Genomic DNA, 226208 nt, shown 5'->3' on the forward strand with positions numbered 1-226208 from the left:
CTCCGTGTGGTGCAGTCCTAGACAGCTCCACCACACCGGAGGTCTTCGCCATGATCAAGCCCGGGCCAGTGTCAACAACGTTCGTGATCAATACAGCTAGAGCCTGCCGCCACGTCCCCGCCTGCCCCGTGACGCCTCAGCCGGGCGCCGGGACCCCCCGTTCCGCGTCCATCCGCCGCCACGAGGGGAAGACCAGCGGGCACAGCGTCGCCAGGAAGTACGCCCCGCCCGTCAGGAGGAGCGCGGTCGACAGCCCCATGCCGTCCACCAGGTAGCCCGCGGCGAGACCGCCCATCGGCGTGGTGAGCAGCACCCCGGCGCCCAGGGTGCCCAGGGCGCGGCTGCGCAGTTCGTCCGGGACGCATTCGAAGGTCACCGTCGACAGGATCGGGTTGAGCGCCCCCGCCGCGATGCCGCCGGCCAGCATGGTCACCGCCAGGGCGCCCCATCCGGGCACCCACGCGGCGACCACGAAGCGGGGCGCCCCGCACAGCAGGAAGCACACCGTGTAGACCGGCCATCGCGGCAGGCGGTGGCCGACCGCGCCGTACAGCAGCGCGCCGGCGAGGGCGCCCGCCCCGAAGAGGCCGGACAGCAGGCCGAGCTGGACGGAGCCGCCGAGTTCCCGCTCGGCGTGCACGGGCAGCAGCACCGAGCCCCAGGCAGCGTCCAGGCCGTTGGTGACCATGACCATCAAGGTGATGGCGAGCAGCAGGCGGTGCCGGACCAGGAAGGCGTAGCCCTCGCGCAGCTCGGCCCGGTACGTGCGCAGGGAGACCGGCGCCGCGTTCCTGACCGGTTCCGCGCCCGCCAGGCCACGCACGCCGAAGGCGATCAGCAGGGCGGAGACGCCGAAGGTCGCGGCGTCCACCAGCAGCACCGCCTCCGCCCCGAGGACGGCGATGAGCACCCCGCCGAGCGAGGCGCCGAGCATCCGGGCCCCGCGCGAGGCGCCGTCGAAGTAGCCCGCGGCGCGCCCCAGCGGTGTCCCGGCCCGCTCGGCCAGCACCGGCAGCAGCACTTCGCGCGCGGTCTCCCCGGGGGCGTGGAAGAGCCCGCTGACGGCCATCAGCGCGCACAGCTGCCAGAAGCGCAGCACGCCCGCGAAGTGGAGCAGCGGGATCGCCGCCACCGCCACCGCGCACACCACGTCCGAGAGCACCGAGGACCTGCGCCGTCCGACGCGGTCGATGACCGGTCCGCCGGCGAGCGCCGAGACCACGAGCGGCAGCGCGGCGCAGAAGGCCGCCAGGCCCGCGCGGGCGGCGCTGCCGGTGGTCTGCAGCACGAACCAGGGGACGGCGAGCACGGTGAGCGAATTGCCGCTGATCGACACGACGTTGGCGGCCAGGACCAGGCGCAGCGGCCGCCGGTCGGGCTCCCCTTCGGGCGGCCCCGCGGTCCGCGCGGCACCGTCGGATATGCCGGTTCCGGTGTTCATGCGTCCCCCCGCGGTCGGTTCGGTCAGTCCGCGGCGCGCGGAAAGGCGTGCAGATGGACGCGGACGAGTGCCGCGTCCTCGCCGCCCTCCGGCTCCCCGGGGTCCGGGGCGCGGTAGCTCTCCAGTACGGCGTGGAGTTCCTCCCGCAGGGCACGGGCCCGCCCGGGCGTGAGCCGCAGGGCGAAGTCGCTGAGGTCGAAGCTGTCGCGCCACTCCTCGGACCAGTCGCCGACGGTGGTGAGCCAGGTCTCCAGCTCCGCGACGTGGAGCGCGGCGACCTCCCGGCCGAACAGGCCGATCGCGGCGCGCACTTCGGGATCGGCGTGGCCCAGGAAGCCGCCGGCGTCGAACTGGGTGCCGCGGTGTGCGGCCTTCCACCAGCGCTCGCGTGCGGTGCCGCGGCCCGGGTCCTCCTCGGTGAAGCCGTACGCCGCCAGCTGCCGCAGGTGGTAGCTGGTGGCGCCGCTGGACTCGCCGAGCCGGGCCGCCAGGCCCGAGGCGGTGGCGGGCCCGTACTCGCGCAGCGCGGCGAGCAGCCGGATGCGCAGCGGGTGCGCGAGGCCGCGCAGGGTGCGCGGGTCGAGGCTGACGACGCCGGGGTCGGGGGCGCCGGCGGTGGGATCGTGCGGCATGGGGCCACCGTAAGCTTGCAAAGACTCCTTTGCAATGCTTTCTTTGCAACTCTCTCCTCGCACTGCCGCGCCGGGCTCAGCCCGCCTTGATGAAGCCCTCCTTCACCAGCCACTCCTTGGCGACCTCGTGCGGGTCCTCGCCCGCCACGTCGACTTTGGCGTTGAGCTCCCGGCCCACGTCGGTGGTCAGCTTCGCCGACAGCGGGTCGAGCAGGCCGCGGATGGCCGGCCAGCGTTTCAGGGCCCCGCTGTTGACGACCGGAGCGGCGTCGTAGTTCGGGAAGAAGTGCCTGTCGTCCGCCATGACCTGCAGACCGAGGGAGGCGATCCGGCCGTCGGTCGTGTAGACCTCGCCGAGCAGGCAGGAACCCGGCTTGGCGATCTGGGTGTAGATGATCCCGGTGTCCATCTTGCGGATGCCGGAGGCGGGCAGGTCCATGCCGTACGCCTTCTCCATCCCGGGCAGGCCGTCGTCCCGCGAGGCGAACTCGTTCTCGACGCAGAGGGTGACGGCCGAGGGGTCCTTCCTCGACAGAGCGGCCACGTCCGACAGCGTCCGCAGCCCGTAAGGGCGGTTCTTCTCCGGGCTGATGGCGAGCGCGTAGGTGTTGTCGAGGGTGGACGGCGACAGCCAGGTGACGCCGTTGCGCAGGTCGGCGCCGCGGACCGCCCGCCACTGCTCCGTCGGGTCGGTGATGGGCCGGTCGTGGCCGAGGTAGGTGATCCAGGCGGTGCCCGTGTACTCGTACATGGCGTCCGCGGCACCGGACTTGATCGCCTCCCGGGCCCCGATGGAGCCCTGGATGTTCGTGCGGTCCAGCACCTCGGCGCCGGCCGCCCTGAAGATCAGGCCGATCATCGAGCCCAGGATGATCTGCTCGCTGAAGCTCTTGGACGTCACCGTGAGCGAGGCGCCCTTCAGCGGGCGGCCCCGCCCCAGCGAACCGGGGCGTACGTCGTCGACGAGCGGGCTGCCGCTCTTGAGCCCGCAGCCCGGGGCGCAGGCCAACAGCAGCAGGAGACCCGCGGCCAGGGCCCGGCGGCGCATCAGCCCGCCTCCAGGCCGTGCGGCCGCAGCAGCAGCTCGGCCAGCGACGCCAGCCAGTCCACCAGCAGCGCCAGCACCACGGTGAGCACCGAGCCCAGCACCAGCACCGGCATGCGCTGGGTGACGATCCCGGTGGTGATGATGTCGCCCAGCCCGCCGCCCCCGACGAAGGTGGCGAGCGTGGCGGTGCCCACGTTGAGCACCAGCGCGGTCCGCACGCCCGCCAGGATCAGCGGTACGGCCAGCGGCAGTTCGATCCGCGACAGCGTCCCGGCCGCCGACATCCCGATGCCCCGCGAGGCCTCGACGAGGGTGGGGTCGATGGCCCGCAGCCCCGCCATGGTGTTGGACAGCACCGGCAGCACCGCGTAGAGCACCATGCCGATCAGCGCGGTCCGCGCCCCGATGCCCAGCGGGATGACCAGCAGCGCCAGCATCCCGATGGCGGGCGTCGCCTGCCCGATGTTGGCGATCGCCGTCACCACCGGCGCGGCGGGGCGCAGCCGCCGCCGGGTCAGCGCGATGCCCAGCGGGACGGCGATGACCAGCACCCAGAAGGTGGAGACCGCGGTCAGCCGGACGTGCTGCCACAGCCGCACCCGGACGGTGTCGCCGACCAGGGCGTTCTCGGCGATGGAGTCGAGGGTGATGCCGGTGATCCACAGATACGTGGCCAGCAGGACGAGGGCGAGTACGGCGGGTGTGACCACCAGCTTCCGCCAGGTGAGCCGCCGCCGCGGCGGTCCGGCGGGAGGCGCGGCCGGCTCCTCGCCCGGGCCCTGCCCGGCCCCGGGTCCCTGCGGGCCGGCCGGGGAGGGCCCGGTCCCCGGGGCCGTCGCGGGGCCGCCCGGTTCCCCCGGCGGGCCGCAGGCCGGGGGCGTCACGCCCGCGTCCCCGGCTCGTGGTCGGAGACCTCCTGCTCCGCCCGGGTCTGCGGGGCGCGCAGCTCCTCCAGTTCGTGACGGTGCTCCAGGGCCGCGAGCCGGTCCTCCTCCAGCAGTTCGTGGACGGAGTTGAGCAGCGTCTCCATGTCCACCACCCCGGTGAACTCCCCGCGCCGGCCGGTCACCGCGACCCGCCCGCTGCTGTCGGTGAGCACCGCCTCCAGGGCGTCCCGCAGGGTCGCGTCCCGGGTCACGGTGTCGCCCACCAGCGTCCCGGCGCGCGCGAGCGAGCCCTTGGCCCGCATCAGGTCGCCGCGCCGCAGCCACTTGTACGGGCGGCCCTTGCGGTCGAGCAGCAGCAGTTCGTTGGTCGTGGTCGCCCCGCGCAGCCGCTCGAAGATCGACTGGAGCGGGTCGTCCACGCCGACCGTCGGGAAGTCGGCGACGCCCACGTCGCGTACCCGGGTCAGGTTGAGCCGCTTCAGGGCGGCCCCGGCGCCGACGAAGCCGGAGACGAAGTCGTCGGCCGGATTGGTCAGGATCGCCTCGGGGGTGTCGAACTGGGCGATGTGCGAACGCTCCCGCAGCACCGCGATGCGGTCCCCGAGCTTGATCGCCTCGTCGAAGTCATGGGTGACGAAGACGATCGTCTTGTGCAGTTCGTGCTGCAGCCTGATCAGTTCGTCCTGGAGGTGGTCACGGGTGATCGGGTCGACGGCCCCGAAGGGCTCGTCCATCAGCAGCACCGGCGGATCGGCCGCCAGCGCCCGCGCCACGCCGACCCGCTGCTGCTGGCCGCCCGACAGCTGCCGCGGATAGCGGCCCCGGAACTCCCGCGGGTCCAGCCCGACCAGGTCCAGCATCTCCTCGACGCGGTCCCGGACCCGTGCCCTGGACCAGCCCACCATCCGGGGGACGAGCCCGATGTTCTCGGCCACCGTCATGTGCGGGAACAGCCCGGAGGACTGGATCGCGTACCCGATCTTGCGGCGCAGCCTCACCGGGTCCATGTGGGTGACGTCCTCACCGCCGATGCGGATGCGGCCCGAGGTCGGTTCGATCAGCCGGTTGATCATCTTCAGGGTGGTGGACTTCCCGCACCCGGACGGCCCGACGAAGATCACCGTCTCCCCGGCCCCGATCTCCATGCTCACGCCGTCCACCGCCGGCTCCGCGCTGCCCGGGTAGCGCTTGGTCAGCTGCTCCAGCTCGATGGTCGCGCCCGACGCCTCACCCACGGATCCCCCGGGGAACGGTGAGCCGCCCGAGCAGCACGTAGCAGGCGTCGAAGAGCAGCGCCAGGACGACGATGCCGACCGTCCCGGCCAGCACCTGGTTGAGCGCGTTGGCGCCGCCCAGGGAGGCGATCCCACGGAAGATCTCGTTGCCGAGGCCGGGCCCCGAGGCGTACGCCGCGATGGCCGCGATGCCCATCAGCATCTGCGTGGCCACCCGGATGCCGGTCAGGATCGGCGGCCACGCCAGCGGCAGCTCCACGCGGGCGAGCGCCGCCGTCCGCGACATGCCGATGCCGCGGGCCGCGTCGACCAGCGCCGGGTCGACCCCGCGCAGTCCCACGATCGCGTTGCGGACCACCGGCAGCAGCCCGTACAGCGTCAGCGCCGTCACCGTCGGCGGGACACCGAGCCCCAGCCAGGGGATGAGCAGGCCGATCAGGGCCAGCGAGGGGATGGTGAGGATCGTCGCGGTGGAGGTGACGGCCAGGCCCGCGGCCCAGTCGCGACGGTAGGAGAGCACCCCGATCGCCACCCCGATCGCGGTCGCCGGCACCATGCACTGGAAGACCAGGCTGGCCTGCTGGTACGCGTCGATCAGCAGCTGCTCGTGACGGCTGGCGAGGTACTCCCAGAAGCTCATCCGGCATCACCCCTGCCGTCCCTCGCCTAAGTGTCCGCGTCCTGCGCCGCCTGCTCGACCAGCGGGATGATCCGCAGCGGGACGGGATTCTCCATGACGATCGCCGTGGAGGCCCGCACGATGCCATCAAAGCCCACAACCCGGTCGATCACACGTTGGAGATCGGCGTTCGAACGGGCCACCAGCCGGCACAGCATGTCCCCTTGCCCCGTCGTGGTGTGCAGCTCCAGCACCTCCGGGACGGTCGCCAAATGCGCCCTGACGTCCGGCCCTTGCCCCTGCTTGATCTCCAGCGTCGCGAACGCCGTCACGGGGTAGCCCAGCGCGGCCGGATCCACCTGCGGCCCGAACCCGCGGATCACCCCATTGGCCTGAAGCCGGTCCAGACGTGCCTGGACGGTCCCGCGCGCCACTCCCAGGCGGCGCGATGCCTCCAGCACGCCGATCCGCGGCTCCTCGGCCAGCAGCTTGATCAGCCGTCCGTCCAGCCGGTCGATACCCATGGCACCCCGATCCCTCCTGTGACAGTGGTCACCGTGCACAGAATGCCGTCCCTTTTGGGCAATGCGCTGTACAGGTTGTTCAGTCGTTCGGGAAACTATTGCGCACCTTGAGGAGCGGGGCGAGGCTGCTGCCATGACTGAGACCCTGGATCACACTTCCCCCACCGCCGGCGACGCGGACCCGTTCCCGGTCAAGGGAATGGACGCGGTCGTCTTCGCGGTGGGCAACGCCAAGCAGGCCGCCCACTACTACTCGACCGCGTTCGGCATGAAGCGCGTGGCCTACTCCGGACCGGAGAACGGCAGCCGCGAGACCGCGTCCTACGTCCTGGAGTCCGGGAGCGCCCGCTTCGTCTTCACCTCCGTCGTCAAGGCCGCCACCGACCACGGCCGCCTCCTCGAGGAGCACGTCGCCGCCCACGGCGACGGCGTCGTGGACCTGGCCCTGGAGGTCCCCGACGTCCGCGCCGCGTACGACTACGCCGTCGCGCACGGCGCGACCGGCCTGGAGGAGCCCCACGAGGTCGGCGACGAGTACGGCACCGTCGTCCTGGCCGCCATCGCCACCTACGGCCAGACCCGCCACACCCTGGTCGAGCGCGGCGCCTACAAGGGCCCCTACCTGCCCGGCTACGTCGCCGCGGACCCCATGGTGGAGCCGCCGGCCAAGCGCTTCTTCCAGGCCGTCGACCACTGCGTCGGCAATGTCGAGCTCGGGAAGATGAACGACTGGGTGGCCTTCTACAACCGCGTCATGGGCTTCACCAACATGAAGGAGTTCGTCGGCGACGACATCGCCACCGAGTACTCGGCGCTGATGTCCAAGGTCGTCGCGGACGGCACGCTGAAGGTCAAGTTCCCCATCAACGAGCCCGCGATCGCCAAGAAGAAGTCCCAGATCGACGAGTACCTGGAGTTCTACGGCGGTCCGGGCGTCCAGCACATCGCCCTCGCGACCAACGACATCGTCGCCTCCGTCCGCGCCATGCGCGCGGCGGGTGTCGAGTTCCTTGACACCCCCGACTCCTACTACGACACCCTGGGCGAGTGGGTCGGCGACACCCGCGTACCGATCGACACGCTGCGGGAGTTGAAGATCCTGGCAGACCGGGACGAAGACGGCTACCTGCTGCAGATCTTCACCAAGCCCGTCCAGGATCGCCCGACCGTCTTCTTCGAAATGATCGAGCGGCACGGTTCGATGGGCTTCGGCAAGGGCAACTTCAAGGCCCTGTTCGAAGCGATCGAGCGCGAGCAGGAGCGTCGCGGCAACCTCTGATCGCCCACCGCCGCAGACTCCGGCGCCGGACCATGCCTCCACGGGGGAGGGGCGTGGACCGGCGCCGGCCCGCCAGGAGAAGACGCACCGGAAGTTCCCGCGAGGCGCGTGGTGACGTGATCTTCCCCGGGCGGCGGCGCGGTGCGAAGCTGGACGCATGGGCGATCTCATCGAGCGGCTGCGCGGCGGACTCCCCGACGAGGCGATCCTCGCCGATCCCGATGTCACGGCCTCGTACGCCAACGACATGGCCAGCTTCTGCCCCGCCGGGGCGCCGGCGGTCGTCGTCCTGCCGCGCACCGTGGAGCAGGTCCAGCACGTCATGCGGACCGCCACCGCGCTGCGGGTGCCGGTCGTGCCGCAGGGGGCCCGCACCGGCCTGTCCGGCGCGGCCAACGCCTCCGACGGCTGCATCGTGCTCTCCCTCACCAAGATGGACCGCATCCTGGAGATCGACCCCGTCGACCGCGTCGCCGTCGTCGAGCCGGGCGTCGTCAACGCCGTGCTCTCCCGGGCCGTCGCCGAGAAGGGCCTGTACTACCCGCCGGATCCCTCCAGCTGGGAGCAGTGCACCATCGGCGGCAACATCGGCACCGGCTCCGGCGGCCTGTGCTGTGTGAAGTACGGCGTCACCGCCGAGTACGTGCTCGGCCTGGAGGTCGTCCTCGCCGACGGGCGGCTGATGCGCACCGGGCGGCGCACCGCCAAAGGCGTCGCCGGTTACGACCTGACCCGGCTGTTCGTCGGTTCCGAGGGCAGTCTCGGCATCGTCGTGCGGGCCGTTCTGGCGCTCAAGCCCGCCCCGCCCGCCCAGCTGGCGCTGGTGGCCGAGTTCCCCTCCGCCGAGGCGGCATGCGCGGCGGTCTGCGACATCATGGCCGGCGGTCATGTGCCCTCGCTGCTGGAGCTGATGGACGGCACGACCGTGCGCGCCGTCAACGACATGACCAGCATGGGGCTGCCCGAGTCGACCGAGGCGCTGCTGCTGGCCGCCTTCGACACCCACGCGCCGGCCGCCGACCTGGCCGCGGTGGGGGAGCTGTGCACCGCCGCCGGGGCGACGCAGGTGGTGCCCGCCGAGGACGCGGCGGAGTCCGAAATGCTGCTGCAGGCAAGGCGGATGGCGCTGCCCGCGCTGGAGCGGGTCTCCACGGCCACGATGATCGACGACGTGTGCGTGCCGCGCGGCCGGCTCGCCGCGATGCTCGACGGGGTCGCGGCCATCGCCCGAAAGCACGACCTGACGATCGGGGTGTGCGCGCACGCCGGGGACGGCAACACCCACCCCGTGGTGTGCTTCGACGCCGCCGATCCGGAGGAGTCCGCGCGGGCCCGCGAGTCGTTCGACGAGATCATGGCGCTCGGCCTGGAACTGGGCGGCACGATCACCGGCGAACACGGCGTCGGAGTCCTGAAGAAGGAGTGGCTGGCCCGCGAACTCGGCCCGGTGGGTGTGGAGATGCAGCGCGGCGTCAAGGCCGTCTTCGACCCGCTCGGGATCCTCAACCCGGGCAAGATGTTCTGAGCTCCCGGGCCGCCGGGGCGGCGCCTCAGTTGTCCGGCGACTCGTCGGACCCGTGCCAGGGGTCGCGCGTGCGGCGCTCGTCGCGCGCGGTCTCGCCGGCGGCCGGTGCCAGCAGTTCGTCCAGCCGCTCGTCCATCGCCAAGTGGTCGTGCTCCGTCCCCGGCGGCACGGCCCGCAGCGTGCGCTCCAGCCATGCCGACACCGGGTGGGAGGACGCCTCCAGCAGCGCGGTCCCGTCCGGCGAGCTGAGCGCCATGCAGATCACGCTCCGTCCGTCGTTCTTGGTGGGCCAGATCCGCACGTCGCCGTGCCCGCTCGGCCGGAACACCCCCTCGACCAGCAACTCCCGGGCGAAGGTCCAGTTGACGGGGGAGTTCGAACCGATGTGGAAGGTGATGTGCACGGCGAAGGGGTCCCCGGAGCGGTAGGCCAGCCTGGCAGGGACGCCGATGCTGCGCTCGGGCGACAGCACCAGGTGCATCTCCAGTTCCCGTTCCACCACGGTCTGCATCTCGTCGTCCTTTCCTCGGCGCGAAGGCCCCTGGCGGTGCTGCGCGGCGGGTGCTGCGCGGGGCCCGCACCGGGAGAGAGCGCATACGGTCTTCACCATTACGCGGGTTCCGGCGATCGGGAGGACTTTCCCCGAAGGCCCGGCACTCACGAGATGGATGCGGTACACACGGAACGTCGCCGTCCGCCCCCGCCCGGGGTTGCGTCCGGCCCTGCGACGGCCCTCCCCTTCTCCGCCCCGCCCCGCCCCGCCCACGGCTCCGCGGCGCGCACGTCCCCGTCCGTCCGAAGCGGTGTCAGTTCGGAAGCGTATCGGTTCGGTCGCCGGGATTTGCCCCGTAATGCCGATCCTCGCCCATGGATCGTTTCTTTCGTCCGCCCCCCGCGTTCTTCGTTAGTGTCCTCCTTGCACGCCGGAGACGGCGGGCTGGTCGAGCGTGTCGGTCGTGAGGGGAGTTGTCACGGATGACCTCCGGTAGCAGCGGCGGGAGTCTGCCCGGTCCCGGGTACTACCCGGACCCGTCCATCCCGGGCTACATCCGCTACTGGAACGGGTCCTCGTGGGTCCCCGGCACGAGCCGGCCCGCGCCGCAGTCCGGGGAGGACCTCGCGCCGCCGTCCGGTGCGGCCGTGGCCGCCGCCGGGCCCGCGCTGGCGCCGCCGCCCGTGCCGGAGGCACCCCAGGCGCCGGTGACGCCCGTGACGCCGCGGATCCCCGCGTTGGAGGAGTCCGGGCCGATGTTCCTGGACGAGGACCCGCGGGCCCCGAGGGCGGAACGCGGACCCGAGACCATCACCGGGCCGCAGGCGGGGCCCGTGGCCCAGCCCCGGCCGGAGTCCCGGCCGGAGCGGTCCTGGGCCGCCGACCCGGCCCGGCAGGATCCCTCGCCCCGGGTGTCGTGGGGGATCCCCGAGCGTGCGGAGCGGACCGCCGCGCCCGCCCCGGCCCCCGCGCCGGCGCAGACCGCGGCATCCGCCCCCGCGCCCGCCCCGATGCAGACCGCCGCCCCTGACCCCGCTCCCGCCCAGGGCCGGGCCGTCGCGTCCGCCCCCACCGAGAGCGCCGTTCCCGGGCAGCAGCCCGCCCCCGTTCCGTGGGCGCAGCAGGTGCACGACCTGGCCCGCCAGGTCCCGGCGCAGGGCGGGGACGCGGCGGCCCCCGCGCCGTGGCGGCCGGTGCCGAACGACCCCTTCGCCTCCGCCCGAGAGCAGGCGCGGCCCGCGTCGACGGCGAAGCGGTTGGCGGCCCGGCTGATCGACTCCGTGGTGGTGGGCGCGGTCTTGGCGGCCGCTGCGGTGCCGCTGGGGACGGCGGCCTACGAGCACCTCCGCGACAAGGTGGCCGCGGCGCGGCTGACCGGCGAGGAGGTGACGGTCTGGCTGATCGACGGCACCACGGGCGTGCAACTCGGCATCATCGCCGCCGTCGTGCTCGTCACCGGACTGCTGTACGAGGTGCTGCCCACGGCCAAGTGGGGCCGCACCCTGGGCAAGAAGCTGCTGGGCCTGCGCGTGCTGGACATCGAGAGCCAGTACGAGCCGGGCTTCGGGCAGGCGCTGCGCCGCTGGCTCACCCACACGGTGCTGGACGCGCTGGTGATCGGGTTCCTCGGGCTGGCCTGGTGCCTCTTCGACAGGCCGTGGCGGCAGTGCTGGCACGACAAGGCGGCGCGCACCTTCGTGGCCGGCGACAGCTGACACCCGAACGGCCCCCGCCGCAGGCGCGGCCGTATCGTCCGGGTTTCACTCGGGGCATGAGCAGCGATCAGCCCGAGGACCCGTTCGCCAAGCCGCCCCGGGAGCCGTCCGAGCCCACGCAGCCCCCGCCCGGACAGCAGCCGCCGCCCGGACAGCAGCCCCCGCCCGGGCAGCCGCCGTACCAGCCGCCGCCCTACCAGCCCCCGCCGGGCGGCGGCTCGCCCTACGACCAGCCGCCCCCTGCGGGCTACGGCGGCGGCCCGTACGCGGGCAGCCCGTACGGCGCGCCCGAGCCCGACCCCCTGGCAGGGATGCCCCCGCTGGCGAACCGGGGGCGCAGGCTGGCCGCGCGTATCGTCGACGCCCTGATCATCGGCATCCCGGTCTACGGCATCACCGGGCTGATCTGGAACTACGACTACAACGCCACCGGCGCGCTGTTCTCCCAGGGCGTCATCTACGCCGTGATCTACCTGGCCTACCAGGTGTTCATGCTCACCCGGTACGGGCAGAGCCTCGGCAAAAAGCTGCTCAAGGTGCGGGTCGGCATGCTCGCCGACGGCACCAACCCGACGACCCCGGCGGCGCTGAAGCGGGAGTCGGTCTACTCACTGGTGCCGATCATCCCGTGCTGCGGTGAGGTCTTCTGGGTCGTCGAGGTGCTCTGGTGTACCTGGGACAAGCCGTACCGCCAGTGCCTGCACGACAAAGCAGGGCAAACCGTGGTGGTGTCGGTGGACTGAGGCGGTCCGCGCGGTGATCGTCGCAGGGCCGTGACCATCCGCGTCTATGCGCCGTCATGCCCGGCTGATTTACTCACTCCATGAGTTCGAATCAACCGCCCGGCTACGGTTATCCGCAGGGCGGCTCGGGGGGCCAGAATCCGTACGGGGAGAACCCGTACGGGCAGCAGCCGCACCCCCAGGGCCAGAACCCTTACGACCAGCAGCCGTTCCCGCAGCAGCAGTCGCCCTACGCCTATCCCCAGCAGCCGGCCGGTTACGGCCAGATGCCAGTGGACCCGGCCCTGGCGGGCATGCCGCCGCTGGCCGACAGCGGCCAGCGCTTCCTCGCCCGGCTGATCGACCTGGGCATCTTCATCGTCGCGTTCATCGTCCTGTTGGTGGCGACGGGCACCTCGCTAACGGACACGGGCCCGCTCCTGGGGATCGAACTGGTCATCGGCGTCGGTGCGTTCCTCTACGAGGCGCTGATGCTTCAGTCCACCGGCCAGACGGTGGGCAAGAAGGTCATGAAGATCCGCGTCGCGAAGCTGGCCGACGGCAGCCCGCCCGGGAGTGCCGCCTGGGGCCGTGCCGCGGTGTACTCCTTCATCGGCGTCGTACCCTGCGTGGGCTTCATTCTCTCGCTGCTCAACGTGCTGTCGCACCTGTGGGACAAGCCCTACCGCCAGTGCTGGCACGACAAGGCCGCCAAGACGGTCGTGGTCAAGGTCTGACGCGCACGTCCTGAACACGACGGCCCCGGAGCATCCGCTCCGGGGCCGTCGGTGTACTCCGGGGCGGACGGGCTCAGCGCCGCAGCGAGTGCTCGCCGAGCCGGGGCTCGGCGGTGCCGCGGACGCGGGGCCGGGGGACCGGCTGGTGCGCGGCGGGGAGTTCGCCCCTCGCGCGGCGGGCGCCGGCCGGGATCGTCGCCGTCACGGCGACCAGGACGCCGAGCACCAGTCCCGCGGCGGCGATGACCGCCACCGCGATGCCCGATCGCGCCTCCGAGAGCAGCAGCATCGCGAGGGTGGAGAGCACCACGGTCGCGGAACCGTAGGACAACTGGGCGGGGGTGGGACGTGGCATGGCTGATCCGTCCTCGTATAGGTCGATTGTGGCGAAGCGTCGGCCAGGGCGGTTTTCCGGGTGGTTCAGACGTGGCACGCCAACCACCGACTCTACGTTGCGAGATGCCCGGGCGGAACAGCCGGTAAGCGTGACCTAACCCACGGTACGGAAGCACGGGGGGCGCACGGGGTCGCATCATCGCGATCTCCCGGCCAACGGGACTGCGGCGGAAGGGCCTTGTGTCGCCCGAAGTGTCCGCTATCCGCAACGGGCCGGTCGCTCACCGTACTTGTCGGTCATGGTCAAGTCAAGATCTGTCTTTTCACGCGTCACTCCGGTGCAATGGCTTCACCCTAGGGAGGTCAATACATCGTGATAAGCCAACGACGGACCATCAGATCCGCCGCTCTGGCCGTGGCGATCGCCGCAATGGGCGCCACCGCCTTCCCCGTCGCGGCAGCCCAGGCCGACTCTCAGGCCGGTCGCGTCGTGCGCCAGGACCCGGCCAAGGCGGAGCGCGTCGAGCACGATCTGAAGGGCCCGCTGAGCGAGCGTCAGGCCGCCCAGCGCCAGCAGGCGATCGAGCAGGTCATATCCGGCAAGTCCAAGGTCGAGGACCGCGGCGCCTCGAACGTGGTGAGGCTCGGAAAGAACAAGTACGTCGAGCTCGCGCGCGAGAAGACCGACAAGATCTTCGTGATCCTCGCCGAGTTCGGGAACCAGGTCGACCCCCAGTACGGCGGCACGACCGGTCCCGCGCACAACCAGATAGCCAAGCCCGACCGCCGCGAGGACAACAGCACGGCGTGGCAGGCGGACTACAACCGCCAGCACTTCCAGGACCTGTACTTCTCCCACACCAAGGACCGCGAGTCCATGGCGAAGTACTACGAGAAGCAGTCCTCCGGCCGCTACTCGGTCGCCGGCGAGGTCGCCGACTGGGTCAAGGTCGACTGGAACGAGGCCCGGTACGGCAGCAACAAGTGCGACACCTGCACCTGGAACCTGGTCGCCGACGCGGTGAACAAGTGGGTCGACGCCCGCAAGGCCGCCGGTGACTCCGCCGCCCAGATCAAGGCGAAGCTGGCCCAGTACGACCAGTGGGACCGCTACGACTACGACGGCGACGGCAACTTCAACGAGCCCGACGGCTACATCGACCACTTCCAGATCGTGCACGCCGGTGAGGACGAGTCCGCCGGCGGCGGCGCTCAGGGCGAGGACGCGATCTGGGCCCACCGCTGGTACGCCTTCGGCACCGACGCGGGCGCGACCGGTCCGGCCGGCAACCTGCTCGGCGGCACGCAGATCGGCGACACCGGTGTCTGGGTCGGCGACTACACCGTCCAGCCCGAGAACGGCGGCCTCGGCGTCTTCGCCCACGAGTTCGGCCACGACCTCGGTCTCCCGGACCACTACGACACCACCAACACCGCCGAGAACTCCACCGGCTTCTGGACGCTGATGTCGTCCGGTTCCTGGCTGGGCACCGGCAAGGACGCCATCGGCGACCTGCCCGGCGACATGACGGCCTGGGACAAGCTGCAGCTGGGCTGGCTGAACTACGCCACCGCCAAGGCCGGCAAGAAGTCGACCACCACCCTTGGGGTCGCGGAGTACAACACCAGGAGGAAGCAGGGTCTGGTCGTCACGCTCCCCAAGAAGACCGTGGTCACCGAGCTGGCGACCCCGGCCGAGGGCACCAGGCAGTGGTGGAGCGGCAGCGGTGACAACCTGAGCAACACCCTCACCCGCGACGTCGACCTCACCGGCAAGACCTCGGCGAGCCTGTCCCTCAAGGGCTGGTACGACATCGAGGAGAACTACGACTACCTCTACACCGAGGTGTCCACCGACGGCGGCGCCACCTGGACCGCTCTCGACGGCACCATCGGCGGCGCCCCGCTCCCGCGCGACGCGTCCGGCAAGCCGGCCCTGACCGGCACCGCGGCCTCGTACCAGGACATGGTGCTCCCGCTGGACGCCTACGCGGGCAAGTCGGTCAAGCTGCGCTTCCGTTACCAGAGCGACGGCGGCGTGGCCCAGAAGGGCTTCCTGGCCGACGCGATCACCCTGACCGCCGACGGCGCGACCCTGGTCAGCGACGGCGCAGAGAACGGTGACAACGGCTGGACCGCGGCTGGCTTCTCCATCAAGGGCTCCACGTTCTCCGAGCAGTACGCGCAGTACTACATCGCGGAGAACCGGCAGTACGTCTCGTACGACAAGACCCTGAAGGTCGGCCCCTACAACTTCGGCTGGGCCACCACCAAGGAGAACTGGGTCGAGCACTACGCGTACCAGAACGGCCTGCTGGTCTGGCTGTGGGACACGTCGATGAACGACAACAACGTCAGCGCCCACCCGGGCTCCGGCCGGATCCTGCCGATCGACGCCCACGCCAAGCCGCTGCTGTGGAAGGACGGCACGCTCATGCGCAACCGCGTGCAGGCGTACGACTCCACGTTCTCGAAGTACCGCACCGACGGCATCACCCTGCACAAGAACGGTGTCGCCACCAAGATCCCGGGCAAGGCCGGGAACTCGGTCTTCGACGACAAGCACACGTACTGGTACTCCTCGAACCCGACCGGCGGCGTGAAGGTGTCCCCCACCAACACGAGCATCACGATCACGAGCGCGGCCAAGGACGGCAGCACCATCACGGTGAAGGTCGGCCCGTCCAAGAAGTGACCACGGCGATGATCACACACCGCTCGAAGTGACCTGATCGGCCCCCGTCCCCTGGTGGACGGGGGCCGATCTGCCGATCATGTGCTTATGGCCAGCGGCGGTTTCACGAGGCTTCCGAGCGGCGACGTGGTCGTCGCCCTCCGGTTACCCTCGCCCGGTGGGGCCCCGGACGAGTACATAAGGGTCCTCGTCGTCGCGGTCAACCGCCAGCGTGCGCTGACCCGCCTGCGCAACCTGGGCTTCCGCACCGTCCGCCTCGTCGGCAACATGGAGCCGCCCACGTCCGACGAGATCAACGCCGTCCTCCACCACCCCGACGGCCTCGTCTGGCGCCGCATCCCCTCCGCTCCGGCCGCCGCCTGGCAGTCCATCGCGGCACTGCTGGGCCCGACGGCCCGCCGGTAGGGCTGCGCGGAGGAGGCGTCCTGCCGGACCGGCCCTACTCCTGACCGCGGACCACCGGCTTGCCGGACAGCTCGGCGCCGGCCGTGCGCAGCTCCTCCAGGGCCCGCTCGGTCGTCTCCGCCATGACCCCCGCCGTCAGGTCCAGCAGCACCCGGGTGCGGAAGCCCTCCCGCACGGCGTCGAGCGCGGTGGCCCGTACGCAGTGGTCGGTGGCGATGCCGACGACGTCGACCTCCGCCACTCCGCGGTCGCGCAGCCACTGGGCCAGTCCGATGCCGTTCTCGTCGGCGCCCTCGAAGCCGCTGTACGCGCCCGCGTACGCGCCCTTGTCGAAGACCGCCTCCACCGCGCCCGAGGCGACCGCCGGCGCGAAGTTGGGGTGGAAGCCCACGCCCTCGGTGCCGGCGACGCAGTGCACCGGCCAGGTGCGGACGTAGTCGGGGTGCTCGGCGAAGTGTCCGCCGGGGGAGATGTGGTGGTCGCGGGTGGCCACGACGTGCCGGTAGCCGGCCGTGGCGTCCCCGATGAGGTCGGTGATGGCGGCGGCGACCTCGGAGCCCCCGGCGACCGGCAGGCTGCCGCCCTCGCAGAAGTCGTTCTGCACGTCCACGACGATCAGTGCGCGGTGCATGGCGGTCGCTTCCTTCCGATGGCTGTCGTTTGTCGACTGTAGTGAGCCGCGCCCCGCGACGGCCAGGCGCGGCCGGGCGGATCAGTGCGTGATGTACTCCGTGGGCAGCACCGGTTCCCCGCGCGACAGCTGGGTCGCGGACAGCGGCAGGCCGGCGCGCGCCTCGATGTGCCGGGTACGGGCCGCCTCCAGGGGCTCGCGGGTCACGGTCTCGCCGCCCAGCACCAGCGGCACGAGCAACTGCCGGTCGGCCAGCGGCCCCGGCACCGGTCCCGTGCCGATCACCTCGGCCTCGGCGACCCCGTCCGCGTCCAGCCGCCGGGCCGCCCACTTGCGTCCGCCGATGCTGGTCTTGCCGCCCATCGACTTCTTGGCGACCGGCACCACGGGCGCGTCCGGGTCGTCGGAGGCCGCGCGGGCGACCAGTTTGTAGACCATCGAGCAGGTCGGCTGCCCGCTGCCGGTCACCAGCGAGGTGCCGACCCCGTACGCGTCCACCGGCGCCGCGGCCAGCGAGGCGATCGCGTACTCGTCCAGGTCCGAGGTCACCACGATCCTGGTCTTCTGCGCCCCGAGGTCGTCCAGCTGCTGCCGCACCCGGTGCGCGAGCAGCAGCAGGTCCCCGGAGTCGATGCGCACCGCCCCGAGCTCGGTCCCGGCGATCTCCACGGCGGCCCGGACGGCCGCGGCCACGTCGAAGGTGTCGACCAGCAAGGTGGTGCCCCCGCCGAGCGACTCCACCTGGGCGGTGAAGGCGTCCCGCTCGCTGTCGTGGAGCAGGGTGAAAGCGTGCGCGCTGGTGCCGATGGTCGGCAGGCCGTAGCGGAACCCGGCGGCGAGGTTGCTGGAGGAGGCGAAGCCGCCGACGTAGGCGGCGCGGGAGGCCGCCACCGCCGCCAGCTCGTGGGTGCGGCGGGCCCCCATCTCCATCAGCGGGCGGCCGGCGGCGGCCACGGCCATCCGGGAGGCGGCCGCCGCGATCGCCGAGTCGTGGTTGAGGATCGACAGCACGACCGTCTCCAGCAGCACCGCCTCGGCGAAGGTGCCCTCGACCCGCAGGATCGGCGAGCCGGGGAAGTACACCTCACCCTCGGGGTAGCCGAGGACGTCGCCGCGGAAGCGGTAGCCGGCCAGCCATTCCAGGGTGGGCCCGTCCACGACCCGCTCGCGTTCGAGGAAACCGAGGATGCGGTCGTCGAAGCGGAAGTTCTCCACGGCGTCCAGCACCCGCCCGGTACCGCCCACCACCCCGTAGCGGCGCCCCTCGGGCAGTCGCCGGGTGAACACCTCGAAAACCGAACGCCGGTGGGCGGCTCCGCTGCGCAGCGCCGCCTGCAGCATGGTCAGCTCGTACCGGTCGGTGAACAGCGCGGTGGACGGGACGGCGACGGGCAGCCCCAGGTCTGCAGTGCTCATGCCGAGGATGCTACCCCCAAATCTCGTCAGAGTGACGATTTCTCGGAGGGCCGGTTTCACTGTGGGCAGGGTCTGGTGACAGCATGGGTCTCGTGAGTGTCGCCCCCGCAGAGATCGAACGGACCGAGTCGAGCGAGGCCCCCTTCGAGGTGCCGTCCCCGGACGTTCCCTGGGTGACTGTCGTCCACAACGACCCGGTCAATCTGATGAGCTATGTGACCTATGTCTTCCAGGCATACTTCGGCTACCCGAAGGACAAGGCCACCAAGCTCATGCTCGACGTGCACCACAAGGGCCGGGCCGTGGTGTCCAGTGGCTCGCGCGAGGAGATGGAGCGCGACGTGCAGGCGATGCACGGCTACGGACTGTGGGCCACTCTGACGCAGGACCGCTGAGGCCGCGAGACCACCGAGACCACTGAGCCCCTGAGGGACGGCTGATACTGACATGCCCGGGTACTTCGAGACCGCCGCAGGCGGCGGCGCGGCCGTCGCGCTCGACGAGGTCGAGATCTCCATCCTGCGCAGCCTGGCCGTGCAGCTCCTGGAGCTGATCGGCCCCGGGGGCGCCGGCGGCGGGGCCGAACCGGCCGACCCGCTCGCCGAGCTCTTCGCGGAGGGCCCCACCGAGCCCCCGCGGGACCCGGCGCTCGCCCGGCTCTTCCCGGACGCGTACGAGGAGGAGGCGGACTCCTCCGAGTTCCGCCGCTACACCGAGAACGACCTGCGCGCCCGCAAGCGCGACGACGCCCTCGCGGTCGTCCACAGCCTCGACGCGCTGACCCCCGGCGGCGACGGGGGAGCGGTGCTGACCCTCGACGCGGAGCAGGCGCGCCAGTGGCTCGGCGCCCTCAACGACCTGCGGCTGACCATAGGGACCCGGCTGGAGATCACCGAGGACGAGGACAACGAGCTGTACCGCCTGCCGGACTCCGATCCGCGCAAGCCGCTCGTCATGGCCTACCTCTGGCTCGGGTCGCTCCAGGAGAGCCTCGTGGAGACCCTCATGGCGTGATCCGGGGGCGTCCCGTTCGCTCAGAGGACGCTCAATTCCGGATAACGATCACGTCACCACGTCCAGCCGCATTCCCATTCGGCGCACCTTTTGTCCGCTTCTTCCTATGGGGTGTGCCACATTTGCGCTGCGTGCCCGAGGCGCGCCCCGTGATACGAATCCTCGACCACCGGCCGTGACACCACCCCTGTCGCGGTCGGTCGCGTGGCCGGCCGACCCCGGCGTGCACCTCCACCATCCGGGGGGATCGGAACCCGATCCGGGCCGTCACGGCCGGACGGGCATGGAGAAAGGCACAGCAACCATGACCTCGACGCAGGTCGAGCAGTACGAGTCCGGCGGCGGCGCCACGGGGACCGCGCCGGAAGAGGGCTACAAGCGCGGACTCGGCGCCCGCCAGGTCCAGATGATCGCCATCGGCGGTGCCATCGGCACCGGCCTGTTCTACGGGTCCAGCACGGGCATCGCCAACATCGGGCCCAGTCTGATCGCGTGTTACGCCGCCGCCGGTGTCGTGATCTTCTTCATCATGCGGGCCCTCGGAGAGCTCCTCACCTACCGCCCCACCTCCGGCAGCTTCGCCGACTACGCCCGCGAGTTCTTCGGGCCGTTCGCGGGCTTCGCCACCGGCTGGTCGTACTGGGCCCTGTGGGTCACCGCCTGCATGTCCGAGGTCACCGCCGCCGGCGCGTACATCAACTTCTGGTGGCCCGCGATCCCGGTCTGGTCCACCGCCGCCGTGGCGCTCGTGGTGCTCTTCGTCGCCAACCTCGTCTCGGTCAAGCTCTTCGGCGAGCTGGAGTTCTGGTTCTCCACGATCAAGGTCACCGCGATCATCGCCATGATCGTCATCGGTGTCGGCGTCCTGACCTTCGGCTTCTCCGCCGCCGGCGACACCGCCTCGGTCGCCCACCTGTGGGCCGACGGCGGCTTCGCCCCCAACGGCGCCTGGCAGGCCATGCTCGCCATGCAGGGCGTGATCTTCGCCTACCTCGGCGTCGAGCTGGTCGGCATCACCGCCGGCGAGGCCGAGAACCCCAAGCAGACCCTGCGCAAGGCGATCAACACCCTCCCGGTCCGCATCGGCATCTTCTACGTCGGCGCGCTCATCGTCCTGCTGTCGGTCTTCTCCTGGACCAAGTACACCCCCGGCGTCAGCCCCTTCGTCCAGGTCTTCGCCCAGGTCGGCATCCCCGGCGCCGCAGGGATCATGAACTTCGTGGTCCTCACCGCGGCCCTGTCCTCCTGCAACTCCGGCATCTACTCCACCGGCCGCATGCTGCGCGGCCTGGCCGCCAACGGCGAGGCGCCCAGGACCATGGAGAAGCTCAGCGGCCGCCGGCTCCCGCTCCCCGCGCTGATCATGTCCACCCTCTTCATGGGCATCGGCGTGATCGTCAACGTCGTCTCCCCCGGCAAGGCGTTCCTCTACATCACCTCGGTCGCCACCTGCGCCGGCCTGTGGACCTGGATCATGATCCTCGCCGCCCATCTGCGCTACCGCGCCAAGGTCCGCGCCGGACTGCTGCCCGCCGCCGACTTCCGGATGCCCGGCGCCCCCGTCACCAACTGGGTCGCCATCATGGCCCTGCTCCTCGTCGTCGTCCTCATGGCGACCGACGCCGACACCCGACTCGGCCTGTACGTCTGGCTCGTCTGGTCCGTCCTGCTCGGCATCGGCTACCGGATCGCCAAGCGGTACACGGCAACCGACTCCGAGCTGGCCTTCGCCCAGAAATAGGACGCGCGTCTCACCAGGCGGCCCCCGGACCATCGGCCGGGGGCCGCCTGCCGTCCCGCCTCCCGCCGCCACCCCTGCGAGGACACCGCGCGCACCCCGCCTATTCTGGCGACCATGCTGACCCTCACCCGTGCCCTGCACGACGCACTCGTCGCCCACGCCCGCGCCGACCACCCGGACGAGGCCTGCGGCGTGATCGCGGGACCGGCCGGCACCGACCGGCCCGAGCGGCACATCCCGATGCTCAACGCGGCCCGCTCGCCCACGTTCTACGAGTTCGACTCAGGCGACCTGCTGAAGCTGTACCGGGAACTCGACGACCGCGACGAGGAGCCGGTGGTCATCTACCACTCCCACACCGCCACCGAGGCCTACCCCTCGCGCACCGACATCTCCTACGCCAACGAGCCCGGCGCCCACTACGTGCTGGTCTCCACCGCCGACACCGACGACGCCGGACCCTTCCAGTTCCGCTCGTTCCGCATCGTGGACGGCGAGGTCACCGAGGAGCCCGTCGAGATCGTCGACTCCTACATCTGAGACGCCGTGGTCCGCATCATGGGACGCCCATCTCTGAGGGCCCGGGGGAATCGATACGATGACCCCATGGTTTCCCACGACGTGAGCGACAAGGCGCCGGGCACGCTGCTCGTCGCGCGGCTGCACGTCGACCTGTGCCGCCTCGCCAGCGCGGCCTGTTCGTGCGCCTGAGCACCGCCCGCCCGCGCACTCCCCGCCTTCCCCGCCGTACTCACGCACCCACAGGAGCCGACGCATGGCCATCGAGGTCCGCATCCCGACCATCCTCCGCAGCTACACCGACGGCGCCAAGGCCGTCGAAGGCAGCGGCAGCACCCTCGACGAGCTCTTCGCCGACCTCGACACCCGCCACACCGGCATCCGCGAGCGCATCGTGGACACCACCGCCGGCGGCGAGCTGCGGCGCTTTGTGAACGTCTACCTCAACGACGAGGACGTCCGCTTCCTCGACGGCATCGCCACCAAGCTCACCGACGGCGACAGCGTGACGATCCTCCCCGCCGTCGCCGGCGGAATGCGCTGATGCGGTACGACAGCCCGCTGGCAGCCGTCGGCAACACCCCGCTGGTACGGCTGCCGCGCCTGTCCCCCTCCGCCGAAGTCTCCGTCTGGGCCAAGCTGGAGGACCGCAACCCCACCGGATCGGTCAAGGACCGCCCGGCCCTGCACATGATCGAGCAGGCCGAGCGCGACGGACGGCTCACGCCCGGCTGCACCATCCTCGAACCCACCTCCGGCAACACCGGCATCTCGCTCGCCATGGCCGCCAGGCTCAAGGGCTACCGCATGGTCTGCGTCATGCCCGAGAACACCTCATCCGAGCGGCGCGAGCTGCTCGCGATGTGGGGCGCCGAGATCATCCCCTCCCCGGCCGCGGGCGGCTCCAACACCGCCGTCCGCGTTGCCAAGGAACTGGCCGCCGAGCACCCCGACTGGGTGATGCTCTACCAGTACGGCAACCCCGACAACGCCGGCGCCCACTACGCCACGACCGGCCCCGAGATCCTCGCCGACCTGCCCTCCGTCACCCACTTCGTCGCCGGCCTCGGCACCACCGGCACCCTCATGGGCGTCGGCCGCTACCTTCGCGAGAAGGTCCCCGGAGTGCAGATCGTCGCCGCCGAGCCGCGCTACGACGACCTCGTCTACGGACTGCGCAACCTCGACGAGGGCTTCATCCCCGAGCTCTACGACGAGTCCGTGCTCACCACCCGCTTCTCCGTCGGTTCCGAGGACGCGGTCCGCCGTACCCGCGAACTGCTCCAGCAGGAGGGCATCTTCGCCGGCGTCTCCACCGGAGCCGCCCTGCACGCCGCCCTCGGCGTGGCCCGCAAGGCCGAACGCGCGGGCGAGCGCGCCGACATCGTGTTCGTCGTCGCCGACGGCGGCTGGAAGTACCTGTCGACCGGCATCTACACCGCCGAGTCCACCGAGGCGGCCGTCGCCGCCCTGCACGGCCAGCTCTGGGCCTGACCGCGCGCCCCGCGGCGCCCCGTCCCGGCGGACTCTCCGGAGACGAGGGCGCCGTACTGGTGATTCCGCCCACAACGGGGCTCCGCAGAGGAGCATGCGCACGCTGTGCGCCTTACGCTCAAGAACACATGGCGGGTCGCTCCCGCCCCTCCCCCCTCCCCCTGTGGAGCGGGGCGTCGTGGCGCGCCAACGCAAGACCCCCGGAACAATCCACGGAGGTTTCTGCACATGAAGCTCACCGTCGTCGGCTGCTCGGGGTCGTTCCCGTCCGCGGACTCGGCCTGCTCGAGCTACCTCATCGAGGCCGACGGCTTCCGGCTGCTGCTCGACATGGGCAATGGCGCCCTCGGCGAGCTGCAGCGCCACTGCGGTCTCTACGACCTCGACGCGATCCTGCTGAGCCATCTGCACGCCGACCACTGCATCGACATGTGCGCGTACTTCGTCGCGCGCTACTACCGGCACGAGGGCGGTCCGGCCCACGCCATCCCGGTCTACGGCCCCGAGGGCACCGAGCGGCGGCTGGCCAGCGCGTACGGGGACGTGCCCGACGAGAAGTGCATGAGCGAGGTCTTCGACTTCCGCACCCTCGAACCCGGCAGCTTCCGCCTCGGCCCCTTCACCATCACCGCGGACGTCGTCAGCCACCCCGTCGAGGCGTACGGCTTCCGAGTCGAGCACGCCGGACGCGCCCTCACCTATTCGGGGGACACCGGTCCCTGTGAGGCGCTGCTGACCCTCACCGAGGGCACCGACCTCTTCCTGTGCGAGGCCTCCTTCACGCACGGCAAGGAGGACATCCCCGAACTGCACCTCAACGGCCGCGAGGCCGGCGAGTACGCGGACCGCGCGGGGGCCGGCCGGCTGGTGCTCACCCACATCCCGCCGTGGACCGATCCGCGGGTCAACCTCGAACACGCCCGCGAGGTCTACGACGGCCCGGTGGAAGTGGCGAAGGCCGGGGCGGTCTACGAGATCTGAGCGCGCCCCGCCCCGAGCAGCACGAAGCCCCCGGAACGTCGCGGTTCCGGGGGCTTCGTCGTGCGCCGGAAATCAGGCCTTCACGAGGTCCTCGTTCTCCTCCTCGGGCTCGCGGCCCGGGGTGGGGAGATTGAACTTGGTGATCGCGAAGCGGAAGACCACGTAGTAGATCACCGAGAAGACCAGGCCGATCGGGATGATCAGCCACGGCTTGGTCGACAGGTTCCAGTTCAGCAGGTAGTCGATGGCGCCGGCCGAGAAGGTGAAGCCGGCGTGCACACCGAAGGCCCAGGTCACGGCCATGGACAGGGCCGTGAGCACCGCGTGGATCGCGTACAGCAGCGGCGCGATGAACATGAATGAGAACTCGATCGGCTCGGTCACACCGGTCACGAAGGAGGTCAGCGCGAGCGAGATCATCATGCCCATGACGGCCTTGCGGCGCTCGGGGCGGGCCGTGTGGGCGATGGCCAGGGCGGCGGCCGGCAGACCGAACATCATGATCGGGAAGAAGCCGGTCATGAACTGTCCGGCACCGGGGTCGCCGGCGAAGAAGCGGGTCAAGTCGCCGTGGACGACGGTGCCCGCGGAGTTGGTGAAGTCGCCCAGCTGGAACCAGGCCACCGAGTTCACGAACTGGTGCATGCCGATCGGGATCAGCGCGCGGTTGATCAGGCCGAACAGTGCGGCGCCGACCGAGCCGAGGCCGGTCATCCACTCGCCGAAGTTGCTGATGACCTCGCCGATGGGCTCCCAGACCAGGCCGAAGAAGACACCGACCAGGGTGCCGACGAAGGCCATGATGATCGGCACCAGCCGGCGGCCGTTGAAGAAGCCGAGCCAGTCCACCAGCCGCTTGCGGTGGTAGCGCTGCCAGAGCACTGCGGCCAGCAGACCCATGATGATGCCGCCGAGCACACCCGGGTTGTTGTAGGTCGCGGCTATGTCCGCGCCCTTCTGGACCTTGGCCTCGGTGACCGGGAAGGCCTTGAGCACGTTGCTGTAGACCAGGAAACCGACCAGCGCCGCGAGCGCCGTCGAGCCGTCGGCCTTCTTGGCGAAGCCGATCGCGACACCGATGCAGAAGAGCAGCGGCAGGTTGTCGAACACGGCGCCGCCGGCGGTCGCGAACACCGACGCGACCTTGTCCCAGCCGAGGCCGTCCGCGCCGAACACATCGGGCTGGCCGAGACGGAGCAGGATGCCCGCCGCCGGCAGCACGGCGATCGGCAGCTGAAGGCTGCGGCCGACCTTCTGCAGGCCCTGGAAAAGGCCGGAGCCCCGCTTCTTCGCTGCGGGGGCCGCCGATGCGGTGGCGGTAGTCATGGGGGGTCCTCCTGGTCTAAACCACCGAGTGGTGTAGACCAGTATTAACATGTAAGCAACGCGTGAAGGAAAGCCTCGCCCCGTGTGGTCTAGACCACACTCCGAAGCGTGGCGCCTCCGTCACGCCTTGATGTTGTCCCGCGCCATCTCCTCCGCGACCTCCTCCGGCTCACGGCCCGGCGTCGCCAGGTCGAATCTGGTGATCACGAAACGGAAGAGCGCGTAGTACACCGCCGCGAAGGCCAGCCCGATCGGGACGATCATCCAGGGCTTGGTCGCCAGGTGCCAGTTGATGACGTAGTCGATCAGCCCCGCCGAGAACGAGAAGCCGTCGTGCACGCCCAGTGCCCACGTGATCGCCATCGAGGCCCCGGTGAGCACCGCGTGGACCGCGTACAGCGCGGGCGCGATGAACATGAACGAGTACTCGATCGGCTCGGTGATGCCCGTCACGAACGAGGTCAGCGCCACCGACAGCATCAGGCCCCCGACCTCCTTGCGGCGGCCCGGACGGGCACAGTGCGTGATCGCCAGCGCGGCGGCGGGCAGCGCGAACATCATGATCGGGAAGAAGCCCGAGGTGAACTGCCCGGCCGTCGGGTCACCCTCCAGGAAGCGCGTGATGTCGCCGTGCACCACGGTGCCGTCCGGCTTGGTGAAACTGCCGAACTGGAACCACACGAAGACATTGAGGAACTGGTGCAGCCCCACCGTCAGCAGCGCCCGGTTCGCCACGCCGAAGATCCCCGACCCGTACGAGCCGAGATCCGTCAGCCACTGGCTGAAGGAGGTCAGCCCGCCGCCGATCGGCGGCCAGACCCACACCGACAGCACCGCGAAGACGATCGCGACGAACGCCATGACGATCGGCACCAGCCGGCGGCCGTTGAAGAAGCCGAGCCAGTCCACCAGCCTGGTGCGGTGGTAGCGCTGCCAGAAGAAGGCGGTCAGCAGCCCGATCACGATGCCGCCGAAGACCCCCGGATTCTGGTACGCCGCCGGAACCGCCTGCGACGGCGTCCCCGGCGGGATGCACGCCCCGCTGATCATGCTCGCCTGCACGAAGACCGTCCCCTTCGGGCAGTCCTGCGGGAACTGGTGCAGCACTCCGTAGTAGACGAGGAAGCCCGCCACCGCCGCCAGCGCCGTCGAGCCGTCCGACTTCTTCGCCATCCCGATCGCGACACCCACCGCGAACAGCAACGGCAGCCCCAGCGAGCCGTCCAGCAGCGCCCCGCCCGCGCCGTCGAAGACCTTCGCCACGTTGTCCCAGCCGAGGCCCTGCGGGCCGAAGACGTCGTCCTGGCCCAGCCGGTTCAGGATGCCCGCCGCCGGCAGCACCGCGATGGGGAGCTGCAGACTGCGCCCCATCTTCTGCAGTCCCTGGAACAGGACGCCGCGCCACTTCCGGCTCGGACGCGGGGCGGCTGCTGCGGCGGCGTCCGAACCCATGGGACTACCTCCCGGCAGGTAATGTGGTGTAGACCAGTTGCGGCGCGGCTGCGTCACCCATGCATCCCCGCAAATACGGTCCGGCACTGCATTAACGTGTGAAATCGGACCGAACGGCCGAGACCAACCAGGAGTACAGATGGCCAGCAAGGCAGAGAAGATCGTCGCCGGGCTCGGCGGACTCGACAACATCGAAGAAGTCGAGGGCTGCATCACCCGTCTCCGCACCGAGGTCAAGGACGCCTCGCTCGTCGACGAGGCCGCGCTCAAGGCCGCCGGAGCCCACGGCGTCGTCAAGATGGGCACCGCGATCCAGGTCGTCATCGGCACCGACGCCGACCCCATCGCCGCCGACATCGAGGACATGATGTGAACCGGCGCTGACCGCCGGCCACCCGCACCTCTCCCGCGCCCCGCGCGCACCTCACCCGCAAGGGGCCCGTTCCCGCACCGGCACGGGCCCCGGTCCTTCGTACGACTAGGCTCGACGCCATGTCTCGTATCGACGGCCGCACCCCCGAAGAGCTCCGCCCCGTCACCATCCAGCGCGGCTGGAGCAAGCACGCCGAAGGATCCGTCCTGGTCTCCTTCGGCGACACCAAGGTCCTCTGCACCGCCTCCGTCACCGAGGGCGTACCCCGCTGGCGCAAGGGCAGCGGCGAAGGCTGGGTCACCGCCGAATACGCCATGCTCCCCCGCTCCACCAACACCCGCGGCGACCGCGAGTCCGTCCGCGGCAAGATCGGCGGACGCACCCACGAGATCTCCCGCCTCATCGGCCGCTCCCTGCGCGCCGTCATCGACTACAAGGCGCTCGGCGAGAACACCGTCGTCCTGGACTGCGACGTCCTCCAGGCCGACGGCGGCACCCGCACCGCCGCCATCACCGGCGCCTACGTCGCCCTCGCCGACGCCGTCACCTGGATGCACACCCGCAAGCTCGTCCGCGCCAAGGCCCAGCCGCTCACCGGCACCGTCAGCGCCGTCAGCGTCGGCATCATCGACGGCGTCCCCATGCTCGACCTCTGCTACGAGGAAGACGTCCGCGCCGAGACCGACATGAACGTCGTCTGCACCGGCGACGGCCGCTTCGTCGAGGTCCAGGGCACCGCCGAGGGCCAGCCCTTCGACCGCAAGGAACTGAACGGGCTCCTCGACCTGGCCGTCGCCGGCTGCACCGAACTCGACGCCCTCCAGCGCGCCGCCCTCGCCGACCTCGAACAGATCACCAAGAACTGACAAAGAGCGCGTCTGGGAAACGCAACCCGAGAACGGCGCGGTGCGTGTGTACAGATATGCACCCACGCACCCGCCGCCTCGCGGCCCTGGCCGCCGTCGCCGCCCTCGGCACCACCGCCCTCATCGGCTGCAGCGCCGTCGACGCCGTCGACAAGGCCCTCGACTGCGCCAACGTCGCAGCCCAGGTCGCCACCGACGTCCAGAACCTGCAGAACGCGGTCAGCAACGCCGGCAACAGCCCCCAGGACGCCGCCAACGCCCTCGACCAGATCGCCGACGACCTCGCCGACCTCGGCGACAAGACCGGCAACACCGACGTCAACGCCGCCGTCAACGACCTCCGGCAGGCCGTCGAGAACGCACAGAAGGCCGCCGACAACGGCGACGTCCCCGACATCACCCCCGTCGCCGACGCAGCGGTCGAACTCTCCAAGGTCTGCACCCCCGGCTGACCGGGATAATCGGACCATGCCGCACACCCGCCTGGTCCTCGCCACCCGCAACGCCCACAAGGTCGCCGAACTCCACGCCATCCTGACCGACGCCGGGCTCGGCGTGGAGCTCGTCGGCGCCGACGCCTACCCCGAGGTCCCCGACGTCCGCGAAACTGGCGTCACCTTCGCCGAGAACGCCCTCCTCAAGGCCCACGCCCTCGCCCAGGCCACCGGCCTGCCCGCCGTCGCCGACGACTCCGGCCTCTGCGTCGACGTCCTCGGCGGCGCCCCCGGCATCTTCTCCGCCCGCTGGGCCGGCAAGCACGGCGACGACCGCGCCAACCTCGAGCTCCTCCTCTCCCAGCTCTCCGACATCGACATCCCCCACCGCGCCGCCCACTTCAAGTGCGCTGCCGCCCTCGCCCTCCCCGACGGCACCGAACGCGTCGTCGAGGGCCGCCTCCTCGGCACGCTGCGCTTCGAGCCCCACGGCACCAACGGCTTCGGCTACGACCCCGTCCTCCAGCCGCTGGGCGAGTCCCGCACGTGCGCCGAGCTCACCGCGGAGGAGAAGAACGCCATAAGCCACCGCGGCCAGGCCTTCCGGGCACTGGTGCCGGTGGTGCGGGAACTGGTGGGGTGAGTGCCTAAGGACGTGGCCTGCGCATCCATCCTTGGATTCGCAGGCCACGAGTGGTGCGGCGGAAGGGATTCGAACCCTCAAGCCCGTTCAAGGGCCACAGATCCTAAGTCTGCTGCGTCGCCATTGCGCCACCGCCGCTAGCCGCCACCCATGGTAACGGGTGGCGGCTACGGGATCGCAGACGGTTTACCGGCTCGGTGTGCGTCTGCCTCCTCGGCACCATGTGTCGGTGACGGCATGGCAGTTCGGGCAGAGCAGACGTAGGTTCTCCGCCCGGTCGTCCAATCGGTCGCCGTTGATGTGATCCACTTCCAACGTCATCGGTCTGCCGTGCCAGCTTTCGCCGGTGCCGCACTGCGCGCACCGGGAGGGTGTGCCGATTTCGGCGAGGGCCCTCCGTAGCAGCACGGCTTTGGTGCGGTAGCCGTCGGTGCGGGCGACCAGGATGGCGGCCGCGGGCTTCCTGGCGGTGGGTCCGTTCCTGTTGCCGTGTGCCTGTCCCAGGAAGTGGTCCGTGTCCAGTCCGTCCTCGGCCAGCCATGCGCGCAACAGCGCGCGGGTGCGGGTGTTGTCGGGCCTGTCGAGCCGGCGGAGGGTTTCGGCCACGGAAAGGGAGTGCGCCACCGCCGCACGGAGTTCCGCGGGCGTGGGGCGGGGGCGCTTGTGGCCTCCGCCGGAAGCGGGTCTGCGGAAATGGGAGATGTCGATGCCGAAATCACCGAACCGCTTCTCCAGGTAGCGGTGCAGCTTTCCGTAGGGGGCCCTGCCGAGGAACGCCACGACCTCCTTCATGGAGTGGCACCGTGCCGCTGCCGCTTCGAGCAGTTCGCGGGTGTACGGCGACCCGGCGCTCACCGGACCACGTCCCGGTCGCGCCGCTTGCCTCGGCCGCGGTAGGTGTCCGTCGTCGCGTGGCAGTTGGGGCACAGCAGGCGGAGATTGGCCAGGCGGTTGTCCCGCCAGTTGCCGTCGAGGTGGTCGACCTCCAGGGGCAGCGGCCGGCCGCACCAGACGGGCTCGGTTCCGCAGAGTGCGCAGCGTTCGGCAATGCCCCGGGCCAGCATCGCCCGCTTGAGCCGGTCACTGTGCACACGGCGGGCCGTGCCCGCTTCCTGCCTGACCAGGATCTCGTCGTGCGACCGCCGACCCGTGCCACGCGGCCTGGTGACGAAATGCGAGGTGTCGATGCCGAACCCGCGAATGCGGCGGCTGATGTGTGTGTGCTGACCTCCGACGGCGTCCACTCCCAGATGGCGCAGCACCTCGTACATGTTGGCCGATGCGGCGACTGCTTCGGCGAGGAGTTCTCGTGTCCAGCGACCGCCTTCCCGGTTGAAGTGGGAGGTGTCCACACCCATACGTCTCATCCGCTCCCGCAGGTAACCGCGGGTCGAACTCCTGGGGTCCACGCCCAGTCTCGTCAGCATCTCGGACAGCGTCCGCGAGGTCGCCGCCGCCTCGGTGAGGAGTTCACGGGTGTAGGGGCTTGCGGGCACTGATGTCCCCCCATGCGGTCGCGTGTTGCACTATCGCACGTTTCAACGACCCACTTGTACGACGGTTACGCCGACCGGGATACGCCGATGGGCGCCCGGCGCGTCGTGCCGGGCGCCCATCGGCGGGGGAGGGGCCTACGCGTCCTTGAGGGCCTGGCGCTGGCGGCCGAGGCCGTCGATCTCGAGCTCGACGACGTCGCCGGCCCGCAGGTACGGCTTGGGCTCGGGGTGGCCGAGGGCGACCCCGGCCGGGGTGCCGGTGTTGATGACATCGCCGGGGTAGAGGGTCATGAACTGGCTGACGTAGCGGACGACTTCGGCGACCGGGAAGATCTGGTCCGCGGTGGTGCCGTCCTGCTTGAGGTCGCCGTTGACCCACAGTCGCAGGCCCAGCGCCTGGGGGTCGGGGATCTCGTCGGCGGTGACGAGCCAGGGCCCGAGCGGGTTGAAGGTCTCGCAGTTCTTGCCCTTGTCCCACTGGCCGCCGCGTTCGATCTGGAAGGCGCGTTCGGAGACGTCGTGGGCGATGGCGTAGCCCGCGACGGCGGCGAGGGCCTCCGCCTCGTCGGCGGCGTAGCGCAGTTCGCGGCCGATGACGACGGCGAGTTCGACCTCCCAGTCGGTCTTGAGGCTGCCGCGGGGGACGAGGACGGTGTCGTCGGGGCCGACGACGGTGTCGGGGGCCTTCATGAAGAGGATGGGCTCGGCGGGGACGGCGGCGCCGGTCTCGCGGGCGTGGTCGTGGTAGTTGAGGCCGATGCAGACGATCTTGCCGATGCGGGTGAGCGGGGGGCCGACGCGCAGGTCGGCGGGGTCGAGGGCGGGGAGGGTGCCGTCGGCGGCCGCGGCGCGGATGCGGGCGAGGGCGTCCGCGTCGGCGAGCAGGGGGCCGTCGATGTCGGGGGTGAGGGAGGACAGGTCGCGCAGGGCGCCGTCCTGGTCGAGCAGGGCCGGTCGTTCGGCTCCGGCGGGGCCGACTCGCAGCAGTTTCACAAGACTCTCCGGGGTGGTGTGGTCGGGGGTGGCGGTGGTTCGGTGGTCATGTCCGATGGGGACGGTCATCGGAGGTCTTGGTTGATCCTCCAGTGGTGGGGGCGGCCTTCGCAACCCCCTGACCATGGTGCGGACGGTGCAGCCAGGCGCGCTCGGCCACGGTCCAGGTCGTCGAGGTGGCGATGTAGAGCCCCGCGGCCGGCGGGACGATCGCGGCGGTGACGAGGGTGCCGAAGGAGAGCAGCGGCAGGTGTCTGGCGATGCCCTCGGCGTCGGGGGCGGCCTTGCGGGCCCGGCGGTAGGACCAGTACGCGACGGCGGCGACCACGGCGAGGATCGCGGTGTGGAGGGCGCCGGCCCAGCCCTCGCCGATCCGGGTGGTGGAGGAGGCGTGGTAGAGCACGAAGAAGGCGGGGAGCTGGAGGAGGGTCGGCAGTATGCCGGCGAAGGGGGAGGAGTCCTCCTCGGCGTAGAGGTCGGCGAGTGCGCGCTGGAGTTTCCGCGGGTCGCGCTCGTGCCGGCGCCGCAGTTCGGCGACGCGCGGTGCGAGGGCGGCGCGGGCCTTCTCGCCGCGGGCGGCGGCACGGGCGAGCGGGTGGAGGGCGAGTCGTACGAGGACGGTGAACAGGACGATCGCGGCGGCAGGCGCGGCGGCGCGTCCGATGAGGGGGGTGAGGGTGTGGGAGAGGGAGAGCAGGGCGTGCGTGAACACGGACATGGGGGTGGGAGCCTCCGCGGGTGTTGTCGTGCCGGACGGGATGGGCGCGGCGTGACGGGCGCGGTGGGGCGGCGGGTGGCGGGGTGCGGTGCCGGTTGTCCCTAGGCGGCCGTCGGGAGGGGACGGCCTGGGGCCCTGGGGCGTGGGCGGCCGGAGGCGTCGGGGTCGCGCTGGGGGAGGAAGGCCGTGCGGCGTTCCCGGTCGCGCAGCGCGGTGCGGACGCGTCCGCGGGGTACGGAGGGCGCGGTGGCGGCGAGGCGCAGGGCGCAGCCGAGCAGGAGGGCGACGGCGGCGGTGGTCGTGGCGGCGGCGAGGGCGGCGGTGAGGCCGGTCTGGGTGAGCAGGAGTCCGGCGAGGAGGAGCAGGGGCGCGGCGGTGCGCACGCGCAGTGCCGCTGCGGTGCTGCGGATCACGCCGGCTCCTCCTGTCGCTCTCGTGGGTGCTGCTTTGCAGGGGATGACGTCCGGGGAGTCAGCGTGGTTCCGCGGTGGCGAGCGTGCCCCAGACCACCAGGCGGTAGGTGGAGGTGAACTCGGGGGTGCAGGTGGTGAGGGTGATGTAGTAGCCGGGTCCGGTCATGCGCCGTCGGGGGTGGACGCTGCTGTGGGGGACGGGGGCGATGACGGTGCCGTCGGAGGGGGTGGTGCGGGGGACGGTCTGCTGGACGACGTAGGTGAAGCGGGCGGTGGCGGTCTCGACGACGAGGGTGTCGCCGGGGCGGAGCCGGTCGATGCGGCGGAAGGGTTCGCCGTGGGTGTTGCGGTGCCCGGCGAGGGCGAAGTTGCCGGGTTGTCCGGGCTGGGCGGTCTGCGGGTAGTGTCCGGCGTATCCGTGGTTGAGGACCTTGGCGCGGCTGACGCCCTCGGCGACGGGCGCGGTGACGCCGATGCGGGGGATGCGGAGGACGGCGTAGGCCTGGGAGGGGCGCGGGGTGCCGGTGCCCGTGTCCGTGCCCGTACCGGCCTTGTGGGGGCGTGTGCTGGGCGCGGTGCGGCCGGGTGCCGCGGATTCCTCCGATGTATCGGGTGGTGGTGCGGTGGTCGTTTCGGCGCGGTCCCATTGTCTTTCCAGGGTGGTCACCCGGTGCCGGGCGGCGGCGTGCGCCCGCAGATTGGTCCACCACAGTTGGTGGGCGACGAGCAGCAGCAGGACGGCGCCGACGGTGAGGGCCGTCTCGCCGGCGCCCCACAGCGCGCGCCCCGGCCAGCGGAGCGAGGGCGGGGTGGGCATGCGGGCACGGTAGATGACGCAGCGTCAGATGCCCAGTCCCGCGCCGCCTCCGCGCCGTTGCCCCGGCATGCGCGGTGCCCTTGGCCCCGGTCCGTCCATCGGTTTCGCGCCGCGCCCGCGCCCAGCCGCGCGAGCCGACCCGGGTCCACGCCTTCGGCCTTGGGCCGCTGCCCTCGCTTTGCGCTGCGGCCCCGGCCTTGACCGCAAGCCGACCCGGCTACGTTCCCGACCTCGGGTCGTCGCCTCCGATCGGCGCCGCGGCCGCGGCCACGCGACCTGCCCCCGGCCACGCGACCTGCCCCCGGCCACGCGCGGCCACCCCGGCCACGCGCGGCCACCCCGGCCGCGCCGGTCGCCCCCCGCCCACGAGCCGTTGCCCTCCTCTCACGCCGCGGCTTCGCCCTTGCGAGTCCAACCCGGCATGCGTCGCCGCATCGGCCTTGTGCTGCGACCTCGGCCTCGCACGGCTACCGCGGCGTCGTCGCCCCGCTCTCCGGCTACGCCCGCGCTGTGCGCCCCCGCCCCCGGCTACCCCGCGAGGAGCCGGGAGGCCGTGTAGATGGCCAGGCCGGCGAGTGCGCCGACCACGGTGCCGTTGATGCGGATGAACTGGAGGTCGCGTCCGACGTTGGCCTCGATCTTGCGGGTGGTCTGCTCGGGGTCCCAGCCCGCGATGGTGTCGGTGATCAGCGCGGTGATCTCGTCGCGGTAGGTGGTGACGACGTAGGTCGCCGCGTCCTCCAGCCAGCCGTCGATCTTGGCGGTCAGCCGTGGGTCCTCGGTCATCCGCGCGCCCAGCGACAGCAGTGAGGCGCGGACCCGCAGCCGCAGTTCGCTGCGCTCGTCCTCGGCCGCGGCGACGATCATGCCGCGGACCGAGCCCCACGCGGACTCGATGAGCTCCTGGACCTCGTTGCGGGCGATCAGGTCCTTCTTGAGCCGTTCGACGCGGGCCCGGGTGTCGGGGTCGGACTGCAGCTCGACCGCGAAGTCGGCCAGGAAGCGGTCGATCGCACCGCGGGCGGGGTGTTCGGGCATGTCCCGCATCTCGGCGGTGAAGCGCACCAGTTCCTTGTAGACGCGTTCGCCGACCCTGCGGTCCACGAAGCGCGGGGTCCAGCCGGGGGCGCCCTCCTGGACGGCGTTCATCACGGAGTCGGAGTGCTCGACCAGCCAGTCGTGCGCCCGGACGCACACCAGGTCGACCACGCGCCGGTGCCCGCCGTCCGCGACGATCCGCTCCAGCATCTTCCCTATCCCCGGGGCGATCTCCTGGGCGTCGGCGCGCCGGGTGATGGCCTCGCCGACCACGGCCTGGACGTCGGAGTCGCGCAGCACGGTCAGGGCGCCGCGCAGGGCGGCGGCGCCCTGTTCGGTGACGCGGTCGGCGTGTTCGGGGTGCTCCAGCCAGGCGCCGAGCCGGTGGGCGATGCCGACCTTGCGCAGCCGGGTGCGGACGACCTGCGGCGACAGGAAGTTCTCGCCGACGAAGTCGCCGAGGGTACGGCCGAGCGCGTCCTTCTTGGTGGGGATGATCGCGGTGTGCGGGATGGGCAGGCCGAGCGGTCTGCGGAAGAGCGCGGTCACCGCGAACCAGTCGGCGAGCGCGCCGACCATGCCGGCCTCGGCGGCGGCCGCGACGTATCCCGACCATGCCCCGGCGCCCGCGGACTCCGCCCATTTGGCCAGTGCGTAGACGACGGTGGCGGCCAGCAGCAGGCCGGTCGCGATCAGTTTCATGCGGCGTACGCCGCGTCGCCGGCCCTCGTCGGCGGGGCTGTACGAGAACGCCGTTGACGGGCCTTCGGCCGATCCGGTCATCGGAGCCGTTTTCATCCGTCGCATCCACTCCTTCCGCGTATCGTCCACACCACACTCATTGAGTGGAACGAACAACGAGTTCCCGGCGTCCGGCAGAGCAGACGGGCAGGCCCGAGGTCTCCATGGGATCATGGCGGCAGCGGATCGCGCCGGTTTCCCGCCCTTTGATCCCAGGAGTGAAGCACCGCATGGCCAGATCGACGGGTTATGTACTGCTCGCCGGAATTGTCGCGCTGGTCGCGGTCATCTCCGCCGCGATCTTCGTCACCGTCAGCCGTACCGATGCATCCGGCGATTCCGGGCGGTCCGCCGTGGCCGCCGGACTCCCCGGTGTCCCCAACCAGGCCGCGCCGGCGGCGTCGGGATCGTGGGTGGGTACCTGGTCCACCTCCCCGGCCGGCGGTGAGCCGGACACACCGGACGGCTACCCGGGGTGGTCGATCCGCAACATCGTGCACACCAGCGTCGGCGGCTCCTCGGTGCGCGTCCACCTCTCCAACACCTTCGGCCGGGCGCCGTTGCTGATCGGCCATGCGACGGTGGCGGTCGCGGCGGCCCAGGGGTCCCCGGCCGCGGCGGCCGGGACGATGCGGGCGCTGACCTTCGGCGAGCGGGCGTCGGTGCGGATCCCCGCGGGCGGCAGCGTCGTCAGCGATCCCGTGCAACTGGCCGTGCCGCACGCGGCGGACCTGCTGGTGACGACGTTCGCCCCGGAGGCCTCGGGCCCGGTGACCTATCACCCGCGGGCGCAGCAGACCTCCTTCATGGCGCGCGGTGAGCACACCGCGCGGGCCGGCGGCGCCGCGTACACCACGCGGACCCCGTACTGGCGGTATGTCACGGGTGTGGACGTCTTCACGCGGCAGGCGGCCGGGTCGGTCGTGCTGTTCGGCGACTCGATCACCGACGGCATCACCTCCACCTCCGGTGCGAACCACCGCTGGCCTGACCGCCTGGCCGCCCGGCTGCGGAGCTCCGGTGACCGGGCGCTGCGGCTCGGCGTCCTCAACCAGGGCATCAGCGGCAACCGGGTGCTGCGCGACGGCGAGAACGGCGGCAACCCCAGTGGCCTCAACCGCCTCGACCGCGACGCGCTCTCGCAGACCGGCGTCCGGACGATCGTCGTCGAGCTGGGTATCAACGACGTCATGCGTCCGCCCCAGCGGGCCGGCGCGGGCGAGATCCTCGCCGGGCTGCGGGAGATCGTCGCGCGCGGTCACGCGCGCGGGCTGCGGGTGCTGGGCGCCACGCTCACGCCGTGCGGGGGCCACGCGGGGTGCAACCCGCGGGCGGAGTCCGTGCGGCAGCAGGTGAACGCCGCGATCCGGGCGGGCACGGTCTACGACGCGGTGATCGACTTCGACCGGGCGCTGCGCGATCCGTACCGGCCGGACGCCCTGCGTTACGCGTACGACTCGGGCGACCATCTGCACCCCAGTGACGCCGGCTACCTGCGGATGGCGGAGACTGTGCAGTTGTCGCTGCTCACGAGCGGCGCCGCGGCAAAGGTGTGACGAGCACGGACGGGACGACAGCCATGACGGATCACGCGGGCGGTCTGCCCGGTTACGCCGAGCACTTCAGCGAGCCCGAGGGGTATCTGGACTTCGCCCGCTACGGGCCGCCCTCGCGTGACGTCCTCGACGTGACGGCGGCCGCCCTGGCGGCGTCCGCCGAGGCGGACCACACCACCGTCAACGACCTGATGCGGGCCGAGCCGCGGGCCCGGGCCGCGGCGGCCCGGCTCGCGGGCACGGACACCGCGCATGTGGCGCTGCTGCCCAACGCGTCCACCGGGCTCTTCCACGCCGCCTTCGGTGTGCCCGGTGGGGCCGTCCTGGTGCCGTCGGCGGACTTTCCCGCCAACCACTACCCGTGGCGGCGCGCCGAGGCCCTTGGCCGGGCGGTGCCGCGCTGGCTGGACGGCGCGCCCACCCCGGACGCGGTGCGCGAGGCGCTGACGGACGACGTCGTCGCGGTCTCGGTCAGTGCCGTCGACTTCCGCACCGGCTACCGCGCCGACCTGGCCGCGCTCCGCGAGGTCGTCGGCGACCGGCTGCTCGTGGTGGACGCGATGCAGGCGTTCGGTGTCGCCGAGCTGCCGTGGCAGGCGGCGGACGTGGTCGTCGCGGGCGGCCAGAAGTGGCTGCGGGCGAGCTGGGCGACGGGCTTCGCGGCGCTGTCGGACCGGGCCCTGGAGCGGCTGGAGCCCACGCTGACGGGGTGGACCGGGGTCGAGGACGTGGGCGTCTTCGACGACGCCGAGCACGCGGTCGCGCCCGACGCCCTGCGCTGGAGCATCACCAATCTGAGCCCGGTCACGGCGGCGGCCTTCGCGGCGGCGCTGGAACTGGTCGAGGGTGTGGGGGTGGCCGCCGTCGAGGCGCATGTCGCGCGGCGGGTCGACGAGCTGATCGACGTGGTCCGCTCGGCCGGCGGGGAGGTCCTGTCCCCGGTGGTCCGGGCCGAGCGTGCCGGGATCGTCTCCTTCGCGGTGCCGGGGATGGATCCCGCCCAGATCGCCAAGGCGCTCCACGCGCACGGGGTGACCCCGTCGGTGCGGGCGGACTCCGTCCGGTTGTCGGCGCACGCGTCGACGACGGCGGGTGCGGTGGAGCGGGTGCGCGCGGCGCTGGCCTCGCTGCGCTGACCGGCGGGCGCGCCACCGGCCGGCCGGGCGGGCCGGGGGTCCCGAGGGCCGGGACTCAGGAGGCCGGGGTGCCCCGGGCCGGGGCGGTGCTCGTGCCGTACATGCGGGCGATGACGTCCTCGATGGCGGGCTCGCGCACCGACAGGTCGACCACGCCGTGCCGGGCCGCGAGTTCCGCGACCAGGGGGGCCGCGCTCGCCGTCGCCGGGAAGGCGATCCACTGCCGGGGTCCCTCCACCCGCTCGCAGCGGGCGCCCGGCAGCTCGACGGGCGGCAGTTCGCGTTCGAAGTCGACGACGAGGGTGCGCTCGCTCTCACCGACGGCGTGCAGTCCGTCGAGCCCGCCGTCGTACATCAGGCGGCCGTGGTCGATGACCATGACGCGGCTGCACAGCTGCTCGATGTCGGTGAGGTCGTGCGTCGTGAGCAGGACGGTGGTGCCCTGCTCGGTGTTGACGGTCCGCAGGAACTCGCGGACCTTCGCCTTGCTGACGACGTCGAGCCCGATGGTCGGCTCGTCCAGGTAGAGCACCTCGGGGTCGTGGAGCAGGGCCGCGGCGATGTCGCCGCGCATGCGCTGGCCGAGCGAGAGCTGCCGTACCGGGACCTCCAGCAGCGGGGCGAGGTCGAGGAGGCCGATGCAGCGGTCGAGGTTGCGGCGGTAGCGGGCGCCGTCGATCCGGTACATGCGGCGGACGAGTTCGTAGGAGTCGCGCAGCGGCAGGTCCCACCACAAGGTGGTGCGCTGGCCGAAGACGACGCCGACGCGCCGGGCGAGCCGGGTGCGCTCGCGGGAGGGGTCGATGCCGGCGACGCGCAGGCGGCCGCCGCTGGGGGTGAGGATCCCGGTGAGCATCTTGATGGTGGTGGACTTGCCCGCGCCGTTCGGCCCGATGTAGCCGATCATCTGGCCCGCGGGGACGGTGAAGGAGATGCCGTCCACGGCCCGCACCCGCAGGCGTTCGCGGCGCAGCAGTCCGCCGGTGCGGCGGCGTACGTCGAAGACCTTCTCGACGCGGTCGAGTTCGATGAGGGGGGTCATGCCGGCATCAGCTCCCGGTGCTCCGGTACGAACGCAGGCCCGTCCGCCAGGCGGCGCCCGCCAGGGCGCAGCATGCGACGGCGACCAGCGGCGGGGTGAAGTCGACCCAGCCGGGCAGGCCCAGGGGGTCCTGGCGGCCCAGGATGCGCAGCGCGGGCAGCCAGTTGACGAAGGCGAGGGGCACCACGAAGGTTACGCCGCGCACGAGTTCCTTGGCGAAGACCGACGGCGGGTACTGCAGCAGGGTGTTGCCGCCGTAGGTGAAGGAGTTCTGCACCTCCGCGGCGTCGCCGGCCCAGAACTGGAAGGCGGCGCCGGCCACGAAGACCGCGCCGAAGATCCCCGCGCCGCTGAGCAGCATCAGCGGGAGCAGCGCGACGTCCAGCGCGGTCCAGTGGAGGTCCAGCCGGGTCACCGCCCAGCCCAGGACGAGCAGTCCCTGGCTGATCCGGCCGACGCGGCGCAGCGCGAAGCGGTCGGCGGCGACCTGCGCCAGGACGGGGGCGGGCCGCACGAGGAGGGTGTCGAGCGTGCCGTCGCGGATCCGGGGGCCGAGCCGGTCCAGGCTGCCCAGGGCGAGGTCGGCCAGGCCGAACGCGGTGCTCGAGGTGCCGTAGAGGAAGGCGACCTCGGGCAGGGAGAAGCCGCCGAGCCGGTCGATCTGCGAGAACATCAGCAGGATCGCGGCGAAGTCCAGCGCGGTCGCGGCGAAGTTGCCGAGCGCGGTCATCGCGAAGGACGTCCGGTACGCCATGGTGGAGCGGGTCCACATCCACACGATCAGCCCGTAGGCGCGCAGTGCCTCACCCACCCTGGACCACCACCTTGCGGGTGGCCGCGGACTGCAGCAGCCGCCCGGCGCCGAGCAGGACCACCGCCCAGGCGGCCTGGAAGGCCAGCGCCGCGGCGAGCCCGGCGCCGGTGTGCCGGCCGAGCAGGATGTCGGCGGGCACCTGGAGCAGCGCCGACCAGGGCAGCAGCAGGGCGATGTCCGCCAGGCCGCCGGGGAAGGCGTTGAGGGGCAGCAGTATGCCGGAGAAGAAGAGCGTGGACAGGGCGGACACGGTCACGATCCCGGAGCCGTCCATGAGCCAGAAGACGCTCAGGACGACGAGGTAGCGCAGGGAGAAGCTGACCACGACCCCCAGGCCGACCGACAGCAGGAAGAACGCCCAGGTGACGGCGGAGGCGGGGAGGGCGAGGTCGAAGGCGAGGGCCCCGCAGGCCATGGGGAGCGCGCCGCGGGCGAGCAGCTGGTAGCCGGCCCTGCCGAGGTCGGCGGAGAGCCACCAGGCCTGCAGGTCGGCGGGGCGGTGGAGGTCGACGGCGATGTCGCCGCTGCGGATGCGCTCGATGAGTTCGTCCTGGAACCCGCCGCCCATGAGCGAGGACGTCGCGAACAGCGCCTGGCCGATCCAGACGTACGTCAACGCCATGGACTGGTCGTAGCCCCCCAGATGGGGTCGTTCGTGCCACAGGGCGATGTAGGTGTATGCGGTGATGAAGCCGAAGACGGTATTGGTGAAGACACCGGCCGCGGTGGCCACCCGGTACGTCGCGTGGCGCCGGAAACCGCTCGCCGCCACGGTCGCGTACAGGTGCATGGGTCCCTCCTCCCGGTCCCGGGAACGGGTCCGCCCGTTCGCGCGCAAGCGCCCGACACTACCCGCGGTGACCGCCGCCTGCCACGGACTTTTCACCCGCCGGGGTGGCGGGCGTCACACCTTCGGCCTGTCACAGGCTTGTCACGGATGCACGCCCATGAACCCATTTGTCCTGATCGTGGGAGAGTGTCCGGCGGGTCGTACGGCACGATTGACCCAAGATGTTCCGCCGCGGCACAACCCTCGGCGGCCGCGGAGGAGTCAGTACAGACATGAGCAGCAGCAACGCTTCCCCCGGCGGCTGGGAGAACCGGCCTTCCGGCACGAGGCCGAAGCGCACCGGTGCCCGCAGACTGATCCCGAGCTGGCGCGCGGTGCTCGGCGCGTTCCTGTTGGTCGTGCTCGCGTGCGCGGGGGCGTTCATCATCGGCTACCAGCTGGTCGACATCCCCAAGGCGAACGCCGGTGCGACCGCGCAGAGCAGCGTCTACCTGTACTCCGACGGCACCCAGCTCGCCCGCGACGGCGCGATCAACCGCGAGAACGTGGGACTCGACCAGGTGTCCAAGGCCGCCCAGCACGCCACCCTCGCCGCCGAGGACCGCAACTTCTACAACGAGTCGGCGGTCAGCCCGAAGGCGATGCTCCGCGCGGCGTGGAACACGGTCACCGGCAAGGGCAAGCAGTCCGGTTCGACCATCACCCAGCAGTACGTCAAGAACTACTACCTCAACCAGGAACAGACCGCGGTCCGCAAGGCCAAGGAGTTCTTCATCGCGATCAAGCTCGACCGCGAGAAGAGCAAGGACGAGATCCTCGAGGGCTACCTCAACACCAGCTACTACGGCCGCAACGCCTACGGCATCCAGGCCGCCGCCCAGGCCTACTTCGGCAAGGACGCGGACGAACTCGGCCCCGCCGAGGGCGCGTACCTCGCCACCCTGCTCAACGCCCCCAGCGAGTACGACATCGTGGCCCACCCCGAGAACAAGGCGAAGGCCGAGGCCCGCTGGGACTACGTGCTGGACGGCATGGTCAAGGAGGGGTGGCTGAGCGGGGGCGACCGCGCCTCCCTGAAGTTCCCCACGCCGCAGAAGGCCAAGCCGGCCACCGGCATGTCCGGACAGCGCGGCTACCTGGTCGAGGCGGTCAAGGACTACCTGTACGCCAACAAGATCCTGGACGAGGAGACGCTGCGCTCCGGCGGTTACCGCATCACCACCAGCATCGACCGCAAGAAGCAGAAGTCCTTCGTGACGGCGGCCGAGAAGCAGCTGCTGGACCGGCTCGACCCCAAGAAGTACCCGACCGACAAGTTCGTCCGGGTCGGCGGAGCGTCGATCGACCCGGCCACCGGCAAAGTCGTCGCGATGTACGGCGGCATCGACTACACCAAGCAGTTCGTCAACAACGCGACCCGCTCCGACTACCAGGTGGGCTCCACCTTCAAGCCGTTCATCTTCGCCTCCGCCGTCCAGAACGACTCCACCACCCAGGGCGGCCGCCGCATCACCCCGTACACGGTCTACGACGGCAGGAACAAGCGCGAGGTCATCGGCCCGGACGGACCCACCGGCTACGCCCCGGCGAACGAGGACGACGTCTCCTACGGGCCGATCACGGTCACCCGCGCCATGGACAAGTCCGTCAACGCCGTCTACGCCCAGATGGCCCAGGACGTCGGCCCGAAGAACGTCAACAACACGGTCCGGGCGCTGGGCATGCCGGAGAAGGTGAAGCTGGTGAGCAGCCCGGCGATGGCGCTGGGCACCATGACGGCCAGCCCGCTCGACATGGCCCAGGCGTACGCGACGCTCGCCAACCACGGCAGGTACATCCCGTACACGATGGTCGTGAAGATCACCAAGAACGGGCAGCAGGTGCAGCTGCCCATGCGCCAGCCCCGGCAGGCCATCAGCCGTGAGGCCGCCGACACCACGACCTCGATCCTGCGCTCGGTGGTCCGCGGCGGCACCGCCACCGCCGCGCAGGCCGCGGGCCGCCCCGCCGCGGGCAAGACCGGCACGATGGAGGAGGACAAGGCCGCCTGGTTCGCCGGCTACACCCCGGACCTGGCCACCGTGGTCGCCGTCATGGGGCAGGACTCCAAGACCGGTGCCCAGGAGAAGCTGTACGGCACCCAGGGCCTGTCCCGCGTCAACGGCGGCGGTTACCCCACGCAGATCTGGGCCCGGTACACGGCGGGCGCCCTCAAGGGGCAGCCGGTGAAGAGCTTCAACCTGCGGCTGCAGCCCGGCGCCTCGGCGCCGCCGACCACGGCCCCGCCGGCCTCCTCGGCCCCGCCCACCATGGCGCCGCCGACCACGGCCCCGCCGGCCTCCTCCGCGCCGCCCACCACGGAGCCACCGACCAGCGAGGAGCCGACGGAGCCCGGCGGACCGTCCAGCCCCGGCGGGGACGGCGGCACGGAGGGCGGCGGTCTGCCCATCGGCGGCCTGGACGGCGACCCCGGGGGCGGGGACGCCCCGTAGGCCTGGCCTGGCCTGACACCGCACGGCACCGCCGGGACCCCGGCGGTGCCGTTCAGTGTCCCGAGGTCGCCTTCAGGCCGACCACGGACACCAGCAGAAGGCAGATGAAGAAGATCCGGGCGGCGGTCACCGGCTCGCCCAGCACGGCGATGCCGAGCACCGCCGCCCCCGCCGCGCCGATCCCGACCCACACCCCGTACGCGGTGCCGATGGGCAGCGTCCTGGCCGCGTAGGACAGCAGCAGCATGCTGGCCACGATGCCGAGCCCCGTGGCCACGCTCGGCCACAGGCGGGTGAACCCGTCGGTGTACTTCATGCCGACCGACCAGCCGACCTCGAGCAGGCCGGCGGCACACAACAGGGCCCATGCCATGACGGGCACCTCCACGATCCTCGGGGGTCAGGGGGTGCGTCGTCTTTGCATGGGCCCTGGTACGGCGCGTCTCGTCAGGGACGATCCCGACGATAACAAATCACAGGTAGAGGCCGGTGGAGTCCTCCGACCCCTGCAGCCGCTCCGCCGCCACCGCGTGCAGGTCCCGCTCGCGCATCAGCACGTAGGCCGTCCCGCGCACCTCGACCTCGGCCCGGTCCTCCGGATCGAAGAGCACCCGGTCGCCGACCTCCACGGTGCGTACGTTCTGCCCCACCGCGACCACCTCGGCCCAGGCGAGCCGCTTGCCGACGGCCGCCGTCGCGGGGATCAGGATGCCGCCGCCGGAGCGCCGCTCGCCCTCGGGCACGTCGGAGCGCACCAGCACGCGGTCGTGCAGCATGCGGATGGGAAGCTTGTCATGCGTATTCGAACTCACAGGTACGACGTTACCGGCGACGCCGGCGCAGCGAGAGCCCGGCCACCACGGCGACCAGCGCCACCGCCGCCACCGCGACCGGCACGATGCGCTCCACGCGCGGCGCTCCGTCCTCCGACACGAAGTGGCCCCGCAGCTCGGTCACGCCCCGGTTCACCGCCACGTACGCGCGGCCGGCGGTGCGGTCCACCGCCGAGGCGACCTTCGCCTTGGCGTCCGCCGCGATCGTGCTGGGGTGCACCCGCACCGCGATCTCGTCCAGCGTCGCGGCCAGCGCCTGCCGCTTGAGGGCGATGTCCGCCTCGATCTGAGCAGGGCTCCTGCCATCCGACACTGCTCCGCCTCCATCGTCCTGTCGACCGGTACCGTGCAGACAGTCTGTCAGCCCGCCCGTGCCGATGCCCGTCGGCACCCCGAATCGGAGAATGCACCATGAGCGAGCGCCTCCAGCCCGGCGACACCGCCCCCGCCTTCACCCTGTCCGACGCCGACGGCAACGAGGTCTCCCTCGCCGGCCACGCGGGCCGCAAGGTCATCGTGTACTTCTACCCGGCCGCGCTCACGCCCGGTTGCACCAAGCAGGCCTGCGACTTCACCGACAACCTCGACCTGCTCGCCGGCGCCGGCTACGACGTCATCGGCATCTCGCCCGACAAGCCGGAGAAGCTGGCCAAGTTCCGGGAGAAGGAGTCCCTGAAGGTCACCCTGCTCGCCGACCCCGACAAGTCGGTGCTGACCGAGTACGGCGCCTTCGGCGAGAAGAAGCTCTACGGCAAGGTGGTGACCGGGGTGATCCGCTCCACGGTCGTCGTCGACGAGCAGGGCAAGGTCGAGCACGCCTGGTACAACGTCAAGGCCACCGGGCACGTCGCCAAGCTCATCCGCGACCTCGGCGTCTGATGTTCCGTCGGCCCGGCCCCGGCATCGGCCCGCGGCCTCCGGCCCCGGCTCACGCCTTGGTGTGCGAGCCGGTCAGCGCGGCGTACACCACGACGTTCGCCGAGTAGGACTGCGTGGCGTGGTCGAAGGTGCCGCCGCAGGTGATCAGCCGCAGTTCGGGGCGGACCCCCGAGCCGTACACCCGGTCCGGGCGGAACCCCGCCTTGTCCACGAGTTCCACGCCCTCGACGGTGAACTCGGCGACCGAGCCGTCCGACCGGGTGATCTCCACCAGGGTGCCCTGCGTCACCGTGCTCAGGCCGTAGAAGACCGCGGCCCGGGTGCGGGTGTCGACGTGCCCGACGATCAGCGCCGCCCCCGCGTCCCCGGGGGCGGGACCGCGGCCGTACCAGCCCGCCACGTCCGGCGTGCTGAACGGCGGCGGGTCCACCGCGCCGTCGGCGGTGAGCCCGCGCTCCACCAGCTTGGCGTGGATGCCGGCCGAGGCGATGTCGATCCGCAGCGGGCGCGCCGGGGCCAGCGGGATGTGCGCCGCGTAGACCTGGGCGGGCCGCCCCGCCGTGCCGGCCCCGGACTCCGCCGTCACGGCGGCCCCGGGGGCGCCCACCCCGGAGCCGGGCGGGCCCGGGTGGACATATCCCCTCAGCCACGCGGCGGAGAGCACCACGGCGGCCGCCAGGGCCGCGACGGTACGTCCCTGCACCGGGTCAGCCCCGGGTGCGGCGGCGGTGCATGACCAGTCCCGCGGCCCCTGCCACGGCCAGCACGCCGGCCGTCACGGCGCCCGGCACCCCGGCCTGCTGCCGCCCCGCGGCTGTCTGGCGGGCGGCCGTCGCCGTGCCGCCGCCGCCCGCGGGGACGGGCGCGGACGGGTAGTCGGAGCCGCCCTCGGTGACCTCCAGCGTGCCCTCGTGGGACTGGCCGTCGCAGGTGACGGAGACCCGGTACGAGCCCGCGGTCAGGCCGGAGCGGACCACGGCGGAGGCGTACATCCCGCCGTCGCTCGCCGGGGCGAGCGTGACCGGGGTGACGAAGGCCGAGGAGCTGACGGTGCCGGTCCTGGCCCGGTCGCACGCGTCGGTCCGTACGTCCACGTCGCCGCCGGGGCCGGCCGAGCCTGGGTTGAGCGTCACCGGGCCGCCGCCGCCGCCGCCGCCCCCGCCGCCGCCGCCCCCGCCCCCGCCGCCTTCGTTCTCGCCCCCGCCGTCGTCGCGTCCCCCGTTGTCGCGGCCGCTGTCCTCCTGGTCGCCGTTGTCGCGGCCGTTGTCCTCGCGTCCCCCGTTGTCGCGGCTGTTGTCGTGCCCGTTGTCCTCGCGTCCCCCGTTGTCGCGGCTGTTGTCGTGCCCGCTGTCGTCGCGTCCCCCGTTGTCGTGCCCGCTGTCGTCGCGTCCCCCGTTGTCGCGGCCGCTGTCCTCCTGGTCGCCGTTGTCGCGGCCGTTGTCCTCGCGGTCGTCGTTCTTCTTGCCGTTGTCGTGCCCGCCGTCGTTCTTCTTGCCGTTGTCCTCGCGGTCGTCGCCCTTCGTCCCGAACTGCAGGAGGGGGTTGTTCCCGCCGTCGTCCCCGCCCCCGCCACCCCCGCCGCCGCCTCCACCGCCGCCTCCGCCGAACTGGAACGTCGTCCCGCTGGAGTTGCCACCGCCCGGCCCGTCGTCGGCCACGGCGGCGGGACCGCAGATCGCGATCAGTGTCGCCGCCGCGGCGGCGTACAGGGGAACGCGGGCGGCTCCCATGACAGAGCCCATGATCAAAACCTCCACTCACCCGGGCTCATGTCGTCGGAATCGTCGGACCCGGTGTTTCGAAGGTCCCTTCCCGTGCGGGCCCTCGCATGCGGTGGTGCTCCGTACGAGTCGGGGCGACCGGCCGGACCGGGGACCCGGCCGGACACCGCCCACAGGTGCACAGGTCACCCGGCCGGACTAGAGTCCGCAGCCATGACAGCGCGCAAGCCCATCGAATCTTGGCTCACCGACATGGACGGCGTCCTGATGCACGAGGGCATCCCCGTGCCCGGTGCGGACGCCTTTATCAAGCGCCTGCGGGATTCGGGCCGCCCGTTCCTCGTCCTGACGAACAACTCGATCTACACGCCCCGTGACCTGGCCGCCCGGCTCAGCCGCATCGGCCTGGACGTGCCGTCGGAGAACATCTGGACCTCGGCGCTGGCCACGGCCCGCTTCCTGGACGACCAGCACCCCGGCGGGACGGCCTACGTCATCGGGGAGGCCGGCCTCACCACGGCCTTGCACGACGCGGGATACGTGCTGACCGACCACGAGCCCGACTTCGTGATCCTGGGTGAAACGCGGACCTACTCCTTCGAGGCCCTGACCAAGGCCATCCGCCTGATCAACGCCGGGTCCCGCTTCATCGCAACCAACCCCGACAACACCGGCCCGTCGCCCGAGGGCGCGCTGCCCGCCACCGGTTCGGTCGCCGCACTGATCACGAAGGCCACCGGGAAGGACCCGTACTTCGTCGGCAAGCCGAACCCGCTGATGATGCGCACCGGGCTCAACACCATCGGCGCCCACTCGGAGACCTCCGCCATGATCGGCGACCGCATGGACACCGACGTGCTGGCCGGCCTGGAGGCCGGGATGCAGACGTTCCTGGTGCTCACCGGCCTGACGAAGGCGGGCGACATCGATCGCTTCCCGTACCGTCCGACCACGGTCGTGGACTCCATCGCGGATCTCGTCGACCTCGTCTGACGGCGACGCGCCCCGGCCGCGACGGGCCGGGGCGCGGCATGCCGGCTGCCGGTGGCCGCCTGCCGGACCTCGACGCAGGAGCCGAGGCCGGCGTCGATGTCGGCCCGGTCGGACTGGAAGCGGTTGGCGACCCGGATCGCGCCCCTGTCGATTCCGGGTGCCGGCGCGCCGCCGGCCAGTACCCGACCCTCGCCGGGTCCTGGGCCGCCGACGACAACAGCGACCCCTACGCCCTGTACTCCTGGGACGGCAACGCCGGAGCGCCCCCGTCAGGCTGTTCGACCTGCCCACCTCGGACCCGGGTGCCTGGGAGGGCGTCGTGGACGTCCCGGACCTGACCGTCCCGGGCGCCCGCGCGCAGCTGCCGGCCGACAACGGCGCCGCCGACCTCTACGGCGACGGCAAGGAGGCCAAGGACCTCACCCATCCCGAGTGGCAGAAGTCCCGCAGCACCTGGTTCACCCTCGGCGGCTGAACCGCAGGGCGGCACCGCCCACCACCAGCAGCACCCCGGCGCCCGTGAGCATCAGCGCGGGCGCCCGGTGCTGTTCGCCCGTGGCGGCGAGCCGGGGGGCGGTGCCCGTGCCGGTCACGGCGCGGTCCGGGCCGGCCGCCCCGCCGGGGGTGCCCGGGGCGGTCTCGTCGCCCTTGCCCGGTCCGGGGCCGGGCCCTTCCCCGGTTCCGGGGCCCGTGCCCGCGGAGGCGCCGGGCGCCGGGGACCCGCCCGGCTCCGTACCCGGACCGGTGCCGGGCACGGAACCCGTGCCGCCGTCCCCGCCGTCCCCACCGCCGCTCTCGTCGCCGGTCCGGGCCGGCGAGGGCGACTGCGGCCCGGCGGTGTCGTCCCGTGGCGGGACGACGTCGAAGTCGTAGCCGGCGGACTCCCCGACCCAGTCGCCGTCCCGGCCGCGCCGCTCCATGATCGTCGCCGACGCCGTGACCCGCCCCGCGGGTGCCAGGGCCGTGAAGCGCAGTCGCAGCGCGATCGCCGTCCCACGCCCCGGTGGCAGGGTGGTACCCGGTCCGTTCTCGCCTCCCACCACGGCGACGTTCTCGGCGTTGCCCGTGTGCTCGACGGGCACCGGCCGCCACACGCGGCCCCGTTCGCCCCCGGCGCCCCGGGCGTCGGTGACCTCGTACTCCAGGCGGATCTGATCAGCCGTCAGTTTGCGGCCGCGGTCGACGAAGACGATGACCGGGTGCACGTCGCGCAGCGGTTCGCGGGACCGGTTCCGCAGCTCCACCCGGAACTCCCGTGCCCCGGCCCCCGCCGTGTACGCGTGGGGGCCGCCCAGCAGTCGGGCGGTGACCGGGAACGGCTCACCGGCCGCCGCGGAGGACGTCAGCACGGCCGCGGCAGCGGCGACGGCGAGAGCGCTACACCACCTCATGGGCAGCGAAGCTCTCACGGTCATCGGCTGATATGCCCGCGCGGCGCGGCGGCGGTCCGCCCCCGCACCCGTACGGGCGGCTAGCCCACCGCCGTATGGCCGAAGAGCGGCGCCAGCGCCAGCAGAGCGGCCCCCTCGGCGACCACGCGCCGGCCGGCCGGCGCGACGCTGACGGGCACCGTGCGGCCGGCCGCGCGCAGGGTGCGCGGGTCCATCGCGGCGGCGACCTCGCGGGTGAACAGCCCCGGATCCGCCAGCACGGTACGGCCGCCGAGCACGACCCGGTCGATGTCCAGCAGGGAGACCAGGTTGGCGGCACCGACGCCCAGCAGCCGGGCCGCCTCCGCCCGGTCGCCGCGGCCGACGGCGGCCAGGCACAGCGCCTCCAGGCAGCCCCGGTTGCCGCAGGCGCACACCGGCCCGTCCAGGTCGACCGCCTGGTGGCCGAACTCCCCGGCACCGGTGCGGGCGCCGCGGTGCAGGGCGCCGCCGAGCACGAGGCCGGCGCCGAGCCCGGTCCCCAGGTGCAGATAGCCGAACGAGTCCCCGGCGGCCCGGCCCGGCCCGGCACCGGCGTCCCCGCCGGGCGGGAGCACGGCGAGCGCGGCGGCGTTGGTGTCCTTGTCCAGCACGACGGGCAGTCCGAGCCGTTCGGCCAGCGCGTCGCGCAGCGGGAAGCCGTCCCACGCGGGCAGACCCGTGACGCGGTGCAGCACCCCCGTGGCGTGGTCGAGCGGGCCGGGGCAGGCGAGCCCGGCGCCGAGCACCGCCCCGGCCGCGCCGGGCGTCCCGCCGACGGTCTCCCGGACCAGGCCCGCCACCGCCTCCAGCACCTCCCCGGCCGGGCGGCCGAGGTCCAGCGGGACGGTCCCGGTGTCCGCCACGCCGCCCGCGAGGTCGGTGAGCACCACGGTCGACTCGTCGCGGTCCAGGTGCACCCCCACGGCGTACCGGGCGCGCCGGGCCAGGCGCAGCAGCGTGCGCGGCTTGCCGCCGGTGGGGGCGCCGCGGCCGGCCTCGTCCACCAGGCCGTCGGCCCGCAGCCGCGCGGTGATCTTGCTGACGGCCTGTGGGGTCAGCCCGGTGCGCTCGGCCAGTTCCAGGCGGCTGATGCCCTCGCCCTGGCCCACCGTCGCCGTCCGCAGCAGGCCGAGGACGAGGGCGGCGTTGTGGCTGCGCAGCGCGGGCAGGTTCGCCCCGGAGATTCCCCTGTTCACATCTCCCATTGTCGGCCTCGCTTGCACTTTGGCAACAGCGTTGCTTAAGTGGTCCCATGGCTTCCGCACCTCTTCGCGTCGGGCTGGTCGGCTACGGCCTGGCCGGCTCGGTCTTCCACGCCCCGCTGATCGCAGGCACCGACGGACTCGTCCTCGACACCGTCGTCACCAGCAGCCCGGAGCGCCGGGCACAGGCCCGCGCCGAGCACCCGGACGTCCGCCTGGCCGACAGCCCGGACGAGCTGTGGAAGCGCGCCGGCGAGCTCGACCTGATCGTCGTGGCCTCGCCCAACAAGACCCACGTCCCGCTGGCGACCGCCGCCCTGGAGGCCGGACTGCCGGTCGTCGTCGACAAGCCGGTCGCCGGGACCGCGGCCGAGGCGCACGCCCTCGCGGCGCTCGCCGAGGAACGCGGTCTGCTGCTGTCGGTCTTCCAGAACCGCCGCTGGGACAACGACTTCCTCACCCTGCGCGGCCTGCTGGAGCGCGGCGAGCTGGGCGAGGTGTGGCGCTTCGAGTCCCGCTTCGAGCGGTGGCGGCCGAGCCTGAAGGGCGGCTGGCGCGAGTCCGGCGACCCCGCCGAGATCGGCGGTCTGCTGTACGACCTCGGCAGCCACCTGGTCGACCAGGCGCTCACCCTCTTCGGTCCCGCCGTCTCCGTCTACGGCGAGCTGGACGTGCGCCGGCCCGGCGCGCAGGTGGACGACGACGCCTTCGTCGCCGTCACCCACGCCGGCGGCGTCCGCTCCCACCTGTGGATGAGTGCCACCACGGCCCAGCTCGGCCCGCGCTTCCGGGTGCTCGGCAGCACCGCCGGATACGTCAAGCACGGCCTGGACCCGCAGGAGGCCGACCTGCGCGACGGCGGGCGCCCCGCGCCCGGCGCCGAGTGGGGCACCGAACCGGACTCCGCCTGGGGCCTGCTGGGCGCCGGCGACGACGTGCGCCGCGTGCCGACCGTCCCCGGGGACTACCCCGCGTACTACGCCGCCGTCGCCGCCGCCCTGCGCGAGGGCACCGCGCCGCCCGTCACCGCCCGCGAGGCCGCCGACGCGCTCGCGGTCCTGGAGGCGGCCGCCGTCTCCGCCCGCGAGGGGCGTACCGTGCGGCTCGCGCCGACGGCCTGACCCCGCGCCTCCGGCAGGGCCCCGGGAGCAACAGCGCCCGGCCCGCGGTCCGCTCCTCCCGGAACCGCCGGCCGGGCGCTCCTCACCCTCGGGCGCCGGGACCGCGGGAGTGGTCCGGCGCGTCAGGGGAGAGACGGTGGGCCCGCGCCCGGCACAGCCGGGTGGTCTCGTACGAGGACGGCGGCTCCGGCGCCGCGCCGCGGGACACGGCGGGCGGGTGGTCGTGGCCGGTGTCCGTCACGCACACCGAGCAGCGGGCGCCGTCCACGCCCAGCGTCACGCGGAACCGGCGCGCCTGCCCGTGGGCGACGACATAGCCGCAGGCGACGCCGATCGCCTCGGCCACCCGCGTTCCCGCGGCGCCGTACGCCAGGGTCTCCAGCGCCGCCCCGCTCATCCGGGCGGCGAGGGCTTCGCTGCCCGGGGCGCGCTGCAGGGAGAAGGTCCAGGAGACGTCGAGTGCGGATCTGCGCGGATCGGACAGGGACAGTCGTGAGGAGGCCGCGAGCTTGGCCATGGCCGGACCACGTCCTGGAGGCGTCGTAGGAGGCACTTCCGGCGACCGGGGTCCTGGGCCGCCCTGTCAGGCTAGAACACCTGAACGCGGCCGGGCCAGGGCGTGTTGGGGGCGCGCGAACGGGGCGCGCGTCAGGCCGAGGGCTCCGGCCAGTCCGGGAGGATGGTGAAGCAGTGGGTCAGCCGGGTCACCCGCAGCGTGCGCAGCGTGAACTCGTCCCGGCACACCAGCCGTACGCGCCCGGCGTGCTCCTCGGCGCGGCGCCGTGCGCGCACCAGCGCGGACAGGCCGCTGCAGTCGATGAACTCGACCGGCCGCAGATCGACCACGATGTCGGGGTGGTCGGCCCCGGTCAGCACGTCCAGCGCGGCGGACACCCCCGGCGCGGTGAGCGCGTCCACCTCGCCGTCGAGCGTCACCAAAGTGCTGGCCCCGTCCGCGCGCTGGCGGATCCGGGGCGTGGTGTCTGTGGCGTCGTCGGGCATGGAACCGTCTCCGGAAACGGAAAGCGTGGGACTGAGGGACGGGACGCCACCGGGGTCCGGGGTGGTGGGGTCCAGCCTATGCCGGACGTTCCGTCACGCACCCGGTGAATGATGAAGACTTGACTTTCCACCGCCGGTGGATCATGATCCGGCGTCCCGCAGCGCGTCGGAGTCCACCGCGCCCGTCACGACGCCCTGTGCCAGCTCCGCCAGCCGGACCCGGTGGGTGCGCGCATACCGCCGCAGCACCTCGAACGCCTCGTCGACACCGACGCCCCAGCGCTCCGCCAGCACGCCCTTGGCCTGTTCCAGGGCGACCCGGCTGTCCAGCGCCGCCTGCAACTGGCCGGCCAGGACCTCCTGCCGGCGCCTGGCCCGTTCCTGGAGTATCCCGACCGCGGCGGCGTCCGCGAACGCCCGGGCCAGCGCCACATCACCGCCCGGCGGTTCCCCGGGCGCCCCGCGGAACAGGTTCAGCGCGCCGATCACCTGCGTGCGGCGCCGCAGCGGCACCGCGTACGTGGCGTGGAAGCCGCTCTCCCGCGCGAGCGGGGCGAAGTGCGGCCAGCGGTCGTCGCAACGCGACAGGTCCGGGGCGGTGACCACTGCCGAACCGCGGTAGCAGTCCAGGCACGGACCCTCCTCCCGCTGCCGCCCGAGCAGTTCGCCCGCCCCGCCGCGGCCGGCCGCGGTCCGCAGCCCGCCGCGCCCGTCGTCCAGCAGCAGTCCCGCCGCCGTCACGTCGAGGAGTTCCACGCAGCGGTCGGCCAGCCGCCCGAGGAAGGCCCCCACGTCGAAGTCGTGGTCCAGGGTGTCCGCCAGCTCCACGAAGACCTCGGCGAGCCGCAGCTCGCGCAACTCGCGCATCGGGTGCTCTGTCACGTCCGGCTCCAGCCCTCGGCGGCCACGGCTTCGCCGGGGGATTCTGCCATGACGGCGAAGCGCGGCATTCGACGGGAAAGACGACCACTGACCCGTTCCGCGGGCCCCTTGACGGTTCGGTATGTCAGGATTGACGGCGACCGGTCTCGTCCCGCCATCCAAAGGGGAGTGGATGTTCGGCACCAACACCGGCCCGCTGCGCAGAGCGGCCTGCGCCGTGTCCGCCGCCGTACTGCTCTCCGTCGCGCTGGGCGGCTGCTTCGCCACAGGGAAGCCCGGGGGGAGTCAGAACGAGGGCCGGAGCCCGGGCCCCGGCAGCACGGCAGGTTCCCCGTTCTGGGTCAACCCCGACACCGCCGCCGCCCGCGAGGCCGCGCAGTGGCGCAGGGACGGCCGGGGTACTGCACCCGGTACGGGCCGCCGGGCTCCGGCTCGGTGAGCGGGCCCGCGAGTCTGCTGTAGTGCTCGTAGTCGTACCGGGGTGCCACCGCGCCCGGCCTCGGCCGGGACGGGCCGGGAAGGGTCCGGTCCGGGATGACGGGCGCGGGCGTGCCGGGCCGAGGATCGGTGGTGTACTGCTGGGCGCCGGGTGTCGGCGTCATGTGGATGCTCCCCCCGAAGCATGTGCGCCGCTGTCGCGGCGGTGTTGGCGTCCCCGGGCGCCGCGGCCCCCCCGCCCCCGGGGCATACGTGGGCGTTTCTGTGGCCTCCGGGTCGTGTGAGGCCGGGCTATGACTCGTCAACGACCGGACCACGGTGAGGTAACGCCTGCATCCACCCCCTCCCCCTGAGGGCCGTCCCCTGGACCCCTATACGGAAAAAGCCGCCGAAACGCGACCCGTCCGTTCCCCGATTGGGGGGTATGGGCGCGTTTGGCGGATACATGCCCTGCGGTCCCAGCGTCCTTGAACGCCCGTCTTGATCGCAAGGCGTGAAACGAGTTGTTAACCGGTCATATGGGCGATTTGATCCGGTCGGGGGCGGGCGAGCAGCAGGAGGACCGCGTCGTCGTTGAGCGTGCCGCCGGTGTGCCGCAGCAGGTCGGCGTAGAGGCGTTCGACGGCGGCGTTCAGGTCGCCCGCGCAGCCGGCGGCGTACCTGCCCGCGCGCTCACCGAGCGGGTAGAACGAGCCGTCCGTCGCGCCGCGGGCCTCGACGATGCCGTCGGTGAAGAGCACGAGGACGTCCTCGGGGCCGAGGGGTTCGTCCCACGGCGTGGGGGCGCCGTCGGTGAACTCGGACATCCCGAGCGGCACCCAGGGGTCGGGCGGGTCGAGAGAGGCGACCGCGCCGTCGGGCGCGACGCGCAGCGGCGGGAGGTGCCCGTAGTGCAGCAGCCCGACCCTGCCCGGATCGTTGAACTGCAGGAAGAGCGCCGTCGTGAACTCGCCGGGCGCCACGTGCCGGCCCACGCTCGCGTCCACGCGCCCCGCGACCCCGGTCAGGCTCCGCTCGTCGTAGGCCGCCTCCCGGAACGAGCCCAGGGCGACCGCCGCCGTCTGCACCGCCTCCAGCCCCTTGCCGCGCACGTCCCCGATCAGGCCCCGTACCCCGTGCGGGGTCTCCACCAGCGCGTACAGGTCGCCGCCGATCTGCGCGGCGTCGGCCGCCGACATGTACCGCACGGCCACCCGCAGGTCGCCGACGGTGGACCCCGGCGGTGGCAGCAGCGCCCGCTGAGCGGCCTCGGCGACCGAGTGCACGGCCGCGAAGATGCGTCTGCCCTGTTCGTAGCGCCACGCCATGTAGGTGGCGAAGAGGGCCACCGTGCTGTAGGCGGCCAACTGCCCGCGCACCACGGTGCCGGCCTCGGGCACGCCCCTGAACTCGTCGTAGGGGAGGATCGCGAACTGCGCGGCGAGACCGGCGGCTCCGATCAGGAGCGTGCGCCGCCAGGTGGTGGAGACGCCGGCCACGGCGGGGGCCATGACCATCATGGGCGCCAGATAGGTCTCGCGGCCGGTCGCGGCGTCGATGACGGCGATGACCACGATCAGGGCCAGCGGCAGCAGCAGTCCCCGTCCCAAAGCGACGAGGGCATCCAGGGCCCGCAGCGCGGGCCCGCCGACGTACGGCCGTCTCCGGAGCCGGGAGGTCACTTAACGAACATAAACGTATGGGGCATCCCGTGGGAAACCCGAACGCATCCGGCACCACCGTCCCGATGCCGCTTCGGCCGAGCGGCGTGGCGGGCGCGTTGCGGCCGGTGAACTCCCCGTGGCAGCGGCCGGGAATGTGGTTCCCGGTGCGGAGGGGGCTGCCCAGGGTCCGAGTGTCCGTTCTCCCACCCGCGCTGGAGGACCCTTGCGCAAGAGGATGCCCACCCTCGTGGCCGGTGCCGCCGCTTTACCGATGCCGGCGATCCCGGCATCGGCGGCCGACATCGCGACCGGGGCCGCCGGCATCGGCGACCTGTACCACTCGACGTACGGGAACGGCGGCCACGACGTCTCCCACTACGACCTGCGCCTGAGGTAGCGGCCGAAGACCGACGCGCTGGATCGACCGGACCCTGCGCGAGCTGCACGACCGCGGCTGCACCCGGTCCGTCCCACGGCCCGCGCGCCGGCGGCTCACGGTGGGACGTCTCCGTCCTCGTCGGCCGCCGGCGCGCCCATCCGGGCCAGCAGCAGGGCGACGTCGTCGTCGGGCGACTGCAGCCGGTTGCCCAGGACGACGTCGCACGTGTCCTCCAGGGACCGACCCCGGCTCTTGAGCTTGAGGATGCGCATCAGGGTGCGCAGCCCCACGTCGATCGACTGCCGACGGTCCTCGACCAGCCCGTCGGTGAACAGCGCCAGCAGCGTGCCCTCGGGGAGCTTCCGCTCGACCGTGCGAAAGCGGACCCCGCCCACCCCCAGCGGCACCGCGTTGGGCAGGTCGATGAGCTCGGCGCGGCCGCCCGGCGGCACCAGCACCGGTGGCAGGTGCCCGGCGGTGGCGAACTGGCAGCGGCCCGTGGCGGGGTCGCAGACGGCGTAGACACAGGTGGCGATGAAGTCGCCCTCGGCGCTGCCGGTGATGTTGTCGAGATGGGTCAGCACCTCGTCGGGGGGCAGGTCGAGCTGGGCGAAGGCCCGGGTCGCCGTACGCAGCTGGCCCATGATCGCCGCCGCGTGCAGGCCCTTGCCCATCACGTCCCCGACGATCAGCCCCACCTTGCCGTCCCGCAGCGGAAGCACGTCGTACCAGTCCCCGCCGACCTCGCGGACCGCGGGGAGGTAGCGCGCGGCGATCTCCATCCCGTCGACCCGCGGCGGCTCGTGCGGCAGCAGGCTGCGCTGGAGGGTGAGCGCCGCGTTGCGCTCGCCCGCGTACAGCCGCGCGTTGTCGATGGATATCGCCGCCCGGGCGGCCAGCTCGACGGCCAGGGTGCGGTCCTCGTCGTCGAAGGGCTTCTGGTTGCGGGTGCGGAACATCCCGACGGCCCCCAGCACCTCGCCGCGCGCGATGAGCGGCGCGGCGAGGTAGGAGTGCGCCCCCGCCCGCTTCAGCTGGGCGGCGGCCCGGTCGTCGCGGGCTATGCGGCGCAGCATGCGGCTGCTGACCCGGTGCACGACCACCGGCTGTCCCTCCCGCACGGCCTTGGTGATCAGCCGGTCGTCGCCGTACGTGGCCAGTTCGCCGACCGGGTCGACGGCGCCGATCGCCTCGCTGCTCTCGGCGGCGGCGACCGCGAGCGCCCGGAACTCGGCGGACTGCTGGGCGCGTACCTTGGGCACCGGGCCGCCGCGCAGCACCACGTCCAGGACGTCGACCGTGGCGATGTCGGCGAGCGTCGGCACCACCACCGAGGCCAGCTCCCGCGCGGTCTGCTGCAGGTCCAGCGTGGTGCCGATCCGGGTGCCGGCCTCGGCGATCACCGCGAGCCGGCCGCGGGCCTCGGCGATCTCCTCGGCGGCCTGGTGGCGCTCGGTGAAGTCCGCGATCGAGGCGGCCAGGCCCAGCACCCGCCCGGTGGGGTCCTGGATCCGGTAGTACGAGCACGACCAGGCGTGGTCGTGCTCCTGGTCGGCGTACGTCCTGACCACCGTCTCCATGTCCAGCAGCGGCTCCCCCGTCTCCAGCACCTGCCGCATCCGGGACTCGATCACCCGGAACTCCGCCCCCGGCGAGATCTCGCGCACTCTGCGTCCGAGCATGGCCGCGGCGGGCAGGCCGTGCAGCTCCTCCATGGCCCGGTTGACACGCACGATCCGCAGGTCCGTGTCGAATACGGTGAGCCCGATGGGGGACTGGTCGACGAGGCTGCTGGACAGCGCCATGTCCGTCTCGACCCGCCGCACGGTGGACAGATCGGCGCCCAGCCCCAGCGCGTAGACCCCGCCGTCCACGTCGTGCATGCGCATGTTGCGGAACTCGACGTCCCGGGTCGTGCCGTCGGCGTGCACGATCGGGAACACGCCCTGCCAGATCGCACCCGCCCTGACCTGCTTGAACAGCTCGGTGACCAGCTCCAGGTTCTCCGGCGCCACCAGCAGCAGGCCGGCGTTCTGCCCCAGGGCCTCGGCCGCCGAGTAACCGAACAGATGCTCGGCCTCCGGGCTCCACAGCACGATGCGACCGGTACGGTCCAGCACCATCGCCGCCACCTGCAGAAGGTCGAGCAGGCCCCCGGGCGAGGCGGCCCCGGGACTCGGCCGGGCCTCCCTGCCCGTGCCGGGCGGCGGCGGATCGTGGGCGCGCATGGCCTCCTCGTGAGCCCCCGTAGAGCTCTCGCATCATCGCTACGGGATATTTTCGCACCGAGTACCGCGGGCCGCCGCCCTTCTCACACAAATGAACGAGGGCGCCCTTCCCGCAGGAAGGACGCCCTCACGCTGTGCGCCGCCAGGGACTCGAACCCCGAACCCGCTGATTAAGAGTCAGCTGCTCTGCCAGTTGAGCTAGCGGCGCTCACCGACAGAGAGGATCCTACCTGACCTGCGGGGGTGCTTCCGACCACGTCCTCCAGGAGCGCGGGATCGTCGTCAAGCCAGCCCAGCCGGACCATCTTCACCCCGGCCTGGAACCGGCTGTCGGCCCCAATCTGCTGCATGAGCTCGGCCACGATCCGCCGCACCGTACGGTCGGACAGGCCCAGCTTGCGGCCTATGGCCTCGTCCGTCAGCCCCGAGGCGAGCAGCCGGACGACCTCGCGGTGCCGGGCGGCGGGCGCGGCGCCGACATCGTCGGTGAACAGGTCCGAGGCCGCGGCCCAGCAGTGCTCGAACATCTGGCGCAGCACGGCGACCATGGCGGGGCTGCGCAGGACCATGGCGGAGCCCGAGTTGCCGTCGCCGGCGCCCTCGTCGAGCCCCAGGGCCGGCACGACGGCGAGCGTGTGGTCGACGATGATCATCTTCATGGGCAGTGTGGCCGCGGTCCGCACTTCTCCGCCGTCGTTGGCGTAGGTCCGCAGATGGGCGCGGACGTTCGGCACCGCCGCCGCCGTGGCGAGGTATATCGACCGCTGCCGCACGCCGCGGTTGAACAGCTCGCGGTTGCGGTCATCGGCCTTGAACAGGGGTATCTCCCCCGGAACGCTGGGGTGTATCGAGAGGATCTCGGTCGTGGCGGTGCTGGCACCCTCGTCGAGGATGGCCGCGATCTGCGCGGGTTGCGCGGCCATCTCGATCCGCGCCTCGGCCAACTGCCGCATGTGCACCGGCTGGAATTCGCCTGCCACCTGGCTGAGCGCGGCGTGCGCGTCCGTGATCGTTCTGACCAGTTCCTCGGTGCGTCGCCGGCTGCCGTCGATGAGCTGAGCCATCGCCGTGGCGGGGGAGTGCACGGCCCAGCCACTGCGGGAGGAGGGGAACCTCGTGGTGAGGCCCAGGGACGCGAGGGTGCCCAAGGCCGCTTCGAGTTCGGTGTGTGACCAGCCGGTGAGCGTACAGACGCTTTCCGGTGTCCAGTCGGCATCCGCGAGCGCCAGGGCGTAGAGTTCCTGCGCCCGGGCGCGCAGAAGGTCGTTGGTCACTGCTCGCACCCCCAATGCTTCACGTCACCCCCGGCTCCGATCAGGTTAAGGGGCAGCGCTCGCGTATGGACCCTTCGGGGCCTATCCGGTCCCATGTGTCCGCATAGGGCCATGTCCGAATCCGGAACGTGAAAACTACAGACCAGCGGCTTGCGATCGGACAGAATTCAGTCAGTCGTACGGTTCCTCCAGACCGGAGCAGCACCTCCGACACTGTAAAACCCCAGCTCACATCTCCTGGACAGGTCTGCCATGTCATCGATTCGCCGCAACGTCATTCGTGCCGTAGTGGGTGTCGTCGCCGCCATCTCGTTGGGGCTGATCGGAGCAGCGACAGCTTCGGCCCAGCCTGTGCCCGGTGACCTCACCTGGTCGGTCGCCAACGACCTCACCTGGTAAAGCCGACCAGCGGGCAGACTCCCAAAGACAACACAACACCCCCCAACAGCCACACCCCCTCCCCCCACGCTGATGGGCCCGGCATACCTCCCCCCTCTTGCCGGGCCTATCAGCATGCCCGCGTGCGGGCGGCGGCGGGTATCCGCCACGGCGGATTCACGCCGCACGGAAGCGGTGCGCAAGCGGTTGCCCCGCCGGTGGACCTCCTGTGCATGGCACTCGCCCACCTCACAAGTGCCCGAGTCCCACGTCCCGTTCGGGCTGCCCGTCACGCCGTCCTGACCGCGACCGCCACCGCGTGCTCGCTCCTCGGCGGCACCCTCCTGCTGACCCCCCACGGCCGCCGCGGCCCTCACCGAGAAGGCGGCGGCGTCCGCCGCCGCGTACGGCATCACCCTCGTCGCCGGTGACGTCGTGCACTTCGCCGACCGGCCGGGCACCGTGCAGGACACCGTCACCGTCGGCCGCCCGCGGGGTGCGAGCGGGGGCGTGAAGATCCAGCAGACCGGCGGCAACCTCTCGGTGGTCCCCGACGAGGCCGAGGCCCTGCTCACCGCGGGGAAGCCCGACCGCCGGCTGTTCGACATCACCACCCTGGCGGCGATGGGGTACGACGACGCCCGCACCGGCGGAGTGCCGCTGATCGCCACCTGGCGCGGCGGCGTGACGGCCCCCGCGGGCAGCGCGGCCAAGCGGCGGCTGTCCGGCATCGACGGCGCCGCGCTGCGGGCCGGCGAGGCCAAGGGCACGCACCTTCTGGAAGGACGTCGCCGGCGCCGCTCCCCGGGCCAGGTCGCTGGACGAGCGCATCGAGAAGCCGTGGCTGGACGGCCGGGTGGAGGCGGACCTCGCGGAGTCCCTGCCGCAGATCAACGCCCCAGGCGTGGGTGGAGGGCTACGACGGCACCGGGCGGAAGGTCGCCGTGCACTCCGGGCGGCTTCGTGCCCCTGCGGGCCACCGCCTCCGACGGCAAGGGCGGCACCGTCGACCAGGAGGTCATCCGGGCCTTCGGCCTGAGCTGACCCCCGACCGGGGCGCGGGGTCGGAGGGGGTGGTCATGACCACCCCCTCCGACCCCGTATGATTGTCCTGCACGCGCCGCTAGCTCAACTGGCAGAGCAGCTGACTCTTAATCAGCGGGTTCGGGGTTCGAGTCCCTGGCGGCGCACAGCGAAAGGGCGCCCCTCCTCCGGGAAGGGCGCCCTTTGCCGTGTCCTCGCGGCTCGCGCGTCAGATCGCGAGCGACAGCAGGACCGGCGCCGCACGTTCGTTGAGGGTGTCGGCCGCGCCCTTGAGGCGGTGGGCCTGTGTGACGGGGAGGGACAGGGCGAGGCAGCCGACCGTCTTGCCGATGGTGATCGGGATGGCGGCGCAGACCGTGCCGATCGCGTACTCCTGCAGGTCCAGGGTGGGGGCGCTGGCCGGCTGGCTCTCCAGTTTGGTCAGCAGCACCTTCTCGCTGATCGTGGTCTTGGACGTGAGCCGTACCGTCTTGTGCCGGGACAGGTGGTCGCGGCGGCCGTTGTGGTCGAGCTGGGTGAGCAGGCACTTGCCGACCGCGCTGGCGTGGGCGGCGGAGCGGAAGTCGACCCACTCGTTGACCTTGGGGGCGTCGGGGCCGTCCGCGAAGTCGACGATCTTGACCTCGCCGTCGTCGTAGCGGCTGAAGTAGACCGCGGCGCCGACCTCGTCCCGCAGCGTCCTGAGAACGTTCTTGATCTTCTCGGCGAGCGCCAGGTCGCGGCTGGCGCTGCCCAGCAGGACCAGGGACTCGCCGACCGCGTACCCGCCGCCCGGCAGGGCGTTGAGATAGCGCTCGCGATTGAGCATGGTGAGAAGTTGGCCGAGATAGCCGATGGGCACGCCGATCTCGCGGGCGAGCTGCTCGGCGGTGACGCCGTTCCGGTGTTTGTCCACGGTTTCGAGCACGCGGAGCGCGTGCTGGACCGCGTAGACGGGCGCGACCTGTCGGTGCTCAAGCGCCACGGTGTCCCCCTACAGGTGTGACCGTTTGCATCCTTGCTGTAGCTGCTGGTCACGACTGCCGGGCACAACGCGCTGTCCCGGCGGCCGGGTCGGATTCCACGATAGCCTCAATGCGGTTTGCAGTAGAGCCCGTTGAAGCTTTATGTGGGGCGCCGCAGGCGTATACGCAGGACCGCGCCACTCTGGCATATGCCTGAGGCACGGCCCAATTTTCCTCAGACCACCGCGCCGAGGAATTCCCGGGTCCTGCGGTGTTCCCGGGAGCCGAAAATCCGCTCCGGGGGACCCGACTCGACGCCCCTTCCGCCGTCGAACATCAGGACGCGGTCCGAGACGTCCCGGGCGAACCCCATCTCGTGGGTGACGCAGAGCAGGGTGAGGTCCGTGCTGCGGGCGACGTCCCTCAGGACGTCCAGCACACCGGCCACCAGTTCGGGGTCGAGCGCCGAGGTCACCTCGTCCAGCAGCAGGATGTCCGGCCGCATCGCCAGCGCGCGGGCGATGGCCACCCGCTGCTGCTGCCCTCCGGAGAGCCGGGTCGGGTGGGCGTCCTGCTTGCCGGCGAGGCCCACCAGCTCCAGGAGCCCGCGGGCGCGCTCGGCGGCCTCGTCCCGGTCCATGCCCAGGACGTGCACCGGGGCCTCGGTGACGTTCTCCAGCACCTTCATGTTCGGGAAGAGGTCGAAGTGCTGGAACACCATGCCGATCCGGCGGCGGGTGGTCCGCAGGTGCTTCTCGTCGGCCGGCACGAGCCGGCCGCCGCGGCCCGGCATGTGCGAGACGGGCTCGCCGTCCACACGGATGACGCCCCCGGTGACCTGCTCCAGGGTCATCAGCAGCCGCAGGATGGTCGTCTTGCCGGAACCGCTCGGGCCGATCAGGGTGACCCGCTCGCCGCGGCGGACCTCCAGGTCGGGGTGGTCCAGCACCGTGTGGTCGCCGTACCGCTTGACCACCTGGTCGAAGTGGACGGCGGGCGCCGCCGCGGCGGCGTCGGCGGGGGAACGTACTTCGTCGGTGAGCAAGGCGCTTCTCCAGCTTCCGCATCAGGATCGAGGTGGGGCAGCTCGCGACCAGGAAGATCGCGGCGGCGACGGTGAACGCCTCCAGGTAGGCGAAGTGGTCACTGCCGAAGCGGTTCGCCTCGTGCACCATCTCGTCGACGGTGATGACGGACAGGAACGGCGTCTCCTTGAACATCGAGATCACGTAGTTGCCGAGCGCGGGCACGATCTTCCGCACCGCCTGCGGCAGCACCACGGCGGACCAGGTGCGCACCCGCGGCAGCGACAGCGCGACGGCCGCCTCCCACTGTCCCTTGGGCACGGCGTCGATGCCCGCCCGGTACACCTCCGAGGTGTACGTCGCGTAGTGCACGCCCAGCACGGTGATCCCGATCACCAGCGGTCCAGCCCCGGTACCAGCACCCACACCGCGAACAGCCGGATCATCACCGGTGTCGAGCGCACGAACTCCACCGCCGCCCGCAGCGGCAGCGTCACCCAGCGGCTCGGCGTGCGCCGCAGCACCGCGATGCCCAGACCCAGCACGATCGCGAGCAGCGAGCCGAGCACCGTGGCCAGCAGGGTGATCCCGAAGCCGTGCAGGATCAGCGGCAGGCCCTCACGGGCGGTCTCCCAGTTCCACATCAGGCGCGACCTCCCGCCGGTTGCCCGAGCCGCGCCTTGGCCGCGGACTCCAGCCCGTTCACGGCCAGCGTCAGCACACAGGCGAGGACGAAGTAGACGACGAGCAGCAGCAGGTACGCGGTCGCGGTGTCACCGGTCGTCGAACGCAGCTGGTCCATCCGGAAGGTGACGTCCGAGAGGCGCAGGCCAGCGACACGAGCTTGAAGCCGAGGACGGGCAGCGCGAAGAACAGCCAGAACATCTGGACGTACAGCGAGGTGCCGCGGAAGAACTCCACGACGGCCCGGGCGGTCCCGCGCACGAGCGCCCGCCGCGAACGCGCCATGAAGCCCAGGGCGAAGGCGAGCAGCGCGCCCAGGACCGTGGCCTGCACGGTGACCCACAGCCCCGCCCCGACGCTGGGCAGCGAGTGAGTGAACTCCCGGAAGCCGGAGGTGAATTCACCGGCGAGGTCACCGGCCGGGAAGGGATACGCGGGCAAGGCGGCGCCTCACGCCTTGCACAGCTGAGCGGTGCGCAGCGTCGCCGGCGGTACCTCCGCCTTGGTGAAGCCGTACCTCCCGACGAGGGACGTGTAGCGGTCCGGGTCGGCGGTGATCTTCTTGAGCTCCTTGTCGAACGCGTCCCGGAGCCCGGTCGCGTCCCGCCTGAAGACCGCGCCGCCCGACCAGACCTCCGGTGTTCGCTTCCGTGCGGCGCGGTGACCGCACGAGGGCCGCGCCTACCCCGGCGCACCGGGGGCATTCATGCGAATCTGGTGGGGTACTCGATGTCCGAGACGTCCGCGAGAGGCAGGGAGCTGCCATGAGCGACACCACCGACAGGAACGGCAAGCGCGAGCAGCTGGTCGTGGAGCGGGTGCCGAAGGCGCTGCTCGTCGGCGGCCGCTGGCGGCCGGCGGCCGACGGGCGCGAGTACGAGGTGGAGGACCCGTCGACCGCGCAGGCGCTGTGCGCCGTGCCGGACGCCGGGGCCGAGGACGCCCTCGCCGCCCTGGACGCCGCGGCCGCCGCGCAGGACGGATGGGCGGCCACGGCGCCGCGCGAGCGCGGGGAGATCCTGCGCCGGGCCTACGAGCTCATTGTCGAACGGCAGCAAGACCTCGCGCTGCTGATGACCCTGGAGATGGGCAAACCGGTCGCCGAGTCCCGCAGCGAGATCCTCTATGCCGCGGAGTTCTTCCGCTGGTTCTCCGAGGAGGGGGTGCGCGTCGAGGGCGGCTGGCGCACCGCGCCCGACGGCAAGGGGCGGATCTGGGTGATGCGCCGGCCGGTGGGCCCCGCGCTGCTGATCACCCCGTGGAACTTCCCCATGGCGATGGGCACCCGCAAGATCGGTCCCGCCGTCGCCGCCGGCTGCACGATGATCGTCAAGCCGGCCCACCAGACGCCGCTGTCCATGCTCGCCCTCGCCGAGATCCTCGGCCAGGCCGGGCTGCCCGACGGCGTGCTCAACGTCCTCACCACCTCCCGCCCCGCCGGGATCAGCGGCCCCCTGATGGACGACTCCCGGCTGCGCAAGCTCTCCTTCACCGGCTCCACGGGCGTGGGGCAGAAGCTCATCGAGCTGAGCGCGCGGCAGGTGCTGCGCACGTCCATGGAACTGGGCGGCAACGCGCCGCTGATCGTCTGCCAGGACGCGGACCTGGAGAAGGCCGTGGAAGGCGCGGCCATCGCCAAGATGCGCAACATCGGCGAGGCATGCACGGCCGCCAACCGGATGTACGTCCACCGCGACCTGGCCGAGGCCTTCACCGGGCGCCTCGCGGAGAAGCTGGGCTCCATGGTCGTCGGCCGCGGCACCGAGCCCGACGCCCAGGTCGGCCCGCTCATCGACGGCGCGGGGCTCGACAAGGTCGATCGCCTCGTGCGCGACGCCCTGTCCGTCGGCGCCCGCGCGGTCACCGGCGGCGCCCCGCTGTCCGACCGCCCCGGGTACTTCTACCCGCCCACCGTGCTGGCCGACGTGCCGCCGGACGCGGCGATGCTCCAGGAGGAGATCTTCGGGCCGGTCGCGCCGGTCGTCACGTTCAAGGACGACGACGAGGCGATCCGGCTGGCCAACGACACGGTGTTCGGCCTGGTCGGCTATGTCTTCACGGAGAGCCTGCGGCGCGGGATCCGCTACGCGGAGGAGCTGGAGACGGGCATGCTCGGCCTCAACAAGGGCGTCGTCTCCACCCCCGCGGCGCCCTTCGGCGGGGTCAAGCAGTCCGGGATCGGCCGCGAGGGGGGCGACGTGGGCATCGACGAGTACCTGGAGATCAAGTACGTGGCCGTGGACGTCTGAACCGGGGCGCTCCGGTCACTTGCGACCCGGTCATCGCGCGGCCGGGAGGCCGTACGCGTCGGCGACGAGCTCGTAGGAGCGCAGGCGCGCGGAAGGGGTGTGGGCGTTGGCCGTGAGCATGAGTTCCTGCGCCCCGGTGCGCCGCACGAGCGCGTCGAGGCCGTCGCGGACCGCGTCCGGGGTCCCGTGCACCACGTTGGACAGCCACGAGTCGACGAAGTCCCGCTCGGCCGGGCTGAAGTCGTACGCCTCCGCCTCCTCCGGGGAGGGCACCAGCCCCGGCCGCCCCATGCGCAGCCGCAGCATGGCCAGGGCGCCGCTGAGCACCTGCCGGCGGGCGTCCTTCTCCTCCTCCGCCGCCAGCGCCGCCACGCCGATCAGCGCGTAGGGCTCGTCCAGCACCTCCGAGGGCCGGAAGGACCTGCGGTACAGCTCCAGCGCCGGTTCGGTGTGCGCCGCCGAGAAGTGGTGCGCGAAGGCGAAGGGCAGCCCGAGGACCGCGGCCAGCCGGGCGCTGAAGGTGCTGGAGCCCAGCAGCCAGATCGACGGCCGCGCGGGGGACTGCACGCCGCCCGGAACGGTGCCCTGCACGGGACCGGGGATTGCGTGGATACGGGCGTAGGGGTGGCCGTCGGGGAAGTCGTCGTCCAGGAAGCGGATGAGTTCGGACAACTGCTGCGGGAACTCGTCGGCGCCCTCGTTCAGCCGGTCGGTGCGGCGCAGCGCGGCGGCGGTGGCGCCGTCCGTGCCCGGGGCGCGGCCGAGGCCGAGGTCGATCCGGCCCGGCGCCAGGGCCTCCAGGGTGCCGAACTGCTCGGCGATGACCAGCGGCGCGTGGTTGGGCAGCATGACGCCGCCGGAGCCGAGGCGTATGCGCTCGGTGTGGGCGGCGAGGTGGGCGAGGATGACGGCGGGGGATGAGGACGCGACGCCGGGCATGGAGTGGTGCTCGGCGACCCAGTAGCGCTGGTAGCCGCGGGCCTCCGCGAGCCGGGCCAGCGCGACACCCGCGGTGAGGGCGTCGCTCGCGGTCAGTCCGCTGCCGACGCTCGCCAGGTCGAGTACGGAGAGCGGGACGGGTGCGCTGCCGAGGACGGTGCCTCGTACCGGGTCGTTCGTGTCCACGTGCGTGCGTCGCCTCCTGCGGCCGGTTCCTTGCCTACGGCAACGACCAACCGGCGACCGGCCTTGCCTATTCCCCGCCGGGGTTGGGGCCGGGGCCCGGGGAGGGGCCGTACCCGCGCAGCGCCGCGATCCCCTCGGGCGGCACGGGCCGCGAGTACAGCCATCCCTGCCCGGTGTCGCAGCCGATCCGCAGCAGCCGCTCCGCCTGCTCGGCGTTCTCCACGCACTCGGCGGTGACGGTCAGCCCGAGCCGGTGGGCGAGCTGCACCAGCGCCTCGACGATCGTCTCGTCGGCCGGATTGGGGTGCAGGCTGTCGCGGAACCCGCGCACGAAGCTTCCGTCGAGCTTGAGCGCGGAGACCGGCAGCCGGCTGAGGTAGGCGAGGTTGGAGTAGCCCGTGCCGAAATCGTCGATGGCGATCCGCACACCCATCTCCTGGAGGGCGTGCAGGGCCTGCAGGGGCCGGCCGGCCGAGCCCATGACCGCCGACTCGGTGAGCTCCAGCTGCAGCAGCCCGGGCGGCAGCCCGGTGTCGTCGAGGATCTGCGCGACGTCGGAGACCAGGTCGGAGTCCCAGACCTGGCGCACGGCGACGTTGACGCTGACGAAGATCGGGTCGTCGGGCCAGTCCTTCTGCCACTGCCGGGCCTGGCGGCACGATTCGGCGAGCACCCAGCGCCCCAGCTGGACGATGGAGCCGTTCTCCTCCGCCAGCGGGATGAACCGATTGGGCCCCAGCAGCCCGAAGTGCGGGTGGCGCCAGCGCACCAGGGCCTCGACCCCGCGCAGGCTGCCGCTGCCGAGGTCCACCAGGGGCTGGTACTCCAGCACGAACTCACCGCGCTCCACGGCCTGTCGCAGGGTGCTGGAGAGCGCCTGCTTGGTCATCCGGTGGGCGTTGCGCTCGGGGTCGAAGAGCGTCCAGCGGGCCTTGCCGTCGGCCTTGGCCCAGTACAGCGTGGTGTCGGCGGCCTGCATGATGCCCGTGGCGGTGGCTCCGGCGGCCTCGCGCTCGACGACGCCGATGCTGGCCGAGACCGCGAGGCGCTGGCCGGCGAGGTCGAACGGCCGCTGCAGCGCGGTCAGCACGGAGTCGGCGAGCCCGGTGGCCTGCCCGGTGCCGGTGGAGTCCTCGACGAGGACGGCGAACTCGTCACCGCCCAGCCGCGCGACGAGGGTTCCGTTCCGCCCGAGGCGGGCCGCGCAGTCCGAGAGCCGTCCGGCGACGGCCTGGAGCAGCCGGTCGCCGACCCGGTGGCCGAGGGTGTCGTTGATGGCCTTGAAGCCGTCGAGGTCGAGATAGCACAGGCCGATCCGGCCGGTGCGGCTGTCGGCGCCCTCCAGCGCCGTGGCGAGGCGCTCGAAGAACAGCCGGCGGTTGGGGAGCCGGGTGACCGGGTCGTGCATCCTCAGGTGGCGCAGCTGCTCGCGCAGTTCGCGGGTCTCGCCCAGGTCCTCGACGGACATCAGGACCCCGCCGGGGACGGGCACCACGACGACCTCGGCCCAGACCGTGCGCCCGTCCGGTCCGCGGACGGGTCTGGTGCGGCGCAGCTCCTCGCGCCGTCCGGTCAGCACGTCCTCGTACTCGGCGTACTCGGCGGATTCGGAGTGCTCCGGGCTCTCGCCCCGCGGCCGCCCCTCGTCTGCGGCGCCGGTGAGGCCGACCAACTCCGCGGCGGCGCACGCGGTGAGCCGGACCGGGTCCGCGCCCAGCAGGGCGCCGAGCGCCGGATTGGCCTCGCGCACCCGGCCGTCGGAGTCGACCAGTGCCATCGGGAGCCGGGCCACGTTGAAGGCGGCGCGGTAGTCGCGGATCTCCGGGGCTGACCGTTCCGAGGCCGAAGCGTGACGTTGAGTGACCGTCGTGGCCGTCACCTCGGGGTCGAGGTCCGGGCCTCCCGAGGGTCCGCCCACCGCTGGCTCCCGCATAGCTGTCGTCTCGCACACATGGTCGTGGAGGAATCGAATGACCGCCAAGAGGCGGCGTTCATGCTGGAAATGTGCCGATCATAGACGTTCGGGAAAAGCCGCGGCCACCGCCGTCGTGGTGATTCTCGGCACGCGGGATGCGCTCTTGATCATTTGTGGTTGGCCGCTGAATTCTATTGATCGTTTTTCGTCACTCATTACGCACTGTAGTGATCGGACGGTAACCCGGCCGGCGCAGCACAACGGGGCAAACCGTCGCAAACCGTAGCAGCGTGATGTGGGTGTCCCGACCCCGTACGGGAGGTCCACGTGCCGCTGTCAGGGCTACCCATACGTGCGCATCGGCGGTTCCGCCGGCGCGCCCGCGGGCATGCCCCCGACGGCCTGCGCGCAGCGATCGCCGCCGCCAGCGTCTTCGCGGCCGTCGTCGCATGGACGCTGGTCACCGGCCCCGCGGCCGGGGGCATCGACTCCTCGTTCTGTGCCCTGCCGCGGACCCGGGCGCACCACTCCGAGGGCGTCAGCGCCTGGAACGCCGCCTATCCGCGGGCCCGTGGCGACGTTGACGCCCTGATGGTGTTCCTGGCGTTCCCCGACGCCGCCCCCACCGTCAGCCCCGCCGAACTGGCGGCCGATCACTTCCCGGCCACCTCGCGCTACTTCGCCCGGTCCTCGTACGGCACCTTCCGGCTGCGGCCGCACATCCTGCCGTACTGGCTGCGCATGCCCTCCGCGTCCACGGACTACGGGATCGGCCGGGACTGGAACCCCGGGGAGCGCGCACGCTACCTGCGGGACGCCGTGGTGGCGGCCGACCGCCAGGTGGACTTCTCCCGCTACTCGGTCGTCTACCTGGTCGCCGACCCCGACGCGCCCGGCGTCGACCCGGACGCCACCAAGGTCGTCAACCTCGGCAGACCGGTCCGCGTCGACGGCACGGACCTGCGCCGCTTCGTCACCGTCTTCGAGAGCCATCCGCCGGACATCAACGTGCTGGCCCACGAGACCGGGCACGCCTTCGACCTGCCCGACCTCTACTACCGCCCGCCCGCGGGCAGCGACGCCGACTGGGACACGCACGTCGGCGACTGGGACCTCATGGGCAGTCAGTTCGGTCTGGCCCCGGACTTCTTCGCCTGGCACAAGTGGAAGCTCGGCTGGCTCGGGCGCTCGCAGGTCCGCTGCGTCTCCGAGAGCGGCACGCACACCTTCCGCCTCAGCCCGGTGGAGCAGCCCGGCGGCACCAAGCTCCTGGTGCTGCCCGCCGGGCTGGACAGCGTCATCGCCATCGAGGCCCGCGCCCCCCTCGGCAACGACCGCCTGACCTGCTCCCAGGGCGTGCTGATGTACCGGGTCCGCGCCGACGTGCCGTCCGGCGGCGGCCCCGTCGACGTCGTCGACGCCCACCCGGGCACCGGCGGCTGCTGGGAGTCCTCGGTCTATCCCCCGCTGGCCGACGCGCCGCTCGGGGTGGGGGAGACGTACGCCTTCGGTCGCGCGGCACGCGTTCACGTCGCCGACCGCCACTCCGACGGATCCTGGACCGTCCAGGTCACCCAGGGCTGAGCAGATGCGCGGTCCCAGGGCGCTCGCGGTGCTGGCCTCCGTGCTCCTCTTCGCGGCCGGCAGCACCGCCGCCACACAGGGCGAACCCGCGGCGGCCCCGCCCGCCGACCGTCCCTGCGCGCTGCGCGCCGCGCCCGGCGTCACGATGTCCGAGGGGTTCGGCGGCGCGGCCGACCACGAGTTCGCGGCAGCCACCGGCGAGGTGCGGGCGCTCACCCTCTTCATCGACTTCCCCGACAGACGCGCCCCGTACAGCGCCCGCACCCGCTACCGGGAGTTCTTCCCCGCCGTGCGGCAGTGGTTCTACCGGGCCTCGTACGGCAGGCTGCGCTACGACTCCACGCCGGTGCTGCGCTACATCCGCATGCCGCGTCCCTTCGGCTCGTACGGGATAGGGCGCGGCTACGGATGGCGGACGCACACGGCCATGATGCGGGACCTGCTGCGGGTCGCCGACCGGCAGATCGACTTCTCCGGATACGACCTGGTCAACGTCCTCGTCACGCCCAACGCCGGGCCGCCCACCGAACAGGCCGTGCTCTCGGTGACCTGGACCGGTGCCTCCGCCGCGACCACCGACGACGGCACAGGACTGGACCGGGTCTCGCTGGTCTACGGCCACGACCAGTCCGGCGCACGGGTGCTCAGCCACGAGAACGGCCACGCTTTCGGGCTGCCCGACCTGTACTCCGTCAAGGACTTCGGGCACACCGACACCCTCGCCGGCCAGTGGGACGGCATGTCGCTGGACTGGGGGTTGCAGGGCGATCTCTTCGCCTGGCACAAATGGCGCCTCGGCTGGCTCGACGACTGGCAGATCGTGTGCGTCCGCGACCCCGGCGCCCGCTCGGTGCACCTGACACCGCTCGAGGTGCCCGGCGGCCGCAAGGCGGCCGTGATCCCCCTCGGCCGGACCCGCGCGTACGTCATCGAGGCGCGCGCCGCCCGCGGCAACGACAGCGAGGCGTGCCGCGAGGGCGTCCTGATCTACCAGGTGCGGACCGACGTCGACTCGGGGCGCGGCCCCGTCACGGTCGAGGACGCCAACCCGCGCAGCACCGCCTGCGAGTACAGCAGCGCCACCTTCAACTCGCTCAACGACGCGCCCTTCGCCTCCGGCGGGCACTTCACCGACGCCGAGCGCGGACTCACCGTCGACGTCCTCGGCCGCGATCCCGACGACGACGGCTGGACCGTGCGGATCACGACCTCCCGCCCGATGCGCGACGCCTCCTGAGGCAGCCCGAGCCGCGCACCGCGTCCCGGGCGACGGCCGGCGGCATCCGCACTGCGGTTCCCCGGAGCGGCGTACCGGGTGGGTGATCGTGCGACAGCCCGCGCATGACAAAAGGCGCCCTCCGTGAAGGAGAGCGCCCAGGTCAACGGGCTTGCCGTAAGTGCGCCGCCAGGGACTCGAACCCCGAACCCGCGGATTAAGAGTCCGCTGCTCTGCCAGTTGAGCTAGCGGCGCTCGCTGACGTCGTAGACATTAGCATCCGCCTGCGGGCGGGTGAAAATCGATAATCAGCTGCCCTCCGCGCGGGCCGCCCGGACGCAGGCCCACAGCAGGATGTCGGCCCCCGGGAGCCAGGGACGGCGCGTGTCGGGGGCGACCAGCCAGCGGGAGCGCCCGTCGGCGGCCTCGGCGTACGGCGGGGGCAGGGCCACCGAGTCCCCGTTCCCGTGGCAGAGCACGGGCGGCACGGTCAGCCCCCACTCCTCCCAGGCCAGCAGCGAGGGGAGGCGCGCGGCGGTCCCCGGCTCGGCGAGCAGCAGGATCCGGCCGCGGTGCGTGGCGGCCGGGCCGGAGCCCGGGCCCGAGGACCACAGCTGCTCCAGGACCCGGCGGCCGAACAGGGCCGGCAGGTTCACCGCGTCGAAGGCCGTCCCGCAGGGCAGCACGCTGGGTGCCGCGGGCCGGGCGGACCACAGCGCCCGCACGCTGCGCGGGAAGGTGCTGGCCGAGGCCAGCCAGTCGGCCCCGTCGGGGGTGGGGTACTGCGCGTGCCGATATGGGTGGGAGGCGGACTCCAACACGCCCCCCGGCCATGTGTGCCACTGCCAATCACTCATGACCCATACAACTACCCTGAGTGAACGTTTCGCTACGCGACAACGGTCGAAGGCCGGACACGCCCGCCATGTGTCGGGTACCTTGACCCCACGCATATGCCGGGTGCGTCGTCAGGACAGCGCGGCGTCCCCGCCCCGCATCAGGCCCTCGCCGAACTCGATCATCCGCTTGGCGTAATCCTCCGACCAGCCCGCCTGTTCACCGATGGCGGCGGGGGTCAGCCGGTCGAAACGCTTGGGGTCGGCGAGCTGGGCCGCGGCTATGGCCTGGAACTCCGTCGCCCGGTCCGCGGCCGCGCGGAAGGCGAGGGCGAGCTCCGTGGAGCGGGCCAGCAGCTCCCGGGGGTCCTCCATGGACTCCAGGTCGAAGAAGTGCTCCTCGTCCTCGGCCAGGGCCGCGGGTTCGAACAGCAGCTGGGCGGGTTTCAGACGCGGGGCGGGCTGCTTGCCGGCCGCGCTGTGAGCCGACTGCGGCTCGGACATGAACATACCTCCAGGTTCGTCAGCGCCTTCCATTGTCCCGCCCCGCGCAAGAGCGCCCCCGGACGGCCGATCGGCGCGCTACGGCCGCCAGGTCACGCGGTGCTCGGACAGGTGGGCCAGCACCGCGTGGTTGGCCTCCCAGCCGTCCGGGAACTTCACGGTCACGCCCAGCTGCACCGGCTCCGTCGAGGGGTGCTCGTCCAGCAGCTCCGACACCCCCGCCCGGCACACCACGATGCACGCGTGCCGGTGCCGTGAGGCCAGGACGCACAGCCGTCCCGTCTCCAGGTGGAACGCGGTGGCGTCGGGGCGTCCCGACAGCGGGTGCAGCACCACGGTGACGTCGAACTCACGGCCCTGCAGCCGGTTGGCGGTGTCGACCGCCACGCCGGTCACACCCAGCTCGGCGAGGGCCGCACGGACCGCCGCCGCCTGGTCCCGGTGCGCGGTGCCCACCGCGATCCGGTCCGGGCCGACCGGGGCCGGGCCCCGCTCGGAGACCGCGACGCCGCCGCGGTCCAGCAGCCGCCGGACGACCAGTGCGACCGCGCGCACCGCCTCCGGGTCCGTCCGCGGGGTGTGCCGGGCGGGCAGCTCCAGCAGGCCCCAGCCCGACGCGGCCGCCTCGTCCACCACGCGGTCGGGGCCCGAGCCGTCCCCGGGCACGCCGAAGGTGAGCCGCCGGTCGCCGTGACCGGTACCGCTGCGGAACGGGGTGTACGGGTAGAAGGCGTCCGAGACCAGCGGCGCGGCGGAGGCCGGCAGCCGCCAGGAGACCGGCAGCCGGTGCTGCGGCAGCCCCGGATTGTGGGCCAGCAGGGTGACGACCGCGCTCGCCGACGGGTCGTAGCTCAGCCCGGCCCACTGCTCGGCGCCGACCACGCTGAACGGGTCCAGCTGGCCGGGGTCGCCGACGAACAGCGCCCGCTCGAACAACCCGGCGACCTGCAGCAGCGCGTCCGAACGCATCTGGTACGCCTCGTCGACGATGGCATGCCGCCAGGGCTCCGTGTCCTTCACATAGGCCCACTTCGCGGCGGTGGCGATCACCACCTTGGCCCCGGCCAGATCGGCCGCCTTCGTGGACTTGATCACCGCCTCGTGGCGGTCGAGCACCGGGTCCGGCGGCGAGTCGCTGCCGTGCAGCCGGCCGATCGGCAGCCCGGGGTCGGCGGTGGCCAGCCGGTCCACCAGGTCGTCCACCTGCGCGTTGGTCTGGGCGACCACCATCAGGGACTCGCCCGCCGCGACCAGCTCGCGGGCGGCGCGCACCACCAGCGTGGACTTCCCCGCCCCGGGGGGCGAGTCCACGACGACGCCGCGATGCGCACCGTGCAGGGTGTCGTGCAGGATCCGCTCGGTCGCGGTGCCGGCCGCCTGGGCGGCGTCGCTCACCGGGCTCACAGATAGTCCTCCGTGGTCGCGGGGTCAGGGCTCTCGGTGACGGCGGCGGCGTCCGGGGTCGCACCCGCGGTCGCGGCACCCGGGGGCCCTCCGTGGGTCCACGGGGTGTCCTCCGGCTCCGGCAGCCCCGCGCCGCCACGCGGCGCATGCTCGAACAACGTCCAGCACACCCGGTCGCCTTCCCCCGGCACCGTGCCGGGCTCGGGGACCTTGCCGCGGCCCATGCCGTTCACCACCCGCAGGAGCACCGCCCCGGGCCCGGCCCACTCCACGAACTGGGCCTGCTGCGTGCGGCCGTCGGGCAGCGCGCGGTAGAGCCTGGCGTCCTCGTCCAGATGCGGCCGGTCCTCTGTGAGAACCGTCACCAGCGGGCGCGGCTTGGGCACCTTGCCCTCGCTCATCGCCATCTCCACCCGGTCCACCTCGCCCGCGAAGGCCTCGCCGGCCAGCCGCCGCCCCGCCATCACCAGCGGGTCGTCCAGAGCCTCCTGGGCCTCCAGGCGCACCTGCGCGGTCTCCCGCCCGGCGAGCTTCTGCGCCGCCGACACCGCGTCGTCGCGGCGCGGCTGCGGGGGCTCCCCGGCGCGCACCCGGTCCCGGTGGGAGGTGTAGGACCAGCGGTCCCGCTTCCAGCGGTCCGCGACGTGCGCGCCCTCGGGCAGTTCGCGCAGCAGGTCCAGGGCCCGCCACACCGCGTCCCAGGTGGGCCGCATCTGGCCGGCCAGCAGGCGGGCGATCTCCTCGCCGGAGCCGGCGACCCCCGCGTCGTAGCGGGCGGTGGCCGGGGCGAGGACGGTGTTGTCGAAGACCGGATCCGTCGCCGGGCCCGCGGGCGGGCACTCCAGCAGGTTGTCCGGGCCGCGGTGCGACTCCGCCCGGCGGGCCGCCTCCGCGCCCGTCATGGCGTGGGGAGGGTCGATCCAGGCCAGCAGCGCGCCCAGGTGCTGGTCCTCGAGGTTGCTCTGACCGGTCGCCCAGTGCCGCGTGAGCAGCTCGGTGGCCGGGAGCAGCAGCGCCGATCCGGGGGTGCGGGCCCGCTCCCCGTAGTGGGTGAGCCAGCGGCCGAGCAGCGGCACCCGGGCGGGGACCGGGTGCGGCTCGTCGGGATCGTCCTCCGCGGTGCGGCGGAAGCGGGTGGAACGACCGAGCAGCCGTACGTACTCCGCCGCGGGGGTGTTCGCGACCACGATCTGGGGCGCGTCGGCGCAGACCTCCGACTCTTCCCGGTTGCGGGTCGCCGGCTCGGTCTCCGTGTCGTCCGCGTAGGACTCCAGGTACGGCAGCACCACCTGCGCCAGCTCCGCCAGGAAGGCGAAGCGCAGATCGCGGTCGCGCGGCTGCGGCACCGCCAGCAGCGTCGGCGCGTCCCGGTCCGTGCCGACCAGTGCGCCGAGGGGGGCGCCGACCTCGCCCGCGGTCGTCAGCGGGACGAACACCAGCGGACGGTCCGACAGATGGCGGTGGCGCACCGTCGCGAGCGGGGTCGCCCGCCCGGTCGCCATGGCCTCCGCACGGGCCAGCACCGAGATCAGCGACATCCCAGCGCCTCCGTCCGCAGGGCCTGCGCCCGCCGCAGCGCGGCGACGGCGGGATCCGCCGGATCGCCCTCGGTGCCCAGCGCGGCCGCCAGCACCTGCTCCACGCCGGTCAGCGCGCCCAGTTCACCGCGCACGCCGCGGCCGAGCGCCTCCACCGCGCCCCGCGCCCGGGCCTGTTCGCGGCAGTGGAACGACAGCTCGCACGCGGCCAGGCACTCGGGCGCGTACGCCGCGGGCAGCAGGTCCACCGCGTCGCACATCTCCGCGGCGGGGCGGGTCGCCGTCTTGCCGTCGTCGGCCGGCCGCAGGTCGAAGGTGGTGCCCTCCGGGAGGGTGTCCGCGATCTCCTCGATCCGGGTCAGCCGGGCCAGCTGCCGCCGGGTGACCGACAACTGCTTGCGCACGTCGACGAACTCGGCGGCGGGCAGGTTGGAGAAGTCCTTCGGGCACACCAGCAGGACCCGGTGCTCCGGGCTGCCGAACCCCAGCCGTTCCAGCGCCAGTACGTACACCGCGGCCTGGCGGGCCGCGGCGCCGACCTTCACGGCGTCCGCGGAACCGTCCAGGATCGGGAACGACTTGACCTCCACCACAGTCCACGAGCCGTCCGGGCGCACGGCGATGGCGTCCGGCTCGAGGTAGGCGGGGGAGTCGGCGACCTCGAGCACGAGCAGGGGATGGTCGAGCAGCGTCCACCGGCCTGCCGCGGTCGCCTCCTTGAGCGCGAGGCGGGTGCGGGCGACCCGGCCCTCGGGGCCGGGGGCGGTCAGATCGGGCAGCGCGACGTCCGCGTTCTCGGGGGCGCCCAGCAGCCGCAGCAGTTCGGCACAGCCGTCGGCCTTCACACGGGCCTCGAAGGCGTGGCCCCGCACGAACGCGAACTGCGACTGGCCGAAGGGGGTGGGGTTCCCCAGCACGCGGGCCACGGCCGCCTTGTCCACCCCGGCGGCGTCCAGCAGCGCCCGGCGCCGGCACCCGGGGTTCGCGGCCAGTGCCGCCAGGGCGCGCGCGTCCATCGGGCGCGGCACCGTCGTCGGGCCGCGCAGTGCGGCCAGCCGCTCTCGCAGATCGTGCGTAGTGCTCACCCGCGCAAGTCTCGCACCCCCCACCGACAACGTGGGCCCCGATGCGGACGGTGCCCGTCCGCGGGCCCCGCCCGGGAGTGTCAGCGCCGCGGTTCGCCCGCCGGGCTGGGCAGGATCCCGACCTCCGCGGGGGCGATGTCCCGGGAGGTCGCGACGACCGTGGAGGAGGCGTGCCGCGGTGTCGCGAGCCGGATGCGGACCGAGTCCCGTATGAGGTCCACCGCACCCAGTGCGGGGCGTGCCAGCAGGAAGCCGATCCCCATCACGACGACACCGGCGAGGGCGTCCAGCAGGTAGTGGTTGGCGGTGCCCATGACGACGAGGGCCGTGCCCACCGGGTAGAGGACGCCCAGGGCGCGGACGAAGGGCGTGCGCCCGTGGCGCCAGAGCATGATGCCGCACCACAGGGACCAGCCGACGTGCAGGCTCGGCATGGCGGCGTACTGGTTGGTCATCCCGCCCAGTCCGCGCGGGGCGCTGGCCTCGGCGCCCCACCAGCCGTACGAGCCGTACTCCGCCATGGTGTCGACGAAGCCGTGGCCGGCCGCCAGCAGGCGGGGCGGCGCCGTGGGCATGAGCGTGAAGCCGATCAGGCCGATGAGGGTCGAGATCAGGAGCCAGGTGCGCGCGACGCGGTAGACGGTCGGCCGCCGGCGCCAGAGCCAGACCAGCACCAGCGGGGTGACGAGGTAGTGGAGCGAGGCGTACCAGAAGTCGGCGGACACGCCGAGCGTCCGGTACTTGCTGAAGAGGGAGTTGAGCCAGCGCTCCGGGTCGAGCTGGAGTGCGCGCTCCAGGTGGAGGATGGCGATGCCGTGGTCGACTGCCCGGCCCACGTCGCCGCGCACGAGGAGACGGCCCGCGGTGTAGAGCCCGTACACCACCGCGATCAGCGGCAGCTCGGTCCACCAGCGGAGACCGCCCCGGTAGGCGGACGCCCGCGGGGCGGTGGTGATCATGGTCATCCGGCCGTTCTCCCCCCATCTGTCCCTGTCAGAGCTGTTCCGGTCTACCGTACGACGTACGCTAACCAACCCGGGCACCGCCCCCGCCTATTCCCTTCACCCCCGATTCGTCCGGGATTCAGACGGCTGTGCTCGGGAAGACGTGCGAAAAGACGCCCCGCATCCTCCCCGGGTTGCCCGGGAACGCGGGAGAATCAAGGAAACCGCTCAACCACCCAACCGCTCACCCACGATTCCCCCCGACCGGACACACATCCCTCATGACCGTGACTCCGCCGGCCCGCTCCCCACGGCGCCGCATCCCCCGCAACACCCTGAACCCGGACCGCATCCTCGACGCCGCCGTCGCGCTCCTCGACCGCCACGGGCCCGAGGCCTTCACCATGCGCGCGCTCGCCCAGGAGCTCGGCGTCGGCACGATGGCCGTCTACTCCCACTTCAGGGGGAAGGACGAGATCATCGACGCGGTCAACGAACAGCTGCTCGGCGAGATCGAGCTGCCCCCCGACTCCGGCGCGCCCCGCGAGCAGCTTATTGAACTCTGTGTCGGTGTGTACCGGCTTTTCAGTGAGCATCCCTCCGCGCTCCAGCTGCTGACGAGCCGCCCGCTCCGCGGTGACGAGGCCATCGCCGTCATCGACCGGATGCTCTGTCTGCTGTGCGCCACGGGACTGGACCCGGCCGCGGCGGCGCGCGCCCAGGTGGCCCTCATGCAGTACACGGTCGGCGCCGCGCTCTGGGCGGTGCGCCGCAAGCGCGCCGAGTGCGAGGAGGCCGCGGCCGGGCTGCGCGAGAGGATCCGCGGCCGGCTCGCCGACCTGCCGCCGGACCGCTATCCCTCGCTCGCGGGGCTGGCCTCCGAGCTCGTCACGGCACAGCAGTCGGGCCGGACGCAGTACGAGGCCGGGCTCGCCGTCTTTCTGGACGGTCTGCTCCGCACCTGAGCGCCGAGGGCGCACAGGAGCGCCCCGGCCGGGGCGGGGACGCCGAACTGCCGGCCGGGGCGCTCGTGTGTGGGGGGAGCGGGATGGTCTGGTGCCGCGGTCTCAGCCGCCGTAGGCCGCGAAGGCCTTGGAGAAGGCGTTCGCCTCCTGGAGGATCGAACTGCAGGTCGCGTCCGCGAAGTTCTTGGCGCCGCCCGCGCACTGCTTGTCACGGGTGCCGGACCACATCGACAGCCCGCCCAGGCCCTTCGACGTGGCGAAGGTCACCAGCTGCGTCGCGTCGTCGACCTTGAAGACCTCGGTGGCGACGTCGTTCACACCGATCATCGGGGTGACCGCGACGGCCTTCCAGGCGGCGGCGTCCGAGAGCCCGAGCACACTCTTGAGCTGTCCCTGGGTGGCGGTGGCCGCGTCGACGGCGTAGCCGCCCATGTCCCCGCTGAACGAGGCGCCGTAGTCCATCGCCATGATGTTGACGGCGGAGATCCGCACGCCGTGGGCCTTGGCGTCGGCGAGCAGGTTGACGCCGTCCTGGGTGAGGCCGGTCGGCATCACGGGCAGGGTGTAGGACACCTCCAGGCCGCTGTGGCCCGCCTGGAGCTGCGCGATGGCCTGCGCGCGGCGGGTGTTGGCGGCGGCGTTGGCGATCGCACCGCCCTCGACGTCGAAGTCCACCTTGGTGAGCCTGTAGGTGTCGACGACCTTGGCGTACGCCGCCGCCAGTGCGGAGGCCGAGGAGCAGGTGGTCGCCAACTCGGAGCCGGACGCGCCGCCGAAGGAGACCCGGACGTCGCCACCTGCCTTGCGCAGGTCGCCGATCTGGGCCGCGACCCCGTCGCTCGCCAGGTCGCTGACCCCGCCCCACTTGGGCGTGCAACCGCCGCCGTCGGTGATGAAGGCCAGGTTGTACTGCTTCACGCCGGTCGCCCGCGAGTGGGCGAGCAGGTCGAAGGCCGGGTAGAGCGAGGTGTCGACGTACGGCGCGAAGCCGGCGGAGGACGGGGAGCCGTTGCCGGAGGTGGGGCTCGCGGTCGCCGTGGGCGTCGCGGTGGCCGTCGGCGTCGCCGTCTTCGTCGGGGCGGTGGTCGGGGACGTGGTGGGGGAGGCGGTGGCCGTCGGGCTCGCGGTGGCGGTGGGACGACCGCTGGGGGAGGCGGTCACGCCGTCGTCGACGGAGCATTTCACGTCGTTGATCAGGCAGTTGACGGGGTCGCCCGCCTTCCCCGCGGACTTCGTCACAAAGCCCACCTCGGTCGTCTTGCCGGCGGCTATGTCCTTGTTCCAGCCGGCGGGCCTCACGGTCACGTGCTGCCCGGACACTGTGTAGGCGGCGTTCCACAGCGAGCTGATGCTCGTGCCCGCGGGCAGGTCGAACCTCAGCGTCCAGTCGGACAGCGTCGCGTTCGAGGAGTTGCTGATCTCGTACTGGCCGGTGTACCCGGTGCTCCAGTCACTGGCCTTGCTGTACGCGGCGCCGACGGTGGCGGCCTGGGCCGAACCCGCGAGCGCGAAGGCTCCGGCCGCGACGACCGCGCCCGCGGTCACACCCCCGAGGAGGGCGACCTTGCGGGTGGGACGACGACGATGTGAGTTCCTCATGGAGCGGCACGCTAGCGATGCCGATTCGGACAAATGCCCTGAGGTGTGCGGGTGTTCGATTTCTTATGGCGCGCTTAAGGGAGCCATCGGGGCCGGTTAAAGGTTCAGACCTCTGTGGGCGGCACGGTGCCACCGGCGGCCGGCCGGCCCCGAGCGCGCGGGGCGGCACCGTCGCCATGCCGAGCGGTGCCGACGGGGACATCGGGCCGGCGGTGTTTGTCAAGCCCCGAAATCCAGGGGCATGACGCGGGGCGCCGGGCCGGGGTCAATGGAGACACGGGTTCACGCAGAGGTGGAACCCGAAGTGGACTTCCGGACCGGATTGTCCGGCACGTTGTCCTCTCCGTAATTCCTCAGGCAAGGAGAATTCCGATGACTCGCACACAGCGTCTGATGGTCCTCACCGCTTCCACCGCCCTGGCCGCGGGAAGCGCCCTGATCCCCGCCACCGCGTTCGCCGCCCCGGCGCCGGCGCAGGCCGGCACCGTGGTGACGCAGGCCTCCCAGCAGCGGGCCGGCGCCGTCAGCGGATACGTCAGTGACGACTACTGTTATTCCGGGGAGGACGAATACTATTACTACTACGAAGCCTGCGACGTTTACTGGGGCTGAACGGAAAGACCGTAGCGGTATCCGAACCGAATTCCAGTCCAGCCGGGTGGCGAGAGCCGCCCGGCGTCTGCCGTTCACACCTCCGTGGCCGCGGCGGGCCGCCCCAGCCGTCTGCGGCGCCCGACCCGGTGGTTCCGCTTTCCGCCCGCCGCGGCCGGCCGGAGCGCGATCCACACCCGGATCTCCGCCCCTCCCAGCACCGACGAGCCGAGCCGCACATCGCCCCCGGTCGCTTCCGCGAGCCGCCGTACGATGTCCAGCCCGAGCCCTGTCGAGCCGTCGCCGCCCGCGCCCTGGCCGCGCCGCAGCGCCGCCGCCGGGTCCTTGATGCCCGGTCCCGCGTCGGACACCAGCACGATCACCGCGTCCTGGCTGCTGTGCACGTCCACCGCGAAGGCGGTGCCCTCGGGGGTGTGCCGGAAGACGTTGCCGAGCATCGCGTCCAGCGCCGCCACCAGGTCGGTGCGCGCCACCGGCACCCGCACCGGGCGCTCGACACCGGCGGTGCTCACCTCGCGCCCCTGGTCCTCGGCGAGCGCCGACCAGAAGGCCATCCGCTCGCGGATCACCTCGGCCGCGTCGCAGCCGACCGCGACCGGCTGGTTCTGCGCCTGCTGGGCCCGGGCGGTCCGGATGATCTGGTCGACCTCGCGCTCCAGCTGGGCCACCGCGTGCCGGGTCTGCTCCCCGGCGGGGCCGTCGCCGAGCGAGGCCGCGTTGAGCCGCAGCACGGTCAGCGGGGTCCGCAGCCGGTGCGACAGGTCGGCGGCCAGCTCCCTTTCGTTGGCGAGCAGTTGCACCACCTGGTCCGCCATCGCGTTGAACGCGACGGCCGCGGAGCGCAGTTCGGCCGGCCCGTCCTCCGGGACGCGTACGGTCAGGTCCCCGCGCCCCAGCCCGTGCGCGGCGTCCGCGAGCCGCCTGGCCGGGCGCACCATCCGGGTGCCCAGCCGGTCCGCCACCGCCACCGCCCCGACGATCAGGCCCACGCCCACCAGCGCCAGCACGGCCCAAGCGGTGGTGACCCCGCGGCTGACCTCTCCGTCCGGGACGAACACCTCCACCACCGCCACCGAACCCGAACTCACCGCGGTGGGCTGCAGCAGCGCGTAGCCCCCGGCCACCGGGACGGTGGAGGCCCGGCCCAGTTCCGAGGCGCGGTCCAGGTCGGCGACGGGTGCGTGCGGATCGCCGATCTCCACCCCGGCCGTGCTTTCGGTGGCCGGCACCCGGACCGCGATGCGGCCGTCCGCGCCGGCCTGCGTGGAGGCCACCGCCCGTTCCAGCTGGATGCGGTCGGTGGTGATCGCCAGCGCCGGTCCTATCGCCGCCGCCTGCCGCTCCGCGTTGCCGATCGCCCGGTCCCGGGCCATCTCCTTGACCGTGAGCGCGAGGGGCACCGCGAAGGCGACGACGACCATGGCCGTCACCGCGACGCAGACCTTGACCAGCGCCCACCTCACAGCGGTGGCTCCAGCTTCACTCCCACCCCGCGCAGCGTGTGCAGATAGCGCGGCCTGGCCGCGGTCTCGCCCAACTTGCGGCGCAGCCAGGACAGATGGACGTCGATGGTCTGGTCGTCGCCGTACGACTGCTGCCACACCTCCGACAGCAGCTCGCGCCGCGCCACCACCACGCCCGGCCGGGCCGCCAGGAAGGACAGCAGGTCGAACTCGCGGCGGGTCAGGTCCAGCGGCATCCCGTCCAGCACGGCCTGCCGGCGCAGGACGTCTATCTGCAGCCCGCCCACCCGCAGCACCCGGTCCGTCTCCCGAGCGCGCGAGCGGCGCAGCACCGCCGCCATCCGCGCCGACAGGTGCTCGACCGAGAACGGCTTGATGAGGTAGTCGTCGGCGCCCGCGTTGAGCAGCCGTACGATCTCCGACTCGTCGTCCCGGGCCGTCGCGATGATCACCGGCACGTCCGTGATGCCGCGCAGCATCTTCAGCGCCTCGGCCCCGTCCAGATCCGGCAGGCCGAGGTCCAGGATCACCACGTCGAAACCGACCTGCGCGACCTCCCGCAGCGCCTCCAGGGCCGTGCCCACACTCCGTACGGTGTGCGCGGCGTCGGTGAGGTGCCGGATGAGGGCGGAGCGCACGAACTGGTCGTCCTCGACCACGAGCACACTTGCCATGGCCCGCAACTTAGCCCATCGGGGGGATGGCGGGTGGGCGCGAGCACGTCAGGAACGGAAGCGCAACCCCAGGCTCCGCTTCGGGGGTGCGTCCGGCACTATGGGCGGATGCGAAAAGCACTGGCGCACGCCGGAGCGTGGACGCTCGCCACGAGCGCCGCCGTCGCGCTGTCGTGGTTCGGCGTCCACCACGTGCTGGCGGGCACGGCGTACGACCCGCCGCGAGCCCTGCCCATCTCCGAGCCCGTCTCCGACAAGGTCGCCGCCGCCACGCAGTCCCCGAGCCCCGCGGCCGCCCACCGCGCCGAGGCGGGGGCCTCCGCGCCGGCGAAGAGCGCCAAGGCGTCGCCGCGCACCCCGTCCACCGCACCGGCCCGCCCGCCGGGTTCGCCCACCCCCGCCACGTCCTCGTCCGCCGACACCGGCAATGTGCACAGCTACACGGTCGAGGGCGGCCGGGTCGTGCTCGACCTCGGTGAGAGCTCCGCGACCCTGGTCTCGGCGACGCCCGACTCCGGCTGGGAGATGAAGGTCTGGAAGCAGCCCGAGTGGATCCGGATCGACTTCGTCTCGGCCAGCACGACCTCTTCCTTGTTCTGCACCTGGAACGGGCATCCGCCCACCGTCGACACCTACATCGCGCAGAACACCGGGGGCTAGTCCGGGAGTCGGGCCCTAGCGGAACACCGACTCCGGCGGAGCGGGTGAGGCCGCCGCCGTGGTGTCCGTGACCGCAGCCGCGCCGCCCGCGAAGGCGTCCAGCTCCCGTCCGTGCTCGACCCGCCCCGGATGCGGGTCCGAGGCCACCCGCCGGGTGAACTCCGCGACGGGCAGCTCGCCGTCCGCGGCCACCAGGATCACGTTGCCGAAGCGGCGTCCCCGCAGCACCGCGGGGTCCGCGGCCAGGCACGCGTGCGGGAAGCACGCCCGAAGTGTGGCGATCTGCGCCCGCAGGAACTCCAGCCGCCCGCCGTCCGCGACATTGGCGGCGTACAGCCCGCCGGGCGCCAGCGCCCGCCGCACCTCCGCGAGGAACTCCGCACTGGTCAGATGGGCCGGTGTACGGGCCCCGCCGAAGACGTCCGTGATGACCAGGTCCGCCCAGCCCTCCGGCACCTTGGCCAGGCCCGCGCGGGCGTCGCCGCCGCGCACCTTGATGCGCCAGGTCCGGTCCCAGGGCAGTTCCCGCCGCACCAGTTCCACCAGCGCGGTGTCCAGCTCCACCACCTGCTGCGTCGAGCGCGGCCGGGTCGCGGCGGTGTAGCGGGCCAGGGTCAGCGCGCCGCCACCGAGGTGCAGCACGCGCAGTGGACGGCCGGGCGGGGCGGCGAGATCGACGACGTGGCCGAGCCTGCGCTGGTAGGAGAAGTCGAGGTACTCCGGGTCGTCGAGGTCCACGTGCGACTGCGGCGCCCCGTCGATCAGCAGCGACCAGCCGCGCGCCCGGTCCCGGTCCGGCACGAGCTCGGCCAGACCCCCGCCGACCTGCTCCCGTATGCCCTCCGGTGCCTTCGTCGCTCTCGTCCTGCGCGGTGCCGCCATGCACCCAGTATGAGCGGCGGGCGGAGGGCCGGGCTCAGAGCCGGTCGGCCAGCTCGATCATCCGGGCCGCCTCACCCAGCGCGGCCCGCAGGACCGCCGGGTCCGTGACGGCGGTGTCGGTCTGCGGCGGCACCAGCCAGCCCGTCCCCGCCACCGGGGGCTCCCGCAGCTCGCCGGGGACGCAGAAGCCGCGGCCCGCGGTCTGCGTGCACGCGCTGCCGGGCAGGTCCCAGCCGTCGGCCGTGCCCGGCGGCACCAGGAAGCCGAGGCTGTCGCCCGCGCTGTCGTGCAGCACCGGCCCCAGGCCGGTCCGCATGCGCAGCAGGTCCACGGCCTCCAGCCCCTGCCGGGCCGGGACGGTGACCAGATCCCATGGCTCGTCCAACAAGGCGAACCCTCCTTGGGGTCGGACGGGTGGGGTTGCACGGTGTCCAACGCGTGTGGACGTCAACAGCTACGCCCTCCTAACGCCGTCAAGGGTGGCGTTTCATGGCGAATGGAGGGTGGGATATCCCTTTTGTAGCTAAACCCCCGGTACTCGGCCCCTCACACCGAGTACGGTCGTCGCGCCGCCACCCGGCACCGCACCGACCGTCCAACGGGAGCCCGGCGATGCACTCGTCACCTTCCACCCCCAACACAGCCTTCCGGCGCCTGCGCGGAGACCGGTCCCCCGGTGAGTTCGCCGCCGCCGTACGCCGCGCGGGGCGGGAGATCGGCGAGCAGGTCAGCTGCGACGCCCGCTACATCGGCCGTGTCGAGTCCGGGGAGATCCGCTGCCCCAACTACGCCTACGAGCGGGTCTTCCGGCACATGTTCCCCGGCCGCGACCTCGCCGCCATGGGCTTCGAGCCGCGCGAACTGGTCCGCGGCCGGCGCGTCGCGGCGGCTCCGGCACCGCGGCCGGCCCCGTACGAGACCGAAACCGACGAGGAGAGCGACGTGCTGCGTCGCGCGTTCATGACCGGCGGCCCGGCCGCCATCGCCACGACCCTGATGCTGGGGCCCGCCGCCGCGGCGGAGCCGGTGCACAAGGTCGGCAGACCCCAGGCCCGGGCCGTCCGCGCGGCCGTCCGCGAGATCCGCCTGCACGACGACCGGCACGGCGCCGGCGCGCTCTACCGCCAGGCCGGCCACTCCCTCGGCGCCGCCTACCGTCTCCTCGACGAGGGCACCTACAGCCAGGCCGTGGCCGAGGACCTGATGGGCGGCGCCGGTGAACTCGCCATCTCCGTGGGCTGGCTGGCCCACGACTCCGGGCGCCTCGCCGACGCCCGCTCCTTCTACGGCGAGGCCCTCGCCACCGCCCGCATGGCCGGCGACCGCGCCCTGGAGGCGCACGCCTTCTGCAACGCCTCCTTCCTCGCCCGCGACGCCGGCCGCCCCCGCGAGGCCGTCCGCGCCGCCCAGGCCGCCCAGCAGGCCGCCCGCCACCTCGGTTCGCCCCGCCTGCTCTCCCTGCTCGCCCTCCGCGAGGCCGGCGGCTGGGCCGGCCTCGGCGACCGCCCCGGCTGCGAACGGGCCCTCGCCCGCGCCCAGTCCCTCTTCGGCCGCGGCCCCTGCGCCGCCGACCCCGAGTGGATGACCTTCTACGGCGAGGCCGAACTGGCCGGGCTGGAAGCCCAGTCCTGGTCCGCCCTCGGCGACCACCACCGCGCCGTCGAGCACGCTCGGCGCGCGGTCGGCCTGCGGGCGCCGCACTTCACGCGCAACGCCGCGCTGTACACCGCGGAGCTCGCCGACAACCTCGCCTCCGCCCGCCACATCGACGAGGCCACGGACGCCGGCATCCGCGTCCTGGACCTCCTGGGCCGCGTCCAGTCCCCGCGCGTGCGGGGCATGCTCTCCTCCACCGCCCAGACCCTCCAGCCGTACTCCCGGCGCAAGGACGTCGCCGAATTCCTGCGCAGGCAGGCGGAGTCACGGCCGGCGTGATCCGACGCGCTCCGGCGCGACGGGGGCCGCGTCAGACGTAGAAGTCCTCCGCGTCCGGCAGAGCGCTCCCGGAAAGGCGGCGGGCGAAGGCCTCGTAGACGTCGTGGCCCAGGAAGTACGGCCCGGTGGGGTGCTGGTAGAACACCCGGCCCAGGTCGTCCACCGGCACGATCCCGCCTTCCGAGGTCTCGTACCCGACGGGGAACACCGGCCGGCGCAGGGTGCCGCCGAGCTCGGCGAAATCCTCGGCGTCACCCTCGTACCCGACGTCCGGGCGGACGACGAGAGCGATCTCGGGTGCTGCCCGGTACGGAAGGCGCAACAGCCCGTACGAACTCAGGAACCCCAGAGCGGCGGCGGACGCGGTGAGCGGGAAACCCTGGCGTTCGGCCTCGCGCAGCCGGAGGGCGAGATGCCCGTCGATTCGGTCCCGTACGTCCCGCCCGGCGTACCAGCCGTGGCTACGCCCACAGCCGGTCGAGGTGGAGCCGGAGGCCGTACGTACCGCCGGGGCCGGTGACCGTGAGGGCGCCGTCGGGGGCGAGGGCGACTGCGTCGGCGCGGTGCAGCAGCGGAAGGGGGCGGACGCGGGCGTCGAGCAGGTTCCAGACGCTCGCCCGGCCGTCGGCCCAGGCGGCGACGGCGACCGGGCCGTGGGCGGGGGTGTCAGCGGCGGCCAGGGCGGTGATGACGCAGTCGCGCCGCTCCACGGGGTCCGGCATCGGTTCGCCCGAGGTCGCCCACAGGCGCAGGGTGCCGTCCAGTCCGCCGCTGAGGCAGAACGACAGGTCGAGACGGGCCGAGTGGACGTGGGCGATCGCGGAGACGGGGGCCTGGTGCAGGGGGCGGCTCAGGGGCTCGGGGTCGTACGCGGGGGAGCGCCACACGTGGACGCTGCCCTCGGCGTCACCGACGACCAGGAGACCGGAGGAGGGCACCGAGGCCAGGGCCGAGGGGCCGTCCGGGTTGTGGCGGTGGGCGGCCTCACCGAAGGCCACCGTGCCGGGCGGGAAGGCGTGCAGAAGCTGGTCGCGGTCGAGGAGCAGCAGGCCGTCGCCGAGGGCCGCCAGGGCCAGGGGCCGTACCTCGGTCGGCGAGGGCAGCCTGCGCAGGTCCGCACCCGTGGTCGGGTCGAGGGCCCGCAACCGGCCGAGGGGATCGGCCGCGAGCAGCTCCCCCTCGACCGTGCCGGGCCCGAGGGCGGTGAAGGACTCCCCGGGGCGGAACCACTCGGCGGTCCAGGTGTGCCGCTCGGCGATGGGGCGCAGCAGCGCGGCCATCTGCGGCGCGTCGGCGAGCGCGGCGGCGTGCAGGACGGCGGCGCGCTCGGGGTCGCTCATGCCGGGGTTCGTCAGCACGGGCGCCGCGCGGCGCCACACGGAGGCCAGCACCGCGGGGGCCGCGGCTGCGGTGTCCGGGTCCGAGAGGGCCGCCGTCACGGCGGTCGCGGAGCCGTGGACGAGGAAGCCCGCGTCGCGCAGCAGCCGGTCCGCCGTACCGGCGGCGACGGCGTGGTCGAGCACGTGCTCCCGGGCGTAGGAGCTGGTCAGGGCGCGGGACTTGAGGACGTCGACGATGCGTTCGTCCAGGCCCGCTACGACGGGCCCGCCGGGCGGCACCTCGTACGCGGTTCCCCGGGGCAGGCGCGCCACGGCGGCGGCGACGGCCTCCCGCGCCGCCGGGTCGCCCGTCAGGTGCGCGTGCAGCAGCTCCCACACGTCCGGGGGGACCGGGCCGCGCAGCGCGGCCAGCGTGTGCAGCGCGGGGCGGGCCGCCTCGGGCAGCCGCGCCCACCACACGGCCGGTACGGCCCCCTCGGCGGGCGGCCCGGGGACCGTCGCGGCGAGGCGGGCCGTCGCCGGGTGCGGGAACGCCTGGTCCGCGGTGAAGGCGGAGCCGGCGGGGACCAGCCCGGCGTACCAGGCGGCGAACTCCGCGCGGTCGGTCAGCGCGGGGTCGTCCAGGTCGACCGCGAAGGCGCCGTCGGGAACGCTCCCGGCGTCCCCCGCTTCGAGCAGCACGCGCACGTGTGCGAAGCCCAGCAGGGGGTCCACGAGGGCCTCCCGGCAGCCCGGCCGGGCGCGGTGCAGGTCGGCGAAGCCGAGGGTCAGCGGACGAGGGTCGGCCAGGATCCGCCCCAGCAGGTCCTTCGGGGAGAGCGGCCCGTACCCCAGTTGCCGCCCCAGTTCCCAGGACACGGCGTCCACGGTCAGACCGCGGGCGGGGGCGAGCCCGTGCACCATGGTGCCGGGGTCCCGCGCGCCGGCCACGAACCACGCCAGCAGATGGCTCTTGCCGGCCCCGGGGGAACCGGTCACCGCCAGCGGTGCCTTGGTGCCCGACGTCGCCCACTCCAGGACCCGCCGCCCGGCGGGCGCCCGGCCCGCTCCGAGAGCGGGCCGGTCCGCCGTCCCCAGTTCCCCCGTCATGTTCCTCAGCCCTCCTGTGCCGCCGCCTCGCGCAGCTTCCGGATGCCGGCGGCCCGGGACTCGGCCGTCTCCCCGTACGGGAAGTTGTGCGTCAGCCCGGCCTCCGGGAAGAGGCCCGCGAGCATCATCGAGCAGTAGTGCCCCGGCATGAAGCACGACTCCAGTTCGGTGTGGATGCGCCTGACCTGCTCAGGTTCCACCCCGGCCGCCCGCAGGTTCGCCCACAGCCGCTCCTCGGGGTGCACGCAGATCCCGCCCGAGGAGGTCAGGATCTTCGCCTCCCCGTCGGCGTCGACGACCTCGAACGCCGCGAACCACTCCGCGCTCGCGGTGTCCCGGATGTCGTCCAGCACCTGCGGCCACCAGTCCTCGCGGTCCGCGAACGCCGTCCCGTCCAGTTCCCGCAGCCGCGTCTCCAGCGCCGCGAACGCCTGCGACGCCGCCTCGGGCCGGTCGGTGCCCGCGATCGCCGTGAGGGCCTCGTCCAGTGCCACCAGGCTCCGGGCGAACGCCTCCGCCGTGCCGTTCACATGCCGTTCGGGCTCGTCGTAGCCGACGAGGACCCCGCGCACGGCGCCGTCCGGAGCGAGGCAGATCTCGTACCCCCGGTCGGTGCCCAGGCGCAGGTACTCCCGCGCGCGCCCGGGCACCTCCTCTTCCTGCGCGTGGGCGAAGGCGACCAGGGTCTCCGGTTCCTCGGGCGACGTGGCGAAGTACGGTCCCACCTGCAGCGGCACGACCACCTCCCGCGCCCCCGCGAACCGCCGCACCCCGCCGTCGCCGAACCGGGCCACCACGCTTGCCGTCACCTCTGGGCGGCCGTCCATTGCCTGTCGTCTCCTTCTCCTGGTCCTCCGGCGTCGCCCTAGCCGGCCACGCCGTCGAAACCCTTCGAGGCATCCTGGAGGAACAGGGACCACGGGCTGTTCTCGTTCTCGAACGCCATGGGCTCCAGCGGACGCAGTTCGGCGAGGAGCCGGTCCGCCGCCCCCCGCGGGTCCCAACGTGCCGCCCGCACGACGGCGTCCGGGAACTGCGGGTCGTAGGCCGGGCGTTCGCGTTCGGCGGCGCAGAGGAAGTACGCGAGCGAATGCAGGTCCTCGTGGAGGGGGAACACCTCTGGCTCCGCCTCGGGCAGTGCCCAGATCCGCCCGGACGCCCCGTCCAGGACCACGTGGTCGTAGTGCAGCTGGGCCAGGTACAGGAAGCCCGCGGCGCCCGGAGGGGCGTCGTCGCCAAGGTGCCAGTCGTGGATGGTCGCCATGTGCGTCGGGAAGTCCGGGTCCAGCACGAACAGGCCGCTCTCCCGGAGGGGCAGGCCGATGCTCCGCAGGAACTCGCGGGAGGGCCCGTGGGTGATCAGGGACATCGCCGGGTCGTCCAGGGTGACCAGCTCACCGGGAGGGAAGACGGACTCCAGCATGGCGCGTGTCACCGTCGGTGGCATGATCCCCTCTCCTGCACGTCATGGGCGTGGGCGGTCGTTCGCGGGCTGCCGATCCTACCGGCGGCCCGCCCTGAGGTCGTCGAGGTAGTCCTTCATGATCGCGTTGCCCCTGTCCTGGGACGCGGCGTCCCCGTACTCCACGCTGTGGCTGACATCGACGTGCGGCATGTACCCCTCCAGCCAGTAGGCGCAGGTGGGCGACTTGTCGTAACACGGCTCCCGCTCCGTGTACATGTGCGTGACGTTTCCGTCCATCCCCCTGTCCAGGAACGGTGTCGCCAGGCGCTTCTCCGAGTGGTAGGGGCGTTCGCTGTACGTGACGAGGACGAATTCGTGGTCGTTCGCCTCGTCGCGGTAGTGGGCGGCCGCGTAGTTGTTGCTGCTGAAGGTCTCGTCGTCGGTGCCCTGCTTCTCGTACGTCCCGTAGTGGCCCTTCGCGTGGCGGGCCCTGCGGGTGGCGTCCGCGAGGGGAGTGGACGACAGCGGGACCTCGGTGGACTCCTTCTTCTTGGCGGGCTTGCCGCCGGGCAGTTGGCCCACGGTCCGCTTGCCGGGCTTCGGGACGCTCGTCCGGTCCGTGGGGTTGCCGTCGCGGTCCTGCAGGAGCCGTGTGATGCCGGACTTCTTGTCGTCGTCCGTGAGGTCGACGAGTTTGCCCTGGTCGTCCAGGCGCTTGATCTGCCCGTCGGACTCGAGGACGTAGACCGGCTTGCCCCTGCCCGTCTTCTGCAACTGCTGCAGCTCGGTCGCGATGCTGTCGTCGTTGTCGCGGTGGTTCCGGTGCATCTGCTTGAGGCCCTTGCGCATGTCGCCGCGCACATGGCCCACGGCCTTCTCGGCCGCCTCGCCGATGCCGTCCACGATCTTCGTGGCGATCGGCATGATGTGCTCGGCGATCTCGCCGCGGCCGCTGGTGCGGCCCTTGGCGTTGCGGGCCCGGCCTATGTGCCCCTTGGACTTGCCGTGCATCGAGCCGGTGATGCCGTCGAGCTGGGTGTCGACCCGGTCGAAGCTGTCCCCGTCGCTCTGGAAGTGACTGCCCCCGCCGCCCCCACCGCCACCGCCACCGCCACCGCCACCCCCGCCGCCTCCGGCGCTTGCCAGGGTGAAGCTGTCGGCCTGCTTCTTGGCGCCGTCGACGCCCTCGCCGAAGCCCTCCTTGCCGGCGTTGGCGGTCCGGCCCAGGTCGACGCCCTTCTGCAGGCCGAGTGCGTTCGAGCCGACCTGGATGACCAGGTCGGCGGCCATCGACTCCAGTGCCGCGTACACCGGGGCGGTGGCGATGGACATCAGCTGGTCGACGACCTGGTTGATGACCTCGCGGAAGATCTTCTTCACGATCATCCGGGTCGCCTGCGTCGCGGCGGCACCGGCGAAGCTCGACAGGCCGAGCGTGAAGGGCGCGGAGGCGATGGTCGAGGCTATCTCCACTGCCAATATGCCGAGTTGGACGATCGCCGCGCCCTTGGCGACTTCGATCGCGATCGCCACCCCGTCGAGCGCCATCGCCCCCATCCGCGCGGCCTCGGCGAGATTGGCCAGATGTGTGCCCTTGACCTTGCCCCAGTGCGCCTCGAAGGCGTCCATCGCGGCGCCCGCGTTCGCGCCCAGCAGCTCCTGCACGGCGGTGTGGGCGTCCATGGCGCCGCCGTCGATGTCGTCCGCGAAGTCCCGCAGCGACGTGGCCATCTCGCGGTAGTCGTCCTCGTCGACGTTCGGCCACGCGATGCCGATCAGGTCGAGCACGTACGCCAGCTCGTCGGGCAGTACGACACCCACCGCGGACACCCCCGTGTCTCTTCTTGACTTCAGCAGCAGAGATTTTGACGCTACGTGAGAGACTGCAGTTCCTCAACTGTCGTGGAAATGACGGGCTGTCTATCGGACGCGCCACCTGAGCACGTCGTCGTCGCGCACGGTGATCCAGGTGCCGTCCCCCAGGGGAACCGGTTCCGGGCTCACGGCGAAGGGGTACGCGATCTCTGCCGGCGGCTCCAGGGAGGTCGCGTCGAGCCGGAGGTGCCGCGGCTCCTCCGGCCAGATGCCGTACGCCACCGCCGCGAGCACCCGGTGCCGGTCGAGGAATCCCGGTCCGCGGCGAAGCACAGCTTTGGATCCTCCAGCACGGTCGCGGCCGCCACGTCCGCCCCGGCCCGGCAGAGACCGGACGCGGTCGCCTCGTACCGCCTGCCGGCGCGCACCCCGCTATGCCTCCCCGCCGGCCGCCCGGGGGCGGACCTCGACGCCCGCCCGCCGCCAGGAGCCGTAGGAGAAGGGGTCGTCGCCGTCGAGCAGGACGACCCACGCGTCGCCGCGCGACCACGCCACGGACCGGCACGCGAACTCGGACGCCCGGGCGTCCCGCCCGGGCGGTTCAGGTGCGCCGAGCCGGGCGCTCGGCCGCCGCGCCATCCGGTCCCACGCGGCCTCGAACGCGTCGACGCCGCCGTCCGCGTCCCACCCCTCGGGGATCTCGCCCTCCCGCGTCGGTGTCGTCCCCGCAGCCCGGGTGCTCGCCGAGCTCCAGCCAGTGCTCGCCGATCGGCCAGGCGTCGAGCCAGCCGATGACCGGCTCCCCGCCCGCACCCACGTGGTGCCAGCCGTTGCGCACGAACGCGTCCTCGACCGCCCGGCGGCTCCACGGCAGGTCCGCCAGAGCGATCATCCGGTCCACGAAAGCCTCGTCGGCGTCGAAGAGTTGTATCGCCATGGCACGCGACCCCAGCGGCCCGGCCTAGGCTGCCCCCATGTCAGGACCGCAAATGCCGCAGATCCGCGCCTTCGTCGCCGCCTTCGCCCGCCGTCAGGCCGCGCGCACGGTCGACCTCCCCGGCGGCTTCGCCGTCCTCGACGACGCCTACGCGTACTCGCACGGCAACAACCACGTGGTCGTGGACGGCGCCATGGATCCCGAGGTGCTGCCGGCCCTCGCCGACGAGGCGCTGGGCCACCTGAAGCACCGCGCGATCACCGTCCTGGACGACGCCACGGGCACCGCCTGCGCCGCGCCCCTGATCCGCGCCGGCTACCACCACTCCGCCGAGCTCGTCATGCTGCACACGGGCCCGGTGCCGGACGGCGGCCCCGCGGCGGAAGTGGACCTCGACGCCTTCCGCGCCCCCCTCGCCCGGCGCTGGCGCGGCTTCCTCCCGGAGGCCGACGACGAGGTCATCCGCCAGCTCGTCGACCGCCGCGAGGTCCGCCGGCGCGGTGCGGACGTCGTCCGCTTCATCGGCGCGCGAACCCCGGAGGGCGACGTCGTCTCCTGGGCGGACCTCTACATCGACCCCGCCTCCGGCACCGCCCAGATCGAGGACCTGATCACCTCCGAGGCCCACCTCGGCCGCGGCTACGCCGACGCCGTCCTGTCGACGGCGCTGCGCCAGGCCGTCGACGCGGGCTGCGCCACGCGCTTCCTCATCGCAGACGCGGACGACTGGCCCCGGCACTGGTACGCGCGCCGCGGCTTCACGGCCATCGGCCGCTTCCACAGCTTCGGGCGCGGCTGACGGCGTCGTTCCGTAGTCTTGGAACCACGGAGAGTGCGGGGGGTGGGTGCGGATGACCGGCGAGGTGACCCAGCCGCCGATGGCGTGGCGGTACTGCGGCAACCAGGTCAAGCTCTGGCGTGAGCAAGCGGGCGTGACGCGCGAGCAGTTGGCGCGCGAGGCGGCGTACGGCTACGAGACCGTCAAGTCCATGGAGCAGGGCCGCCGCCGACCCAGTTCCCGCTTCCTGCAGATCGCGGATCAACTGTGCGGGGCCCAGGGGAAGCTGGCCGCAGCGGAGGCGTTCCTCAAGCCGGAGAAGTTTCCGGCGAGGTCACAGGACTTCTTCCGCTACGAGGCGGAGGCGGTGAGCCTCTGGTCGTACGAACCGCTGCTGATCCCCGGGCTGCTCCAGATCGAAGCGACCGTGCGCGCGCTGCTCGGAGCGCACCGGCCGCCGCTTGACGACGCCGTCCTGGAAGAACGGGTCCGGGCACGGCTGGAACGCCAGTCACTGCTGTGGCGCAGTCCGCCCGTCGAGTTCAGCTTCGTGGTGTACGAGGCGGCCCTGCGCTGTCCCGTGGGCGGTACGGACACGGCGAAGCGGCAGCTCCTGCACCTGCTGGAGGTGGCCGAGCTGCGCAACGTCTCTTTGCAGGTGCTGCCCTTCGCGGCCGGCGCTCACCCCGGACTCAACGGGCCCATCGTGCTGCTGGAGACCCGGGAGCACGAACGCCTCGCCCTCACGGAGGGGCAGTCGCTCAGCCTGCTCACCGCGGACCCCGAACAGGTGGGTGCGCTGACGCAACGGCATGGCATGATCCGGACGGAGGCCCTAGGCGCCGACGAATCGGCGCGGTTCATCAAGCGGATGGCGGGTGAGGCATGAGCGGCGAATTGTCCTGGCACAAGTCGACGTACAGCGACACCGAAGGCAGCAACTGCGTCGAGGTCGCCACCACCCCCCACCGCGTGCACGTCCGGGACAGCAAGGACCCGGACGGCCCCTCCCTCTCCTTCAGCCCCGCCGCGTGGACGGAGTTCCTCCGCGGCGTGGGGCGGGACGCGGCACCCCCCTCCGAGTAGTGCGCCGCGTCCCGCCGGTCCGTCAGGACGCGGTGTCCGCCTCCGCCGCATCGGGGAGCGCGCCCGTGCGGGCGACCCCCGCGTACCAGTGGGCGCTGGACTTCGGGATGCGTTCCTGCGTCTCGTAGTCGATCCACACCGCGCCGAAGCGCTTGCTGTAGCCGTAGGCCCACTCGAAGTTGTCCATCAGGGACCACAGGAAGTAGCCCCGCACGTCCGCGCCGTTGCGCATGGCGCGGTGGACCGCCTCCAGGTGGCCGCGCAGGTACTCCACCCGCTCGGGGTCGTGCACGGTGCCGTCGGGGCCCACGGAGTCCTCGTAGGCCGCGCCGTTCTCCGTGATGAGCAGCGGCAGGTCGGGGAACTCGCGGTTCATCCGCATCAGCAGGTCGTACAGGCCCGTGGGGTCGACGGACCAGCCCATCGCGGTCTGCTCGCCCGGCGGCTGGTGGAAGGCGACGTCGTCCGCGCCCGGCCAGGGGGAGAACGCGCTGGAGCCGTGGCCGTCGCTGCGCGGCCCGTCGACGGAAGCGCCGTCCGACACCAGGGTGGGCGTGTAGTAGTTGATGCCGAGCACGTCCAGCGGGTGGCGCTTGATCGCGGCGAGGTCGCCGTCCTGGACGAAGGACCAGTCGGTAAGGCCGCGGGTGTCCTCGAGCAGGTCCTGCGGGTACGCGCCCTTGAGCAGGGGGCCGGTGAAGACCCGGTTGCCGACGGCGTCGATGCGGCGCGCGGCGTCCACGTCGGCGGGGGAGCCGGTGAGCGCGCGGACCTGGTGCAGGTTGAGCGTGATGCCGAGCTGGGCGCGGGCCGGGAGGACCGAGCGCAGCGCCTCGGCGGCGCGGCCGTGGCCGAGGTTGAGGTGGTGGGCGGCGCGCAGGGCGGCGACCGGGTCGGTACGGCCCGGGGCGTGGACGCCGGAGCCGTAGCCGAGGAAGGCGCTGCACCAGGGCTCGTTGAGGGTGGTCCACAGCTGGACGCGGTCGCCGAGGGCCTCGGCGACGATCCGCGCGTACTCCCCGAAGCGCTCCGCGGTGTCGCGGGCGGGCCAGCCGCCGGCGTCCTCGAGCTCCTGGGGAAGGTCCCAGTGGTAGAGGGTGACGGCGGGCTGGATCCCGTGCTCCAGCAGCTCGTCGGTGAGGGCACGGTAGAAGTCGAGCCCGCGCTCCACCGCCGGCCCGCGGCCGGTGGGCTGGACGCGGGACCAGGAGACGGAGAATCGGTAGGCGCTCAGGCCGAGGTCGGCCATGAGTCGTACGTCGTCACGGAAACGGTGGTAATGATCGGCCGCGATGTCACCGGTGTGGCCCTCGAAGACCTTGCCGGGGGTGTGGCTGAAGGTGTCCCAGATCGACGGGGTGCGCCCGTCCTCGGCAGCGGCGCCCTCGATCTGGTACGCGGCGGTGGCCGCACCCCACAGGAAGCCGGGCGGGAACTGGTGGCCGCTCACGGCGGCGGTGCCGCTCGCTGCGGGACGGATGTCGGACGCTGTCATACGGGAGCGCTCCCATCGGAACGAGTGAACAAGAGGAAAGAAAGTGGGGAGGGCGCGGCCTCGGCCGGGGGAGGGATCAGCCCTTGACCGCGCCCTGCATGATGCCGCCGACGATCTGCTTGCCGAAGATCACGAAGACCAGCAGCAGCGGGAGCGTGCCGAGCAGCGCGCCGGCCATGATCACCGACTCGTCGGGGATGTAGCCGCGGCCGAGGCTGGTGAGCGCGACCTGAACGGTCGGGTTCTCCTGGGTCAGCGCGATGATCGGCCAGAAGAAGTCGTTCCAGGCCGCGACGAAGGTCAGCATGCCCAGGACCGCCATCGCGGGCCGGGCGGCCGGGAAGACCACGTGCCAGACGATCCGGATGCTGCTGGCGCCGTCGACACGGGCGGCCTCGATGATCTCGGTGGGCAGCGCCTGGGAGAGGTACTGCCGCATGAAGAAGACACCGAAGGCGCTGACGAAGGTCGGCAGGATGACCGCCTGGAGATGGTTCGTCCAGTCCAGGTCCGCGATCCACAGGAACAGGGGCACCACGCTCAGCTGCGGGGGCACCATCATGGTGCCGATGGTCAGCATCAGCAGGAAGGACTTCATCCGGAACCGCAGCTTGGCGAAGGCGAAGCCGGCGATCGTCGAGAACAGCACCGTGCCGATGGTGATGCTGCCCGCGACGATGGTCGTGTTCACCAGCGCCGTGCTGAGGTTGGCCTCGGTCCACGCGGTCTGCAGGTTGCTGAAGAGGTTCGAGCCGAACCAGAACGGCGGAGGGGTCTGCGCCAGCCGCGAGTTCGTCCGCGAGGCCGCGATCGCCGTCCACACCAGGGGGAAGAGCGATATCGCGGTGAAGACGATCAGGACGACGTAGGTGAACGGGCCGGCGTGCAGCTGCCGCCCGGCCTTGGGGGCGCCGGGGGTGCGGCGCTTCGCCTTGCGGGACGTGTCCGGCGTGCCGGTCGACGCCGCCTGCTCCGGCGGGTTGGTCGAGATGGTGGCCATCGGCGTCACCCCTCGTGGCTCTTGCGCAGCCAGCGGGCGACCAGCCCGTTGATTGCGGCGATCAGCAGCAGGAGCAGGAACATCGCCCAAGCGATGGCCGAGGCCCGCCCGAGGTGGTAGTTCGTCCAGCCCTGCTCGTACAGGTACAGGCCCAGCGTCTGGAACTGGTGGGAGGAGCCGCCCTTCTCGCCGCCGGGACCGCCGAAGAGGAACGGTTCGCCGAACAGCTGAGTGGCGCCGATGGTGGAGACCACGATCGTGAAGAGGATCGTGGGCCGCAGCATCGGGATCGTCACATGGCGGAACTGCTGCCAGCGCGAGGCGCCGTCCAGCGCGGCGGACTCGTACAGATCGTGCGGCACGGCCTGCATCGCGGCCAGGTAGATCAAGGTGTTGTAACCCGTCCAGCGCCAGATCACGATCGACGAGACGGCGATCTGGGAGGACCAGGTGCCCGCCCGCCAGTCGATGTGGTGGCTGAAACCGATGTGCTCCAGCGCCCAGTTGATCATGCCGTAGTCGGTGCCGAACATCAGCGTGAAGACCAGCGTCGCGGCGGCCACCGACGTGGCGTACGGGGTGAGCATCGCGACCCGGAAGAAGGTCGAGCCGCGCAGCTTGTAGTTGAGCAGGTGGGCCAGGCCCAGTGCGATCAGCAGCTGCGGGACGGTCGAGATCACCCCGATGGTGAACGTGTTCTTCAGGGCGTTCCAGAAGAACTCGTCCTCCAGCAGACGGGTGTAGTTGTGGAGGCCCACGAACTCCCGCTGGTCGAGGTTGGTCAGCTCCACCCGGTAGAAGGAGGACCAGCCCGTGTAGATCAGCGGGAAGAGCCCGAAGGCGGCGAAGAAGAGGAAGAACGGCGAGACGAAGGCGTAGGGCATCGCCTTGACGTCCCACCGGTAGCGGCGGCTGCGCCGGCGGGCACGCCGCTCCTCACGTGCGTCGCGCTCACGACCGGAGCCGTCGCGCGGGGCCGCGCCCCCCTCGGTGGGGGGCGCGGTCACTGCGGTCATGTCGGAGATTTCCGAAGCCATGCGGGTCACTGGTCCAGTGCGTTGTCGATTTCCTTCTCGGCAGCCGCCCAGCCCTGAGCAGGGGTCTTGCCCTGCTGCTCGACCTGCAGGATGCCGACGTCGGTGATGGCCGTGTAGATCTGCTGGTCCTTCGGGCCGATCACCAGGGTCGGGATGCTCTTGGCCGCGTCGGCGAAGATCTGGCCGATCGGGGCGTTGTCGAAGTACTCGTGCTTGGCGTCCTTGACCTCGGGCAGGTCATAGGCGCCCGGGGCGCTCGGGAAGCTCGCCTGCTTGGCGAAGACCTTGGCCTGCTGCGCGGGGGCGGTCAGCCACGCGGCCAGCTTGATGGCCTCGGCCTTGTTCTTGCCCGCGGAGGGCACGCCCACGAAGGAACCGCCCCAGTTGGCGGGCTTCGGCGCGGCGGCGACGTCCCACTTGCCCTTGCCCGCGGCGCCGGCCTTCTCCTGGATGTAGCCGAGCATCCACGACGGGCAGGGGAGGGAGGCGAAGCGGGCGTTGGCGAAGCCCTGGTCCCAGGCCTTGTCGAAGAGCTTCAGCTTGGCGGTCATCTTGCCGGTGGTGGCCTCCATGGCCAGGTTCCAGGCCTCCTTCACGGAGGGGCTGGTCTTGTAGATGACCTTGCCGCTGTTGTCGTAGTAGCGCTCCGAGGCGGAGTTGCTGATCGCCTGGTAGAGGCCGGCGGCCGAGTCCAGGAACGTCGTGCCCTTGGGCGCGTTCTTGGTGTAGGTCTTGCCGGCGTCCAGGTACTTGGCCCAGTCCCCGGCCCACAGCTTGCCGACCTCGGTGCGGTCGGTGGGCAGGCCCGCCTTCTTGAACAGGTCGGTGCGGTAGCAGATCGCCATCGGGCCGATGTCGGTGCCGAGGCCGACCGTCTTGCCGTCGGTGGTGGTGGCCTGGGCCCACTTCCAGTCGAGGTAGTTCGACTTCTCGACGCCCGGTGCCTTGGAGAGGTCCTCGAACTTCGCCGCCTGGGTGGTGACGATCTCGTTGATGTTGCCGACCTCGATAGCCTGGATGTCGCTCAGGCCGCTGCCCGCGGCGAGGTGGGTGAGGAGCTGGGGGTAGTAGGCGTCGTTCCGCTCGATCACGTTCTCCTTGATCGTGATGTTCGGGTGCGCCTTCTCGTACTCCTCGTAGAGGCCGGCCTGCTTGTAGCCGAAGACACCGAAGGTGCCGACAGTGAGAGTGATCTTGCCCTTGCCGTCGCCCTGCGAGCCACCGGCCTTCGCCGGCGCGTCGCTGTCCTTGGAGCAGCCGGCGAGCAGGCTCACTCCCAGAGCGGCCACTGCGGTTATCGCTACGGCCGCGGTACGGCCTCGTGGCCGGGACGACTTCCTTGTCGTGCGCATTCGGGTCCTCCGGGTACGTGCGGGAAGTGTACGTGTTCGATAGTGTGGGAGCGCTCCCACATGTGATGTGTTGAAGAGTCTCCGTTCCCCGATGAGGTGTCAAGGGAGCAGACGCTCTAAGTTGGCGCAGTTACCACCTCGTGATTGGGAGGCCGCAATGGTGATCGGCGGACGGCGCAGCGGCAGGCCGACGCTTGAGGAGGTCGCCGCCAGGGCCGGAGTCGGCCGTGGCACGGTCTCCCGGGTGATCAACGGATCGCCCCGGGTCAGCGACCGCGCCAAGGCCGCGGTCGAGGCTGCCATAGCCGAGCTCGGCTACGTCCCCAACCGCGCGGCGCGTGCCCTGGCCGGGAACCGGACGGACGCGATCGCCCTGGTCATCCCCGAGGCGGAGACCAGGCTCTTCGCCGAGCCGTACTTCTCCGACATCATCCGCGGCGTGGGCGCCGAGCTCGCCGACACCGACATGCAGTTGCTGCTCACGCTGCTGCGGACGCCCAAGGAGCGGCAGCGCTTCGCCCAGTACCTGAGCGCCCACCGCGTCGACGGCGTCCTGCTGGTGTCGGTCCACGAGGGCGACCCGCTGCCCGATCTGCTGGAGCAGCTGGAGATGCCGGCGGTGCTCAACGGACGCCGCTCCGACCTGGAGTCGGTGTCGTACGTCGACTCCGACAACGTCGGTGGCGCCCGCTCGGCGGTGGCGCACCTGCTGGGGCGCGGACGCAGGGCTGTGGCGACCATCACAGGACCCCTGGACATGTACGTCGCCCGCTGTCGGCTCGACGGCTACCGCCAGGCGGTCGAGGACGCGGGGCTCGTCCACGACAACGCGCTGGTCGCGGCCGGGGACTTCACCGAGGAGGGCGGCCGCGCCGCGATGCGGGCGCTGCTGGAGCGCCGGCCCGACGTGGACGCGGTCTTCGCGGCCTCGGACGTCATGGCCAGCGGGGCCCTGCAGGTGCTGCGCGAGAAGGGCCGGCGTGTGCCCGACGACGTGGCGCTGATCGGCTTCGACGACTCGGCCATCGCCCGCCACACCGACCCGCCGCTGACCAGCGTGCGGCAGCCGATCGAGGAGATGGGCCGCACCATGGCGCGGGTGCTGCTGGAGGAGATCGCGGCGAGCACGGCCACCCGCCGGCACGTGGTGCTGGCGACCGAGCTCGTACGCCGCGAGTCCGCGTAGCCGCTCCGCGGACACCGGGCGGCGCGGCCGAGGATCCGGCTGCCCGGACCGGAGGCGCGCTCGCGGCGGGCTCGTACGCCGGACTCCGCCGGGGAGTGAGCCCCGTCACGTGAGGAGCCTCACGGTGTGAGATCGGCCCACGGGGGCATGAGCCGGGGCCCGTTGTCATACCCGTCTCGTAAAATCAAGGCATGCCATCGACCGTTTTAGACCGCCGATCCGTTGAAGCCGCCAATGAGGCCATACGGCGGTATGTCGCGGGCCGGCGCACATGGTCGCGCGCCGAACTGGCCGAGCTGGACCGCCTGCGGGCGATCTGGCAGGCCGCCCGCCAGGGGCAGGGGAACGACCCGGCCCGCGGCCTTCCGGGCGAGGACTGAAACCCTCCCCGGCAATGCCGACAGAGGATGTCGGGTATGCCGGGGAGCATGACCGCATGACGACCAGCTGGACAGACTTCCAGGAAGCACAACCCGCCCTCGCCGAGGTCGTGCGCACCCGATTCGGCGGCTACAAGCACCACGTCCTCGGCACCCTCCGCGCCGACGGCTCACCCCGGCTCAGCGGCATCGAGGCCGAGTTCCGGCTCGGCGAACTGTGGCTCGGCATGATGCCGGGCTCCCGCAAGGCCCTCGATCTGCGCCGCGACCCGCGCCTCGCGCTCCACGTCAACCCCGGCCCCGACACCTCCATGGGCGGGGGCGACGTGCGCATCGGCGGCCGCGCCGTCGAGGTCACCGATCCCGCGGCCGTCGCCCGCTTCACCGGCGAGGTGACCGTGCCCGAGGGGCCGTTCCACCTCTTCCGCGTCGATCTCACGGAGGTCGTACGCACCTACGTCGACGACCCCGACCTCGTCCTGGAGGTCTGGCGGCCCGGGCACCCGCTGCGCACGGTCCGCCGCGGCAACGACGACTCGCCCCCGCGCACGGACGGCTGACGGCCGGTCAGCCCTCGTCGAAGGGGCTGCGCCCGTGCCCGACGGCCGTGACGAGCCGCGCGAAGTACCCCTGGACCATCCGGTGGAGCTGCGGGCCGAAGCTGATCCGCGCCACCCCCAGCACCGCCAGGCGGGCCGGAGAGGGGCCGTCCGGCCGGGACATCACGTTGACCGGACGCCCGCCCACCCCCTCGACCAGGGCCCGGACGGTGGGCTCGTCCAGCGCCCCGATCGGGTAGACGCAGTCCGCGCCCGCCTCCAGGTAGGCGCGGGCCCGGCGCACCGCGTCCGCCGCCCGGTCCCCGGCGGGCGCGCCGTCCCGGATGAAGCCGTCCGTGCGGGCGTTGATCACCAGCTGCGGATCCGCCGCGCGCAGGGCGGCGATGTACTCCGCCTGCGCGTCGGGGCCGACCATCCGCCCGGTGCGGGGGTCGCTGTCCTCCACGTTGCAGCCCACGGCGCCGGTCGCCGCCAGCCGTTTCGCCAGTTCCGCGGGGGCCAGTCCGTATCCGTGCTCCAGATCCGCCGTCACCGGTACGGGGACCGCGCGGGCGATGCGTGCGACGGCCGCCAGCATCTCGTCCGCGGGTGTGTCCTCATGGTCCTCGTGGCCCAGGGCTGGCGCCACGGCCGCGCTGGCGGTGGCGACCGCGGGGAAGCCCGCGTCGGCCACCACCCGGGCCGACGCGGCGTCCCAGACGTTCGGCAGGATCAGCGGGTCGCCCGGTACGTGCAGGGCGCGCAGCCGGGAGGCGAGCGCCGCCCGGGAGTACTCGTTGTTCATTCCGTCCACGCTACGAGCCCCGGCCGGACCCCGCCCAGGGCCATTCGGGTCGCCCGCGGCTGGGCCACTTCGGGTGCGTCCACCGCCCCGGAGGCGCAAGCTGGACGGGTGAGTGCCACCTCGATCGTCGTGTCCCCCGTCCAGGCCGGGGACCCGCCCTTCCGCATCGTGCAGATCGGCGGGGAGCCCGCCGGCATCGCCCATGACCTGCTCGACGTCGTCCGCATCGCGCACGACGCCGGGATGAACCACGTCGACTTCGACGACCCGGGCGCCGTGCGCTGGGTCGGCGGGGGCAAGTACCACTGGTCCCTGTGAGGCCGCGCGGCCGTTCGCCCGGCGGACGGTTGCGTGTGATCCACTTCGCGCGATTGGGTGGGCCGCATGACTCGGACCCTCTACCTGTTCGCCGGCGCCGCCCCACCCGTCTTCGACATCGCGCGGGTCATCGAGGACGCCCAGGCCCGCGGCTGGGACGTGTGCCTCGGGCTGACGCCCACCGCGGCCCGCTGGCTGGAGCCGAGCCTCGACGGTCTGGCCGTGCTCACCGGCCGGCCGGTGCGCTTCGAGTACCCGTTGCCCGGCCTGCCCGAGGTGTGGCCTCCGGCGGACGTGATCCTGGTGGCCCCGGCCACCTTCAACACGATCAACGGATGGGCGCTGGGCCTGACGGAGACGTTCGTGGTCGGGGTCCTGGCCGAGGGCATCGGCAAGGGCGTCCCGATGGTCGCGATGCCCTCGGTGAACGCGGCGCTCATGCAGCACCCGCAGTTCGAGCGCTCGGTGGAGACCCTGCGCGCCGCCGGGATCACCGTGCTGTCCGGGGGCGCCGCGTCCGGGCCGGACTACCCCTGGCACCCGGCGCTCGCCGCAGCCGAGGCCGTGGCGGGCTGACCGGCCCCGGGCGGGAGCGGTCGGTCCGCCCGGGGCCGGGCGGACCGGCCCGCGCCGTTCCGGCCGGGGCACCCCGGTCATACGACGAGGGGCCGGTCCGTTTCCACGGACCGGCCCCTCGGTCGTCAGGGTGAGTGACGGGACTCGAACCCGCGACATCCTGGACCACAACCAGGTGCTCTACCAGCTGAGCTACACCCACCATGACCGGCGCTTCTCACTGCTGCGCACCGGCCGAGAAAAAGTGTACAGGGTCCGGCGGGGTGCTCGCTGCCACGTTTTCCGCGGGTCCCTCACCCCGCCGTTTCCGCAGGCAGGACGTACTTCGCGGCGATCGAGCGCGCCGTGTCGGTGTCCGGTCCGGGCTGGGGCACGAACACCGCCTCGCGGTAGTAGCGCAGCTCCGCGATGGACTCCCGGATGTCGGCGAGCGCGCGGTGGTTGCCGTTCTTCTCGGGGCTGGCGAAGTAGGCGCGGGGGTACCAGCGCCTGGCCAGCTCCTTGATCGAGGACACGTCCACGATGCGGTAGTGCAGGTGCTGCTCCAGTGCTGGCATGTCCCGGGCGAGGAAACCGCGGTCGGTGGAGACCGAGTTCCCGCACAGGGGCGCCTTGCGGGGCTCGGCCACGTACTGGCGGACGTAGTCCAGGACCAGTTTCTCGGCCTCCTCCAGCGTCACCCCGCCGTCGAGCTCGTCCAGCAGGCCGGAGGCGGTGTGCATCGTGCGGACGATCTCCGGCATGCTCTCCAGGGCCTCGGCCGGCGGACGGATGACGATGTCCACCCCCTCACCGAGCACATTGAGCTCCGAGTCGGTGACGAGCGCCGCCACCTCGATCAGAGCGTCCTGGGCCAGGGAGAGCCCGGTCATCTCGCAGTCGATCCACACCATCCGGTCGTTCATACGTCTCACCCTACGGGGCGATCACGCGGAGCAGGCATAGCCGCGTTGCGACCGCGTCCGTCGCGACCGTCCCGGTCACCGCGCGGCCGCCGCGTCCCGTGGGGTTCGCGGTGCTCGAAACGGCTGCCGGCCTGCTCGGGGATGCGCGCCGCGTAGGGCGGCTCGCCGTCGGTCTTGAGCGGTCCCGGGCCGTTGGCGGGACCGGCCTGCCCGGGGATCGGCAGCACGCCGCCGTGGCCGCGGTCCGCGGCCGGGACGGGGCTGCGGCGGGGGGCCGGGACGGGGCCCCCGCCCGGCTCGGCGCCGCGCGGTTCCCGGGCGGTGAGCGCCGGGGTGTCCGGCTCGTCCTGCGGGCGCCGGGCGCGGTAGGCGGCACGGTAGGAGGCGGGGGAGGAGCCGAGCTGGCGGCGGAAGTGACCGCGCAGCGCGACGGGCGAGCGGAAGCCGCAGCGGGCCGCGACCTCGTCGACGGAGTAGTCGGAGGTCTCCAGCAGCCGCTGTGCCTGCAGGACGCGCTGGGTGATCAGCCACTGCAGGGGCGCGCTCCCGGTCAGGGTGCGGAAGCGGCGGTCGAAGGTGCGGCGGCTCATATAGGCGCGGGCAGCCAGCGTCTCCACGTCGAACTGCTCGTGGAGGTGCTCCAGCGCCCAGGCGACGACCTCGGCGAGCGGATCGCCGCCGATCTCCTCCGGTAAAGAGCGGTCGAGGTGCCGGGGCTGGCCGCCCCAGTCGCCGCGCCGGGGCGGTACGACCAGGCGCCGGGCGAGCGCGTTGGCGGCCTCGCCGCCGTGGTCGGTCCGTACGACGTGCAGGCACAGGTCGATGCCGGCGGCGGTGCCCGCGCTGGTGAGCACGTCGCCGTCGTCGACGAACAGTTCGCGCGGGTCGACGTGGACCGACGGGTAGCGCTTGGCGAGGGTCGGCGCGTACATCCAGTGCGTCGTGGCCGGGCGGCCGTCCAGCAGGCCCGCGGCGGCGAGTACGAAGGCCCCGGTGCACAACCCGATGATCCGCGCGCCCTCCTCGTGGGCACGGCGCAGCGCGTCCAGCGCCTCGGCGGGCGGCGGTTGCGAGATGGACCGCCAGGCGGGCACGACGACCGTGCCGGCCCGCGACAGCGCCTCGAGCCCGTACGGGGCGGACAACTCCAGCCCGCCGGTGGTCCGCAGCGGGCCGTCCTCGCCCGCGCAGACCAGCAGCCGGTAGCGCGGCACGCCCGCGTCCTGGCGGTCGATGCCGAAGACGGAGAGCGGGATGGAGCTCTCGAAGATGGGCCCGCCGCTGAACAGCAGTACGGCGACGACCTCCTGACGGCGTCGCGCCGACAACTTGCGCGCCCCGCGGCCCTGCTGGGCCGTTGCGGACGGGCCGGACGGGACGGAGGTGCTCACCGGGGCGCCGGACGCTCCCGGGACGTACGGGATGCCCGGTGTGCCCGTCGACGCGGACGGTGCGGTGGACATGCCGGCGGCCGACTGGATCTCCGCCATGGTGCTGGTCCTGGACTCCTGTGTCATGGAGCTCAAGCCCCCCTCGGTCGTCTGGTCCTCTCGGTCCTGCACGGGTCCCCCGCCGTAGTCGCTCATGATCGAATCTACTGGGTCTGCTGCACCCGCAGTGGCAAGTTCACCACCTGCCGGTATGTCGACATGACCACGTGGCGTGAAGCATTCGATCACGAAGCGTTCCACTCGTGAAGTGTGCCTCCCGGGGGCGGAACCGGCGCACAACGCCCGTGCGCCCCCTCATTCCGCTTCCTCCCTGGTGGCGGCGGAGGTTGTGGCACTCGCAACCAAGTGCCCCTGCACGCTGGGAAGTTGGCCGAAAATGATGGGAAGTCCTGTACGCACCCCAGGTCAGCGCTCCGTCGTGCGCCCCCCGTGTGGCCGGGGATCGAGTGCGCCCCCGGCCCGTTGGGGGACCCGGAGGACGATTCCGGATATGGCCGGAGGCGGACAACTGGAGACGGCCGGGAGCGGGGTGACTTGTCCGATTGGCGACGAGGCGTTGCGCTCGGTGGCCGGCTCCGGCATTCTCCTGGAAACCCCGGGGTAGGGGGACGCTGTGAGGGCGCCTGTGCATCTGTGCAGGGGCCTTGAGTCGCCGTACTCTGGAGTCAGCGGGAAGGGCAGCCCCTTACCGGTCGAAATCAGGCCGGTCCCGCGGCCCCCGCACTGTTGTTGTCCGCCCACTCGGCGCCCCCGGCGCCGACCTCGCCGAGAATCCGCATCATGGCCGGTTACGAGCTCCCCGAGCCCGCCGACGGAAAGCCGCTCGCCGAATCGGCGGCGGTGCCGGAGGCGGACTGCGAGCCGCGCACTTCCTGTGATCCCGCGTTCCGGCACGGCGTGGTCGTCGGTTTCGACGGCTCCGTGTCCAGCGAGCGTGCCCTCGCGTACGCCATCGGCATGGCACGCCGGTCCGGTTCCGCGCTGATCATCGTGCACGTGGCCAACCGGCTCCCGGCGACCGTGTGGGCCGGCTGCGAGCCGCCGGTCTTCGTCGACGTCCCCGACCACCGCACCGAGGTGCTCGGCCTGGAACTCGCCTGCGCCGACCATCTGTCGGAGGTGCCGTGGATCCTGGTGGAGCGCGGCGGCGACATCTGCCACGAGCTGGAGGAGGTCGGCCGGGAGTACGAGGCCGACGCCATCGTGGTCGGTGGGACGCACGGGATCATCGGCAAGATCTTCGGGTCGGTCGCCGGACGGCTCGCCCGGCGCGCTCAGCGGCCTGTCGTGGTCATTCCATAACGATTCGGTGCACGCCGCCTTAAATTCCGGCTCCGCGGGATTGCTTGTGCCCTTGTGAAGGGTATCTCACCAGCAGTTTCTTCCCTCGTACACGAAGGGGGCCCGCGGTGGACAACGACGTCTCCACGGCACGCACCACAGGAGCCGGCGCGACGGCTCTGGGATATCTGTCACTCGGCCTGACGCTGATCGCCTTCGGGCTGTTCAGCACCGGCGTATTCGACAACACCGCGGCGGCGGACGCCGCGGGGCTCGCGCTCGTCGTCGGCGGCGTCACGCAATTCGTCGCCGGCATGTGGGAGTTCTACGGCGGCAACGGCTTCACCGGCACCGCCTTCGCCGCACTGGGCGCCTTCTGGCTGACCTGGTCGGCGGCGTCCGGCGCCAGTGCGAGCAAGGAGGTCACCGGGCTGTTCATGCTCCTGTGGGCGCTCCTGGCGCTCAGCCTGACGATGGCCGCGTGGCAGATGGGCGGCGTGGCGCAGGCGGCCTTCGGGCTGCTGACGGTGTCCACGGCCCTGTTCGGCATCGCGACCCTCGCCTCCAACAGCGGCCTCGGCAAGGTGGCCGGCTGGATCGGCCTCGCGGCCGGTGCGGTCGCCTGGTACGGCGGGACGGCACTGCTCACCAACGCCACGTGGGGGCGGCGCGCCCTCGCCGACGGCTGGCGGCTGGCCATGCCGCACCGCGGGCACGCGGCCTGATCACCCGGGGAGGTGGCAGCGAGGCCCCCCGCGCCGAAGGGCGCGGGGGGCCTCGTGCGTGCCGGGTCCGTCGGCTACTCGACCGTCACGGACTTCGCGAGGTTGCGCGGCTTGTCGATGTCCCGGCCCAGTGCCAGCGCCGTGTGGTACGCCAGCAGCTGGAGCGGGATGCCCATCAGGATGGGGTCGAGCTCGTCCTCGTTCTTCGGGACGACGATCGTGTGGTCGGCCTTCTCCTGCTCCTGGTGTGCGACCGCCAGGATCCGGCCGCTGCGGGCCTTGATCTCCTCCATCGCGGCGCGGTTCTTCTCCAGCAGCGAGTCGTTCGGGACGATCGCGACCGTCGGCATCGCGGGCTCGATCAGGGCCAGCGGGCCGTGCTTGAGCTCGGAGGCCGGGTACGCCTCGGCGTGGATGTAGGAGATCTCCTTCAGCTTCAGGGAGGCCTCCAGGGCGACCGGGTAGCCGCGCACCCGGCCGATGAACATCATCGACTTGGCTTCCGCGTATTCGGCCGCCAGCTTCTTGATGTCCTCCTCCTGCGCGAGGATCTCCTGGATCTGCTCGGGCAGCGCGCGCAGGCCCTCGATGATCCGCTTGCCGTCGGCCACCGACAGGTCGCGGATGCGGCCCAGGTGCAGGGCGAGCAGCGCGAAGGCGACGACGGTGTTGGTGAAGCACTTGGTGGAGACGACACAGACCTCCGGGCCGGCGTGCACGTAGACGCCGCCGTCGGTCTCCCGGGCGATCGCGGAACCCACCACGTTCACCACGCCGAGGACGCGGGCGCCCTTGCGCTTGAGCTCCTGCACCGCCGCCAGCACGTCGTACGTCTCTCCGGACTGCGAGACGGCGATGTAGAGGGTGTCGGGGTCCACGACCGGGTTGCGGTAGCGGAACTCGGAGGCCGGCTCGGAGTCGGCCGGGATACGGGCCAGACCCTCGATCAGCGAGGCGCCGATCAGACCGGCGTGGTAGGAGGTGCCGCAGCCGAGGATCTTCACGCGGCGGATGCCGCGGGCCTCACGGGCGTCGAGGTTCAGACCGCCCAGGTGCACGGTGGAGAACTTGTCGTCGATCCGGCCGCGCAGCACGCGGTCGACCGCGTCGGGCTGCTCGCAGATCTCCTTGTGCATGTATGTGTCGTGGCCGCCCATGTCGTAGGAGGCGGCCTCCCACTCCACGGTCTCGGGGGTGGCGGTGGTGCGGGTGCCCGAGGTCGTGTACGTGCGGAAGTCGTCGGCCTTCAGGGTGGCCATCTCGCCGTCGTCGAGGGTGACGACCTGGCGGGTGTGGGAGATCAGCGCGGCGACGTCGGAGGCGACGAACATCTCCTTCTCGCCGATGCCGAGGACCACCGGCGAGCCGTTGCGGGCGACGACGATCCGGTCGGGGAAGTCGGCGTGCATGACGGCGATGCCGTACGTGCCCTCGATGGCCTTCAGCGCTTCGCGGACCTTCTCCTCCAGGGACTCGGCCTGGGAGCGGGCGACGAGGTGGGTGATGACCTCGGTGTCGGTCTCGGAGGCGAAGACCACGCCGTCGGCCTCCAGCTTGGCGCGCAGCTCGGAGGCGTTGTCGACGATGCCGTTGTGGACGACGGCGACCTTGCCCTCGGTGTCGAGGTGCGGATGCGCGTTCTCGTCGCTCGGGGCGCCGTGGGTGGCCCAGCGGGTGTGGGCTATGCCGGTGGTGCCGCCGAAGCGCTTGGGGATCCGCGCCTCCAGCTCGCGGACCCGGCCCTTGGCCTTGACGGCCTTGAGCCCCCCGGATTTGCCGGAGATCACGACACCCGCGGAGTCGTAGCCGCGGTACTCCAGCCGCTGCAGGCCCTCCAGCAGCAGCGGGGCGACATCACGCTTCCCGATGTATCCGACGATTCCACACATGTTTCCGTCCCTCCCGGTCGCACGAGGCGGCCCGGTCTCGCTGGTCAGCCGTAGACGATGCGGCGCAGCTGCCGCAGGGAGTACCCGGGCGGGGCCACCGCCCGGTGCGGCAGCTCGGCCGTGATCTGTTCGAAGATCTCCGCGTTCTGCAGACCCTTGGCCTGCAGTTCGCGGTGGCGGCGCCGCACGAAGTCCTCGGCCGTCTCGTCGAAGTACGCCAGGACGTCGAGGACCACCCGGCCGGCCTCACCGCGTTGCAGCGGCGTGGTCCGCACCAGGTGGTCGACGAGGTCGTCATGCGTCGTCCGGCGTTCGAGCACCGGTCGATACTGAGGGAAGGAGGAGGCCGATCGCAAGATTCCTGCCCGATATCGGGCAGAGGAGTGGCGAAAACTACGCCGGAAGGCCGAGCTCGCGCGCGATCAGCATGCGCTGCACCTCGCTGGTGCCCTCGCCGATCTCCAGGATCTTGGAGTCCCGCCACATGCGGGCGACCGGGTACTCGTTCATGAAGCCGTAGCCGCCGTGCACCTGGGTGGCCTCGCGGGCGTTGGTGACCGCGATCTCCGAGGAGTAGAGCTTGGCCATCGCCGCCTCCTTCTTGAACGGTTCGCCGGCGACCAGCCGGGCCGCCGCGTCCCGCCAGGCCAGCCGGGCGGTGTGGGCGCGCATCTCCATGTCGGCGAGCTTGAAGGCGATCGCCTGGTTGCCGCCGATCGGGCGGCCGAAGGCGGTGCGCTCCTTGGCGTACGCCACCGACTCGTCCACACAGCCCTGCGCGAGGCCGGTGGCCAGCGCCGCGATGGCGATCCGGCCCTCGTCCAGGATGCGCAGGAACTGGGCGTAGCCCCGGCCCCGCTCGCCGAGCAGATTGGCGGCCGGCACGCGGCAGTCGGAGAAGGACAGCTCCCGGGTGTCGGAGGCGTTCCAGCCGACCTTGCTGTACTTCTTCGACACCGTGAAGCCCGGGGTGCCGGACGGCACGATGATGGAGGAGATCTCCGGGCGGCCGTCCTCCTTGCGGCCGGTGACGGCCGTGACCGTGACCAGCGAGGTGATGTCGGTGCCCGAGTTGGTGATGAAGCTCTTGGTACCGTTGATCACCCACTCGCCGGTCGCCTCGTCGAGGCGGGCCGTGGTGCGGGTGCCGCCGGCGTCGGAGCCGCAGTCCGGCTCGGTCAGCCCGAAGGCGCCCAGCTGCTCGCCGGAGGTCAGCTGGGGCAGCCACTGCCGCTTTTGCTCCTCGGTGCCGAAGCGGAAGACCGGCATGGCGCCGAGCGAGACCCCCGCCTCCAGGGTGATCGCCACGGAGGAGTCCACCCGGGCGAGCTCCTCCAAGGCGATGCAGAGGGCGAAGTAGTCGCCGCCCATGCCGCCGTACTCCTCGGGGAAGGGCAGGCCGAACAGGCCCATGCGGCCCATCTCGCGGATGATCTCGTAGGGGAACTCGTCGTGCTCGTAGAACTCGCCGATCTTCGGCGCGACGACGTCGTGCGCGAACTCCTCCACCGTGCGGCGGAGTTCCTCGTACTCGGCGGGGAGCCGGTGGGCGGTCGTCATGGCTGTGTCACTCCTGGTGGGAGAGGGCGCGGACGGTACGGGACGGGCTCGGTCGGCCCAATTGCTCCGCCATCCACACGCTGGTGGCGGTGAGGCGGCTGAGATCGACCCCGGTCTCTACGCCGAGGCCGTCGAGCATCCAGACCAGGTCTTCGGTGGCCAGGTTTCCGGTGGCGCTCTTGGCGTACGGGCAGCCGCCGAGGCCGCCCGCGGAGGCGTCGACCACGGTCACGCCCTGCCCGAGTGCGGCCAGGGTGTTGGCCAGCGCCTGGCCGTAGGTGTCGTGGAAGTGGACGGCGAGCCGCTCGACGGGCACGTCCAGGCCGGTCAGCGCGGACAGCAGTGCCACGACGTGGCCGGGGGTGGCGACGCCGATGGTGTCGCCGAGGCTGAGCTCGTCGCAGCCGAGGTCGTAGAGCCGGCGGGCGACCGCGGCGACCTGCGGCACCGGGACCGGGCCCTCCCAGGGGTCGCCGAAGCACATCGACAGATAGCCGCGCACCCTCGCCCCCGCCTCCTTGGCGGCGGCGACGACGGGAGCGAACATCTCCAGCGACTCGTCGACCGTGCGGTTGAGGTTGGCCTTGGCGAAGGACTCGGTGGCGCTGCCGAAGACGGCGACCTCACGCACGCCCAGAGCCAGCGCCCGCTCCAGCCCGCGCTGGTTGGGCACCAGCACGGGCAGCCGCACGCCCTCGCCCAGGTCGTCCAGGAGGGGCATCAGCTGCTCGGCGTCGGCGAGCTGCGGCACCCACTTGGGGTGCACGAAGCTGGTCGCCTCGATCGTGGTCAGCCCGGCCTCGGCCAGGCGGTGCACGAACTCCGCCTTGACCTCGGTGGGCACCGCGGTCTTCTCGTTCTGCAGCCCGTCGCGGGCGCCGACCTCGTGGATGCGCACCCGTCTCGGGAGCCCGTCCATCGGCACGGACACGGGCAGCCCGGGAGTGCGTTCGACGGCCATCACTCGGCCTCCTCCTGGTGCGGGGTGACCACGGCGAGCACCTGGTCCATGGCGACGGTGCTGCCCGGGGTCACGTCGATCTCGGTGACGGTGCCGTCGTGCGGGGCGGTGATGACGTGCTCCATCTTCATGGCCTCCACCACGAGCAGGCTCTGGCCCGCGGTGACCTCGTCGCCCTTGGCGACCTTGACCACGGTCACCGTGCCCGGCATGGGCGCGGCCAGGGTGTCCACCCCGCCCGCGCCGGCCCCGCCGCGCAGCGCCGCCTCGACCGGGTCGTAGGGCTGGAGATGCCAGCCGTCGCCGTCCCTGCCGAGCCAGTCGCCGGCGTGGTCGAAGGTGTGCGTGACGCCGTCCCACTCGACGGTGATCCGCTGCCCCGTCCCGGGGAGCAGCCGGGCCCGCACCGCCGCGCCGTCGCCGACGCGCACCTGGGCGTCCTCGGCGGCACCGCGCATCCGGACCCGTACGGCCTCGACACCGGGGATGCGCAGCCAGTGGTCGGTCCAGGCGGGCTCCCCGCCGAGCCGCCAGCCGCTCGGCACGGAGAAGGGGTCCGTCCAGCCGCCGCCCGCGGCCCCAGGCTCCAGGGCGGCGTGCCGCAGCAGGGCGGCCGCCGCGTACACCTCGACGGGCACCTCGGAGGGCACGAGCCCCGCGAGCTCCCGGTCGATGAGGCCGGTGTCCATCTCGCCGGAGACGACGTCCGGGTGGGCGAGCAGACGGCGCAGGAAACCGGTGTTGGTCTCCAGGCCCAGCACGGTCGTGCCGGCCAGGGCGGCCCGCAGCCGGCGCAGCGCGGTCGCGCGGTCGGGGCCGTACGCGATGACCTTGGCGAGCATGGGGTCGTAGGACGTGCCGATCTCGCTGCCGGCCGACAGCCCGGAGTCGACGCGCACGCCCTCGCCCGCGGGCTCGTCCAGGGCGAGCACGGTGCCCGCCGAGGGCAGGAAGTTCCGCGAGGGCACCTCCGCGCAGATCCGGGCCTCGACGGCGTGCCCGGTCAGGGCGACGTCCTCCTGCCCGAAGGACAGCCGCTCGCCCGCGGCGATCCGCAGCTGCCACTCCACCAGGTCGAGTCCGGTGACCAGTTCGGTGACGGGGTGCTCGACCTGCAGCCGGGTGTTCATCTCCATGAAGCAGTACGCGGACGGATCGGCGCCGGGGACGATGAACTCCACGGTGCCCGCGCCGACGTAGCCGCAGGACAGCGCCGCCTGCACGGCGGCGGCGCCCATGGCGGCCCGGGTGGCCTCGTCCAGCAGGACCGAGGGGGCTTCCTCGATGACCTTCTGGTGGCGGCGCTGCAGGGAGCACTCGCGCTCCCCGAGGTGGACCACGTTGCCGTGGCCGTCGGCCAGGACCTGGATCTCGATGTGCCGGGGCCGGTCGATCCACCGCTCGACGAGCAGGGTGTCGTCCCCGAAGGAGCCGCGCGCCTCGCGGCGGGCCGCCGCGATCTCCTCGGCGAGCAGGGCCTCGTCGCGCACCAGGCGCATGCCCTTGCCGCCGCCGCCCGCCGAGGGCTTCAGCAGCACCGGGGTGCCGATCTCCAGGGCGGCGGCCGTCAGTTGCCCGTCGGACAGACCGCTGCCGCTGCTGCCGGGCACGACCGGCACCCCGGCCTCGCGGACGGTCTCCTTGGCGCGGATCTTGTCGCCCATCAGCTCGATGGCCCGGGCGGGCGGACCGATGAAGGCCGGCCCCGCGTCCGCGCAGGCACGGGCGAAGGCGGCGTTCTCGGCGAGGAAGCCGTAGCCGGGGTGGACGGCCTGGGCGCCGGTGCGGGCGGCCGCCTCCAGCAGCCGCTCGATCGACAGATAGCTCTCGGCGGCCGCCGCGGGGCCGATGCGCACGGCGGTGTCGGCCTCGCGCACATGACGGGCGCCGGCGTCCGCGTCGCTGAAGACGGCGACCGAACGGATCCCGAGCCGCCGCAGGGTGCGGATGACCCGGACGGCGATCTCGCCGCGGTTGGCCACCAGGACGGTGTCGAACATCGCAGACTTCGCTGACATCACAGTGCTCCCCCTACATCCGGAAGACGCCGAAGCCGGGCGCCTGCGGATCGCGTTGCGGAATGGGCGCGTTGGCGCACGCGGTCAGGGCCAGGCCGAGCACCTGGCGGGTCTGCAGCGGGTCGATGACCCCGTCGTCCCACAGCCGGGCGGTCGCGTAGTAGGCGCTGCCCTGCTCCTCGTACTGGGCGCGGATGGGGGCCTTGAAGCTCTCCTCGTCCTCCGCGGCCCAGGTGTCACCGGACGCCTCGATCTGGTCGCGCTTCACGGTGGCCAGCACGGAGGCCGCCTGCTCGCCGCCCATGACGGAGATCTTGGCGTTGGGCCACATCCACAGGAAGCGCGGCGAATAGGCGCGCCCGCACATCGAGTAGTTGCCCGCGCCGTAGGAGCCGCCGATGACCACGGTCAGCTTGGGCACCCGCGTCGTGGCGACGGCGGTGACCATCTTGGCGCCGTGCTTGGCGATCCCGCCGGCCTCGTACTGACGGCCCACCATGAAGCCGGAGATGTTCTGCAGGAAGAGCAGCGGGATGCCGCGCTGGTCGCACAGCTCGATGAAGTGCGCGCCCTTCTGCGCCGATTCGGAGAAGAGGATGCCGTTGTTGGCGACGATCCCCACCGGGTGGCCGTGGATGCGGGCGAAGCCGGTGACCAGCGTCGTGCCGTACTCGGACTTGAACTCCGCGAAACGGCTGCCGTCGACGATGCGGGCGATCACCTCGCGGACGTCGTAGGGGGTGCGGGAGTCGACCGGGACCGCGCCGTAGAGACCGGCGGGGTCGACGGCCGGCTCCTCGACGGGCCCCACCGGCCAGGGCAGTTCGCCGCGGGCGGGCAGGGTCGCCACGATGTTCCGCACGATGCGCAGCGCGTGGGCGTCGTCCTCGGCCAGGTGGTCGGTGACTCCGGAGACACGGGAGTGCACCTCGCCGCCGCCGAGCTCCTCCGCGGTGACGACCTCACCGGTGGCGGCCTTCACCAGCGGCGGGCCGCCGAGGAAGATCGTGCCCTGGCCGCGGACGATGACCGCCTCGTCGCTCATCGCCGGCACATAGGCGCCGCCCGCCGTGCAGGAGCCGAGGACGGCGGCGATCTGCGGGATGCCGCGCGCGGACATCGTGGCCTGGTTGAAGAAGATCCGGCCGAAGTGGTCGCGGTCGGGGAAGACCTCGTCCTGCCGGGGCAGGAAGGCGCCGCCGGAATCGACGAGGTAGACGCACGGCAGCCGGTTGTCCAGGGCGATCTCCTGGGCCCGCAGGTGCTTCTTGACGGTCATCGGGTAGTACGTGCCGCCCTTGACGGTGGCGTCGTTGGCGACGACCACGACCTCGCGGCCGGAGACCCGGCCGATCCCGGCGACCACGCCGGCGGCCGGCGCCTGGTCGTCGTACATCCCGTCGGCGGCCAGCGGGGCGAGCTCCAGGAAGGGGGACCCGGGGTCGAGCAGCCCGTCCACGCGGTCGCGGGGGAGCAGCTTGCCGCGCGCGGTGTGCCGGGCGCGGGCCTTCTCGCCGCCGCCCAGCGCGGCCGCGGCGAGCTTCTCGCGCAGCCGTGCGGACAGCTCGGCGTGCGCCTTCTCGTTGGCGCGGTAGGCCTCGCTCGCCGGATCCGCGGCGCTGGCGAGGACGGGTGCTTCCATGTCACGGGCCCCCGGAGGAGTTAGCGGTCGTTAACGTGTTGTCGACCACGTTAGCGGTCGTTAACACGGCTGTCTAGAATGGTAGGACGATGAGACAGCGGGGGGCATCCGCAGATCGGACGCTTCCCGGAAAGGTGCGGTGTGGAGCCCACGAGAACGGCGGCGAAGGCGGCCGGCGGAAGGCGCGACCAGATCCTGAGGGAGGCCGCGCGGCTCTTCGCCGAGCGCGGGTTCCACGGGGTCGGCGTGGACGAGATAGGGGCGGCCGTCGGCATCAGCGGCCCCGGGCTGTACCGGCACTTCGCGGGCAAGGACGCGATGCTCGCCGAGCTGCTGGTCGGGATCAGCGGCCGGCTGCACGCCGCGGGCCGCATGCGCGTGGCCGAGGCGGACGGCCCCGCCGACGCGCTGGACGCCCTGGTCCGCGGCCACATCGACTTCGCCCTGGACGATCGCGCGCTGATCATCCTCCACGACCGCGAGCTGGACCGGCTGCGCGACTCCGACCGCAAGCTCGTGCGCCAGTTGCAGCGCCAGTACCTCGAGCAGTGGGTCGCGGTCGTCCGCGAGGTCCACCCCGACGCCGCCGAGGCCGAGGTCCGTGCCGCCGTGCACGCCGTCTTCGGCCTGCTGAACTCCACCCCGCACCTCGGTCCGCACGGCGGGCTGCCCGGCCGCGCGGCGACCGCCGTGCTGCTGCACCGGCTGGCCCTGGGGGCCTTTGCCGCTCTGGACAGGTCGCACAACCGGGAAGTAACTTACTGAGCGCTTGCTTATCGCTCAGTGTGCAGAGGAGGCGCCAAGTGCGTCGCACGGTATTCAACGAGGACCACGAGGCCTTCCGGGAGACGATCCGGGACTTCATCGCCAACGAGGTCGTGCCCGTCTACCCCGAGTGGGAGGAGTCGGGCCACCCGCCCCGCGACTTCTACCGGCGCCTGGGCGAGCTGGGCATCTTCGGCATCGAGGTGCCCGAGGAGTACGGCGGCGCCGGCATCACGGGCTGGAAGTTCAGCGCGGTCGTGACCGAGGAGTGCGCCCGCGCCGGCGTCAGCTTCGGCAGCAGCGGCGTGCACACCGGCCTGGTGCTCCCGTACATCCTCGAGTTCGCCAACGAGGAGCAGAAGAAGCGCTGGCTCCCGGACTTCGTCAGCGGCGACATGATGACGGCCATCGCCATGACCGAGCCCGGCACCGGCTCGGACCTGGCCGGCATGACCACCAACGCGAAGCTCTCCGAGGACGGCACCCACTACGTCCTCAACGGCGCCAAGACCTTCATCACCGGCGGTGTCGTCGCCGACCGCGTGCTGGTCGTCTGCCGGACCTCGCCGGCCACCCCGGAGGACCGCCGCGGCGGCCTGTCGATCCTCGCGGTCGACACCACGAGCGAGGGCTACGCGGTCGGCCGCAAGCTGGAGAAGATCGGCCTGCGCACCTCCGACACCGCCGAGCTGTCCTTCACCGACGTCAAGGTCCCCGTCGAGGACCTGCTCGGCGAGGAGGGCAAGGCCTTCTCCTACCTCGCCCACAACCTGCCGGTCGAGCGCCTCGCGATCGCGGTGGGCTCCTACGCCCAGGCCGACGCCGCCGTCCGCTTCGCGACCCGGTACGTGCGCGACCGCAAGGTCTTCGGCAAGGCCGTCGCCGAGTTCCAGAACACCAAGTTCGTGCTCGCCGAGTGCGCCTCGGACGTGGACGCCATGCAGGCCGTCGTCGACCGCGCGCTCGAGGCGCACGAGCACGGCGACTTCACCGCCGCCGACGCCGCCCGCGCCAAGCTCTTCTGCACCGAGACCGCGGCCAAGGTCATCGACCGCTGCCTCCAGCTGCACGGCGGCTACGGCTACATGCTGGAGTACCCGATCGCCCGCCTGTACGCGGACAACCGCGTGCACCGCATCTACGGCGGCACCAGCGAGGTCATGAAGTCGATCATCGCCAAGTCGATGGGGCTGTGACCGAGCGGTCCGCCGAGCCCGAGAGAGCCACGTGACCAACCACGCACTCCAGTCCCTGCTCGATCTGCTCGACCTCGAGCAGATCGAGCAGGACATCTTCCGCGGCGCCAGCCGCCCCGCCGTCGTCCCCCGCGTCTTCGGGGGCCAGGTCGCCGCCCAGGCGCTGGTCGCGGCGGGGCGCACGGTCCCGGAAGGACGCGACGCCCACTCCCTGCACGCGTACTTCCTGCGCATGGGGGACCCGGGTGCGCCGATCGTCTACCAGGTGGACCGCATCCGCGACGGCCGCTCCTTCACCACCCGCCGGGTGGTCGCTGTGCAGCACGGGCAGCCGATCTTCCACCTGTCCGCCTCCTTCCAGACGTACGAGGAGGGGCTGGAGCACCAGGAACCGATGCCCGCCGCGCCGGACCCGGAGACCCTGCCCACGGGCGAGGAACTGCTGCGGCCGCACACGCACAGGTTCCCCGACCCCTCGGTCGTGGACCGCCTGCTGGAGGCCCGCGCCGCCGTCGACCTGCGCTATGCCGAGGCCCCGCCCTTCCTCGCCGCCGAGAACGGCCCGCGCGAGCCCCGCTCCCAGGTGTGGTTCCGCACCAACGGCAAGCTCGCCGACGACCCGCTGCTCCACGTCTGCCTCGCCACCTATGTGTCGGACATGACGCTGCTTGACTCCGTGCTGCTGGCCCACGGGCGCGGCGGCTGGGCGGTCGGCGACGTGGTGGGCGCCAGCCTGGACCACGCCATGTGGTTCCACCGTCCGTTCCGCGCCGACGAATGGCTGCTGTACGACCAGCAGAGCCCGTCCGCCTCCGGCGGCCGCGGGCTCGGCACCGCGCGCATCTACACCCAGGACGGGCGGCTCGCCGTCTCCGTCATCCAGGAGGGCGTGGTCCGCGTCCCGCGGGCCTGATTCACCCAGCGGCGCCCAGCGGCAGCGTCGCCCGCACCAGGAAGCCGCCGTCCGGTTCGGGACCCGCGTCCAGGGTGCCGCCCAGCGCCGCGGCGCGCTCCCGCAGCCCGGTGATGCCGTGACCGCCGGACGGCAGCGCCGGGCCGTGCACGCCGCCGCACGGCCCGTTCCGCACCGCGACATGCAGCGCGTCCGCGGCGAGCCGCACGCTGACCTCGGTCCGTGCGCCGGGCGCGTGCTTGCGCACGTTCGTCAGGGCCTCCTGCACGGTGCGGTACGCCGCGTGCTGCACCGGCGGCGGGCAGCCGCCCCCGTCGAGGGCGCGCAGATCACCGTGCACCTGCGGCCCGGCCGCGGCCAGCAGTGTGGGCAGCTCCGCGAGCCCCGGACCGGCGTCCTCGCCGTCGCTCACCGCCACCGGCATGCGCAGCAGCCCGACCATGTGGCGCAGCTCGTCCAGCGCGTCCCGGCTGAGCCGGCGCACGGCGCCGGCCGCCGCCTGTGCCTCGTCGCCCTGGGCGGTCACCTCCAGCGCGCCGGACTGCACGGCGATCAGGCTGATGTGGTGGGCCACGGTGTCGTGCATCTCCCGCGCGAGCCGGGTGCGCTCCCGCACCACGGCGCGCTCCGCGGCCATGCGCCGCTCCCGTTCCCGGCTCTCGGCGAGCTCGGCGAGGCGCGCCGCGAGTTCACGGCGTGACGCGGTGAGCATCCCCAGCGCCGTCGGGGCGACCGCCAGCAGCGCCGACAGCAGCACGGCGAGGACGGTCGCCGCGGGGGCCCAGTCCACCTCGCCGATCCACGGCCAGGGGAAGAACGACACAAAGGCGACGGCCGCCGCGCAGCCCAGCGTCACCACCGTGTGCGGCGCGAGCCGCCGCCCGCCCGGGCGCGGCGTCCGCCGCACCACCCGCCGGACGCGGGCCGCGGTCAGGGCGCCGCCGTCCGCTGCGACCGTGTAGAGCGCCGCCATGGGCGCCAGCCAGACGTAGCCCAGCGACAGGGCCGGCAGCGTCGCCAGGAGCACCGTCAGCGGCAGCCTGCGGCGGAAGGCCAGGGCGCCGGCGGCCGCATAGGCCGCCGTCAGCGCGAAGGGCCCGCCCAGGGAACGGGTCGCCCAGGCCTCGGTCGCCGCGACGGCGACCAGGCACCCGTCGACGGCGGCCCGGGGGAGTCTCATGCCGCGCTCTCCGGCACGAGCCCGGCCCGGTGCGCCGTGATCGCCAGCGACACCCGGTTCGGCGCGTCGAGCTTGCGCAGCAGCGCGCGGACGTGGTCCTTCACCGTGGCCACGGTGATGTGCAGCCGCTCGGCGATCTCCAGGTTCGACAGGCCCCCGGCCACCAGCAGCAGCACCTCGCGCTCGCGTCCGGTCAGCCGGCGGAGCGCCGTCCCGGCCGGGTCCGCCTCACGGGCGTCGGCCGTGCCCAGGTAGCCGTCGACCACGGCACGGCTGACGGTCGGGGTGAAGACCGTCCCGCCGGACGCGAGAACGCGTACGGCGTCGATGAGGGTGGCGACCGCGGTGTCCTTGAGCAGGAATCCGGTCGCGCCCGCGCGCATGGCGGCGGTGATGTGGGCGCTGGTGTCGAATCCGGTGAGCATCGCCACGGCGGGCGGGTCGGGCAGCGCCCGTACGGCCCGCAGCACGGTCAGCCCGTCGGGCTCCGGCATCACGGTGTCCAGCAGCACGAGGTCGGGCGCCTGCGCGCGGATGGCGGGGAGGGCCGCGCGGCTGTCGCAGTCCGTGACCACCTTGATGTCGCCGGCGGACTCCAGGATGCGCCGCAGGGCGGTCCTGACCAGTGCCTCGTCGTCGACGATTACTACCCGTATCACGCTCCCGCGCCTTTCTCCGTACGGCCCGGCACTCCACCCGAGGGTGGACTGCGATGTCCATCCCGGGGGTGATCCCCCGGCGGCGCCGGACCGGCAGAATCGACGGCGATCGTAACGAGCACACCGCCGGGTCGCATGTCCGGGCGGCCGTGCCCGCCGGTCGACGGGGGAACAACGGGGGCCAACGGGGGAAACGGGGGCCCACGGGGAACGGGGGTTCTCATGTCGCGGACCAAGGGCGGGGGCCGGTGCCCCGGCCTGTCGACATCGGGCCCCGGGACGCGGTCCAACGGCGGCCCGGGGCCCGGCGGGAGCAACCGGCCACGCCCCCTCGGGGCGTGGCCTTCCCGTCATGCGGGGCCGGTCAGGCCCGCCGCGTCCAGGAGGTAGGCCGTCATCGGGTCGTAGAACCTCGGGTCGGTGACGTGGTCGTCGAGCGGCACGGTCACCGAGACCGTCCCCTCCGCCTCGGCGAGGAAGAGCGCCGGGTCGTTGCAGTCCGCGAAGCCGATCGTGTCGATGCCGCGCTGCCCGGCGCATCCCGCCCAGCCGTGGTCGGCGACGACCAGGTCGGGCAGCGGCCGGTCGTGCGCGGCCAGGGCGTCGAGGACCGCCGCCATCGGCGCGGGGGAGTGGGTGTGCCACAGCGTCGCGCCGCGCTCCAGCATGGCCACGTCGCAGAACTGGAAGACGCCGCCCTCCTCGGTGGAGAGCCCGCCGGGGACCGTGACGATCTCGCACCCGGCGGCCCGCACGGCCGCGGCCAGGGTGCGGTGGACGTCCAGCAGGCCCCCGGGGTGGCCGGTGGCGAAGAGCACCCGCTGCCCGCCCTCCACGGCCTTGCAGAGCATCCGGGCCGCCCGTTCCAGGGCGCTGATCGTCAGCTCGGGATCGATGGTGTCCTGCCCGTAGCGGTGGCCGGGGTCGGCCACGACGCCGCACCGCTCGGCCATGACCGCCAGCACCGCCTCCTCGTCCGTCCAGCGGTCTTCGAGCTCCAGGCCGAACCAGTAGTGACGGTCGCCCCCGGCGAGTCTGCCGTAGTGGGAGCGGTTGTTCTCACGGGGAGTGGCGACGTCGCCCGCGATGCGCGTGCGTACGAGGTGGTCGGCGAGGGCCTGGCGGGACGGCACGGTGACGTGGGGCAGCATGCCCCCCATTGTCGCGTGCGGTCGGACGTGCGTGCGGGCGGCGACCGATCGACGCCGGTCCGTTACCTCCTGCCGGGGGCGTCAGAGGGCCTGCCCCGACGGGATTCCGCAGGATTCCGCGAGGGCCTACAGCCAGCGCAGCGCGAACCACAGCTCCATGCGCACGTCCGGGTCGTCCAGGTCCGCCTCCAGCAGCGCCGCCGCCCGCCCGATCCGCTGGCGCACGGTGTTGCGGTGCACCTCCAGGGCGACGGCCGTCCGGTCCCAGCTGCCGTGCAGGCCGATCCAGGTGCGCAGCGTCTCCACCAGGGCGGGCGAGTCCGCCACCGGCGCCAGCAGTTCCCCCGCCCTGGCCCGGGCGTCGTCCGGGGCGACCAGTCCGGTCATGCCGGGGCCCGCTCCGCGGTGGGTCACCAGCGGCACACGGGTGGCGATCGCCCGGCGCAGCGCGCCCGCCGCCTGACCGTCGCCGGTGACCAGCGCGGCCACCGCCACCGGGCCGCTCACCCCGAGGGTCCATCCCGGCCGGGCGGCGACCTCGCGCCCGGCCGGCAGCAGCAGGCGTACGACATCGTCGCCCCGTTCGAGGAGCGCGGTGCCCAGTGCCGTGCCGAGGGCGGCGGCCGCCAGCGGCTCGGCGGCACCGCCGCGCCTGCGGGCGTGGACGACCACCCACTGTGACTCCGGCCCCAGCAGCGCGGCGACCTCCTCCGGCCGCGCGCCCAGCAGCAGCCGCACCAGCGCCGCCGAACGGCCCGCCTCCGCGCTGCCCAGGTGCGGTCCGGTGAGCAGGGAGAGCAGGACGGCGGCGACATTGGCGATCGCGTGGTCGCCGGGATCGGGGCGGCCCGCGGCCAGCACGAGCGCCGGCCGCTCGCTCGGGGCCCCGCCCGCGAGGGCGTACGCCGACAGGCGCGCCCCGGCGTGCGTGTCGGTGGCCGACGAAGGCGCGTGCGCGTCCGGCGCCGGGCGGACGACCCGCGCGAGCCGGGCCGCCGCCGCCCGCGCCTCCGTGTCCGGGGCGGTGCCCGCCGCGTACACCTCGGAGCCGTCCGGCGCGATCAGCGCGGCCCACGCGCCCAGGCGCTGCGCCAGCCTGCGCAGTACCGCGGGCACGGGATCGGGGCGCGCGGCGGCCGAGGCGAGGGCCTGCTGGGCCTCGGTGACGTGCCGCAGCTCCCGGACCCGGGCCTCGCCCATGGCCTGCCAGACCGCCCGGGCGACGGCGGTGAAGGGCGTCCGCGGCGGCACCTCCACCAGCGGCAGCCCGTAGCGGTCGCAGGCGGCGATGAGCGCGCGCGGGGTCTCGTCGTGCACCGGGGCGAGGCCGAAACCGAGGGCCGCCGCCCCCGCCTCGGCGGTACGGGCCACATAGCGGTCCAGGTAGGCCCCGGCCCCCGCCGCCGACGCGAAGTGCACCCCGGCGGTGAGCAGCAGCTCCCCGCCGAGGAGATAGGGGAAGGGGTCCTCCATCTCGCTGGTGTGCACCCACTGGACGCGGATGTCCTCCTCGGCCGCCGACGGCCCGGCGACCTGGCGCAACCCCAGGTCGGGCAGGGCCAGCAGGGTGGCGAGCGGGATCGGCGGCGTCGGCGGCGCCAGGTCCTGACGTGGGGGCGTCATGTGCGTTCCCTCCATACGGACCGGTTCCAGTGGAGGAAACGTACACTTCAGCGCTCCTTCCCGGCCACCTATCGTCACCGCAGAGGAAAGACAGCGGCGTCGCCCGCGCAACCGATGGAGGAGGGCTCATGGCCGTCGACTACGCCGTGATCATCGGCTATCTGGCCGGCATGCTCGCCGTGGGCTGGTGGGGCATGCGCCGCGCCAAGTCCAAGAGCGAGTTCCTGGTCGCCGGCCGCCGGCTGGGCCCGTCGATGTACTCGGGCACCATGGCCGCCATCGTCCTCGGCGGCGCGTCCACCATCGGCGGTGTCGGCCTCGGGTACCAGTACGGCCTGTCGGGCGCCTGGATGGTCTTCACCATCGGCCTCGGCCTGCTGGCGCTGAGCATCTTCTTCTCGGCGCGCATCGCCCGCCTGAGGGTCTACACCGTCTCCGAGATGCTCGACCTGCGCTACGGCGGCTCGGCCGGCGTCATCTCCGGCGTCGTCATGTGGGCGTACACCCTGATGCTCGCGGTCACCTCCACCATCGCGTACGCGACGATCTTCGACGTCCTGTTCGGCCTGGACCGCACCCTGGCGATCATCCTGGGCGGCGCGGTCGTGGTCGCGTACTCCACGCTGGGCGGCATGTGGTCGATCACGCTCACCGACATGGTGCAGTTCGTGGTCAAGACCCTGGGTGTGCTGGTCCTGCTGCTGCCGATCGCGGTGGTCAAGGCGGGTGGCTTCGCGGAGATGAAGGAGCAGCTGCCGACCGAGTACTTCGCGCCCCTGGGCATCGGCGGCCAGACGATCTTCACCTATGTGCTGGTCTACACCTTCGGCATGCTCATCGGCCAGGACATCTGGCAGCGCGTGTTCACCGCCCGCAGCGACAGGATCGCCAAGCTCGGCGGCACCGTCGCCGGTGTCTACTGCCTGGTCTACGCGATCGCCGGCGCCGTCATCGGCACCGCCGCCAAGGTGCTCTACCCCAACCTGCCCGCGGCCGACGACGCCTTCGCCACCATCGTGAAGGACGCGCTGCCGGTGGGTGTGCGCGGCCTGGTGCTGGCCGCCGCGCTCTCCGCGGTGATGTCCACCTCGTCCGGCGCGCTGATCGCCTGTGCCACCGTCGCCAACAACGACATCTGGTCCCGGCTGCGCGGCGCGGTCGCCCGCAAGCGGGACGGCGGGGACGCGCACGACGAGGTGGCGGGAAACCGGGTCTTCATCCTGGTCATGGGCGTCGTGGTGATCGTCACCGCCATCGCGCTGAACAACGTCGTCGAGGCGCTGACCGTGGCGTACAACCTGCTGGTCGGCGGACTGCTGGTGCCGATCCTCGGCGGTCTGCTCTGGAAGCGCGGCACCGCCGCGGGCGCCCTGTCCTCGGTCGTCGTCGGCGGGGTGGCCGTCGTCGGTCTGATGGCCTGGAAGGGCATCCTGGCCAACGAGCCGGTCTACTACGGCCTGCTGGCCTCCCTCGTCGCCTATGTCGCGGTGAGCCTCGCCACCAAGCCGACCGACGCCGCCGTCCTGGCGGCCTGGCGCGAGCGGCTGGCCGGACGGACCCCCGTCCCGGCCGCCGAGCAGACCGTTCCGGTCGGATAAAGTCACAAAGCGAGCAGAGCGCAACGAAGCGTACGAAAGAAGGCAGTCACCCATGAGCAGCACCGAGCCGCGCGGCCCCGTCGACTCCTCCCGCACCCCGCGTTACGCCGGTCCCGCCACGTTCGCGCGACTTCCGCGCCTCGACGAGGTCGGCACCACCGACGTCGCCGTGGTCGGCGTGCCCTTCGACGCCGGAGTGTCCTACCGCCCCGGCGCCCGCTTCGGCGGCAACGCGATCCGCGAGGCCTCCCGTCTGCTGCGCCCGTACAACCCCGCGCAGGACGCCTCGCCCTTCGCGCTCGCCCAGGTCGCGGACGCCGGCGACATCGCCGCCAACCCGTTCAACATCAACGAGGCCGTCGAGACCATCCAGGCCGCCGCCGACGACCTGCTCGACACCGGTGCCCGGCTGATGACCCTCGGTGGCGACCACACCATCTCGCTGCCCCTGCTGCGCGCCATGGCCCGCAAGCACGGCCCGGTCGCGCTCCTCCACTTCGACGCCCACCTCGACACCTGGGACACCTACTTCGGCGCCGAGTACACCCACGGCACCCCGTTCCGCCGGGCCGTCGAGGAGGGCGTCCTCGACACCTCCGCGCTCTCCCACGTCGGCACCCGCGGCCCGCTGTACGGCAAGCAGGACCTCACCGACGACGAGAAGATGGGCTTCGGCATCGTCACCTCCGCCGACGTCTACCGGCGCGGCGCCGACGAGGTCGCCCAGCAGCTGCGCGAGCGCATCGGTGACCGCCCGCTGTACATCTCCATCGACATCGACGTGCTCGACCCGGCCCACGCCCCCGGCACCGGCACCCCCGAGGCCGGCGGCATCACCTCCCGCGAGCTGCTGGAGATCCTGCGCGGCCTGGCCTCCTGCAACCTGATCTCCGCCGACGTCGTCGAGGTCGCCCCGGCCTACGACCACGCCGAGATCACCAGCGTCGCGGCCTCCCACACCGCGTACGAGCTCACCACGATCATGACCCGGCAGATCGCGGCGGGCCGCGCATGAGCGAGCGCAGCGGCGGCGACCTGGTCGTCGAGTCCCTTACGGCGCTCGGTGCCACGACCGTCTTCGGCCTGCCCGGGCAGCACGCGCTCGGCGCCTTCGACGCCCTGCGGCGCTCGAAGCTGGAGTACGTGGGCCTGCGCGTGGAGAACAACGCGGGCTTCGCCGCCGACGCGTACGCCCGGGTCACCGGCGGCGCCGCCCCGCTGCTGGTCTCCACCGGCCCCGGCGCGCTGATGACGCTCGCCGCGCTCCAGGAGTCGGCCGCGGCCTCCGCGCCGGTCGTGGCCATCGGCAGCCAGGTGCCGGTCGCCGGGCTCGGCGGCGGCCGCCACGGCTACCTGCACGAACTCGCCGACCAGAAGGCGTCGTTCCGCGACATCGTCAAATCCGTGCACACCGTGCGCACCGCCTCCCAGATCCCCTCGGCCATCGCCGCGGCCTGGGAGTCGGCGCTGACCGCGCCCTACGGCCCGGTCTGGGTGGAGATCCCGCAGGACGTGCTGCTCGCCCCCGTCACCGTCCCGCCGGTCGGCGAGCTGGCCGCCGAGCCCCGGCCGCTGCGCCCCCGGGCGGAGCTGATCGCCGAAGCGGCGGCGCTGCTGTCCCGCGCCGAGCGGCCGGTCGTGCTGGCCGGCGGCGGGGTCGTGCGGTCCGGGGCGGAGGGCGAACTGCGCGCCCTCGCCGAGCGGCTCGACGCCCCGGTGGCCTGCACCTTCGGCGGCAAGGGCGGCTTCCCCTGGGAGCACCCGCTGTCGCTGCGGACCTGGCTGGAGGACCGGCACACCACCGATTTCCTGGAGGACGCCGACGTCCTGCTGGTCGTCGGCTCCGGCCTGGGCGAACTGTCCTCGAACTACCACACGTTCCGCCCGCGCGGCCGGGTGATCCAGATCGAGGCCGACCTGGGCAAGCTGGAGTCCAACCACCCGGCGCTCGGCATCCACGCCGACGCCCGGCTCGCCCTCGGCGCGCTGGCCGAGGCCGTCCACGAGCGCCACGACGCGGGCGCGCCGGAGGCCGTCGCCGCGCTGCTGGGGCGGGTCCGGGAGCGCATCGACGGCCAGGACCTCGACCTGGAGCAGCGCGTCCTCGCCGCCGTGCGGGACGCCCTGCCCGAGGACGCCCCCAGCTTCTGGGACATGACGATCCTCGCCTACTGGGCCTGGTCCGCCTGGCCCGGCCCGATGCACTCCGCCCAGGGCGCCGGTGGCCTCGGCTACGGCTACCCCGCCGCGCTCGGTGCGGCCGCCGCCGACCGCGCGCGGCCCGTGCTGGCGGTGTCGGGCGACGGCGGCGCGATGTACTCGATCGCGGAGCTCGCCACGGCCCGGCAGTACGACCTGCCCGTCACCTGGCTGATCGTCGACGACGGCGGCTACGGCATTTTGCGCGAGTACATGACCGACGCCTTCGGCGAGGCCACCGCGACCGAGCTCTCCAGGCCGGATTTCGTCGCTCTCGCCGAGTCCTTCGGCGTCCCGGCGGTGCGTACGAGCCCCGAGCGGCTCCGCGACGACCTCGCGGCCGCCCTCGCGGCGCCCGGCCCGTCGGTGGTCGTCCTCCCCGCGCTGCTGCGGATGTTCGCACCGACGCACCTGTAGTCCCCGGGCCCGGCTTCGCACACCCGGTCCCGGAGCGGGGCCGGGTGCGGCGCGCCGGGACCGATTAGTTCCGGCCACGGGCGAAACGTTTCGGCGTGTACGGTCCCAGGTCTTCCGCCCGAGGGCTGTCGGACCCTCGACGTAGTTTTGTTGCGGGAGGATGAAATCCGCACACCAGGGCGTTGTGATCCTCCGGTGCAGGAGCGGAGACGGGAGGAAATCGGGTGGCGGCGAAGGACGAGGAGGAGAGGGCCCTGACGGCCGGACCCGGCCAGGGCTGGCTGCGGCGGCTGTTCGGGTACTGCCGGCGGTATCGGGGCAACGTCCTGCTCGCGCTCGGCTCCTCGCTCGCGGGCATGGCCGTGCTCGCCCTCGTGCCGCTCGTGCCCAAGCTGATCATCGACGACGTGATCGTGAAGCACGACAAGCCGCTCGCCCCCTGGGCGGTCGTACTGGTCGCCGCCGCCGTCGCGGTGTACCTGCTGACGTATCTGCGGCGCTTCTACGGCGGCAGGCTCGCCCTCGACGTCCAGCACGATCTGCGCACGGACATGTTCCACTCGCTCACCCGGCTGGACGGCGCCCGCCAGGACGAACTCAACACCGGCCAGGTCGTCGGCCGCGCCACCAGTGACCTGCAGCTCATCCAGGGCCTGCTCTTCATGGCGCCCATGATGATCGGCAACGTCCTGCTGTTCGTCATGTCGCTCGTCGTGATGTTCGTGCTGTCACCGATGCTGACCGTGATCGCCCTGGCCGTCGCACCCGCCCTGTGGTTCCTGGCCGACCGCAGCCGCAAGAAGCTCTTCCCCGCCACCTGGTACGCGCAGGGCCAGGCCGCCGCCGTCGCCGGGATCGTGGACGGCTCCGTGACGGGCGTCCGCGTGGTGAAGGGCTTCGGCCAGGAGCAGCAGGAGATGTCCAAGCTGCGCACGGTCAGCGAGCGGCTCTTCGCCGGACGGCTGCGCACGATCCGGCTCAACGCGCGCTACAGCCCCGCTCTGCAGGCCGTGCCCTCCCTCGGGCAGGTCGGCATGCTGGCGCTCGGCGGCTGGATGGCCGTGCGGGGCCAGATCACCCTGGGCACCTTCGTCGCGTTCTCCACCTACCTCGCGCAGCTCACCGGCCCGGTGCGGATGCTCACGATGATGCTCACCGTCGGCCAGCAGGCCAGGGCCGGCGTCGAGCGGGTCACGGAGCTCATCGACACCCGGCCCAGCCTGGAGGAGGGCACCGGGGAGCTGCCGCGCGAGGCCGCGGCCACCGTCGAGTTCGACCACGTCAGCTTCGGCTACGACCGCACCCGCCCGGTCCTGGACGACTTCTCGCTCAGCGTCGCGCCCGGCGAGACCGTCGCCGTCGTCGGCGCCTCCGGCAGCGGCAAGTCGACCGTCTCGCTGCTGCTGCCGCGCTTCTACGACGTGACCGGCGGCGCGGTCCGCGTCGGCGGCCGCGATGTGCGCGACCTGACCTTCGACTCCCTGCGCGACGCGATAGGGCTCGTGCCCGAGGACAGCTTCCTGTTCTCCGACACCGTCCGCGCCAACATCGCCTACGGCCACCCCGACGCCACCGACGAGCAGATCCTCACCGCGACCCGGCACGCCCAGGCCCACGGGTTCATCAGCGCCCTGCCCGAGGGCTACGACACCGTCGTCGGCGAGCAGGGACTGACCCTCTCCGGCGGCCAGCGCCAGCGCGTCGCCCTGGCCCGGGCCATCCTCACCGACCCCCGGCTGCTCATCCTCGACGACGCCACCTCCGCCGTCGACGCCCGAGTCGAGGCCGAGATCCACGACGCGCTGCGCGAGGTCATGGCGGGCCGCACGACCCTGCTCATCGCCCACCGGCGCTCCACCCTCGCCCTCGCCGACCGGATCGCCGTGCTGGAGGCCGGCCGCCTGGTCGACGTGGGCACCCACGAGGAGCTGGAGGCCCGCTGCCCGCTGTACCGGCGGCTGCTCACCGACCCCGACGAGCTCGGCTCCGACGTCGTCACGCACGATCCCGCGGGCGAGGTCATGGCCCTCACCCAGTGGCCGGGGGAGGGCGCGGTCGTCGCCCCGGTCCAGCACCCCGCCCCCGTGGCGCCCCCGGCGGGCGAGGTGACCCCGTCCCTGTGGCCGGAGGACCGCCGGCACCGGGACGAGAACACCGGGCGGACCCAGGCGGCGTCCTCCGCGGCCGCCGCGCGCGGCGGCCCGGGCAGCATGGCCTCCGCCATGGCCGGCATGCCGGCCACTCCCGAACTGCTCGCCCAGGTGGCGGCGCTGCCGCCGGCCGCGGACACCCCGGACGTCGACGAGAGCGGTGCCGCGTCCGTCGAGAAGGACTTCGGCCTGCGCAGTCTGCTGCGCGGTTTCCGCGGTCCGCTGCTGTTCAGCCTGCTGCTCGTCGCCGTGGACGCGATCGCCGGGCTGCTGCTGCCGGTCCTGATCCGGCACGGCATCGACGCCGGTGTGCGGCAGGCCGCGCTCGGCGCCGTCTGGACGGCCTCGCTGCTGGGCCTCGCCGTCGTCGCCGCGCAGTGGGTCGCGCAGTGGGGTTCCACCCGCCTCACCGGCCGCACCGGCGAGCGGGTGCTCTACACGCTCCGCGTGAAGATCTTCTCCCACCTGCACCGGCTCGGGCTCGACTACTACGAGCGCGAGCTGAGCGGCCGCATCATGACCCGGATGACCACCGATGTCGACGCGTTGTCGACGTTCCTGCAGACCGGCCTGGTCACCGCCCTGGTCAGTGTGCTCACCTTCCTCGGCATCCTGGTCGCGCTGATCGCGATCGACATCCAGCTGGCCCTGATCGTCTTCGCCACCCTGCCGGTGCTCTTCGTCGCCACGTGGGTGTTCCGCCGCAAGTCCGTCAAGGCGTACGAGCTGGCCCGTGAGCGGGTCAGCGTCGTCAACGCGGATCTGCAGGAGCACGTCGCCGGGCTCCGCGTCGTGCAGGCCTTCCGGGGCGAGCGCGGCGGTGCCGAGCGCTTCGCCGACCGCAGTGACGCCTACCGGCAGGCGCGGGTGCGCGGCCAGTGGCTGATCTCGGTCTACTTCCCGTTCGTGCAGCTGCTGTCCAGCGTCGCCGCCGCGCTGGTGCTGATCGTGGGCGCCCACCGGGTCGGCTCGGGCACGCTCACCGCCGGCGCCCTGGTGGCGTATCTGCTCTACATCGACCTGTTCTTCTCGCCCGTGCAGCAGCTCTCCCAGGTCTTCGACGGCTACCAGCAGGCGTCGGTGTCCCTGGGCCGGATCCGCGAGCTGCTGCGCACCCCGACCGCGACCCCGTCCGCCGAGTCCCCGCGCGAGGTCGGCCGGCTCCGCGGCGAGATCGACTTCCGCGACGTCCACTTCAGCTACACCGAGGACGCCGCCGAGGCGCTCTCCGGCATCGACCTGCGGATTCCGGCGGGCCAGACGGTGGCCTTCGTCGGCGAGACCGGCGCGGGCAAGTCGACCCTGGTCAAGATGGTCGCCCGGTTCTACGACCCGACCTCGGGCGCGGTCCTCGTCGACGGCCGGGACATCCGCGAGCTCGATCTGACCGGCTACCGGCAGCGGCTGGGCGTCGTCCCGCAGGAGGCCCACCTCTTCGAGGGGACGATCCGCGACGCCATCGCCTACGGGCGGATGGACGCGACCGACGCCGAGGTGGAGGCCGCCGCACGGGCGGTCGGCGCACACGAGATGATCGCCACGCTGGACGGCGGCTATCTGCACGCCGTCTCCGAGCGCGGGCGCAACCTCTCCGCCGGCCAGCGGCAGCTGATCGCCCTGGCCCGCGCCGAGCTGGTCGACCCGGACGTCCTCCTGCTCGACGAGGCGACGGCAGCCCTGGACCTGGCCACGGAGGCCCTGGTCAACCAGGCCGCCGACCGGCTCGCCGTGCGCCGCACCACCCTGGTCGTCGCCCACCGGCTGACCACCGCCGCCCGCGCCGACCGGGTCGTCGTCCTCGACCACGGCCGGATCGTCGAGGACGGCACGCACGAGCAACTGCTGGCGGCCGACGGCCCATACGCCCAGCTGTGGCGCACCTTCGTCGGCGAGGACGAGAGCAGCGAGGCCGTGGCCTGACCTCCGCCGGCGGCCCCGGCCGCCGGCCCCACCCGACCGCCCCGGCGGCCCGGACCCCATGGGCCCGGGCCGCCGCCCTGTGCCCAACGCCCCCTGGCGGCACATGACTTCCTCCTCATAGGTTCACGGGCGACGCCCGTCGACCCCAAGGAGGGGGCATGCGCAACGCGCTCAGATGGCTGCTGGCGCTCGTGCTGCTCATAGGCACCGCCGGCGGTGGAGTCGCCACCGCGACCGCCGACGAGCCGGACATCAAGGACCGCATCCTGGCGATACCAGGGATGAGCCTGATCGAGGAGAAGCCGGTCAGCGGATACCGGTACTTCGTCCTCAACTACACCCAGCCGGTGGACCACCGGCACCCGTCCAAGGGGACGTTCCAGCAGCGGATCACCGTGCTGCACAAGGCCACCGACCGGCCGACGGTCTTCTACACCTCCGGCTACGGCCTCTCCACGACCCCCTCGCGCCGTGAGCCGACGCAGATCGTCGACGGCAACCAGGTCTCCATGGAGTACCGCTTCTTCACCCCGTCCCGCCCCGACCCGGCCGACTGGTCCGAGCTCGACATCTGGCAGGCCGCCAGCGACCAGCACCGCATCTACCGGGCCCTGAGCCGGATCTACGCCAGGAACTGGCTGGCCACCGGGGCCAGCAAGGGCGGCATGACCGCCACGTACTACCGCCGCTTCTACCCGCACGACATGGCCGGCACGGTCGCCTATGTCGCCCCCAACGACGTGGTCAACGACGAGGACTCGGCCTACAGCCGCTTCTTTCGCACCGTCGGCACCGCGGACTGCCGGGACCGGCTCAACGCCGTGCAGCGTGAGGCCCTCGTCCGCCGTGACGAGATCGTCGCCCGCTACCAGAAGTACGCCGATGACAACGGCCTGACCTTCACCACCGTCGGCAGTGCGGACAAGGCGTACGAGAACGTGGTGCTGGACCTGGTGTGGGCCTTCTGGCAGTACCACCTGGCGTCGGAGTGCGCGGACGTCCCCGCGGCGACCGCCACCACGGACGAGATCTACTCCTTCGTCGACACCGTCTCCGGCTTCGACTTCTACACCGACCAGGGCCTGGAGTACTACACGCCGTACTACTACCAGGCGGGCACCCAGCTCGGCGCCCCGACCTTCGCCACCCCGCACCTGAAGGGCCTGCTGCGCTACCCCGGGATCTACCAGCCGCGCTCCTACGTGCCGCGCTCCATCCCGATGCGCTTCCAGCCCCGCGCGATGCACGACGTCGACAACTGGGTGCGTCACCACGCCGAGCGCATGCTCTTCGTCTACGGCCGGAACGACCCGTGGGGAGCCGAGCCGTTCCGCCTCTCGCGGGGCGCGCACGACTCGTACGTGATGTGGGCGCCCGGCGCCAACCACGGCGCGCTCATCGGCGCGCTGAGCGCGGCCGACCAGGCGAAGGCCACCGCCGAGGTGCTGGAGTGGGCCGGGGTCGCCCCCGCCGCCGTACGCGCCGACCCCGAGGCGGCCAGGCCGCTGGCGGCGTACGACGCGAAGCTCGACCGGCGCACCGAGGCCGCCGGCCGACTGCCCTTCTGATCCGGTGTCAGAGCCGGCGGGCGCATCCCCCGCCCGCCGGCCCGCCGCCCACACCGACGTACACGGGCGTGCCCGCGGGGCAGGCCCCGCGGCTGCGGGCCGGCTCCACGACCCGGAACTGCGGCGGGTGCGGCCCCGACCCGTCGCAGGGGGTCTCCTTCACCTGCCCTTCCCCGGAGGGGCCGCCGTGCGCGCCGCGTGCTCAGTACCCGAGTCCCCAGCCGACCGGGTAGAGCGTCCGCGCCGGATCGTCCGCAGCCGGCACGGCCACCGGCAGCTTCCCGGTGGGCGGTACCTGTCCGGCCAGGACCCGCGCCGCCGCCCGCATCGACACGTCCGTCCAGCCGTAGGTGGCCAGCGCGGCGGCGACCCCGTCCAGCCGGGCGATGTCGTACGGGTTGCGGATCGCGATCTGCACGACCGGCACACCGGTCGCGACGAGCGCGGCCACGAGGGCGATCTGACCCGACGACGCCCCGGTGACGTTGTACGTGGCCACCACCACGGCGTCCTTGTCCCGCGCCGCGGCCACCGCCTGGTCGATCGTCGCCTGGCCGGGGGCGGTCCCGGTCGGCAGAACGTGCGCGGTGTGCCCGAGCGCGCTCAGGGACGCGCCGAGCACCGCGGTGGGCGGGCCACCGGTGCCCGAGGGCGCGGCCGGGTCGGCGCCGACGACCAGCAGCCGGCGGCGGGCGGGCAGGGGCAGCGCACCCTGGTTCGCCAGCAGGGTGACGGTGCGTTCGGTGATCCGGTCGGCCTCCGCCAGATGGCCGCGGGTGCCGACCACCCGGTCCACGCCGCGGTGGGTGACGTACGGGTCGTCGAGCAGCCCGCGGCGCGCCTTGAGCATGAGGATCCGGGTGAGGGACTCGTCGAGGCGTTCCTCGGTGAGCTCCCCGGACCTCACGGCGGCCAGGACGCCCTGCCAGGCGGTCTCCAGGACCGGCGGATTGAGGAGCTGGTCGGCGCCCGCCTTGAGGGCGAGCACCGGTACCCGGTCGTCACCGTACTTCTGGCGTACGCCCTCCATGCCGAGGGAGTCGGTGACGACCACGCCGTCGTAGCCGAGTTCCTCGCGCAGGATGCCGGTGAGGATCGGCCGGGAGAGTGTCGCGGGGTCGCCCGAGTCGTCGAGCGCCGGCACCAGGATGTGCGCGGTCATGATCGAGTCGATGCCGGCGGCGATCGCGGCCCGGAACGGGGGCGCGTCCAGGCGCCGCCACTCCTCCAGCGAGTGCGTGATGATCGGCAGCGCGAAGTGGCTGTCGGTGCCGGTGTCGCCGTGACCGGGGAAGTGCTTGGCCGTGGCCGCGATCCCGGCCCGCTGGTAGCCCTCCACCTGGGCGGCGACGAGGGCGGCGACGGCCTGCGGGTCTGCGCCGAAGGAGCGGACCCCGATGACCGGGTTGGCGGGGTTGACGTTGACGTCGGCGACCGGAGCGTAGTCCTGGGTGATGCCCATCGCGGCCAGTTCGGCCCCGGCGACGGCGGCGGCGCGCCGGGCGTCCTTCGTGCTGCCGTCCGCGCCGAGCGCCATCCCGCCGGGGAAGAGCGTGGCGGGGGAGCCGACGCGGGCGACGGCGCCGTGTTCCTGGTCGGTGGAGATCAGCAGCGGGATCCGGGAGGCCCGCTGTATGCCGTTGGACAGGTCGGCGATCTGGTGCGGATCTCGGGTGTTGTGAGCCCACGCGAAGTAGATGATGCCGCCGACGTGGTACTTGGCGATCAGCTCGGCCGCGTTGGCGACCCCGATCTCCGCCTGGTTCGCGGCCACGTCGGCCGGATCGGGGTCGGTGGCCGAATGACCGTACACCCGCATCACGAAGAGCTGGCCGATCTTCTCCTCGATGCTCATGCGGTCGATGATCGCGCGGACGCGTCTGCGGTCCGCCGCGGCCGCGTTCGCGGTGCCCGGGATGCCGAGGGCGAGGGCGGTGGAGGCGGCCGCGGCGGCACCGAGCACCGTGCGGCGGGACGGATGAGGACGGCTGTGCATATGACGGACTCCTTCCGGCAGAGGAGACGGGAAGCGCCTGAAAGAAACTTTCAAGCAGATACGCTTAGCCGGAAAGTAATTGTCAGTCAATGAGTTGGGCATGCGCGGGCACGAGACGGGACGGGACCGAGAGCACCGCCACGTAGTACTGCGCCTGGATGCACCGAATGTGCTCGTCCCCGATCGGCGCCGCCGACAGCTCCCGGCGGCCGATCGTCAGAACGGCGCCGGTGGGCCGGCAGCCCGACAGCACGAAGCCGAAGCGCCGCTCGTCGCCGCGCCGCGGATGTCCGGCCAGCTGCTTGCGCACCGTGTCCGCGTCCCTGCGGGGCAGGTTCGCGAGGAAGGCGTCGAGCTGACGGTCCGTCGTGACCTCGGCGCTGCGACGGCCCCTCGGCGCCTCCGAGCCGTTGAGGCTGTTGAACGCCACCGTGCGCCCCGGGGCGGGCGGATCGGCCCGCGGGTTCTGCTCCTGGGCGAAGCGCGGCTCCTTCGGCATGCGGTCGCGCGGCACCTCGAAGAGGACGACCACCTGGTTGGCGACCAGGCACTGGCCCATCGGGGTCTGGGCGAGGCCCAGCAGCAGCCGGCTGCCGTTCCGGAAGAGGACGGCGTCCTTCGTACTGTTGCAGCCGGTGGTGCGGCTCCAGGCGACCAGGACCGAGCGCGAGAAGTCGGTCCGGGCGGCGCGCGAGGCGATCGCGTCGGCGATCCGGGGGTCGGACTTCATGAAGTAGCCCGGGAAACGGGCCAGGTCGCGCTCGTTGTCGAGGACCGTGTGCACCGCGGGCACGCCGCGCGTGGTCTCCTCGAAGTACATGCGGCGGGTGGAGACCGCCCCGCCGGCCGGCGAGGACCCGGCGCTGGACGGGGCCGGGGTCGCCGGGGCGGAGGCCGCCGGGGTCGGAGGCGGCGTGACGATGCCGGAGGGGGCGGGGCCGCCACCGGCGCTGTCGAAGGGGGGCGCACCGGTGGCTGGCTGCTGCCGGCCGCAGGCGGCGGAGAGGGTCGCCAGCGACGCAGCCAGCAGCGTGACCGACACCGCTTTGCGGAGACTCACCAGCAGCACGCCGGTTGGACGGGAGCGGGACAGATACGGTTCCCTGCGCGTGGGTGACATCCGCCCATCGTCAGGCAACGACCCGGGGGTAGTGCGCCCGCAACGCCCGAACGGTCTCGGTGATCGCCGGACGTCGCGACGCCCCCGTCCGCCACAAGGCGTAAAGCCGCCGCACGGGCGCCGGCTCCAGCGGCACCACGACCACCCCGTCCGGCACCGGCCCGCGCCCCAGCCGCGGCACGAGCGCGATCCCCAGCCCGGCCGCCACCAGCGCCAACTGCGTCTGGTACTCGGCGACCTGGAACGCCAGGTCCGGCTCGGTACCGGCCTCCCGCAGGGTCCGCACCAGCCAGTCGTGGCACACGTGCCCGGGCGGCTGGCAGATCCACCGCTGGTCGACGATGTCCTCGCGGACGAGTGCCCGGCGCGCCGCCAGCGGATGCCCGGCCGGGACCAGCACGTCGCAGGGGTCCTCACCGATCACCACCCGCTCCAGGCCCTCGGGCGCGGGCAGCGGGGCGATGTCCCAGTCGTGCACCACGGCCAGGTCGACCACGCCGCGGGACACCAGGTCGACCGAGAGATGGGCGCCCTCCTCCACCAGCCGCAGCTCCAGCGACGGGTGGGCGGCGGTCAGCTCGGCCAGCACGGCCGGGAGCAGACCGCGCGCGGCGGTCGGGAAGGCGGCCGTCGTGAGCCGCCCGGTGGGCCGGCCGCGCTGCTCCTCCAGCGCCACCTCGGCCCGTTCCACGATCGCCATCAGCTCCTGCGCCGTCTCGGCCAGCAGCTGGGCGGCCTCGGTGAGCGCCACTCCGCGGCCCTGCCGCTCCAGGAGCGTCGTACGGGTCTCCCGTTCCAGCTTCGCGATCTGCTGGGACACGGCGGACGCGGTGTAGCCGAGGGCGATGGCGGCCGCCCCCACCGAGCCGTGCACATGCACGGCGTGCAGCGCCCGCAGACGGGCCAGGTCCAGCATCCGGTCACCTCGTCATCCCGTGCGCCCAGGACGCACTGTTCAGCAATGCTGAATCCGACAGTGCAGCAATACTCGCTAGTGCTTAAGAGTACGGTGCCTGATGCTGGAGCGATGCGACCGGTACACCTCGCCCTCGCGGTCCTCGTCGCCGCGGTCTGGGGCGTCAACTTCGTGATCATCGAGGTCGGGCTCGGCCACTTCCCGCCGCTGCTCTTCTGCGCCCTGCGCTTCCTGGTCGCGGCGGTGCCCGCGGTCTTCTTCGTCCGCCGGCCGGGAGTCGCGCTGCGGTGGGTCGTCGCCGTCGGACTCGTCCTGGGTGTCGCCAAGTTCGGTCTGCTCTTCGTCGGTATGAACCAGGGCATGCCCGCCGGGCTGTCCTCGCTGGTGCTGCAGGTCCAGGCGGTCTTCACCGCCCTCCTCGCGATCGCCCTGCTGGGTGAACGCCCCGGTCGGCTGCGGATCGCCGGCATGGGCGTCGCCTTCACCGGCATCGGCGTCGCCGCGTACGACGAGGGCGCCTCGGGCCCGCTCGGCGCGTTCGCGCTCGTCGTCGCGGCCGCCGCCTTCTGGGGGCTGTCCAACGTCCTCACCCGGAGGGCCGCGCCGCCGGACGCGCTGAGCTGGATGGTCTGGGTCAGCCTCGTCCCGCCGCTGCCGCTGCTCGCCCTCTCCCTGGTCTTCGAGGGGCCGGCCGCGGACGCCGCCGCGCTGCGCGGCCTCGACTGGAGCGGCGCGGGCGCGATCGTCTACGTCGCCTGGATCACCACCGTCTTCGGCTTCGGCGCCTGGGGCTTCCTGCTGAGGACGTACGACGCCTCCGCGGTGGCCCCGTTCTCGCTGCTCGTCCCGGTGTTCGGCATGTCGTCCGCGGCCCTGCTGCTGGGCGAGAGCGTCGGCCCCCTGCGGTGGACCGCCGCCGTCCTGCTGGTCGGGGGCGTCGCCGTGACATCGCTGGGCTCGATGCGACCGGGGGCCGGGCTCAGGCGGACTCGCCGAGCAGCCGCAGCAGGTGCGAACGCCCTCGCGACAGCAGCTCCGGCAGCGCCCGCACCTGCGGGTACCAGCGCTTCTCGTACTCCCAGCAGAGCCAGCCGTCCCAGCCCGCGCGGCTGAGCACCTCCACCGTGCCGGCCAGGGGCAGCGCCCCGTGCCCCAGGGGCAGCGGTGTGGTGTCCTCCGCCGAGGAGACGTCCTTGACCTGCACATAGCCCAGATAGGGGGCGAGCACCGGGTAGGTGTGCTCGGGCTGTTCGCCGCCCAGCCAGGGATGCATCACATCCCACAGCGCGCCCGCGCTGTGGTGCCCGACCAGCCCCAGGATCCGCGCCACGTCCGCGCCGGTCCGGTGCGAGTCGTGCGTCTCGACCAGCATCCGTACGCCCGTGTCCGCCGCCTCGGGAGCCACCGCCGCCAGGCGGCGGGCCGCTCGGGTGTCCGCCTCGTCGGGGCCGTCGTCGCCCGCACCGGGGAACACCCGTACGTACGGGGCGCCGAGGTCGGCGGCGAGGCGGACATGGTCGCGCAGGGTCCGCAGCGCGGGGGCATCCTCACCCGGCGCGGCCACCTGCACATACGAGGCGACGGCCAGGATCTCGACGCCGGCACCGCGGAACTCCCCGGCCACCTCGGCGCGCTGTCGCTCCGTCAGGCCGATGTTCACCGGTTCCTCGTGGCCGGCCCGCAGCTCCACGCCGTGGTAGCCGTGCTCCGCGGCGAGCCGGACCACGTCCGGTACGGGGAGCCCGGGCACGCCGAGGGTCGAGAACGCGAGCTTCACGTCCCGGACGTTACAGCACCAGCCGCCAGTCCTGCCCGACGAGATCGCGGCCGAAGCTGTGGTGCGGCTTCTCCCCGACGAGCTCGAAACCGGCCGCCTGGTAGATCCGCCGGGCGGAGGCGAGCACGTCGTTCGTCCACAGCACGAGCTCGCGGTAGCCGGCCGCGCGTGCGTGCGCGACGCAGGCGCCGACCAGCTGCCGGCCGATGCCGTGGCCCCGGGCGGCCGGGTCGACCAGCAGCAGGCGCAGCCGGGCCGTGCCGGGCGCGTCGTCCCGTACGCAGAAGACGCAGCCGGCGCGCTCGCCGTCCAGTTCGGCGATCCACGCCCGCTCGTGGCCGTCCGCGACGATCCGGGCGACGAGGGTCTCGTACTCGGCGTTCCAGCCGTACTCCTCGGCGTAGACCTCGGCGTTGCGCTGCACCACCCAGCCGAGGTCGCCGGGGCGCGGCTCGCGCAGCCGTACCCGCGGCGCCGGCGCGGCCTCCGCGCCGGCGCCGCCGAGGACGTCGCGGACCGTGCGCATGGCCCCCGTCAGGCGTTCGCGGTCGCGCGGGGCCAGCCCGCAGAGCATCGACGCGACCGCCTCCCGCGACCGGTCCTCCAGGAGGCGGGCCGCCTCGCGGCCGTCCGGCGTCAGCTCCACGCGCTGCCGCCGCGCGTCCCGCGCCGACGGCGCACGGGTGACCAGCCTGCGTTCCTCGAAGGCCGCCAGCATCCGGCTGAGCTGCCCGGCGTCCACGGACAGTGCCGCGCGCAGATCGGCGGCGTCCAGCCCGGCGTCGGCGGCATGGGCGAGTTCGTACAGGACGCGGGCCTCGGTGAGCGTGTACGGCGTGTGCAGATGGCGGCTGTAGTCCAGCGCGCCGATCAGGTTGGTGTAGAAGCGGTTGAACGCCCGGATCTCCTGGACGGTCATGACTGCCTCGCCTCCCCCTCCCCTTCCCGGGAATTCTTTGACTGGGTCAAAGGTATCCCGGCTCGGTGGGCCGGGCCAGGGTTCGGCGCGCCCGTGCGGTCAGGGGCCGCCGTCCTACGCCCCGTGGCGCGGCGCCGCCGTCGAGGCCCGCACCATCAGCTCCGTCCGTACGGTCGCGAGCCCGCCGGGAGGCGGCGCCTGCCGCCCCATCACCAGCCGGCCGGCGCGGGCACCCGCCTCCTGGAGCGGTATCCGTACGGTTGTGAGCGCGGGCACGGCGTCCACGCTGAAGGGGAGGTCGTCGTAACCGGCGACCGAGACGTCCTCGGGGATGCGCAGCCCGCGCTCGCGCAGCGCGGCGCAGACGCCGAGCGCGACGGTGTCGTTGGCGGCGACGACCGCGGTCAGTCCCGGCTCGCGGCGCAGCAGCTCCAGCGCCGCGTCGTAGCCGGAGGAGCGGTCGTAGTAGCCGTGCACGGTGAGACGCTCGAGTTCGGCGGGGGAGCCGGCGAGCCCGGCCTCGGCCAGGGCGGCTCGATGGCCCTCCAGGCGGTGGCGGGTGGTGCTGCGCTCCGCGGGGCCGGCGACGTAGCCGATGGTGCGGTGGCCGAGGGCCAGCAGGTGCTCGGTGAGGCGCTGGGCGCCGCCCCGGTTGTCGAAGGCGACCGTCATCACGGCCTTCGCGGCGGGGCCGGCCGGCTCGGCGAGTTCGGGGACCGGCGGGCGGCCGCACAACACGATCCGGGTGCCGGAGGCGGCCAGCCGGGCGAGGCGGCCGGCGACGGCGGCGGTGTGCCCGGTGCCCTCCACGGCGCCCCCGGTGAGCACGACGCCCGCGGCGCGCTGCCGTTCCAGCAGGGTGAGGTAGTTGAGCTCGGCCTCGGGGGAGCCGCCGGTGTTGCAGACCACGGCGAGCTTCCCGGCGCCCGCGGGCGTCCCTGACGGCTGCTCGGCGCCGCCGCTGATCTCGCTCTGCACGGCGCCGGCGATGAGCCCGAAGAAGGGGTCGGCGATGTCGTTGACCAGCACGCCCACCAGGTCGGAGGTGGCGGCGGCCAGCGCGCGGGCGTGTCCGTTCACGACGTAGTCGAGGTCGTCGACGGCCCGCAGGACGCGCTCGCGCGTGCTGCCCGCGACCGGGTAGTTGCCGTTCAGGACACGCGACACGGTTGCGGCGGACACTCCGGCGCGCGCCGCCACGTCAGCGAGGGTCACTGCCATCTTGTCTGTTTCCTCCGGGTCGGTCCTCCCCGGGCCCTCCGCCCGTGGCGGCACATGCTCTCACCTCCGGGGCCGGTGGGGGAGCGGGGTCGCGAGGCGGCTTGCCGGTGGACCTCCACCGTCTTGGAGCCACTCTATGGGAAAGCGTTTTCTGCCGTTGTTCGAAGGCCGCGACGTGCCGCCGATCCCCGTCGGCGGCCCCGCTCCCGGGGCCCTCGGCGCACCCCCGTCCCGGCCCGTGCGGTCGCGCCGGAGGGTCGCCGCCTCGGGGCCGCGGGAGCGAGGGCGCCCCGGGCGGCGCGAGGCGTCCGCTCCTGAGGTGGCGACGCCACGTCACGCACGGGGTAAGCGTTTGCATCCGGTGGCCCACCTCTTGTCCTTGGTGTTCGGCAGCCACTAGCGTGAGGCGAGTGGGAAAGCGCTTGCTATCACGCCAGGACGCGCCGCCGAAGAGAGGAACCCACGTGACACGCAGGACCGTGCGGATCGCCATGAACGGTGTCACCGGCCGTATGGGCCACCGCCAGCACCTCGTCCGCTCGATCCTCGCCCTGCGGGACCAGGGCGGGCTCGACCTCGGTGACGGCACGGTGCTGTGGCCGGAGCCCGTACTCGTCGGCCGCCGCGGGCGCACGCTGCGCGCCCTCGCCGACCGCCACGGCCTGGACCCCGCCCTGGTCTCCACCGACCTGGACGCGGTGCTCGCCGATCCCGCCACCGATGTCTACTTCGACGCCCAGGTCACCGGCGCCCGCGAGGAGGCGATCACCAAGGCGATCGCCGCCGGCAAGCACATCTACACCGAGAAGCCCACCGCCACCGGCCTGGAGGGCGCGCTGCGGCTGGCCCGCCTGGCCGCCGCCGCGGGCATCCGGCACGGTGTCGTCCAGGACAAGCTCTTCCTCCCCGGGCTGCTCAAGCTCAGACGGCTGATCGACGGGGGCTTCTTCGGGCGGATCCTCTCCGTCCGCGGCGAGTTCGGCTACTGGGTCTTCGAGGGCGACTGGCAGTCCGCGCAGCGTCCGTCCTGGAACTACCGGGCCGAGGAGGGCGGCGGCATCGTCGTCGACATGTTCCCGCACTGGGAGTACGTCCTCCACGAGCTGTTCGGGCGCGTGCTGTCCGTGCAGGCGCTCACCACCACCCACGTCCCGCAGCGCTGGGACGAGCAGGGCAAGCCCTACGACGCCACGGCCGACGACGCCGCCTACGGCATCTTCGAACTCGAGGGCGGCGTGATCGCCCAGATCAACTCCTCCTGGGCCGTGCGCGTGAACCGCGACGAACTGGTGGAGTTCCAGGTCGACGGCACCGAGGGCTCGGCCGTGGCGGGCCTGCGCAACTGCCGTGCGCAGCACCGCTCCGTCACCCCCAAGCCTGTCTGGAACCCCGACCTGCCCGCCACCGAGGTCTTCCGCGACCAGTGGCAGGAGGTCCCGGACAACGGCGAGTTCGACAACGGCTTCAAGGCCCAGTGGGAGCTGTTCCTGCGCCACGTCTACCTCGACGAGCCCTACACCTGGGACCTGCTCGCCGGTGCCCGCGGTGTCCAGCTCGCGGAACTGGGACTGAAGTCCTCGGCGCAGGGCCGCCGCCTCGACGTGCCGGAGCTGTCCCTGTGACGACCCTTCACCTCCCCACGGAGTCGGGCGAGCTGTACGCCTACGAACCGCGCACCGAGCCCGCCGCCCACGCCACCGCCCCGACGGCCGCCGGCGAACCGCGCAGCCGCGTGGTCTATTCGGCCGCCCACGTCGTGGCCGACCCCTTCCGTACCGCCGCAGACCGGCCCGCCGCCCTGGACTGGGACGCCACGCTCGCCTTCCGCCGTCACCTGTGGTCGCACGGACTCGGCGTCGCCGAGGCCATGGACACCGCCCAGCGAGGCATGGGCCTGGACTGGGCCGGGGCCGCCGAACTGATCCGCCGCTCCTCGGCCGAGGCCCGCGCCGAGGGCGGCCGCATCGTCTGCGGCGTGGGCACCGACCAGCTCCCCGTCACCGGGATCGGCCGCCCCTACAGCCTCGACGAGATCCGCACCGCCTACGAGGAGCAGCTCGCGCTCGTCGAGGACGCGGGCTCGCGGGCCGTCCTCATGGCCTCGCGCGCGCTGGCCGCCGTCGCCAAGAGCCCCGAGGACTACCTGGAGGTCTACGGCCACCTCCTCCGCCAGGCCGCCGAGCCCGTCGTGCTGCACTGGCTCGGCCCGATGTTCGACCCCGCGCTGAAGGGCTACTGGGGCAGCACGGATCCGGACGCGGCCACCCGCACCTTTCTCCAGGTGATCGCGGCCCACCCCGGCAAGGTCGACGGCGTCAAGATCTCCCTGCTCGACGCCGGATGGGAGGTCGAACTGCGCCGCCGCCTCCCCGACGGCGTGCGCTGCTACACCGGCGACGACTTCCACTACCCCGAGCTGATCGCGGGCGACGAACAGGGCTTCAGCCACGCCCTGCTCGGCGTCTTCGATCCGCTGGCGCCCGTCGCCGCCCGGGCCGTTCGCCTGCTCGACGCGGGTGACACCGCGGGCTTCCGGGCCCTGCTCGACCCCACCGTCGAACTGTCCCGCCACCTCTTCGGCGCCCCCACCCGCCACTACAAGACGGGTGTCGTCCTCCTCGCCTGGCTGGCCGGCCACCAGTCGCACTTCGCGATGATCAGTGGTCTTCACTCGGCACGCTCCCTCCCCCATCTGGCCCGCGCGTACGAACTGGCCGACCGGATCGGGCTGTTCCCCGACCCGGCGCTCGCCGCCTCCCGCGTGCGACAGCTTCTCTCCGTGTACGGAGTGTGACAGTGAGCACTGACAACCGGCCCCCCGCCGATCTCGCCCGGCTGAGCATCAACCAGGAGACCGTGCGGCAACTGCCGCTCCCCGAGCTGGTCGAGGGGCTGGTGACGCTCGGTGTCCCCGGCATCGGACTGTGGCGCGCGCCGGTCCGTGAGTACGGCGTCGCGGCCGCCGCGAAGCTGGTGCGCGGCGCCGGGCTCACGGTCACCTCGCTCTGCCGAGGCGGGTTCTTCACCGCCTCCGATCCGGACGAACGCGCCGCCGCGCTCGCCGACAACCGGGCGGCCGTCGACGAGGCGGCGGCCCTCGGCAGCGGCACCCTCGTCCTGGTCTCCGGCGGTCTCCCGGCCGGCGACCGGGACATCGCCGGCGCCCGCGAACGCGTCGCCGACGCGGTGGCCGTCCTCGCCCCGTACGCCGCAGAGCGCGGCGTGCGGCTGGCGATCGAGCCGCTGCACCCGATGTACGCCTCCGACCGCTGCGTCCTCTCGACCCTCGCGCAGGCCCTCGACATCGCCGAGCGCCACCCGGCGGAGCAGGTCGGCGTCGTCGTGGACACCTACCACCTGTGGTGGGACGACCGGGCGGCCGAGGGCATCGCCCGGGCCGGAGCCGGCGGCCGGATCGCCTCGTTCCAGCTCGCCGACTGGGTCACCCCGCTCCCCGAGGGCGTCCTTCTGGGGCGTGGCCAGCTGGGCGACGGCTGCGTCGACCTGCGCGGTTTCCGCGAGCAGGTGGACGCGGCAGGTTACTGGGGAGCCGTCGAGGTGGAGATCTTCAACCCTGCGCTGTGGGCCCGGGACGGGGCCGAGGTCCTGGCCGAGACGGCCGACCGGTACCGCCGGCACGTGCTCTGAGAAACTCTGAAAATTTCTTCCCTAAGCCGTGCAACCATCCCCGGGGCCGGTGGGTCTATGTAGCGTCAAGACCCGAGGGGGGCCTCGTATGGGTCTTGAGTGAGGGGAGAGCGCGGCGCCCGGAGGGGGCTCGGGGCATCGCGCAGAGGGTGGGGAACGCCAAAGGGGTCCGGCTCAGCCGGACCCCTTTCGCCATGCCGGTGTCGATCCGGTCCGCCCGGTCCGCCGGTCTCCCGGCCGCCGGGTCGTCCCGACCGCGCGGTTCAGCGCTTCTCGCGCGCCCGCCGGGCCAGTACGGACGCCATCACCGGAATCACCGTCTCCAGCGCCGCGGCGACGGCCTCGACCGGAAGCCCGGTCCGCTTCGCCACCGCCCGTGCCGCAGGGCCGGCGACCCGGCCCAGCACCGCCGCCAGGACGCCGCGGCCCGGTTCCGGCCCCGTACCGCCCCGCACCCCGGCGAAGCCGAGGGCGGCCGCGGGCAGCGGCTCGGGCTCGTTCGCGGCCTGTTCCATGGCCTGGCACAGTTCGGCGGTTCCGCCGGGCGTCACCGCGTCGTCGGTGAGCACCCCCGTCACCGAGGCCACCGCGCTCCCCACGACCTGCCGCGCCTGTTCGGCGTCGGTCCCCAGCAGCGCGGTGATCTCCCGGAGCCGGTCGTCCCCCAGCTCCTCCAATACCTCGTCCTTCAGCGGTCGGTCGCTCATGGTCCGGACGCTACGCGGGAAACTCCGGCCCGGCCCGCCGACCGCAGCCGGAAGGATGTACGCGCCGGGACGGACTAGAACGGCACGCCGCAGCGGAGGATGACGTTGGCGTACGGCCGCGACTCGCCGGTGCGGACGACCAGGCGGGCCTGGCGGGTGCGGGCCTTGAACTCCTCGTGCGGCACCAGTTCCAGATCGGGGAAGGCCCCGTCGAGCTGGGCGGTCACCTCGGGATTGTGGTCGCGCACCTCCCTGGCCGCGATCGCCCCCTCGACCACGAGCTCGTCCAGCAGGCCGTCGAGGACCTCGGAGAACGACGGGGTGCCGGCCCGGAACGCGAGGTCGACGACGATCGGCCCGGGAGGGATCGGGAGCCCCGCGTCGCAGACCACGACCAGATCGGTGTGGCCCAGGACGGCGACGGCACCCGCGAGATGGCGGTTGAGGATTCCGGACTTCTTCACAGCTGACCCACTTCTTCGAGGGTGGGGAAGGATTCCTGCGCACCCGGCTTGGTGACGGCCACGGCGCCCACCCGCACCGCGAACCGCACGGCGGTCTCCAGGTCGTCGCCCGCGCCCAGCCGCCAGGACAGCGCCCCCGTGAAGGAGTCGCCGGCCCCGGTGGTGTCGACCGCCTCGACGCGCGGGCTCGGTATGCGGGCCGTGCCTCCGCCCGTGGCCACGAGCGCCCCGTCCGCGCCCAGCGTGACGACCACGGAGCGCGGGCCGAGCGCGAGCAGGCCGGCCGCCCATGCCTCGGGGGTGTCCCCGGCCCCGGCGCCCAGCAGGAAGCGCGCCTCGTGCTCGTTGACCACGAGCGGGTCGCAGCCGGCGAGCACCTCGCGGGGCAGCGCGGCGGGAGGCGACGGATTGAGCACGACCCGCGTCCCGGCCTCCGTGGCCGTCGCCACCGCGGCGGCCACGGACTCCAAGGGGATCTCCAGTTGCAGCGAGACCACCCGGGCGGCGGCCAGCAGCTCGCGCGCCCCGGTCACGTCCGCCGCGGTGAGCCGGGCGTTGGCGCCCGGCGAGACCACGATGCTGTTGTCCCCCGAGGGGTCCACGGTGATCAGCGCGACCCCGGTGGAGGCGTCGCCGGTCAGGACGCCGGTGGTGTCGACGCCGGCCGATCTCAGCGAGCCCGTGAGCAGCCGCCCGTGGGCGTCGTCGCCGACCCGCGCGAGCAGCGCCGTGCGTGCGCCCAGGCGGGCCGCGGCGACGGCCTGGTTGGCGCCCTTGCCGCCCGGGTGGGTGGCCAGGTCGGAGCCGAGGACCGTCTCGCCGGCCGCCGGGCGGCGGTCGACGTGGATCACCAGGTCGGCGTTGGCCGACCCTACGACCAGCAGGTCGTAGCCGTGCATCTGCGTGTTCCCTTCGGGGATTCAGCCGTACCGGATCGGTCCGTCAGGAGGAGAAGTCGGCGACGTTCTTCTCGGTGACGACCTTGACCGGCACCTTCACCAGGCTTCCGAGCTTGTCGCCCTTGGCGGCCTTCACCGCGTTCTGCACGGCCAGCTTGCCCAGTTCCTTCGGCTGCTGCGCCACGGAGGCGAAAAGGGTGCCGTTCTTCACCGCGGTGAGGCCGTCGGGGGTGCCGTCGAAGCCGACCACCTTGACCGACTTGCCGGCCTTGTCGCCGAGCGCCTTGACGGCGCCGAGCGCCATCTCGTCGTTCTGGGCGAAGACGCCGGTGACGTCGGAGTGGGCCTGCAGCAGGTTGGTCATGACGTCCAGACCCTTGGTGCGGTCGAAGTCGGCGGCCTGCTGGGCCACGACCTTGATGCCCGGGTAGGCCTTGATGCCCTCGTTGAAGCCCTGGCCGCGCTCGTTCGCGGCGGAGGTGCCCGCGGTGCCCTGGAGGACGACCACGGTGCCCTTGCCGCCCAGCGCCTCGGCCAGCGTCTTGGCCGCGAGCTTGCCGCCCTCGACGTTGTCGGAGGCCACCGTGGTGGCGAGTTCGGCGTTGTTGACGCCGCGGTCGGCCGCGACGACGGGGATGCCCGCCTTGTTGGCGGCCTTGACCGACGGGCCGGCAGCGTCGGAGTCCACCGGGTTGACGATGATCGACTTCACGTTCTGGCTGGTGAAGTTCTGCAGCTGGTTCGCCTGCTGCGACGCGTCGTTCTGCGCGTCGGTGACGGTGAGGTCGACGCCCTCCTTCTTCGCCTCGGCCTGCGCGCCCGCCTTCAGCTGCACGAAGAAGGGGTTGTTGAGGGTGGAGACCGACAGGCCCACCTTGACGTCGGAGGAGGAGCCGGAGCCGGAGCCGGAGTTGCAGGCGGTCGCGGTCAGCGCCAGGGCGGCGACGGCAACGGTGGTGGCGGAGATGAGCTTGGTGCGCATGAGGGTTCCTTGCTGGTGCGGTGCGGAGAAGAAGAAAGAGGTCTTGGGTGCGCGCGGCGCCGTCAGGCGCGGCGGCGCAGGGTGTCGAGCAGGACGGCCAGGGCGATGACGGCGCCGATGACGACCTGCTGCCAGAAGGCGGAGACCGACAGCAGGTTGAGGCCGTTGCGGAGGACGGCGAGGATCAGCGCGCCGATCAGCGTGCCGGACGCCTTGCCGACGCCGCCGGAGAGGCTGGCGCCGCCGATGACGACCGCCGCGATGGCGTCCAGTTCGTAGCCGTAGGCGGCCTGCGGCTGCGCCGAGGCGAGCCGGGAGGCGAGCACGATGCCCGCCACGGCCGCGAAGAGGCCGGACAGCGCGTAGATGACGATCTTCTGGCGCTTGACGCGGATGCCGGAGAGGCGGGCCGCCTCCTCGTTGCCGCCGATCGCGTACATGGCGCGGCCTATGTAGGTGCGGCCGAGGATGATGGCCGTGGCGGCGCCCGCGACGATCATCACCAGCACCGGTACGGGGAGCCAGCCGCCGATCGTGTCGCCCAGGTGGGAGACGGAGTCGGGGAAGGCGATCGGGCTGCCCTGGGAGATGACCAGCGTGAGGCCGCGGCCGATCGACAGCATCGCGAGGGTCGCGATGAACGGCGGCAGCTTGCCGAAGGAGATCAGCAGACCGCTCAGCAGACCGCTGGCGACACCCGTGGCGACGGACAGCACGACCGCCAGCCACACCGGCAGGCCCGCCGAGGTGGCGCTCCAGGCCAGCACCGTCGCGGACAGCGCCGCGACCGAGCCCACCGACAGGTCGATGCCCGCCGCGACGATCACAAAGGTGGAGCCGAAGGCGAGGATCGCCACGACGGCTGCCTGGACGCCGACATTGAGCAGGTTCTGCGTGGACAGGAAGTCGCCCGAGAGGAACGACAGGGCCACGAGCAGGACCACCAGGGCGCTGAGCGCGCCGTTGTTGAGGAGCACACGGCGCGCCGCGGCGACGCCGCCCGTGTCCGTACTGCTTTTGAGCGTGTCAGTGGCCACGGGAGCCCTCCACATCCTTCGTTGTCGTTGCGTTGCCGCCCTCGGCGGGCGCCGCACTGACGGCCAGGGCCATGACGGAGTCCTGGGTCGCCTCGTGCGCGGGGAGTTCACCGGCGATCCGGCCCTGGGACATCACCAGGACGCGGTCGCTCATGCCCAGCACCTCGGGGAGGTCGCTGGAGATCATCAGCACCGCGTGGCCGGAGGCCGTGAGTTGATTGATGAGCTGGTAGATCTCGACCTTGGCGCCGACGTCGATGCCGCGGGTCGGCTCGTCGAGGATCAGCACCTTGGTGTCGGCCAGCAGCCACTTTCCGATGACGATCTTCTGCTGGTTGCCGCCCGACAGGGTGCGCACGTGCTGGTGGAGCCCGGCCATGCGGACCTTGAGCTGCCCCGAGATCCGGTCGGCCGCCTTGCGCTGGCCGGAGCGGTCGACGAAGCCCGCGCGGGTGGCCCTGCCGAGGGTGACCAGGCCCAGGTTCTCCTGGATGGTGGCGTCGAGCACCAGGCCCTGGCCCTTGCGGTCCTCGGGCACCAGCCCGATGCCCGCGTCCATGGCGGCGTTGACGTCGTGGCGGCGCAGCCGCTTGCCCAGCACCTCGACCGTTCCGGAGTCGTACGGGTCGGCGCCGAAGACCGCGCGCACCACCTCCGTACGCCCGGCGCCGACGAGCCCGGCCAGGCCCACCACCTCGCCGGCCCGCACCTCGAAGCTCACGTCGTGGAAGACGCCGCCCCGGGTGAGGCCCTCGACCCGCAGCAGCGGTGCTCCGGCGTCGGCTCGCTCGCGCGGGTACTGCTGCTCGATGCTGCGTCCCACCATGAGCCGGACCAGCTCGTCCTCGGGGGTGACCGCGGGCACCTGGGCGACGCTGCGGCCGTCGCGCAGGACGGTGACGCGGTCGCCGAGGGCGGCGATCTCCTCCAGGTGGTGGGTGATGAAGACGATGCCCACGCCGTCCTCGCGCAGCTTGCGCACGATCCGGAAGAGCTTGTCGACCTCCTCGCTGGTGAGGACCGCGGTCGGCTCGTCCATGATCAGGACGCGGGTCTCCAGGCTGAGCGCCTTGGCGATCTCCACCATCTGCAGGCGGGCGATGCCCAGTTCCGAGACCGGAGTGCGCGGGTCGACGTCCACGCCGACCCGGGCCAGCAGGGCGGCGGCGTCCGCGTTCATCTGCTTGCGGTTCACCATGCCGAAGCGGCGCGGCTGGCGGCCCAGGAAGATGTTCTCGGCGACGCTCAGCGCCGGGACGAGGTTGAACTCCTGGTAGATGGTGGCGATGCCCAGCTTCTCGGCGTCCTGGGCGCCGTGGATGCGCGCCTCCTGGCCGTCGACGAGGATCCGCCCCCCGTCGGGGCGGTTGGCGCCGGAGAGCATCTTGATGAGGGTGCTCTTGCCCGCGCCGTTCTCGCCGAGCAGGACGTGCACTTCGCCCCCGCGCAGGTCGAAGTCGACGCCGTCGAGGGCCACCACACCGGGGAAGACCTTGCGGACGCCCTCCATGCGGAGGAGCTCGGGGCTGCTCGTGCTCAACGGGGACTCCCTTCGGACGCGCCGCAGGAACGGCGGACAACGAGACGGGCGGACACGGTGACCGACGGCGCCGGCCTGCCCTCCACCCGGTCGATCAGCGAGCGGACGGCCGCGCGCCCGAGTTCGCCCGTGGGCTGGGCGATCGCGGTGATCGGCGGATCGGTGTGGAGGAACCACGGGATGTCGTCGAAGGCGGCGAGCGCGATGTCGTCGGGCACGCGCAGGCCGCGGGCGCGGATCTCGTCCATGGCGCCGAGCGCCATCAGGTTGTCCGCGGCGAAGATCACGTCGGGCGGGACCGGCAGGTCCAGGAAGCGGGCGGTGGCCCGGCGGCCGCTGTCGGCCTGGAAGTCGCCCTGGCCGATGTACTCGTCGGGCAGTTCCAGGCCGAAAGCGGCCAGTGCCTTCCGGAAGGCCTCCACGCGCTCGCGGCCCGTGGTGGTCGCGGCGGGGCCGGCGATGATCGCCAGCCGCCGGTGGCCCAGGCTGTGGAGGTGGGCGACCAGGTCGCGGACCGCGTCGCAGCCGTCCGTGCGGACCACCGGCACGTCGTTGCCGATGCCCGGGATCCAGCGGTCGACGAAGACCATGGGGGTGCCGGCGAGCACCGCGTCCAGGATCAGCGGGGAACCGCCGTCGGTCGGGCTGACCAGCAGTCCGTCGATGCGGCGGTCCAGCAGCGTGCGGATGTGGTGGTCCTGCTGCTCGGGCCGCTCGTCGGCGTTGCCGATGATCACGCTGTAGCCCAGTGCCCTGGCCTCGTCCTCCACGGAGCGGGCGAGCTCGGTGAAGAAAGGATTCAGCACGTCGCTGATGACCAGGCCGAGCGTCCGGGTCTGGTCGGTGCGCAGCGAGCGCGCCACCGCGTTCGGCCGGTAGCCGAGCTCGGCCACGGCCTCCAGCACCCGGGTGCGGGTGTCCGGGCGGACCGCCGGGTGGTCGTTGAGCACGCGGGAGACCGTCGCGACGGAGACACCCGCGCGTGATGCCACGTCCTTGATGCTCGCCACCCGTCCCACCTCCTCGTGGAATCGATTACAAAGAGGATTGGAATCGATTACATGCTCCGAGGCAAGAGCGCGAAACCGGATCGTTACATTCCGGGGCCCGGTCGGGCGGAGTTGTCCACAGGCCTCGCGCGGCCTGTCGGGGCCGGGCGGTACCGTCGGATCACATCGCAGATCCGGGGAGGTGGCCCGCGCCGTGGGGGAGTTGAGACTGGCCGTCGTCGAGGGTGTCCTCGAGCGGATCACGTACGCCAACGAGGAGAACGGGTACACGGTCGCCCGGGTCGACACCGGCCGCGGCGCCGGCGATCTGCTGACGGTGGTCGGGTCGCTGCTCGGCGCCCAGCCGGGTGAGTCGCTGCGCATGGAGGGCCGTTGGGGCTCCCACCCGCAGTACGGCAAGCAGTTCACCGTGGAGAACTACACGACCGTCCTCCCGGCCACGATCCAGGGCATACGGCGCTATCTCGGCTCCGGGCTGATCAAGGGCATCGGTCCGCGGATCGCCGAGCGGATCGTCGAGCACTTCGGCACCGACACCCTGGAGGTCATCGAGCGGGAGCCCGGCAGGCTGGTGGAGGTCCCGGGCCTCGGGCCCAAGCGCACCAAGCTGATCGGCGCGGCCTGGGAGGAGCAGAAGGCCATCAAGGAGGTCATGGTCTTCCTCCAGGGCGTCGGGGTGTCCACCTCGATCGCGGTGCGGATCTACAAGGAGTACGGCGACTCCTCGATCTCCGTGGTGAAGAACCAGCCGTATCGGCTGGCCGCCGACGTCTGGGGCATCGGCTTCCTCACCGCGGACCGGATCGCGCGGGCGGTCGGCATACCGCACGACAGCCCCGAGCGGGTCAAGGCCGGGCTGCAGTACGCGCTGTCCCAGGCGACCGACAGCGGCAACTGCTTCCTGCCCGAGGAGCAACTGCTGTCGGACGCCGTGAAGCTGCTCCAGGTGGACACCGGGCTGGTCATCGACTGCCTGGCCGAGCTGGCCGGCGAGGAGGGCGTGGTCGTCGAGCCGGTGCCCGCCCCCGACGGCGGCGGCGACCCGGTGCGCGCGGTGTATCTCGTGCCCTTCCACCGGGCGGAGATCTCCCTGGCCGGCTCGCTGCTGAGGCTGCTGCGCGGCCCGGAGGACCGGATGCCCGCCTTCTGGGACGTCGACTGGGACAAGGCGCTGACCTGGCTCGCCGAGCGGACGGGTGCGGATCTCGCCCCCGAGCAGCAGCAGGCGGTGCGGCTGGCGCTCACCGAGAAGGTCGCCGTGCTGACCGGCGGCCCGGGCTGCGGCAAGTCCTTCACGGTCAAGTCCGTGGTGGCCCTGGCGCAGGCGAAGAAGGCCAAGGTCGTGCTTGCCGCGCCGACGGGGCGGGCGGCCAAGCGGCTGGCCGAGCTGACCGGCGCCGAGGCCTCCACCGTGCACCGTTTGCTGGAGCTCAAGCCGGGCGGGGACGCCGCGTACGACCGGGAGCGGCCCCTGGACGCCGATCTGGTGGTCGTCGACGAGGCGTCCATGCTCGACCTGCTGCTGGCGAACAAGCTGGTCAAGGCGGTGCCGCCGGGCGCCCACCTGCTCTTCGTCGGCGATGTGGACCAGCTGCCGAGCGTCGGCGCGGGCGAGGTGCTGCGTGATCTGCTGGCCGCGGGCGGGCCGGTCCCGTCGGTCCGGCTGACCCGCATCTTCCGCCAGGCCCAGCAATCGGGCGTGGTGACCAACGCCCACCGGATCAACTCCGGTGTGCCCCCGCTCACCCAGGGGCTGAACGACTTCTTCCACTTCGTGGAGGAGGACGGCGAGGAGACGGCCCGGCTCACCGTGGACGTGGCCGCCCACCGCATCCCGCGCAGATTCGGTCTCGATCCGCGCCGCGACGTCCAGGTCCTCGCCCCCATGCACCGCGGGCCCGCGGGGGCCGGCGTCCTGAACGGGCTGTTGCAGCAGGCGGTCACCCCGGCCCGCCCGGATCTGCCGGAACGGCGCTTCGGCGGCCGCACCTTCCGGGTCGGCGACAAGGTCACTCAGATCAGGAACAACTATGAAAAAGGCGCCAACGGCGTCTTCAATGGAACTGTGGGGGTCGTCACCTCCCTGGACACCGTGGAGCAGCGGCTCACCGTACTGACCGACGAGGACGAGGAGATTCCTTACGACTTCGACGAGCTGGACGAGCTGGCGCACGCCTACGCCGTGACGATCCACCGGTCACAGGGCAGCGAATATCCCGCGGTCGTGATCCCTGTCACCACCGGGGCGTGGATGATGCTCCAGCGGAACCTGCTCTATACAGCCGTTACCCGCGCAAAGCGCTTGGTCGTGCTCGTGGGCTCGCGCAGGGCGATCGCCCAGGCGGTCCGCACCGTCTCCGCAGGCAGACGCTTCACGGCACTCGACCACCGGCTCGCGCGGGCGGCAAAATAGGCACTGGGTGCCACCATTCGGCTCCTCGACCGACCCCGAGTGCACGTGGTCACGCCAAATGGGGGACAGTAGGGGTAGTCAGGGCACCTACAAACCTCGAAGAAGAGGCACGACGTCGGTGAGGGAATGACGTGAGCGACAACTCTGTAGTACTGCGGTACGGGGACAGCGAGTACAGCTACCCGGTGATCGAGGGCACCGTCGGGGACGACGGCTTCGACATCGGCAAGCTGCGCGCCCACACGGGCCTGGTCACCCTGGACAGCGGCTACGGCAACACCGCGGCCTACAAGTCCGCGATCACCTACCTCGACGGCGAGCAGGGAATTCTCCGCTACCGCGGCTACCCCATCGAGCAGATCGCCGAGCGCGGCACCTTCCTGGAGACCGCGTACCTTCTCATCAACGGTGAGCTCCCCACCGTCGACGAGCTCGCCGCCTTCCGCGGTGACATCACCCAGCACACGCTCCTCCACGAGGACGTCAAACGGTTCTTCCAGGGCTTCCCGCGGGACGCCCACCCGATGGCGATGCTGTCCTCGGTCGTCAGCGCGCTGTCGACCTTCTACCAGGACAGCCACAACCCGTTCGACGAGAAGCAGCGCTACCTGTCGACGATCCGGCTCATCGCCAAGCTGCCGACGATCGCCGCGTACGCCTACAAGAAGTCGATCGGCCACCCCTTCGTCTACCCGCGCAACGACCTCGGCTACGTCGAGAACTTCCTGCGGATGACCTTCGCGGTGCCCGCCGAGGAGTACGAGCTCAACCCGGTCGTCGTCGACGCGCTGGACAAGCTGCTCATCCTGCACGCGGACCACGAGCAGAACTGCTCCACCTCCACCGTGCGCCTGGTCGGCTCCTCGCAGGCCAACCTCTTCGCGTCGATCTCCGCGGGCATCAACGCCCTGTGGGGCCCGCTGCACGGCGGCGCCAACCAGAGCGTGCTGGAGATGCTGGAGGCCATCCAGGCCGACGGCGGCGACGTCGACGCCTTCATCCGCAAGGTGAAGAACAAGGAGGACGGCGTCCGCCTGATGGGCTTCGGCCACCGGGTCTACAAGAGCTTCGACCCCCGAGCGAAGATCATCAAGGCCGCGGCGCACGACGTCCTGTCCGCTCTCGGCAAGTCCGACGAGCTGCTGGACATCGCGCTGAAGCTGGAGGAGCACGCGCTCAGCGACGACTACTTCGTCTCGCGCAACCTCTACCCGAACGTGGACTTCTACACCGGCCTGATCTACCGGGCCATGGGCTTCCCGACCACGATGTTCACCGTGCTCTTCGCGCTCGGCCGGCTCCCCGGCTGGATCGCCCAGTGGCACGAGATGATCACCGAGCCGGGTTCCCGGATCGGCCGCCCGCGCCAGGTCTACACCGGCGTCGTCGAGCGCGACTACGTCCCGGTCGAGGCCCGCTGACGCGAGCGCCGCGCGCACAGAGAAACGCCCCGCGCCGAATCCCCCCACGGGTTCGGCACGGGGCGCTCCCGTTTCCCGGAGCGGATCCCCCCACGGGTCCGTACCGGGCGTTCTTTGGGTGCGTTCGCCGGCCGGGACCAAGCCACCCGGGAGGGCCGCTCAAAGCTCTCCAGGTGGTTCGCCCCGGCATGGCGACCGGGCTGTCCCCCAAAGACAACCCGCTCATCATCTCACCGAGTCCGCCGGGAGCCCGGTGTCTTCGCTCGGTTAGACCCCCTCGTAAACCAAAAGGTTACGTTCCAGCCAGTGTGATCTCGATCTCGCCTACGCATCTCCTACGTCATCCGCATCATGGCAGACCCCCGTGTCGGTCGCGCGGACCCCGTCCCGTAACGTGCTGTCCCTCCTCGAGGGGCGGAGCGTGATGTCGCAGAAAGCAAGTGTGGGCCGGCACGTCGTGGTGACCGGCGGGGGAACGGGCATCGGCCGGTCGGTGGCCACCCTCTTCGCCGAGGCCGGCGACCATGTGACCATCGTCGGCCGGCGCCGCGAGGTGCTGCGCGCCACCGCCGACGAGCTGCGCTCCGAACACGGCTACGACGTCACGCCGGTCGCCTGCGACCTGGCCGACCCCGACGACGTGGAGGCGACCCTGGAGCGCCTGCCGCGGCGCATCGACGTCCTGGTCAACACCGCGGGCAGCCGGGAGCTGGCCGTCGGAGCCGGCCCGCACGGGGTGCTGGCCCGCTGGCGCGGCGACTTCGAGCGCAACGTCCTCACCGCCGTCCTGGTGACCGAATCCGTGCGCGACCGGCTCCCCGAGGGCGGCCGGGTCATCACCGTCACCTCGGTGGCCGCCCTGCGCGGCGGAGGCTCCTACGGGGCCTCCAAGGCCGCCCTGCACGCCTGGAACCACTCCTTGGCCGCCCAGCTCGGCCCGCGCGGCGTGACCTGCAACATCGTCGCCCCGGGCACCGTGGCGGGCACCGAGTTCTTCGGCGCCCGGCTCAACGCCGCCGAGCTGACCCGGCGGGCCGGCCGGACCCTGGTCGGCCGGGTCGGGCGGCCGGAGGACGTCGCCTCGGCGGTGGTCTTCCTCGCCTCCCCGGAGGCCGGTTTCATCACCGGCGAGATCCTGCAGTGCAACGGCGGCGAACTGCTCGGGCGCTGAGCCGCCCCGGGTACGGGCCCGCGGGAGTACGCCGGGCGTACTCCCCGGGCCACAGCCGGGCCCGCCGGCCCCGTACCTGAGGATGAGGCACCCCCGGGAAAACCCCGGGAATGCCCCGATCCCGGCGAAATCGCCTTGCCCGCCGCGTCGCGGCCCTGCGAGCGTTGAGGCCTGGGACGGGACACGGGGCGACGGGCCGGGGTGGGAAGAGGGGGGCCGGATGGACGTTGCACGGACGGTGTCGGCCCTGGACCTCACCGCGGGCCTCGAGGGGTACCTGCGGGACGGCCACGTGTTCTGGGCGTACGCGGTGCTCGCTGCCACCACGGCGCCCCCTTTGATGCCCAACGCCGCCCTCCTGGTCACCGGCGGCGTGCTCGCGGCGCAGGGGCGGCTGAGCATCGCACTCGTCCTCCTGGTCGTCGCGGGCAGCGCCCTCGCGGGCGACCTGCTCATCCACCGCGCCGGCCGGGCGGTCAGCGGCCGTGTCCTGACCCGGCTCTACCGGCGGCCGCGCCGCCGCGCGCTGCTGGAGTGGGCCAGCGTCCGGATACAGCGGCACGGCGTGCCCTTCGTGATCGGCGTTCGCTTCCTGCCCAGCGGGCGGGTGGTCGGCGGCCTGGCGGCGGGCATCGTGCGGTATCCGGCCCGCCGCTACCTGATCGGCGCAGGCGTGGCCGAGGCGGTCTGGGCCACGTGTTCGGTGGGCCTGGGCTACTTCGGCGGGCGCGCCATGTCCGACTCGCTGTACGCCCTCGCGCTGGGGCTCGGCGTCTCCCTGCTGGTGGCCGGGATCGGCAGCGTGGCACAGACGCTGTCCGGACGGCGTTCCGCCCCCGGGGGCACGGCGGGGGCCGAGGGCCGCGTGGCGGCGTCCGGGGGCACCGCGCCGGCGGAGGCACGGCGGGGCGCGGAGGGGGAGGCGCACTCCCCGGACGCGCAGGCGGGGAGGGCGCTCAGAAGCTGAGGCCGGATCTCCGGGGGCCGCGTGTACCGGGATCAGAGGGTGCCCGCGGTGCGGGCCTCCGGTATGACGACCGGCCCGGTGCCGACGTGCGGCGCGAGGTAGCCGTAGAGCGCGGCCTTGAGTTCGGCGATGTACGCCTCCCGCTCGGGGCCCTCGTGTGCCAGCACCAGGGCGAGGCCGGCCTTGAACAGGCCGAAGGCCATGGCGGCCACCCGGCCCCGCTCGTCGGCCGACAGGGCGGGAGCGCGCAGGCCCAGCAGCGTCTCCACGCGCTCCAGCAGGGAGCTGTGCAGCGCGTCGTGCTCCACCACGACCGTGCCGGGGATGTCGCTGTCGTGGACCAGGGCCAGGAAGGCGGGGTTCTGGCAGTTGAACTCGATCATCGGATCGACGATGACGTCCAGCATGTCGCGCAGCGGCAGGGCGGCGTTCTCGGGGGTGAACAGCTCCCCGTGTCCCTCCCGCATCCGGTGGTTGAGGATGCCGCCCAGCTCGATGGCGATGGCTTCCTTGTTCGGGAAGAACTGGTACAGCGTGCCCGGGGACACGCCCGCCTCCCGGGCGATCGCGTTCGTGGTGGCGGCGGTGTACCCCACCTTGCAGAACACGTCGGCCGCCGCCTCCAGCAGCTGCGCCACGCGCCGTTCGCCGCGAGCCTGCCGGCGTCGAGGCTTCTGCTCCTCAGGCACGTGTAATCCCCAATCACTTTTGACAAACACGAGTGATCGCTCGCATTCTGAGGAAACGCGAGTGGTCGCTCGTGTTCGCCAGTTTACGGCGGTTCCTCAGGGGAGGGGACACCTCTGTCATGTCCGATGTCAACCGTGAGCGCCCGCCGGGGGGCTGGACCCGGGCGATGACCGCCCGGCCCCGGCTCACCCTGCTGCTGGCGCTGCTGTTCACCGCCCTCGCCGTGGTCGCGGGCAGCGGCGTCGCGGACCGGCTGCACAGCGGCGGATGGGAAGCCCCCGGATCCGAGTCGACCTACGCGGCCGACGCGCTGGAGAGGTACTTCCCGGATTCGCAGCCCAATCTGATCCTCCTCGTCGACGGCCGTGGCGCCGGTGTGGACTCCGCGGAGGTGGCGGCCGAGGGAGGGGAGCTCGGTCGCCGGCTCGCCGCGGACAAGGACGTCACCGGCGTCACCTCCTACTGGACGACCCGGGCGCCCGCGCTGCGCGCCGAGGACGGCCGCGAGGCCATGATCGCCGCCCGGATCGGCGGTGACGACGACGCCGTCGCCGAGGCCGTCGACCGCATCGCCCCGGAGTACCGGGGCAGGCACGGCGCCGTGGAGGTCAGGGTCGGCGGTCTGTCCGCCTTCCGGCACGAACTGCAGACCACCATCCAGGAGGACCTGGCCCGTGCCGAGGTCATCGCGCTGCCGGTCACCCTCCTGCTGTTGGTCATGGTGTTCGGCAGCGCCGTCGCCGCCATGCTGCCGCTGGGCATCGGCATCGTGGCGATCCTCGGCACCAACGCCGTGCTGCGGGGCATCACGACCTTCACCGACGTCTCGATCTTCGCGCAGAACCTCACCACGGCCCTCGGTCTCGGACTCGCCATCGACTACGCCTTGTTCATCGTCCGGCGCTTCCGGGAGGAGCTGGACACCGGCGCCGACCCCCTGACAGCCGTGGGCGCCACACTGCGCACGGCCGGACGCACGGTGCTCTTCTCGGCCCTCACCGTGGCCGCCGCGCTCTCCGCGATGTTCCTCTTCCCGCAGTACTTCCTGCGCTCCTTCGCCTACGCGGGCATCGCGGTGGTGCTGTTGGCGGCCGCCGCCGCGCTGGTGATCCTCCCCGCCGCGCTGGTACTGCTGGGCCACCGGGTCAACGCGCTCGACCTGCGCCGCCTCTTGCCGCGCCGGCGCGCCGGGCAGGCCGGTCGGGAGCCGGGCGCGGGCTACGCGCGCCTCGCCCGCCTGGTGATGCGCCGCGCCCCGCTCTTCGCGATCGGCACCGTCGCCGGGCTGGTCCTGCTCGGACTGCCCTTCCTCCAGGTGCAGTTCGGCACCGCCGATGACCGGCAGCTTCCCGCAACGGCCGAGGCCCACGTGGTGCAGCAGCACATACGCGACCGGTTCCCCGGCAATCCGGGCGGCGAGATCACCGTGCTCGCCGAGGGCCGTCCCACCGCGGTCCAGCTCGGCGACTACAGCAGCAGGCTGTCGGCGCTGCCCGGTGTGGTCGTCGTCGACGGCCCGGCCGGCCAGTTCGCGGGCGGCCGGCGGACCGCGGCACCCGGCCCGGCCGAGGCGGCCAGGGCCGCCGACGGCGCGGCCTACCTGACCGTGCTGCCCAAGGCGGAGGCCGTCGACGAGGCGAGCCAGGACCTGGTCGGGAGGATCAGGGCGGTCGACGCCCCCTTCAAGACCTCGGCCACCGGCACCGCGGCCCAGCTGGTCGACACCAAGGACGTCATAGCCGACCGTCTGCCGTGGGCGGCCGCCCTGATCGCCGCGGTGACCCTGCTGCTGGTCTTCCTGCTCACCGGCAGCGCGGTCATCCCGCTGCAGGCCGTGCTGCTCAACGCGCTGAGTCTCACCGCCATGTTCGGCGCGGTGGTCTGGGTGTTCCAGGACGGCCACCTGTCTGGGCTGCTCGACTTCACGCCGACCGGAAGCATCGAGACCACCCTGCCGGTGCTGATGTTCTGCGTCGCCTTCGGACTCTCGATGGACTACGGCGTCTTCCTGCTGTCGCGCATCAAGGAGGAGCACGACCGCAGCGGCGACCATCGCGCGGCGGTCGTCTTCGGAGTGCGGCGCACCGGTGGCCTCATCACGGCGGCCGCGGTGATCCTGGCGGTGGTGATGGTGGCCATCGGGACCTCCCGGGTCGCCAACACCAAGATGTTGGGGCTGGGGATCGCGCTCGCCGTCCTCATGGACGCGATGGTGGTGCGCACCCTGCTGGTGCCCGCCGTGATGCGGCTGACCGGGCGGGCCACCTGGTGGGCCCCGAGGCCGCTCAAGGCGCTGCACGACCGGTTCGGGCTGAGTGAGGGCGAGGGCCCCGGGCAGGCCCCGGTGCGGGAGGAGCCCGTACGGGACCCCGAGCCGGCCCGCTCGGGCTGAGCGGCTGCCGGGCCGTCAGCCGAACTGCCGGCGGCCCCGGTTCCCGGGGCGTCGGGAGTTCCACAGACGGATGGTGTCCGCGTACCAGAACGGTTTGCCGCCCTCCACGGCATCGGGGGGCGGCAAGTGCCCGTGCTTGCGGTACGAGCGCACGGTGTCGACCTGCACCCGGATGTGAGCGGCGATCTCGGCGTACGACCAGAGGGTCCGGTCCGTCATCTCCCACGCACCTCCCATGCGCCGGCCTCTTGGGGGGTGGCCGGCCTTGCCGGGACAACGACATGCGATCAGGGGCGGAAGGGTCTGTTGATCATCTGTGACGCGAAGCCCGCGTAACGGTGACAAACGTGGCGGACGCATGACCGGCCTGCCCTCTTATCGGAGAAACCGCCCGGTCCGCCCCTCAGCCCTCGAACCGATCGGGCAGCAGCCGGGCTTCCCCCTCCGCGGCGGCCCTCAGGCGGCTGAGGATCGCCGTGCCCGCCTTGGCGTAGGCGGAGGGGTCGCCGAAGAGCACGGAGTGCAGATTGCCGGTGTCCATCAGCGCGATCAGCTCGAAGGCCAGCAACGGGACCTCGAGGTCGGCGCGCAACTGCCCGGCCCGCCGCGCCTTGTCCAGGGTGATCTCGACGTAGCTGATCCACTCCAGCCGGGCCTGTGCGACCAGGTCGTGCACCGTGCCGCTGCGCGCGTCGAACTCCGCCGACACCGCCAGCAGGAAGCACCCGCCCGGGAACACCCGCCGCCGTGAGTAGTCAAGCCACGACTCGCACAACCGCCACACCCGCGGCAGCCCCGCCGGCACCCCGCGCGACGGCTCCACCACCTGCCGGATGTACACCTCGCGGGCCGCCCGCACGGTGGCCAGCTGCAGCTCCTCCTTGGACCCGAACAGGGCGAACACCCCGCTCTTGCTGAGCCCGAGTTCGGTGGCCAGCCGGCCCAGCGACAGTCCTTCGAGACCCTCGACCGAGGCGATCTCCATGGTGCGGTTGAGCACCAGCCGGCGGGTCTGGTTGCCGCGCTCGACCCGGCCGTCCGTACGCGTAGCTGCCACCGGGTCATCCTATGAAAGGCCTCGTCCACGCGGCAGGCACCGGGCGTAAGGTCGGAGGGGTGACGCCGACGAATCCCTTCCTCAGCCCGAGCACGCTTCCGTACGAGCTGCCGCCGTTCGCGGACATCCGCGAGGAGCACTACCTTCCCGCCTTCGAACAGGGGATGGCCGAGCAGCTCGCCGAGACCGCGGCGATCGCGGCGAACCCCGAACCCCCGGGCTTCGAGAACACGATCGTCGCCCTGGAACGCTCCGGCGACCTGCTGGGCCGCGTGGTGAACGACTTCTTCAACCGCACCGCCTCCGACACCACCCCCGGCATCCAGGAGATCGAGGCGAGGATCAACCCCGCCCTCGCGGCCCACGCCGACGCCATCCACCTCGACCCGGCGCTCTACGCCCGCGTCAAGGCGCTCTACGAGAACCGTGGCGAACTCGGCCTGGACGCCGAGTCCCTGCGGCTGCTGGAGCGCTACCACACGCGCTTCGTCCGCGCCGGGGCCGAGCTGACCGAGGAGGGCCGCGAGCGGCTGCGGGCGCTCAACGCGAGGATCGCCGAGGCCTCCACCGCCTTCCAGCAGAACGTCTTCGCCGACACCAAGGCCGCCGCCCTCGTCCTCGACAGCGCCGACGCCCTGTCCGGGCTCTCCGCCGACGCCGTCGCGGCGGCGGCCGCCAACGCCGTCGCGCTCGGTCACGACGGCAAGTACGTCCTCAGCCTGAAGAACTTCTCCAACCAGTCGGAGCTGGCCTCGCTCGACGACCGCGACCTGCGCAGGCGACTGCTGGAGGCCTCTCTCGGCCGGGGTCTGGAGAGCAACCGCGCACTCGTCGTCGAACTCGCCCGGCTGCGCGCCGAACGCGCCGCCCTGCTGGGATACGAGAACCACGCCGCCTATGTGGTCGCCGACCAGACCGCGGGCACCCCGGAGTCCGTGACCTCCCTGCTTGCCCGCCTCGTCCCGCCCGCCGTCGCCAACGCCGAGCGCGAGGCCGCCGCCCTCGCCGCCGCCTCCGGCCTGGAGGACTTCGCCGCCTGGGACTGGGCGTACTGGTCGGAGAAGGTGCGCAAGGCGGAGTACGACATCGACACCGCCGCCATGCGCCCCTACTTCGAGCTGGACCGGGTCCTGAAGGACGGCGTGTTCTTCGCCGCGGGCCGGGTCTACGGGCTCAGCTTCACCGAACGCCCCGACCTGAAGGGCTACCACCCCGACGTGCGGGTCTTCGAGGTCTTCAACGCGGACGGCTCGCCGCTCGGCCTCTTCCTCGGCGACTTCTTCGCCCGGGCCTCCAAGCGCGGCGGCGCCTGGATGAACAACCTGGTGGAGCAGTCCGGGCTGCACGGCCGCAAGCCCGTCGTGGTCAACAACCTCAACATCGCCAAGCCTGCCGCCGGCGAGCCCGCGCTGCTCAGCTACGACGAGGTCAACACCCTCTTCCACGAGTTCGGGCACGCCCTGCACGGCCTGTTCTCCGACGTCCGCCATCCCTTCTTCACCGGCACCTCCGTGCCGCGCGACTTCGTCGAATACCCCTCCCAGGTCAACGAGATGTGGGTGACCTGGCCCGAGGTGCTGGCCAACTACGCGCGCCACCACGAGACCGGCGAGCCCATGCCGGCCGGTCTGGTGGCGCGGATGGAGGCCGCCGAGCGGTTCGGGCAAGGCTTCCGCACGGTCGAGTACCTGGCCGCGGCGGTGCTGGACTGGGCCTGGCACACCATCCCGGCCGGTCACGACCCCGGCGACGCCGAGGAATTCGAGGCCGTGGCGCTCAAGGAGGCCGGACTCGCGCTGCCGGCGATCCCGCCGCGCTACCGCAGCACCTACTTCCAGCACATCTTCGCCGGCGGCTACAGCGCGGGGTACTACTCGTACATCTGGAGCGAGGTGCTCGACGCCGACACGGTCGAGTGGTTCAAGGAGAACGGCGGCATGAGGCGGGAGAACGGCGACACCTTCCGCCGCGAACTGCTCTCCCGGGGCGGCAGCGTCGACCCGATGACGGCGTTCGAGGGCTTCCGCGGCCGCGCGCCGAGGATCGATCCGCTGCTGACGCGACGCGGTCTGGCCGGCTGACCACCGGGGCAGCGGCCGCGCGACCACCCCGGTCAGCCGTGCGGCCGCTCCCCGCTGCGCCGGGTGGCCGGCGATGATCACCGCCTCGCCGGCCCCCCGGCGCACCACGCCGGACGAGGCCCTCAGCCGGCTTGCGTACGGCGGGTCTGCTCGCGCACCCGGTCGCGTAGTTCCCGGAGCCGGTCGGCCGGGGCGCCGAGGCCGTTGAGCCGCAGGCGGGCGGCCTCGGTACGGGCGTCGACGTGTGCGCTGAAGGCCAGGTTCAGCGCCTGCCGCACCATCCAGTGGTCGTACATGACCAGCCGTACGGCCTCTTCACGCAGTTCGGCGACGTCGCCGTCGACGGCAAGCTCCCGCAGCCGCAGGGTGATCCGCTGCAGTGCCGCCGCCTGCCGGCTGCCCTCCCGGGCCAGGACGCCGGGTACGGGCTCGGGTTCGCCGCACGCCGCCACCACCCGGTCCGCTTCCGGCTGCGCCGCGACGGCCTGGTCCAGGAGCGCCGCCAGTGCGGCCAGTTGCTCGTACGCGGGCATGGTTCCCTCCGGGGGCGCGGCCACGGGATCCCATGATGCGCCCCGAGCGGCCGGTCGGACCCTTGGCACAGACTTATCAGGAATGATCTGTACCGGATCGGTCACGGCCGCATTACAGACAGCTTTTGTCTCTGCGCGCATGGTGAAGCTCTGTCACGGTGTCTTCACATCCGAGCCTCAGGGGGTTCACCATGTCTCAGCCGTCGCACGCCTCACCACCGGGTCGGTACTCACCGCCCCAGGAACCGGATTGGGGGCGGCCGCCGAAGAAGTCGGGTGCCGGGAAGATACTCGGCTTCGGAATCGTCGCCATTGTCGCCGTGATCGGCGCCAGCGTCGCCATCGCCATGACGACCGACGACGGCAAGGGCGGTTCCGGGGGTGACTCGCCGGCGGCGAGCGCCTCGCAGGTGGAGAACACCGGCCAGAAGCCCGCCCCGGGCGACGCGAAGATCACCGCGTGCGAGCTCGCCGACTTCTCCAAGTGGCCCAGCGCCGAGGTGACCGTCACCAACCACAGCTCCGAGACCTCCGACTACCAGGTGCGCATCGACTTCGTCGACCCCGCCGGAGAGCAGATCGCCCAGGCCGTCGCGAACGCGACCGGCCTGGCCGCGGGGGAGGTGACGCAAGTGAGCGCCAAGGGGACCGCGCCCGTGGCGGGTGAGATCGACTGCAAGATCACCGAGGTGCTGCGCAAGGCGAGCTGACCCCTTGCCGCGCCCCTCATGTGGAAAGGGTGGAAAGGGGTCCGTGCGGTCCTTTCCGCCGTCCTCTTGTGTCACCGGTGACTCCGGTTCGTATTCCGGACCCTCGGCGCGGAAGCCGCGGGCCCCATGGCGCGGGACAGGCCATGAGGGCCCGGAAGGGGCCGGAGCGCGCTCCGGAGCGCCAGGTGACGCACCGGATCACCGGGGCCGGGGACGGCGCGCATTTCGCGTGCCGTCCCCGGCCCCGCCTCGAACGGGCGGCAATCGGCCCCTGAGCCGGTTCTGCATGTCGCCGCCACGCCCTCCGCGGTCGCGACGCGATGGCGGAAAACCGTCAGGTCCGGGCCCGTACGAGCCCTGCTCGGCCCCGGACCCCACCTCGACCCGGCGCATCGAGGAGACGATCCGGGAACCGGTCCACGAGGTCACGATCGTGATCGTCACCCACAACACGCAGCAGGCAGCCCGCGTTTCGGACCAGTGCGCCCTCCTCCTCGCCGAACAGGGCACCCCCGGCGGCATCGTGGAGCACGGGCCCACCCTCGCGATGTTCGGCAGCCCCTCCGACCCCCGCACCGCCGACTACGTGGAGGGCCGTTTCGGGTAGGGGCAGGCCATGCCTTCTCAACCGCCTCCACCGCACACCCGGCCGGTCCGCGGAGTCCTCGCCGTCGTCGGTTCGGCCGCCGACGGCGTCGGGACCCTGCGCGAGGGCCTCGTCCTCCCCGCGCTCGCCCGCGGCTGGCGCGTCGCCGTGTCGCTCACCCCGACCGCCGCCCGCTGGCTGGGCGCACGGGGCGAGATCGAGCGACTGCGCGAGGTGACCGGCCTGCCCGTCCGCGACCAGCCGCGACTGCCCGGCGTCCCGCGGCCCCATCCGGCCGCCGACTGCTGCGTGCTGGCCCCGGCCAGCGCCAACACCCTGGCCAAACTCGCCCTGGGCATCGCCGACAACCAGGCCCTCACCCTGCTCGCGGAGGTCCTCGGTACCCCGCGCGTGCCGCTCGTGGCCGTCCCGGCGGTCAACGCCGCCCACACCCGGCACCCGGCCTGGCCCCGGCACCTCGCCACCCTTCGCGAGGCCGGCGTCCGCCTCCTCCTCGACCCGGAGGCGGGGCCCCTGCCCGAGCCCGGCGAGGCGCCGGACGGGCGCGGGTTCCCGTGGCCCGCCGTCCTGGACGCGGTCGATCACGCGACGGCATGACAGCGCCCAGCTTCGGTCATGGGCGAAGACCAGCCGATCGGGAAGCGCGTTTCCCGGGTCGGCGCGCCCGCGGGGGAACCGCTCCGCGGCGGTCCCGGGAAGGCCCTCGGGGGCCTTCGGACGGCACAGGATTCCTCGCTCGCCCGGGCCCACGGCCCGCCGTCCGCCCGGCCGTTGCGGCCCCGTCGCGACAGCGCGACGGCCCGGCCGCGGGGCGTCTGCGTCATCCGAGGGCGGCTGCTCGCCCACCCTGTGCGACCAGCAAAAAGCCCCTCCGCGAAGGAGGGGCGCAGCGTGCCCCGGCAGGAGTCGAACCTGCGGCCAAGCGCTTAGAAGGCGCTTTGCGTCTGGAGGCCCATCCTCCAGGTGACCAGCAGCTTCGTCCCAAACCACGAGGCCGCCGGAGAGACTTCGACACGGATTCGACAGGGCACGTGGCGCGCGGCCCTATGCGGCCTCCCAGCCGAAGCGGCCCTCCAGGCGGTCTGGGCTGAGGTAGGCGATGTGCCCCACAAGGGTGCGTGCACACCGAGGGCTCAGCAGCCGACCGCGGGACACCAGAGCCCGAATCCTGGCGCCACACACTCAGGCGACACAGCCCGTGATCCAGGTACCCGTGACGCGGCTTGGCATTCAACGGGGCGGATCCGCGCGCGGTCGACACGCGACTCCATCACGTACGGTTCCTAGACGGCTGCATAAAGTAGTCGGCCATGAACCGTCGCACCGCCCTGATCGCCGCCGCGGCAGGCACTTTCGCCTCGGGCTGCGCATCGCAGCCGACCGGCCCCCGCGTCACCGCCGGCCCGCGCCCTGCGGCGACGACCGCAGCCGCGCCGGCGAGACTTCCCGCACAGATCACCCACGGCCCGCGCGACCGCCCCCGGATCTCCCTCACCTTTCACGGGCAGGGCGACCCCGCGCTCGCCACCGCCTTGCTGCGGGAGGCGGAGCGGGCGGAGGCCAGGGTGACCGTGATGGCGGTTGGGAGCTGGCTGGACGCCTGTCCGGAGATGGCCCGTCGGGTGCTGGACGGCGGCCATGAGCTGGGCAACCACACGCAGACTCATGGCCCGATCGACACGATGGGCGTCGCGTCGGCATACACGGAGATCGAGGAGTGCGCGGCACGGCTGCGGAAGCTCACAGGCTCGCCGGGCCGCTGGTTCCGTCCGTCGCGGGCGCGGCTGGCGACGCGCACGGTGCAAATCGCCGCCCGGAAAGCGGGCTACCCGCACACCCTGTCCTACGACGTGGATTCGCTGGACTACACCGATCCCGGCGCCGCCGCCGTGCAGGCGACCGTGCTGCGCGAGGTACGGCCAGGATCGGTGGTGAGCCTGCATCTGGGGCACTCGGGCACCGTGGCCGCGCTCCCCGGGATCCTCGACGGCCTGCACCGGCGCGGCCTTCACGCCGTGACGATGACGGAGCTGCTGGCTGAGGACCCCGGCACCTCAGGGCGTGACACCCGTAGGAGTTCCTCTCCCACCCCGTGATTGTTGCCCCCGCATACGCAGAAGTGGCAGGCGTTTCGTACGGCGGATGGGCGCCTCGCGGGAGACGACCCCACTCCCGCGCAGATGGCCCGGGCCGTGCCGGAGGCGGCGGGCGGCCCGGTGGCCTTCCGTAGCGTTCTCCTGGAATCGCTGCGGCGGACCAGTCCTGACATGGCCGTGGTGTTCACCTACCTGACGGAGACGGATACCACGTCGACCTCGCGGCGCTGTGCGCCGACTTCCCGGCTGTCCCCTGGCTGTCCTTCGCGGACTGGGCCGCGCGGCTGACGTCCGGTGCGCCGGTGACACCGACGGTACGGCCGCGGACGCGGGCGGCCCCGGGTCGACCCGCCCCGCGCTCCGCTTGGTGCGTCCGCGCGGGTGACGGGAACGCGTTCGGTCGGCGATCGCCGACAGTGCAGTAGACCGTCTACTGACCGGCCGCCTGGCTGAGCTGGGCCTCCAGATGGAACAGCCCGCTGACCAGCGTTGATGCCGTCACTGGTTGTCAACGGTGGTCAGCGCTGGTCCACCTTCCACGGCCCGGGGACGACCCCGCGACGGTGCTCAACTTGCGGGGCGCTCCCGCGCTCGCCGCCGCTTGGGCATTATGGTCCCCAGTTTGGAAGACAAGTGACGCGGATGCGGGCTGACCTGGAAAGCCTTTGACTTGGGTCTTGGCGCCGCTGTGGCCGTCGTTACCCGTGGGTCCCCGCCGTTTCCCGTCGGATCGGGCACGCAGCGGGCACGATGGCAGGCGTAGGCGCGGCGTTGCCGCAGCGGGCCCCGCGGTCGCGCGAGGCGGCCGCGGGGCCCGGTGGAGACTTGGCCCGGCGTCGGGCCGGAGTTCAGGCTGCGGTGTTGCGGCGGCGGCCGACCGAGGCCGTGATCGCGACGCCCGCGGCGGCGAGGACCGCGGCCAGGCCGGCGAAGAGGCCTGCATCGCCGGAACCGGTCTCGGCCAGCTGGTCGGTGCTGGGCGCGTTGGCGGCCGCTTGCTCTGGGTCGGGGACGCCGCGGCCGCCGTGGAGGCGGACGTGGTGGGCGACGGGGTCGGGGTGCTCACCGCCGCTGGCTTCGGGTCGTAGTGGATCGCGCCCTCCGTGTCCACGATGGGCGCCGTGTTCCCCTTGGACAGGCCGGTGAAGATCTGCACGCCGAGGTCGCGGGCTTTGCCCGTGCCCGGGGTGGACGGGACGGTGAACCGCAGGTCGTAGCGGTTCTTCTGGCCGTGGGAGAAGCCCTTGGGGATCTCGGGAAGGGCCCACTGCCGGCTTCCGGCCGTCTGGGCCTTCACCCAGTGTCCGTTGCTGAGGACGTCCAGGCCGAGTCCGGGTACCGGGTCCGCCACGGAGATCAGCGTCCGCAGCGGGACGTCGAACTGCCCGCCGGCATTGTTGTCGACCTCGTACCAGGTCTGGCCGGGCTTTCCGCGCGCGACCGTGGCCTTGGGGCCGAACACGCCCGTGAGCTTGCCGTCGGCCTGCGCGGGCGGCACGTTGAAGTGCACGGTCTCGGAGCCCCTGCCGGTGTCGAAGGCGAGCCTGATGCCGTCGTCGTTGAGCGGGTAGTCCTGGCGGAAGCCGAAGGTGATCTTCCAGCTGATGCTGGCTTTCGCCGGCACGGAGAAGTCGTCGCCGACCTTGCCGCCGTGCGGGAAGAACCCGATCATCGCCGACTGGTCCTCCTGGGCCGCCTTCACGTCCGTGGCGGGAGCGGTGACCGGAGCCGCCTCGAAGAGGATCTGGCTGCCGAGGATGGGGCTCGGCCCGCTGGGGATGCCGAACACCAGGCCGGTGTAGTCCTGGGCGGCGTCGGACGGGTTGGTGACGGTCAGGGTGAACGTCTGGATGTTCTGGCCGCGGGCGACGTCGTTGTGGCTGACGTCGCTGAGCGCCAGCTTCAGCGTGCTGTCGATGGGCGTCGCGTACGCCGCGGCAGGCGCCAGCAGGGCGACGGCGGTGGCGGTGGCCAGAGTGACACGTCGAGTAGACATGGTGATTCCAGGGAACGGTGAACTGATGCAAGTTCGCTGCCTGTCTGCGTGTCCATTGTCGGCCTCAGCGGCTGGCGATGCGTGAATCTTCGCTGGTCAACCATCACCGGAGCGTGGGTGAACTGTCACCGCTGGGCAACAGCGCAACTGCACGTTTGGGAAGGGTCGTTGACACAGTGAGCCCCGGCACCGCCCCGCACGGTTGAGGGCGGCACCGGGGCACCGTCCCACCGCGGGTGCTCCGCGCGGGCGGGACCCTCGTCCCTCATTCCCGGCGACAAGCGGCCCGCCGTCCGTGCCTGGGAGAACAGGGCAACCACAGACCACGGCCGCATCGCCCACTGCCGCTTCGCTGGTGACTTCAACATCGGCATCGCCACCGGTCCGTCGCGCCTCGTCGTCCTCGACCTCGGCACGTCAAAGGACGACGTCCGACGGGACGCTGACCGTTGGCGTTCCTCGCCCACCGGCTACACCAGGCAGGTGTCCAGGCGACGGTAGAACGCCAGTAAGTGGTGGCATCAAGTCGTACACGCTGCGCCGGCGCGCGAGGCAGCGACGGCCCCTGGCGGGGTGGCTGAGGCAAGCTCCGGGCAATGCGATCAGTTCTTCTGGAAGTGATTCGGCCACTCTCCCACCTGGGCAAATGCTCAAGCCTATTGCTCTGGCCTGCGCTGTTCCGGTGGACAGTTGTCATCGTCTGTCAGCGTTGGTCCGCCTCGGACGGCCGGTCGTCTAGAGCAAGGGAAGTGGGGTCGTCTCTGTGTGCCCTGCCAGGTGGGCACGCCCGCTTGCTCTGGCTGCTGCCGGTGACCGCATCCGAGATCGCGTTCCGCAGAAAGCACGGAACCGAGGCCCTGGAACAACTCTTCGACGAAGCCGAGATCAACCCCGTTGATCCGCGCAGGCCCGCAGTCTTACCGCACCGAGATCAGACCATGATGTCCTGTCTCGGTTGATGGCTGACAGTGTGGCTTCACGTGATGCTTGACACCGCTTGCCTCGGCTTGGCTGTGTGCGTCTGATTCGGCGCGTGCGGGAGGGCCGGGGCCGTGCCGGTGGAGTTGAGCGTGGTCGAGCAGCGGTATCACGCGGTCATGGAGGTGGCCGCGGGCGCCCCGGTGGTCGAGGGCGTGGCACGTTATGGGGTCTCGCGGAACGACGCGACGTCACGACTGTCGGGCGGCTATGACCCGAATTTCGTCCATTGCCCTTCGGAGACCACCTCGACGGAGCCGTCGACGACCTTGATGGCCGTCTGTTCGTCGATGGCGTAGGCCGGGACGCCGATGTCGGCGGCCCACCGCTCTGCGTCAGCCAGGGTGTTCGTTGGGAAAGCGTCCAGGTGCGGGAAGATTGAGAAGTCGACGACTCCCAGCGTGCGGTCGTCCGGCGCGGACGGCCACTCCACGAAGTACGCTCCGATCCGGGGCGTCATCACCATGCTTCCGGCACTCACTCCAACCCAGACCGTGTCGGGCAGCGAAGGCAGCAGATCGGCCAGCCCGGACTCCCGCATCCAGTGGCACAGGTACGTCGCGTCGCCGCCGTCGACCAGGAGCACATCGGCCTCCCGGATCCAGGGGACCCATCGTTCTGCGCCGATGGTGGGCAGTGCGGTGAGTTCGAGGACGCCGAGTGACGCCCAGCCCAGGCCGGTCAGGTGTTGCCACGTGGGCTGGGCGGCTACGAGGCCCCGCACCGATGTCGGCCCGCACATCGGGTGACCCCATTGTGCTGTCGGGATGCAGAGGGCGTGGCACTCGGCGATCGGCTTGCCGAGAAGCTTTACGAGCGCCGTGTGGATGCTTGGGTTCGTGACGCCGCCTGACGTAAGCAAGAGCTTCAAGGTGCCTCCAAATTCGCGTGCAGAAGGTGGATGTACCTGAAGACCCGAGACCGCGCTGGAACTCATCGCAGTTCGGGCGACCTCTTCAGAGGTCCTTCAGGGCTCTCAGGTCGCCGGGGCTCTCGGCTCATCCTCCGGCTGCGCAGGACGTCCTCGCGGGTCGGTTTTCCGCCGCGCCTGGCGCACCGCCCGGCAGCAGGTTCTCGCGCCGGCAGAGTTCGCCTCTCCGCCCGGCAAGCGCGTCTATGACCTGCGGCACACCTGCCTGACCTCGTGGCTCAACGCGGGCATCCCGCCGGCGCAGGTTGCGGAGTGGGCGGGCAACAGCGTCCCTGTCTTGCTCGCCACCTACGCGCGTTGTATCTCTGGTCAGCTCAGGGATCACCAGGGGCGGATCGAGGCCGGGGGAGACCTCCCCGAGACGGACGAAGATCTCTGAACCGCTCCCCGGACTTCGACACGTATTCGACAGAGCCACCCGCGCAAACCCGGTGACAGCCGGACGGCGCCGGAGCACTCCCGTGATCACACGCGGGCGGTCCGGCGCTGCTTCACTCCAGGCGGCAAGGCTCTGACCAGCAAAAAGCCCCTCCGCGAAGGAGGGGCGCATGACGTGCCCCCGGCAGGACTCGAACCTGCGGCCAAGCGCTTAGAAGGCGCCTGCTCTATCCACTGAGCTACGGGGGCCGGACGTTGGCCGCGACCGAACCCGCCCCTTGTGTCGACGGTTCCGTGACCTTGCCGGGGACAAGGATAGGGCGCGGCTGATGTGCGGCCGGTTGCTTCGCCTTCATGACACGTTGTGTAGGTTCGGTGAAGCGGTCTGATAATCGCAGGCAGGTGCGAATGTCGCACCAGTTTTGGCGCCTCAGTCGGCGGCTGTTGTGCACTCGTTATGCCGGTGTCTCTTACGGCTCTTCTGTCCCGTTCCGGCGTTCTTGCGGGCCGAAAGGTGTGAACTGGGCGGAATACGCTTCAAAAACCCATCAAAATGGGGCATTCTGCCACTGTGGCGATCTTGGATGTACGGCCCGAACTCCTTGACGCGCTGTCCGCACTGCGCGACCGCGTCGAGGACGCGCGCTTTCCTCTCCCCCTTCCCGGAGCCGAGCGGGCCCGCCGCACACGCCAGGAGCTGCTGGCACAGCTCGACGACTATCTGGTGCCCCGGCTGCGGGCTCCCGAAGCGCCGCTGCTGGCCGTGGTGGGCGGTTCGACGGGAGCGGGCAAGTCGACGCTCGTGAACTCGCTGATCGGGCGGCGGGTGAGCGACGCGGGCGTGCTGCGCCCCACGACACGCACGCCGGTGCTGGTGTGCCACCCCCAGGACCGGGCGTGGTTCGCCGACCCGCGGGTGCTGCCGGGCCTGGCCCGGGCGTGGGCGCCGCGGCCCCGGACCGCCGCCGACGCGGACGGGGAGGAGGGGGCGGACGGGACCGACGAGGAACGCGAGGCGGAGGAGCCGCGGCAGCTGTGGCTGCGGCTGGAGACGGACGACACGCTGCCGCGCGGGCTCGCCCTGCTGGACGCACCCGACATCGACTCCCTGGTCTCCCGCAATCGCGAGCTCGCCGCCGAGCTGCTCTGCGCGGCCGACATCTGGATCCTGGTGACCACCGCGTCGCGCTACGCCGACGCGGTGCCCTGGCACCTGCTGCGTACGGCCAAGGAGTACGACGTCACGCTGGCCACCGTCCTGGACCGCGTGCCGCACCAGATCGCCGACGACGTCTCGCAGCACTACGCGGCACTGCTGACCCGGGCCGGACTCGGGGACGTGCCGCGCTTCACGGTGCCGGAGCTCCCCGAGTCCGCGGGGGCCGGCGGGCTGCTGCCGCACACCGCGGTGGCGGCGCTGGGCAGCTGGCTCGCGCACTGCGCCGAGGACCCCGCCGCGCGGCACCAGGCGGCGCGGCGCACCGCGTCCGGCGTGCTGGGCTCCCTCGGCAACCGCCTCCCGGAGCTCGCGGGCGCCTCGGCGGCGCAGCACGCGGCGGCCCTGCGCCTGACGCGGCACGTGGACGACGCCTACGACGAAGCCGAGTCCCGCATCCAGGACGCCGTCCGGGCCGGGGCGCTGCTCGCCGGGGAGGCCCTGGCCAGCTGGCGAGGCTACCCGGACTGCGGCCCCGAGGCACTGCAGGCCGCGCTCGCCGAGGGCCTGGCGGCCCTGCTGCGCACCGAGGTCGCGACGGCGGACGAGCAGACCCTGGACGCCTGGCGCCGGGACCGCGCGGGCGCCGTCCTGCTGGAGGGCGCGGACCCGGACGCGGCGGCCGACCACGCCGAGGACCGGATCGAGGAGGCCGTCGACGCGTGGCGCTGGACGCTGGCCCGCCTGGCGCACGAGGCGGTGCGCGCGAGCGCGGAGGCCGTCGACCCGGAGGACGCGGCGGTGCTGCTCGCGGTCGCCGTGCTCGGCGGCCGCAAGGGCACGGTCGCGGGCGAGCGGCTCGCCTCCCTCGTCGGGGCGTACGCCGCGCTGCGGGCGGGCGACCGGGCGCGCGAGGAGCTGGACCGGCTCGTCGGGGACGTACTGGACGCCGAGCGCGAACGGCGCGTGCTCCCCGTCGACGCGCTGGATGTGACGGCCCGCCAGCAGGCGTCGCTGATCGCGGAGCTTTCGGTCGTGCAGAAGTCGTACGGACTGTGGGAGAGGTGACCCAGGTGCTCACGGAGCGGGTGGACGCGCTGTCGGAACTGCTCGGGCTGTCGCGCACCCGCGTGAGCCACGAGGCGCTCGACGGGGCGGGGGAGCTGCTGGAACGGGTCGGCGACCGGCGCCGGCTGTCGGCGGACCACACGGTGGTGGCGCTGGCCGGGGCGACGGGCAGCGGGAAGTCGTCCCTGTTCAACGCGCTGACCGGACTGGAGCTGTCGCGGATCGGCGTGCGCCGGCCCACGACCTCGGCGCCGGTCGCCTGCGCCTGGGACCCCCAGGGCGCGACGGGGCTGCTCGACCGGCTCGGCATCGCGCCGAAGGCACGGTTCGCCCGGCACAGCGCCCTGGACGACGGGGCGGAGCGGGCGGCCGACGGACCGGCCGGGCTCGTCCTGCTCGACCTGCCCGACCACGACTCGGCGGCGGTCGGGCACCGCGACCAGGTGGACCGGGTGCTGAAGCTGGTCGACGTGATCGTGTGGGTGCTCGACCCGGAGAAGTACGCGGACGCCGCGCTCCACGAGCGCTATCTGCGGCCGCTGGCCGGGCACGCAGACGTGACGCTCGTCGTCCTCAACCAGACCGACCGGCTCCCGGAGGAGGCCGTCGCGCAGGTCCTGGACGACCTGCGGCGGCTCCTGGACGACGACGGGCTCGCGGTCGGCGAGCACGGCGAGGACGGTGCCATGGTGCTGGCCACATCGGCGCTGAACGGCGACGGCGTGCCGGAGCTGAGGGCGGCGATCGGCCAGGTCGTCGCGGAGCGCGCGGCCGCGAGCCGGCGGCTGTCCGCGGACGTGGACGGGCTCGCCGAACGGCTGCGCCCGCTGTACGTCTCCGAGGGCGCGACCGGGCTCACCGACCGGGCCCGTGAGGACTTCACGGCGAGCCTCGCGCACGCCGTCGGCGCCGCGGCTGCGGGCCGGGTGGCGGAGCGCGCGTGGGCCAGGGCCGCCGAGGAGGCGTGCGGCACCCCGTGGCGGCGACTGCGCCGCGGTCGCGGCGGCGACCTGCACGCGGGCTCCCTCGACGGCCGCCGTCCCGCTCTCTCGGCGTCCCGTGCGGCGGTCGACGAGGCGGTGCGCGCGGTCGCGGCGGAGGCCGTGGTGGGCCTGCCGGCTCCCTGGGCGCAGGCGGTTCGCGAGGCGGCCCGCCGCGGTGGGCGGACGCTCCCCGAGGCGCTGGACGCGGCGGTGGAGCGGACGGCCCCGGACGAGCCGCTGCGCCCCAGGTGGTGGTCGGTGGTCGGCACGGCGCAGTGGCTGCTGGCACTCCTCGCGACGGCGGCACTGGTGTGCGGGATCGTGACGGCCGCGGGCGCGCTGCGGCTGCCGTGGTGGCCGTCGCCCGTGCTGATGGTCGTGGGCGGGATGGGCGGTCCGCTGCTCACCCGGGCGAGCCGGTTCGCGGCTCGCGGCCCGGCCCGGCGGCACGGCCAGGCCGCGGAGCGGCGGATGGGCGACGCCGCGGCCGACTGCGGGCGGGCGCGGGTGCTCGAACCGCTCGCGGCGGAATTGCTGCGCTACCGGGAGGTGCGGGAGCAGTACGGAGTTCTCGCCGGCAACCACTTCCGGGTGACGGAGTTGTCCACAGCCGGGCAGTAATCCACAGGTTGAATTCGATTCCTCCACGGGTGGCGGGGCGGGCGCACCATGGACCCATCGCGGGGACGGCGGCAAGGGGCCGCCGGACGGCAATGGACAGCGGGGGAGCGTCGGAAATGAGCGAGACACTGGTCACCGTCGTGGGGAATGTCGCCACGAGGCCGGAATTCCGGAAGACACCCACCGGTGTCCCGGTCGCCAGGTTCCGGCTGGCGACGACGGCGCGCCGCTGGGACCGGGAGCGCGGCGGCTGGTCCGACGGGCACACCAGCTTCTACACCGTGTGGGCCTGGCGGCAGCTCGGCGAGAACGTGGCGGCCTCGGTCGGGGTCGGTGAACCACTCCTGGTCCAGGGGCGCCTGAGAGTCCGTGAGGAGGAGCGCGACGGGCAGCGCTGGATCTCGGCCGACATCGACGCGATCGCCTGCGGCCACGATCTGACGCGCGGAACCTCGGCGTTCCGGCGGGTGTCCGCGGCACATCCGGAACTCATGGTTCCGAATTCCGTCCCGGGCGCCGGGGATCCGCGCACCGGCGACCCGGTGGCCGCACTGTCCGGATAAGACGGACAGCTGGGTATTCGCCCGGCGCAGAAACGCCGACGATTTATCGACAATTTCCCGTTCATGCCTACGTGCGGGTAACGATTGCGATTCGAATTCCTGGGCGACCGTGAATCCTGGTGGCTTTGATGCGGTTGGTTCCTAGGATTCTGCGGTACCCCCGGCCTTCCCCGGGGATCCACAGCTGTCGGCGAGGCCTGCCCCCACGACCAACCTCGCCCGGAGGGGAAAATCATGTTCACTGCAAGGAGGCGGGGAGCTGCCCGTCTTGCCGTCGCGATGGTGGCCTCCGGGCTCCTCGCGGCGGGCTCCATGGCCGTTGCCGGGTCCGCCATCGCGGACGACGCGACCCCCACCGCGCCCGGTGCGACGGCAAAGCTCGGCGGACTGAAGACGTTCGACAAGGCCGTCATTCATGAGAACGGCCACGACGACAAGGTCTCCGCCGGGCTGTTCGAGATGTCCGTGGACGGTGGCGGCACCATACAGACGTACTGCATCGACATCCACACCCACACCCAGGGCGACGGCACCAAGTACAAGGAAGTCTCCTGGAACGAGTCGAGCCTCCACGACAACGCCGACGCGGGCAAGATCAACTGGATCCTCCAGAACTCCTACCCCCAGGTGAACGACCTCGCGGCGCTCAAGTCGGCCGCGAAGCTCGACGGTGACCTGACTCCGCAGCTGGCCGCCGCCGGCACCCAGGTGGCCATCTGGCGCTTCTCGGACCACATCGACGTCACCGCGGACAACCCCGACGCCGAGAAGCTCGCGGACTGGCTGCAGGCCAGCGCCAAGCCCCTGGAGGAGCCCGCCGCGTCGCTGACCCTCGACCCGGCCGCCGTTTCCGGCAAGGCCGGTGACCTGCTCGGTCCGATCAACGTGCGCACCAACGCGGCCAGCGCCCAGGTGAATCTCGCCCCGAGCGCCCCCTCCGGTGTCAAGATCACCGACAAGAACGGCAACCCGGTCAGCACGGCCAAGGACGGCGACGCGCTGTACTTCGACGTCGCGGCGGGCACCCCGGACGGCACCACATCGCTGACCGCCACCGCGACCACCAAGCTCCCGGTCGGCCGCGCGTTCACGGGTGTCGACACCAAGACGCAGGTCCAGATCCTGGCCGGCTCCAGCGACAGCTCCGTCTCCGCCACGGCGACCGGCACCTGGGCCGCCAAGGGCCCGATCCCGGCCGTCTCCGCCGAGGTGAACTGCGACAAGAACGGCGTCGACGTCACCGCCTCCAACGAGGGCGACCAGCCGTTCACGTTCACGCTGGCCGACAAGGAGTACACGGTCGAGGCCGGCAAGTCCGAGACCATCACCGTGCCGGTGGGCGAGGACCAGCCGTACAAGATCACCATCACGGGTCCCAACGGCTTCGAGAAGACCTTCGAGGGCATCCTCGACTGCGACACCGCCGGCAGCGGCGGCAGCACCCCGTCCTCCTCGCCCAGCCCGGCCACGGCCGGCGGCTCCTCCGAGGGCACCGGTGACACCGGCTCCACCGGCGGCGACCTCGCCGAGACCGGTGCGAGCAGCGCCACCCCGCTGATCGCCGGCATCGCGATCGCGCTCGTCGTCCTCGGCGGCGGCGCGGTCTTCTTCCTCCGCAAGAAGAAGGCGACCCCGTCGGCCGAGTGAGCTGACGCGGGCGCTGGCCGCTCCTGAGTGAAGGGGGCGGAGGTCATGGACCTCCGCCCCCTTCGCCGTTCCACGACCGAGGATCCCCGCTGCGCGGACGCGGCTGGGAGGGCTTCCGCGTCGACATGCACGACGGAACCGGTCGCTGCCACCGCTGCGGCGCTGTCACAAAACAGATCCCTGTCCGGTCGATCGCCCGAAAGGGGCAAAGAAGACCTCTGGCCCTATACCGCCTGTTTCCAACCATCAGAGGACGGCAACTCGATGACCACAGCCAGCGCCGACGCGGTGTCGATCGGTAAGCAACTGAACCCGTCCGAGATATCCGACACGGCAATCGCGCTCCTCGATGAGGAGGGGACGGTGGTCGGATGGACACAGGCCGCCGAGCAGCTTGCCGGATTCTCCGCCGGGGAGGTGGTGGGCCGGTCCGCCGCACTCATGCTGCCGTCCCTCGGGGAGGCGCCGACGACGTCGGCGTTCGTCGAGCAGTGCCGCGCCCGGAACGGCTGGCCGGGCACGACGGCAGTGCGCCATCGGGACGGCCGCGTGCTCGACGTCACCCTGCGGATCTCCATGGTGCGGGGGCAGGACGGAGCAACGCGGTGGCTCGCGTCCGCTGCCGACGTCGGCGCTTCGTCCGGAGACGCGATGAACGGATCGGTACGGGGACCACTGGTCACCCGCGCGCCGATCGGCATCATCATCCGTGACCGGCAACTGCGGTGCACCGGGGTGAACGACACGATGGAAAGCCACGACGGCCTTCCCCGTGACCGACGGCTCGGACGCCGGTTCACCGATGTGCGGTCCGACGGGGAGGCCAGGACGCTCGAGTCGCTGATGCGGCAGGTGATGCAGAGCGGCACCCCCAAGGTCCACGAGTACCGGACGTGGCTGCCCACGAACCTGGGCCGGGAGCAGTCGTTCGCGGTTTCGTTCCAGTGCCTCCAGGGCGCGGACGGCCGGGCACTGGGGGTGTGCGTCATCAGCGCCGATGTCATCGAGAGCAGGCGTACGCGTGAGCGCCTCGCCGTCCTCAGCGGGGCCAGTGCGCGGCTTGGCAGCACCCTGGACGTGATGCAGGCCGGCCAGGAGCTGGCCGACCTCGCCGTGCCCCTGCTCGCCGACTATGTCGCCGTCGATCTGGAGCAGTCGGTCTCGTTCGGCGAGGGGCCCCCCGTCCGCATCGGCACGACGAGCGAGCGCCTCCCCGGACTCCGCCGTGCCGGTCTGGCCTCGATCCACCACGGGGTCCCGGAATCGCCATGGGTGCGCGGTGAACTGGTCCTCGTGCCGCCGGTCTCACCCCTCACCGACGTCCTGCGCACCGGGAAGTCCCGCCTGGAGCCGGTCCTGGCCGCCGCATCGGGCACATGGTCCGACGAGGTACCGGCCCTGGCGCGCAAGGTCAGCGAGAACGGCATGCACTCGCTGATGGTCGTGCCCATCCGCGCGCGGCGCGCCCTGCTGGGCGTGGCGTTGTTCGTCCGCACCAAGGATCCCGTGCCGTTCCAGGAGGTCGATCTCGTCCTGGCCGAGGAGCTCGTCGGCCTGGCCGCGGAGTCGTTGGACAACGCCCGGAAGTACGCCCGCGAGCACACCGCCGCCCTCGCGTTCCAGCGCAATCTGCTCCCTCGCCGGCTGAAGGGCGGCTCGGCGGTCGAGGTGGCCTCGCGCTATCTGCCGGCCGACGTGGACCACTGTGTCGGGGGTGACTGGTTCGACGTGATCCCGCTGTCCGGCGCGCGGGTGGCCCTGGTCGTCGGCGATGTGGTCGGGCACGGCCTGCACGCGGCCGCGACCATGGGCTGGCTCCGCGCCACGGTGCACACGCTCGCCAATATGGAGCTGCCCCCGGACGAACTGCTGGCCCACCTCGACGGCACGGTCCAGCGCATGGTGGAGGAGGACGACGACGCCCCGGACCAGGCACCCGCGGTGGTGGGCGCCACCTGCCTGTACGTCGTCTACGACCCGGCCACCCGCATGTGCACCATGGCGGGGGCAGGACATCCCCCGCCCGCGATGGTCGACCCCCAAGGCGGGGTCACCTTCCCCGACCTGCCGACCGGAGCCCCCCTGGGCATCGGCATGGGGGACCCCTTCGAGGCCGTGGAACTGGAACTGCCCGAGGGAAGCATCCTCGCCCTGTACACCGACGGCCTGATCGAGACCCGCGGCGGTGACATCGAGGAGGGGATGCACCGCCTGGGCACCGCCCTGGCGCAGCCGGACCGCTCCCTGGAAGACCTCTGCGACCTCGCCACACAGACTCTCCGGGAGCAGGCGTCGTGCGACGACGTCACCCTGCTCCTGGTCCGGACCCGCTCGCTCAAACCCACCCGGGTCGCGTCCTGGACACTGACCGGTGACCGGACCGCCGTCCGTGACGCCCGTGACCTGGCGGCCCGTCAGCTGGCCGCATGGGGCCTGGAAGGGCTCGAGGACCCCATGAAGCTGATCGTCAGCGAACTGGTCACCAACGCCCTCCGCCACAGCGCCGGCCCGGTCGCTGTGCGCCTGATCAGGCACCAATTCCTGACGTGCGAAGTGTTCGACACCGACGTATGCGTCCCGCGACTGCGCCGCGCACGCACCACGGACGAGAACGGCCGCGGCCTCTTCCTGGTCGCCCAGCTGTCCCGTCGATGGGGCTCCCGTTCTGTACCGGGCGGCAAGGTCGTCTGGGCCGAGGCGGACCTGCCCGGGCCATCCGCCCCCGGGGTCCACTGCTGACGTCAACGACGGCGCGCGACCGCAGATTTGTGCACCCCGGTCATGAGTCCCCATGCAGGTGCCTGGCGTGGGCCAGAGGTCGATGATGATGCGGTCATGAGCGACGACTTGACGGAGTTCCCGTGGAGGCGAATCGACGAGGACGCCGAGCCGGCCGGCCGATGCGATGGTGACGGCCGCGGAGTGTGGACCGCCCACGGCCACACCGTGGACTTCTGCCAGGTGGACCTCTCCGGTTTCCATCCGGCGATCGCGGAGCACGCGGCGTCGCGCGATCCGGCCCGCGCCCTCGAGGAGGTCGCGGCCAAGCGCCGCGTCCTGGCCCGGCATGTGCTCAGCCCTGCCGCCGGCGATCCCGAGCTCCCCTGGGACAACAGGGACGACTGCCGATGGGACGGGGAGAGCCGGGAGAGTGGCTGCCCCACCAAATCCGGTAAGAAGCGGCGCGCGACCGGCGGTTGCCGATGACAGGGCACGATTCGTGCAGCCCCCGGTGCAATCGATAGGGTGCCAGGTCACGACCGCACCCTGTTCGATCCACAGGCCGGTCAGGGCTCTGCCGCAGCTTGTGGCACCTCCACGGCTGCCTTGCCGATTCCTGCCTGCCCGGGCCCTGGGACATGGGGGCGACCTCGACGCCGGGGCAGCCGGGCCCCGGTCGACGGTTCAGGAGGAACGAGTGGCACAGATCATCGCCGAGGTCTCACGGACGTTCAACGAATTCCTGCTCCTGCCGAACCGGACCCGGACCGATTGCTCGCCGGCGACGGTCGATCTGCGCACGCCCCTGGTGCGGCACCTCGCGGGCGAGGCATCGGCGATCGAGCTGCACTCCCCGTTCACCTCCGCGATCATGCAAGCCGTCAGCACGCCCGATCTCGCGATCGCGCTCGCACGCAACGGCGGTCTGAGCTTTCTGCACCACAACCAATCGATCCAGGACCAGGCGGCAGCGGTGCGCCAGGTGAAGAACTTCAAGGCCGGGTTCGTCACCAGCGACACGAACGTCCGCCCCGACGACAGCCTGGGCCTCCTGGCGGACGTCATGCGACGCACCGGCCACAGCACCGCCGCGGTCACCCACGACGGGAGCGCCACCGGCCGCCTCCTCGGACTGGTCACCTCCCGCGACTTCCACCCCCAACGCCACGACCTCGGCGGACCGGTCGGCGGCCGGATGACGGCCATCGCCGACCTTCCCCACGGCGGGCCCGACACCACGCTCTCCGAGGCCAACGCCCGGCTGTGGGACGAGCGGCTCGACTGCCTCCCGGTGCTGGACGCCGAGGGTCACCTGCAGCATCTGGTGTTCCGGTCCGACTACACCGACAACAAGCGCTTCCCGAACCAGGCCGTCGACGCCGCCAAGCGCCTGCGTGTCGGCGCGGGCGTCAACACCCATGACTACCGAGAGCGTGTCCCGGCCCTGCTGGAGGCAGGCGCGGACGTGCTGTGCTTCGACTCCTCCGACGGGTACAGCGACTGGCAGGCACAGGCGCTGACCTGGGTGAAGAAGCACCATCCGGAGATCCCGGTCGGTGGCGGCAACGTGGTCGACGGCGAGGCGTTCACCTTCCTCGCCGAGGCGGGGGCGGACTTCGTCAAGGTCGGCGTGGGCGGCGGCTCCATCTGCATCACCCGCGACCAGAAGGGCATCGGCCGCGGCCAGGCCAGCGCGGTGCTCGACGTCGCTGCGGCTCGGGGCGCCTTCCGTGAGCGCACCGGCGAATACGTGCCGATCTGCTCCGACGGCGGGCTCGTGCACGACTACCACGTGGCCCTGGCTCTGGCGATGGGAGCCGACTTCGTCATGATGGGGCGCTATTTCGCGCGCTTCGACCAGGCAGCGGGCGCGAAGCTGCCCACCCGCGACGGCTTCGTCAAGGAGTACTGGGGCGAAGGATCGAACCGTGCCCGCAACTGGCAGCGCTACGGCCAGGGAGGTCAGGGGCTGGTCTTCGAGGAAGGCGTCGACGGCTGCGTCCCCTACGCCGGCGACCTCAACGAAGGGCTCGCGGTGACCATCGCCAAGCTCAAGACCACGATGGTCTCCTGCGGCTCCACCACCCTGCCGGAGTTCCGGTCCACCGCCCGGCTCACTCTGGTCTCGGACCAGAGCTTCCAGGAGAGCCACGCCAACGTCACCCTGCGGGACACCCCGCCGGCACTCGCCTGAGACGCCGCCGAGGGCCGCGGAGAGCCGAGGGGGAAGGAAGACGGGCGAGCCCCGGTCGTTACGCTGCTGGGCCTACGCCAGGCCCAGCAGGCGTTTCGCGGCTTCCGGCACATGACTCAGGGCATGCACGAGAACGGTGGGATCGCACCTCTCCAGGGCGACCCCGGTGTACCCCCACGCAGCGCCGATCGATGGGATCCCGGCGGCTGAGGCTGCCGCGATGTCGCTGGGGCTGTCCCCCACGAAACAGGCACGGCCGGGCGGCACGCCCAAGCGGTCGAGCGCGAGCAGGATGCCCGCCCCTGAGGGCTTGGGCTCCGCGTCACCCCACCCGACCACCACGGAGAAGTACGACGAGATCTCCTGGGGGATCATCCATGCGACCCGGGTGCGGGGCTGCATGGTGACCAGTCCGATCTCGGTGCCGGCGGTGGCGAGGTCACGCAGGACATCGACCGCGCCGGGGAAAGGCGACGCGTTCCGCATCGCCACGCCCAACGCGATTTCCCATGCCGTCCCGAACGCGATCTCCTGATCGGCCACACCGAGATGCGCCAGAAGTTCGTCATGGCGCAGATGATCAAGGTCCGCGGGCAGTTCGCTCTCACCGAAGGGCTTGCCGAGCACGGCGCCGGCGACTCCGAGGACCGCCTGTCGCATGGCGCGCCGGCTGTCCAGCAGGACGCCGTCAAGATCGAAGAGAACGGCCGTCGGGGAACTGCTCACTATATAAATCCGCCACTCACAACGAGACCGCCCGGGCACCGGTCGCCCGGAGAAGGCCTCTCCGGAGACGGCGATGCGCAGGTCGGCAGCGATCGAAGTGCAACCGAGCATATGTCCGGGCATCCGGCCGGCCGCGACCGGGCCGGGTGCAGCCCTTCTCGTGGCGGCCCCGGCCCCACGAGCCGCCGACGGCGATGGCTGCGCGGCGCCACTGCTCCCCGGCCCGGTCCTCGGTGTGCGCCGCCTTTCACGGTGCGCGGCCCGTCCCGTACGCCCCGGCGCACCACGGGCGTCAGCGGCTGTTCGGGTGTGTACGCGATCTCCCGCCGCTGCTCATGACCGGAGCCCTCTCGCGGCGCGGAGAGCGACCTCCGGGCCGTCTGCGGGCCGCGCGGTGCCGCCCCGAGCCGGCCGGCGACGACCAGGGACGACGGGTCGCGGAATGCGCGAGCCCAGGTCGGAGGCGTGAGCGAGGTCGCCCGCCTACTCGTTTCCGCCCAGGGGTGGACGGCTGGCAAGATGGGGTGTATCTGCCCACACATCGAACGCCGGACGGTTTCTCTTGGCTGAGTTCATCTACACCATGCGCAAGACGCGCAAGGCGCACGGCGACAAGGTGATCCTCGACGACGTCACCCTGAGCTTCCTCCCCGGCGCGAAGATCGGTGTCGTGGGGCCGAACGGTGCCGGTAAGTCCACCGTGCTCAAGATCATGGCGGGTCTCGAGCAGCCCTCGAACGGCGACGCGTTCCTCTCGCCCGGCTATTCCGTCGGCATCCTGCTGCAGGAGCCCCCGCTGGACGAGTCCAAGACCGTGCTGGAGAACGTCCAGGACGGCGTGGGCGCGATCAAGGGCAAGCTGGACCGCTTCAACGAGATCGCCGAGCTGATGGCGACCGACTACTCCGACGCGCTGCTCGACGAGATGGGCAAGCTGCAGGAGGAGCTGGACCACGCCAACGCCTGGGACCTGGACGCCCAGCTGGAGCAGGCGATGGACGCCCTCGGCTGCCCGCCCGGCGACTGGGCGGTGACCAACCTCTCCGGTGGTGAGAAGCGCCGCGTCGCGCTCTGCAAGCTGCTGCTGGAGGCCCCTGACCTGCTGCTGCTCGACGAGCCCACCAACCACCTGGACGCCGAGTCCGTGCAGTGGCTGGAGCAGCACCTGGCCAAGTACGCGGGCACCGTCGTGGCGATCACCCACGACCGGTACTTCCTGGACAACGTCGCCGAGTGGATCCTCGAGCTCGACCGCGGCCGCGCCTACCCGTACCAGGGCAACTACTCCACGTACCTGGAGACCAAGCAGTCCCGTCTCAAGGTCGAGGGCCAGAAGGACGCCAAGCGCGCCAAGCGGCTCAAGGAAGAGCTGGAGTGGGTCCGCTCCAACGCCAAGGGCCGCCAGGCCAAGTCCAAGGCCCGCCTCGCCCGCTACGAGGAGATGGCCGCCGAAGCCGAGAAGATGCGCAAGCTCGACTTCGAGGAGATCCAGATCCCGCCGGGCCCGCGTCTGGGCAGCATCGTGGTCGAGGTCAACAACCTCTCCAAGGCGTTCGGCGACAAGGTCCTCATCGACGACCTCTCCTTCACCCTGCCGCGCAACGGCATCGTGGGCGTTATCGGCCCCAACGGCGCCGGCAAGACCACGCTGTTCAAGATGATCCAGGGCCTGGAGGCCCCGGACTCCGGCTCGATCAAGGTCGGCGAGACCGTCAAGATCTCCTACGTCGACCAGAACCGCGCCAACATCGACCCCAAGAAGAGCCTCTGGGCGGTCGTGTCGGACGAGCTGGACTACATCAACGTCGGCCAGGTCGAGATGCCGTCCCGCGCGTACGTCAGCGCCTTCGGCTTCAAGGGCCCGGACCAGCAGAAGCCGGCCGGCATTCTCTCCGGTGGTGAGCGCAACCGCCTGAACCTGGCGCTCACCCTCAAGCAGGGCGGCAACCTGCTGCTCCTCGACGAGCCGACCAACGACCTCGACGTGGAGACCCTGTCCTCGCTGGAGAACGCGCTGCTGGACTTCCCCGGTTGCGCCGTGGTCGTCTCCCACGACCGCTGGTTCCTGGACCGGGTGGCCACCCACATCCTCGCCTACGAGGGTGACTCCAAGTGGTTCTGGTTCGAGGGCAACTTCGAGTCGTACGAGAAGAACAAGGTCGAGCGCCTCGGCCCGGACGCGGCCCGGCCGCACCGCGCCACCTACAAGAAGCTCACCCGGGGCTGAGCGGCAGATGGCCCGTCACATCTACCGCTGCCCGCTGCGCTGGTCGGACATGGACGCCTTCGGGCACGTCAACAACGTGGTCTTCCTCCGCTACCTGGAGGAGGCCCGGATCGACTTCATGTTCCGGCTGGCGCCCGGGGAGGGCAGCGAGTCGTTCACGGGCGGGTCGGTCGTCGCCCGCCACGAGATCGACTACCTGCGTCCGCTGGTCCACCGGCATGAGCCGGTCACCGTCGAGACGTGGGTGACCAAGGTGGGGGCCGCCTCACTGACCGTCGCGTACGAGATCAAGGACGCGGAGACGGTGTACGTGCGCGCCTCCACGGTCGTGGTGCCCTACAACCTCGAGAAGGGCCGGCCGCGCCGGATCACGGCGGAGGAGCGGTCGTTCCTCCAGGAGTTCCACGACGACGGCGCCCGCGCGGGCGCCCCGGACGAGGCCGAAGAGGAGGCAGTCGCCGCATGACGGCGATCCTGCGACTCGCCGATGCCAGGGAGGCGGACGGTTTCGCCGCCTTCCTGGCCCGGCTGCTCGGCTGGGACAAGGCCGCCGTCGTCCGGCTGCGGGCCTCGGGCACGGTCCTCGCCGTGTTCGGGCAGCCGCCGTTCGGCGGCGGGGTCCTGGCGGTACGGACGGCCGAGCTGGACGCGGCCGCCGACGACCTGGACTCGACCGTCTCCGCCGGGCAGTTGCTCGACGGCATCGACGAGGCGGCCGGCGTGATCACCGTGCCCGCCGCCGTCACCGGGCCGGCCTGGGCCGGACTGCTCCCGCCGCGCGGCGGCTGGGAGCGGGTGGCGGGCCTGCCGCCCGCGGAGGACGTGCGCGCCGTGGCGGCCGCCGCCGTCACCGAGTTCCGCGACCGCAGCGAGGCGCTGCTGCCCGAACGCCGCACCCGCGCGGAGCTGGACGCCATCGCCGACGACATCTGGTCCCGGCAGCTCGGCGCCACCGGCCTGCCGCTGCGGGCGGTGCACGCCGCCCACGCGCTGGGCTTCCTGCGTCCGGTGCGCACCCCCGTCCCGGCGCCGCGCACCGGCGGTCAGCCGGCGGTGGTGCTGCTCACGGCGGGGCCGTGGCTGCGGCTGCGCACGCCCTACGGTTCGGTCGCCGTCCGGCGCGGGGTGCCGGGGCTGTCGGTCAGCCCCGTCTGATCAGCCCGCGGTGTTCACCATCGACGCCGCCGCGTAGACCAGGTAGTCCCACAGCTGCCGCTCGTGGTCGGGCTCCAGCTCCAGCTCGTCCACCGCGGCCCGCATGTGCCGCAGCCAGGCGTCGTGGGCGGCCTGGTCGACCCGGAAGGGCGCGTGCCGCATCCGCAGCCGGGGGTGTCCGCGGTTCTCGCTGTACGTGCGGGGACCGCCCCAGTACTGCATGAGGAAGAGCCTCATGCGCTCCTCCGCGGGGCCGAGGTCCTCCTCCGGGTACATGGGGCGCAGGATCGGGTCCTCGGCGACGCCTTCGTAGAAGCGGCGGACGAGCCGCCGGAAAGTCGGCTCGCCGCCGACCGCCTCGAAGAACGTCTGCTGCTCAAGGGTGCCCCGCGGGATCTCGTTCACGCTCCCATGCTCTCAGACGGCCCGCGTTGTCCGGAGGGGGTCACGGTCGCAGAGTGGTCATATGACGGAAGGTGACCGGTACGCGGCGGCGGCGCTGCCGCTGCGGGCCCGGCTGGTGCGCCGCATCGCCGCGGCCGGCGGGCTGGCGGACCCGCGGTGGCGGGCCGCGTTCGACGACGTCCCGCGCCATCCGTTCGTCCCCGTCTACCACCGGCCCCGCTCGGGCGGCGGGTTCACCCGGCTGTCGGCCGACGACCCGGATCCGCGCGGCCGGGCCCGATGGCTGTCGGGCGCCTATGCGGACACCCCGCTGGTCACGCTGGTGCGGGACGGGGAACCGGTCTCCTCCAGCAGCCAGCCCTCACTGATGGCCGCGATGCTGGAGGCGCTGCGGGTCGAGGACGGGCAGCGGGCCCTGGAGATCGGCGCGGGCACCGGGTACAACGCCGCGCTGCTCGCCCATCGCCTCGGCACCGCCGCCGTGACCACCGTGGACCTGGACGCGGAGATCACCGACGCCGCCCGCGCGCATCTGGCCGCGGCCGGGCACCCGGTGGCGGTGGTCACCAGGGACGGTGCGCTGGGCTGCCCGGAGCGCGCGCCGTACGACCGGATCATCGCCACCTGCGAGCTGCCGTCGGTGCCCGAGGCGTGGCCGCGCCAGTGCCGTCGCGGCGGGCTGATCCTCGCGCCCCTGGCGTCCGGGCTGATCGCGCTGCGCGTGACCGGCCCGGAGCGGGCCGAGGGGCGCTTCCTGCACACCCCCGCGTACTTCGTCTCGCTGCGGGGCGCCGGTGCCGCCCCGCGCCGGGACGCCGCCGGGACGACCGGCGGCTCGGGCGAGGGCAGCGGCGGGCGCAGCCGGGCCAGCGACACCCCGCCGCGGGTCCTGGAGAACGAGCTGTTCCGCTTCCTGCTCGGCCTGTACGCCGGGGACGCGGACGTCCGCTGGACCACGGGCGGCCCCACCGTCACCGCCGCCGACGGCTCCACCGCGCACGCCGTCCGCGACGGCACGGTCCTGCTCTCCGGGCCGCGGGACCTGTGGGCGGCCGTCGAGGAGGCGTACGCCCTGTGGCGCAGTGCGGGGCAGCCGCCCCGCGACCGCTTCGGCATGAGCGTGGAGGACGGCCGTCAGTGGACCTGGCTCGACCGCCCGGACGGACCGCACCGCTGGGAGCTGCGGTCCGCCCCGGGAGCGGCCGGTGTCAGTCGCGGACGACCGTGATCGTCGTCCAGGCGCCGACGTGCACCCGGTCCCCGTCCTTCAGCGGGACGGGCACGAAGGGGTCGATGGGGTCCTCGCCGCCGTTGACGGTGGTGCCGTTGGTGGAGCCCTGGTCCACCACCGACCAGCTGCCGTCCGGCTGCTGCACCAGCACGGCGTGCTTGTGGGAGACGCCCGGGTCCTCGGGCGCCCGGGACAGGTCGATGTCGGGCGCCTCGCCGGTGCTGTGCCGGCGCCGTCCGACGGTGATCTGCGCGCCCGTCAGCGGCAGTCGCTGCTCGGGGGAGTACGACGGGAAGTACAGCCCGCGTGCCTCCGGGCCGCTGCGGGCCATCATGCCGGCGAAGTAGTCGCGGTCGGCGGCGATGACGGCGGTCCAGGTGGCCGGGCCCGCCTGCACGGGCTCGGGCTCCGGCGCGGTCGGCGGCGGGAGCAGGAAGTCGCCGGAACCGGAGGTCACCGACTCCGGGGCCAGCGGCTCCGCCGGGCGGTTGATCTGCGACGGCCGGGACCGCTGCGACTCGTAGCGCTGGTACGGCGGCCCGTCCGGCGGGAAGCCGGGGGAGGCGGGCGGCCCCGGCGGGACGAAGGTGGTGCCCGCGTGGGTGACGAAGTTGTAGCGGCACTCCTCGCAGAACTGGGCGTAACCCTCGCGCGGGGTGCCGCAGTTGGGGCACGGCTCGGCGGCCGCGGTGGCGTCGGGGTCGTAGCCGGGGCCGCCTCGACCGTGGGCCTGGCCGGGGTCGTACGCAGGCTCGTAGGCGGGCTCGTAACCCGGCGTGTAGCCCTGCGAGTAGCCCCCGGAGTAGGGCGGCGGGGGCGGTGGCGGTCCGGGCGCCGCATACGTGGGCGGCGGGGCGGGGGCGGCGGGAGCCGAGGAGGGGGGTGGGGACATGCGCATTCCGCACACCTCGCACCAGTCGTCCGTCGCGGACCGGTGACCGTTCGGACAAGTCGACATGTCGCCCTCTCCCCTCTGCCCCTCTGTGTCCCGCTGCTCTATTTCTTCACACGGACGGTCTTCGTCGAACGTGTCTCGAGGGTCATCTCGTCGGCGTCCGCCACGCGGGCCTTCAGCCGCACAGTACCCGTCGCCGCGTCCACCACGTCCACCACCTTGGCCAGCAGCTTGGCCGTGTCATCGTTGCCCGAGGCGCTGGCGAGCTGCACGGCCCTGCCGAGTTTGGCGGTCGCGGAGTCGAAGTCCCCCTGCTTGCGGGCCTCCAGGCCCTGCTGGATGACCTGGGCCAGCTCCGCCTGTCCGGTGTAGTGGGCGACCTGCGGGTTGATCCGCGTCGAGGCCGCCATGTCGTCCGTCCACACCGCCCGCACCAGCCCCTGGCCCAGCACCCGCGGGGTGCCGTCCGGTTGGGGCAGGACGAGGGAGATCCGCGCGGCCAGCATCTCCTGGCCGATGCCGGCCGTCGGCACCAGCACGTTGACGTGGTAGTCGCGCGACTCGTCGCCCCAGGAACCGGTCGGGTAGTCGCCGGCGCGGGGGCCGGCCTCGGTGCGGCGGGCGGTGAGGTCCTCCACGGTGGGCGCGACCTGCTTGACGTACTGGATCTCCGCGCCCTGCGGGGACCACACGCGCAGGGAGACGTCCGCGACCTCCTTGCCCATCGCGTTCTCCATCATCTGCCGGAAGTCGGCCTCCAGGCCGGACGGGTCGGCGACGATGTCGACCGTGCCCAGCAGCGCGGAGGCGATCCCGGTCAGCTCCTTGACCTCCCAGTCGGTGCCGACGCCGCGCGCGTCGCAGGTGAAGCGGCCCGCGCAGGCGTCCAGCGCGGCGCGCAAGGCCTCCGGCTTCTCGTGCTCGTTGCGGCCGTCGGTGAGCAGGATGCCGTGCCGTATCGACACGTCGGCCGTGGCCAGCAGCCGGTCGGCCAGCCTCAGCCAAGTGCCGATAGCGGTTCCGCCGCCCGCGCCGAGCCGCCGCAGCGCCTCTTTGGCCTGGTGGCGGGTGGCGGGGCCGGCGACGGCGAGGCCGCCGTCGGCCGGGTAGACCTCCTTGGCCTGGTGGGTGCCGGCGACCACGGCGAAGGCGACGCCGTCGCGGATGGTGTCGATGGCGGCGGCGGTCGCGTCGCGGGCGCTGCGCATCTTGGTCGGCGGGTAGTCCATGGAGCCCGAGCAGTCCACCATGATCACCACGGCGGCGCCGGGCCCGGAGCCCGGCACGTCGCCCGGCGCCTGGGTGGCCAGCGGCAGCCCTCCGGAGGTGCCGCCGCCGGTCGAGGTCACGGTGACGATCGCGTTGACCTCGCGCCCGCCTTCCGGGAGGAACTCGTTCTGGTAGATGTCGACGGAGAACTGCGGCACGTTTGACTTGGAGAAGTTGGCCATCGGGTGCGCTCCTTGCGCTTGTCAACCACCGAAAGAGAGCATCAGGAAGGTCACGCGGCCGGGAACGGGAGCACGGCGACGGTGATGTTGTCGTGCCCGCCGCCGTCGATGGCGAACCCGACCAGCGTCCGCGCGCAGTGCAGCGGGCGGGTGCGGGCGTCCGCGGGCACCACGGAGGCCAGGTCCGCGGCCGACTCCGCGTAGTTCCACAGTCCGTCGGTGCACACCACCACTACACCCGGTTCGTCCGGTTCGAAGGAAGCGGTGTGCGGGTCCAGTTCCACCGCGTCCGCGCCGAGCCAGCCGGTGATGGCGTGGGCCCGTTCGTCCGCGTACGCCTCGGCCTGGGTCATCAGGCCCAGCGCCACCATGCGTTCGGCCCAGGAGTCGTCCTCGGTCAGCCGGGAGGCGGGCACGGAGCGGTCGTCGGGGATCCAGTAGGCGCGGCTGTCCCCGATCCAGCCCACGGTGAAGGTCTTGCCGGAGGTGATCGCGCTGACGCAGGTGCAGGCCGGCGCGTTGTGGTGGCGCCGGGCCTCCTCCTCGGGCGTCTCGGCCGCGAGGTCGGTCACCGCCTGGGCGGCCACGAGCAGCGCGTCGCGCATCGCGTCCTCCGGATGCGCGCCGCGGGCGAGGGAGTGCACCAGGGCCTTGCTCGCGGTGCCCGCGGCGGCCTCGGAGGCGTCGTCGGGCCGGTACGCGGAGGACACCCCGTCGCACACCACGGCCACGACGGCGGGCGTGCCGTCGGGCAGCGCGGTCGTCGCCAGCGCGAAGGCGTCCTCGTTGCGGTGGTGCCGCAGGCCGCGGTCGGTCACGGCGGCCGCGCCCTCGGACTCCTGCTCCTGGTGGTCGCGGGGCCGGGGCTGCGCGTGCCCGCAGTGCTCGCAGTAGCCGTCCGGGTCGACGTCGCCCATGCCGCACGCGACGCAGCGCGGCGCGGTCGCGGACAGGCCGCCCGACGGCGGGTCCAGACGGGGATCGGTGATCCGTGCCCGGGGCAGGTCGGCGGTGCCCAGGCCGAAGGCGAGCGTGTCCGTGTCCCCGCCCGGCGGGGCCAGTTCGTACGACTCCGGCTCACCGCCCGGCGGTTCCGGGGCGGCCGCGGGGTCGGGCGGCGCCAGTTCGTACGCCTCCGGTTCCCGGGGCGCGGCCAGGTCGGCGCCGCAGACGCCGCAGAACTTGTCGTCGGGCTCCAGAGGCTCGGCGCACTCCGGGCAAACGGTCACGTGCGGCATGGCGGTTACACCCACGTCCGGGGGCGGAGGCGGTTGGCCCGCTCCACCAGTTCGATCCTTGTCCGGCCCTGGTCCGCGAGCCGGGCCAGCACCCGGTACGAGTGTTCCAGGCCGAAGCGCAGGCCTCGTTCGTCCAGGTCCCGGCCCAGCAGCCCGGGCGTGGCGAATCCGACGGCCGAGCCGCCGGCCGCGCCCTGCTGCCCCGCCAGCACCCAGTCCAGCGCGCTGCCGAGCACCTCGGTGGACAGCTGCTCGCGCAGCCGTGTGTCGAGCCCCAGCCGCTGCAGGTCCTCCACCTGCACGGCGGCGGCCCGCAGGTCCTCCAGCAGCGCCTCCTGCGGGGCGCGCCCGCGCAGCCGGGCGCGGACGGCCGCCACCCGGGCCGCCGTGTAGTGGATCGAGGACTCCGGCACCGACTCCAGGGCCGCCACCGCCCCCGCCCGGTCGCCCGCCGCGAGCCGCACGCGGGCCAGGCCGAAGGCCGCGCTCACGTAGCTCTGGTCGGTGGTCCACACCAGCCGGTAGTACTCGGCGGCGTTGTCCAGCTGGCCCAGCACCTCGGCGCAGACGCCCAGCGCCAGCTTCGGGGCCGGCTCGCCGGGGAAGGCGTCGTAGACGGCGTCGAAGGACAGGGCGGCGGTCTCGTGGTCGCCGGTGACGAGCGCGGCCAGGCCGCGGTGCCACACCACGCGCCAGTCGTCGGGATGTTCGTCCTGGAGCGCGATCAGCGCCTCGACCGCCGTGTAGACGTCCGTGTTGTCGAGCCAGGCGCGCACCATGCGCAGCCTCAACTCCGGCGACCGCACCGGCGCCGCCTGCAGCGCGGCCACCAGCTCGGACGGCGCGGCGGCCGCGAGTCCGGCCAGGAAACCGGCGTTGGGGTCGGCCGGGTCGACATGCGGCACCGGCAGCGCGAGCGCCGCCGCCCGTACGTCGAGGGGCGTGACGGCGGGCCCGGCCGCCAGGGGCGGTGCGGCGGTCCGCTGCGCGGGCAGGGTGAACGGGGCCCCCGGTACGGTCGGGCTGTGGCCCCCCGGAGCCGATGCCGGTGCCGGTGCCGGTGCCGCGGGCAGGGCGGGAGCGCTGACCGCCGCGGACAGTGCCGCCGCGGAGCGCTTCCGGCCGCCGTTCGCCCCGGCGGCGATGCGGTCGCCCAGGGTGGAGGCGTCCTCGGCGGGCGCCAGCAACTCGGTGTCGACCACTCGCAGTTCCGGGCCGAACAGCGTGGACAGCGCGGGCCGCGGCTTGCCGATGCCCAGCGCGACGACCTCGCGCAGCACGCCCAGCAGCTGCTCGCTCATCTCCTCCGCCGAGGCGAAGCGCCGGCCCGGGTCGGGGTCGGTGGCCCGGACCAGGAGCCGGTAGAAGGACTCGTAGCGGGAGAAGACCTCGATGCCGTCCGGGTCCGGCAGGCTGTCCACGAACACGTTCGTGTAGCCCTGGAAGTCGAAGGTGAGCACGGCCAGCGTCCGCGCGACCGTGTACAGGTCCGAGGCGACGGACGGGCCGACCTCGGGCACCTCGGGCGCCTGGTAGCCGACCGTGCCGTAGATCGGGCTGTCCTGGTCGTCCATCCTGCGGACGGCGCCCATGTCGATGAGTTCGAGCCGGTCCTCGGTCTGGATGGCGTTGTCGACCTTGAAGTCGCAGTAGAGCAGGTTGCGGCTGTGCAGATGGCCGAGCGCGTCCAGCGCCTCGATGGCGTACGCGATCGCCTGGTCGACCGGGAGCGGCTCGCGTCTGCCGTCGGCTGCCCGGCGCTCGTTGGCGATCTCCTTCAGGGACTTGCCGCCGACGTACTCCATGACGATGTAGCCGTCGAGACTGCCGCCGCGCGCGTCGAGGTGCTCGACGAAGTTGTAGATCCGCACGATGTTGGGGTGCTCGATCTCGGCGAGGAACCGCCGCTCGGAGACCGCGGCGGCCAGCGCGTCCTCGTCGCCGGTGTCGAGCAGGCCCTTGAGCACCACCCAGCGATCGCTGACCGCCCGGTCCACGGCCAGGTAGATCCAGCCGAGCCCGCCGTGCGCCAGGCAGCCCACCACCTCGTACTGTCCGTGCACCACGTCGCCGGCCCGCAGCTTGGGCGTGAACGAGTACGGGTGGCCGCACTTGGTGCAGAAGCCCTCGGTGCGCCCGGGACGGTCGCCGCGGCCGCGGCCGACCGGCGCCCCGCACTCGCTCCTGCTGCAGAAGCGCTTCCGCTCCGGCACCTGCGGGTCCTGCAGCACCGCGGCGGCCGGGTCGGGCCGGGGGATGGGCGGCACGACCACCAGCCCGGCGCCCAGCTTGCCGCGGGTCGGGCCGCTGGAGCCGGAGCGCGAACTGCGCACGGAGACCGAGGCGGTGCCGTTCGTGCTGCCGCTCAGCGAACGGGACAGCCGCCCGGACACCGAACGGCGCGAGGAGCGGGACGAACCCGAGGCCCGCGAAGATCGCGAGGACGCGCCGGAGCCCGGACCGGTCCCGGCGGCCCGCGACGGCTGCGACGGCCTGGACGAGCCGCCGCCCCCGGCCGCCGCCGGCAGCGGCGAGAGCCCGCACGTGTCGCAGAACAGCTCACCGCCGCCGACGTCCTCGATCGTCCCGTCGCAGCCCGGACGCTGGCACTTCATCGTCCATCCCCCTTGTGATCGGCAGGTTCCGCCTGCCCCGGCACCAGCACGTCGGCCACGGCCTGCTGATAGCGCAGTACCGCGTTCTCGGCGGCGCGCAGATCGCACGGCGCACTCCACAGAAGACGCCGCGCGTGGTCGTACCGCTCCATCAGGAGCGGATCCTCCGCCATTCCGTGACGCGCCACCTTCGCCCGGTAGGCGTCGAGCCGGCCGCGCAGCTCGGCGCGGACGGCGAGCGGCGCGGTGACCGCGGTGAGCGACTCGCGGGCACGCAGCAACTCCTCGTCCGCCTGCTGTTCGAGGCCGTCCAGCAGCGGCGAGAGCCGGTGCCACTGCCCGGTCCTGCGGAAGTCGACCGCCGCGGACAACTGCTCGTGGAGCGCGACCGGCGCCCCGCTGACCGCGGGCACCTCCGAAGCCGCGATCTTGGCGAGCACCTCCACCCGGGCGCTGCGCGCCTCGGTGAGGGTGCGGTCGGCGCGCGACAGGACGTCCCGCAGCCGCATCAGCCGGTGGTCGGCGTCGTCCCGGACGTGCAGCACGGCCTCGACCTCGCGCCGTATGTCCTCCAGGGTCCGCCCCGCCCGTTCGTAGCGCTCGGTGTCGGGCCGGCCGCCGGACCAGAAGGCGAGCGGGTCGGAGACCACCTGGGCGCGCAGTGCCGCCAGCGAGTCCAGCATCTCCGCGAGGTCGTCGCCGGACGGGTGGGTGCCGGGGCGCACGCCGACGGACTCGGCCAGCGAGCGCACCCGCTGCGCCTCCGCGGCCAGCAGGTCGATGCGTGCGGGCAGCGCGGACCACACCGCGTCGACGGCGGAGACGACCTCCATCACCTGCGCGTACCACTGGTTCATCCGTGCCAGCAGCTGCTCCAGGCTCAGCCGTTCGCTCAGCCGGGCCGGCCCGGTCAGGCCCCGCGCCGCCTCCGGCACGGCGCCGCCGGAGACGGTGACACCGGAACCGCGCAGCAGCTCGGTCAGCTCCCGCAGTTCGCTCTGGGTGGGCCAGCGACGCCGGGCGCGCAGGGCGCGGGCGGTGGTCAGGGCGTCCGTGTACGTGTCGAAGTGCGTCCACAGCACGGCGACGGCCTGCTCGGCCGCGGCCCAGCGCTCCTTGGTGGCACCGCTCAGCTCCGCGCCCTCCAGCAGCCTGCGGCCGGAGTGGTCCTGCAGCGCGAGCAGGGACGCCTCGACCGCGTCCCGCTCCTCACCGAGCCGTGCCAGGGCACGGTCGACGTCCTCGCGGCTCATCGCCGGTCCGGATGGTCCCGCGACCGCCATCGCACCTTCTCTCTTTCCCGCCGGTCCCTGTGATTCCCGTCAGTGGTCTGTCAGTTCCCCGTCGGCTGTGCGGCAGTTCGTGTCGTGTCCGTCAGTCCTTGTAGAGCGGTTCGGGCGGCCCCCCGATGCCGGGGAGGTCCGCCTCCAGCCAGGTACGGTACGCCTGCATCCACCGGCTGTCCGGACCCCCGCTGCGGTAGTCCTCCAGCACCTTGTTGACCCGGCGCACCAGGTCGGTGTCGTGCTCGTTCATCGCCACGCCGTAGTACTCGGTGGTGACCGGGGAGCCGATCAGACGCACCGCCGGGTCCTGCGCGGCCTGGCCGGCGGCGAGCGCGTTGTCGGTGAACACCGCGTCCACCTCGCCCAGTTGGAGGCTGACCAGGCAGTCCAGCTGGTTGGCCACCAGGACGATGCGGGGCTGCAGCCGCCCCTTCTCCCTCTCGAGCTCGGCCTGCCCGGTGCTCCCCTGGGCGACGCAGATGCGCTTGCCCTTCACGGAGGAGTCGAACCCCTTGATGGTGGAACCCTGACGGGGGACCAGCAGTTGCTGCCCCGCCTTGAAATAGGCGGTGGAGAAGGCGATGTGCTTCTCCTTGATCCGTTCGCAGGTGATGCTCACGGTGCGCACCAGCAGGTCCACGTCGCGGTTGTTGACGGCGTCGAAGCGCTTGGCGGTCGGCACGGTCTTGTACAGGATCGCCTTCTCGCTGCCGAGGATGTCCTTGGCGATGGCCTTGGCCAGGTCGATGTCGAAGCCGACGATCTTCCGGGAGGCCGGGTCGCGGTAACTCCAGCGGTAGCCGTTCTGGTCGACCCCGATGACCAGTTTGCCGCGCTTCTTGATGCGCTCGATCGCGGGACCGCTCGCGGAGGACGGCCGCAGGCTCGCCTCCGGGTGGCCGCCGCAGTCGTCGTCGGCAGCGGCCTTCCCCGGCGCCGCGGCGGGCGCCTGCGTCGTCCCGCGGGCCACCGGTTCCCCGGGCCCGGCCCCGTCGTCCAGCGGCAGCACGGCACCGGCGGACGCCAGCGCGCACAATCCGGCGGCCGCCACCACGGCCGCCCAGCCCCGCACGCGCCGCCGCCCGTGCTCGTCGCGACTCATCCGCGTCCTCCCCCCGCTCATCGGTACTCCGACAGCCGGCGCCCGATGCCGAGCACCGCGCCCGCCGCGCCGAGCACCGCCAGCAGCGCCGCGCCCGGCACCAGCCCGTTCAGCGCGCCGCGCCCGTCGGACGCGGCCTTCTCGAACTCCTCCTGCTCGTGGTCGACGGACCCCGCGAGACTGGTGTCGACCTCGTCGAAGCAGAAGCCCGTGTACAGCTTGGCCGGCTCCCCGTTCTCGTACGTGCCGCCGATCGTCTGGGCCACGGCGTCCAGGTAGCTGCCCGCGTCGTCCTTCTCGCGGGCCTGGCCGTGCAGTCCCCACCAGGCCTTGGCCGCCTTCATCGCGGACGTGATGCTCTCGCGGCCCTCGGAGTCGTCGGCGAGCCCCAGCGCCTGCGCCAGCAGGCCCGTCCGCCCGTCCGCATTCGTGCCCGCCAGGCCCTGCAACTGCTTGTCGTACGCCGCGCTGTAGGCGTCCCCGCCGCCGCGGGCGACGAGGGTCAGGTTCTCGTTGCCGCGGGCCTGCAGCGTCTGGATCCGGGCCTCGTTGAGGACCTGCAGCGACCGCGCGCCGTGCGCGTAGGACTCGTCGAGCCGGGCGCGGGCGACGCCGTGCCCGGCCACCAGCCACAGCAGCACCACGACGGTGGCCACCGTCCCGGCCAGCATGCCCGGACTGAACACCCGGTGCGTGCGCCGGAACGAGCGGCGCTGTGCCCACAGCAGCCCGCCCAGCGCGAGGACGCCGAGCGCCCAGGCGGCCCAGGGCAGCGCCTTGGCGTCCGCGTAGTCCTCGCCCAGCCGCGCGGTCTCGATCGTCCACAACTGCTTGGCGTCCGGGAGGATCTGCTCGTTCATCATCTTGTTGGCGCGTCGCAGGTACGCCCCGCCGACCGGGAAGCCCTGGCGGTTGTTGGCCCGGGCGCGCTCGACCAGCCCGGTGTACTCCGACAGCCGCTGGCTGAGCCGTTCCAGCCGGGCGCGCGCGTCGGCGGAGCCCTCCGAACTGGCCGCCGCGTCGGCGATGTTCCGCGCGGCGCCCCGGATGTCCCGCGCGTACCGCTCGCGGTCCTTCTCGGGGTCGTCGCCGCCGGCGAGGAAGCCGCCGGCGGCGGTGGCGTCCGCGTCGGCGAGCGAGCGGTAGATGTCCGCGGCGCGGGCGCTCAGCGGCTCGCTGTGGTGCATCACGTCGTCGGCCGCGGCCGAGCGCTCCGTGATCTGCCATGCCGTCACCGCGCCGAAGGCGACGACCAGCACGACCAGCAGCGCTCCGATGATCCGCAGCCGGCCCGGCTCCGTCGTGGCCGCGCCGCGCCACGCGCGCAGCTGCTCCACCCATGCCCGCGGCCGCCTGCCGCCGGGCGCGGGCGCGTGCGCCCGCACCGTCGGCAACTCCGTCTCCATCGGCGTCCGTGTCACCTGCCGGCCCTCCCCCCGACCCGTTCGCCCGCGCGTACGCGCGACGAGCCCATGACCAGCAGTATGGCCGTCGTCACCGGCATCCACCCAGGGATTGCGTGGATCTTGCCGCACCGCTGATCCGGCCTGTGCCCGTCGGGTCCGCCTTCGCGCCGCCCCCTCGCAGCTCACCACGCACGTGGGTGCGTGTCCGGTTCCCCGGCGCGCGCGCCGGTTATGACACGGAGCCCACCGATTCGTAGTGCGCCCGCAGCCGCGCGTGCGCCTCGGCGGCCGCGCCGGTGCGGTCCAGGCCCAGCAGGGCGGCGCCCAGTACCGGCGGGGAGGTGACCACCTTCGGGACGGCCTTGGGCGCCGCGGCGGCCAGCAGGGCGGTCACGGAGTCCATCAGCAGGGGGTGACGGGCGGCCAGGACACCGCCGCCGAGGACGACGTCGGTCTCCTCGTCGAGCAGGTCGAGCCGGCGCAGCGCGACCGTGGCCATGACGACGACCTCCTCGGCCTGCCGTTCGACGATGGCCCGGGCGACGGGATCGCCCGTCTCCGCGGTCGCGAAGAGCACGGGGGTCAATTCGTGCTTTCGGGAGAAATCGATGTGTCCCAGGTGCAGTGCTTCGATCAGCGCGTACATCGAGGTCAGTCCGAAGTGCGCGGGCAGCGCGGCGGCGAGCGCGGTGGGGCCGCCGCGCCCGTCCTCGGCGCGCGCAGCCCACCACAGGGCCTCGTCGGCCAGGCCCGATCCGCCGCCCCAGTCACCGGAGATGTGGCCGATGGCGGGGAAGCGGGCCGTGCGGCCGTCCGGCAGCATGCCCGCGCAGTTGATGCCCGCGCCGCACACCACGGCGACCCCGCGCGGCTCGTCGACGCCCGACCGGAGCAGGGCGAAGGTGTCGTTGGCGACGCGGGTGCTCACCCCCCAGCCCCGCGCGTGGACGGCGAGTTCGAGCTGCTGCTCCTCGACGGGCAGGTCGGCGTTGGCCAGGCACGCGGAGACGTGCCGCACGAGCGGCTGCCCGGGGCGCGGGGCGAGCCCGGCCGCGTCCGCGGCCCGCTCCACGATGCGCGCGATCACCTCGACGGCCGCTTCGGTGCCGACGATCGGGGGCTGGAAGCCGCCGCCGCGGGCGGTGCCGAGCACCGACCCGTCGGCGGCGACGATCGCGACGTCGGTCTTGCTGTTGCCCGCGTCGACGGCGAGTACCCCCTCGGTCAGGGGATGGTTCAGGCCCACGCGAGGTGCTCCCGGTTGTGCGCGATCAGACGGTCGGTCAGGGCCTCGGCGTACTCGTACTGGCCGACGAGGGGATGGGCGAGCAGGGCCTTGAAGACGCGGTCCCGGCCGCCGTGCAGGGCCGCGGTCAGGGCCAGGTCCTCGTAGGCGGTGACGTTCGCGACCAGGCCGCCGTAGAGCGGGTCCAGGGGCGGTACGGGCAGCGGGTGCGTCCCGTTCGCGTCCACGGTCGCCGGGACCTCGATGACGGCGTCGTCGGGGAGGAAGGGCAGGGTGCCGTTGTTGAGGGTGTTGACGACCTGGACGTCGCCGGTGTTCCGAAGCAGGGAGGAGGCGAGCGCCACGGCGGCCTCGGAGTAGTAGGCCCCGCCGCGCCGGGAGAGCAGCTCCGGCTTCTCGTCGAGGCTCTCGTCCCCGTACATCTCCAGCAGCTCCGCCTCGATGGCGGCCACCTCGGCGGCGCGGGAGGGCTTGGTCCGCATCTCCCGCACGACCTCGTCGTGGGCGTAGTAGTAGCGCAGGTAGTAGGAGGGCACCACGCCCAGCCGGTCCAGCACCGTGCGGGGCACGTGGAGGTCGGCGGCGACGGCGTCGCCGTGCTCGGCGAGCAGCTTGGGCAGGACGTCCTCGCCGCCGGGGCCGCCGAGCCGGACGCCGCGCTCCCAGGTGAGGTGGTTGAGGCCCACGTGGTCCAGGTGGACCTCTTCTGGCGCCACACCGAGGAGGCCGGCGAACTTCCGCTGGAAGCCGATCGCCACGTTGCACAGCCCGACGGCCTTGTGGCCGGCCTGCAGCAGGGCACGGGTGACGATGCCCACGGGGTTGGTGAAGTCGATGATCCATGCGCCGGGGGCGGCCCTGCGGACCCGCTCGGCGATGTCCAGCACCACCGGTACCGTGCGCAGCGCCTTGGCCAGGCCGCCCGCGCCGGTGGTCTCCTGGCCGACGCAGCCGCACTCCAGCGGCCAGCTCTCGTCCTGCGCCCGGGCGGCCTGTCCGCCCACGCGCAGCTGCAGCAGCACGGCGTCGGCCCCGGCCACGCCCGCGTCCAGGTCCGAGGTGGTGGTCACGGTGCCGGGGTGGCCCTGCCTGGCGAAGATCCGCCGGGCGAGCCCGCCGACCAGCCGCAGCCGGTCCTCGGCGGGGTCGACGAGGACCAGCTCCCCGACCGGCAGCGTCTCCCGCAACCGTGCGAAACCGTCGATGAGTTCGGGGGTGTACGTGGACCCGCCGCCCACGACCGCCAGCTTCATCCCTTGACTCCCGTCAACGTCACGCCTTCGATGAAGGCCTTTTGCGCGAAGAAGAAGACGACGATCACGGGTGCCATGACCAGCACCGTGGCGGCCATCGTCAGGTTCCAGTTCGTGTGGTGGGCGCCCTTGAAGGACTCCAGCCCGTAACTCAGTGTCCAGGCCGCCGGGTTCTCGCTCGCGTAGATCTGCGGACCGAAGTAGTCGTTCCAGCAGTAGAAGAACTGGAACAGCGCCACGGCGGCGATGGCGGGCTTGGCCATCGGCAGGACGACGCGCAGCATCGTGCGCAGCTCGCCGCAGCCGTCGACCCTGGCCGCGTCCGTGTACTCCTTGGGGATGGTGAGCAGGAACTGCCGCAGCAGGAAGATGCTGAACGCGTCACCGAAGGCCATCGGGATGATCAGCGGCCACAGCGTGCCGGACAGGTGCAGCTGCTTGGCCCAGAAGAGGTACATGGGCACGATGACGACCTGCGGGGGCAGCATCATCGTGGAGACCACCAGCATCATCGACAGATTGCGCCCGCGGAAGCGGAACTTGGCCAGCGCGTAGGCGACCGGCGTGCTGGAGACGATGGTCAGCACGGTCCCGAGGCCCGCGTACAGCAGGGTGTTGCGCCACCAGGTGAGGAAACCGGGGGTGTCCCAGACGGTGGCGAAGTTGTCCCACTCCCAGGTCCTGGGCCACAGGTCGCGGGTGAGGGCCTGGTTGTCGCTCATCACCGCGGTGAGGAAGACGAAGACGAAGGGCAGGACGAAGAAGAGCGCGGCGGCGATGCCGAGGGCGTGCACCGCGATCCAGTGCAGCGCCGCCCTGCGGGCCGCGGCCCGCCGCGCACCGGAGGGCAGCCCGGTGGCGGTGGTCGCGGCGGAGGGGGCGAGGGTCGCCTGGGTCGTCATGGGTGTCAGTCCTCCGCCGTCAGGAAGCCGCTGCGGCGGCGCATCAGGAGCGCGGTGAAGGCCATGGCGAGCGCGAAGAGCACGAGGGCGATCACACAGGCCGAGCCGGTGTCGAAGCGCTGGAAACCGAGGTTGTAGACGAGCTGCGGCAGGGTCAGCGTGGACTTCTCCGGGTAGCCCGGTTCGAACTGCTGGCCGGAGCCGCCGATGATGCCGCTGGCGACCTTCCCGGCGACCAGGGGCTGTGTGTAGTACTGCATCGTCTGGATGACCCCGGTCACGACGGCGAACATCACGATGGGCGAGATGTTCGGCAGCGTGACGTAGCGGAAGCGGGCCCAGGGGCCGGCTCCGTCCAGTTCGGCGGCCTCGTACTGCTCCTTGGGCACGTCGAGCAGCGCGGCCATGAAGATGACCATGAGATCGCCGATGCCCCACAGCGCCAGCAGCGTGAGCGCGGGCTTGGACCAGGACGGGTCGTTGAACCAGCCGGGCTGCGGCAGGCCGATGCTGCCCAGCAGGTGGTTCACCGGCCCGGTGCCGGGGTTGAGCAGGAAGGCGAAGGCCATGGTCGCGGCGACCGGCGGGGCCAGGTAGGGCAGGTAGAAGGCGGTGCGGAACAGCCCCGCACCCGTCTTGATCTTCGTGATCAGCAGTCCGATCCCGAGACCGAACACCACGCGCAGGCTGACCATCACCACGACCAGCCACAGGGTGTTGCGCAGTGCCGGCCAGAAGAAGGGGTAGTCGTTGAAGACGTACGACCAGTTCTTGGCGCCGTTCCAGGTGGGGGCGGTGAAGCCGTCGTACTTCATGAAGGAGAAGTAGACGGTCGAGATCAGCGGGTAGGCGAAGAAGACGCCGAAGCCGATCAGCCAGGGCGAGAGGAAGGCGAGGGTGCGAAGCGCCTCGCGACGGCGCTTCGCCCTCAGCAGCGGATGGACGTCGGCGCTCATCACTTGGCCTGCGCGATGTCCTTGTCGACCTGGGTGTCGACGCCCTTGAGGCCCGCGGCCAGGTCGGTCTGCTTGCCGGACTCGTAGGCGTAGCCGAAGTCCTGCAGCGTCAGCTGGTAGGTGCCGCCGTTGACGCTGGCGGGGGTGGTGGTGCTGTTCGGGTTCTGCGCGATCTCCACGAAGGTGCGGAAGAGGGGGTCGGCGTCCAGCTTCGGGGACTTCAGCGCGGCGAGCGTGGAGGGGACGTTGTGGATGGCGTTGGCGAAGCTCACCACGGCGTCGGTGTCGGTGGTCATGTACTTCACCAGCTCCCAGGCGGCGTTCTTCTTGGCGCTGGTGTTGGCGATGCCGATGATCGTGCCCGACAGGTAGCCCTTGCCGTACGTGTCTGCCTGGTCGTCAGGCACCGGGAAGGGGGCGACGCCGATGTCGAACTTCGTGCCCGCATCCTTGGCCATGCCCGCCCGCCACTCGCCGTCGACGGCCATGGCCACCTGGCCGGTGTGGAAGGGGTTCTTGGCGCCCCACTCGTCACCGAAGGTCGACCGGTACTTCTCCAGCTTCTCGAAGCCGCCGAGTGCCTTCACCATGTCCTGCTGCCAGGTGAACATGGCCGCGAAGCCCGGGTCCTTGGCGACGCCCGACTTGCCTTCGGCGTCGAAGTACTTGGCGCCCCACTGCGCGGCCAGGTGCGTGGTGGTGGACTCGTAGCCGTGGAAGTTCGGCATGAAGCCGAGCTGCGCGTAGGAGTCGCCCTTGCTCTTGGTGAGCTTGACCGCGTCGGCCTTGAACTCCGACAGCGTCTTCGGCGGGGCGGAGATCCCGGCGGCCTTGAAGGCGTCCTTGTTGTAGTAGAGGCCGTATGCGTCGCCGAGCAGCGGCAGTGTGCAGCGCTTCCCCTCGAACCGGGTGTACTCCAGCATCGGCTTGGGGAAGGTGGCCGCGGTGTCGATGCCCGACTTCTTCAGGAACGGGTCCAGGTCGGCGAAAGCGTTGGACGAGCAGAACTTGCCGACGTTGTCGGTGGTGAAGGAGGAGACGACGTCTGGGGCGTTGGGGCCGCCCGCCCGCAGCGCCTGGTTGATCTTGTCGTCGGTGATGTTGCCCTGCACCTTGACGTGGATGTTGGGGTGGGCCTTCTCGAACGCCTTGACGTTGGCGTCGATCGCCTTCACCTCGCTCGGCGCGGACCAGCCGTGCCAGAAGGTGATGGTCACGTCCTTGCTGGGGTCGTCACCTGCGGTGTTGTTGCCGGAGCCCGTGCACGCGCTCGTCAGCAGGGATATCGCGGCCGCGGCGGCGACGGCGGCCGCGGCCGTCTTGGTGGAACCGGACACTTCGCTTCCTCCGGGGGACTTCGGGGCGTTCGAGGGTGTGCGAGACCGGCGGACGCGCCTGACGGGCGGGCGCGTCCGCTGTGTGCGGGTGTGCGGGTGTGCGGGTGTGCGGGTGTGCGGGTGTGCGGGTGGGGCGGGGTGAGCTGGGGGCGGTCGGTCAGCGCGAGGTGTCGAACACCTCGTCGCGGGTGGTGACGAGGGCGTTCTGCAGCGCCCCGGACAGGACTGGGTCGTTCGGTACGCCGCCGAGCACCAGCCGGGGCCGGGGCACGGCCAGTTCGGCCAGCTCGGCCTGGACCAGGGAGCGCAGCGGCTCCCCGCCCGCGGCGATGACCCCGCCGGCCAGGACGATCAGTTCGGGGTCGAGGACGGTCACCAGCGAGGCGAGCCCGATGGCGAGTCCGGTGGCGAAGCGCCGCAGCAGCTCCGCGTGGGCGCCGTCACCGGCCTGCGCCGCCGCGGCCAGCAGCGCCGAGGCGCTCTCGGCCTGTGTGCCCCGGGGTACGGCGAGCCCCAGTTCACGCGCGATGCGCAGCACCGCGTTGCAACCGGCCAGCTCCTGGAAGCCGCCGGCGTTCGCCTTGGCCACGTGCCGTACCAGGGGGGTCCCGGGCACCGGCATGAAGCCGACCTCGCCCGCGCCGCCGGTCCAGCCGCGGTGCAGCCTGCCGCCGATCACGATGGCCGCGCCGATGCCCTCCTCGTTCCACAGCAGGACGAAGTCGTCGTGGCCGCGGGCCGCGCCGAGCCGCTGCTCGGCGACGGCGGCGAGGTTCACGTCGTTGTCGTACTCCAGGGGGACGGGCAGGGCGGCGGCCAACTCGTCCAGGAGGGTGGGGGAGTGCCAGCCGGGGAGGTGGCTGGCGTACCGCAGGCGGCCGGTGCTCGGGTCGAAGGCGCCGGGGGTGCCGACGACGATCCGGTGCAGGTCGGTGCGGTGCAGCCTGGCGGCCTTGACCGCCCCGTCGACCGCCTGGACGACCTGTTCGACGGCGCCGCCCTGGCCGCGCCGGCCGCGGCCGGGGGTGGCCAGTTCGAACGCGCCGATCACCCGGCCGGTGATGTCGGCGACCGCGGCACGGATGTGCTCGGTCGTCACGTCGAGGCCGGCGACGTGCGCGGCGCCGGGGTTGACCGAGTACAGCTGGGCGTTGGGCCCCGGGCGCCCGGCGGTCGTGCCGGTGGCGAGGACCAGCCCGGCGGCCTCCAGGCGGGCGAGCAGCTGGGAGGCGGTGGGCTTCGACAGGCCGGTGAGCTTGCCTATGCGGGTGCGGGAGAGGGGGCCGTGTTCGATGAGCAGGTCGAGCGCGGCGCGGTCGTTCATGGCCCGCAGTACGCGCGGTGTGCCGGGGGTGCCAGGTGTGCCTGGGCTTCCGGGGGTACCGGCCACGGTCTCGTCCTCCCTCACGGTGACGGCTCGCGCCGCAGGCTACGCCACGGGGCTGATGGGCTGGGTGGGGTCGGGGTGCAGGGTGTGCCTGGTGTTGGTAGTTAGGAAACTTTCCTGTTGGTGAAAGGCAAGGTAGGCGCCCGTGGCCGGAGCGTCAAGGGCCGGAACAGGGGTCGGCGCCGAAGTGTTATCGCGGCCGCCGGGGGCACGGAAACACGAAGAGGGGGCGCCGGGCGGTGCCCGGCGCCCCCTCTTCGGGGTGGCGCTACTTGACGGTGCTCGCCTGGGCCGGAGCCGCGGACGGCGACGCCAGCGGCTGCGCCGCCAGCGCCTGGGGGGAGGCGGGATTGGCCAGCGCGGACGGCGGCGCGACGGCGGCCGAGGGGTCGGCGGCCTCGTCCTCCTCCGTCGCGGCCTGCGGGGTGCCGCCGACGATGGCGATCCCGGCGGCGTCGAAGGCCCGCTTGACCCGCCAGCGCAGTTCCCGGGCGACCGCCGCCGCCTTGCCCGGCATGGTCTTGACCTGCGCCTGGATCAGCACCGACTCCGAGGTCACGGCCTCCAGGCCCAGCACCTCGACCGGCTCCCAGAGCACCTCGTCCCACGGCTGGTCCTTGGCCATCGCGGCGGAGGCCTCCTCGATCACCGTGCGGGCCCGCTCCAGGTCCTCCCCGTAGCCGACCTGGACGTCCACCACGGCCGTCGCCCAGCCCTGGCTGAGGTTGCCGATCCGCTTGACCTCGCCGTTGCGGATGTACCAGATCTCGCCGTTGTCGCCGCGCAGCTTGGTCACCCGCAGCCCGACCTCGACCACCGTGCCGCTGGCCACGCCCGCGTCGATGACGTCCCCGACGCCGTACTGGTCCTCCAGGATCATGAAGACGCCGGAGAGGAAGTCCGTCACCAGGTTGCGCGCGCCGAAACCGATCGCCACACCGGCCACACCGGCACTGGCCAGCAACGGAGCCAGATTGATCTTCAGGACGGAGAGCACGGTCAGGGCCGCCGTGCCCATGATCACGAACGAGGCCACACTGCGCAGCACCGAGCCGATCGCCTCGCTCCGCTGGCGCCGCCGCTCGGCGTTGACCAGCAGCCCGCCGAGCGCGCTCGTCGCCGCGGCCTCGGCGCCGCGGTTCATCCGCTCGATGAACTTGGTGATCATGCGGCGGACGACGGACCGCAGCACCAGCGCGACCACCACGATGAGCAGGATGCGCAGTCCGGCGGCGAGCCAGTCCGCCCAGTTCTGACTGATGTAGTCGGCGGCGTTGGTCGCGCTCTTCTGGGCGTCGTCGATCGTCGTGGCGGCGGACGGCGGTGTGGACACAGGCGGAAACCTCCGGATTGGGCAGGCTTCCCACACTAACGGGGTAGGCGAAGTGTCCCGTTGTGTTGTTCGAGCGCGACGTGCGGTGATTCAGGGCATGTAAAGGAGTGTGGTTGAAAACACCCTCGCTCCGTTACCCGGTCATGGTGGCGCCGCGGCCGGGCTTCCGGAGAGACTGTGGGCAGATCGTCCCGGCGCGAGCCACGCGCCGCCGGCGTAAAAGGAGGCACCCGTGCCGCATGTCCTGGTCCTCAATGCGTCGTACGAGCCGCTCGGCGTCGTACCGCTCCGCCGCGCGCTCATCCTCGTACTGAACAACAAGGCCGTGTGCCTCGAGGAATCCGGCGCCTATATGCACAGCGCGACCTGCAGTGTCCCGGCTCCCAGTGTTGTCAAACTCACCAAATTCGTTCGAGTCCCCTTTCGCGGCCCTGTGCCCCTGACCCGGCGGGCGCTGTTCGCCCGGGACGGCGGCCGGTGCGCGTACTGCGGAGGCGTCGCAACCAGCGTCGACCACGTGATCCCGCGCAGCCGCGGAGGCCAGCACACGTGGGACAACGTGGTCGCTGCCTGCCGCCGGTGCAACCACATCAAGGCCGACCGCCATGTCGCCGAGCTCGGCTGGCGGATGCGCCATCAACCCGCCCCGCCGTCGGGCCTCGCCTGGCGGATCATCGGGACGGGGCATAGGGACCCGCGCTGGCTGCCATACCTGCAGCCATTCGGCGCGGAGGACGCCATGGCCCGGATCGACGGCATATCCGCCTGAGTCCGGGCCTTTGTGTTGTCCTGAACCCGTCCTGAACCGGGCTCGGGGCCCCGGACCGCACCTGGTGCCGGTCCGGGGCCCCGTGCTGCGCCCTCTGAGGCCGCCTATTCGTGGCGCAGCTGCGCCGGCTGTACGGTGCGGCGCAGCAGCGGCAGTGACGCGGCCGTGGCCAGCAGGGCGGCGGCGAGCAGCCCGGCGGCGGTCAGCAGCGGTTCGAGCAGTGGCAGGGACAGCGACTCGGGGAGCCCCACCCCCGCCCACCAGGTGCCGGTGATCATCAGCCCGCATGCGCCGGCCAGAGCGGTGGCCGGTACCAGGGGAAGGGCCGTCTCCAGCAGCGCCGCCCGGCTGAGCACGCTCCGGGGCACCCCGGTGGCGGCCAGCGCGGCCAGTGTGCGACGGCGGGTGATCACCGACTCGATCGCCCCGACCGCGAGCCCGCTGATGGTGACGGCGAGGCCGATCAGGATGCCCAGTCCGGTCAGGTTGAGTCCCCCGAAGTAGAAGCCGAGGTCCTCCGCCGTGTACGGATACGGGCGGGGCGCGGTCAGGTCCTCGATCATCAGTCGGCGGACGCCGATGAAGCCGACCCCGATCAGCACGGTGAGCATGACCGCCGCATGCGACCGGGCCGCCGCCCATGGGTCTGCCTGCAGCCGCTCCCCGGCGATCAGCAACTCCGGACGGCCGGAGCGCGCGGCCAGGCGGCCGGTGACCATGGCGAGCCCGGCGGTGCCGTAGAGCAGTCCGATCGCGCACAGCACGACGACCACCGCGCTGACCAGGCTGTAGGCCCCGAGAATCGTCGAGCCGCGATTGCTGGGGCCCAGGACGAAGATGTTCAGCAGCTGCAGCCCGGTCGCAGCCACCAGTGCCAGCGGCGCCAGCGCCCACAGCGCCAGGCGTCCCAGGCCCACCCGGGGACGCGGGCGGCGGCCCTTCGACACGACGCCCAGCGCGTCCTCCCCGGACCGGCGCAGCGTGAACCGTGCCTCCAGCGTCGCCAGCACCGGCACCGCAGCCACCACCAGCAGCGCCGCGAACCACGGCACCCGCACCTCGGTCGGCCACGTCAGCACCCGCATGGGGGTGCCACGCTGCCCGGAGGTCTGCTGAGCGGCCCCCAGCACCGCCCGCAGCACCAGGAAACCGGTCAGCCCGGCCAGCGACCCGAGCCCGCACACGGCCCCCGTCTCCAGCGCCGAGATCTGCCGGACCTGGCGCGGGGTCGCCCCGGCCAGCCGCAGCGCGGCCAGCCGGCGCTCGCGCCGCAGCGCACCGATCCGGGTGCACTGCCCCACGAAGGCCAGCACCGGGAGGATCAGCAACAGCAGTCCCCCGATCACACCGCTCCGCAGGCCGGCCGAATTGAGCAGGTCGTTGGTGTACTGCGTGGGCCCGCCGCCGAAGCGGGTGCCGATCACCGCGACGGTCAGCGCCGCGAGCCCGAACCCCGTGCCAAGCGTCGCCCCCAGGCCGGTCAGGGCCAGCCGCCACCGTTCGCCCCGCGGGGAGCCTCGCAAGAGCGACCAGGCCAGCAGCGCGTCGGCCCGCAGCCCCCTCATCGGGCCACCTCGGCGGACTCGCTCTCGACGACGCCGTCGCGGACGGTCGCCTCGCGGTCGGCGTACGCCGCGACCTGGGCGTCGTGCGTGACGAGCAGCACGGCGGTGCCGGACTCCCGGGCGGCGTGGACGAGGGCGGTCATGACCTGCTCGCCTGCGAGGGAGTCCAGGGAGCCGGTCGGCTCGTCGGCGAAGACCGCCTTCGGCTCGGTCACCAGTGCGCGGGCCAGGGCGACGCGCTGCGCCTGGCCGCCGGACATCTCCCCGGGACGCAGGGCGGCCTGCCCGCGCACTCCGAAGCGCTCCAGCCACGCTCCGGCGCTCTCGTGGGCGGCCTGGCGTGAGGCGCCGGCCAGCAGCAGCGGCAGGGCCACGTTGTCCAGCGCGGTGAGTTCGCCGACCAGTTGCCCGAACTGGAAGACCACGCCGAAGTCGGTGCGCCGCAGGGTGGACCGGCGAGTCTCCCCGGCCTGGTCCAGCCGCTCCCCGCCCGCGTACAGCACCTCGCCCGCGTCGGGTCGCACGATGCCGGACATGCAGTGCAGCAGCGTGGACTTGCCGCTGCCGCTGGGCCCGGTCACGGCGAGGATCTCGCCGTGACCCAGGCTCAGCGAGGCGCCGCGCAGGGCATCGGTGACGCCGTACCGCTTGACCAGGCTGCTGGCCTCGATCAGGGGTGTGTTCATGCGGAGGTGACCTCCTTGGCCAGGGCGTCGAGGCGCTGCGCGGCGTTGGCCATCCAGCGCAGGTCGGCGTCGATATGGGTGAGGGCGTAGTCGGCGGAGAGGACGGCGGACAGCGGGGCGCCCGGGGCGGACTTCACGGCGGTGAGTTCGCGCATCCGGGCGAGGTGGGCGGAGCGCTGGAGGCGAAGGAAACCGGCCGGGTCGCCGTGGCCGGAGGCGATGATGGCGGTGACCTTGGCGAAGATCTCGTTGGCGGCGCTGACCGGCGCGGGCGGGACGGGCTCGGTGAGCCACGCGCGCAGCGCCAGCGTGCCCTGCTCGGTGAGCCGGTACGTGGTGCGCTCCGGGCCGCCCTCGCTCTCGGTGGCGTCTACCTCGGCGAGACCGTCGCGCACCAGGCGCTGCAGCGTCGTGTAGACCTGGCCGTAGGCGAGCGGGCGGGCCTGCGGAAATCGCTCGTCGTGCCGCCGCTTCAGGTCGTAGCCGTGGCCTGGGCCCGCGGCCAGCAGGCCCAGTAGGACGTTTCCGGTGCTCATGCGTTCACCACCCCCTTCTATTCACTCAATACATGTACTGAGTGAATAGTGACAGGTGTGTGATCACCGGCGCAAGGGATCGGTGCTCAGTCCATGACGGCGGGGCCCGCAGCGAGTACAGCGAACAGCCGTACTTCGTTCCGCGCTCGATCTCCCGGACCGAGAGGAAGCGGGTGTCCTCGGCGGCTTCCAGCCGTACCGACTCGGTGCCGCCACGCTCGTCGCCGGCGACCGCCGCGATGTGCCGCTTTGCCGGTCCCGGCCTGCCGCGGCAGCTCGGCCTGCACCCGGGCGTGGTCCTGCGCGGGTGAGGACCGGCGGGTCGCCGGGTGCGCCGCCGGCGAGCGCCGAGGCCGGGAAGTCCGCCGTCGCGTCACCCGAGGACGTCGCCGCCGTGCCCGCGGCGAGATCGGGGCGGCCGGCGTGCGGACAGGCCTGCACGGTCACGGGCCGGCGGGCCGTCAGGCGACACCGTCGGCGCGGCACCTGCATCTGCGCCGGCCTCGCGTGTTCGCCGTATGTACGGGGCAAGCGGACGTCGTCCGCGCTCGCGCGGGGGATCGGGGGAGACCCTCACCCCGCGGGGGTACGTCTACCGCCTCCGGGCCGGGTCGGTCCGGCCGCCTTCCTGGACAAGGCCTTCGAGGGTGCCGAGGCGGGGGCCTGAGACGTCGCCCGCCCAGGGCGGGGAGCCCGCCCGCTCGGGGGGGGCGATGCCTGCGCCGGCGGGGCGCCGCTTTCCGGTCGTGACGGCCGACCGCCGACCAGCGCCCCGACGTGTACGCGGTGTATCAGGCGGTCGCCCATTCGGTGTGGCAGTCGTACTCCCTGCCGGCGTCGGTCTGGCAGGACGTCACCTCGACGCGGGTGCCTTCGGCGATGCTGAGGTTGTACTGGACCGGGCCGTAGGCCGAGGGCTGTCCCGGGTACCTGACGCCGTTGATGTAGGCGGCGACGCCCTCGCCGTTCGCCACCAAATCGTTGATCGTGAGGATTTCGCCCCATGCGTCGAACTTGACCGAGTCGACGTGGTAGCCGTCCTCCTCGTGGTAGATGTAGCACGACACGCCGCCGGCATCGCCGTCGTTGGCGAAACAGAAGGCCTCCATCGCGAAGGCGCTTCCCTGGTTGAGGCCGAAGCACGCCGCCAGGGCGGCGAGGACGACGACGAGGCGTCCGAGCTTGCGCATGGCACTTCCCTTACATCAGCGTGTACATGACGTAAACGATCAGGATCTTGACGGGCTCATGACGCACTTGGGAAGTGCCTTGGCCTTCCTTTGCCTTACCGTGACATGCGCCTGGGGCGCGCCCTCGACGCCTCGGCCGAGTAGCAGGAGGTTCCAGCCGACACCGGAGCACTCTCTCGGGACAGCCCGCGTGATCCCTGGCGACCACCGGGCGGTGCGCGGCCTCTTGATCCGCCGCCGATCGCGCTCCTCCGCGGTGGCCGGGCCGGTGCCCGGGACGGTCGCCGGGGCGGCGGGCGGGGTGGCGACGCCGGGCGGCGCCGTGCCCAGGACACCGCCGAGGAGCGCGGCCGCTCGCGCAGCGGCGATCCCCCTGTCCGTGGTCATCGGTCCGAGAGCCCGTCACCCGCGCGGAGGGCGCGTCAACGCCCGGACGCGGCGCCTGCGCCGCGCCTGCCCGCGCCCCGTACCGCCGGTAGCCCACCGCGGTCGGGGACACGACCGCCGGTCGAGGGAAAACCCCCGGCCGTCCGACCCCTGCCGCGTGCGAGGATGGCCGAAAACCCGACGAAGGAGACGGACACGTGCCCGGCACGAACCTCACACGTGAGGAGGCGCGGCAGCGAGCGCGCCTGCTCACCGTGGACGCGTACGAAATCGACCTCGACCTGAGCGGGGCCCAGGAGGGCGGCACCTTCCGGTCGGTGACCACGGTGCGTTTCGACTCCGCCGAGGCGGGTGCCTCGACCTTCATCGACCTGGTCGCCCCCACGGTCCACGAGGTGGTGCTCAACGGCACCGCGCTGGACCCGTCCGAGGTCTTCGCGGACAGCCGCATCACCCTGCCGTCGCTGCAGGCCGGCGCCAACGAGCTGCGGGTCGTCGCGGACGCGGCGTACACCAACACCGGCGAGGGGCTGCACCGCTTCGTCGACCCGGTCGACAAGCAGGCGTACCTCTACACCCAGTTCGAGGTGCCGGACGCCCGCCGGGTGTTCGCCAACTTCGAGCAGCCCGACCTCAAGGCGAGCTTCACCTTCACCGTGAAGGCCCCGGCCGGCTGGACGGTCATCTCGAACTCCCCGACCCCCGAGCCGGTCGACAACGTCTGGAGCTTCGCGGCCACCCCGCGCATCTCCACGTACATCACCGCGCTGATCGCCGGCCCCTACTACGCCGTGCACAGCACCTGGGAGGGCGAGGGCGGCCGCACCGTGCCGCTGGGCCTGTACTGCCGTCCCTCGCTGACGGAGTTCCTCGACGCCGACGCGATCTTCGAGGTCACCCGGCAGGGCTTCGACTGGTTCGAGGAGAAGTTCGACTTCCCCTACCCCTTCGCCAAGTACGACCAGCTCTTCGTGCCGGAGTTCAACGCCGGCGCGATGGAGAACGCGGGCGCGGTCACCATCCGTGACCAGTACGTCTTCCGCTCCAAGGTCACCGACGCCGCCTACGAGGTGCGCGCCGAGACGATCCTCCACGAGCTGGCCCACATGTGGTTCGGCGACCTGGTCACCATGGAGTGGTGGAACGACCTGTGGCTGAACGAGTCGTTCGCCACCTACACCTCCATCGCCTGCCAGGCCTACGCGCCCGGCAGCAGGTGGCCGCACTCCTGGACCACCTTCGCCAACTCCATGAAGACCTGGGCGTACCGGCAGGACCAGCTGCCGTCCACCCACCCGATCATGGCGGAGATCAACGACCTGCAGGACGTCCAGGTCAACTTCGACGGCATCACCTACGCCAAGGGCGCCTCCGTCCTGAAGCAGCTGGTGGCCTACGTCGGCATGGACGAGTTCTTCACCGGCGTCCAGGCGTACTTCAAGCGCCACGCCTGGAAGAACACCCGCCTGGTCGACCTGCTGTCCGCCCTGGAGGAGACCTCCGGCCGCGACCTGAAGACCTGGTCGAAGAAGTGGCTGGAGACCGCCGGCATCAACATCCTCCGCCCGGAGATCGAGACCGCCGCCGACGGCACCATCACCTCCTTCGCCGTGCGCCAGGAGGCCCCGGCGCTGCCGGCCGGCGCCAAGGGCGAGTCGATCCTGCGGCCGCACCGCATCGCGATCGGCGCGTACGACCTCCAGGACGGGAAGCTGGTCCGCGTCCAGCGCGTCGAGCTCGACGTCGACGGCGAGCTGACCGCGGTGCCCGAGCTCGTCGGCGTCAAGCGCCCGGCGGTCGTGCTGCTCAACGACGACGACCTGTCGTACGCCAAGGTGCGGCTCGACGAGGTCTCGCTGGCGACCGTCCGCGAGCACCTCGGCGACTTCACCGAGTCGCTGCCGCGCGCTCTGGTGTGGGCCTCCGCGTGGGACATGACCCGCGACGGCGAACTCGCCACCCGTGACTACCTGGAGCTGGTGCTCTCCGGCATCGGCAAGGAGAGCGACATCGGCGTCGTCCAGTCCCTGCACCGTCAGGTGAAGACGGCGCTGGAGCTGTACGCGGCGCCCGAGTGGCGCGAGACCGGCCTGGCCCGGTGGACCGAGGCGACGCTGGAGCACCTGCGCGCGGCCGCCCCGGGCAGCGACCACCAGCTCGCCTGGGCCCGCGCGTTCGCCGCCACGGCCCGCACCAAGGACCAGCTGGACCTGATCGCCGGGCTGCTCGACGGCACGGCGACGGTCGAGGGCCTGGCCGTCGACACCGAGCTGCGCTGGACGCTCCTGGAACGGCTGGCGGCCACCGGCCGTGCCGACGAGGACGTCATCGCCGCCGAGCTCGGCCGCGACGCCACCGCGGCGGGCGAGCGGCACGCGGCGACCGCGCGCACCGCGCGTCCGACGGCCGCGGCGAAGGCCGAGGCGTGGGCCTCGGTCGTCGAGGCGGAGAAGCTCACCAACGCCGTCCAGGAGGCGGTCATCGCGGGCTTCTCCGAGCCGGACCAGCGCGAGCTGCTGGCCCCGTACACGGAGCGGTACTTCGCTGCCGTGTCGGACGTCTTCGCGACCCGCAGCCACGAGATGGCCCAGCAGATCATCGTCGGGCTCTACCCGGCGCTGCAGGTCTCCCAGGAGACGCTGGACGCCACCGACGCCTGGCTGGCGGCGGCCGACCCGGCGCCCGCGCTGCGGCGCATGGTGACGGAGTGCCGTGCCGGGGTCGAGCGCGCGCTCAAGGCCCAGGCCGCGGACGCGGCGGCCGGCTGACCCGGAACCGCACCGACCACCGGGCCCCCCGCGGCGCGGCGCCGCGGGGGGCCCGGTGGCATCCGCTCCCCGCCGTGCCGGGCCCCGGCCGGAGCGGGCGACGACCGGCTGGCAGCTGACCGCGGGCGGGCTGCTGCCGGTGCCGGTGACGCTGCTCGGGGAAGGACCACCGCCCGCGCTCGACGGCGCGCGCTGGCCGGGCACCGTCGCCCGCCACCACCACCCGCCCGCGCGGCAGGGCGCGGCGTCGGGCGGGGCGAGTTCGACGTCCTGGCGACGCTGCGCCACTCGGGGGAGCCCTACAGGCTGTCGCCCCGCCGGCTGTCCGCGACGCTCATGCTCACGACCGGGGGAATGACGGGCCGGCTGGACAAGCCGGAGCGGGCCGGGCTGCTGGAGCGCGCCCCGGACCCGCACGACCGGCGCGGTCTGACGGTGACGCTCACCGACCGCGGATTCGCGGTGGTCGACGAGGCCGTCGGCGCCGGGCTCAGGATGCGGCACGAGGTGCTGGAAGGCGTCGGCGAGGCCGACCTGGAACGGCTCGCGGACCTGCTGCGCACGCCGCCGGCCGCTACCGGGAACGCCTGAGCCGGGCCGCGGCGGTCCGCGGCCCGGCAGGCGAGGTGGAAGGGATCAGCCCTGAGCCTTGCGGGACTTGTCGGTCACGATGACCAGACCCGCGATGACCAGGAACAGGACGATCGGCAGGGCGACGTACAGGCCCAGCGTCTGGAGCACGCTCAGACCGGAACCCGGGTCCTCGCCGTCGTCGTGGGCGTTCGCGAACGCGGGGGACGACATCAGCAGCATCAGCGCCGTACCTGCCGTCACGGCACCGGCGCGCAGGGCGTTCTTGTTGAGCTTGTCCACGGTCTCAAAGTAGCGAACGCTTCCGCGGCCCGCGCGTCCGGGGTGGTGTTAAGGCTCGTCCGGCGCCGCCATGGCGGTCCGCACCTCGTGCGCCAGCGCGTGCAGCCGGGGTGAGGCGGTCAGCTGCTCCAGGGTGAGCGGCCGGCCCTCGGCGTCCGCCACGGGCAGCCGCCAGTTGGGGTACTGGTCCCAGGTGCCCGGCAGATTCTGCGGGCGGCGGTCGCCGACCGCGTCCGGCAGCCAGACGCCGACCATCCGCGCCGGAGTCCTCGCCAGGAAGCGGTGGACGGCCTTGACGACCGCCTCCTCGTCGCGGGTGCCCTCCGGCAGCATCCCCAGCCGGCCGAGCAGCGCCAGCCACTCGGCGACCTCCACCGCGTCCTCGGCCTGCTCCACCTCCAGCGGCCGGGTCAGCAGCCCCAGCCGGTGCCGCAGCCCGACGTGCTCCCCGGTCAGCCGGGCCGCCGTCGTCGGCAGGTCGTGGGTGGTCACCGTGGCCAGCGCGTCCGCCCGCCACGCCGAGGGCGGCAGCGGCCGGGCGTGCGAGGGGCCGCGCGCCCCCTCCCAGTCGCGCTCGAACCACAGCACCGACGTGCCGAGGATGCCCCGGTCGGCCAGCTCCTCGCGGACGCCCGGCTCGACCGTGCCGAGGTCCTCCCCTATGACGACGGCGCCGGCGTGGTGCGCCTCCAGGGCGAGGATGCCGAGCATCGCCTCGGCGTCGTAACGCACGTACGCGCCCTGGGTCGGGGGCTCGCCCTCGGGCACCCACCACAGGCGGAAGAGCCCCATCACGTGGTCGATGCGCAGCCCCCCCGCGTGCCGCAGCACATTGCGCAGCAGGTCGCGGTAGGGCGCGTACCCCGTGGCGGCCAGGGCGTCCGGGCGCCACGGCGGCAGGCCCCAGTCCTGGCCGTGGGCGTTGAAGGCGTCCGGCGGGGCGCCGACCGACATGCCGCGGGCGAGGGCGTCCTGCAGCGACCAGGCGTCGGAGCCGGAGGGATGCACCCCGACCGCCAGGTCGTGGACGATGCCGACCGCCATGCCCGCGTCCCGCGCCGAACGCTGCGCCGCACCGAGCTGAGCGTCCGTCAGCCAGGCCAGCCAGCAGTGGAAGTCGACCTGGTCCAGCCGCTCGCCGCGGACCCGCGCGACCTGCCCCGAGCGGGGGTCGCGCAGCCCCGCCGGCCAGCCGCGCCACTCCGGGCCGTGCAGCTCGGCCAGCATCGACCAGGTGGCGTGGTCGTCCAGCGCCTGCCCCTGCTCCGCCAGGAAGTCGCAGTACGCGGCCCGGCGTCCCGGCGACAGCGGCACCTTGCGGACCAGCGCCAGCGCCTCGCGCTTCAGCTCCCACACCGCGTCGCGGTCGATCAGGGCGTCCTTCAGCAGCACCGAATCCCGCAGCACGGCCGCCTTGCGCAGCAGGTCGGCCGCCCGCTCGCGGTCGTCGGGGTCGAGGTAGGCGTACTCCGGGATCTCCTCCACCCGCAGGTACACCGGGTCGGGGAAGCGGCGCGAGGACGGACGGTACGGCGACGGGTCCGTCGGATGCCCCGGCACGGCCACGTGCACCGGGTTGACCTGGAGGAAGCCCGCGTGCAGCGCCCTGCCCGCCCACGCCGCGAGGTCCGCCAGGTCGCCGAGGTCGCCCATCCCCCAGGAACGCGAGGACAGCACGGAGTACAGCTGCGCCATGAAGCCGTGGACCCGCTCCGGGGGGCCCGGCAGCCGCTCCGGGGCCACCACGAGCTGCGCCTGCGCGGTACGCCCGTCGGGGGCCTGCGCGCGCAGCACGTGCCGGCCGACGGGGAGCGGCTCGGCGCCGTCCCAGGCGGTCTCGGCGCCGCCCTCCGGCGTCACCCGCAGCGCGGTGCCCTCGGGCATCGGATGCCGCAGCGGGCGGCCCGCCCGGACGACGACCGAGCGGGGGAGCAGCCGGCGCCCGGCACGCAGATCGTGCTCCGCCAGGGCGTCCCGTACCGCCGCCGGGGTCGAGGCGTCGACGCCCAGCGCGGCCAGCACCGCGACCACCGTCCCGTCCGGCACGCGCACCTCGCGGTCCGGCGACGGTCGGTACGTGACGTCCACGCCGTGCAGCGCGGCGAGTCTGTCCCGGTCGGCGGCTTCGGTCATGGGATGCCCTCCCGGGGCGTCATCGCGCTTTCTCCGGACAGCCTCAGCCATACCCACTGCGTGGCGGGCCAGTCGCGTTCCGTGTACGTCGTCACCGCTGCGAGCGGCGCCCTCGGCCCCGCCGTGGCGGTGCTGCCGCCGGCGCCGGGGGCCTGCCGAGCGCTGTCGGACGTATGACCTAATCTTCAAGATCCGGGCCCGGAAGGCGGGCCCGTTCCTGGGGTGGGGGTTGACGACTCGTGCGAATGCGCACCCTTCCGACCGCGACGGCGCTCGCGGTTCTCTTCAGCTCCGTGGCACTGGCCACGGGGACGGCCGGTACGGCCTGGGCCGATTCCACCAAGGTCCTGCCCATCACCGGTTTCGGCGACATGGTGGTGGACGGGGCCCACCAGAAGATCTTCATCAGCGACCCGTACAACGGCAAGATCGTCGCCACCGACTACGCGGGAACGCCTCTGGCGACCCTCACCGGCCTGGCCGGCGTGGACGGCCTGGCGCTCTCCGCCGACTCCGGCCTGCTGTACGCGGCCGTGCCCGGCGACGACTCCATCGTCTCCGTCGACACCGGGACGGTCACGCAGACCGCGCGGTACGCGACCGGTGACGGCACCGACCCGGAGCATCTCGCCCTGGCGGGCGGCAAGATCTGGTTCGGCTACGGGAACAAGGACCACGGCGACATCGGATCGCTCGACCTCTCCGGTCCCGAGCCCGTGGTCGCCCTCGACCAGGATCCCGACACCGACTACCCGGGAGCCCCGCGGCTCGCGTCCACCCCGGGCGTGCCCGGCATGCTCGCCGCGGCGGCCCCGGAGTACTACGGCTCGTGGATCGGCATCTACGACGTCTCGGGCGGCACCGCGGCGCGGACCGCCCGCACCGGCGGGTGGTCCGCCGACATCGGCTCCACCGCCGACCTGGCCATCACCCCCGACGGCACCCGCCTCATCACCGCGAATCCGGGCAATCACCACCGGGTCTGGCAGACCTCGGACCTGGCCGAGGTCGCCGGCTACCCCACCACGTACCACCCCGAGGCCGTCGCCGTGGCCGAGGACGGCACGGTCGCCGCGGGCAGCAGCGCGCCGTACGAGCCGGGCATCTACGTGTTCACCCCGGGCGCCACGACCTCCGTGCGGCAGTACGTCCTGCCCGGCACCGGAACGAGCAGCGGCTACGACGAGGTGGACGCCGGGGGGGTGGCCTGGGAGCCGGGCGGCGGCCGGCTGTTCGCCGTGTCCGGGAGCTCCGACAGCACCCACATCCTGCACGTCTACACCGACCCCACGAAGTCCGTGCCGTCGATGACGATCAGCGGTCCGGCCTCGGCGACCCGCGGCAAGCCGCTGACCGTCAAGGGCAAGGTCACCGGCACCCTGCCGCTGCCGGCCGGCACCCCGCTCACCGTCACCCGTACCGACCTGGAGTCCCCGGCCGGCAAGGCGCTGGCGTCGACCCCGGTCAAGGCCGACGGCACCTACACCTTCACCGACACCCCGCCCGCCGGCGGCAAGGTCACGTACAAGGTGTCCTACGCGGGCGATGCCACCCGCACGGCGGCCGCCGCCTCCTGGTCGCTGGAAGTCTCCCGCGCCACGCCGGCACTGACGCTCAACCACAACGGGAGCGTCTACTCCTACGGTGCCGACGTCTCCTTCACCGCGCACCTGGGCTCGACCTACAAGAACCGCACCGTCGAGATCTGGGCCAACCCCTTCGGCGACGACAAGCCCAACAAGCTGCTGAGGACCGCGAAGGTCAACTCGAGCGGCAACCTCTCCGCGACCGTCGACATGACCCGCGACACCACCGTCACCGCGGTCTTCAAGGGCGACGCCCGTTACGCCCCCAGGAGCGTGAAGGTCACCGCCTACGCGAAGGTGCGGGTCTCCACGTCCGTCTCCAAGCACTACAAGACGGGCAAGATCGGTTCCACCACGTACTACTGGTTCCACAAGAACACCGAACCGCTGCTCACCACGACCATGAGCTACTACACGGGCCGCAAGCAGCGGTTGGAGCTGCAGGTCTACTACCGGGGCACGTGGTACGACGGCGGCAGCCAGTACTTCAAGCTCGCCACCAACGGCAAGTCCGCCGTACGGCTGGAGGCGCCCGGCGAGTCCGGAATCCGGGCCCGCGTACGCTCCTCGTACGTCAACGGGTCGTCCGGCGACAACGTGAACTCCACGACGCACGGCTCCTGGAAGTACCTGTACTTCACCAAGTAGCCCCCAGGCGGCGCCGGCGCCGCCCCGTGTGGTCACGGGGCGGCCCCGGCGCCGTACCGACGGGTCAGTCCGGTTCTCCCGGGGCGAACGCGCGGGCCGCACGCCCGTGCCAGGGGGACGCGGCCTCGAGCTGGGCGGCGAGTGCCAGGAGGGGGCCCTCCTCGCCGTGCGGGGCGCCGAGCATCATGCCGATGGGGAGACCCGCCGCGGACCACTCCAGCGGCAGCGACACCGCCGGCAGCCCCGCGATGTTCCAGGGCGCGGTGAACGGCGTGAACGCCAACTGCGCCGCGAAGTCGGCCTCCGGGTCGGCGTCGTCGCGCAGGGCGCCCACTGGGGCCGGGAGCTGCGCCAGCGTCGGGGTGAGCACCGCGTCGTACGGCTCGACCGCCTCCGCGAGCTTGCGGCCCACGCCCTGCATCGCCCCCAGCGTGCGCGCGTAGTCCAGGCCGCCGACGTCCCGCCCCCGGGCACGCAGCCAGCGGGTGAGCGGCAGCAGTTCGCCCTCGCTTTCGGGCGCCACGGGCGTCAGCGCGGCCAGTACCGCCCACACGGGTGTGAACGCGTCGCGGTCGCCGGGCGCGAGCGGCTGCGCCACGTCGACGACCTCGTGCCCGAGTCCGGCCAGCAGCGCCGACGTCCGCTCGTACGCCGCCAGCACCTCGGGATCGACCTCCGCCCCCGCGACGTCCGGCACCGACCAGCGGGCGATCCGCAGCCGGTGCGGCTCGTGCTCGCACCACGCCAGGAACGACCGCTCGGGCAGCGGCAGCCGGAAGGGGTCGCCCGGGGCGGGCACCGACATCACGTCCAGCAGGGCCGCCGTGTCCCGGACCGTGCGCGCGATCGGCCCGTTGACGGCCAGTCCACTGGCGTCGCCCCACGGTGCGGGGCTCACCCGCCCCCGGCTGGGCTTGAGCCCGACGACCCCGCAGCAGCTCGCCGGGATGCGGATCGAGCCGCCGCCGTCGCTGCCGTGCGCGGCCGCCGCGAGCCCGGCCGCCACCGCCGCGGCCGCGCCCCCGCTGCTGCCGCCCGCGCCGCGCGCGAGGTCGTGAGGGGTCCGGGCCGGCGGGCCCGCCGCGCCCTCGGTGTAGGCGGGCAGCCCGAACTCGGGGGTGTTGGTCTTGCCGGTCAGCACGGTCCCGGCGTCCCGCAGCAGCCGGACGAGGTACGCGTCCCCGTCGGCGACCCGGTCCGCGAAGACCGCCGACCCGGAGGTGAAGCGCACCCCGGCGACCGGTGTGAGGTCCTTGACCGGCACCGGTACACCGAGCAGCGGCGGGGGCTCCCCGCCCGCCGCGAGCACGCGTTCGGCGCGCCGCGCGTCCTCCAGGGCGCGCTCGGGCGTGACGGTCAGATAGGCCCCGACGGCGGGATCGAGCCGCGCGATCCGGTCGAGGTAGTGGGCCGTCAGCTCCACGGGAGACAGCTCGCCCCGGCGGATGGCCGCGGCCTGTTCCAGCATCGTCAGTTCATGAGGGGCGGACACCCGGCCAGGCTAGAGCCTGTCGTCGGAACAGCGGCCCGGCCCGCTCCCGTCGTGAACGTTTTCCCCCTCTGCCGCGTCATAGGGGAAATCGCGGAAGGGGAGGGGCGTGGCGCTGCTGAGACGGAGATCCCGGCCCGGGGACGGGGAGGACCCCCTCGCCCCGGAGCACCTCGATCGCGTACGGGCGGTCCTGGCGCTCGGCGGGGTGCCCGCGGGGGATCTGCAGGACGGGGTGCAGCAGGTGCGGCTGAAGCTGCTGGAGCAACGGGCCGGCGGCCGTGAGCCGCTGCGGGACCCGGGGGCGTGGGCGGCCGTGGCGGCCTCCAACGTGGCGATGGACTGGCACCGTTCGCGACGCCGGCAGGAGCGGCTGAGCGAGCGTCTCGCGGCGCTGGGGCCCCGGGGCGAGGCCCGGCACGGCGGGGGAGAGGCGCATGTGCTCGCCCTCGCGATCGCCGACGGGCTGCAGGAACTCCCCCCGCAGCAGCGGCAGGTGCTGACGCTGCGGTTCTACGCCGACCTGCCGGTGGCGGAGATCGCCACGGCACTGGGCGTTCCCGAGGGCACGGTCAAGAGCCGGCTGCACGCCGCCGTCCGCGCGCTGCGCGGCCGGCTGCACACCAAGGAGGTGGTGTGACGATGAGCGGAACCGACGAGGCGGCCGACGAGGCCCTGTCGGCCGCCCTCGCGGACGTGCCGCCGGCCGGCGCCGCGGACGGCGAGGCGTACGCCGCCGCGCGCGCCGACGTCGCGCTGCTGCGCACCCAGGTGCGGCTGATCGGTGACACTCTCGCCACGCGGCCCGCCGCGCCCGTGAGGCGCCCCCGCGGGCGCAGGGCGCTCGCCCTGGGCCTGGCCGCCGTCGTGGCGGGTGCGGTGGCGGTCGCGGGGGTCGGCATCGCACGGCACGCGGCCCTGGGCGGCGGCGGGTCGACGAGCGACGCGAGGCCCGGTCTCGAGGGGATCGTGGCCTGCGCGAGCGACATCGCCGAGGGCACGGTGCGCGAGGTGACACCCACCCGCACCCCGGGGGACCTGCGCGTGGTGATGGACGTCGACCGCCGTCTGAAGCCCGCCGAGGGCGGCGCCCCCCGGCTGACGTTCACGATCCACATCGACGACGGCCACGACGACGTGGTCCCGCCCCCCGAGCCGGGCTCGCGTGTCCTCGTGCTGCTCTCCACCCTCCCCCGGGAGCAGCCGGACTGGTACGAGGGCGCGGACATCGCCCCCGCCCGGACGTGGATGGAGCGGGCACTGCCCGGTGCCCGGGGGCTGTCGTGCGAGAGCGACGACCTCGGCTGACGGAAGAGGACGGACACGAGACACGGCACGGGGGCCGCGGGGACCGCGGCGGCGCTGCTCGCGCTCGCCGTACTCGCCGTCGGCTACGGGGCGGACGCGGACGCCGATGCGGGGAGCGGGACCGACTCGGTCCGGATGACCGATGCGGAGCTGCCGGCCTGCGCCGAACTCGTCGCGGAGGGCACGGTGCTGCGGGTGACCCCCGGGAGGGACCGGACCGGGTGCGGGTCGAGCCGGAGGTGGAGCGCTATCTGAGGGTGACCGCGGCGCCCGCCGGCTGGCCTTCCCCGTCGACTACGACGAGGAGGGGGAGCGGCCGGTGGCCGCGGGGAGCCGGCTGCTCGTCAACCTCATGCGGCCCGGGGGCGACACGGCCGTCTACCAGGGCGAGGACATCGACCGCGCCCGGGATTGGATGGAGCGGGCACTGCCCCGCGCGCGGGCGCTGCGCTGCGGGGAGCAGGAGCACGAGCGGGAGGAGAGCTGAAGGGGCGGGCGCTCCGGGGAGCGCCCGCCCCTTCAGGCGGTGATCAGGCCGCGGGTCAGCCCGCGTTGACCTTGTTGATCAGCACGCTGCCGGTGCCGGCGGCGGTGCCGTCGGCGTCGAGCAGCTGCACCTCGCCGAAGAACTGACGTCCCTCGGGAGCCGGGGCCGCGACCACGACGTTCGCGGCGACGGTGGCGGAGGCGCCGTTGGCCAGCGGCACGGTCGCCGCCTCGTCCACGTTCACCGAGCCCAGCGTCGTCGAGTAGAAGACGTCGCGGTAGTTGTACTCGGTGGTGCCGGCCGGGACCGAGTAGCCGTCCACCGTGATGGTGTACGTGCCGGCCGCCGGGTTGGCGATGCTCACGGCCTCCTCCGAGTCGCCGTCCGCGGACTGGCCGACCACCGCGCCGTTGAAGGACACGGACAGGTCGAGGTCGGCGGAGGTGTCGGAGGTGCCGCCGATGGCGACGTCCAGGCGGGACGCGCCCTCGGGGACGACGACCGTGGTGGTGACCTTTTCACCGCCGGCGATCGACTTGCGCGAGGCCGCGGCCGAGCCGAGCGCGCCGCCCTTCAGCTTGCCCTGGACCGGGGCGTAGCCGTTGGTGACCTTCCACGAGACCGGGGCGGCGGTGCCGATCGTGGCCTCGTCCACGGTCTGGACCTCGGGGTCGAAGGAGACGCCGAGCGCGGTCGCGGTCAGGGTGTACGGGTTGTTCAGCACCGGCGACGTACGGCGCGCCTCGACCTCGATCTCCCACACGCCCGGGATCGGGTTGGCGTAGGAGCGCAGGTCGGGGCGGCAGCCGTTGGTGGTGGTGTAGTTCGGGTAGCAGAACGTCGTCGTGGTGGTGTCCGCCGGGACGCCCCACGGGGTGATCGCGATGAAGCGGGTCTGGCTGCCGGCGGCCAGGCCGCCCATCTTGATCTCGAGCGTCTTGGCGCCCTCGGGGACGGTGACGAAGTACGACTTGGTGCCGTTGCGCTGCACCGAGCTCGCCGCCTTGACCGCGAACGACGGCTTGGCCTGCGGGCTGGCGACGACCACGGTGTTGAGGATCTGCTGGTCGATGCCGCGCGTCGCCGGGTCGTCCACGTTCAGGATCGCGCTGTGCAGACCGGCCGAGCCGGCCTTGGCCTTGACGCGCACGGTCACCGGCTTGTTCAGCGGCAGCCACACGGTGTCGTCGCCGGCGAAGCGGAAGGTGCCGTCGTTGTTCGCCCACTCCAGGTCGTGCCGGATGGACCGGTTCGGACCAGTGGTGCGGGTGATGGTGACGTCGTAGGTCCGGCTCTGACCGGCCTTCAGGCCGCCCTCGCGGTCGTAGATGCCGGTGCCGTAGCCCGGGGTCGCCAGGAACTGCGACAGGACCGTGTCGACCGGGGCCTTGACCGTGTAGGTGTGGGCGGTGGCGCCCGCCTTGATGAGCCGCCAGGCGTCGACGATGTCGATCAGGCCGGAGCCCTGCGCGTACGCCGGGACGTCCTTGATCTTGTTCGCCGTGCTGGTCAGCGCGGTGCGCAGGGTCGCCGGGGTCAGGGCGATGTGCGCCTGCTTGGCCGCGGACAGCAGCAGCGCGGAGGCGCCGGCCGCCTGCGGGGAGGCCATCGACGTGCCCTGCAGCATGGCGTAGCCGGGCGGCAGGGTGTAGCCGGCCTCGGCGACCGGGCCGCCGGGCTCCCAGGTCGGGATGGTGTTGATGGAGGCACCCGGCGCGGAGATAATCGGCGCGAAGCCGCCGTCCTCACGCGGGCCGCGCGAGGAGAAGGGCATCATGTCGTACGCCTTGGTCACCTGCGAGCCGTAGTTGGCCGCCCAGGTCTCCCGGGAGATGGTGGCGCCGACGCTCAGGACCTTGTCGGCCAGGCCCGGGTCTCCGATGGTGTTGGCACCGGGACCGCTGTTTCCGGCCGAGATGACCAGCTGCACGCCGTACTCGTCGATGAGGCGGGTGTACAGCTGCGCGCGGGCGTTGTTGCCGTCGTTCAGCGCGGGGAGGCCGCCGATGGACATGTTGACGATGTCCACACCGCGGTTGACCACCAGGTCGATCATGCCCTCGGTCAGCGCGACGTTGGTGCAGCCGCCGGACCAGGTGCAGGCACGGGACGACACGATCTTCGCGCCCGGGGCGGCGCCGTTCATCCTGCCGCCGAACAGGCCGTTGGCGGAGGTGATGCCCGCGACGTGGGTGCCGTGCTCGGACTCGATGACGCCGATGTTGACGAAGTCGGCCTTCTTGCCGACCCAGGTGCCGCCGTACGGGTCCGTCGGGACGTCCTTGCGGATCTCGACCACGAAGGGGATCCGCTCGGAGATGGCCGTGGCGGGGTCGTCGGTGCCGAAGTAGCCGATCTGGAAGCCGTCCTTGTACGGCTTCATCTCGGCGTCGTCGGTGAAGTCGCCGTTGTCGTTCAGGTCCAGCCGGACGGTGCCCTTGGCCGGGTCGTAGAGCAGGCCCCAGATGTCGGTGGTGTCGCCGTCCCGGTTGAGGTCACCGGCCATGTCGCCGCCGACGGTGGCCGACTCGCGGAACACGCTGACCTGCTGCGAGGCGTCGGGCGCGGTCCAGGTCCGGGTGCCCACGGTCACGGTCGGGCCGTTGGTCATC

At 72.4% G+C, this 226208-nt stretch carries 203 protein-coding genes, 7 tRNA genes, 8 pseudogenes and 1 riboswitch (1 of these 219 running past the window's edge); of the genes and pseudogenes, 91 read left to right on the forward strand and 127 right to left on the reverse strand.

Annotated elements, in window-relative coordinates:
• Window positions 1-136: 136 nt before the first annotated feature.
• From ACWDAS_RS02205 to ACWDAS_RS02235, 7 genes are all read right to left on the reverse strand, one after another.
• Entirely contained in the window at window positions 137-1441 is a 1305-nt protein-coding gene (locus ACWDAS_RS02205; RefSeq protein WP_450386616.1) for an MFS transporter, read from the reverse strand.
• A 23-nt stretch (window positions 1442-1464) separates the two neighbouring features.
• Complete coding sequence (locus ACWDAS_RS02210) at window positions 1465-2073, reverse strand: helix-turn-helix domain-containing protein (protein ID WP_450386618.1); 609 nt, start codon at window positions 2071-2073, stop codon at window positions 1465-1467.
• Between the two features lie 76 nt (window positions 2074-2149).
• On the reverse strand, window positions 2150-3121 hold the full coding sequence (locus ACWDAS_RS02215; RefSeq protein WP_450386620.1) for a glycine betaine ABC transporter substrate-binding protein: 972 nt from the start codon (window positions 3119-3121) through the stop codon (window positions 2150-2152).
• Window positions 3121-4005: an ABC transporter permease gene (locus ACWDAS_RS02220; RefSeq protein ID WP_450386622.1), complete on the reverse strand. Its 885-nt coding sequence runs from the start codon at window positions 4003-4005 to the stop codon at window positions 3121-3123. Before ACWDAS_RS02220 ends, ACWDAS_RS02215 begins: the two co-directional genes overlap by 1 nt.
• Window positions 4002-5243: a betaine/proline/choline family ABC transporter ATP-binding protein gene (locus ACWDAS_RS02225; RefSeq protein WP_450386624.1), complete on the reverse strand. Its 1242-nt coding sequence runs from the start codon at window positions 5241-5243 to the stop codon at window positions 4002-4004. Before ACWDAS_RS02225 ends, ACWDAS_RS02220 begins: the two co-directional genes overlap by 4 nt.
• Entirely contained in the window at window positions 5236-5883 is a 648-nt protein-coding gene (locus ACWDAS_RS02230; RefSeq protein WP_450386626.1) for an ABC transporter permease, read from the reverse strand. The genes ACWDAS_RS02225 and ACWDAS_RS02230 overlap by 8 nt, the downstream gene beginning before the upstream one ends.
• A 26-nt stretch (window positions 5884-5909) precedes the next feature.
• Window positions 5910-6386, reverse strand: a complete 477-nt coding sequence (locus tag ACWDAS_RS02235) for an Lrp/AsnC family transcriptional regulator (protein ID WP_450386628.1) — start codon at window positions 6384-6386, stop codon at window positions 5910-5912.
• A 133-nt stretch (window positions 6387-6519) separates the two neighbouring features.
• On the opposite strand from ACWDAS_RS02235, the gene hppD reads away from it, so the two are divergent.
• Both hppD and ACWDAS_RS02245 read left to right on the forward strand, forming a co-directional pair.
• Window positions 6520-7665, forward strand: coding sequence for a 4-hydroxyphenylpyruvate dioxygenase (hppD, locus tag ACWDAS_RS02240; RefSeq protein WP_450386630.1), 1146 nt, complete (start codon window positions 6520-6522; stop codon window positions 7663-7665).
• A gap of 157 nt (window positions 7666-7822) precedes the next feature.
• A complete protein-coding gene (locus ACWDAS_RS02245) occupies window positions 7823-9190 on the forward strand; it encodes an FAD-binding oxidoreductase (protein ID WP_450386632.1) in 1368 nt (455 codons plus the stop codon).
• Window positions 9191-9215: 25 nt separating this feature from the next.
• Here the strand turns inward: ACWDAS_RS02245 and ACWDAS_RS02250 are convergent, their stop codons facing one another.
• Window positions 9216-9701: an SsgA family sporulation/cell division regulator gene (locus ACWDAS_RS02250; RefSeq protein WP_450386634.1), complete on the reverse strand. Its 486-nt coding sequence runs from the start codon at window positions 9699-9701 to the stop codon at window positions 9216-9218.
• Window positions 9702-10165: 464 nt separating this feature from the next.
• On the opposite strand from ACWDAS_RS02250, the gene ACWDAS_RS02255 reads away from it, so the two are divergent.
• The 3 genes from ACWDAS_RS02255 to ACWDAS_RS02265 all read left to right on the forward strand — a co-directional run bounded on the left by ACWDAS_RS02255 (window position 10166) and on the right by ACWDAS_RS02265 (window position 12857).
• Entirely contained in the window at window positions 10166-11398 is a 1233-nt protein-coding gene (locus ACWDAS_RS02255) for an RDD family protein (protein WP_450386636.1), read from the forward strand.
• Between the two features lie 56 nt (window positions 11399-11454).
• Entirely contained in the window at window positions 11455-12141 is a 687-nt protein-coding gene (locus tag ACWDAS_RS02260; RefSeq protein WP_450386638.1) for an RDD family protein, read from the forward strand.
• Between the two features lie 80 nt (window positions 12142-12221).
• Window positions 12222-12857: an RDD family protein gene (locus ACWDAS_RS02265; RefSeq protein WP_450386639.1), complete on the forward strand. Its 636-nt coding sequence runs from the start codon at window positions 12222-12224 to the stop codon at window positions 12855-12857.
• A 73-nt stretch (window positions 12858-12930) separates the two neighbouring features.
• Here ACWDAS_RS02265 and ACWDAS_RS02270 read toward each other — a convergent pair whose 3' ends face one another.
• Window positions 12931-13212, reverse strand: a complete 282-nt coding sequence (locus tag ACWDAS_RS02270; protein ID WP_450386641.1) for a hypothetical protein — start codon at window positions 13210-13212, stop codon at window positions 12931-12933.
• 354 nt (window positions 13213-13566) lie between these two features.
• On the opposite strand from ACWDAS_RS02270, the gene ACWDAS_RS02275 reads away from it, so the two are divergent.
• Together ACWDAS_RS02275 and ACWDAS_RS02280 are read left to right on the forward strand one after the other, a co-directional pair.
• Window positions 13567-15888 (forward strand): immune inhibitor A domain-containing protein, encoded by a 2322-nt coding sequence (locus ACWDAS_RS02275; protein WP_450386643.1) that lies wholly within the window; start codon window positions 13567-13569, stop codon window positions 15886-15888.
• A gap of 87 nt (window positions 15889-15975) precedes the next feature.
• On the forward strand, window positions 15976-16293 hold the full coding sequence (locus ACWDAS_RS02280) for a hypothetical protein (protein ID WP_450386645.1): 318 nt from the start codon (window positions 15976-15978) through the stop codon (window positions 16291-16293).
• A 34-nt stretch (window positions 16294-16327) separates the two neighbouring features.
• Here ACWDAS_RS02280 and ACWDAS_RS02285 read toward each other — a convergent pair whose 3' ends face one another.
• Window positions 16328-16924 carry a nicotinamidase gene (locus tag ACWDAS_RS02285; protein ID WP_450386648.1) on the reverse strand — a complete coding sequence of 199 codons (597 nt, stop codon included), beginning with the start codon at window positions 16922-16924 and terminating at the stop codon, window positions 16328-16330.
• An 81-nt stretch (window positions 16925-17005) separates the two neighbouring features.
• Window positions 17006-18340: a nicotinate phosphoribosyltransferase gene (locus ACWDAS_RS02290; protein ID WP_450386650.1), complete on the reverse strand. Its 1335-nt coding sequence runs from the start codon at window positions 18338-18340 to the stop codon at window positions 17006-17008.
• 83 nt (window positions 18341-18423) lie between these two features.
• Between ACWDAS_RS02290 and clpS the strand changes: the two genes are divergently transcribed.
• The 8 genes from clpS to ACWDAS_RS02330 all read left to right on the forward strand — a co-directional run bounded on the left by clpS (window position 18424) and on the right by ACWDAS_RS02330 (window position 24089).
• Window positions 18424-18735 carry an ATP-dependent Clp protease adapter ClpS gene (clpS, locus tag ACWDAS_RS02295; protein ID WP_450386652.1) on the forward strand — a complete coding sequence of 104 codons (312 nt, stop codon included), beginning with the start codon at window positions 18424-18426 and terminating at the stop codon, window positions 18733-18735.
• 52 nt (window positions 18736-18787) lie between these two features.
• Window positions 18788-19354 (forward strand): DUF2017 domain-containing protein, encoded by a 567-nt coding sequence (locus ACWDAS_RS02300; protein ID WP_450386654.1) that lies wholly within the window; start codon window positions 18788-18790, stop codon window positions 19352-19354.
• A gap of 304 nt (window positions 19355-19658) precedes the next feature.
• Window positions 19659-21095 (forward strand): amino acid permease, encoded by a 1437-nt coding sequence (locus ACWDAS_RS02305; RefSeq protein WP_450386655.1) that lies wholly within the window; start codon window positions 19659-19661, stop codon window positions 21093-21095.
• A 114-nt stretch (window positions 21096-21209) separates the two neighbouring features.
• Window positions 21210-21635, forward strand: coding sequence for a Mov34/MPN/PAD-1 family protein (locus tag ACWDAS_RS02310; protein ID WP_450386657.1), 426 nt, complete (start codon window positions 21210-21212; stop codon window positions 21633-21635).
• Window positions 21636-21701: 66 nt separating this feature from the next.
• Window positions 21702-21806: a putative leader peptide gene (locus tag ACWDAS_RS02315; protein ID WP_450386658.1), complete on the forward strand. Its 105-nt coding sequence runs from the start codon at window positions 21702-21704 to the stop codon at window positions 21804-21806.
• 64 nt (window positions 21807-21870) lie between these two features.
• Window positions 21871-22158 carry a MoaD/ThiS family protein gene (locus ACWDAS_RS02320; protein ID WP_450386660.1) on the forward strand — a complete coding sequence of 96 codons (288 nt, stop codon included), beginning with the start codon at window positions 21871-21873 and terminating at the stop codon, window positions 22156-22158.
• Window positions 22158-23108, forward strand: coding sequence for a PLP-dependent cysteine synthase family protein (locus tag ACWDAS_RS02325; protein ID WP_450386662.1), 951 nt, complete (start codon window positions 22158-22160; stop codon window positions 23106-23108). The genes ACWDAS_RS02320 and ACWDAS_RS02325 overlap by 1 nt, the downstream gene beginning before the upstream one ends.
• Window positions 23109-23336: 228 nt before the next feature.
• A complete protein-coding gene (locus tag ACWDAS_RS02330; RefSeq protein ID WP_450386664.1) occupies window positions 23337-24089 on the forward strand; it encodes an MBL fold metallo-hydrolase in 753 nt (250 codons plus the stop codon).
• A gap of 72 nt (window positions 24090-24161) precedes the next feature.
• Here the strand turns inward: ACWDAS_RS02330 and ACWDAS_RS02335 are convergent, their stop codons facing one another.
• Both ACWDAS_RS02335 and ACWDAS_RS02340 read right to left on the reverse strand, forming a co-directional pair.
• Window positions 24162-25415: a PTS transporter subunit EIIC gene (locus ACWDAS_RS02335; RefSeq protein ID WP_450386666.1), complete on the reverse strand. Its 1254-nt coding sequence runs from the start codon at window positions 25413-25415 to the stop codon at window positions 24162-24164.
• Between the two features lie 120 nt (window positions 25416-25535).
• Entirely contained in the window at window positions 25536-26867 is a 1332-nt protein-coding gene (locus ACWDAS_RS02340; RefSeq protein WP_450386668.1) for a PTS transporter subunit EIIC, read from the reverse strand.
• Between the two features lie 139 nt (window positions 26868-27006).
• Between ACWDAS_RS02340 and ACWDAS_RS02345 the strand changes: the two genes are divergently transcribed.
• The 4 genes from ACWDAS_RS02345 (at window position 27007) to rdgB (ending at window position 29183) form a co-directional block, all read left to right on the forward strand.
• On the forward strand, window positions 27007-27240 hold the full coding sequence (locus ACWDAS_RS02345) for a glucose PTS transporter subunit EIIB (protein ID WP_018564026.1): 234 nt from the start codon (window positions 27007-27009) through the stop codon (window positions 27238-27240).
• Window positions 27241-27359: 119 nt separating this feature from the next.
• The gene (rph, locus tag ACWDAS_RS02350) at window positions 27360-28106 is read left to right on the forward strand and encodes a ribonuclease PH (RefSeq protein WP_450386670.1); all 747 of its coding nucleotides are present in this window, start codon (window positions 27360-27362) and stop codon (window positions 28104-28106) included.
• Window positions 28107-28162: 56 nt separating this feature from the next.
• The gene (locus tag ACWDAS_RS02355; protein ID WP_450386672.1) at window positions 28163-28558 is read left to right on the forward strand and encodes a hypothetical protein; all 396 of its coding nucleotides are present in this window, start codon (window positions 28163-28165) and stop codon (window positions 28556-28558) included.
• A gap of 16 nt (window positions 28559-28574) precedes the next feature.
• Window positions 28575-29183: an RdgB/HAM1 family non-canonical purine NTP pyrophosphatase gene (gene rdgB / locus ACWDAS_RS02360; RefSeq protein WP_450386673.1), complete on the forward strand. Its 609-nt coding sequence runs from the start codon at window positions 28575-28577 to the stop codon at window positions 29181-29183.
• Window positions 29184-29234: 51 nt separating this feature from the next.
• Here rdgB and ACWDAS_RS02365 read toward each other — a convergent pair.
• The 8 genes from ACWDAS_RS02365 to ACWDAS_RS02400 form a co-directional block, all read right to left on the reverse strand.
• Window positions 29235-29321 (reverse strand) — tRNA-Leu (locus ACWDAS_RS02365).
• Between the two features lie 48 nt (window positions 29322-29369).
• Window positions 29370-30038 carry an HNH endonuclease signature motif containing protein gene (locus ACWDAS_RS02370; protein WP_450386675.1) on the reverse strand — a complete coding sequence of 223 codons (669 nt, stop codon included), beginning with the start codon at window positions 30036-30038 and terminating at the stop codon, window positions 29370-29372.
• Window positions 30035-30679, reverse strand: coding sequence for an HNH endonuclease signature motif containing protein (locus ACWDAS_RS02375; RefSeq protein WP_450386677.1), 645 nt, complete (start codon window positions 30677-30679; stop codon window positions 30035-30037). Before ACWDAS_RS02375 ends, ACWDAS_RS02370 begins: the two co-directional genes overlap by 4 nt.
• 135 nt (window positions 30680-30814) lie before the next feature.
• Entirely contained in the window at window positions 30815-31672 is an 858-nt protein-coding gene (locus tag ACWDAS_RS02380) for a fumarylacetoacetate hydrolase family protein (RefSeq protein WP_450387274.1), read from the reverse strand.
• A 46-nt stretch (window positions 31673-31718) separates the two neighbouring features.
• Window positions 31719-32390, reverse strand: a complete 672-nt coding sequence (locus ACWDAS_RS02385; RefSeq protein WP_450386679.1) for a YidC/Oxa1 family membrane protein insertase — start codon at window positions 32388-32390, stop codon at window positions 31719-31721.
• Window positions 32391-32491: 101 nt separating this feature from the next.
• On the reverse strand, window positions 32492-32803 hold the full coding sequence (locus ACWDAS_RS02390) for a DUF6412 domain-containing protein (RefSeq protein WP_450386681.1): 312 nt from the start codon (window positions 32801-32803) through the stop codon (window positions 32492-32494).
• Window positions 32804-32861: 58 nt separating this feature from the next.
• Complete coding sequence (locus tag ACWDAS_RS02395; protein ID WP_450386683.1) at window positions 32862-33620, reverse strand: class E sortase; 759 nt, start codon at window positions 33618-33620, stop codon at window positions 32862-32864.
• A 528-nt stretch (window positions 33621-34148) separates the two neighbouring features.
• Window positions 34149-35456, reverse strand: a complete 1308-nt coding sequence (locus ACWDAS_RS02400; protein ID WP_450386684.1) for a DUF445 domain-containing protein — start codon at window positions 35454-35456, stop codon at window positions 34149-34151.
• Window positions 35457-35629: 173 nt separating this feature from the next.
• Between ACWDAS_RS02400 and ACWDAS_RS02405 the strand changes: the two genes are divergently transcribed.
• The gene (locus ACWDAS_RS02405) at window positions 35630-36955 is read left to right on the forward strand and encodes an SGNH/GDSL hydrolase family protein (RefSeq protein WP_450386686.1); all 1326 of its coding nucleotides are present in this window, start codon (window positions 35630-35632) and stop codon (window positions 36953-36955) included.
• Between the two features lie 23 nt (window positions 36956-36978).
• The gene (locus tag ACWDAS_RS02410) at window positions 36979-38091 is read left to right on the forward strand and encodes an aminotransferase class V-fold PLP-dependent enzyme (protein WP_450386687.1); all 1113 of its coding nucleotides are present in this window, start codon (window positions 36979-36981) and stop codon (window positions 38089-38091) included.
• A 55-nt stretch (window positions 38092-38146) separates the two neighbouring features.
• On the opposite strand, the gene ACWDAS_RS02415 is transcribed toward ACWDAS_RS02410, so the two are convergent.
• Genes ACWDAS_RS02415 through ACWDAS_RS02425 form a run of 3 tightly spaced genes read right to left on the reverse strand, consistent with a single transcriptional unit; the run spans window position 38147 to window position 40737 of the window.
• Entirely contained in the window at window positions 38147-39133 is a 987-nt protein-coding gene (locus ACWDAS_RS02415; RefSeq protein WP_450386689.1) for an ABC transporter ATP-binding protein, read from the reverse strand.
• 7 nt (window positions 39134-39140) lie between these two features.
• A complete protein-coding gene (locus ACWDAS_RS02420) occupies window positions 39141-39944 on the reverse strand; it encodes an ABC transporter permease (protein ID WP_450386691.1) in 804 nt (267 codons plus the stop codon).
• Window positions 39937-40737: an ABC transporter permease gene (locus tag ACWDAS_RS02425; protein ID WP_450386693.1), complete on the reverse strand. Its 801-nt coding sequence runs from the start codon at window positions 40735-40737 to the stop codon at window positions 39937-39939. Before ACWDAS_RS02425 ends, ACWDAS_RS02420 begins: the two co-directional genes overlap by 8 nt.
• Window positions 40738-41009: 272 nt before the next feature.
• Here ACWDAS_RS02425 and ACWDAS_RS02430 point away from each other — a divergent pair, with 272 nt between their 5' ends.
• Window positions 41010-43229 carry a transglycosylase domain-containing protein gene (locus ACWDAS_RS02430; protein ID WP_450386695.1) on the forward strand — a complete coding sequence of 740 codons (2220 nt, stop codon included), beginning with the start codon at window positions 41010-41012 and terminating at the stop codon, window positions 43227-43229.
• A 52-nt stretch (window positions 43230-43281) separates the two neighbouring features.
• On the opposite strand, the gene ACWDAS_RS02435 is transcribed toward ACWDAS_RS02430, so the two are convergent.
• From ACWDAS_RS02435 to ACWDAS_RS02445, 3 genes are all read right to left on the reverse strand, one after another.
• Window positions 43282-43602 (reverse strand): DMT family transporter, encoded by a 321-nt coding sequence (locus ACWDAS_RS02435; RefSeq protein WP_450386697.1) that lies wholly within the window; start codon window positions 43600-43602, stop codon window positions 43282-43284.
• A 33-nt stretch (window positions 43603-43635) separates the two neighbouring features.
• Window positions 43636-43703: riboswitch (guanidine-III (ykkC-III) riboswitch) on the reverse strand.
• The gene (locus ACWDAS_RS02440; RefSeq protein WP_026251892.1) at window positions 43703-44041 is read right to left on the reverse strand and encodes a GroES family chaperonin; all 339 of its coding nucleotides are present in this window, start codon (window positions 44039-44041) and stop codon (window positions 43703-43705) included. Its footprint overlaps the riboswitch before it by 1 nt.
• A 10-nt stretch (window positions 44042-44051) precedes the next feature.
• Window positions 44052-44375 (reverse strand): DUF3618 domain-containing protein, encoded by a 324-nt coding sequence (locus tag ACWDAS_RS02445; RefSeq protein WP_431959688.1) that lies wholly within the window; start codon window positions 44373-44375, stop codon window positions 44052-44054.
• A gap of 98 nt (window positions 44376-44473) precedes the next feature.
• On the opposite strand from ACWDAS_RS02445, the gene bcp reads away from it, so the two are divergent.
• Window positions 44474-44941 (forward strand): thioredoxin-dependent thiol peroxidase, encoded by a 468-nt coding sequence (bcp, locus tag ACWDAS_RS02450; RefSeq protein WP_450386699.1) that lies wholly within the window; start codon window positions 44474-44476, stop codon window positions 44939-44941.
• A 49-nt stretch (window positions 44942-44990) separates the two neighbouring features.
• Here the strand turns inward: bcp and ACWDAS_RS02455 are convergent, their stop codons facing one another.
• Window positions 44991-45644, reverse strand: coding sequence for a class F sortase (locus ACWDAS_RS02455; protein ID WP_450386701.1), 654 nt, complete (start codon window positions 45642-45644; stop codon window positions 44991-44993).
• 4 nt (window positions 45645-45648) lie between these two features.
• Complete coding sequence (locus tag ACWDAS_RS02460; protein WP_450386703.1) at window positions 45649-46683, reverse strand: hypothetical protein; 1035 nt, start codon at window positions 46681-46683, stop codon at window positions 45649-45651.
• A gap of 192 nt (window positions 46684-46875) precedes the next feature.
• Here ACWDAS_RS02460 and ACWDAS_RS02465 point away from each other — a divergent pair, with 192 nt between their 5' ends.
• Together ACWDAS_RS02465 and ACWDAS_RS02470 are read left to right on the forward strand one after the other, a co-directional pair.
• A complete protein-coding gene (locus tag ACWDAS_RS02465) occupies window positions 46876-47655 on the forward strand; it encodes an HAD-IIA family hydrolase (RefSeq protein WP_450386704.1) in 780 nt (259 codons plus the stop codon).
• Window positions 47656-47816: 161 nt separating this feature from the next.
• Window positions 47817-48130, forward strand: a pseudogene (locus ACWDAS_RS02470) (hypothetical protein); the annotation flags it as partial.
• Here the strand turns inward: ACWDAS_RS02470 and ACWDAS_RS02475 are convergent.
• Window positions 48114-49046, reverse strand: a complete 933-nt coding sequence (locus ACWDAS_RS02475) for a hypothetical protein (protein ID WP_450386706.1) — start codon at window positions 49044-49046, stop codon at window positions 48114-48116. The pseudogene ACWDAS_RS02470 and the gene ACWDAS_RS02475 overlap by 17 nt on opposite strands.
• An 80-nt stretch (window positions 49047-49126) precedes the next feature.
• The gene (locus ACWDAS_RS02480; RefSeq protein WP_450386707.1) at window positions 49127-50272 is read right to left on the reverse strand and encodes an ROK family protein; all 1146 of its coding nucleotides are present in this window, start codon (window positions 50270-50272) and stop codon (window positions 49127-49129) included.
• 47 nt (window positions 50273-50319) lie between these two features.
• On the opposite strand from ACWDAS_RS02480, the gene ACWDAS_RS02485 reads away from it, so the two are divergent.
• On the forward strand, window positions 50320-51390 hold the full coding sequence (locus ACWDAS_RS02485) for a Gfo/Idh/MocA family oxidoreductase (RefSeq protein WP_450386709.1): 1071 nt from the start codon (window positions 50320-50322) through the stop codon (window positions 51388-51390).
• An 82-nt stretch (window positions 51391-51472) separates the two neighbouring features.
• Here ACWDAS_RS02485 and ACWDAS_RS02490 read toward each other — a convergent pair whose 3' ends face one another.
• From ACWDAS_RS02490 to ACWDAS_RS02500, 3 genes are all read right to left on the reverse strand, one after another.
• Window positions 51473-51907, reverse strand: a complete 435-nt coding sequence (locus ACWDAS_RS02490; RefSeq protein WP_450386710.1) for a hypothetical protein — start codon at window positions 51905-51907, stop codon at window positions 51473-51475.
• Between the two features lie 131 nt (window positions 51908-52038).
• The gene (locus ACWDAS_RS02495; RefSeq protein ID WP_450386711.1) at window positions 52039-52392 is read right to left on the reverse strand and encodes an STAS domain-containing protein; all 354 of its coding nucleotides are present in this window, start codon (window positions 52390-52392) and stop codon (window positions 52039-52041) included.
• 141 nt (window positions 52393-52533) lie between these two features.
• A complete protein-coding gene (locus ACWDAS_RS02500) occupies window positions 52534-53274 on the reverse strand; it encodes a GAF and ANTAR domain-containing protein (protein ID WP_450386713.1) in 741 nt (246 codons plus the stop codon).
• 172 nt (window positions 53275-53446) lie between these two features.
• On the opposite strand from ACWDAS_RS02500, the gene ACWDAS_RS02505 reads away from it, so the two are divergent.
• Window positions 53447-53713: a hypothetical protein gene (locus ACWDAS_RS02505; RefSeq protein WP_450387295.1), complete on the forward strand. Its 267-nt coding sequence runs from the start codon at window positions 53447-53449 to the stop codon at window positions 53711-53713.
• On the opposite strand, the pseudogene ACWDAS_RS02510 reads toward ACWDAS_RS02505, so the two are convergent.
• Together ACWDAS_RS02510 and ACWDAS_RS02515 are read right to left on the reverse strand one after the other, a co-directional pair.
• Window positions 53673-53876, reverse strand: a pseudogene (locus ACWDAS_RS02510) (glycosyl transferase); the annotation flags it as partial. The gene ACWDAS_RS02505 and the pseudogene ACWDAS_RS02510 sit on opposite strands and share 41 nt — an antisense overlap.
• Window positions 53877-54218: 342 nt before the next feature.
• Window positions 54219-55373: a PP2C family protein-serine/threonine phosphatase gene (locus ACWDAS_RS02515; protein ID WP_450386714.1), complete on the reverse strand. Its 1155-nt coding sequence runs from the start codon at window positions 55371-55373 to the stop codon at window positions 54219-54221.
• A 217-nt stretch (window positions 55374-55590) separates the two neighbouring features.
• Between ACWDAS_RS02515 and ACWDAS_RS02520 the strand changes: the two genes are divergently transcribed.
• Entirely contained in the window at window positions 55591-55752 is a 162-nt protein-coding gene (locus ACWDAS_RS02520; RefSeq protein ID WP_450386715.1) for a hypothetical protein, read from the forward strand.
• Between the two features lie 95 nt (window positions 55753-55847).
• On the opposite strand, the gene ACWDAS_RS02525 is transcribed toward ACWDAS_RS02520, so the two are convergent.
• The 3 genes from ACWDAS_RS02525 to ACWDAS_RS02535 all read right to left on the reverse strand — a co-directional run bounded on the left by ACWDAS_RS02525 (window position 55848) and on the right by ACWDAS_RS02535 (window position 58456).
• A complete protein-coding gene (locus tag ACWDAS_RS02525; RefSeq protein ID WP_450386717.1) occupies window positions 55848-57962 on the reverse strand; it encodes a SpoIIE family protein phosphatase in 2115 nt (704 codons plus the stop codon).
• A 135-nt stretch (window positions 57963-58097) separates the two neighbouring features.
• A tRNA-Lys gene (locus ACWDAS_RS02530) sits at window positions 58098-58170 on the reverse strand.
• On the reverse strand, window positions 58133-58456 hold the full coding sequence (locus ACWDAS_RS02535; RefSeq protein WP_450387275.1) for a LuxR C-terminal-related transcriptional regulator: 324 nt from the start codon (window positions 58454-58456) through the stop codon (window positions 58133-58135). Before ACWDAS_RS02535 ends, ACWDAS_RS02530 begins: the two co-directional genes overlap by 38 nt.
• Here ACWDAS_RS02535 and ACWDAS_RS02540 point away from each other — a divergent pair.
• The 4 genes from ACWDAS_RS02540 (at window position 58368) to ACWDAS_RS02555 (ending at window position 60804) form a co-directional block, all read left to right on the forward strand.
• The gene (locus ACWDAS_RS02540) at window positions 58368-58667 is read left to right on the forward strand and encodes a hypothetical protein (RefSeq protein ID WP_450386719.1); all 300 of its coding nucleotides are present in this window, start codon (window positions 58368-58370) and stop codon (window positions 58665-58667) included. The two genes, ACWDAS_RS02535 and ACWDAS_RS02540, sit on opposite strands and share 89 nt — an antisense overlap.
• 159 nt (window positions 58668-58826) lie before the next feature.
• Entirely contained in the window at window positions 58827-59021 is a 195-nt protein-coding gene (locus ACWDAS_RS02545) for a hypothetical protein (protein WP_450386721.1), read from the forward strand.
• 1028 nt (window positions 59022-60049) lie between these two features.
• Window positions 60050-60658 carry a hypothetical protein gene (locus ACWDAS_RS02550; RefSeq protein ID WP_450386723.1) on the forward strand — a complete coding sequence of 203 codons (609 nt, stop codon included), beginning with the start codon at window positions 60050-60052 and terminating at the stop codon, window positions 60656-60658.
• A 73-nt stretch (window positions 60659-60731) separates the two neighbouring features.
• Window positions 60732-60804, forward strand: a tRNA-Lys gene (locus ACWDAS_RS02555).
• 62 nt (window positions 60805-60866) lie between these two features.
• Here ACWDAS_RS02555 and ACWDAS_RS02560 read toward each other — a convergent pair.
• The 4 genes and pseudogenes from ACWDAS_RS02560 to ACWDAS_RS02575 form a co-directional block, all read right to left on the reverse strand.
• Window positions 60867-61622 (reverse strand): IclR family transcriptional regulator, encoded by a 756-nt coding sequence (locus ACWDAS_RS02560; RefSeq protein WP_450386725.1) that lies wholly within the window; start codon window positions 61620-61622, stop codon window positions 60867-60869.
• Between the two features lie 215 nt (window positions 61623-61837).
• A complete protein-coding gene (gene ehuA, locus ACWDAS_RS02565; RefSeq protein WP_450386727.1) occupies window positions 61838-62647 on the reverse strand; it encodes an ectoine/hydroxyectoine ABC transporter ATP-binding protein EhuA in 810 nt (269 codons plus the stop codon).
• A pseudogene (gene ehuD / locus ACWDAS_RS02570) lies at window positions 62640-63271 on the reverse strand (ectoine/hydroxyectoine ABC transporter permease subunit EhuD); the annotation flags it as partial. The pseudogene ehuD and the gene ehuA, both read right to left, overlap by 8 nt.
• Window positions 63271-63752, reverse strand: a pseudogene (locus ACWDAS_RS02575) (ABC transporter permease subunit). The pseudogenes ACWDAS_RS02575 and ehuD, both read right to left, overlap by 1 nt.
• A gap of 323 nt (window positions 63753-64075) precedes the next feature.
• On the opposite strand from ACWDAS_RS02575, the gene ACWDAS_RS02580 reads away from it, so the two are divergent.
• A complete protein-coding gene (locus ACWDAS_RS02580; RefSeq protein ID WP_450386729.1) occupies window positions 64076-65560 on the forward strand; it encodes an NAD-dependent succinate-semialdehyde dehydrogenase in 1485 nt (494 codons plus the stop codon).
• A 30-nt stretch (window positions 65561-65590) separates the two neighbouring features.
• Here the strand turns inward: ACWDAS_RS02580 and ACWDAS_RS02585 are convergent, their stop codons facing one another.
• Complete coding sequence (locus ACWDAS_RS02585) at window positions 65591-66685, reverse strand: LLM class flavin-dependent oxidoreductase (RefSeq protein ID WP_450386731.1); 1095 nt, start codon at window positions 66683-66685, stop codon at window positions 65591-65593.
• 67 nt (window positions 66686-66752) lie between these two features.
• Window positions 66753-68618 (reverse strand): putative bifunctional diguanylate cyclase/phosphodiesterase, encoded by a 1866-nt coding sequence (locus ACWDAS_RS02590; protein WP_450386733.1) that lies wholly within the window; start codon window positions 68616-68618, stop codon window positions 66753-66755.
• Window positions 68619-68927: 309 nt separating this feature from the next.
• Between ACWDAS_RS02590 and ACWDAS_RS02595 the strand changes: the two genes are divergently transcribed.
• Both ACWDAS_RS02595 and ACWDAS_RS02600 read left to right on the forward strand, forming a co-directional pair.
• A complete protein-coding gene (locus ACWDAS_RS02595; RefSeq protein ID WP_450386735.1) occupies window positions 68928-70184 on the forward strand; it encodes a M6 family metalloprotease domain-containing protein in 1257 nt (418 codons plus the stop codon).
• 4 nt (window positions 70185-70188) lie between these two features.
• On the forward strand, window positions 70189-71421 hold the full coding sequence (locus ACWDAS_RS02600) for a M6 family metalloprotease domain-containing protein (RefSeq protein WP_450386737.1): 1233 nt from the start codon (window positions 70189-70191) through the stop codon (window positions 71419-71421).
• 161 nt (window positions 71422-71582) lie between these two features.
• On the opposite strand, the gene ACWDAS_RS02605 is transcribed toward ACWDAS_RS02600, so the two are convergent.
• The 7 genes and pseudogenes from ACWDAS_RS02605 to ACWDAS_RS02635 form a co-directional block, all read right to left on the reverse strand.
• A tRNA-Lys gene (locus tag ACWDAS_RS02605) sits at window positions 71583-71655 on the reverse strand.
• A pseudogene (locus tag ACWDAS_RS02610) lies at window positions 71646-72257 on the reverse strand (bifunctional DNA primase/polymerase). Before ACWDAS_RS02610 ends, ACWDAS_RS02605 begins: the two are co-directional and overlap by 10 nt.
• Window positions 72258-72368: 111 nt before the next feature.
• Window positions 72369-72740: a hypothetical protein gene (locus tag ACWDAS_RS02615; RefSeq protein ID WP_450386739.1), complete on the reverse strand. Its 372-nt coding sequence runs from the start codon at window positions 72738-72740 to the stop codon at window positions 72369-72371.
• A gap of 78 nt (window positions 72741-72818) precedes the next feature.
• Window positions 72819-74144, reverse strand: a complete 1326-nt coding sequence (locus ACWDAS_RS02620) for an AAA domain-containing protein (RefSeq protein WP_450386741.1) — start codon at window positions 74142-74144, stop codon at window positions 72819-72821.
• A complete protein-coding gene (locus tag ACWDAS_RS02625) occupies window positions 74141-75682 on the reverse strand; it encodes a hypothetical protein (RefSeq protein WP_450386743.1) in 1542 nt (513 codons plus the stop codon). The genes ACWDAS_RS02620 and ACWDAS_RS02625 overlap by 4 nt, the downstream gene beginning before the upstream one ends.
• Window positions 75673-76767: a hypothetical protein gene (locus ACWDAS_RS02630; protein ID WP_450386745.1), complete on the reverse strand. Its 1095-nt coding sequence runs from the start codon at window positions 76765-76767 to the stop codon at window positions 75673-75675. Before ACWDAS_RS02630 ends, ACWDAS_RS02625 begins: the two co-directional genes overlap by 10 nt.
• Window positions 76768-76847: 80 nt before the next feature.
• Window positions 76848-77732 (reverse strand): phosphatase PAP2 family protein, encoded by an 885-nt coding sequence (locus ACWDAS_RS02635; protein ID WP_450386747.1) that lies wholly within the window; start codon window positions 77730-77732, stop codon window positions 76848-76850.
• A 260-nt stretch (window positions 77733-77992) separates the two neighbouring features.
• On the opposite strand from ACWDAS_RS02635, the gene ACWDAS_RS02640 reads away from it, so the two are divergent.
• Window positions 77993-78676 carry a TetR/AcrR family transcriptional regulator gene (locus tag ACWDAS_RS02640; RefSeq protein ID WP_450386749.1) on the forward strand — a complete coding sequence of 228 codons (684 nt, stop codon included), beginning with the start codon at window positions 77993-77995 and terminating at the stop codon, window positions 78674-78676.
• A 102-nt stretch (window positions 78677-78778) separates the two neighbouring features.
• Here the strand turns inward: ACWDAS_RS02640 and ACWDAS_RS02645 are convergent, their stop codons facing one another.
• Entirely contained in the window at window positions 78779-80275 is a 1497-nt protein-coding gene (locus ACWDAS_RS02645) for a glycoside hydrolase family 18 protein (RefSeq protein ID WP_450386751.1), read from the reverse strand.
• A gap of 372 nt (window positions 80276-80647) precedes the next feature.
• Here ACWDAS_RS02645 and ACWDAS_RS02650 point away from each other — a divergent pair, with 372 nt between their 5' ends.
• Complete coding sequence (locus tag ACWDAS_RS02650; protein WP_450386753.1) at window positions 80648-80887, forward strand: hypothetical protein; 240 nt, start codon at window positions 80648-80650, stop codon at window positions 80885-80887.
• A 74-nt stretch (window positions 80888-80961) separates the two neighbouring features.
• Here the strand turns inward: ACWDAS_RS02650 and ACWDAS_RS02655 are convergent, their stop codons facing one another.
• Entirely contained in the window at window positions 80962-82350 is a 1389-nt protein-coding gene (locus ACWDAS_RS02655) for an ATP-binding protein (RefSeq protein WP_450386755.1), read from the reverse strand.
• Window positions 82347-83024 (reverse strand): response regulator transcription factor, encoded by a 678-nt coding sequence (locus ACWDAS_RS02660; RefSeq protein WP_450386756.1) that lies wholly within the window; start codon window positions 83022-83024, stop codon window positions 82347-82349. Before ACWDAS_RS02660 ends, ACWDAS_RS02655 begins: the two co-directional genes overlap by 4 nt.
• A gap of 108 nt (window positions 83025-83132) precedes the next feature.
• Here ACWDAS_RS02660 and ACWDAS_RS02665 point away from each other — a divergent pair, with 108 nt between their 5' ends.
• On the forward strand, window positions 83133-83684 hold the full coding sequence (locus tag ACWDAS_RS02665) for a hypothetical protein (RefSeq protein WP_450386758.1): 552 nt from the start codon (window positions 83133-83135) through the stop codon (window positions 83682-83684).
• A gap of 15 nt (window positions 83685-83699) precedes the next feature.
• Here ACWDAS_RS02665 and ACWDAS_RS02670 read toward each other — a convergent pair whose 3' ends face one another.
• Window positions 83700-84566 carry a spermidine synthase gene (locus ACWDAS_RS02670; RefSeq protein WP_450386760.1) on the reverse strand — a complete coding sequence of 289 codons (867 nt, stop codon included), beginning with the start codon at window positions 84564-84566 and terminating at the stop codon, window positions 83700-83702.
• A gap of 34 nt (window positions 84567-84600) precedes the next feature.
• Window positions 84601-84954: a hypothetical protein gene (locus tag ACWDAS_RS02675; RefSeq protein ID WP_450386762.1), complete on the reverse strand. Its 354-nt coding sequence runs from the start codon at window positions 84952-84954 to the stop codon at window positions 84601-84603.
• A gap of 224 nt (window positions 84955-85178) precedes the next feature.
• Between ACWDAS_RS02675 and ACWDAS_RS02680 the strand changes: the two genes are divergently transcribed.
• Window positions 85179-86501, forward strand: a complete 1323-nt coding sequence (locus ACWDAS_RS02680) for a tetratricopeptide repeat protein (protein WP_450386763.1) — start codon at window positions 85179-85181, stop codon at window positions 86499-86501.
• Between the two features lie 31 nt (window positions 86502-86532).
• On the opposite strand, the pseudogene ACWDAS_RS02685 reads toward ACWDAS_RS02680, so the two are convergent.
• The 8 genes and pseudogenes from ACWDAS_RS02685 to ACWDAS_RS02720 form a co-directional block, all read right to left on the reverse strand.
• Window positions 86533-86952, reverse strand: a pseudogene (locus ACWDAS_RS02685) (SUKH-3 domain-containing protein); the annotation flags it as partial.
• Window positions 86953-86962: 10 nt separating this feature from the next.
• A complete protein-coding gene (locus ACWDAS_RS02690; protein ID WP_450386765.1) occupies window positions 86963-88930 on the reverse strand; it encodes a hypothetical protein in 1968 nt (655 codons plus the stop codon).
• 5 nt (window positions 88931-88935) lie between these two features.
• Window positions 88936-89757, reverse strand: a complete 822-nt coding sequence (locus ACWDAS_RS02695; protein WP_450386767.1) for a nucleic acid/nucleotide deaminase domain-containing protein — start codon at window positions 89755-89757, stop codon at window positions 88936-88938.
• A gap of 38 nt (window positions 89758-89795) precedes the next feature.
• Complete coding sequence (locus ACWDAS_RS02700; RefSeq protein ID WP_450386769.1) at window positions 89796-90377, reverse strand: SUKH-4 family immunity protein; 582 nt, start codon at window positions 90375-90377, stop codon at window positions 89796-89798.
• A 54-nt stretch (window positions 90378-90431) separates the two neighbouring features.
• Entirely contained in the window at window positions 90432-92165 is a 1734-nt protein-coding gene (locus ACWDAS_RS02705) for a WXG100-like domain-containing protein (protein WP_450386771.1), read from the reverse strand.
• Window positions 92166-92255: 90 nt separating this feature from the next.
• Complete coding sequence (locus tag ACWDAS_RS02710) at window positions 92256-92483, reverse strand: hypothetical protein (RefSeq protein ID WP_450386773.1); 228 nt, start codon at window positions 92481-92483, stop codon at window positions 92256-92258.
• Window positions 92484-92582: 99 nt separating this feature from the next.
• Window positions 92583-92705 carry a hypothetical protein gene (locus ACWDAS_RS02715; protein WP_450386775.1) on the reverse strand — a complete coding sequence of 41 codons (123 nt, stop codon included), beginning with the start codon at window positions 92703-92705 and terminating at the stop codon, window positions 92583-92585.
• A gap of 46 nt (window positions 92706-92751) precedes the next feature.
• The gene (locus ACWDAS_RS02720) at window positions 92752-93087 is read right to left on the reverse strand and encodes a hypothetical protein (protein WP_450386777.1); all 336 of its coding nucleotides are present in this window, start codon (window positions 93085-93087) and stop codon (window positions 92752-92754) included.
• A gap of 37 nt (window positions 93088-93124) precedes the next feature.
• Here ACWDAS_RS02720 and ACWDAS_RS02725 point away from each other — a divergent pair, with 37 nt between their 5' ends.
• The 3 genes from ACWDAS_RS02725 to ACWDAS_RS02735 are packed head-to-tail and all read left to right on the forward strand — an operon-like array spanning window position 93125 to window position 94951.
• On the forward strand, window positions 93125-93886 hold the full coding sequence (locus ACWDAS_RS02725; RefSeq protein ID WP_450386779.1) for a GNAT family N-acetyltransferase: 762 nt from the start codon (window positions 93125-93127) through the stop codon (window positions 93884-93886).
• Between the two features lie 52 nt (window positions 93887-93938).
• Window positions 93939-94754 (forward strand): helix-turn-helix domain-containing protein, encoded by an 816-nt coding sequence (locus ACWDAS_RS02730; protein ID WP_450386781.1) that lies wholly within the window; start codon window positions 93939-93941, stop codon window positions 94752-94754.
• The gene (locus tag ACWDAS_RS02735) at window positions 94751-94951 is read left to right on the forward strand and encodes a DUF397 domain-containing protein (RefSeq protein WP_450386783.1); all 201 of its coding nucleotides are present in this window, start codon (window positions 94751-94753) and stop codon (window positions 94949-94951) included. Before ACWDAS_RS02730 ends, ACWDAS_RS02735 begins: the two co-directional genes overlap by 4 nt.
• 22 nt (window positions 94952-94973) lie before the next feature.
• On the opposite strand, the gene ACWDAS_RS02740 is transcribed toward ACWDAS_RS02735, so the two are convergent.
• The 4 genes from ACWDAS_RS02740 to ACWDAS_RS02755 all read right to left on the reverse strand — a co-directional run bounded on the left by ACWDAS_RS02740 (window position 94974) and on the right by ACWDAS_RS02755 (window position 99835).
• Window positions 94974-96446 (reverse strand): GH1 family beta-glucosidase, encoded by a 1473-nt coding sequence (locus tag ACWDAS_RS02740; protein ID WP_450386785.1) that lies wholly within the window; start codon window positions 96444-96446, stop codon window positions 94974-94976.
• A 76-nt stretch (window positions 96447-96522) separates the two neighbouring features.
• Window positions 96523-97446 carry a carbohydrate ABC transporter permease gene (locus ACWDAS_RS02745; RefSeq protein ID WP_450386787.1) on the reverse strand — a complete coding sequence of 308 codons (924 nt, stop codon included), beginning with the start codon at window positions 97444-97446 and terminating at the stop codon, window positions 96523-96525.
• Window positions 97447-97451: 5 nt separating this feature from the next.
• Window positions 97452-98483, reverse strand: coding sequence for a carbohydrate ABC transporter permease (locus ACWDAS_RS02750; protein ID WP_450386789.1), 1032 nt, complete (start codon window positions 98481-98483; stop codon window positions 97452-97454).
• A gap of 5 nt (window positions 98484-98488) precedes the next feature.
• Window positions 98489-99835: an ABC transporter substrate-binding protein gene (locus ACWDAS_RS02755; RefSeq protein ID WP_450386791.1), complete on the reverse strand. Its 1347-nt coding sequence runs from the start codon at window positions 99833-99835 to the stop codon at window positions 98489-98491.
• A gap of 157 nt (window positions 99836-99992) precedes the next feature.
• On the opposite strand from ACWDAS_RS02755, the gene ACWDAS_RS02760 reads away from it, so the two are divergent.
• The 3 genes from ACWDAS_RS02760 (at window position 99993) to ACWDAS_RS02770 (ending at window position 101961) form a co-directional block, all read left to right on the forward strand.
• Complete coding sequence (locus ACWDAS_RS02760; protein ID WP_450386793.1) at window positions 99993-101021, forward strand: LacI family DNA-binding transcriptional regulator; 1029 nt, start codon at window positions 99993-99995, stop codon at window positions 101019-101021.
• Window positions 101022-101212: 191 nt separating this feature from the next.
• Complete coding sequence (locus ACWDAS_RS02765; protein WP_450386795.1) at window positions 101213-101401, forward strand: hypothetical protein; 189 nt, start codon at window positions 101213-101215, stop codon at window positions 101399-101401.
• Between the two features lie 56 nt (window positions 101402-101457).
• Entirely contained in the window at window positions 101458-101961 is a 504-nt protein-coding gene (locus ACWDAS_RS02770) for a pyridoxamine 5'-phosphate oxidase family protein (RefSeq protein ID WP_450386797.1), read from the forward strand.
• Window positions 101962-101968: 7 nt separating this feature from the next.
• On the opposite strand, the gene ACWDAS_RS02775 is transcribed toward ACWDAS_RS02770, so the two are convergent.
• The gene (locus tag ACWDAS_RS02775; protein WP_450386799.1) at window positions 101969-102745 is read right to left on the reverse strand and encodes an isocitrate lyase/PEP mutase family protein; all 777 of its coding nucleotides are present in this window, start codon (window positions 102743-102745) and stop codon (window positions 101969-101971) included.
• Between the two features lie 108 nt (window positions 102746-102853).
• Here ACWDAS_RS02775 and ACWDAS_RS02780 point away from each other — a divergent pair, with 108 nt between their 5' ends.
• Together ACWDAS_RS02780 and ACWDAS_RS02785 are read left to right on the forward strand one after the other, a co-directional pair.
• Window positions 102854-103063, forward strand: coding sequence for a hypothetical protein (locus ACWDAS_RS02780; protein WP_450386800.1), 210 nt, complete (start codon window positions 102854-102856; stop codon window positions 103061-103063).
• 66 nt (window positions 103064-103129) lie between these two features.
• On the forward strand, window positions 103130-103639 hold the full coding sequence (locus ACWDAS_RS02785) for a flavoprotein (RefSeq protein ID WP_450386802.1): 510 nt from the start codon (window positions 103130-103132) through the stop codon (window positions 103637-103639).
• A gap of 129 nt (window positions 103640-103768) precedes the next feature.
• Here the strand turns inward: ACWDAS_RS02785 and ACWDAS_RS02790 are convergent.
• The 3 genes from ACWDAS_RS02790 to ACWDAS_RS02800 form a co-directional block, all read right to left on the reverse strand.
• Window positions 103769-103841: transfer RNA gene (locus ACWDAS_RS02790), tRNA-His, on the reverse strand.
• A 91-nt stretch (window positions 103842-103932) separates the two neighbouring features.
• A complete protein-coding gene (gene orn / locus ACWDAS_RS02795) occupies window positions 103933-104544 on the reverse strand; it encodes an oligoribonuclease (protein WP_450386804.1) in 612 nt (203 codons plus the stop codon).
• 5 nt (window positions 104545-104549) lie between these two features.
• A complete protein-coding gene (locus ACWDAS_RS02800) occupies window positions 104550-106061 on the reverse strand; it encodes a helix-turn-helix domain-containing protein (protein WP_450386806.1) in 1512 nt (503 codons plus the stop codon).
• 714 nt (window positions 106062-106775) lie between these two features.
• Between ACWDAS_RS02800 and ACWDAS_RS02805 the strand changes: the two genes are divergently transcribed.
• Window positions 106776-107297 (forward strand): universal stress protein, encoded by a 522-nt coding sequence (locus tag ACWDAS_RS02805; protein ID WP_450386807.1) that lies wholly within the window; start codon window positions 106776-106778, stop codon window positions 107295-107297.
• Between the two features lie 107 nt (window positions 107298-107404).
• Window positions 107405-108001, forward strand: coding sequence for an acetate uptake transporter (locus ACWDAS_RS02810; RefSeq protein WP_450386809.1), 597 nt, complete (start codon window positions 107405-107407; stop codon window positions 107999-108001).
• A 74-nt stretch (window positions 108002-108075) separates the two neighbouring features.
• Here the strand turns inward: ACWDAS_RS02810 and glmS are convergent, their stop codons facing one another.
• The 6 genes from glmS to ACWDAS_RS02840 all read right to left on the reverse strand — a co-directional run bounded on the left by glmS (window position 108076) and on the right by ACWDAS_RS02840 (window position 116071).
• A complete protein-coding gene (glmS, locus tag ACWDAS_RS02815; RefSeq protein ID WP_450386810.1) occupies window positions 108076-109890 on the reverse strand; it encodes a glutamine--fructose-6-phosphate transaminase (isomerizing) in 1815 nt (604 codons plus the stop codon).
• 44 nt (window positions 109891-109934) lie between these two features.
• Window positions 109935-110210: a hypothetical protein gene (locus ACWDAS_RS02820; protein WP_450386812.1), complete on the reverse strand. Its 276-nt coding sequence runs from the start codon at window positions 110208-110210 to the stop codon at window positions 109935-109937.
• Window positions 110211-110283: 73 nt separating this feature from the next.
• Window positions 110284-111450: an acyl-CoA dehydrogenase family protein gene (locus ACWDAS_RS02825; RefSeq protein ID WP_450386814.1), complete on the reverse strand. Its 1167-nt coding sequence runs from the start codon at window positions 111448-111450 to the stop codon at window positions 110284-110286.
• Window positions 111451-111457: 7 nt separating this feature from the next.
• Window positions 111458-112411, reverse strand: coding sequence for a hydroxymethylglutaryl-CoA lyase (locus ACWDAS_RS02830; RefSeq protein ID WP_450386815.1), 954 nt, complete (start codon window positions 112409-112411; stop codon window positions 111458-111460).
• On the reverse strand, window positions 112411-114411 hold the full coding sequence (locus tag ACWDAS_RS02835) for an acetyl/propionyl/methylcrotonyl-CoA carboxylase subunit alpha (protein ID WP_450387276.1): 2001 nt from the start codon (window positions 114409-114411) through the stop codon (window positions 112411-112413). The genes ACWDAS_RS02830 and ACWDAS_RS02835 overlap by 1 nt, the downstream gene beginning before the upstream one ends.
• 31 nt (window positions 114412-114442) lie before the next feature.
• The gene (locus ACWDAS_RS02840) at window positions 114443-116071 is read right to left on the reverse strand and encodes a carboxyl transferase domain-containing protein (protein WP_450386816.1); all 1629 of its coding nucleotides are present in this window, start codon (window positions 116069-116071) and stop codon (window positions 114443-114445) included.
• Between the two features lie 141 nt (window positions 116072-116212).
• On the opposite strand from ACWDAS_RS02840, the gene ACWDAS_RS02845 reads away from it, so the two are divergent.
• Genes ACWDAS_RS02845 through ACWDAS_RS02855 form a run of 3 tightly spaced genes read left to right on the forward strand, consistent with a single transcriptional unit; the run spans window position 116213 to window position 118945 of the window.
• Window positions 116213-116836, forward strand: a complete 624-nt coding sequence (locus tag ACWDAS_RS02845; protein ID WP_450386818.1) for an SACE_7040 family transcriptional regulator — start codon at window positions 116213-116215, stop codon at window positions 116834-116836.
• A gap of 38 nt (window positions 116837-116874) precedes the next feature.
• On the forward strand, window positions 116875-118032 hold the full coding sequence (locus ACWDAS_RS02850) for an acyl-CoA dehydrogenase family protein (RefSeq protein ID WP_450386820.1): 1158 nt from the start codon (window positions 116875-116877) through the stop codon (window positions 118030-118032).
• A gap of 31 nt (window positions 118033-118063) precedes the next feature.
• Window positions 118064-118945: an acyl-CoA thioesterase gene (locus tag ACWDAS_RS02855; RefSeq protein ID WP_450386823.1), complete on the forward strand. Its 882-nt coding sequence runs from the start codon at window positions 118064-118066 to the stop codon at window positions 118943-118945.
• A 1-nt stretch (window position 118946) separates the two neighbouring features.
• On the opposite strand, the gene ACWDAS_RS02860 is transcribed toward ACWDAS_RS02855, so the two are convergent.
• The 4 genes from ACWDAS_RS02860 to ACWDAS_RS02875 form a co-directional block, all read right to left on the reverse strand.
• The gene (locus ACWDAS_RS02860) at window positions 118947-120125 is read right to left on the reverse strand and encodes a sensor histidine kinase (RefSeq protein ID WP_450386825.1); all 1179 of its coding nucleotides are present in this window, start codon (window positions 120123-120125) and stop codon (window positions 118947-118949) included.
• On the reverse strand, window positions 120122-120784 hold the full coding sequence (locus tag ACWDAS_RS02865; RefSeq protein WP_450386827.1) for a response regulator transcription factor: 663 nt from the start codon (window positions 120782-120784) through the stop codon (window positions 120122-120124). The genes ACWDAS_RS02860 and ACWDAS_RS02865 overlap by 4 nt, the downstream gene beginning before the upstream one ends.
• A gap of 350 nt (window positions 120785-121134) precedes the next feature.
• Complete coding sequence (locus ACWDAS_RS02870) at window positions 121135-121944, reverse strand: phosphatase (protein ID WP_450386829.1); 810 nt, start codon at window positions 121942-121944, stop codon at window positions 121135-121137.
• 117 nt (window positions 121945-122061) lie between these two features.
• Window positions 122062-123558, reverse strand: a complete 1497-nt coding sequence (locus ACWDAS_RS02875; protein WP_450386832.1) for a PucR family transcriptional regulator — start codon at window positions 123556-123558, stop codon at window positions 122062-122064.
• Window positions 123559-123686: 128 nt separating this feature from the next.
• Here ACWDAS_RS02875 and ACWDAS_RS02880 point away from each other — a divergent pair, with 128 nt between their 5' ends.
• The 5 genes from ACWDAS_RS02880 (at window position 123687) to ACWDAS_RS02900 (ending at window position 133410) form a co-directional block, all read left to right on the forward strand.
• Window positions 123687-125156 carry a sodium:solute symporter gene (locus tag ACWDAS_RS02880; protein WP_450386834.1) on the forward strand — a complete coding sequence of 490 codons (1470 nt, stop codon included), beginning with the start codon at window positions 123687-123689 and terminating at the stop codon, window positions 125154-125156.
• A gap of 52 nt (window positions 125157-125208) precedes the next feature.
• Window positions 125209-126171 carry an agmatinase gene (speB, locus tag ACWDAS_RS02885; protein ID WP_450386836.1) on the forward strand — a complete coding sequence of 321 codons (963 nt, stop codon included), beginning with the start codon at window positions 125209-125211 and terminating at the stop codon, window positions 126169-126171.
• On the forward strand, window positions 126168-127772 hold the full coding sequence (locus ACWDAS_RS02890; protein WP_450386838.1) for a thiamine pyrophosphate-binding protein: 1605 nt from the start codon (window positions 126168-126170) through the stop codon (window positions 127770-127772). The genes speB and ACWDAS_RS02890 overlap by 4 nt, the downstream gene beginning before the upstream one ends.
• A gap of 224 nt (window positions 127773-127996) precedes the next feature.
• Window positions 127997-131842, forward strand: coding sequence for an ABC transporter ATP-binding protein (locus ACWDAS_RS02895; RefSeq protein ID WP_450386840.1), 3846 nt, complete (start codon window positions 127997-127999; stop codon window positions 131840-131842).
• A 158-nt stretch (window positions 131843-132000) separates the two neighbouring features.
• Entirely contained in the window at window positions 132001-133410 is a 1410-nt protein-coding gene (locus ACWDAS_RS02900; RefSeq protein ID WP_450386842.1) for a S28 family serine protease, read from the forward strand.
• 202 nt (window positions 133411-133612) lie between these two features.
• On the opposite strand, the gene ACWDAS_RS02905 is transcribed toward ACWDAS_RS02900, so the two are convergent.
• From ACWDAS_RS02905 to ACWDAS_RS02915, 3 genes are all read right to left on the reverse strand, one after another.
• Entirely contained in the window at window positions 133613-135406 is a 1794-nt protein-coding gene (locus tag ACWDAS_RS02905) for a glycoside hydrolase family 3 protein (RefSeq protein WP_450386844.1), read from the reverse strand.
• Between the two features lie 82 nt (window positions 135407-135488).
• A complete protein-coding gene (locus ACWDAS_RS02910) occupies window positions 135489-136526 on the reverse strand; it encodes a hypothetical protein (RefSeq protein WP_450386846.1) in 1038 nt (345 codons plus the stop codon).
• A gap of 10 nt (window positions 136527-136536) precedes the next feature.
• Complete coding sequence (locus tag ACWDAS_RS02915) at window positions 136537-137442, reverse strand: LysR family transcriptional regulator (RefSeq protein ID WP_450386847.1); 906 nt, start codon at window positions 137440-137442, stop codon at window positions 136537-136539.
• Between the two features lie 111 nt (window positions 137443-137553).
• On the opposite strand from ACWDAS_RS02915, the gene ACWDAS_RS02920 reads away from it, so the two are divergent.
• Entirely contained in the window at window positions 137554-138555 is a 1002-nt protein-coding gene (locus ACWDAS_RS02920) for an EamA family transporter (protein WP_450386849.1), read from the forward strand.
• On the opposite strand, the pseudogene ACWDAS_RS02925 reads toward ACWDAS_RS02920, so the two are convergent.
• The 3 genes and pseudogenes from ACWDAS_RS02925 to ACWDAS_RS02935 form a co-directional block, all read right to left on the reverse strand.
• Window positions 138542-139219, reverse strand: a pseudogene (locus ACWDAS_RS02925) (sugar phosphate isomerase/epimerase family protein); the annotation flags it as partial. The gene ACWDAS_RS02920 and the pseudogene ACWDAS_RS02925 overlap by 14 nt on opposite strands.
• A 10-nt stretch (window positions 139220-139229) precedes the next feature.
• Complete coding sequence (locus tag ACWDAS_RS02930) at window positions 139230-140138, reverse strand: bifunctional helix-turn-helix transcriptional regulator/GNAT family N-acetyltransferase (protein WP_450386851.1); 909 nt, start codon at window positions 140136-140138, stop codon at window positions 139230-139232.
• Between the two features lie 114 nt (window positions 140139-140252).
• Window positions 140253-141359, reverse strand: a complete 1107-nt coding sequence (locus tag ACWDAS_RS02935) for a LacI family DNA-binding transcriptional regulator (protein WP_450386852.1) — start codon at window positions 141357-141359, stop codon at window positions 140253-140255.
• Between the two features lie 464 nt (window positions 141360-141823).
• Here ACWDAS_RS02935 and ACWDAS_RS02940 point away from each other — a divergent pair, with 464 nt between their 5' ends.
• From ACWDAS_RS02940 to ACWDAS_RS02950, 3 genes are read left to right on the forward strand one after another with little or no spacing between them, the layout of a single operon-like run.
• A complete protein-coding gene (locus ACWDAS_RS02940; RefSeq protein ID WP_450386854.1) occupies window positions 141824-142981 on the forward strand; it encodes a Gfo/Idh/MocA family protein in 1158 nt (385 codons plus the stop codon).
• The gene (locus tag ACWDAS_RS02945; protein ID WP_450386856.1) at window positions 142978-144153 is read left to right on the forward strand and encodes a dihydrodipicolinate synthase family protein; all 1176 of its coding nucleotides are present in this window, start codon (window positions 142978-142980) and stop codon (window positions 144151-144153) included. The genes ACWDAS_RS02940 and ACWDAS_RS02945 overlap by 4 nt, the downstream gene beginning before the upstream one ends.
• 2 nt (window positions 144154-144155) lie before the next feature.
• The gene (locus tag ACWDAS_RS02950) at window positions 144156-145007 is read left to right on the forward strand and encodes a sugar phosphate isomerase/epimerase family protein (protein WP_450386857.1); all 852 of its coding nucleotides are present in this window, start codon (window positions 144156-144158) and stop codon (window positions 145005-145007) included.
• 263 nt (window positions 145008-145270) lie between these two features.
• On the opposite strand, the gene ACWDAS_RS02955 is transcribed toward ACWDAS_RS02950, so the two are convergent.
• The 6 genes and pseudogenes from ACWDAS_RS02955 to ACWDAS_RS02980 form a co-directional block, all read right to left on the reverse strand.
• The gene (locus tag ACWDAS_RS02955; RefSeq protein WP_450386859.1) at window positions 145271-145714 is read right to left on the reverse strand and encodes a DUF937 domain-containing protein; all 444 of its coding nucleotides are present in this window, start codon (window positions 145712-145714) and stop codon (window positions 145271-145273) included.
• A 74-nt stretch (window positions 145715-145788) separates the two neighbouring features.
• On the reverse strand, window positions 145789-146178 hold the full coding sequence (gene rbsD / locus ACWDAS_RS02960) for a D-ribose pyranase (protein ID WP_450386861.1): 390 nt from the start codon (window positions 146176-146178) through the stop codon (window positions 145789-145791).
• Window positions 146175-147077 (reverse strand): ribokinase, encoded by a 903-nt coding sequence (gene rbsK, locus ACWDAS_RS02965; RefSeq protein WP_450386862.1) that lies wholly within the window; start codon window positions 147075-147077, stop codon window positions 146175-146177. Before rbsK ends, rbsD begins: the two co-directional genes overlap by 4 nt.
• Before the next feature lie 43 nt (window positions 147078-147120).
• Window positions 147121-149096: pseudogene (locus ACWDAS_RS02970) on the reverse strand (ABC transporter permease/substrate-binding protein).
• Window positions 149086-150606, reverse strand: coding sequence for a sugar ABC transporter ATP-binding protein (locus ACWDAS_RS02975; protein ID WP_450387277.1), 1521 nt, complete (start codon window positions 150604-150606; stop codon window positions 149086-149088). Before ACWDAS_RS02975 ends, ACWDAS_RS02970 begins: the two are co-directional and overlap by 11 nt.
• 26 nt (window positions 150607-150632) lie before the next feature.
• Window positions 150633-151646, reverse strand: a complete 1014-nt coding sequence (locus ACWDAS_RS02980) for a LacI family DNA-binding transcriptional regulator (RefSeq protein WP_450386864.1) — start codon at window positions 151644-151646, stop codon at window positions 150633-150635.
• 193 nt (window positions 151647-151839) lie between these two features.
• Between ACWDAS_RS02980 and recD2 the strand changes: the two genes are divergently transcribed.
• The 4 genes from recD2 to ACWDAS_RS03000 all read left to right on the forward strand — a co-directional run bounded on the left by recD2 (window position 151840) and on the right by ACWDAS_RS03000 (window position 157618).
• Window positions 151840-154059, forward strand: a complete 2220-nt coding sequence (gene recD2 / locus ACWDAS_RS02985; protein ID WP_450386866.1) for an SF1B family DNA helicase RecD2 — start codon at window positions 151840-151842, stop codon at window positions 154057-154059.
• A gap of 131 nt (window positions 154060-154190) precedes the next feature.
• Complete coding sequence (locus tag ACWDAS_RS02990; RefSeq protein WP_450386868.1) at window positions 154191-155480, forward strand: citrate synthase; 1290 nt, start codon at window positions 154191-154193, stop codon at window positions 155478-155480.
• A gap of 424 nt (window positions 155481-155904) precedes the next feature.
• Complete coding sequence (locus ACWDAS_RS02995; protein ID WP_450386870.1) at window positions 155905-156651, forward strand: SDR family NAD(P)-dependent oxidoreductase; 747 nt, start codon at window positions 155905-155907, stop codon at window positions 156649-156651.
• 220 nt (window positions 156652-156871) lie between these two features.
• On the forward strand, window positions 156872-157618 hold the full coding sequence (locus ACWDAS_RS03000) for a DedA family protein (RefSeq protein WP_450386872.1): 747 nt from the start codon (window positions 156872-156874) through the stop codon (window positions 157616-157618).
• Between the two features lie 32 nt (window positions 157619-157650).
• On the opposite strand, the gene ACWDAS_RS03005 is transcribed toward ACWDAS_RS03000, so the two are convergent.
• Window positions 157651-158307: a TetR/AcrR family transcriptional regulator gene (locus ACWDAS_RS03005; protein ID WP_450386874.1), complete on the reverse strand. Its 657-nt coding sequence runs from the start codon at window positions 158305-158307 to the stop codon at window positions 157651-157653.
• A 119-nt stretch (window positions 158308-158426) separates the two neighbouring features.
• On the opposite strand from ACWDAS_RS03005, the gene ACWDAS_RS03010 reads away from it, so the two are divergent.
• Complete coding sequence (locus ACWDAS_RS03010) at window positions 158427-160700, forward strand: MMPL family transporter (RefSeq protein ID WP_450386876.1); 2274 nt, start codon at window positions 158427-158429, stop codon at window positions 160698-160700.
• A gap of 15 nt (window positions 160701-160715) precedes the next feature.
• Here ACWDAS_RS03010 and ACWDAS_RS03015 read toward each other — a convergent pair whose 3' ends face one another.
• Together ACWDAS_RS03015 and ACWDAS_RS03020 are read right to left on the reverse strand one after the other, a co-directional pair.
• Window positions 160716-160919: a MarR family transcriptional regulator gene (locus ACWDAS_RS03015; protein ID WP_450386878.1), complete on the reverse strand. Its 204-nt coding sequence runs from the start codon at window positions 160917-160919 to the stop codon at window positions 160716-160718.
• A 184-nt stretch (window positions 160920-161103) separates the two neighbouring features.
• Window positions 161104-161757 carry a TetR/AcrR family transcriptional regulator gene (locus tag ACWDAS_RS03020; RefSeq protein ID WP_450386880.1) on the reverse strand — a complete coding sequence of 218 codons (654 nt, stop codon included), beginning with the start codon at window positions 161755-161757 and terminating at the stop codon, window positions 161104-161106.
• 59 nt (window positions 161758-161816) lie between these two features.
• Between ACWDAS_RS03020 and ACWDAS_RS03025 the strand changes: the two genes are divergently transcribed.
• Window positions 161817-163838 (forward strand): M3 family metallopeptidase, encoded by a 2022-nt coding sequence (locus ACWDAS_RS03025; protein WP_450386882.1) that lies wholly within the window; start codon window positions 161817-161819, stop codon window positions 163836-163838.
• Between the two features lie 122 nt (window positions 163839-163960).
• On the opposite strand, the gene ACWDAS_RS03030 is transcribed toward ACWDAS_RS03025, so the two are convergent.
• The gene (locus ACWDAS_RS03030; RefSeq protein WP_450386884.1) at window positions 163961-164395 is read right to left on the reverse strand and encodes a hypothetical protein; all 435 of its coding nucleotides are present in this window, start codon (window positions 164393-164395) and stop codon (window positions 163961-163963) included.
• 296 nt (window positions 164396-164691) lie between these two features.
• On the opposite strand from ACWDAS_RS03030, the gene ACWDAS_RS03035 reads away from it, so the two are divergent.
• From ACWDAS_RS03035 to ACWDAS_RS03045, 3 genes are all read left to right on the forward strand, one after another.
• The gene (locus ACWDAS_RS03035; protein ID WP_450386886.1) at window positions 164692-165081 is read left to right on the forward strand and encodes an FxLYD domain-containing protein; all 390 of its coding nucleotides are present in this window, start codon (window positions 164692-164694) and stop codon (window positions 165079-165081) included.
• 433 nt (window positions 165082-165514) lie between these two features.
• Window positions 165515-165688, forward strand: a complete 174-nt coding sequence (locus ACWDAS_RS03040; protein ID WP_450386888.1) for a hypothetical protein — start codon at window positions 165515-165517, stop codon at window positions 165686-165688.
• Between the two features lie 9 nt (window positions 165689-165697).
• Complete coding sequence (locus tag ACWDAS_RS03045) at window positions 165698-166285, forward strand: flavoprotein (RefSeq protein WP_450386889.1); 588 nt, start codon at window positions 165698-165700, stop codon at window positions 166283-166285.
• Window positions 166286-166578: 293 nt separating this feature from the next.
• Here the strand turns inward: ACWDAS_RS03045 and ACWDAS_RS03050 are convergent.
• Window positions 166579-166684, reverse strand: a tRNA-Ser gene (locus tag ACWDAS_RS03050).
• Between the two features lie 314 nt (window positions 166685-166998).
• Here ACWDAS_RS03050 and ACWDAS_RS03055 point away from each other — a divergent pair.
• Window positions 166999-167784: a polysaccharide deacetylase family protein gene (locus tag ACWDAS_RS03055; protein ID WP_450386891.1), complete on the forward strand. Its 786-nt coding sequence runs from the start codon at window positions 166999-167001 to the stop codon at window positions 167782-167784.
• A gap of 508 nt (window positions 167785-168292) precedes the next feature.
• Here the strand turns inward: ACWDAS_RS03055 and ACWDAS_RS03060 are convergent.
• Window positions 168293-169780 carry a hypothetical protein gene (locus ACWDAS_RS03060; protein ID WP_450386892.1) on the reverse strand — a complete coding sequence of 496 codons (1488 nt, stop codon included), beginning with the start codon at window positions 169778-169780 and terminating at the stop codon, window positions 168293-168295.
• Window positions 169781-170047: 267 nt separating this feature from the next.
• Here ACWDAS_RS03060 and ACWDAS_RS03065 point away from each other — a divergent pair, with 267 nt between their 5' ends.
• A complete protein-coding gene (locus tag ACWDAS_RS03065) occupies window positions 170048-170281 on the forward strand; it encodes a bifunctional DNA primase/polymerase (RefSeq protein WP_450387278.1) in 234 nt (77 codons plus the stop codon).
• 95 nt (window positions 170282-170376) lie between these two features.
• Entirely contained in the window at window positions 170377-170739 is a 363-nt protein-coding gene (locus ACWDAS_RS03070) for a suppressor of fused domain protein (protein ID WP_450386894.1), read from the forward strand.
• Window positions 170740-170966: 227 nt separating this feature from the next.
• Here the strand turns inward: ACWDAS_RS03070 and ACWDAS_RS03075 are convergent, their stop codons facing one another.
• Complete coding sequence (locus ACWDAS_RS03075) at window positions 170967-171629, reverse strand: Type 1 glutamine amidotransferase-like domain-containing protein (RefSeq protein ID WP_450386896.1); 663 nt, start codon at window positions 171627-171629, stop codon at window positions 170967-170969.
• 614 nt (window positions 171630-172243) lie between these two features.
• Window positions 172244-172316 (reverse strand) — tRNA-Arg (locus tag ACWDAS_RS03080).
• 322 nt (window positions 172317-172638) lie between these two features.
• Here ACWDAS_RS03080 and ACWDAS_RS03085 point away from each other — a divergent pair.
• The 7 genes from ACWDAS_RS03085 to ACWDAS_RS03115 all read left to right on the forward strand — a co-directional run bounded on the left by ACWDAS_RS03085 (window position 172639) and on the right by ACWDAS_RS03115 (window position 183020).
• Window positions 172639-174291: a dynamin family protein gene (locus ACWDAS_RS03085; RefSeq protein WP_450386898.1), complete on the forward strand. Its 1653-nt coding sequence runs from the start codon at window positions 172639-172641 to the stop codon at window positions 174289-174291.
• A complete protein-coding gene (locus tag ACWDAS_RS03090) occupies window positions 174288-175895 on the forward strand; it encodes a GTPase (protein WP_450386900.1) in 1608 nt (535 codons plus the stop codon). The genes ACWDAS_RS03085 and ACWDAS_RS03090 overlap by 4 nt, the downstream gene beginning before the upstream one ends.
• Window positions 175896-176011: 116 nt before the next feature.
• A complete protein-coding gene (ssb, locus tag ACWDAS_RS03095; RefSeq protein WP_450386902.1) occupies window positions 176012-176458 on the forward strand; it encodes a single-stranded DNA-binding protein in 447 nt (148 codons plus the stop codon).
• A gap of 234 nt (window positions 176459-176692) precedes the next feature.
• Window positions 176693-178105: a Cys-Gln thioester bond-forming surface protein gene (locus tag ACWDAS_RS03100; RefSeq protein WP_450386904.1), complete on the forward strand. Its 1413-nt coding sequence runs from the start codon at window positions 176693-176695 to the stop codon at window positions 178103-178105.
• Between the two features lie 264 nt (window positions 178106-178369).
• The gene (locus tag ACWDAS_RS03105; protein WP_450386906.1) at window positions 178370-180844 is read left to right on the forward strand and encodes a SpoIIE family protein phosphatase; all 2475 of its coding nucleotides are present in this window, start codon (window positions 178370-178372) and stop codon (window positions 180842-180844) included.
• A gap of 96 nt (window positions 180845-180940) precedes the next feature.
• A complete protein-coding gene (locus ACWDAS_RS03110) occupies window positions 180941-181312 on the forward strand; it encodes a DUF6221 family protein (protein WP_450386908.1) in 372 nt (123 codons plus the stop codon).
• A 211-nt stretch (window positions 181313-181523) separates the two neighbouring features.
• Window positions 181524-183020, forward strand: a complete 1497-nt coding sequence (locus tag ACWDAS_RS03115) for an IMP dehydrogenase (protein ID WP_450386910.1) — start codon at window positions 181524-181526, stop codon at window positions 183018-183020.
• A 72-nt stretch (window positions 183021-183092) separates the two neighbouring features.
• Here the strand turns inward: ACWDAS_RS03115 and ACWDAS_RS03120 are convergent, their stop codons facing one another.
• Window positions 183093-183746 (reverse strand): HAD family hydrolase, encoded by a 654-nt coding sequence (locus tag ACWDAS_RS03120; RefSeq protein WP_450386912.1) that lies wholly within the window; start codon window positions 183744-183746, stop codon window positions 183093-183095.
• 562 nt (window positions 183747-184308) lie between these two features.
• Here ACWDAS_RS03120 and ettA point away from each other — a divergent pair.
• From ettA to ACWDAS_RS03135, 3 genes are read left to right on the forward strand one after another with little or no spacing between them, the layout of a single operon-like run.
• Window positions 184309-185973 carry an energy-dependent translational throttle protein EttA gene (ettA, locus tag ACWDAS_RS03125; protein ID WP_450386913.1) on the forward strand — a complete coding sequence of 555 codons (1665 nt, stop codon included), beginning with the start codon at window positions 184309-184311 and terminating at the stop codon, window positions 185971-185973.
• 7 nt (window positions 185974-185980) lie between these two features.
• Window positions 185981-186439 carry an acyl-CoA thioesterase gene (locus ACWDAS_RS03130; RefSeq protein WP_450386915.1) on the forward strand — a complete coding sequence of 153 codons (459 nt, stop codon included), beginning with the start codon at window positions 185981-185983 and terminating at the stop codon, window positions 186437-186439.
• Window positions 186436-187128: a hypothetical protein gene (locus tag ACWDAS_RS03135; RefSeq protein ID WP_450386916.1), complete on the forward strand. Its 693-nt coding sequence runs from the start codon at window positions 186436-186438 to the stop codon at window positions 187126-187128. The genes ACWDAS_RS03130 and ACWDAS_RS03135 overlap by 4 nt, the downstream gene beginning before the upstream one ends.
• Here the strand turns inward: ACWDAS_RS03135 and ACWDAS_RS03140 are convergent, their stop codons facing one another.
• Window positions 187129-187533 carry a globin gene (locus tag ACWDAS_RS03140; protein WP_450386918.1) on the reverse strand — a complete coding sequence of 135 codons (405 nt, stop codon included), beginning with the start codon at window positions 187531-187533 and terminating at the stop codon, window positions 187129-187131.
• 61 nt (window positions 187534-187594) lie between these two features.
• Between ACWDAS_RS03140 and ACWDAS_RS03145 the strand changes: the two genes are divergently transcribed.
• A complete protein-coding gene (locus tag ACWDAS_RS03145; protein ID WP_450386920.1) occupies window positions 187595-188761 on the forward strand; it encodes a methyltransferase domain-containing protein in 1167 nt (388 codons plus the stop codon).
• Here the strand turns inward: ACWDAS_RS03145 and ACWDAS_RS03150 are convergent.
• From ACWDAS_RS03150 to ACWDAS_RS03215, 14 genes are all read right to left on the reverse strand, one after another.
• The gene (locus ACWDAS_RS03150) at window positions 188742-189662 is read right to left on the reverse strand and encodes an FHA domain-containing protein (protein ID WP_450386922.1); all 921 of its coding nucleotides are present in this window, start codon (window positions 189660-189662) and stop codon (window positions 188742-188744) included. The two genes, ACWDAS_RS03145 and ACWDAS_RS03150, sit on opposite strands and share 20 nt — an antisense overlap.
• A gap of 98 nt (window positions 189663-189760) precedes the next feature.
• Window positions 189761-191110 (reverse strand): VWA domain-containing protein, encoded by a 1350-nt coding sequence (locus ACWDAS_RS03155; RefSeq protein WP_450386924.1) that lies wholly within the window; start codon window positions 191108-191110, stop codon window positions 189761-189763.
• A gap of 50 nt (window positions 191111-191160) precedes the next feature.
• On the reverse strand, window positions 191161-192348 hold the full coding sequence (locus ACWDAS_RS03160; protein WP_450386926.1) for a PP2C family serine/threonine-protein phosphatase: 1188 nt from the start codon (window positions 192346-192348) through the stop codon (window positions 191161-191163).
• A gap of 5 nt (window positions 192349-192353) precedes the next feature.
• A complete protein-coding gene (locus ACWDAS_RS03165) occupies window positions 192354-194963 on the reverse strand; it encodes a tetratricopeptide repeat protein (RefSeq protein WP_450386928.1) in 2610 nt (869 codons plus the stop codon).
• Complete coding sequence (locus ACWDAS_RS03170) at window positions 194960-196246, reverse strand: hypothetical protein (protein ID WP_450386930.1); 1287 nt, start codon at window positions 196244-196246, stop codon at window positions 194960-194962. The genes ACWDAS_RS03165 and ACWDAS_RS03170 overlap by 4 nt, the downstream gene beginning before the upstream one ends.
• 91 nt (window positions 196247-196337) lie before the next feature.
• Window positions 196338-197351: a glutamate ABC transporter substrate-binding protein gene (locus tag ACWDAS_RS03175; RefSeq protein WP_450386931.1), complete on the reverse strand. Its 1014-nt coding sequence runs from the start codon at window positions 197349-197351 to the stop codon at window positions 196338-196340.
• A 17-nt stretch (window positions 197352-197368) separates the two neighbouring features.
• Window positions 197369-198772 carry a hypothetical protein gene (locus tag ACWDAS_RS03180; RefSeq protein ID WP_450386933.1) on the reverse strand — a complete coding sequence of 468 codons (1404 nt, stop codon included), beginning with the start codon at window positions 198770-198772 and terminating at the stop codon, window positions 197369-197371.
• A gap of 214 nt (window positions 198773-198986) precedes the next feature.
• On the reverse strand, window positions 198987-200003 hold the full coding sequence (locus tag ACWDAS_RS03185) for an N-acetylglucosamine kinase (protein ID WP_450386935.1): 1017 nt from the start codon (window positions 200001-200003) through the stop codon (window positions 198987-198989).
• Window positions 199994-201256, reverse strand: a complete 1263-nt coding sequence (locus ACWDAS_RS03190; RefSeq protein WP_450386937.1) for a 6-phospho-beta-glucosidase — start codon at window positions 201254-201256, stop codon at window positions 199994-199996. Before ACWDAS_RS03190 ends, ACWDAS_RS03185 begins: the two co-directional genes overlap by 10 nt.
• Window positions 201253-202158 carry a carbohydrate ABC transporter permease gene (locus ACWDAS_RS03195; protein ID WP_450386939.1) on the reverse strand — a complete coding sequence of 302 codons (906 nt, stop codon included), beginning with the start codon at window positions 202156-202158 and terminating at the stop codon, window positions 201253-201255. The genes ACWDAS_RS03190 and ACWDAS_RS03195 overlap by 4 nt, the downstream gene beginning before the upstream one ends.
• A 5-nt stretch (window positions 202159-202163) precedes the next feature.
• Complete coding sequence (locus tag ACWDAS_RS03200; RefSeq protein ID WP_450386941.1) at window positions 202164-203114, reverse strand: carbohydrate ABC transporter permease; 951 nt, start codon at window positions 203112-203114, stop codon at window positions 202164-202166.
• Window positions 203114-204451, reverse strand: coding sequence for an ABC transporter substrate-binding protein (locus tag ACWDAS_RS03205; RefSeq protein ID WP_450386943.1), 1338 nt, complete (start codon window positions 204449-204451; stop codon window positions 203114-203116). The genes ACWDAS_RS03200 and ACWDAS_RS03205 overlap by 1 nt, the downstream gene beginning before the upstream one ends.
• A 157-nt stretch (window positions 204452-204608) precedes the next feature.
• Window positions 204609-205775 carry an ROK family transcriptional regulator gene (locus tag ACWDAS_RS03210; protein ID WP_450386945.1) on the reverse strand — a complete coding sequence of 389 codons (1167 nt, stop codon included), beginning with the start codon at window positions 205773-205775 and terminating at the stop codon, window positions 204609-204611.
• Between the two features lie 331 nt (window positions 205776-206106).
• Window positions 206107-207171: a mechanosensitive ion channel family protein gene (locus ACWDAS_RS03215; RefSeq protein ID WP_450386947.1), complete on the reverse strand. Its 1065-nt coding sequence runs from the start codon at window positions 207169-207171 to the stop codon at window positions 206107-206109.
• Window positions 207172-207403: 232 nt separating this feature from the next.
• Between ACWDAS_RS03215 and ACWDAS_RS03220 the strand changes: the two genes are divergently transcribed.
• Entirely contained in the window at window positions 207404-207940 is a 537-nt protein-coding gene (locus ACWDAS_RS03220; protein ID WP_450386949.1) for an HNH endonuclease, read from the forward strand.
• 104 nt (window positions 207941-208044) lie between these two features.
• Here ACWDAS_RS03220 and ACWDAS_RS03225 read toward each other — a convergent pair whose 3' ends face one another.
• From ACWDAS_RS03225 to ACWDAS_RS03240, 4 genes are all read right to left on the reverse strand, one after another.
• The gene (locus tag ACWDAS_RS03225) at window positions 208045-209505 is read right to left on the reverse strand and encodes an FtsX-like permease family protein (RefSeq protein ID WP_450386951.1); all 1461 of its coding nucleotides are present in this window, start codon (window positions 209503-209505) and stop codon (window positions 208045-208047) included.
• The gene (locus ACWDAS_RS03230) at window positions 209502-210191 is read right to left on the reverse strand and encodes an ABC transporter ATP-binding protein (protein WP_450386953.1); all 690 of its coding nucleotides are present in this window, start codon (window positions 210189-210191) and stop codon (window positions 209502-209504) included. Before ACWDAS_RS03230 ends, ACWDAS_RS03225 begins: the two co-directional genes overlap by 4 nt.
• The gene (locus ACWDAS_RS03235; RefSeq protein WP_450386955.1) at window positions 210188-210727 is read right to left on the reverse strand and encodes a PadR family transcriptional regulator; all 540 of its coding nucleotides are present in this window, start codon (window positions 210725-210727) and stop codon (window positions 210188-210190) included. The genes ACWDAS_RS03230 and ACWDAS_RS03235 overlap by 4 nt, the downstream gene beginning before the upstream one ends.
• Before the next feature lie 791 nt (window positions 210728-211518).
• Window positions 211519-211917, reverse strand: coding sequence for a hypothetical protein (locus ACWDAS_RS03240; protein WP_450386957.1), 399 nt, complete (start codon window positions 211915-211917; stop codon window positions 211519-211521).
• A 584-nt stretch (window positions 211918-212501) separates the two neighbouring features.
• On the opposite strand from ACWDAS_RS03240, the gene pepN reads away from it, so the two are divergent.
• Complete coding sequence (gene pepN / locus ACWDAS_RS03245) at window positions 212502-215072, forward strand: aminopeptidase N (protein ID WP_450386959.1); 2571 nt, start codon at window positions 212502-212504, stop codon at window positions 215070-215072.
• 60 nt (window positions 215073-215132) lie between these two features.
• Window positions 215133-215663 (forward strand): MarR family winged helix-turn-helix transcriptional regulator, encoded by a 531-nt coding sequence (locus ACWDAS_RS03250; protein ID WP_450387279.1) that lies wholly within the window; start codon window positions 215133-215135, stop codon window positions 215661-215663.
• 45 nt (window positions 215664-215708) lie between these two features.
• Here ACWDAS_RS03250 and ACWDAS_RS03255 read toward each other — a convergent pair whose 3' ends face one another.
• Together ACWDAS_RS03255 and malQ are read right to left on the reverse strand one after the other, a co-directional pair.
• Window positions 215709-215945: a hypothetical protein gene (locus ACWDAS_RS03255; RefSeq protein WP_450386961.1), complete on the reverse strand. Its 237-nt coding sequence runs from the start codon at window positions 215943-215945 to the stop codon at window positions 215709-215711.
• Window positions 215946-215993: 48 nt separating this feature from the next.
• Entirely contained in the window at window positions 215994-218078 is a 2085-nt protein-coding gene (gene malQ / locus ACWDAS_RS03260; RefSeq protein WP_450386963.1) for a 4-alpha-glucanotransferase, read from the reverse strand.
• A gap of 245 nt (window positions 218079-218323) precedes the next feature.
• Between malQ and ACWDAS_RS03265 the strand changes: the two genes are divergently transcribed.
• The gene (locus ACWDAS_RS03265; protein WP_450386965.1) at window positions 218324-220312 is read left to right on the forward strand and encodes an Ig-like domain repeat protein; all 1989 of its coding nucleotides are present in this window, start codon (window positions 218324-218326) and stop codon (window positions 220310-220312) included.
• A gap of 64 nt (window positions 220313-220376) precedes the next feature.
• Here ACWDAS_RS03265 and ACWDAS_RS03270 read toward each other — a convergent pair whose 3' ends face one another.
• Window positions 220377-221804, reverse strand: coding sequence for an amidase (locus tag ACWDAS_RS03270; RefSeq protein WP_450386967.1), 1428 nt, complete (start codon window positions 221802-221804; stop codon window positions 220377-220379).
• A 112-nt stretch (window positions 221805-221916) separates the two neighbouring features.
• Here ACWDAS_RS03270 and ACWDAS_RS03275 point away from each other — a divergent pair, with 112 nt between their 5' ends.
• From ACWDAS_RS03275 to ACWDAS_RS03285, 3 genes are all read left to right on the forward strand, one after another.
• Window positions 221917-222441 carry an RNA polymerase sigma factor gene (locus ACWDAS_RS03275; RefSeq protein WP_450387280.1) on the forward strand — a complete coding sequence of 175 codons (525 nt, stop codon included), beginning with the start codon at window positions 221917-221919 and terminating at the stop codon, window positions 222439-222441.
• Window positions 222442-222443: 2 nt separating this feature from the next.
• Entirely contained in the window at window positions 222444-223109 is a 666-nt protein-coding gene (locus ACWDAS_RS03280; protein WP_450386968.1) for a hypothetical protein, read from the forward strand.
• A gap of 319 nt (window positions 223110-223428) precedes the next feature.
• Window positions 223429-223596 carry a hypothetical protein gene (locus ACWDAS_RS03285; protein WP_450386970.1) on the forward strand — a complete coding sequence of 56 codons (168 nt, stop codon included), beginning with the start codon at window positions 223429-223431 and terminating at the stop codon, window positions 223594-223596.
• A gap of 55 nt (window positions 223597-223651) precedes the next feature.
• Here the strand turns inward: ACWDAS_RS03285 and ACWDAS_RS03290 are convergent, their stop codons facing one another.
• A protein-coding gene (locus tag ACWDAS_RS03290) for a S8 family serine peptidase (protein ID WP_450386971.1) crosses the window boundary here: on the reverse strand, window positions 223652-226208 show its 3' portion. 746 nt of this gene lie beyond the right edge of the window; the window shows 2557 of its 3303 coding nt (coding positions 747-3303); the start codon falls outside the window, past its right edge; its stop codon occupies window positions 223652-223654.

The organism is Streptomyces sp. NPDC001070, from assembly GCF_053598835.1.

Excerpts from the sequence above, each read along its gene's own strand:
- ACWDAS_RS02205 (WP_450386616.1), bottom strand. The coding sequence starts at position 1,441 with ATGAACACCGGAACCGGCATATCCGACGGTGCCGCGCGGACCGCGGGG.
- ACWDAS_RS02210 (WP_450386618.1), bottom strand. The coding sequence starts at position 2,073 with ATGCCGCACGATCCCACCGCCGGCGCCCCCGACCCCGGCGTCGTCAGC.
- ACWDAS_RS02215 (WP_450386620.1), bottom strand. The coding sequence starts at position 3,121 with ATGCGCCGCCGGGCCCTGGCCGCGGGTCTCCTGCTGCTGTTGGCCTGC.
- ACWDAS_RS02230 (WP_450386626.1), bottom strand. The coding sequence starts at position 5,883 with ATGAGCTTCTGGGAGTACCTCGCCAGCCGTCACGAGCAGCTGCTGATC.
- ACWDAS_RS02235 (WP_450386628.1), bottom strand. The coding sequence starts at position 6,386 with ATGGGTATCGACCGGCTGGACGGACGGCTGATCAAGCTGCTGGCCGAG.
- hppD (WP_450386630.1), top strand. The coding sequence starts at position 6,520 with ATGACTGAGACCCTGGATCACACTTCCCCCACCGCCGGCGACGCGGAC.
- ACWDAS_RS02245 (WP_450386632.1), top strand. The coding sequence starts at position 7,823 with ATGGGCGATCTCATCGAGCGGCTGCGCGGCGGACTCCCCGACGAGGCG.
- ACWDAS_RS02250 (WP_450386634.1), bottom strand. The coding sequence starts at position 9,701 with ATGCAGACCGTGGTGGAACGGGAACTGGAGATGCACCTGGTGCTGTCG.
- ACWDAS_RS02255 (WP_450386636.1), top strand. The coding sequence starts at position 10,166 with ATGACCTCCGGTAGCAGCGGCGGGAGTCTGCCCGGTCCCGGGTACTAC.
- ACWDAS_RS02260 (WP_450386638.1), top strand. The coding sequence starts at position 11,455 with ATGAGCAGCGATCAGCCCGAGGACCCGTTCGCCAAGCCGCCCCGGGAG.
- ACWDAS_RS02265 (WP_450386639.1), top strand. The coding sequence starts at position 12,222 with ATGAGTTCGAATCAACCGCCCGGCTACGGTTATCCGCAGGGCGGCTCG.
- ACWDAS_RS02270 (WP_450386641.1), bottom strand. The coding sequence starts at position 13,212 with ATGCCACGTCCCACCCCCGCCCAGTTGTCCTACGGTTCCGCGACCGTG.
- ACWDAS_RS02280 (WP_450386645.1), top strand. The coding sequence starts at position 15,976 with ATGGCCAGCGGCGGTTTCACGAGGCTTCCGAGCGGCGACGTGGTCGTC.
- ACWDAS_RS02285 (WP_450386648.1), bottom strand. The coding sequence starts at position 16,924 with ATGCACCGCGCACTGATCGTCGTGGACGTGCAGAACGACTTCTGCGAG.
- ACWDAS_RS02290 (WP_450386650.1), bottom strand. The coding sequence starts at position 18,340 with ATGAGCACTGCAGACCTGGGGCTGCCCGTCGCCGTCCCGTCCACCGCG.
- clpS (WP_450386652.1), top strand. The coding sequence starts at position 18,424 with ATGGGTCTCGTGAGTGTCGCCCCCGCAGAGATCGAACGGACCGAGTCG.
- ACWDAS_RS02300 (WP_450386654.1), top strand. The coding sequence starts at position 18,788 with ATGCCCGGGTACTTCGAGACCGCCGCAGGCGGCGGCGCGGCCGTCGCG.
- ACWDAS_RS02305 (WP_450386655.1), top strand. The coding sequence starts at position 19,659 with ATGACCTCGACGCAGGTCGAGCAGTACGAGTCCGGCGGCGGCGCCACG.
- ACWDAS_RS02310 (WP_450386657.1), top strand. The coding sequence starts at position 21,210 with ATGCTGACCCTCACCCGTGCCCTGCACGACGCACTCGTCGCCCACGCC.
- ACWDAS_RS02315 (WP_450386658.1), top strand. The coding sequence starts at position 21,702 with ATGGTTTCCCACGACGTGAGCGACAAGGCGCCGGGCACGCTGCTCGTC.
- ACWDAS_RS02320 (WP_450386660.1), top strand. The coding sequence starts at position 21,871 with ATGGCCATCGAGGTCCGCATCCCGACCATCCTCCGCAGCTACACCGAC.
- ACWDAS_RS02325 (WP_450386662.1), top strand. The coding sequence starts at position 22,158 with ATGCGGTACGACAGCCCGCTGGCAGCCGTCGGCAACACCCCGCTGGTA.
- ACWDAS_RS02330 (WP_450386664.1), top strand. The coding sequence starts at position 23,337 with ATGAAGCTCACCGTCGTCGGCTGCTCGGGGTCGTTCCCGTCCGCGGAC.
- ACWDAS_RS02335 (WP_450386666.1), bottom strand. The coding sequence starts at position 25,415 with ATGACTACCGCCACCGCATCGGCGGCCCCCGCAGCGAAGAAGCGGGGC.
- ACWDAS_RS02340 (WP_450386668.1), bottom strand. The coding sequence starts at position 26,867 with ATGGGTTCGGACGCCGCCGCAGCAGCCGCCCCGCGTCCGAGCCGGAAG.
- ACWDAS_RS02345 (WP_018564026.1), top strand. The coding sequence starts at position 27,007 with ATGGCCAGCAAGGCAGAGAAGATCGTCGCCGGGCTCGGCGGACTCGAC.
- rph (WP_450386670.1), top strand. The coding sequence starts at position 27,360 with ATGTCTCGTATCGACGGCCGCACCCCCGAAGAGCTCCGCCCCGTCACC.
- ACWDAS_RS02355 (WP_450386672.1), top strand. The coding sequence starts at position 28,163 with ATGCACCCACGCACCCGCCGCCTCGCGGCCCTGGCCGCCGTCGCCGCC.
- rdgB (WP_450386673.1), top strand. The coding sequence starts at position 28,575 with ATGCCGCACACCCGCCTGGTCCTCGCCACCCGCAACGCCCACAAGGTC.
- ACWDAS_RS02385 (WP_450386679.1), bottom strand. The coding sequence starts at position 32,390 with ATGTCCGTGTTCACGCACGCCCTGCTCTCCCTCTCCCACACCCTCACC.
- ACWDAS_RS02395 (WP_450386683.1), bottom strand. The coding sequence starts at position 33,620 with ATGCCCACCCCGCCCTCGCTCCGCTGGCCGGGGCGCGCGCTGTGGGGC.
- ACWDAS_RS02400 (WP_450386684.1), bottom strand. The coding sequence starts at position 35,456 with ATGAAAACGGCTCCGATGACCGGATCGGCCGAAGGCCCGTCAACGGCG.
- ACWDAS_RS02405 (WP_450386686.1), top strand. The coding sequence starts at position 35,630 with ATGGCCAGATCGACGGGTTATGTACTGCTCGCCGGAATTGTCGCGCTG.
- ACWDAS_RS02410 (WP_450386687.1), top strand. The coding sequence starts at position 36,979 with ATGACGGATCACGCGGGCGGTCTGCCCGGTTACGCCGAGCACTTCAGC.
- ACWDAS_RS02415 (WP_450386689.1), bottom strand. The coding sequence starts at position 39,133 with ATGACCCCCCTCATCGAACTCGACCGCGTCGAGAAGGTCTTCGACGTA.
- ACWDAS_RS02425 (WP_450386693.1), bottom strand. The coding sequence starts at position 40,737 with ATGCACCTGTACGCGACCGTGGCGGCGAGCGGTTTCCGGCGCCACGCG.
- ACWDAS_RS02430 (WP_450386695.1), top strand. The coding sequence starts at position 41,010 with ATGAGCAGCAGCAACGCTTCCCCCGGCGGCTGGGAGAACCGGCCTTCC.
- ACWDAS_RS02435 (WP_450386697.1), bottom strand. The coding sequence starts at position 43,602 with ATGGCATGGGCCCTGTTGTGTGCCGCCGGCCTGCTCGAGGTCGGCTGG.
- bcp (WP_450386699.1), top strand. The coding sequence starts at position 44,474 with ATGAGCGAGCGCCTCCAGCCCGGCGACACCGCCCCCGCCTTCACCCTG.
- ACWDAS_RS02460 (WP_450386703.1), bottom strand. The coding sequence starts at position 46,683 with ATGGGCTCTGTCATGGGAGCCGCCCGCGTTCCCCTGTACGCCGCCGCG.
- ACWDAS_RS02465 (WP_450386704.1), top strand. The coding sequence starts at position 46,876 with ATGACAGCGCGCAAGCCCATCGAATCTTGGCTCACCGACATGGACGGC.
- ACWDAS_RS02475 (WP_450386706.1), bottom strand. The coding sequence starts at position 49,046 with ATGAGGTGGTGTAGCGCTCTCGCCGTCGCCGCTGCCGCGGCCGTGCTG.
- ACWDAS_RS02480 (WP_450386707.1), bottom strand. The coding sequence starts at position 50,272 with ATGGGAGATGTGAACAGGGGAATCTCCGGGGCGAACCTGCCCGCGCTG.
- ACWDAS_RS02485 (WP_450386709.1), top strand. The coding sequence starts at position 50,320 with ATGGCTTCCGCACCTCTTCGCGTCGGGCTGGTCGGCTACGGCCTGGCC.
- ACWDAS_RS02490 (WP_450386710.1), bottom strand. The coding sequence starts at position 51,907 with ATGGCCAAGCTCGCGGCCTCCTCACGACTGTCCCTGTCCGATCCGCGC.
- ACWDAS_RS02495 (WP_450386711.1), bottom strand. The coding sequence starts at position 52,392 with ATGCCCGACGACGCCACAGACACCACGCCCCGGATCCGCCAGCGCGCG.
- ACWDAS_RS02505 (WP_450387295.1), top strand. The coding sequence starts at position 53,447 with ATGTTCGGCACCAACACCGGCCCGCTGCGCAGAGCGGCCTGCGCCGTG.
- ACWDAS_RS02520 (WP_450386715.1), top strand. The coding sequence starts at position 55,591 with ATGCCCACCCTCGTGGCCGGTGCCGCCGCTTTACCGATGCCGGCGATC.
- ACWDAS_RS02525 (WP_450386717.1), bottom strand. The coding sequence starts at position 57,962 with ATGCGCGCCCACGATCCGCCGCCGCCCGGCACGGGCAGGGAGGCCCGG.
- ACWDAS_RS02540 (WP_450386719.1), top strand. The coding sequence starts at position 58,368 with ATGGCCTCGTCCGTCAGCCCCGAGGCGAGCAGCCGGACGACCTCGCGG.
- ACWDAS_RS02580 (WP_450386729.1), top strand. The coding sequence starts at position 64,076 with ATGAGCGACACCACCGACAGGAACGGCAAGCGCGAGCAGCTGGTCGTG.
- ACWDAS_RS02590 (WP_450386733.1), bottom strand. The coding sequence starts at position 68,618 with ATGCGGGAGCCAGCGGTGGGCGGACCCTCGGGAGGCCCGGACCTCGAC.
- ACWDAS_RS02600 (WP_450386737.1), top strand. The coding sequence starts at position 70,189 with ATGCGCGGTCCCAGGGCGCTCGCGGTGCTGGCCTCCGTGCTCCTCTTC.
- ACWDAS_RS02615 (WP_450386739.1), bottom strand. The coding sequence starts at position 72,740 with ATGTCCGAGCCGCAGTCGGCTCACAGCGCGGCCGGCAAGCAGCCCGCC.
- ACWDAS_RS02625 (WP_450386743.1), bottom strand. The coding sequence starts at position 75,682 with ATGTCGCTGATCTCGGTGCTGGCCCGTGCGGAGGCCATGGCGACCGGG.
- ACWDAS_RS02635 (WP_450386747.1), bottom strand. The coding sequence starts at position 77,732 with ATGACCATGATCACCACCGCCCCGCGGGCGTCCGCCTACCGGGGCGGT.
- ACWDAS_RS02640 (WP_450386749.1), top strand. The coding sequence starts at position 77,993 with ATGACCGTGACTCCGCCGGCCCGCTCCCCACGGCGCCGCATCCCCCGC.
- ACWDAS_RS02645 (WP_450386751.1), bottom strand. The coding sequence starts at position 80,275 with ATGAGGAACTCACATCGTCGTCGTCCCACCCGCAAGGTCGCCCTCCTC.
- ACWDAS_RS02650 (WP_450386753.1), top strand. The coding sequence starts at position 80,648 with ATGACTCGCACACAGCGTCTGATGGTCCTCACCGCTTCCACCGCCCTG.
- ACWDAS_RS02660 (WP_450386756.1), bottom strand. The coding sequence starts at position 83,024 with ATGGCAAGTGTGCTCGTGGTCGAGGACGACCAGTTCGTGCGCTCCGCC.
- ACWDAS_RS02665 (WP_450386758.1), top strand. The coding sequence starts at position 83,133 with ATGCGAAAAGCACTGGCGCACGCCGGAGCGTGGACGCTCGCCACGAGC.
- ACWDAS_RS02670 (WP_450386760.1), bottom strand. The coding sequence starts at position 84,566 with ATGGCGGCACCGCGCAGGACGAGAGCGACGAAGGCACCGGAGGGCATA.
- ACWDAS_RS02680 (WP_450386763.1), top strand. The coding sequence starts at position 85,179 with ATGCACTCGTCACCTTCCACCCCCAACACAGCCTTCCGGCGCCTGCGC.
- ACWDAS_RS02690 (WP_450386765.1), bottom strand. The coding sequence starts at position 88,930 with ATGACGGGGGAACTGGGGACGGCGGACCGGCCCGCTCTCGGAGCGGGC.
- ACWDAS_RS02695 (WP_450386767.1), bottom strand. The coding sequence starts at position 89,757 with ATGGACGGCCGCCCAGAGGTGACGGCAAGCGTGGTGGCCCGGTTCGGC.
- ACWDAS_RS02700 (WP_450386769.1), bottom strand. The coding sequence starts at position 90,377 with ATGCCACCGACGGTGACACGCGCCATGCTGGAGTCCGTCTTCCCTCCC.
- ACWDAS_RS02720 (WP_450386777.1), bottom strand. The coding sequence starts at position 93,087 with ATGGCGATACAACTCTTCGACGCCGACGAGGCTTTCGTGGACCGGATG.
- ACWDAS_RS02725 (WP_450386779.1), top strand. The coding sequence starts at position 93,125 with ATGTCAGGACCGCAAATGCCGCAGATCCGCGCCTTCGTCGCCGCCTTC.
- ACWDAS_RS02730 (WP_450386781.1), top strand. The coding sequence starts at position 93,939 with ATGACCGGCGAGGTGACCCAGCCGCCGATGGCGTGGCGGTACTGCGGC.
- ACWDAS_RS02735 (WP_450386783.1), top strand. The coding sequence starts at position 94,751 with ATGAGCGGCGAATTGTCCTGGCACAAGTCGACGTACAGCGACACCGAA.
- ACWDAS_RS02740 (WP_450386785.1), bottom strand. The coding sequence starts at position 96,446 with ATGACAGCGTCCGACATCCGTCCCGCAGCGAGCGGCACCGCCGCCGTG.
- ACWDAS_RS02745 (WP_450386787.1), bottom strand. The coding sequence starts at position 97,446 with ATGGCCACCATCTCGACCAACCCGCCGGAGCAGGCGGCGTCGACCGGC.
- ACWDAS_RS02750 (WP_450386789.1), bottom strand. The coding sequence starts at position 98,483 with ATGGCTTCGGAAATCTCCGACATGACCGCAGTGACCGCGCCCCCCACC.
- ACWDAS_RS02755 (WP_450386791.1), bottom strand. The coding sequence starts at position 99,835 with ATGCGCACGACAAGGAAGTCGTCCCGGCCACGAGGCCGTACCGCGGCC.
- ACWDAS_RS02760 (WP_450386793.1), top strand. The coding sequence starts at position 99,993 with ATGGTGATCGGCGGACGGCGCAGCGGCAGGCCGACGCTTGAGGAGGTC.
- ACWDAS_RS02765 (WP_450386795.1), top strand. The coding sequence starts at position 101,213 with ATGCCATCGACCGTTTTAGACCGCCGATCCGTTGAAGCCGCCAATGAG.
- ACWDAS_RS02770 (WP_450386797.1), top strand. The coding sequence starts at position 101,458 with ATGACGACCAGCTGGACAGACTTCCAGGAAGCACAACCCGCCCTCGCC.
- ACWDAS_RS02775 (WP_450386799.1), bottom strand. The coding sequence starts at position 102,745 with ATGAACAACGAGTACTCCCGGGCGGCGCTCGCCTCCCGGCTGCGCGCC.
- ACWDAS_RS02785 (WP_450386802.1), top strand. The coding sequence starts at position 103,130 with ATGACTCGGACCCTCTACCTGTTCGCCGGCGCCGCCCCACCCGTCTTC.
- orn (WP_450386804.1), bottom strand. The coding sequence starts at position 104,544 with ATGAACGACCGGATGGTGTGGATCGACTGCGAGATGACCGGGCTCTCC.
- ACWDAS_RS02800 (WP_450386806.1), bottom strand. The coding sequence starts at position 106,061 with ATGACACAGGAGTCCAGGACCAGCACCATGGCGGAGATCCAGTCGGCC.
- ACWDAS_RS02805 (WP_450386807.1), top strand. The coding sequence starts at position 106,776 with ATGGCCGGTTACGAGCTCCCCGAGCCCGCCGACGGAAAGCCGCTCGCC.
- glmS (WP_450386810.1), bottom strand. The coding sequence starts at position 109,890 with ATGTGTGGAATCGTCGGATACATCGGGAAGCGTGATGTCGCCCCGCTG.
- ACWDAS_RS02825 (WP_450386814.1), bottom strand. The coding sequence starts at position 111,450 with ATGACGACCGCCCACCGGCTCCCCGCCGAGTACGAGGAACTCCGCCGC.
- ACWDAS_RS02830 (WP_450386815.1), bottom strand. The coding sequence starts at position 112,411 with ATGGCCGTCGAACGCACTCCCGGGCTGCCCGTGTCCGTGCCGATGGAC.
- ACWDAS_RS02835 (WP_450387276.1), bottom strand. The coding sequence starts at position 114,411 with ATGTTCGACACCGTCCTGGTGGCCAACCGCGGCGAGATCGCCGTCCGG.
- ACWDAS_RS02840 (WP_450386816.1), bottom strand. The coding sequence starts at position 116,071 with ATGGAAGCACCCGTCCTCGCCAGCGCCGCGGATCCGGCGAGCGAGGCC.
- ACWDAS_RS02860 (WP_450386825.1), bottom strand. The coding sequence starts at position 120,125 with ATGAGACTCCCCCGGGCCGCCGTCGACGGGTGCCTGGTCGCCGTCGCG.
- ACWDAS_RS02870 (WP_450386829.1), bottom strand. The coding sequence starts at position 121,944 with ATGGGGGGCATGCTGCCCCACGTCACCGTGCCGTCCCGCCAGGCCCTC.
- ACWDAS_RS02875 (WP_450386832.1), bottom strand. The coding sequence starts at position 123,558 with ATGACGCCCCCACGTCAGGACCTGGCGCCGCCGACGCCGCCGATCCCG.
- ACWDAS_RS02880 (WP_450386834.1), top strand. The coding sequence starts at position 123,687 with ATGGCCGTCGACTACGCCGTGATCATCGGCTATCTGGCCGGCATGCTC.
- speB (WP_450386836.1), top strand. The coding sequence starts at position 125,209 with ATGAGCAGCACCGAGCCGCGCGGCCCCGTCGACTCCTCCCGCACCCCG.
- ACWDAS_RS02890 (WP_450386838.1), top strand. The coding sequence starts at position 126,168 with ATGAGCGAGCGCAGCGGCGGCGACCTGGTCGTCGAGTCCCTTACGGCG.
- ACWDAS_RS02900 (WP_450386842.1), top strand. The coding sequence starts at position 132,001 with ATGCGCAACGCGCTCAGATGGCTGCTGGCGCTCGTGCTGCTCATAGGC.
- ACWDAS_RS02905 (WP_450386844.1), bottom strand. The coding sequence starts at position 135,406 with ATGCACAGCCGTCCTCATCCGTCCCGCCGCACGGTGCTCGGTGCCGCC.
- ACWDAS_RS02910 (WP_450386846.1), bottom strand. The coding sequence starts at position 136,526 with ATGTCACCCACGCGCAGGGAACCGTATCTGTCCCGCTCCCGTCCAACC.
- ACWDAS_RS02915 (WP_450386847.1), bottom strand. The coding sequence starts at position 137,442 with ATGCTGGACCTGGCCCGTCTGCGGGCGCTGCACGCCGTGCATGTGCAC.
- ACWDAS_RS02920 (WP_450386849.1), top strand. The coding sequence starts at position 137,554 with ATGCGACCGGTACACCTCGCCCTCGCGGTCCTCGTCGCCGCGGTCTGG.
- ACWDAS_RS02930 (WP_450386851.1), bottom strand. The coding sequence starts at position 140,138 with ATGACCGTCCAGGAGATCCGGGCGTTCAACCGCTTCTACACCAACCTG.
- ACWDAS_RS02935 (WP_450386852.1), bottom strand. The coding sequence starts at position 141,359 with ATGGCAGTGACCCTCGCTGACGTGGCGGCGCGCGCCGGAGTGTCCGCC.
- ACWDAS_RS02955 (WP_450386859.1), bottom strand. The coding sequence starts at position 145,714 with ATGAGCGACCGACCGCTGAAGGACGAGGTATTGGAGGAGCTGGGGGAC.
- rbsK (WP_450386862.1), bottom strand. The coding sequence starts at position 147,077 with ATGCACGGCTACGACCTGCTGGTCGTAGGGTCGGCCAACGCCGACCTG.
- ACWDAS_RS02975 (WP_450387277.1), bottom strand. The coding sequence starts at position 150,606 with ATGGAGGGCGTCCGCAAGGTCTTCCCCGGTGTGGTGGCCCTCGACGGC.
- ACWDAS_RS02995 (WP_450386870.1), top strand. The coding sequence starts at position 155,905 with ATGTCGCAGAAAGCAAGTGTGGGCCGGCACGTCGTGGTGACCGGCGGG.
- ACWDAS_RS03000 (WP_450386872.1), top strand. The coding sequence starts at position 156,872 with ATGGACGTTGCACGGACGGTGTCGGCCCTGGACCTCACCGCGGGCCTC.
- ACWDAS_RS03010 (WP_450386876.1), top strand. The coding sequence starts at position 158,427 with ATGTCCGATGTCAACCGTGAGCGCCCGCCGGGGGGCTGGACCCGGGCG.
- ACWDAS_RS03015 (WP_450386878.1), bottom strand. The coding sequence starts at position 160,919 with ATGACGGACCGGACCCTCTGGTCGTACGCCGAGATCGCCGCTCACATC.
- ACWDAS_RS03045 (WP_450386889.1), top strand. The coding sequence starts at position 165,698 with ATGCCTTCTCAACCGCCTCCACCGCACACCCGGCCGGTCCGCGGAGTC.
- ACWDAS_RS03055 (WP_450386891.1), top strand. The coding sequence starts at position 166,999 with ATGAACCGTCGCACCGCCCTGATCGCCGCCGCGGCAGGCACTTTCGCC.
- ACWDAS_RS03060 (WP_450386892.1), bottom strand. The coding sequence starts at position 169,780 with ATGTCTACTCGACGTGTCACTCTGGCCACCGCCACCGCCGTCGCCCTG.
- ACWDAS_RS03070 (WP_450386894.1), top strand. The coding sequence starts at position 170,377 with ATGCGATCAGTTCTTCTGGAAGTGATTCGGCCACTCTCCCACCTGGGC.
- ssb (WP_450386902.1), top strand. The coding sequence starts at position 176,012 with ATGAGCGAGACACTGGTCACCGTCGTGGGGAATGTCGCCACGAGGCCG.
- ACWDAS_RS03100 (WP_450386904.1), top strand. The coding sequence starts at position 176,693 with ATGTTCACTGCAAGGAGGCGGGGAGCTGCCCGTCTTGCCGTCGCGATG.
- ACWDAS_RS03105 (WP_450386906.1), top strand. The coding sequence starts at position 178,370 with ATGACCACAGCCAGCGCCGACGCGGTGTCGATCGGTAAGCAACTGAAC.
- ACWDAS_RS03110 (WP_450386908.1), top strand. The coding sequence starts at position 180,941 with ATGAGCGACGACTTGACGGAGTTCCCGTGGAGGCGAATCGACGAGGAC.
- ACWDAS_RS03130 (WP_450386915.1), top strand. The coding sequence starts at position 185,981 with ATGGCCCGTCACATCTACCGCTGCCCGCTGCGCTGGTCGGACATGGAC.
- ACWDAS_RS03135 (WP_450386916.1), top strand. The coding sequence starts at position 186,436 with ATGACGGCGATCCTGCGACTCGCCGATGCCAGGGAGGCGGACGGTTTC.
- ACWDAS_RS03145 (WP_450386920.1), top strand. The coding sequence starts at position 187,595 with ATGACGGAAGGTGACCGGTACGCGGCGGCGGCGCTGCCGCTGCGGGCC.
- ACWDAS_RS03150 (WP_450386922.1), bottom strand. The coding sequence starts at position 189,662 with ATGCGCATGTCCCCACCCCCCTCCTCGGCTCCCGCCGCCCCCGCCCCG.
- ACWDAS_RS03155 (WP_450386924.1), bottom strand. The coding sequence starts at position 191,110 with ATGGCCAACTTCTCCAAGTCAAACGTGCCGCAGTTCTCCGTCGACATC.
- ACWDAS_RS03160 (WP_450386926.1), bottom strand. The coding sequence starts at position 192,348 with ATGCCGCACGTGACCGTTTGCCCGGAGTGCGCCGAGCCTCTGGAGCCC.
- ACWDAS_RS03165 (WP_450386928.1), bottom strand. The coding sequence starts at position 194,963 with ATGAAGTGCCAGCGTCCGGGCTGCGACGGGACGATCGAGGACGTCGGC.
- ACWDAS_RS03170 (WP_450386930.1), bottom strand. The coding sequence starts at position 196,246 with ATGGCGGTCGCGGGACCATCCGGACCGGCGATGAGCCGCGAGGACGTC.
- ACWDAS_RS03175 (WP_450386931.1), bottom strand. The coding sequence starts at position 197,351 with ATGAGTCGCGACGAGCACGGGCGGCGGCGCGTGCGGGGCTGGGCGGCC.
- ACWDAS_RS03190 (WP_450386937.1), bottom strand. The coding sequence starts at position 201,256 with ATGAAGCTGGCGGTCGTGGGCGGCGGGTCCACGTACACCCCCGAACTC.
- ACWDAS_RS03195 (WP_450386939.1), bottom strand. The coding sequence starts at position 202,158 with ATGACGACCCAGGCGACCCTCGCCCCCTCCGCCGCGACCACCGCCACC.
- ACWDAS_RS03200 (WP_450386941.1), bottom strand. The coding sequence starts at position 203,114 with ATGAGCGCCGACGTCCATCCGCTGCTGAGGGCGAAGCGCCGTCGCGAG.
- ACWDAS_RS03210 (WP_450386945.1), bottom strand. The coding sequence starts at position 205,775 with ATGAACGACCGCGCCGCGCTCGACCTGCTCATCGAACACGGCCCCCTC.
- ACWDAS_RS03225 (WP_450386951.1), bottom strand. The coding sequence starts at position 209,505 with ATGAGGGGGCTGCGGGCCGACGCGCTGCTGGCCTGGTCGCTCTTGCGA.
- ACWDAS_RS03230 (WP_450386953.1), bottom strand. The coding sequence starts at position 210,191 with ATGAACACACCCCTGATCGAGGCCAGCAGCCTGGTCAAGCGGTACGGC.
- ACWDAS_RS03235 (WP_450386955.1), bottom strand. The coding sequence starts at position 210,727 with ATGAGCACCGGAAACGTCCTACTGGGCCTGCTGGCCGCGGGCCCAGGC.
- ACWDAS_RS03240 (WP_450386957.1), bottom strand. The coding sequence starts at position 211,917 with ATGCGCAAGCTCGGACGCCTCGTCGTCGTCCTCGCCGCCCTGGCGGCG.
- malQ (WP_450386963.1), bottom strand. The coding sequence starts at position 218,078 with ATGACCGAAGCCGCCGACCGGGACAGACTCGCCGCGCTGCACGGCGTG.
- ACWDAS_RS03265 (WP_450386965.1), top strand. The coding sequence starts at position 218,324 with ATGCGCACCCTTCCGACCGCGACGGCGCTCGCGGTTCTCTTCAGCTCC.
- ACWDAS_RS03280 (WP_450386968.1), top strand. The coding sequence starts at position 222,444 with ATGAGCGGAACCGACGAGGCGGCCGACGAGGCCCTGTCGGCCGCCCTC.